This window comes from Croceibacterium atlanticum, from assembly GCF_001008165.2.
GTDB lineage: Bacteria > Pseudomonadota > Alphaproteobacteria > Sphingomonadales > Sphingomonadaceae > Croceibacterium_C > Croceibacterium_C atlanticum.
In genome coordinates this window covers 1,701,305-1,930,711 of the sequence record NZ_CP011452.2, presented here as the reverse complement: position 1 = coordinate 1,930,711, position 229,407 = coordinate 1,701,305, and the positions used below count along the sequence as shown (strand labels likewise).

The following is a 229,407-nucleotide window of genomic DNA, read 5'->3' as shown; positions in this document are numbered from 1 at the left end:
CCACCGCCAGCGTCGATTCCAGCGGGTTGCCGATCAGATTGTTGAAATAATATTCGGTCATTCGCTGGGCATGGGTGAAGCCGAGCGGATGGAGGAATATCAGAACCCCCAGTTCTTCCGCCGCAGCCCAGAATGGGCGGAATTGGTCCGAATGCAGATCCACGCCATTGACGTTGGAATTGATCTCTATCCCCCTGAGGTCGAGATCCTTCACGCAGCGCCGCATTTCCTCGATTGCCAGCTGCGGATCCTGCAGGGGCACCGTGCCCATGCCCACCAGGCGGTCGGGATGGGTGGCCACGGCTTCTGCCATGCCGTCATTCACGGCGCGGGCCGCCGCGCGGCCCGTATCCGCATCGGTGAAATAGAAATATTGCCCGGGACTGGGAGAGATAGCCTGCACGTCGATACCCAGCCGGTCCATATCCGCCAGACGCGTATCGATCGTGTTGAGTGTCCGGCCGATCGCGGCGAACTGGGCGCGGTTGACTTCGGATGTCCGTTCGCTGGTGAAGTCGTTGATGCCCGGCGGCGGGCCGGGGAACTTCTGCTGGACGATGGCATCCGCGGCGGGGATGCCCAGATGGCAATGTATGTCGACAACAAGATGCTTGCCGCGCGCGCTGACGGGGATCGGCTTCTGATCGCCGCAGGTAAACAGGTTCTCGCTCATCAAGGGTTCCTCGCCCGGCTTATGGTTCCGCTGCATTCGCCAAATCCGATCGGAACGAAGCCATCGGCCAACGCCCTTCCCCGGATTGCCAGCGTATCACCGTCTTCAAGCATGACGCGCTGCGTGCCGTCAGGCAGGATCAGGGGCTTCTTGCCCAGTTCCGTGATTTCGACCAGGCAGGCGCGCGCTTCATCCGCCGCGCCGGAAACCGTGCCGGTGGCGATCAGATCGGCATTTTCCAGCGGTGCGCCGCCACATGCCTGGTGGGCCACCATCTGTGCCAGCGTCCAGAACAGTTCGGCCACGTTGGTTCGCACGATCCGGTGCGGGCCCGATCCGGTATCCAGTTCGGCGGTGAGTTCGATATTCAGTCCACCGGATCGCCGGTCCTCGGGATCGTCGAGATATTCGAGCAGGGCCGGTTCCTCTTCCGTCCGGCCGCGCCCCGGCACGCGGAACGGCGCCAGCGCCTCCATCGTCACGATCCATGGCGAAATGGTCGTCAGGAAGCTCTTGCCCAGATGCGGGCCCAGTATCATCTCGTAAAACTGGATGCCGCGTGCGGACCAGTCGTTGACCAGGCAGCAGCCGAACAGCAATTCTTCCGCTTTCTGCATGGACACGGTTTCGCCCAGCGGATTTCCCGGGCCGCGCAACCAGGCGCCGAATTCCACTTCGAAATCCAGCATCGGCTCGGCCATGAATTCCGGCCCGGTTCCGCCGCGCGGGGCCACCTGGCCACGCGGCCGGATGACGGGTGTTCCGCTGACGGCGACAGAGCTTGCCCGGCCATTATATGCGACTGGCAAAGTCATCCAGGCTGGCTGAGGCTCCCGCCCGCCATTCCGCGCCATTCGCAGAATATGATCGGCGCTGGTGCAGAAATCGGTGAACGCTGCAGGCCTGGCCGGCATGTGCATCGTGGCGGATGCAGCGGGGACAAGCGCTTCTTCCGCTTTCGCCCGGTCTGCCGATCCGGCTGCATAAAGATCCGACAGGGCGCGGCGCAGGGATGATAGCTGGTCCGGCTTGATCAGGAAGAGATCTTCCAGGCCATCCTTGCTGGCCGCCATTGCAGCATCGGCCGCAGCGCCGGACAGGGCCCCTGATCGCAACAGGGCAGCAAGGTCGATTATGGAATCGCCAAGGGCAACGCCGCCGCGCGCGCCCCGACCATCGTCGAACACGCCGAAAGGCAGGTTCTGGATGGGGAAATCAGCCCCTTCCTCATTGGCGCTGGCCACGAAGCTGCGCCGCTGCGGATCATGCGTTGCGTTCAGTTCAATGGGCATGGCCGCATCCTTCGTGGGCGGGTTCTTTCCGATAGCGGTTCATTTCGGCAAAGATCACCGGAGGTGGCGCCGCCTCCAGATCCGGATCCCATTCCTTGTAGAGCGAATAGACATTGGCGACGATCCGTTCGGGATCGGTCCAGTGCGCATATTCCTTCATCGGGATGTCCCGCGCCGCCTCCCGCCAGGGCATCCCGGCTTCGAACCGGCCGCGCGCTTCCTGCATCAGATGTTCGAAATAATGGCGCATGTTGCGCACGGCATCGACTTCGCAGATCGGGCCGTGGCCGGGGACGACGGTTTCGGGTTTCAGATCCTCGATATAGCGGCACGCCGCGATCCAGCGGCTCATCGGGCCGGCCCACAGGACCGGATGGCCTTCGTTGAACAGAAGATCGCCAGTAAAGACCACGCTGTCGCCGGGAACCCAGGCAATCGTATCCGATGCGGTGTGGGCAGGGCCAAGATCGACCAGTTCCACCGTCTTGTCGCCGACTTGCAGCGTAAGCCGATCCGAAAAGGTGCGGCTGGGCAGGGTCAGTTCATCCACCCCGCTGAAGTCGAACTTGCGCCCCATCGTTTCGAACAGGAATTCGCCAGCTTCGCCCATTTTTTCGTAATTGGCGGAAAGGTTTGCCAGCCCCTTCGGATCGAAGCCGCTCATCTCCTCGGCCGTCTTGGCCGTGGCGATGATTTCCGCATCCTCCACCACGCCATTGCCGAAGAAATGATCCGGATTGGCGTGGGTGTTGACCACCTTGTCGATCTTCGCGCCCCCGTCGACCCTTGCGAAATCTTCCAGCATGGTGCGGGTCAAGGGCACGCTCATCAAGGTGTCGACCAGCAGCGTCTCCCCGCGCGATGAAACCAGGCCGGCATTTGACCAGCCCCAGGTTCCATCCGGCTGTACGTAGCCGTACAGGCCATTTCCCAAATCATGCACGCCTTGCGTGAAAGGCCAGTTTGCCATCTTTGAATCTCTCCCTCGGCAGCCGATCCTATCGGCTTTATTCATCGCTGCAAGAATATATCGGTCTCGATCCAATTGGTGATCGGCGCGCGGCGTGCTAAGGGCGTGACCATGGTGGAAAACAAGCGCGCGGCGAAGCGGGGGAAGGGGCGCCCCAACGCCGACAAGAACGGGGTTGGACGCGACGCCCTGATCAAGGCGGCCATCGAACTTCTTCAGGAATTACCCCCTTCCCAGGTTACAGCCAGCGCAATTGCGCGGCGCGCCGGTGGGGATCCTGCGCTTGTCCGCTATTATTTCGGCAATCGCGAAAGGCTGCTGCTGGAAGTGGCGCAGCAGATCGGCCGCGGGAATGCGCTGGAATCCCCGACCGAAGGCGAACCGGAAGACCTGCTGGCCGAATTCATCCATGCGACATTCCGCTTCACCCGGTCCGCGCACAACATGCAGCGCCTGATGATCGAGGAACTGGATTGCACCCAATCGCCCGAATTGCGCGAAAGCGTGCGCGACTGGAACCGCGGACCGGTGGATTTCTACCAACAGGTGAAACGCCTCGATACCGAAGACCGCCTGACGGATTACGATCCCCTGTTCCTGCATCTTGCCGTGGTGGGCATCAGCGATTTCTTCGTTACCGGCCGGCCGCTGATCGAACTCCTCCTGCCGGAAGGTGCGGATATGGAACAATTGGCGAAGGATTATGAAGCCTTCGTCAAACGCTTGCTGCTGGATGGCTTAAGAACGCGCTGAGCGAAGGTCAGCCATCCGCGGCACAGGGGTTGCGCTGCGTTCCGAGGCCGGTGATCGTCCCTTCCATTACGTCGCCCGGCTTCAGGAATACGCCGAAGGCAGAGCCATTGCCGTAAGGCGATCCGGTGCAGATCAGATCGCCGGGTTCCAGGATGACGCGGTGCGAAAGATATTCGATCTGCCGCTCTATCGATGCCATCATGTCGGCCGTGCTCTCGTTCTGGTAAACCTTGCCGTTGACGGACAGGGTGATGGTCAGCGCAGAGGGATCGGGCACCTGGTCGCGCGGCACGATCATCGGGCCGAATGGCAGGAATGTGGGAAAGCATTTGCCCGACAGCCAGTCCGCGCCGATGGCCGAACCGTCACGACGGAAAATATGTTCGCGCGCGGTAACATCGTTGACCACGGCATAACCGGCCACGTAATCCATTGCTTCGGCAGCGGAAACGCGATGGGCGCGGCGCCCGATGACGACGCCCAGTTCCAGTTCCCAGTCGGGTTTTTCGACATTGGGCGGCAACAGCACGGTATCGCGCGGGCCGATGGCGCAGGAAGGCAGCTTGATGAAGCAGAAGGGCAGGGCCTTGGCCCGCTGTTCCATCATCGCTTCGACCTTTGCCTGCCGTTCGGCCGCATCCATGGCTTCATGTTCTTCCGTCCGCATCGACGGATCGCCCATGATCAGGCCCACTACGTGCTTCTTGTAGTTGGCGCCCGTGCAGAACACCTGTCCCGGGCGGTAGGGCAGTTCAACCCGGGCAGATTCGAAGTCCGCCGCTGCTTCCCATGCCGGGGCGTCATTAGCCCAGCCTTCCAGGCGAGGCTGCACATTGTCCCAATCGGCAAGCAGGGCCGCGACGCCCCGCGTTTCATTCCAGTGGGACAGCGGGACATAGCGGCCATCCCGGACGAGCGCCGCCGCCCCGTCCACATTCGCAATTCCGAAGGACATCAATAAGGCTCCTTCAGCTTTTCCATGGTGTCACCCAGCATCCGGTTGGCATCCAGCTGATTTCCTCCGAGCATCTCTATCTCTCCGATCCGCACCGAATTTTCCACGATCATCCGTGCGCGTTCAAAACGCCGGTCGGCAAAGGCAGTCAGCGCGGCGTCCAGATCATCTGTCCGTGCCAGTTCTTCTGCAAGAACGAGCCCGTCCTCCACAGCCGCGCCCGCCCCGGACGCCAGATGCGGCGTCGTGGCATGAGCGGCATCACCGATCACCACCACACGTCCGCGATGCCATGGCCGGGGTAGCAACTGCCATTCGAGAGGGCGGTAATTGACCATCGAATCCGGGCCCAGATTTTCGCGGATGGCCGCGATATCGCCGCCGAAGGGGGCAAGCAGTCTGGCGACATGCGGCAGCATGTCTTCCTCTTCATACCACGGATTATCGGGCACATGTTCGAGGATAAAGGCGTAGAGCTTTTCCTCGGAAATCGGGTTCAGGCCCAGCTTCACCGGGCCGCCGACATAAATCTCCGGCCGATCCACGCTTGCCGGACGGTCAGCCACGATCCTCCAGCAACCTTGTCCGGTGAATTTGGGCGGGGAAGCCTCCGGAAACAGGGTCGCGCGTGTCCTGGAATGGATTCCGTCTGCCGCCACGACCAGATCCACCATCCGCTCGCTTTCATCGGAGAGCGAGACTTTTACCCCTTCTTCCGTTTCTGCAAAGCCTGTCGGCTCAACCCCCAGCGTGACGGCAATTCCGGCCTTGCGCGTGTGCCCTTGCATGATCGCGTGCAGCGCCGGCCGCATGATTCCGCCGCTGCGATCGATCGGCGCGAGGTCTTCGGCTGGCGCCGGGCTTTCCATGACGATGGAACCATCGGGGCTGCGCAGCCTGATGCCGCCCCCGACAAAGCCCTGTTCCCGCACTTCCGGCAATATGCCCAGCGCATCGAAGGCGCGAAGCGAAAGGCCGGTCACGCTGATGCCCGCGCCATAGGCGCGCCAGTGCGGATCGATATCGATCAGTTCCACGTCGATATTGTTGCGCGCCATCGCCAGCGCAGCGCTCATTCCGCCAACGCCGCCGCCGACTATCAATGCTTTCGCGATCATTCAGATATTCCCAATCTCAGGCAGGGACCTGCCAAAGCCCCTTGTCCGGTGCCATTTCGGCATGGGGCACATTGCCGGTAATGATGCGTCCGGTCCCCCATTGGTCGATAGTGGTCGGCCCGGGTTCATAGCGGGTGACCTGCCATGTATCCTCGTCCACTTCTTCCAGGTCGGACGTATATTCGACCACGTTTCCATTCGGCGTGACGAAATAGCTGAACGTGTTGTTGCCCGCCGTATGCCGCCCGGGGCCCCAGCTGAGCTTGATCGAGTTTTCATGCATCCGCGCCAGGCCGCGCATCAGTTCATCGACCGAACTCACATCGAATGCGATGTGGTTGAGTGCGGGCGGCCCCGGCAGGATCGCCAGCCGGTGATGCGCCGGATTGCAGCGCAGGAAGACCATGAAATCGCCGATCCAGTCCGACAGCCGGAAGCCCAGGGCCCGCTGATAGAATTCGGCAAGGGCCGCATGATCGGGTGAATGGAACACCACATGGCTGATGCCTTCGGGGATCGCCTCGCCCTTGGCCAATTTCCGGAATTCGCGTTGCCGGGCATCGCACAGAACTTCGATTGCGTGGCCGTCCGGATCGAAGAAGCGGAACGCCCAGCCCCCGGCCGGCCCGGAGGCCGGGCCGGGTTCCGCGATGATCTTCGCCCCGGCATCCTTCACCTGCTGGAAGATCGCTTCCAGATCTTCGCGAGAGGCGGCCGAGAAGCCGACCAGATCGGTCTTTCTCTCGGCATCCTCGCGCAGGACGATCACATAGGGATGGGGGCGCCCTTCGGCCGCGAAATAAACCCGTCCATCCTGCTCGCCCACTTCCACGAGCCCCCATGTCTCGCCGAAGAATTTGCGCTCGGCGGCGAGATCGGGAACCGCCAGGGCCACGAACTGCAAGTCAGAAACGCAGGTCATCTAAAGTGTTGCTCCTTGGAAATCGCGGACGCGATGCTCAGAAATTGCTGCCAATGCGCACGCCATATGTGCGTGGCTGTTCGGCATTGGAAACGATCAATCCAGCCGGATTTGTCGTGCCTCCGAGAAGGCGCTGATTATCCTCGATATTGTTGACGTAAAGCGTCACGAATTTGCTTTCGTCCGCATCCGTCAACGTGATCGAGGCATAGCTGACGAAATTGCCCCGGGACTTGAGATAGGGCAGATAATCAGCCGTCGAATAGGATGAGCTTCTGTAACGCGTGCCGCCCTGGAGCACTGCCTTGTGCGTACCGAGCGGGATTTCCTGCCGGGCGTTCAGATTGAGCGACCATTTCGGCGAATTGAATGAACGGTTGCCCGAACAGTCAATCGCGAAAACATTGATCGTGCCGCCCGGCGTGGTCTGCGTGGTCGGGCTGTAGGAACAGGCGGTGTTAGGCGGCAGGCCCTGGTTCGGCGCATAATAGACGAAGCTGTCATAGCGGGCATCGAGATACTGGACATTGGCCGACAGCTGGGTGGTTTCGGTGGGCATCACTTCCAGGTCGATATCCACGCCCTTGATCGTGCTGTTCCCGATATTGCGGGTAAGGAACACTGTCGAAGGCGGATTGCCGAGGTCATATCCGAACTGGCTGAACTGCTGGTTGCGGTATTTCCAGAGAAAGGCTTCGACATTGAGCTGAACGCGATTTTCGAAGAGGCGGTTTTTCGACCCCAGCGTGTAGGCGCGGATCGTCTCCGGTTCATAGGTTTCCACGCCGCGGGCGAAGGAGAAACCGCCGGCATGATACCCCGTCTCGAAACTGGCATAGACCATGTTCCGGGGCGTGAATTCATACTGGGCCGCCAGGCGATAGGTGAATTTGTCGTTCTTCAGGGCGGAATCGATCACGATTGGTGAACGAAGCACGAAAGGCGCGGTCTGCGATCCGCCAGCCTGTGGCGGCAGCACGAAAAGCGGCACCGGCGTTACGGGGATACCCCTGGAGGTATAGAAATCCTGGAAAGCCTCTTCCGTGTCGAGCAGCGGGGCAAATGGCAGGTCCGGGCAGAAATCCTGCGGCGGCGCCGGATTGCCGCAGAACAGGATATACACATTGGAAGTGCCGTCGAAGCTCTTCTTGTCCGATGTGTAGCGGCCCGCCGCAGTCAGGCTGAGCTGGCCCGTGACATGGAATGTGACCATGGAGAACCCGGCCCAGCTTTCCGTGCCGGTCGAAAATTCCTGATAAGGCACCAGCGATTGCTGATTATAGTGCGCATTCGCACTGATATCCTCGTCGAAATACATGCCGCCGATCTGATAATCGATGCTGTCCCCCAGCATCCCGGCCCAGCGAATTTCGAGGCTGGTCTGGCTGTCTTCTTCCTTCGTATATCCGCGCCGGAAAGCCCCGGCGAAAGCATATTCAAGGGACGCCTCGCGATAGGCGGGCTGGACGGTCAGCGTGCCCAGATCGGTCGAGTAAGTCAGCTCGCCCGTGATCCCCCAGTAATCATTGTCATTGAAGGGCGAACTGTCGACCACGGCCCCGGTCCGGCCAAGCTGGCCGATGAAACGCTGGGAAAGCAGCGCATTCGATGCCGGGTCGATCAAACCCTGTGTGCGAGGGAACCCGGTGGGGGTGAAATTATACCCGGCAAATCCTGTCGGCCCGAAGGTCGGATCGACTGCCCCCAGATAGAACCCGCTGGCACTGGCGCCGCCCTGATGGGCATAATCCGCCCCGATCCGCAGCGTAAGGTCAGGGTTGGGTTCGGCATAGATCTGGAACCGGCCGGCATGTTCGCGCTGGTTGCCCGTCCCGTCAGTCAGGAACGCGTCGCGGCGCGCCACGGAACCTGACGCGCGCATGGCCACCTTTTCGCCGATCGGCAGGTTCACCGCGGCTTCACCCGTCAGCCAGTCATAATTGCCGTAACCGAACATGAAGCGGCCGCTCACTTCGCCCAGCTTCGGGCGGGTCGGAATGACATTGATCGCACCGGCGGTGGCGTTGCGGCCATAGAGAGTGCCCTGCGGCCCTTTCAGAACTTCCACGCGTTCGAGGTCATAGAACACCCCCGAGGTGGAAGACGGGCGCCCGATATATACGCCATCATAATTGAACGAGATCGCCGGGTCGGAATAGGCGTTGACCGTGGTGTTGCCCACGCCCCGGACGAAGAACACCGTGGTGCCGCCTGCGCCCCCGGTGGCGGCCAGGGCGGGGGTGATGCGCGAAAGGTCTTCTGCGCGAAGGACATTCTGCTGCGCCAGCTCTTCAGGCTGAATCACATCGATGGGCAACGGTGCGCGCTGGCTCAGCTGTTCCACCCTTTGGGCGGTAACGATAATGTCGCCGAGGCCCTTTTGTTGCGGGGGCTGCCCCTCCTCCGCCGTGTCCGGTGCGTTTTCTTCTTCCTGAGCCTGCGCCAGCGAAGGACTTGCAAGCGCCACCAGCGCCAGCGCTGTCCACGATGCGTGCCCCAGCAAACCATTCACCATGATCCATCTCCCCAACGTCTGTTTATTTATTCACTGCACTATGAATATGGATATTCCTTTGTGCAAGAATAACGTGAAGAGGTGCCTCCGTCGGGTGATCGATAGTGCCGGTTCAGGGCCTGCTGTGCGTGTCAGCAAGGCGTGCGGAACCAAGTGCGGGATGATGGCCGCGATCGGGGCGGGACTATCCGGCCGCTTCGGCGGGGGCGAATTCGTTGATCGTCGCGCGGCGCATGTCCCGCTTGTAATCCGTCGTTTCCAGCCGCGTGGCGGCATGGAGGACGCAGCGGTTTTCCCAGATCACGAGATCCCCGGTGGTCCATTTGTGGCGGTAGATATATTTGTCCTGGGTCGCGTGATGATAAAGGTCGGCCAGCAGTTGCCGCGCCCGTTCTTCCGGCCATCCCTTCACACCCACGCAATGGCCGCCGAGGAAAAGCGATTTGCGGCCATTATCCATTTCGCGGACAAGCGGATGCAGCACTGCGGGTTGCGGCATGGCGAGGCAGTCCTTTTCCTGAAAGACGAACCCGGCCCTGCGGCGTGCCTCCCAGAAATCATGGATACCCATCAGCCCGTCGAGCTGTTGCTTCAATCGCGGTTCCAGATCGTCATAGGCGGCGCGCAAATCCACGAACAGCGTATCGCCCCCGATCTCCGGCGGCGGACACTCCACCCCCCGCAGGATCGACCACTTGCTTGGCTGGGCGTTGAAGGAACTGTCGGCGTGGAACAGTTCCGCCCCTGTTGCGATGTTCCGTTCGGGCGGGAGGGGTTTGATATTCCTGTCGGCGTCCAGATTTCCGGCATAAAACAGTTCCGGCGCGATCCACGAATTGCGGCCTTCGGGGTAGCCCGGCGGAAGTTCAAGCGGCCCGAACATCCGCGCAAAGGCCAGGTGTTCCTGATCGGAAATCGGCCCGTGCCTGATCACGCACACCGCATATTCCGCCATCGCCTGTTCGATGAAATCGCGCAGTTCATCCGTTGGCCCGGCATGAAGGTCGACGCCGGTAATTGCCGCTGCGAAGCGGCTGTGAAGTCTGGTTGCCTGCAATGCCAAGGTTTTCTCCCGCCCAATTGCGCGGCGCTATGTTCCGGTATCAGTCCGGCCTTATGTCGCATCCGCCTGGGCGCCGACCATAGCCCGCATTAATTCCTTATGCTATGAATTATCGGAGGCGGCCCCGGATCAGGAGGCGTCGCAACGGAGGGGGAGGGCGCAGAATGAAGGAGCTGGAAGGTGTGGCCGCCTTCATCACCGGGGGTGGCGGCGGCATCGGTTTGGGGATCGCGCAGTGTCTGGCGAGGCGCGGCGTGCGCCTTGCCATCGCGGATGTGAGCGCGGGTAAACTCGTTTCCGCCCGCGCATTGGCGGAGGAAGAGGGATGGGCCGCAAATGCGATCTTCCTCCCGCTCGACATTTCCGACCGGGGCGCCTTTGCGGCGGCCCTGGCCAGGGCGGAGGAAAGCTGCGGGCCGCTGCGCATCCTGATCAACAATGCCGGAGTAGCGGTGAACGGTCCGGTCGCGGAAGCCGGATTTCCCGATTGGGACTGGGCGCTTGCCGTCAATCTGGGCGGTGTGGTGAACGGGATTGTCTGCGGGCTTCCCCTGCTGCGACGGCACGGGCTTGGCGGGCATATCGTCAACACCGCATCACTCGGGGCGCTGATGCCGCCGCGGCCAACTCGCGGTATCTATGCGACCACCAAATCCGCAATCATCGCGCTTTCCGAACATTTGCGGCTGGACCTGGAAGGATCGGGGATCGGCGTTTCGGTCCTGCTGCCCGGCCCCACGCGCACCAATATAGAGGATAGCTGGCAATTGCGCCCCGCCGAACTGCGCGAAGGCAGCCGGTTCGATGGCCTCGCCAAGGCCGGAACAACGCAGCCACCGGCCGATCTTCCCTGGCGAGATCCGACCGAAATCGGCGAGATGACGTTGGCCGGCATATTGGAAAACCGGCCCTATATCGTGACCCATCCCGAATATGCCGGCGCCGTCAAAGCCCGCAATCGCACGATCGAAGATGCCATTGCCGATTGGGGGGATGCCGGAAATGGATGAGGTGGAAATATATCACAGCGAACCGGCTTCGAATTCACTGAAAGTCCTCATAGCCGCGATGGAAAAGGGGCTGCCCTTTCGCAGCATCTATGTCGATCTCACCGCGTTCGAACAACACGCGCCGGCATTTCTGGAAGTCAATCCGTCGGGGCAGGTTCCGGTGCTTGTTCACCGTGGGAAGGTGATTACCGAATCGACGGTCATCAACGAATATATCGACGACGCCTTTCCCGGCCCGCCGTTAAAGCCGGAAGATCTGTTCTTGCAGGCGCAGATGCGCATCTGGACCAAATATGTCGACGAGGTGTTTCGCCCGGCCCTGAGCTTCCTGGCCTGGGACCGGGTCATTCCCCGGCTTGCAGCCTCTTTGTCGGCGGAGGAATTCAGGGAACGGCTCGCGCGTATCCCGCTGGGGGACAAGCGGGACAAATGGGAAAGGGCGGCGTCGGGCAGCTTTTCCGAGCAGGAGAAGCAGGGGTGGAGGCGGCAGGTCGCCGAAACGGTCAGGCGGGTAGAAACCGCGCTTGAAACGGAAGGCTGGCTTGTCGGGGATCGATTTACACTGGCCGATGCCGCAGTCTTCGCGATGGCCCACGCGATGCCCGGCACCTACCCCGAACTTGTGAGTGAGGAGGCTGCGCCGCGGATGATGCGCTGGCTGGATCGCGTGGCCTCCCGCGCTGGCGTGGGCAGGGCCATGGCCATGCCGGACAGGGCGAACTGGGGGCGACGGTGATAGAACCGCTCGCCGGGCCAAGCCGCGCCGGATCGATGGCCGCCCTTTGATATGGCGCCGGGGCTCAAGCCGGCAGGTATATGATCGCCGTCAGCCCGGATCCGGCCCGGCGCAGTTCCAGCCTCGCACCCAGATTTTCGCAAATGTCGCGGGCCATGGCGAGGCCGAGGCCGGAACCGGGCATGGCCGGGTCGAACCTTGTGCCAACCTCGAAAGCGCGGGCGATCTGGTCTTCGTTCATGCCCGGGCCGTTATCCTCGATCCTTATCGTCAGCTGGCCCTGATCGCTCATCCCGATGGCCATGGTCACCTGCGATTTTGCCCATTTGCCCGCATTGTCGAGGAGGATCGAAAGGAGTTCGGACAGGTTCACCGGATCGGCGGGGATTGTGACGGGGTCGGCCGGGGCATCCAGCTCGAAGGCCTTGTCCGGATGCAGGCGGCGCATGGCGTTGAGAATCGGCACGGCCAGTTCGGGCAGCATGGCACGGCTGCCGGGGACACGGGCGCCCGCGGCGGAGCGTGCGCGGGCCAGCTGGTAATCGATCTGCTGCTGCATCGCCTCTGCCTGGTCGAGCAGTACCCGGCCCGAACTTGCGCAGCTTTCCCGCTGAACGAGCCGTTCCGCCTCGTCAGTCACGATTGCGAGCGGGGTGCGCAACGAATGCGCGAGATTGCCCGCCTGAACACGCGCCCGGGCCACTATCTCGCCATTTTGCCGGATATATTCGTTGAGGTCGGTGACGAGCGGGGCGATTTCGGACGGGTATCGCCCTTCCAGCTTCTGGACGCGGGCCGAACGCAATTGCGTTATCGCTTCGCGAAGCCGGGCAAGGGGGCGTAGCCCGAAACTGATGATGGCGAGGCCCGTTGCAAACAACAGCGCGGCCAGCGCGAGCAGCCACACAGATAATTCATTGGTGAAGGAGGCGATGTCGTCGTCAAGCTCGCTCTGGTCCGTGGCGATGACGATATGAATTTCCTCACCGTCGGGCCCTCTTTCCATCAGGCCATAGGTAATTGCCGGGCCGGTCGGCCCCCGTTCCACCTTATGCGCGATGTCCGGCGAATGGGCGACGCTCATATCCAGCCGTCCGCGCGTCATGCTTTCGGAAAGCAGGGGCGCCCGTCCGGGGACGCCCACTTGCCAGTAGAAGCCTGACAAGGGCACTTCATATCGCGGGTCCGACAGGGGGCGCATCAGCCGCGGGCGGCCATTCCCGTCCAGTTCGGTGAGGCGGGCGAGTTCGCGGACATGAACTTCCAGCTCTTCATGATACATCTGTTCGATGTGTCGTTCGAACACGCGGGTGGCGGTGAACCATATGCCCGCCACGCCCAGTGCCACCCACAGCATCACGGCAAGCAGGAAGCGCAGCCTGAGGCTACCGGTCGAGATCTGCGCCAGCTTCATTTGTCGAAACGATAGCCCATGCCGCGAACAGTCCTGATCCGATCGCGCCCGATCTTGCGCCGCAGGCGGCCGACCAGCACTTCGACCGTGTTCAGTTCCCGCTCCGCCTCCAGATCGTAGAGGTCTTCCAGTATGTCGCCTTGCGACAGGATCTGCCCGGCCCGGCGCATGAACAGGTGCAGCAGGCTGAATTCGCGGCGGCTCAGGGCAAGCGGGGCACCATTATCCTCCACCGTGCGGCCCACGGGGTCCAGGCGCAGGCTACCGGCTTCGAGCGTACTGGTGCGATTATTCGCATGGCGCCGTGAAATCGCGTTGAGGCGGGCCTGGAGTTCTTCGAAGCGTACGGGCTTTACCATGAAATCATCGGCCCCGGCATTGAGACCTTCGACCTTGTCCTGCCATGTTCCGCGCGCTGTCAGGATCAGGATCGGGCATGGCAGACCGGCAGCCCGCCACTGTTTCAGCAGGACGATCCCGTCATCATCCGGCAGGCCCAGGTCGAGAATGATCGCGGCCATCTTTTCGAGATCGGGCCAGTTGCGCGCTTCCTCGGCGCTGGTCGCCAGATCGACGGCATAGTCGGCGCCGCGCAGCCGGTCGCCCAGCCTGCGTCCCAGTTCCGGGTCATCCTCCACCAGCAGAACGCGCATTGCCTGTCTCCCAAGCGGCCATGACAGCCTCGTTCGCCTGTCCTCATGACCCGCCAAGCTGACAGCAGGCTGCCAAGCCTGTTGCCAACTGACAAGTTGTTGTCAGCTTCGGCGCGCATTTCTGGTGGCATGAAAATCCCGGCTCACCTCCCGCTTGCTGTGCTTGTCGCAGCTTTCGCACTCACTGCCTGTTCGGGCGACGTGTCCGGTGATGGGGGCGATGAAGGCCCGGCTGCCGGGGAAGCGGCCGCCATGGATATCGAAACGGCAAAGGCCGAGGCGGCAGGCAATATGCCGCTTGGTTCCGTGCCTGGCACCGTCACCTTGCCGCCCGAAGCGCGCGTGGCGGTGACTGCGCCCTTTCCGGGGGCGGCGGTGCAGATTTTCGTGATCGAAGGGGAAAGCGTAAGGCGCGGCCAGCCGCTTGCCGTGGTGCGCGCGGCTGAACCGCTTCGCATTGGCGGCGATCTGGCGCGCGCGAACAGCGAATTGCAGGTCGCCGAAGCGCAGGCCGCACGTGTGGCGACGCTGGCTGATGAAGGGATCGTGGCTTCCGCCCGGGCTGATGAAGCGCGGGCGCGGCTTGAACAGGCACGTGCCACGCTGGCGGAAAATCGCCGTCTCGCCGCTTTGGCGGGGGCCGGGCCGGATGGCACGATGACCCTGCGCGCGCCCATTACCGGGCGGTTGAGCCATGTCGGCGTGGAGACGGGCGGCCCGGTGGACCTGGCTGTCGCCCCCTTCGTTATCGAAGCGGCCAATGCCTATCGCCTTGACCTGTCGCTGCCTGAACGGCTTGCCGGCCGCGTGAAACCGGGAATGCCGGTGGAAGTGCAATTGCCCGGCTCCGGCGATGCGGCGGCAGTGACGGCGCGGGGCAGGATAATCTCCGTCTCGCCCTCAATCGACCCGCAAACCCGTTCGGTCATGGCCAAGGCGACGATCGAATCCGTGCCCGGCCTGGTGGCGGGGCAGAATGTCCTCGCCGCGATCGCTTCCCCCGCAGGGCCTTCGGAAGGCGTTTCCGTGCCGTCGCACGCGGTGACGCGTATCGGGGGGCAGCCTCATGTCTTCGTGCGCGGAAACGGCGGTTTTGAACCCCGCGCGGTGACGCTTGCCGCAGATGCAGGCGACAGGGCGATCATCTCCGAAGGTCTGGCTGCGGGCGAAACCATCGCCACCAGCGGTATTCCGGAACTCAAGGCAGCGGCGGAGTAGGGCGATGCTGCGAACCCTGATCGAAAAGGCGCTTTCGCTGCGCCTCGCTGTCCTCGGCCTCGCCGCCCTGCTTGCCGGTATCGGTGGATGGTCTTTCGCCAACCTGCCCATCGATGCCTTCCCGGATATCAGCACGACGCAGGTGAAGATCATCCTCAAGGCACCGGGCATGACGCCCGAAGAGGTGGAAAGCCGTGTCATCACGCCCATCGAAATGGAAATGCTCGGCATTCCGGACCAGAGCGTGCTGCGTTCGGTGGCCAAATACGCGATTGCCGACATCACCATCGATTTCGAGGACGGTACGGACATCTACTGGGCGCGCCAGCAGGTGTCGGAACGGCTGGCCTCGATAATGGCTGACCTGCCGGAAAGCGTGGAAGGCGGCATGGCGCCGATCTCCACCCCGCTTTCCGACATGTATATGTTCACCCTGGAAGGGCCGCAGAGCCTTTCTGAAAAGCGCCGCGTGCTCGACTGGATAATCCGGCCGGCCCTGCGCACCGTGCCGGGGGTCGCCGATGTCAACGCCCTGGGCGGTTATGTGGAAACATTCGAGGTCGCGCCGGATAATGCCGCGCTGGCCGCTGCGGGGCTTTCCACCGCCGATCTGGCCGATGCCATCGCCGCCGATAACCGCAATGACGGGGCAGGCAGGCTGATCACCGGGGAAGAGGCGCTGATCGTCCGTTCGACCGGGGCGATCCGCACGCTGGAAGACCTTGCCAGCACTGTCGTGCAAACGCCGGCAGGTGCGGCGATCCGCCTGGGCGATATCGCACAGGTACGCATGGGCAGCCTGACGCGATATGGCGCCGTTACCCGCAATGGCACCGGGGAGGCGGTGCAGGGGCTGGTGATCGCACTTCGCGGGGCCGATGCGGCCAAGGTCGTTTCTGGCGTGAAGGAACGCCTTGCAGAGATCGAGGATACGCTGCCCGAAGGCATGACGGTGGATGTCTTCTATGATCGGTCCAGGCTGATTGAACGCGCGGTGGGCACGGTGGAGAGCGCCCTGCTGGAAGCGACCGTGCTGGTGGTGATCCTCCTCCTGCTTTTCCTCGGCGATTTTCGTGCATCGGTGATCGTGGCGCTGGCGCTGCCGATGGCGGCATTGCTGACTTTCATCTTCATGCGCGCGATCGGGCTGACGGCCAATCTGATGAGCCTTGGCGGGCTTGCCATTGCGGTTGGCATATTGGTGGATGGTGCGGTCGTCGTCGTAGAAAACGTGGTTGAACGCCTTTCTGACGAGAAGCACGCGCATAGCAGCAAGTTGCACAATGTCTTCATTGCTGCCTGCGAAGTGGCGAAGCCCGTCGCCTCCGGCCTTGCCATCATTGCCATCGTGTTCCTGCCGCTGCTCACGCTGGAAGGGCTGGAGGGCAAGCTGTTCTCGCCCGTTGCGCTGACCATCGTACTGGCGCTCGCTTCGGCACTGCTGATTTCGCTGACGCTGATCCCGGTGCTTGCCTATTTCCTGCTGAAGGTGAAGGCGGGCGATCATGAACCGTGGCTGATGCGCAAGATCACGCCGCGTTATTCCGCCCTGCTCGCCGGTGCTTTCCAGCGCAAGAAACTGGTCCTCGCGCTGGCGGGGGCGGGACTGGTTCTGACTGGGGTGGCCTACACGATCACCGGCAAGACCTTCCTGCCTGTCATGGATGAAGGCTCGGTTGTCATGCAGCTGGCAAAGCTGCCTTCGGTGTCGCTCGAACATTCGCTTGAGCGCGACCTGGCGATTGAACGGGCGATCATGGAGGAAATCCCTGAGGTAGAGGCGATCATCGCCCGTGTCGGATCGGACGAGATCGGGCTTGACCCGATGGGCCTCAATGAAAGTGACGCCTTCCTCCAGTTGAAGCCGCGCGAGGAATGGCGCGTGCCCGACAAGGAATGGCTGGTGGACGAATTGCGGACCGTCCTGAGGCGCTTTCCCGGCATAGAGCCGAGCTTCACCCAGCCGATAGACATGCGCACATCGGAAATGCTCACCGGCGCGCGCGGGGATCTCGCCATCAAGCTGTTCGGCCCGGATCTCGATGAACTCTCGCGGTTGGCGGGGGACATCCAGACCCGTCTCGAAACCCTTGAAGGGACGAGCGAGGCGATGACCGTGGCCAACGATCAGGTCGATTATCTCGAACTCGATATTGATCGCGTTGCCGCCGGAAGGCTGGGAATGCCCGTCACCGCGTTGCAGGACATGATGCGCGCGCAGGTGGAAGGCATGGATGCGGGCGTGGTTGCACAGGGCAACAGGCGCATTCCGATCATGCTGCGCGCAGCCGATATGCGCGATGCCAGTCCGCAGGCCTTTGCGGACCAGCTCTATCGCGCGCCTTCCGGCCAGCTTGTCCGGGCCAGCGACGTGGCCACGGTCGCCCGTGTGGAAGGGCCGGTGAAGCTGGAGCACGAAAATGGCTCGCGCTATGCGCTGGTGCAGGCCTTCGTCACGGGGCGCGATCTGGTGGGCTATGTCGAAGAAGCGCGGGCCGATATCGCCGCCAATGTCGAACTGCCGCCGGGATACCGGCTGGTCTGGGGCGGACAGTTCGAAAACCAGCAGCGTGCCAGTGCACGGCTCATGATCGTGCTGCCGATTTCGGTGCTGATGATATTCGCGATCCTTTATTTCACGCTCAATTCGGTTCGCGCCTCGGTACTGATCCTGCTCAACATCCCCTTCGCCATGGTCGGCGGAATGATCGCACTGGCGGCTTCGGGCGAATATCTTTCGGTGCCCGCTTCTGTCGGCTTCATCGCATTGCTGGGTATTGCCGTGCTCAACGGCCTGGTGATGGTCACCTATTTCCGCCAGCTCCGCGCCGAAGGCATGTCGCTGGCCGACGCGGTGCGGCAGGGGGCGGAGCGAAGGCTGCGGCCTGTGCTGATGACGGCATCCATCGCCGCCTTCGGGCTGGTGCCATTGCTGTTTGCCAGCGGGCCGGGCTCGGAAATCCAGAAACCGCTTGCGATCGTGGTGATCGGGGGGCTCGTTTCGGCGACATTGCTCACGCTGGTGCTGCTGCCCATTCTCTATGAACGCTTCGGTGAAAACCGCGAAGAGCGGGAGGCGGGTGATCTCGCACATCCCGCAGGGGAGGCCTGATCCATGCGCCGCTTCGCTTTTATCCTTCCGCTTGTGGCACTTGCTGCGCCGCTTTCCGCCGAACCGGGCCTGCCCGATCCGGCCTCGGTCGCATCTGCGTTGCAGGACCATCCATCAGTCGCCGCCGCGCGAGAGCGGACTGCGGCCGCGAAGGCCAGCGCCGAAGCCCGCCGCGTCGGCCCGCATGAAGTCACTGCTTCGGGCAGCTACAGCCGCCGGACAATCGACCGCGAAGGCGAATTCGATGAATTCGACGCGCAGCTGACCCGTGCGTTCCGCCTGCCCGGCAAGGCCCGGCTCGACCGGGAAATCGGCGTTTATCAGGTCGACGCTGCGGAAAACATGGCCGAGGACGTTCGCCATCGGACGGCGCTGAGACTGGCCGAATATTGGTGGGACTGGATGGGCGCGGCGGCCGAAGCGCGCGTGAACCAGCGCGCCCTTGCGAATTACGAAACCGCGCTCTCCGCCGTCAACCGCCGGGTCGAACTGGGCGATGCGGCGCAGTTGGAGGCGGATCAGGCGCAGGCCGCGCTGGAATCCGCCCGGATCATGGTGGAGGAAGCCACGGGCCGCACCCGCCTGGCCCGGGCGCGGCTGGAAGCGCAGTTCCCCACCCTTGCCCTGCCCGCAGAAGCGCCCGAAGTGCCGCCACCTTCGATAGCGGAAGGGGCGCTGCTCGACCTGCGCGAAGAAGTGATACGCAACAGCCACGAAGTCGCAGCCGCCGAGGCGGAGGCCCGCCGCGCCGCGGCCTATTCGCAAAGGGTGGAGGCGGATCGCATTGCGGACCCGTCATTCGGCATTCGCATGTTTTCCGAACGTGGCGGGGCCGAACGCGGTGCGGGCGTGGTTTTCTCCATGCCGCTGGGCGGCCGCCATCGTGCGGCACTGGCGGGGGAGGCGGGTTCGCAAGCTGCGGCCGCGCTGGCCGATGAAAGGCTCGCCCGTTTTGAAGTGGCGGAAACCGCCGATGCCGATATTGCCGAGGCGCGCTTCCGCCTTTCGGCATGGCAAAGCGCGCGCGCCAGCCTCGAAGCGCAGATGGCCATGCTGACAAAGCTGCGCCGCGGCCAGCAACTGGGTGAGATCGACCTGGCCGACATGCTGCTGGGGGAACGAATGGTCCACGATGCCTTCCGCACCGAGGCCGAATTGCGCACCGCGGCCCAGCGGGCGATCACCAGGCTGCGGATAGATGCGCATGAATTGTGGCTGACGGAATAGCCGCCCCTCGCGGCTAGGCGGGGGCGGCAGAAGCTCCGCGCCTGCCGGCTTCCACGCGCAATTCCCTGATGCGCCAGCCGATCAGCAGCAGGATAAACAGCGCCGCGGGCCAGAGAATATCGCGCAGGGATATGCTGGGCATTGCGGGCGGTTCCGGCGTTTCGATCCGTGTGGAGCGGTCTTCCTCGCTCATCACCTGCCCCCGCAATTCGGGTTCGTCGGCAGGCGCATTTTCCGCGGGCGCGGCGGCAGACGGGGGCGCCTGTTGCGGGGCAGGGCCATCCTGCCTGGCCGACGAGGAAGAATCCTCCGCCTGCGCTGCCGTCACGTCCGGCACAGTCTGCGGCAATCGTGCGACAAGGTTCCGGTTGGCTTCCCGTTGCGCTTCGGCCCTGGCATCATTGCTGCGGGCAAATGCTTCGAGTTCGGCCGCTGCATCTTCGATAGAGCGGCCCATTGCATTTTCGAATGCCGTGCGGGCCTGCTCTATTTCCGGGAGGGGGACGCCGGTGCGCTGCGCCTCTTCCATCACGAATTCGAGCAATCTGCCATTGCCGCAGGAAACATCGGTGCAATTCACGCCGTGCTTGTTCACATTCGCCAGATATTCGCTGACCAGTCGCGCACGGGTCGCTTCATCGGCATCCCAGTAATCCTTGCGGATCGTTTCGATCATGCGCGCCGTCATGTCCTGGAAGGCATAGGGCGAATGTTCATCGAAATATTCGCCCATGCCCAGATCCTGGGAATCCTCGACATAGGTTTCGTAGGTTTCCTGCCACATGGAATCGTCGACAATCTCGGTCGTGGTGGCTTCCCAGCCCCACAGATATTCGACAAATTCGCGCATGGCGCTGGCACCGGCATAGCCTTCCGCCTGCATCCCCTTGATCCAGGTCGGATTGACATAGCGGGAACGGAATTCCCGTTTCACGAACTTGTCCAACCCGATCATGGCCGGTTTGCCCGGATCGCGTGTGTCGGTGATGACGAGTTCGGGATCTTCGCCGTCAAGGCTGCGGACGGCATTGGACAGGCCGCCCATATACATGAACATGTCATCATTATCGAGCGTGCCGTAAAGCATGGTCGAGTTGGAATGGACGATCTGTTCCGTGCCTGACAGGTTCAGCGCGAAAACATCCGGCATGGGCTGGCCCCAATAACCATTGCCGTAAGCGTGGCCCATCTTGCGAATATATTCATTGGCGAAGCCGGCATCTGAATCCCAGGATCCGCTGCTCGCCACGATGTCCGACGTGTTGAGATTGAATGTGCCGGGCGGCTCGTCGAAAATCCGCACGCCCGCCATGCGCTCCGCATCTTCGGGATCGACGCCATTATCGATCAGCGCCTGCCTGATCTCGAAATAATGCTGGCGCACCTGGTTATCGGGTTCGTCCAGCACGCGCACTTCCTGCACGGCCTTGTCCAGCAACCGCGTCAACCCGCCGAACAGGCCCGAGGCTGTGGATGCGATCACGATATCGACGCGCGGCCGGCCAAGTTCCTCGTGCGGGATTACCTCGACATCCACGACCTGCCCGCGCTCGTTCCAGACGGGCCGCGTGCCGAGCATGTAGAAGATCTGCGATTCCAGCACGCCTTCATGGCGCATGGTTTCATCGCCCCAGATGACGAAGGAAATCTTTTCGGGATAGCGGCCATGTTGCGCCACGTGATCGTCCAGCATCTGCTGGGCCAGCTTGCTGCCCATCTCCCACGCAGCGGGCTTGGGTATCTTGTCCGGATCGATGCCGTAGAAATTCGCGCCCGTGGGGTAGGAGTCCGGATTGCGGATCGGCTCTCCGCCTTTTCCCGCCGGAACGAAACGGCCGCCGAGCGCCAGCATCAGCCCGTCCAGTTCGCGCGGGCCGGATCGGACGATACGCGCCTCCATCTCCTCGCCAAAAACTTCGTTGGCTTCAGGCAGGCCGGAACGGTCGATGCTGAGTATCGCCGCGACCGTGCTGTCGATCGCTTCCTGTTCGGGGACGCTGCCGAAGGAGTGAAGGCCGTAGGGAATGATCTGGCTGCGCAGGTCGATCAGGTAAGTCTCGACGCTATGCAGCTGTTCGTCGGTCCAGTCGGCTTCCGGATCGAGGCCGAGATCCTTGGCAACGCCAAGTTCCACCGCGGCATCGCGTGCCTGCCGGCCATAGATGGCGGCCAGTTCCGGGTTCTTGCTCTCGTTCTGAATATGATCGTTGAGCAGTTCGCTCAGCCGCGCGAGCTGTTCGGTCAGTCCGCCGCGCACGAATGGCGGCACCATGTGATCGACCAGCGTCGCCATGCCGCGCCGCCGCGCGACCAGCCCTTCACCCACCACATCGACATTGTAGATATAGGCATCGGGGAGATCGGCGATCATCGCATCCGGGGCATCGTCTGGCCCCAAGCCTGCATCGCGGCCGTCCAGCCATTCCAGCGTGCCATGCGTGCCGACATGCACCACGGCATGGGCATCGAAAGCGTTGCGCACCCAGCCATAGGCGGCGACATATTGGTGGCTCGGCGCAAGGTTCTGCGCATGATACAACTTTTCGAGATCTTCGCCCCAGGCGCGTGAAGGCTGGGGCATCAGCCGAATATTTCCATATTCCAGCGCCGGGATGATCAGATTGACCTGATCGTCCGTGCGCTGTGTCATCAGCGTGCCTTCGGCCGGGTCGCCCCAGTCGGCCAGCACTTTTTCGCGCAGATCGGGATGGAGATCGTCAAGCCATTGGCGATAATCCTCCACGGCAAGGCGCTGCACGCCGCCCAGTTCGATCAGTTCCGCCAGTTCGCCCGGCGCGTCGCTGCCCACATTGCGGGCGCGGGTGGTGATGTCGGCAAGGATTTCATCGGCGCTGGGTGGTTCGCCGCCAATGTCGAAACCTTCATCATGCAGGCGGCGCAGGATGTTTTCCAGCGTCTCCGCCACGTTGAGATAGCTTGCCGAGATACCCGCGCGGCCCGGCGGATAATTGTAGTACATGATGGCAATGCGCTTTTCCGCATTGGGCGTGCGCGCAAGGTCGGCATAGTTCAGGCCGCGCTTTACCGCCATTTCGACCCGTTCGCCGATGGGGCGCGTGACGACGGAATTGAGCCCCGTAAGCGGATCCCTGACCTTCTCCTTCGTCCCCACAACCGTCGGCGCCACGGTCCCCGCCAGCTCTGGAGAAGCGAGGTTGAAAGTGCCCTCGAACGCGGAAAGGCCCGTGGGGGAACCTAGCCAATCCGCCTCGCTCCGCCCGTAAAGGCTGATGAGGTTGATGACCGGAATGCCCACTTCCTCGAGGATGAGGGCAGCTTGCGCATCGTTGAACTGGAACGACAGGCCGAGTGCGACATCGGCGCGCACGCCGTCCGCCGTGCCGAGAAGTTCGCGGAAAGCCACGGCCGCCGGATAACCGAAGACGGGTATCGCTTCCGCGCCGCGCCGTTCGATTTCGGCGATCACCGCATCGACCACCCCCATGTCGCCCGAATAGTAATTCGCCTTGAAAAAACCGACCGCGACGCGGGGGGCGCCGGGGCGGCGTTTGCCGCGCTGTTCCTGCCATTGGCGGAAGCTGTCCCAATCCGCGAATACGCGCCCGGCTTCCCCGTCCGGATAGTAATAGCCGAAATCGAGCGAGAGTTGCGGTTCGGGCAGATCGAGCCCCGCAACGCCCGCGCGGCCGAGGGCGAGCTTGAGCAATCCGAGCTGGTTCTGCGGCCCGCCATGTTCCCAATAGGCACGCGCCATCGGATCCCATGTCACGCCGAGACCGGAATAATATTCCTCCCCCTGAAGGCCAACGCCGACCCCCAGCACCGTCCCCCGCGATGCGATCTCGCCCATCAGGTCCAGGGAATGCATATCGTTGAAGCGATCGAGCATCTGCTGGTTCATCGTGTCGAAGACCAGCACATCGCTCCGCCGCAATTCTTCCGGCGGAGTCTCGTCAAAACTGGATTCCGTCAGGATTTGCAGATCGACCCGGTCCGCCAGTTCCGGGTGTTCTTCCACCAGTGCCCGAAACGCCGCCAGCGTGCCCGGCATATTGCCGTCGGAGAACAGATAGCCGATCCGGACCCGCTCCGCGTCCGCATCGCCCTGCGCAAGCGCGGGCAGCGGCAGGAGCAGGAAGAGCAGGAGGAGAGATCTAAGGAGCTGCGTCATTTCCATCCGTGCCGGGCATGTCCGCGGGCGAACCATCCCCGCTATCGGGAACGTAGATGATCTGGCCATTCGCGAGCCGATAGGCCGAACCCAGCCGTTCACCGTCGCCAGTGCCTTCTTCCCCGGTCACGCGATAGGCGGTGATTGTCTCCCCTTCCTTGACGATGATCTCCTGCATGCCGTTTTCATCGGTCTTGACCATGGTCACGGAGCCTTCGCCGCTCATCAGGTCACCCATATTATAGACCGAGAACAGCGTGATCATCAGGCCGACGATGAACACGATGGACGCATCGAACAGGTTGGCGACGCCGGCCAGCGGATCTTCCTCGGGCGGTTCGTCCGGCGCGGCGAGCTTGATGAACCGGCCCATCAGCGCTTCTCCATTTCAGCCGCGACGACTTCCGCAAGATAACGCTGTTCGCGGATCGAGGCGCTGACCCAGCTTTGCCGCAGCGCGACAAGGCCATAGGCGACGGTGCCGGTGGCCAGGCCGATGATCGTACTGGTGAAGGCAACCACCATCTGCCCCGCCATGGCGTTGAGATTGCCCGCGGCCATCGCCGCGAGCGAAGTGCCCATGGGGATCAGCGTCCCGATCAGGCCGAGGCTGGGGCCGATCTTCACCAGCGCGCGCGGGCCGTCGAGCCAGTGGCGCAGCTTCTCTTCATATTCCGCTACCACGTTTTCCAGGCCGCCATGGTGCAGCGCCTGGCTGCTATCCAGTTCCTGAATGGAAGCCAGCATCCTGCCCAGTGTTCCGGGAAGCTCCGCCCGGCGTTCGGCGGATGTATCGAGGACCGTGCCATCCTGCAGCCATCGCTTCAGGTCGAAATTCGCGCGTTCCCTCCGGCGGCGCACCGCCTCGACGAGATAGCTTCCCGAATAGAAGATCGTCATCGCCACGCAGATCCACAGGATGATGAAGACCGGCAGGCGCAATACCTGGCCGAGGGCGAACAGGCCTTGTTCGAGTATGTCGCCGAAATTCATTGTTTCGTTCTCAATCCTTTGACCAGGCCGGCGAGCAGGGCCAGCGCGGTTATTCCCACGGCCCATGCCGGCGGCGAGGGGGCGTTGATTTCTATCGCCTCGCGGTTCAGCATCGCGGCCGATTGCCACCCGAACAGCATGTCTGCCAACAGGCCGACCAGCGGCGTGGCGAGCGCCACGACAACCAGCAGAAGTTCCCGCGGGGATCCGTCAGGGTCCGGTTCACGGCTGCGCAAGAGCAGTGCCAGGGCGAGGGCCAGGACGGTTAATGCAGCGGCGATATAGGGCGAAATGCCCGCTGCCGCTGCCAGCGATGCGGCCAGCGCGGCGGTTGCGCCTGCCCGGAACGGTCCGGCTGCCGCGGAACGGCCGGCAATCAACCGCCAGGCTGCCGTAATGCCGACCAGCACCGCGACCCAGTTGGGCTGAGGGGACAGCCAGAGCGCCAGCGGCAATATGATTGCAAATGCCGCCCCGGCGCGGATCAGCCCCGCCATCCCGATCGCGGAATCGCGCCCATGCACCGCAGCACCGAGCATTGCGAGCAACCAGATGATCGAGACGGAAAGGGAGAGCATTATGGGCCAGTCTGAAGGGAGGAAGAGCGATGGCAGGAGCTAGAAGCGCAGCCTGACGCCGCCGTAGAAGAGCTGCGGAAGCGTGCCGTAATCGCTGACCGTTTCGTACCGCTCGTCAAAGGCGTTTTCGACGCGCGCATACACTTCCAGCTTTTCGTTCACAGGATATGAAAGCCGGAAATCGACCAGCGTGTAGCTTTCGACCACTTGCGTATTGCCGGCGTCGTTGAAGCTGTCGCCCACGATCCGCATCGTGGCCCCGGCGGTCAGGCCGAAGGGCAGCGTATAGCTGGCAGTCGCGTTGAAGGTATTTTCAGGACGGCGGGCAAGGCGATTGCCTTTGTTGAAATCACCCGGCGAGCTGTTGACCGCATCCAGCCAGGTGTAATTGGCCGATGCCTGGAAGGCGCCCAGATAAATGCTCGTGCCCAGTTCGACACCTTCGGTGTCGGCCCGGTCGACATTCTCGTAATATCCGAAGCGGCCATCGGAACAGAGCGGGTTGTCGGGAGTGGCCGAACAATAGGCGAAATTGATCAGATCATCCGAATCCCGCTGGAAATACACGGCGGAAAGCGACACGGCGTGAAACAGCCATTGTTCGATCCCGACATCCCAGCTTTCCGCCTGTTCCGGGGCGAGCCCCGGATTCCCGTATTCGCTGTAGAGCTGGTAAAGGCTTGGTGCCTTGAAACCTTCGCCCCAGCTTGCGCGGACCACGGTGACACCGTCATTCGGTGTGTAGGCCAGCGATGCGCTGCCCACCGTGCTGCCGCCGAACGCGCTGTGATCTTCCTGGCGAAGGCCGCCGGTCAGGGTCAGCCCGTCCACCGGTTCGAACTGAAGCTGGCCGTAAATGCCCAGCGTATCGTCCCTCGCGGTGAGGGGGACCGGGCTGGGAGTGGCGAGCGATGGAGATGCCGTGCGCATCTCGTTTTCGGCATAATCGACACCGAATACTGCCATCCAGCTGTCAGACACGTCGATCGTGCCCTGATATTCCAGGCGGTCGGTCGAACCTGTCGCGTCGAAAGTCACAGGCTGGGCGGCGCGCGCATCGGAACCATCGAAATTCGTCCGCGAAATGTCGGTGCGTGTATAGGCCACGCGATTTTCGAGCATTTCGAAGACCTGGAAGTTCAATCCGGCATAGCCGGTCCAGGTTTCCGTCTCGCCGCGATTCAGACCATCGGCGTTGAAGCTGTCGAATTCCGCTTCGCCATCGCTGTAATAGCTCCGCAAATCCACGCTGACATTGTCGCTGAACTCATAGGACAGGCGGCCATTGACCGAGACATTCTCGTAGCCGTCGCGCTCTGTGCCCGGCGAATAGGCTGAAACGCCGTCGGTCGTGGTATAGCCGGCGCCGACGCGCCAGGTCAGGCCGCCATTCTTGCCGCCGGCACCGCCGCGCAGCAGGTAGGAGCCTTGTTCGCCCGCTTCGGCCTGCACACTGCCTTCGAACGGCTCGTCCGGCGTCTTTGAAATGATGTTGATGACGCCGCCAATTGCCTGGCTGCCGTAAAGCGTGGATTGCGCGCCGCGCAGAACCTCGATCCGGCCAATATCGCCGGTCATCACGTCGGTCAGCGATGCACCGCCATCGGTGGTCGAAGGGTCGTGGATGCGTACGCCGTCATACAGGATCACGGTCTGTCCGGTTTCGGCGCCCCGGATATAAACCGATGTAGTCGCGCCCCGGCCGCCATTGCGGCTGAACTGAACGCCCGGCGTTTGTGCCAGAATTTCGGTAACGCCGATCTGCTGGCTCTGTTCGATCGCGCTTTCGGTAAGGACCGTAACGCTCTGGCCTACCTGGTCGAGGCGAACCGGCGTGCGATTGGCTGTGACAACGATGAATTCATCGTGTGCGACCTCATCAGCTTTGGATGTTTCGCCAGACTGGGCATGGGCCAGCCCCGGCATCAGCATTGAAAACGCGCAGAGCGGCGCGATGAGGATTGCCTTGTGCAATGTCACTTCCCGAATTTCCTCGCCCCCTTGCCGAGCCTGAAGCCGTCAAACATTGGGCGATGGCTTGCTCGGTCCATTGCAGGCACACCTGCGCGTCGCGCCTCGGGAATGTCAGTAATTTACGGCAACAACCGCGTAACAGGCCACGTTACAAGGGGTGTTTCCGGGCGATTGCGTTACTCGCCACCTGTTTCCGCCAGCTGCCCACCGCCCAGCGCGATATAGAGCGTGACGGAATTCTGCCGATAGGCCCGCTCCGTCGCCAGCAGGGTCTGGCGGGCGCTGAACAGGTTCCGTTCGGCGTCCAGCACTTCCAGGTAATCGGCCACCCCTTCGCGATAGCGGGCACGGGCAATGCGGGCGATTTCTTCCTGGGCGGTCACGGCATGGGTCAGGGTTTCGACCTGATCGATCAGCCAGCGCCGCCCGGCCAGCGCGTCCGACACTTCGCGGAAGGCGGTCTGCACGGCGAGATCGTAATTGGCGACTTCTTCCACTTCCATCGCCTTCGCCAGATCCAGTTGTCCTTCGCGGGCGCCCCAGTCGAATATCGGCAGGCTGATCGACGGGCCGAAGGACCAGCTCAGGCTGTTGCCGTCGAACAGATTGTCCAGCGCGTTGGAGGAATAGCCGGCGCTGCCGGTGAGCGAGATATTGGGGAAGAAGGCGGCGCGGGCGGCGCCGATATTGGCGCGGGCGGCGCGCAGTCTTTCTTCCGCAGCGATAATATCCGGCCGAGCCAGCAGCAGGTCGGACGGCAGACCTGCGTCGAGACGGATCTGGTTTTCCTGCGCCAGGAGCGGCAGGCCCGGCGGCAAGTCCGCCGGTGTCGTTCCGCCGACCAGCACGGCCAGCTGGTTGCGCAGCCGCGCGTGATCCAGTTCTTGCGAGGCGAGTTCCTGCTGCGCCTGACGCAACAGGGTTTCCGCCTGGCGATAGGGCAGGGCGGAGGTAACGCCATTGTCCAGCCGCAGGCCGGCAATGCGCAGCCCTTCTTCGCGACTTTCCGCCGTGGCCCTGGCCAGTTCGATCTGTTCCTGCGTTTCGACCATTTCGAAATAGGTGGTCGATACATCCCCGATCAGGGAAAGGTAGAAGCTGCGCTGCGCGGCGATCGTGGCCAGATACTGGGCCCGTGACGCTTCGCTGAGATTCCTGACCCGGCCCCAGAAATCCAGTTCGAAGCCGGTGATGCCGACGCCGATATCGAACCGATTGAAAGTGATCGACCCGGCCCCCTGGCCACCGCCCTGGCCGCCAAACGCCCCGACATTGAGTGGCTGCCGCGTGCGGCTGGCGCTGGCATCGGCTACCACTTCAGGCCGGCGGCGGCTGTCATCGATACGATATTGCGCACGCGCCTGTTCGATCCGCGCCGTTGCCGCCACCAGATCGCGATTATTCGCCAGCGCGGTTCCGATCAGCGTCTTGAGCCGCGGGTCGACGAAAAAGTCCCGCCAGGCGAGTTCGCTGGCAATGGCGGAACCGTCCGGCCGGAAATTGCCATCATAGGCCGCTTCGCTGGCAAGGGCCGGGCGTGCATGGTCGGGCGCCCTGTTGACGCATCCGCCCAGGGCGATTGCGGCGGCGAGGGCCGGGAAGGAAAGCATTGGGCGGATCATCGCGTCGGCTCCCCTGCTTGCGTGGATGTTTCCGCTTCGTCCCTGTCCATATGCCCTGCGGCGGCTGGACTCGTGCGGCTGAGATAGCGGCGCACCAGCAAGTAAAGCACGGGGATCACGAAGATGCCCACGGCGGTCGCGGCGATCATGCCGCCCATCACGCCCGTGCCCACGGCGATGCGGCTGGCAGCGCCCGCGCCGCTTGCCAGCACCAGCGGCACCATGCCCATGGTGAAGGCGAGCGAGGTCATGATGATCGGACGCAGGCGCAGGCGGGCTGCGGCCTTTACGGCGTCCAGTATGGATTCGCCGCGTTCCTCCTCCTCGATCGCGAATTCCACGATCAGGATGGCGTTCTTGGCCGCCAGCCCGATGATCGTGATCAGGCCGACATTGAAATATACGTCCGCCGACAGGTCCCTGAGGAATGAGAATATGACCGATCCCATCACGCCCGCAGGCACGATCAGCAATACCGCCAACGGGACGGCCCAGCTTTCATACAGAGCGGCCAGAAGCAGGAACACCACCACCAGCGACAGGCCGAGCAGAAGGCCGACCTGTCCGGCGGACTGCTTTTCTTCAAAGGCGAGGCCGGTCCATTCATAGCCGATGCCCTGCGGCAATTGTTCGGCCAGCGCTTCCATTTCGGCAATCGCATCGCCGGAAGACCTGCCGGGCGCGGCTTCGCCGGAAAGCGTGACCGCGGGATAGCCGTTATAGCGGGCAAGATTGGGGGCACCCGCCGTCCATTCGGCAGTCGCGAAGCTGGAGAAAGGCACCAGATCGCCGCTTTCATTGGGAACGCGCAGGGACAGCACGTCCTCCGGGGTCATGCGGAAGTCTGCATCTGCCTGCACCAGCACGCGCAGAATGCGGCCCTGGCGGGTGAAGTCGTTGACATAGGCGGAGCCGAAATTGATCGACAGGGCGGCGTTCACGTCTGAAATCGGCAATCCCAGCGCCCGTGCCTGCACCCGGTCGATCTCCACCCGCAATTGCGGGGTGGGCGGCTGTTCTTCCGGCCGGATATTGGCGATGACATCGCTTTGCGCGACGAGGCCCAGCAGCTGATCGCGCGCCTGGAGCAGGGCTTCGCGGCCGAGACCCTGCCGGTCCTCCAGTTTCAAGGAAAAGCCGCTGGCATTGCCGAGGGCTGAGATCGGCGGGCGCTGAATGGCGAAGGCGATCGCCTCGTCAATCTGCTGGAATGCACCCATGGCGCGGGCCGAGAGGGCAGAGGCGGAATTTTCCGGATCGGGCCGTTCGGACCACGGTTTCAGCGGGACGAAGATGATCGCATTGTTTTGACCGCGGCCATAGAAGCTGAAGCCCTTGATGGCGACGACATGGGCGACTTCTTCCTGCGCGCCGAGGAATTCGTGAATGTCTTCCAGTGCGGCCTCGGTCCGTTCGGCGGTCGAACCCGGCGGGGCCTGGACCATGACCAGAAGTTCGCCCTGATCCTCTGTCGGCAGGAAACCGCCGGGCAGGCGAAAGAACAGGAACAATGTCAGGACGCAGAGCAGTGCGAACACGGCCAGCACACGGAATGGCCGCGCCAGGGCCTTGTCTGTCGTGCGCCCGTAACGGCGGGTCGTGCGGTCGAACCAGCGGTTGAAGATGCCGAAAAAGCTCGCGATCAGGGCGCGCGCCTTGTTCAGCAGGCCTTCCCGTTCCCGCCAATGTGTGTTGGCATCGGCTTCCCGTTCTTCCCGGCTCTGGTGCTTGAGGAAGGTGGCGCACAGGGCCGGGGTCAAGGTCAGCGCCAGCAGGGCGGAGAAGAAGATCGAAATTGCGAGCGTGACGGAAAACTGGCGATAAATGCCGCCCGTGGAGCCCGGGAAAAACGCCATCGGGATGAATACGGCCACCAGCACCAGCGTAATGCCGATGATTGCGCCGGTGATCTGGTCCATCGCCTTGCGCGTCGCTTCGAGCGGGGAGAGGCCTTCCTCGCTCATGATCCGTTCCACGTTTTCGATCACCACGATGGCGTCGTCCACCAGGATACCGATGGCCAGCACCATGCCGAACAGGCTGAGCACGTTGATCGAAAAGCCGAAGACCCACAGGCCAAGGCAAGCCCCCGCCAGCGCGATGGGCACCACCAGCGCCGGGATCACCGTGGCGCGCCAGTTCTGCAGGAAGATGAACATGACGAGGAAGACGAGCACCATCGCCTCGACCAGTGTCTTTATGACTTCCTCGACCGACAATTCGATGAACGGCGTGGTGTCGTAGGGTATCTGCCATTCCACATCGGCAGGCAGGCCAGGGCCGATTTCCTGCATCCGTTCGCGCACGCCCTCGGCGGCGGCAAGGGCGTTGGCGCCGGTGGCCAGCTGCACGCCCATGCCCGCCATGGGCGTGTTGTTCAAAGTGGCCCCGAACGTGTAGTTTTCAGCGCCCAGTTCCACGCGCGCCACGTCCGACAGGCGCACTGTTGCACCCCCGGTTTCGGCCCGCAGAATGATCTCCTCGAACTCCCGCACGGTGGAGAACCGATCCTGCGTGATGATCGTGGCGTTGATCTGCTGATCGTCGATATAGGGCTGCGCGCCCAGCGAACCGCCGGCGGTCTGGCTGTTCTGTTCACGCACGGAGGCCAGCACCTGGCTGGGCGAGATGTTGAAGGATGCCAGCCGTTCCGGATCCAGCCAGATGCGCATCGCATAGGGCGAACCGAATAGCTGGACATCGCCCACGCCGGGCACGCGGCGCAATTCGTCCACCACTTGCAGCGAAGCGATATTGCCCAGATCGACGGTGGACAGGCTGCCGCTTTTCGATGTGAGGGCGACCAGCATCAGGAAACTGGAATTGGCCTGGCGGACCGTGATGCCCTGCTGGCGCACTTCTTCCGGCAGCCGCGCCTCGACCGTGCCCAGGCGGTTCTGCACCTCGGTCTGGGCGATGTCGATATCGGTGCCGGATTCGAAGGTGACGGTAATCTCGCCCAGCCCGTTCGACTGGCTGGAGGACGCCATATAGAGCAGGCCGTCAACGCCATTGAGCTGTTGCTCGATAATCTGGGTGACGTTCTGTTCGACCGTGGCCGCATCGGCGCCGGGATAGGTGGTGGATAGCGTGAGCGATGGCGGCGCGATGTCGGGATATTGTTCGATCGGAAGCGAACGGAGCGACATGAAGCCGGCCAGCAAGAGGCCAAGCGCGATGACCCATGCGAAAATGGGCCGGTCGATGAAGAAGCGGGGCACGGCTTACTCCCCGGCCTTCGCGGGCGGAGTTCCGGTTGCTTCCGTGGCAGATGGCTGGGCGGCCCCATGGCCACTGGCGGACTTGACCGGCATTCCCGGCTGCAGTTTCTGGAGATTATTGGTTATCAGCACGTCGCCGGGGCGCAGCCCGTCCTCGATCAGCCAGTTCCCGCCAGTCATGGCGCCCAGCGCCACTTGGCGCACTTCGGCAGTGCCATCCCTTGAAATCACATAGACCGACCCGCCATTTTCCCCGACCGTCACCGCTTCCTGCGGGATGGAAATGCCCTTGGCGATGCGGCCCGCAAGGATACGCGCGCGGACGAATTCGCCAGGCAGCAGCAGGCTTTCGGGATTGGGAAATTCGGCGCGCAGCTGCACTGTCCCCGTGGTCGGATCGACCGACTGGTCAAGAAAGTCGAGCACGCCCGGAATCGGATATTCGGTGCCATCGGCAAATTTCAGCCAGACCTCGACCGGTTCGCCTTCGGTAACCTGGATTTCGCCCGTATCCAGCCCGCGGCGAATACGCAGCATTTCCGATGCCGACTGGGAGAAGGAGACATAGACCGGGCTCATCTGTTCGATCCGGGTCATCAGCGTGCCTTCAGGCTGGCTGACCAGCGCGCCTTCGGTCACCTGCGCCCGCGATACCCGGCCGGAAATCGGTGCGCGGACCGTGGTATAGCCAAGCTGCAAGGAGGCGGAGCGGAGCTCGGCCTCGATCTGGGCTACATTGGCCCGCGCCTCCCGCGATGCGGCGATGGCGGCATCATATTCCTGCCGGCTGATTGCATTCTCTTCCACCAGCGGGCGATAGCGTTCGACCACTGCATCCGCATTGGCGGCAGTTGCCCTGGCCCGTTCAAGGCTGGCTTCCGTCTGGGCGTAGCTGGCGCGCAATTCGGACGGGTCGATCAGGAACAGCGGCTGGCCTTCGGAGACATTCGTGCCTTCCTGGTAAAGGCGGCGCTGGACAATGCCGGTCACCCGGGCACGCACTTCCGCTTCGCGAACCGGTTCCACGCGGCCGGGCAGTTCGATCGCGTTTGGAACCTCTTCATACTGGATGACCACGGTTTCGACTTCCAGCGGCCGGGGCGCATCGGCCTGCGGTTCCTCCCCGCAGGAGGCGAGCAGGACGCCGATGGCAGCTACGACCGGGAAAAGGCGCATGGAGAGGACCTTGTTGATTGTGCGTGTGCGGCGGCGTAATAGGTATTACACCAATATAGCACAAGCGCCTGACGGGTAACAAATTGCATCGATGGAAGATTTTTGCGGTGACAGGCTGGATAAACGGCGGCGTGCCTTCCTGGGCGCGGCGCGCCGGCTGTTCATCGAAAAGGGCTTCGACGATACCAGCCTTGCCGATGTCGTAGCGGAAGCCGGTGGATCGCTGGCAACGCTTTACAAGCTTTTCGGCAACAAGGCGGGCCTGCTTTTCGCGGTGGTGGAGGATCGGACCCTGTCCGCCGATGCGCTGATCGCGGAAATCGGGGATGCCTGTCCTTCCCCCCGAACCGCGCTGCTGAAAATCGGCGAAGCAATCCGCGAACGCTATTTCGATGATGAAGGCGTGGCGATCAGCCGTGTCGTGATCGCCTATAGCCTCAAGGACCGGCAATTCGCGGCTGATTTCCACCGCAAGACGGTGTTGCAGTCGCAAGTGGCGCTGATCGACCTGTTCGAAAAATGGATTGCGACGGGTGTGGTCGTGGCTGGCCAGCCGAGAATGCTGGCGCAAATGTTCCTGGGCATGTTCATCCAGGAATTATACGTGAATGCAATCAGTCATGGCAGCGTGGGCGCGGCGGAATTTCCTGATCTGGAATTCCGGGTCGATTTTTTCTGCCGGGGTGCCGGGCTGACCGACTGATTCATGCAGTCATATGAATTTGCGCAGGGCCATGCGGCGGTTCGATAAAAAATGGGCGCTGGCGGGCAAAGCTTGGTTTGGGAATCCCGGCGAATGGCCCTAGGTTCCGCGTATGAAGCCGGTTCGAGCCCTCAGCGCAATTATCATCCTTGGTCTGGCCGCTTGCAGCCAGGATTCGCAGCGGCCTGGATCCGATCCGGTGAATGTGGTTGCCGACGGGCCGCGCATGCTGGCCGAACAATTGCAGGTGGAAGCCGTCGGGTCGGCCCGGGCCACCACTTCCGCCCAGCTCTATCCGGAAACGGCCGGGCGTGTCGTTGCCGTCCGCTTTTCCGCCGGGGATTATGTCCGCAAGGGGCAGCCGCTCGTCATTCTCGACAGCAGGCAGGAACGTCTTGCAGTGGAACTGGCCGAAGTGCGCGTGGAAGAAGCATCGCAATTGCTTGGCCGTTACCGCCGGATCGAGGATACGGGCGCCATATCCGAAAGCCAGATCGAAGCGGGCGAAACCGCGCTGGCTTCTGCGCGGGTGGAATTGCAGCAGGCACGGGAATCGCTGGCTGACCGCACGATCCGCGCGCCTTTTTCCGGCCATATCGGGCTGACGGAAGTCGATGTCGGGGACCGGATCGGCCAGGATACGGTCATCGCCCAGCTCGATCAGCGGGGGACGCTGTTCGTGGATTTTCCGGCGCCGGAGGCGGCCTTTTCCCGCCTGTCTCCCGGCACCACTGTCACCGTATCTCCTTTTTCAGAGCCTGAGCGGACGATTGATGCACGGGTGATCGCGGTGGACAGCACCATAGCATCCGATCAGCGGACCTATATCGTGCGCACCGCCGTCGATAATGCGGACGATCGGCTGCGCCCCGGCATGAGTTTCCGCGTGCGATATTCCGGGGCCGGCACGATGCGGCCCGCCGTGCCGGAAGAAGCGATCGTGTGGGGCGGTGAAGGATCCTATCTCTGGACCGTGCGCGATGGTGCGGCGGCACGGATGCCGGTGACGATCACGTCCCGGCGGGACGGATTGGCATTGGTGGATGCGCCGCTTGGCGCGAATGACCTGGTCATCGTGGAAGGCGTGCAGAAAGTGCGCGAAGGTCAGGAAGTGGCACTGGTCGAACCGCGGGTCCAGCCAGCGCAGGAAGTGCGCGTCCGATCGGATGAAACCGGATGAGCAAGGACGCCAACGATCTGCCTATGCTGGCCGTCAAGCGGCCGCTGCTGATCACCGTTCTGAACCTGTTGATCGTGCTTGCGGGTATCGCCGCCTTCTTTGGCGTCGAAGTCCGCGAATTGCCGGATGTTGACCGGCCGATCGTGACGGTCAGCGCCAGTTTCCCCGGCGCTGCGCCGGAAACCATGGATGCCGAAGTCACCAGCGTGCTGGAAGATGCCGTTGCCCGGGTCAGCGGAATCCGCGAAATCCGTTCTTCCAGTGAAGAGAATAATTCCCGCATCCGCGTGGAATTCAATGCCGGGACCGATCTCGATTCCGTAGCCGCCGATGTGCGCGAAGCAGTGGCCCGCGTGACCCGCGAACTGCCTGATCGTGTGGAACAGGTCCGGGTGGTCAAGGCGGATGAGGATGCAGAATCCATTCTCACCATTGCCGTCTCCAGCCGTACGCATGACATCGCCACGCTGACGCGTATTGTCGAGAATGACATCATCCCGGAATTGCTGACCGCGGACGGCGTCGCCAGCATCAATGAATTCGGATCGCGCCCGCAGCAATTGCGCGTCGCCGTGCAGCCGCAAAGGCTGAACCGGTTCGGGCTGACGATTTCCGATGTCGCCGATGCCCTGCGCGGTGCCCCTTTCGACGTGCCGGTCGGCAGTTTCCGCAGCGATGCGCAGGAACTGATCGTTCGCGCCGAAGCCAATGCCAGCGATCCGGCCCTGATAAAGGACGTGGTGATTTCCGGCACCACGAAGGTGGGCGATGTCGCCGAAGCCTATTTTGCACCCGCCGATGCGACAAGCTATGTCCGCCTGAACGGGGAGCCGGTGATCGGCCTGGGCGTGATCCGGCAGGCCAATTCCAACACGATCCAGATTTCCGATGCCGTGAACGAAGCGGTGCTGGAACTGGATGAACGTTTCCCGGACATCGCGATCCGGGTGATTTCGGACAATGCGGAATTCATCCGTACATCCGTGCGCGAAGTGCTGATCACGCTGGCTTTCACCGTCGGCGTGGTGATGCTGACCATGCTGGTTTTCTTCCGCGCACTGGGCCCCACCATCATCCCCAGCACCACGATCCCGGTGGCGCTGGTGGGCGTGATTGCTGGCATCTGGCTGATGGGTTTTTCCATCAATCTGCTGACCCTGCTGGCGCTGGTCCTGGCCACGGGCCTGATCGTGGACGATGCCATCGTGGTGCTGGAAAATGCCCAGCGCTTGCAGAACAAGGGCTATGGCAAGCGGGCGGCGGCGGTGGTGGGCACGCGGCAGGTCTTCTTCGCCGTGGTGGCGACCACGGCGGTGCTGGTTTCAGTCTTCGTGCCGATTTCCTTCCTGCCGTCGCAGGCCGGGCGATTGTTCCGCGAATTCGGCTTCGTGCTGGCGCTGGCCGTGATCCTGTCCTCCTTTGTCGCGCTTTCGCTGGTCCCGGCGCTGGCGGCACGGATCAATTTGCGCAGCGACGGGGATGATCGTGACGGCCGCCTGCACGATGCCGGGCGCAATATCGCGCGATATGGCGGGTTTGTGCGCGGCCAATATACGCGCGCCCTCCGTTTCTGCCTCGGCCGGCCACGGCTGATCCTTGGCGTTTCCGTGGCCGTGGCCCTTCTTGCCGCGCTGCTATACCCGATGCTGGAAAGCGAATTGGTGCCGGATGAGGACCGCGGCACAGTCCAGGTCCGCGCACAGGGGCCGGACGGCGTCGGCATCGATTTCATGGACCGCGAACTGGACGAGATAGAAGCGGTTCTCCAGCCGCTTGTCGACGAAGGCGTCATCACCTCCATGATGTCGATCGTCGGCAGTTACGATCCCAATCGCATTACGGTGAATGCCGAACTCGCCCCGTGGGAACAGCGCGATCGCAGCCAGACGGAAATCGTCGAAGAACTGCGCCAGCCCTTGCAGCAGATCCCCGGTTCGCGCGTCGGGGCCAGCGGGCGCGGCACGCTCAGCTTCGGCGGCAGTGGCAATGATACGATCGAAGTGGCGTTGACCGGTTCGGAATATGGCGAAATCTATCTTTCCGCGCAGGCGCTGGCCGAAGCGATCGATCTCGATAGCGGGATATTGTCCAATCCGGACATCTCCTATCAGCCGACCCAGCCGCAATTATCGGTGCAGATAGACCGGCGCAGCGCCGCCGATCTGGGTGTCGATCTGGACGATCTTTCGCTGACCCTGCGCGCAATGGTCGGCGGGGATGAAGTGGTGGATCTGAATGTGGGCGATCAGTCGATTCCAATCTTCCTGACATCGGAAACCGTATCGATCACCAATCCGGAGGATCTGCGCAATCTCTATGTCCGCGCCACGGGCGGCCGGCTGATCCCGCTTTCCAGCGTAACCAATATTGTCGAACAGGGCATCGCCGCCGAACTCGACCGGACGGAACAGCGCCGTGCGATAGAGGTGGAAGCGGATATCGCACCGGGCACATCGCTGGCCGAAGCCGTGGCGGAGATGGAGCGGCTGGCGGATGGTGCCGTTGCCGAAGATATCGACATGCTGCTGCAGGGCGAAGCGCAATCGCTGGAAGAAACGGAAAGCGACCTGCTGCTGACCTATCTCTTCGCGCTGGTGATCGTCTTCCTGGTCCTGGTTGCCCAGTTTGAACGGCTGACCAGCGCGCTTGTTGTCATGCTCACCGTGCCCTTTGCCCTGGCGGCGGCGGTCTTCGCGCTGTTCCTTTCGGGCACCTCGCTCAACATCTACTCGCAGATCGGCCTTGTCATGCTGATCGGCCTGATGGCCAAGAACGGGATTCTGATCGTGGAATTCGCCGATCAGCTGCGCCAGCAAGGGCGGGATGTCCGGCAGGCGGTGGAAGAGGCGGCAACCATCCGCCTGCGGCCGATCGCAATGACGCTGGTTTCCACCGTGGTTGGCGCGTTGCCGCTGATCCTGGCGAGCGGTGCGGGCGCCGAAGCGCGGCAGGCCATTGGCTGGGTGATCTTCGGCGGGCTGGGTATCGCCGCCATCTTCACCCTGTTCCTGACGCCGGTCATCTATCTGGGCATCGCCCGTTTCGGCCGTCCGCGCAGCCAGGACCTCGCCCGCGTGAAGGAAGAGATCGACAATGCCGACGAGGAGGCGGCTTTATCCGCGACATGAGATTTGCCGCGTCCGTTCTTGCCGGGTGCAGCCTGTCGCTCGCCGCATGTGCCACATCGCCCACCGTCCCACCGGCGCCGGGGGCAGGGGATATCGAATTGCCGGCCGATTTCAGCGCCGGCTACCGCCCGCCGCCGGGGACGGATGAGGATTGGTGGAAGGGCTTCCGCGACGATCGACTGGATGAACTGATCGAACTGGCCCTGACGGAAAATCTCGGCATCGCCGCCACGCGGGAACGGCTGGAGGCATCGCGTGCCGCCTTGCGCGCCGAACGTAGTGATCTTCTGCCGTCTCTGGACGGTGGCGCCAGCGCGGGAATTGATGCCGATGCGGATGGCACGGCGGACCGGCTTTCAATCGGCGTGTCGGGCTTTTTCGATCCGGACCTGTCCGGCCGCCTTTCGGCAGAAATCGAAGCGGCGGCCGCCTCTGCTGCGGCCGCGAAATATCTCGTGGCGGATCGCCGCCGTATCGTCGCCGCCGAAGTCGCGCGCCAATATATCGAACTGCGCCGCACCGGGGAGCGGCTGAAGCTGCTGGACCAGTCCACCGAATTGCAGGAACGGACCTTGCGAACGGTGACCCTGCGTTTCGAGGCCGGTCTGGCCGCCAATCTGGACGTGCGCCGCGCGGCGGCCGACCTTGCCCGCACACGCGCCCAGCGCGGGCTGCTGGAATTGCAGCGATCGCAGGCGGCTCATGCGCTGGATGTATTGATCGGCCGGGTCCCGGGCGGCACTCCTGCGGTTCCCGATACTGCGGATGGGGTCCCCGGTTTTGCGGGCGGGCCACCGCGCGGCACGCCGGCGGATATGCTGCGCCGCCGCCCCGATCTTCTGGTGGCGGAAATGGGCCTGGTGGAAGCAGCGGCGATCGTGGGGATCGAACGGTCGGACCTGCTGCCTTCACTGTCCATTTCGGGGCAGGCCCTGCTCGGAGACGGTTCTTTCTCCGGCATCGTGTCGGATTTTCTTGCCAGCCTCGCAGCTTCGCTCGATCTGCCCTTGTTCGATGGCGGCCGCCGCCGGGCGGAAGTGACCGCCGCCGAAGCAGAACTGGCGGCCCGCTTCGCCGAATATCGCCAGCAGGTGCTGCAGGTGATGGGTGAAGCGGAAAATGCGCTGGTGGGCATCGCCGCCTTCGAAGCGCGCAGCCGCGAACTGGCCATTGCGGTGGGGGAAAGCGAACGGGCCTTCGAACAATCCAATGCGCTCTACCGCGAAGGGCTGGCTAATCTGTTCGACGTGCTCGATTCCCAGCGCCAGCTGATCTCCAGCCGGGAAAGCCAGATCGATAGCGAGGCCGCGCTCGCCACCTCGATCGTCGGGCTCTATTCGGCGATTGGCGGGCCGCCTGGTATCGAAAGTGCCGGGGCCGCCTAGGCGGCGCGGGTCATCGCGAAAATGCCCGTGGCGTTCGCGCTGTCGAACGCCAGGTCCAGCCCGCCCGATCCGGGCAGCGGATCGCGGCTGATGAATTCGAAGAAGGATCCCGGCACTGTCCGCCTGATTTCCCCGTCATCGGTGCGAAAGATGCGTTCCACGCTGTCGGCGCGAAAGGCGGTCTGCCGCACCCGGCCGCTGGCGGAGACTTCCACGCTGTCCTTGATCGGCTTGCCCGCCACCCGCAGCGCATCGGCCAGGGCGACCACATCGGCCACACGGTCGGTTGCATGGTTGAAGGAATTGCCTTCAGTCGCGATCCAGGCGGCTTCGGCCGATTGGGCCAGCAGCGCTTCGTAATCGTCGATATGCGCCGGTTCGTGCTGCACGGCAAAGGCGGATGCAATCGCCGGCAGGGCTTCGCTTGCCTGTGCGAAGGATACGGCCTTCCCCTGCGCATAGGCATCAAGCACGGCCTTTGCTTCGGCCCCAAGCGGATCGCGGGAAGTGCCGAAGACACGCTGCGCTGCGGCGCCGAAATCCTCGTCAAACTGGTCGACATGCAATTCGCTGACGAAATATTGCGGAATATCTTCCGGAAAATCGCAATGCCGCCAGGCGTGGCCGGTCATCTTCAGCCGCTTCAACGGATATTGCCGGGCAATTTCATAACCGAGCGGGCCGAGAATGCGGGCGAAGGCATCCTGCCCGGCGGGCAATGCGCCAGTCGGCCCTTCGGCAAAGCGGATCGTGCGCAAGGCGCCGTGATCGAGGATGATGCGCCGTCCCGCTGCCAGCTGTTCGCCAACATAATCCGCGCCGCTGGGCACATTGTCCATCGAGACGCCGAACAGGACCGTACCCAGCGCCATGGCGAAACTGGCGCGGGAAACCGTGCCTCCTTCATCCCGGATCAGGGAGGGGCTGATTTCCAGCGAATTCAGTGTCTTTGTGCCAGACTCCTCGCCAAGATGCGCGATGACGAGCCGTCCGATTGTGCTGCTGTGCAGGTCCTGCATTGTCTCTCTCTCCATCGGCTGCCTGAATAGCGTATCGCGCCCGGTGACCCAAATGCGCGTTTCCCGGCTCCGCTGCGCATCCATATTGGTAGAGCGCGGCATCATTTCGAGTGCCGCCGATCAGAGATCCGTTTCGAGCGTTTCAAGGGCGGATCGGCGGCGCATTGCCGCCGGGCCCATCACATCTCGATGACTATGCGCACCTTGTCGCTCGTCGTCCCGGCAAGGGCGGCGATCTTCTTCTTGCTCGATGCGATCAGTTCGGACAGCGAAGTGGCGGGCACAGGCTCTCCGCCCAGTTCGATTGCACGGCCTTCAGCGCTGTCCGGCTTGGGAGCTGGCCCCGCATCGCCACCCAGCAGCAATTCGCGTTCGGATATATCGAGCGCCGCGGCCAGCGACCTGATATTGCGGCGCCGCGGCTGGCGCTTGCCGATCTCCCAGGCCCATATGCTCGGTTCGCTGACTTCGGACCTCTTGGCCAGTTCGGCGCGGCTGAGCTTGCGTTCCTTGCGCAGGCGCGTCAGGCGATCGTGGAATGCCTCCACCGGGCCGGGCGCCGGATCGGATGGCGCGCTCTCCTCGGTCCCCTGTCCCGCCGTGCTGCGCAATTGCACAGCGCTCAGCACAGCTGGCGAAATCGCTTCCTGAAACTTGCAGCCATAAAAATTCCCGCTGGCCCAGACGATGATCGCAGTCGTACTGCCGCCTTCGGGCAGATCGACCTGGATTTCATCGCCATTCTTGAGCGACACCCCGGTTTCCAGCAGGAGGCCGGTCATGGAAATATTGTGAATCACGGCACGATCGATACCGCCGCCATTGCTGCTGCCGCTTACCTCCAGCTGCAGGCGGCGGCGCGGTGCCGCGCGATCACCGGCTTGCTCGAGCGCTCCAATCAGACCCTTTGTCACGATCGCTCCCTTTCAGGTCCGGCAGTATCAGAATCTCGGTAAACAAAATCGAAAGCAATCAGGCAAAGTCCGGGAAAATACCGTCAGTTACGGACCCTGTTCGCTGTCGATTTCAATGTTTCGCCAGATGGGCAATTATCAATGTTTCTGATCCGCCCGTTTCTGAAATGCGCCGCAACCTTAAAGGAAGCGTGGCGGGCTTGAACAGAAGCGGAGCAACTATAGTTGCAAGTCTGTAAAGGGGGAAAGGTCAGGAACTGCGTTTTTCACCGAAAAGGACAACATGCAGAGTCCTGAAGAGGATTTGCGTGTCCAGTTTCCAGTTCCTGTTTTCGACATACCATACATCGCAGGCGCATTTTTCGTCATTGGAAAGCAATGTGTTGCCATTGACCTGCGCCCATCCCGTCATGCCGGGACGCACGCTGGCACGGATTGCGCCGTCATGCCCCATGGCGGAAACTGTTTCCGGCAATAGGGGCCGCGGGCCCACCAGCGCCATGTCTCCCTTCATGACGTTGATAAAGCCGGGCAATTCGTCGAGCCGCGTCTTCCTGAGGAAGGCCCCGAAGGCCGAAGTACGCGCCTCGTCGGGAAGCAATTCGCCTTTCGCATCGCGATTATTGCGCATGGTGCGAAATTTAATGAGTTTGAAATTCTGCTGTAACCGGCCCGACCTCTCCTGAATGAAGAAGACTGGCCTGCCGAGCGTGAGGAGGACCGCCACTGCCGTGATTGTCATCACGGGCAGCAGGACCACGAAGCCGACAAGTGCAATCAGCCGTTGAAGCAGCATGGCTAAGCCCTGATCTCCAAATTACCTGGATGGATGAGCCGGAAGGCTCAGGCCATCTGGTGTTCGTTCATGGCGCCGACGCCATCCATATCCCCATGGACGACAGGGGAATAATCCTGGCTGCTGGTGCGGAAAGTGCTGTCGAAGCCGTTATTCAGGGCGTAGATCGCCGCCTGCGTACGGTTCTGGACGCCAAGCTTGCGCAAGATGCCCTTCACATGGACCTTCACCGTTGCCTCGCTGAGATCCAGCCGGCGGGCGATCAGCTTGTTGGGCAGGCCGATGACCAGGCAGCTGAGAATTTCGGTTTCCCGATCGGACAGCGGCGTATCCAGTGAACTTTCCTTCGACACCATGACCGAACTTGCGCTGGAAATGCTCGGCAGTTTTTCGGCCAGGGCGCCGGGCAGAACCTTTTCGCCCAGGGCGACCAGCCGCAGCGATCCCAGCAGGCTTTCACAGCCGACACTCTTGAGGATGAAGCCATGCGCGCCAAGCCGGAAAGCCTGGGTCATATATTCCAGGTTCAGCTGTTCCGTAAGGAAAACGAAACGCGCATTTTCGTTTTCATTGCGAATTGCGAAAACTTCATCGTCTTCATACTTTTGGGCACTCTGGTCCACCAGGACGATCAGCGTGTCATCCGAACCTTCCGGGGCGGGATGCATGAGTTCTGCCGGATTGTCAGCAGATTCAACAACTTCAAACGACTCCCGGGAGAGAATATGGCGCAAACCTTCACGCACGAGAGCGTTCCTGCCTAGCAGTGCAACATGGACCTTGGACATAATTTCCTCCGAATTAAATGATCCTATCGCAACCCGCGTAGGCCTTGGTTGTTATCGTTTTCCAAGGCATCATAATTATATGAAATTGCCAAAGAACTTTATCTTGTCTGGCGATTCGATGATTAAATCATAAGCGCATCGGGATAAGCGTCGAGTCCCGTGTCACCCGAACCGGGTAGGTGTTTCGTACCGGGTCAATTTTCAAAATAGGCGATTTTCGACAAATTCATGAAAATCAAAGAAAGTTTTGAATATCCCTAATCCAAGCATCTGAAAACTGGAACTTTCGTACGAGGTCCAAGGGTGTGGAAAATTTGGATTGTCATCGCATTTCGCGCCCATTTCGCACCCATTCCGCACTCCTTTTGGGAAACATGCCCCGGTCCGGACGAGTCGGCCGTCTGCCGGTTGAGGCGGGCCGGGTCTGATTTCTCACTTCGGGCCGGCCGCGGCTTCGCCCTTTGAGAGGCGTGACTACGACTATCGAAGGGGGCGGCCGGATCCGATGGTCAGGGCATGACCATTATTTCAGCGCGCTCTCCTTATGACCAATTCCTCCAATCGCCGGGATCGATCAGGCTACCCGCCAGCTGCCGATCACTCGGTACATTCGAATCAATGGAGTGTTTCCTATGAAGATCGCCATGGTGGGCTCTGGATATGTCGGCCTGGTGTCAGGCGCTTGCCTGGCCGGTTTCGGCCATGAAGTAGTCTGCATCGACAAGGACAGCGCCAAGATTGAAAAGCTCGAAAATGGCATCATGCCGATTTACGAGCCCGGCCTTGCCGATCTGGTTGCCGAAAATGTGGCAGCGGGCCGCCTCAGCTTTTCCCGCGATCTGCCCAGTGCCATACAAGGTGCCAGCGCGATCTTCATTGCCGTTGGCACACCTTCGCGCCGCGGTGATGGCCATGCAGATCTTTCATTCGTCTATGCGGTTGCCGAAGAAGTGGGCCGCAATCTGAAAGAACCGGCAGTGATCGTCGACAAGTCGACCGTTCCTGTCGGCACGGGCGATGAAGTGGCCCGGATCCTTTCGCTTTCCGGCGCCCCCGAAGGCACATCGGTCGTGTCGAACCCCGAATTCCTGCGCGAAGGCGCGGCCATTGGCGATTTCAAGCAGCCCGATCGCATCGTGATCGGGGCGGAGGACGATTTTGGCCGCGAAGTGATGGCCGAAGTCTATCGCCCGCTCACCCGCAATCAGACCGCCATTCTGTTCACCAGCCGCCGTTCGGCTGAAGTGATCAAATATGCCGGCAATGCCTTTCTCGCGACGAAGATCACATTCATTAATGAAATGGCTGATCTGTGCGAAAAGGTCGGCGGCAATGTGCAGGATGTCGCGCGCGGGATCGGTCTCGATAATCGTATCGGGCCGAAATTCCTTCATGCAGGCCCTGGCTATGGCGGTTCCTGCTTCCCCAAGGATACGCTGGCCCTGCTCAAGACTGCCGAGGATTATGAAAGCCCGCTGCGCATTGTAGAAGCGGTGGTGAAAGTGAACGAGACGCGCAAACGCGCGATGGGACGCAAGATCATAGAAGCGCTGGGCGGACAGGCGCGCGGCAAGCGCGTGGCCATGCTCGGCCTCACCTTCAAGCCCAATACCGATGACATGCGGGATTCCCCGGCCATCGCGATTGCGCAGACCCTTGCCGATGCAGGCGCAGAAATTGTGGCCTACGATCCGGAAGGCATGGAAGAAGCGCGCGCGCTGCTCCCCGAAGTGACCATGGCAGGCGGTGCCTATGAAGCGATCGAAGGCGCCGATGCGATTGCGCTGGTGACGGAATGGGATGCCTTCCGGGCGCTGGATCTGGACCGTGTGAAGCAGCTCGCCACGGCGCCGATCTTTGTGGACATGCGCAATGTCTATAATCCGGACCAGATGAAGGCGGCCGGTTTCACCTATATCAGCGTGGGCCGGGATAGCGTCTGCCAGGATGCCGCTTCGCCCCGGCCGGAACCTGCGATCGCCTGATCGCCCGGCATGAATTGCAGATCGAAAGGGCCGGGAGGCGAGCCGGAACAGGTTCGCTTCCCGGCCCTTCTGCTATCGCAAGCGAGTGGCTGCCTGCTGCTCGGGCCGGTCGGTATGAGTTGCGATCAGCCCAGTTGCTGGTGATTGCGCAGGGGGTCGCCGCTTTCCAGTTCCCATTCGGTCACGCGCAGAATGCCGTCGGGCGTGCGGACGGAGAATTCCGTGTCCGAAATGGCCACGATCTGTCCGGGCGTGCTTGCCTGATGGGCGAAGTCCCGCAGGGGTTCTGCCTGCCAGATAACGATCCGGTCCTCGCCCCGCATGGTGAACGCGCCGGGATATGGGCGGCCCACGGCCCGAACCAGGCAGTCAATCTCATCAACCGGCTGGCGCCAGTCGATGAGGCCATCCTTCTGCGTGCGTCGCGCAGCATATGTCGCGTAACGATCATCCTGCGCCGCGCCTTCGGTTTCGCCACGGGCGATCCGGGAAAGCGTGTCGCTGATCATCGGTGCCAGCGCGTCCATGTGCTTGTCGTAAAGCGACTGCGCCGTTTCATCATTGGCCACATGGAAGAAGCGCTGGCCCATGACCGGGCCGCTGTCAGTCCCTTCATCGATCCAGAACAATGTCCCGGCGGAAATCGGTTCGCGCAGCAGGATCGTCCACGGAATTGCCGCCCTGCCGCGCAGGCGCGGAAGCGGCGCCGGGTGATAGCCGAGCACGCGCCCCGGGCAGATGGACAGGAATTCCCCGTCACAGATCTGGGACCAGCCGACCACCAGGATAAGGTCCGGCTTCGTCACCCGGATCTCATCCAGCGTCGCCGGATCGTTGATGCGCGGCGCGTGAATGATCTGCGCGCCGATCTCCCGACAGAGGGGGGAAAGATCGACATAATCGGAATGGCGTGCGGATCGTTCGGGCGGCAGGGTCACTACTGCCCTGACCGTCCAGCCTTCGCTGCGATATGCGGCCTCAACGGCGATGCGGGTGCTTTCGACAGCACCGACCACGACGATATCAGGCATTGGCGCTGACCTTCAGCCCTTCCGCAGCCGGGGTGATGGTTTGCGTTGCGGCGGAGGTTTCCGCAGGTGCACTGGCTTTCAGGCACATCACGTCGATCAGCGCCTCGTTCACGCGGCGCACGTCATATTTGCGTTCCGCCAGATCGCGCGCGGCCACGGACATGGCCTCCAGCCTTGCGGGATCGGCGAGCATTTCAAGCACGGCATCGGCCAGCGCCTGAGGATCGCGCGGGGGGACCAGCAGGCCATTCTGCCTGTGATTGATGGCATCGCGGCAACCCGGCAGGTCCGTCGTCACGACAGGGCGGCCGCTGGACAAGGCTTCGAGAATCGTGCGGGGCAGGCCTTCCCGGTAATAGGATGGCAGGGAGAAGATCGTCGCCTCCTCCAGATAAGGGCGCACGTCGCGCGTTTCGGGGAGCAATTCGATTACCCCTTCCGAGCACCACTGCGCCAGCTCATCCTTGGAAATTCCGGTCGGATTATCCTCTTCCAGCCGGCCCAGAATCTGGAATCGCGCGGCGGGAATACGCTGTTTCACGATCTTGGCCGCTTCGACAAATTCCTTCACGCCCTTGTCGCGCATGAGCCGCGCGATCATCAGCACGACTGGCGGATCCTGCCTGATCGGCCGGGCCAGGAAGCGGCGTGTATCCACGCCCGATCCGGGCACCTGGACGACGCGCTGTTCACCGCTGACGATGCCGTGACGCAGCATCTCGCTCCGATCGTCGGAATTGAAGACGAACACGGTCCGCGCCTTGCGGATCGCCTCGCGATACATCCGGCTGACCAGTTTGCGCAGCCCGGTGCGGGCGTCCGATGCTTCGCTGAAGATGAAGCCGAGGCCGCTCATGATGACGTAATAGCGCGCTTTTCCGGCCAAACGCGTTGCCAGGCCGCCGTAAATGATGGGCTTTTGCGTGTAGGAGATGACGACATCGGGCTTGTGCCGGCGCATCATCCGGACATAGGCCCATAGCGTCTGCAGATCCTTGAACGGGCTGAGCGAAGCGCGCGCCATCGGGATCTGTTCGAATTTCACGTCCATCGCGGCGAGCTTCGCCTCGATATCGTCATCACGGTCAGGCGCGGTCGCGATCACATCGTGGCCTTCGGCCACAAGCGCGGCGAGCAGCGCGCCGCGGAAATTGACGAGCGAATAGGCGAGGCTGGAATGGACGAGGATTTTCACGAAAGCCCCCTGGAGTGGCTGCGCATTACGGGCGGAAAAACCCGGCGCGAATTACACGACCCTAGCCGGGGCGGGCCGTCCGATCACGCGGCCAAAGGGCGAATATGCTTAGGTATAGGTATGGCCCACCCCGAAATGGGAATTGGGGCAATATTTGCCAAAGGGGGCACCCAAACCCGCCCGGAGGGCATGGATCACGATTCGGTATAAGAGCTGTTTGGGTAATATTTTCCTGCTGATCGGAAGCCTAGGATTTGATCAGGCCCGCAATGGGCCCGGCGGGCGCTGTCGATACGGATAGCGCCGTCAATCCGGTTTTCAGTCGAGGGCCTCATGCAGGATATGCTTCGCACCGCGAAACTTTCGGAAGGCAGGCAGTTCGCCGCCGCCAATGAACAGGACGGTGCCGAAATGGCAACGGACAGTGCCGTGTCGGAAGCACCGGCCGCCGAACGCGCGCCGAAGCGCACGCTGCTGATGAAACTGTCCTATTGGGCGCATCATCTGCTCGCCCGTTTCGGCGATCGGCGCATCGGGCGCCTGGCGATTGTCACCGGGCTGGATCTGTTTGCAGTGGCCGTGACCCTGCAGATGATGATGTCGCTCGGCAATATCGTGCTGGTCGGCACCACATTCGACCGGCTGCTGTTCGTCATCCAGTTCAGCGTGATCGTGACGGTGATCTTCTGGCTGACGGGTCTTTACCACCAGAGCTGGCGTTTCATCCGTTTCAGCGATTGTATCCATATGGGCAAGGCCGTGGTCGTCGGACTGGTCGTGGCCTGGCTGGCTTCGGTGGCCACGATGCCGCTGCGCTGGGATGGCGGGGTCGCCGAAATGGTCACCATGCCGATCCAGCATATCTCTCTGCTGGTCGTGGTAATGGGCAGTATGCGCATTGCGCGCCGCCAATTGCGGGAAATGCGCCGCAGCCAGTCGGCCGCGTCCGTTGGCGGGGTCGGCACCCAGCCGAAACAGCGTGCGATCATCGTCGCTTCGCCGGACTGGGCAACCTCTGTCATCGATCTGATCCGCGGCGATCCTGAATCCGATCTCGAAATCGTCGGTATCCTCCTGTCGGAAGACAGCGACATTGTCGGCCGGCTGGCGGGCGTGCCTGTGCTCGGCGGAGAAGGGATGCTGGCCAGCGCGGTTGCCGTGCTGGAAGAACGGGGCAAGGCGCCGGACCGCCTGATCCTGTGCGATAATGGCATGTCCTCTCCCGGCAGCCGTTCCAAGATATTGGAACGGGCCAAGAAGCTCGATCTCGAAATCAGCCGCGTTTCCGTGTCCTGGGGCCAGCTCCTGCGGTCTGGCACCAATGGCAAGATCGAAACGCTGACGACGAAAGAGCTGCTCGGCCGTCCCGAATTTTCCATGGCCGGTCAGGTCGTGAATGACTGCGTGCGCGGCAAGCGCGTGCTGGTGACCGGCGCGGGCGGCACGATTGGCGGCGAACTGGTGCGCCAGCTGGCGCAATTCGGCCCGGCAGAGATCACCCTGCTCGATCACGCGGAACACGATCTTTACAAGATCGACCTGGAAATGCGGCAGACGCATCCTGCTTTGCCGGTGCGGCAGGCGATCTGTTCGATCCGTGACAAGAACGAACTGCGCGCCGTGTTTGAAAAGGCCAAGCCGGAATTCGTTTTCCATTCCGCCGCTCTCAAACATGTGCCGATCGTGGAGGAAAATCCCTGCGCCGGCGTGCACACCAATGTCATCGGCACGCGCAATGTCGCCGATCTGGTCTGCGAATTCGACGTGAAGGCGATGGTCCAGGTTTCCACCGACAAGGCGGTGAACCCGGTTGGCGTGATGGGCGCGAGCAAGCGTGTCGGCGAAATCTACTGCCAGGCTCTCGACCTGTGCGGCGTGGATGATCCCGATGCGCCGCGCTTCATCACCGTTCGTTTCGGCAATGTGCTGGGTTCCAGCGGTTCCATCGTGCCCCTGTTCAAGCAGCAGCTTGAAAAGGGTGGCCCGCTGACCGTGACCCACCCGGACATCACCCGATACTTCATGACGGTGCGCGAAGCGGTTCAGCTGATCCTGCAGAGCAGTGCGCAGGCGCTGAAGAAGAATACGGCGCGCGGCAATATCTATGTGCTCGACATGGGAGAGCCGGTGCGGATCTACGATCTGGCTGCGCAGATGATCCGTCTTGCCGGCTATGAACCCGATGTCGATGTCAATATCGACATTGTCGGCCTGCGCCCGGGCGAGAAACTGTATGAAGAATTGTTCGACACTTGCGAGGAGCAGGCGGAGTCGCAGATCCCCGGCATTTTCGAAGCCCGGTCCCGTGCCATTCCCCTTCCGCTGATGAGCCAGGCGATCGCCCGGCTGGAACGGCTGATACAGGATGGTGACGATGCGGAAATCCGCCGGGTGCTGCACAATCTGGTGCGCATCCCCAGTGGCACTGCCGACGAAAAACTGCCCTTCGGCGATTTCGGAGAGCTGATGGCCGACTATGCCCGCGGGAATTTTGCCGTGGTTTCATCCAAGGCGCCCAACGCCTCTTCGATCGGTTAAGGGAGCGAGGATACGTGAACCTGTCATCCACCACCATTGCGAATGCGCCGGCTGAACAGATGAGCCTTTCTTCCCGCTGGCCGTTCCATGATCGGGACGAGATCGAAGCGGTCATGGACGTGCTGGCCAGCGGGCGGACCAATTCGCTGGTCCATGGCGACCAGACCAAGGCTTTCGAGGAAGAATTCGCCCGTTTCGTCGGCGCGGACCATGCGATAGCCGTAGCGAATGGAACGCTGGCGCTGGAACTGGCGCTGAAGGCCCTGGGGATCGGCCCCGGTGACGAAGTGATCGTGCCGGCGCGCAGTTTCTTCGCCACGGCGGCCTGCGTGGTTGCCGCCGGGGCGGAACCGGTCTTCGCCGATGTCGATCCGGTAAGCCAGAATATCTGCCCGCAATCGGTGGAACGCATGATTTCGGCCAAGACCAGGGCCGTGATCTGCGTGCATCTGGCCGGCTGGCCGTGCGACATGGATGCGCTGCTGGACCTGTGCAATCGGCACGGCCTGTTCCTGGTGGAAGATTGCGCCCAGGCGCATGGTGCATCCATCGGCGGCCGTCTTGCAGGAAGCATCGGCCATGCGGCGGCCTTTTCGTTCTGCACCGACAAGATCATGTCGACAGGCGGCGAAGGCGGGATGTTCGTCACCTCCGACCGGGATATTTTCCTGAAGGCATGGGCCTACAAGGATCACGGGAAGAGCTATCAGAAGGTCAATTCAGGCGGAGGCGGCAGCGCGTTCCGTTACATCCATGACAGTTTCGGCAGCAATTTCCGGATGACGGAGATGCAGTCTGCCATCGGCCGTGCGCAATTGGCCAAACTGCCGGACTGGCTTGCCCGGCGCCGCGCCAATGCCGAATTGCTGAACGGGATATTGGCCGGCCACCCGCTGGTTGCCGTGCCGCAGCCGCCGGCCGATACGGTCCATGCCTGGTACAAATACAATATCACGATCGATCTTGACGGCTTGCAGGACAAGAGCAGCGTCAACGAGATCGTGGACGAGCTGCGCTCTCACGGAATTACATGCGGTACGGGCACCTGCCCGGATATGAGCCGCGAAGACGCTTTCACCGACCGCGAAGTCAGAACTGATCAAGGCTTGCCAAATGCCCACAAGGTGGGAAAAGCAAATCTAATGCTCGCAATCGACCACATGTTCGATCAAAAGCAGATTCAGGAAATCGGGGCGCTAGTAAGAACTGCCATCACTTGATGGGCGATATTGACCAGAGGGATGGGTCATTGATTGCCGAATTACAACTTATTGATCTTGCGCCTGGGGTGCTGTTCAACCTTTTCCGCGATGGAGCGGCTGTTGCGCTGATTGATTTCGGTGCGACGACGCGCAAGCTTTGGCAGCGTCTGGTGCAAAAGCCGGACGAGGTTCTGCCGTGGGAACTGCCTATCTCCGATATCGCGGCCAACCACCATGGGTCGGCGGATATCACCCAGGCGTTGGGCGATGTCATTTATTTCCAGCCGGGACTGCATGGCTATATCGGCCGGAAGATCGAGATCGAACGAAGCGTGGATGGCGATCTGAAGCCGATCCCTGCCTCCTTCCGGCAGAACGGGCAGACGGTTCCCCTGCAAAGGGAACTGATCGGCGAATGCTGCGATGTCGTGGATACGATCATGGCCGCGCTTGCCCCGCAGGACAGGCCCGCCCGGCAATATCGGGTTGCGATGCAACGCCTGAAATACCAGGCCTCCGCCGGGGAGTTCGAGATGCTTTCGCGGATGACCAGCGATTCACTGGCGCGCTGGGGGCGGCTGGGGTTCCAGATCGACCGGAATCGCGGTGCCCTGCATCACCGTCTGTCGGGCCGATGGGCTTCGGACATTCTAGGCGTGATGATGACGATGCCGGGCGGGAGAAACTTCGCGCGGTGGATCAGCGAGGATGTCGTCAAGGGTGTGCCGGGCGATACCCCTGATGCGCGCACGATCGTGGAACGCCCGCATACGGATGGCCGCTATTTTTCGGCCCTGTGCGGGGACAGGCAAAGCGTCCGGACGGAGTTTCTGTATGAAGGGAAATGGCAGAACCTGCCGGTCACTACGGACAAGCTGGCAATCATGCCCGGTGATCTGGCGAAGCGCGATTTCGGTCTGAAGCCGGTTCTGCACCGCGTGATCTATCCAAATGACCTGCCGGCAAACGACATTGACGATCGCTGCGGTAATGTGACGCTTTTGTTCGGCGCGACCTGACAGCACCGGATCTCTGACGCGAAGCCCGCGATCTCCAGGGGGTCGCGGGCATTTTTTGTGTCAGCCGCTTGGCAGTGCCGGAAAACCTGACCAGCAGTCCTGAAGCGTGGCGCACGGCCTTGCCTGCCCGATGGCAGAAAGCCGATCCTTAATCGGGCCGCTGGCCGATGGCCTCTTCCAGCAGGGGGGCCATCAATCTCGCGCCCAGTGGGCTGACATGATTGCTATCGGTATAGAGCGGCTGCCCGTCACGGGCGACCGTGCAATTTTCATCCGGGCAGAGGACTTCCGCCGGATAGACGCGCTCGATCAGAGGATCGTTGCCGAAGGAATCCAGGATCTCGAATACAGGTTGTTGCCGTTTGCGATAGGACAGCATGGGCAGACCGAATTCGAAACTGCTGATGCCGCGATCTTCCATCCGGGCCAGCGCGAATGGCACGTCATAGCCGATTTCCGGGCCGGGATAGACGAGGATGACCTGCTTGCCTGCGGCGGTCAGGCGTTTCACCAGCCCGCCAATACCACGCGCCAGCGCCTCCTGCGCTTCAGGCGTGAACTGATCGTAATCGGTCCCATCGGCGGAAAGGAGCCGCGGCAGACCGGAATTGGTTTCCGCCGGGCCGGCACGAAGCGCGCGACCCTGGAAATAGAGCGACCAGCGCCCAACCAGCACAACGGACCGGATATTGTCGTTATCGAGCACGAATTGCAGGTGCTTCCGGTTGAGCGCAATACATTCCCGGCTGGTGCCCATTTCATACAGCGCCGGACAGCCGGAGCTTGCGGCATATTGCGTGGAATGCCCTTTCCCGGTCAGCGCGTCCGCCGCGGCCCACAATGCGCCCGCATGGGAATCGCCCCACAGCATCACGTCCACTTCGCCCGGCGATCCGATGATGCAATTCTCGCCATGATCCGCTGCCCAGGAACAGACCTTGTAGGGATTCACCGTGTCCTTCACTTCGGACAGGGCGACGACATCGGCGCGGAAGCGCTGGGGCAGCCCGTTTCCGAAGAACAGCACGGAGCCCGCCGTGATGCCGCAGGCAATCGCGACAATGCCGGCCGTCAGGGTGGAGAAACGCGATTTCAGCAACTGCTTTTCGCGGAATGGGCGCTCGACGAAATACCAGGACAGGGTCGCGCAGATCAGTGCCAGCGGGATCAGGCCGAAGATGAACGCGGCCGGATTCGGCTCGTCAAAAGTCTGATACCGAAGGAAGGCGAAGAGCGGCCAGTGCCAGAGATAGAAGGAATAGGATATCTTGCCGAAGAAGGTCATCAGCGGACTTGCCAGCAATTGCCCCACCGGAGTGTTCTCGTCGCACTGGCCGGCATGGATGATCAGTGCTGCACCGATACAGGGCACCAGTGCGGCCAGGCCGGGAAATACCATCTCGTCGGAGAAGGCCACCACGGCATAGATGATCATGGCGAAGCCCAGCGCAGCGGCCCAGGCGGCCAGGCGCCGGCTGCGGATCCGGGGCACCAGGCCGGCGGCCAGCAGGCTGCCGATCAGCAATTCCCAGCAGCGGAAGGGCAGCAGGTAGAAAACGTCGTCAGGCTCGTACTGGATGTACCAGACGCTGGTTACCAGAGAGATCACGGCGATTGCACTGCCCGCCATCAGCAGCCAGCTGCGCCGGCGGCCAGCCAGCGCCATCAGCAGCAGGGGCCAGAGCAGGTAATATTGTTCTTCCAGTGCCAGCGACCATGTGTGCAGCAAGGGCTTCAGCTTGGCATCGCCGTCGAAGTAATCGACTTCGCTCAACAGGGCGATATTGGAGACGGACCCGCTTGCCGCAGCCAGGTTCAGGCCAAGCGTTTCAAGATCGCGCGGGAACATGAATATGGCGCCCAGCACCCCGCAAATTGCGAGCATGGTGAACAGCGCAGGAAAGATGCGCCGAACGCGCCGGGCATAGAAATCCAGCAGGGAAAAGCGTTCTTCCCTCAGTTCCCTCAACAGGATGCCGGTGATCAGATAACCGGAAATGACGAAGAAGATATCGACGCCGACAAAGCCGCCCGAAACGATGCCCAGTTCCGAATGGAACAGGACCACGGGCCACACCGCCAGAGCGCGTAGCCCGTCAATATCTGCCCGGTAACCGATGCCTGCCGCCTTCGGATTGGTCACGGCATCGGGGCTTCTCTTCCCCTGTCCGGCCAAAACGCTTCTGAGCATCCTTGCGGATGAGCTGAATGCCATGTTCGAATTCTTCTTGTCGGAATTAATGGCGGCGCGCCTTCCGGCGCGGTCAGGCGGCGGAAAATTCAGTCAGAGGCAGAGTCCCTTGATGGCGTCTGTTCCGCCTTGGCGGACATATCGGTCTTGCGTTTGTAACGCGCGAAGAACGGATCGAGATTTTCGTCGATGTAATTGTCGATATATTCGATCGTCTCTTTCGAGAAATAATCGACAAAGCCGCCTGCCTTGCCCCGACGAACCTTGAAGCTGTCGGGATTATCGGGATCGGCGGGCCGCAGCCGTTCGTGCTTGAACCCGTCCTTCAGTTCGGTCTTGCGCATATTGTCGAAGGATCCGAACTGCACCGCATCCTGCAACAGCTTGTCACCCGGTTCCGGAATGCCGAGGAACCCGGCCGTGCTGCGCAGCACGCCTGCGGCATCGGCATGCATGTCCTCATAGGTGATCCAGTGGAAACCCCTGGGGCCGGTGCGGTTGCGTGCCCAGGCATTGTAGAAGGCGACAACCGCATCGATGCTGCCGCGTTCATGGCGCAGATAATGCTCCATGTCGCAATCGATCACCTTCATGCGGTTCTTCGCATCGAAATAATAGGATACGACCACATCGCGCGGATCGCGGGTCAGCAGCACGATCTTTTTGCCGGAATAACGGGATTTGTCCGTTTCCACCTCCGAACCGAATTTCAGGTTCGGATAATCGTCATGGGTGAAACCGATATTCGGGATTTTGGAGGAGATCTTCCAGAAATGCTGGATCTCCATCGGGTTGTCCGTTTCCACCCCATATTGCCGCAGGATCATGTGACCCATCATCGTGCGCAGCCAGGTGCGGCCCGATTTCGGATAGGACAGGACATAGGCATCGCGCGCCCAGTCGCTCGCCGCGCGGCGAAGCGAACCCATCCAGCCCTTGGTCTTGACCGATTTGGGCAGGATCTTCTCGCCAGTGGAAAACGACAAGTCGCGCAGCATGGTCCGCATGGTCATATCGAAGTCCCCATTCCGGTTTCGACTGTATGGCGATTTTTCCTATGCGCGGCATTCTACCCGAAGCGGGCTGGCGCGTTTGTTATCTTTGTGGTTACCCCCCTGAATAACCGCACTAATCATGCAGCCTTGTTCTTCCGGTAAATTCGCTGGTGGAAGAACCATTGGTATGGTCCCACTTCCAGCACGCGATGCACCACATGGGTGATGGCAATCGTGACCGGGGTGGTGACGGCAAAGAAGAACGCCATCGAAACCAGCCAGTTTTCAGTGAACAGGTCCATCCGGTCGAACAGGGTGCGGAAGGCGTAATAGGTATAGGGATGGACCAGGTAGAGCGAGTAGCTGATCGTGCCGAGATAAACGAGAACGCGGCTTTGCGCGGCCATTGTGGTCAGGCTGCCGGATTGTACCGCGAAGTTGAAATACAACGTGGTGCAGACGATCAGCGCCCAGGACCGCGGATCGGCCATGTCGGCCTGGGAAAAGTCGTAATGGCGGCTGCTTGCCAGAAGGATGCAGGCCAGGCCGAAAGCGACTTCGAAGAAACGCGATGCCCTATCCGAAAGGCGTAGATCTTCTTCATAGATCAAACGGACGATAACCCCGCCAGCGAAGAAGGCCGCGATAGGGTAACGGAACAGGAAAGCGGCAGAGAGGACGGCGACGGCAATCGTGCCGATTCTGCTCTTGCGCGTATAGGCGACGTAGTAACCGACCGCCGCCAGCGTATAGAACATCACTTCATAAGTGAGGCTCCAGGCGTTGGGCGTCAGCTGTTCGGTCCCGGTGAACAGGTTGAGAAAGGTCAGTCCGGCAAGAACCGCCGTGGGATTATTCGTCCCGGGATATTCATTGGTCAACGCATTGAGGATGATGAACAATGCGGAAAACGCGAAGAACAGCGGATAGAGGCGCAGGAACCGGCGCAGGGCGAACTGCCCCAGCGTGTAGCGCCTGATGCTCGGCAGGATTACGAAGCCACTGATCGCGAAGAATAATTGCACGCCCCAGCTGCCAAGGCACCAGGGGGCGTGGACAAGATGCACATAAGCGGCGTTGTCGTCATAAATATGTTCGGCCGTTCCGCCCAGCAGGTGCGCCCAGAAAACGGCCAGCGAAGCAAGCCCGCGGAGCCCGTGCGTTGCCGCGTTGAATTCCCGCTTTACCGTGGATTGCGGCTTCTCGATCCGGATCGGCTGGGTGATGGTGCTGGCCATGCTGACTGCTCAGCCGCCCGAGAACTGGCCGAGTATATCGGCCAGCGTCAGCACGGTCTTGTCGGCAATGTCGCGCGTGACCGGCACGTTGTTGTGAATGAGGCAGTCGGCCCCGACCTTCGATCCGTTGATCAAGGTCGCGCACATGCCGATGGTCGATCCGGCGCCGACGCGGCAATGGCCGGCGACCACTGCATTTGGCGCGAGATGAACATGATCGGCGATGACGCTGTCATGCGCGATCACGACATTCTGGTTGATGATGCAATTATCGCCAATGGTCACGGCCGGGCCCACGCTCGCACCGGGCAGGCAATAGCTGGCGGCCCCCAGCGTGCTGCCGAGGCCGAGCCGGGCTGTCGGCGCGACCAGGGGCGGCAGATCGAATCCCAGCTCCACCAGCTTGTCGAACACTTTCTTGCGCGCCGCATTCGAAGTCGCCCCGCCGACGCCGACAAAGGCATAGCGAACGCCGCGATCGCGTAATTCCTGCAGCACATCGTCCGTGCCGAGTGCGATCAGCCCGTTCAGGACCTCGGTGCCTGCCGGCACCTTGGCATCGACGCAGCCGATCAGGTTGAAACCGCTGCCCTGCGCCGCGTCCATGATGGCCCGCGCATGGCCGGATGCACCGAAAATCACCGCATCGGCCGCGCCATAGCTTTCCTTCAGCACCGGTGCCGCGCCGGTTGCTGCCTGCGCGGATCCCCCGGCGGGCGCTTCTGCGGCATGGCGTTCCACATCGGCCACGCGGACCTTGCCGTCCTTGCCTGCGACGTCGTCCACATTCACGCCGAGTTCGCGGGCCCGTTCGCGGGCCTTGGCCGAGACATGGCGTTCGGCCGTGCCTTCGCTGCCGCCGTCAGCCTCTTCCTCGTCCGCCCATTTCAGGTCGAGATCGTCGGGCTGCGTATCCGTTTTCAGTTCGACTTCGCAGATCGCGCCGCCTACCGGGATCATGTCGTCCACGCTGACCAGTATCCGGCCGATCGTGCCTCCCACCGGGGCGATCACGTCATTGGCCGCCTTGGTCGTCTCCACCGTGAACAGCAGGGTTCCATCCTCGAAGGATTCACCTTCCGCCAGCGGCAGGACGGCAATGCGCGCCTCGTCTTCATTGGCGTTGAGCCGAGGCATGGTCAGTATGGCGCGTCGCGTGGTCATGCTTGGTTTGGTCCTGTCGTCTTGCCGAATTCAGGCGAACAGCCGCAACGCGGCGGCGGCGATGGAATCGGGGCCGGGAAGCAGAGAGACTTCCCACGGCTTTGTGCTGGGGATCGGGTGATCGGGGCCGGTCAGCGAAGCGAATGCCAGCCTGTCCGTGCCCGCCAGGGCATGAGCGATTTCGGAAGTGAACCCCCAGCCGCCGGCGCCTTCTTCCACCACCAGCACGCGGCGGCAATTGCCCACCTGCTTGCGGATATCCGCATGGTCGAGCGGGGAAAGACGGGTCACGTCCACCACGTTCACCGCCAGTTCCTCTTCCTCGTCCAGCCGGTCGGCGGCCTGGACGGAAGGTTCCGTGCTGCCGCCATAAGTGACGATGACCAGATCGGGATCGTCATGCGGGGCGAGTTCGCGATTATCGACCTGGCGTGAATAGAGAATCTTGTTCTCGATCATCAGATGCGGCGTGCCGGACGCGAAGGCTTCGGCATAAATCCCGGCAATGTCGGAATATTGGCTGATCGCCCGGACGGTCAGGCCCGGAACGCCGCAGAAATGCTTTTCCAGGCTCTGGCTGTGCGTCGCGCCATAGCCGCGCTTGCCGCCCATCGGCGCGCGCACGACCACGGGCACGCTGATCTGGTCGTTATAGACCCAGGGCAGCTTGGACATGTGATTGACCAGCTGGTCCGTGCACAATGTGATGAAATCGCCGAACATGATTTCCAGGCAGACGGGTTTCTTCTTCAGCGCCATGCCGGTGGCGACACCGGAAATCGCCGCTTCGGAAATCGGCGTGCTCAGCACCCGGTCCGGAAATTTGCTGGAAAGGCCCTTCGTCGCCTTGAACGCACCGCCATAGGGATCGAGGATGTCCTCCCCCATCACATAGGTGCGATCCGAGCCGGCAAGGAAATCATGCAGGCTGGCGTTGATCTGTTCGATTACGCGCATGCTTCGGGATCCGCCATCGCAGTTTCAAAACACTGGTCGAGATAGGCCCGCACGATCTCGTCGAGAGCGTCCGTCTCGCCGCTGACCCGGTTGCGGGCAATGTCGAGGCAGTCACGCTTGCGCAGTTCGCGCAGCTCCTCCTCGGGCCGTGTGTCGTCACCCTTGCTATGGGCGTGGAGGCGCACGGTTTCGATATGCAGCCAGAAGGGCTTGCCTTCCGTGCGGACATAATCGGCGGCCTCGATTGCGGCCTCGCGCAGTTCCTCGATATCGGTCGAATTGATCGTGCGTGACCTGATGCCGAAGGGGGCGCCGCGCTGGCCGATCTCGCCCGCCACGCCGGCCGTGCGGCGCGTGGTCTGGGCAATGCCGTTGTCTTCGACCACGAACAAGACCGGGCAGTTCCAAAGAGCGGCCAGGTTCATGCCTTCATAGACATAGCCCTGGCCCATCGTGCCATCGCCCAGAAAGACGGTGGTGATGGCGCCGATTTCCTTGTCGGCATGGGCCGTGCCTACAGCCAGCGGGACCAGGCCGCCCTGGATGCCGCTGGAAAAGAAGTTGCGCCAGGCAAGGTGCTGGCTGCCCCCGCGCCCGGCGCAGACGCCGGTTTCACGGCCAAGGATTTCGGCGAACAGGCGATAGGCATCGCCGCAATAGGCCAGGAAATGACCATGGCAGCGATGGTTGGACCAGACAGTGTCGATTTCCCGGTCAAGCGCGCCCATGATCGCGACGGCATTCGCTTCCTGCCCGATGCAGGTATGCGTGGTGCCGGCCATCAGGCCCTGGCTGAACATGTCCAGCAGCCGCTGTTCGAACTGCCGGATGAAGGACATCGTCATGTAATCCGATGTCGCCTGGTCATTCGAAGCCGACGAAAGAAGATCGTTGAAGTGTTTCATGAGGTCTGGCCCGCTCCATTGGCCTGCACTTCGCCCTGCTGGGCGAATTTCAGGACGATCTGGGTCCGGTTGGACGCGCCGAGAATGCGCATGATGAAATGGACATGCGTCTTCACCGTGCTCTCGCTGATCGAGAGGCGCTTGGCGATTTCCTTGTTCGACTGGCCCAGCAGCAGGGATTCAAGCACCTGCCGCTGCCGCGGCGTGATCTTTGCCAGCAGGGGATGCCCTTCCAGAACGCCCAGATTCAGCGAACCGCTGGTCTTGGACAGCATGAAGGGACGCGGCGAACGCGCATCTTCGCGGAGCGGATAAAGGCCATATCCGTAATGAATCAGGCAGAAGGATGCCCGCAGCAGTTCCGGTTCCATATCGGCAGGCAGGACGGAATGGATCTGCCCGGTCGCCCGGCCCAGAAATTCTTCCGGTTCATCCACGATCGCGACTATTTTCGATTTCGGGCAGAGCTGGCGTATGCGGCCCAGATCATCCTCGAACTCAGCCGCTTCGCGTTCGCCGCTATCGAAGAAGATGACGATCAGGTCGTGCTTGCCATCCGCCGAAATCTCCTGCGCGCGGTTCAGCTGCGCGATGTCGGAAAAGCCGTGCGAAGACAGGCTCGCTACAACGCAGGTCCGGCGGAATTCCGACTGGTCAAGAAGCAGGATGTTCGGCAGAGCCAGGGTCTCTCCAGTCGGTTGCTGGAAGACGAGCGCCTCGTTCACGTTTTTCATCCGCGGGCCCAGATCTTCTTGAAGCCGTTGGCAAAGCCGGCGAGCTGGTTGCGGATCTCGGCCGCAAATCCACCGGAATGGGCGAATTCGGACGTGCTCTGCATGTAATACTGGACTTCGTCCTGATAGCCGCGGCGGGCGTGATCGGCATAGTCGACGCCGTCAAACACCGCCCCGTCGACGCGATTGGCCAGCTTGTCCAAAGTGGCTTCGATCTGCGGCACTGTCGTCTGGCCCCAGCGCATCACCAGCAGGATATTGTCGGCAAAACGCGCCAGGCTGCGTACGTCATGCACGGCAAGAGCGGACGGACCATTGATGACCACGAGATCGAAATCCTCGTTCAGGCGGCCGAACAGGTTGCGCATATTGTCGGGCGTGAAGACCGCGGCGGGGTTCTTGACCGGCTCGCGCATGCTCACCACCACCGGGCTGTAGGTCGTCAGTTCGCGGCTGTCCGTCGGTTTTTGCGGGGCGGGCAGGCGGATGCGTTCTCCCGGCTCGGTCAGCAGGTCGACCAGGTCCGGGCGGCCCAGCTCGCGCTGGATATCCTGGATGATGCTCGGCTGGCGCAGGTCGAAATCCACCACGATGGCGCGCTGGCCGGCTGCTGCGGCGGCAGCGCACAGGCTGATCGCCACGGTGGCCTTGCCATCGCTCGGCAGGGGGGAGGTGACGAAGACGGTCTGCGTCTTGTTCGGCTTCGCCAGGTCGAGGATGTGGGTGTGGAGCCCACGGGCCACTTCGGCGAAGACCGAATGCGGCTCGTTCACCACCGGGTTGTTCTCCAGCGTCATGTCGGTCGTCTCGGAACGGTCGAGCGCCGGGAACATGCCGAAGGTCTTGAGCCCGAACATGCGGAAGATCTGCGACGGGCTGCGGAGCTTGTCGTCCAGCAGTTCACGGGCGAAGACGATCAGCAGCGAAATGACCAGGGCGGCCAGCAGCGCACCGGCAATCGTGCGGGCCGGCTTCGGATAGAAGGGCTCGCTCTGCGGGACGGCGCCGGAAATCAGCGTGGAGTTCACGCCGATGATGCCAAGGGCGGAGCGGACCTCCTCTTCGCTGTTGACGGTCGACATATAGGCGCTGCGGGCAACTTCGGCTTCACGCTCCAGCTGGGCGAGCTGAGCCTTGTTGGCATTGTTGGAATAGGCCTTGGCCGTCATCTCGTTCAGCATTCCGCGCAATTCATTGGCACGGGCAGCTGCGGCATCGCGTTCGCTTTCGGCCAGGGTGCGCTGCTGGGCAGCCTCGGCGGCGGCCTGCTGGCGCGCGGCGGCCTGAACGGCAGCTTCTTCGCGGCGAATCGATTGGTCGAGTTCGGAAATCTGGTTCGACAGGCTGACCATCTGCGGATGGCCTGCGCCGAAAGTGGAGGACAGGCGGGTCCGTTCCGTTTCCAGTTCTGCCCGGCGCCGGCGCTGCTGCTGCAGAAGCGGCGAGTCGGCATTGGCCGTGCTCGTCATGCCTGCCGCGCGCGAAACGCCGGAAGAGCGTGCAGAAGATGCCGATTTCAGCGCCTGCGCCGAAGCCGCTTCCACCGCGACGCGGTTGATCTGGGCCAGATCTTCCGATCCGCCGGCACCTTCCAGCATACCGCTTTCGGCGCGGAATTCGGCGACCTTCTTTTCCGCCGCCGCCAGCTTGGCGGCCAGGCGGGTGGATTCCTGTTCAAGGTCGGTCAGCATCCGGCGGCGCATCCGCTGACGACGCGAAACGCGCATTTCCTGTGCGGATAGCGGGTATTGGTTGGCGATATCGGCCGCCAGATCGGGATAGGGGGAGGTGACTTCGATATCGAGAAGGTCGGATTGCGGCGCATTCACGACCGAGATCATCCGGGTCAGCTTGGTCACGGCGGCGGCGTGTTCCTGTTCGGATAGTTCGCCGTCGCGTACGAAGTTCGACCCCATGAATTGCCGGTTGTTGATCAGGTCCAGATCCTCGACCACTTTCGCTGCGACCGCGCGCGAACGATAGATCTTCGCTTCGTTCTGCACGCGGATGGCGTTGCGCGCCTCGGCTTCGGCCTGGTTGGTGCCTTCTTCGTCGGTCAGTTCGACCTGGACGGTGGCCACGCTCTTGTACATCGGCGTGGCCAGAAGCTGGGAAATGGCGGCCAGAACGACCGCCACGGCCACGATCGAGACGATCAGCCAGCGATTGCGGCGCAGCGCGCGCAGCACATTGCGCACTTCATGCGTGCCGCCGCCTCCGCCACGACCGGAAACCTCATCTGGTCCGCTTTCGGTTGCGTCATAGTCGAACTTCGAAAAATCGGCGTCCGCCAAGGCAATATTCGTCTGGGCCATCTCAAAAATCCGCAAGCGGAAACGGGTTCAGTCCCGTTCCTTGATGGGGACATTGCCTGCGTGCCGGATTCGTTACAAAGGCGCATGGGAGGGGCCGGGCAGTGCATTGTAACTAACCCTATTTTGACAGGGCTATCCGGCCGATAGTTGGAGGTGCCCGGACAGGGCGCGGCAGACCGGCGGCATCCTGCCACCAGTCCGCGATTTCTGCCATTTTTCGAGAGTTTTCAGGCTTTCGCCAGCCGCTCATACAATTGGAGATGGGCGCCCGCGCAATAATCGAGCCGGTATTTGCGCCCTTCTTCCAGCGCTGCGGCCGACATTTTGGCATAGTCCTGAGGGGAAGACAGCATACGGCAGATCGCATCGGCGAAAATGGCCGCGTCGCCGGGTTTTGCCAGGATGCCGTTTTCGCCATCGCGCACCAGTTCGCGCGTACCGGCCACATTGGTGGCAACGACGGGAAGCGCGGATTGCAGTGCCTCCAGCATGGCAATGGGCATGCCTTCATAATGGGATGCGTTCACGAATATGTCCGCTTCGCGCATGAGTTCGGCCACATTGTTGCAGTCGCCCAGCAGTGTCACCACCTGTCCGGCGCCCAGCGAATCGATCTTTTCCTGCAAAGCGGCGCGTATCGCGCCATTGCCGGCCACGCGCAGGCGGAAGGGGCGATCCGGGCATTTTGCGCGGGCCATGGCCGCAGCCTCGATCATCATCGGATAGTTTTTCTGATCGGTCAGCGCCCCGACGGCGAGCAGTTCCGCAGGGCTGCCCATCGTCTTGCGCGGGCCATCCGCCAGGAAGCCGGGGCCCGTGGCATTGACGATCTTCACGATTTCCGTGCCGGTCTTGCTGGCCAGCAGGTCGCAGCATTCATCGCTGATCCCGACATAGGCGCTGACTGTCTTGCCAAGCAGGCGAAACAGCATGGGCGGAAAGCTCAGCCGGCTGTTGTGATGTGTCGCCACCACCGGCACCGACACGCCGGCCAGCGCCAGCAACAGGATTGCCCGGATCGTATGAGCATGGATGACATCCGGCTTTTCCCGGCGAAGCAGGCGACGCATCGCGATGGCTCCGCCAATCAGGTTCCGCCGGTCGCCAGTGGAAAGAATGCCTGTTCGCCCGCCTGCCGCCTCGATCCTGGCGCGCTGTTCCGTTTCCGTCCTGGTGTCATTACCGACAATCGAAGCGGGGCAGAGCGCCACCACCAGGGAATCGTGCCCAGCGGCGGAAAACGCTCCGCTCAAGTTCGACACCAGCACTTCGGCCCCGCCCGAGGTGAATGTCGTGATCAGGGAAACTATCTTCATCGATTGGCTGGATACCACCGGGAAAGGTAAAATTCCTGCAACATGATGGGGAAGGGCCCGCCCTCGTGGGCTAGGGCGCGATCAATTTGGTGGTACGTCCGATGTGTCCTTCTGTTGCGGTCCGTTCGCTGACAGTCTGGCCCGGTGGAATTTGAAGGATTGATTGGCCTGTCATGATCGAAGCGTCCGATATTGCGGTCACCTCGCATCAGGCAGGGGAAGATCGCCATTTCCCGCCATTTTCCGGAAAGCTTGCCGGTCGGCATATCTGTATCGTGCTTGCCTCGCTTGGGGCAGGGGGTGCGGAACGCGTCGTCGCATGGCTGGCGCGGCAGCTTGTCTCTGCCGGTTCGAGCGTCACCATCATATCGTTCGATCGGCCGGAGGATCCCGTCTATCACGATTTCGGGCATGGCGTGCGGCTGCGCAGGCTGGGGATCGATGCGAAAGGCCGGGGCGGAGGTTTGCTGCCGCCTGCGGCACGCCGCATAATTGCGCTGCGCCGGACCCTGCGGGAGATCGCGCCCGATATTGCCGTGGGTTTTCTTACCAAGATCAATACCTTGCTGCTTGCCGCCAGCGCGGGCATGGATGTGCCGGTAATCGTCGCCGAACGGAACAATCCGCAGCTTCAGCCCGCGCATCCGATGTGGAAGCACGCGCTGCGCCTGCTCTATCGCCGTGCCGACCGCATCATTTGCCAGACCCGGGCAAGCATGGTCTGCGTCCCGCAGGTTTGCCACGCCAATGTCAGGGTGATCCCAAATCCAGTATCGGCCCCGGCCATGTGCCGATCCGCACCGGATGGCGCGGGCGGGCGGGTTATCGCCAGCGTCGGCCGGCTGGAACGGCAGAAGGGTTTCGACCTGCTGATCCGCGCCTTTGCGGAAATGGCCGGGAAGGCGCCCGGATGGGATCTGGACATCTGGGGCGAAGGTCCGGAGCGGGAAAATCTTGCCGCCCTTGCCGCTTCGCTGGGCGTGGCGGACCGCGTCAACCTGCGCGGCCTCAGCGATCGTCCGGGCGGATGGATCGAACAGGCCGATCTGTTCGTCCTCGCTTCCCGTTATGAAGGGTTCCCCAATGTGCTGGGCGAAGCGATGGCGGCCGGATTGCCGGTGATTTCCGCCAATTGCGATTTCGGCCCGGCGGAGCTGGTGCGGGATGGGGAAACGGGGCTGCTGGTCCCGCCCGAAGATGTGGATGCGCTGGCCGCTGCCCTGTTGAAGATGACCGGTGACGATGCCTTTCGCGACCGGCTGGCCAATGCCGCACCGGAAGTAGCGCAGACCTTCTCCAATGATCGGGTGGCCAATGCCTGGTCCGAAGTGTTGGGCTCTGTCCTGAAGGATTGAGCGCGGCGGCTGTTCAGCCCCGGCGCCCCATCATGCTGTCATAGGCCTGGCTGACCTGGCGGCAGTGCAGGTCGATCCCGAACCGCGTCAACGCATCTGTCCGGGCCTTTTCTGCCAAAGCGCGCATGTCGCTCTCGGCCAGGGCGAGTGTCGCTTCCGCCAGGGCGGTCGGGTTCTCCGGCTCCACCAGCTTGCCGATATCGCCATCGCGCAGCGCTTCCACATTGCCGCCGGAACGGGTGGCGACAATTGGTGTGCCGACCAGCATCGCTTCCACCAGCGTCCGGCCGAAAGGTTCGTCCACGGCGGGGATCATCAGCACATCGCTGGCTGCAATCCAGTAGGTTCCATTGGTCCGCCAACCCATCAGGCGGAGCGTATCGCCCAATCCGCTCTCCGCGATGCGGGCCTGCATCGCCTCGTCCATTTCGGGCACTTCCGCAGCGCCGAACATCAGGCCCATGACGGGGCGATCCGGGGCCAGTTCGCGCATCCGCCGGATTGCATCGATGAACAGCAGCGGGCGTTTGCGATCGACGAAGACGCCGGAATAGGCCACCAGCAGGGTTTCGGGCGGCACGCCCAGTTCCTTGATCAGGGCGGCGCGCGCTTCGGCGCGGTTTACCCGGATATCGGTATCGAACGGGCTATGCACCACCTGCGCCTTGTTCGCGGCGGAAAACAGGCCCGGCCTGGGCAGGGCGAATTCCGAAACGGTCAGCACCCTGTCCGCCAGCAGCGGCGCGGCATAGCGCAGTCCGCGAGCATCGGGATTGCCGCGATGATGCCACAGAAGCTTGGCCCCGGCCGCCTTGGCAGCCAGCGCCCAGGCCACATGGGTGCGCCCGTCATTGCTGTGAACGATGTCGATCCGGTTTTCGCGCAGGAACCGGATCTGCGGGCCCAATTGGGCAATCGCCGCCTTGATCGCGTTCAGGCCGATCCGCTGGTTGAAGGGCAGTTCCGGCCAGTCGAACGGACACACCACCTCGATCCCATGTTCGCGAAACAGCCGCGCAATCTTTCCATCGGGATATTGCACCACGACCAGCGGCTGAAAACGTTCGCGGTCAAGTTCGCACAGCAGGCCAAGGGCCGACAGATGGCTGCCGCCGATCGCATCCCCGGTGAAGGGGAAGCAGATCCGCAAGGGCTTGCCACCCGCGGCTGTTTCCTCCGGCCCGATGCGCGAGGAAGCGTGCTGCGCCATCACGTTCATTCGGCCGCTTCCCGCATTGCTTCATGCTGTTCCCGGTGTGCGCGATAGGCCTTTTCCTTCGCGATCCGTTCACCGATGTCATAACGCAGAGGGCTGATGACCAGCGTCGCCGAAGTCATCGACCGAACGAACAGATAGCTCAGCCATTCGATGCCGAACGGTGTCCAGCGGCGGTATTTCCGCGCCGGCTTGCGCCCCATCATCTGGCGCAGCTTGGTCGGCAGCAGGTTCTTGGTGAAATGATAGGAAGTCGCCATGCTGAGATTGCCGGCCATGCGGGCAATCTCTCCAAAGGAACGATAGGTCGTCCAGCATTCGATGAATTTGGCGGTTTCTTCCGCATGTCTGGCCACCGTGTCATGGCCCAGCAATTTCCGGTCCACCCGGTATCGGCCGATACCCAGGCGGCTGAGCAGTGCGATCCACGCCACGCGGTAATTGTAATCCTTGATCCAGTGGGAAAAGGGCACGAGGCAGTGCGCTTCCTGCATGCACTGGGACAGCGGAAAAACATGGACCGACTGGCCGCCGGGGGCGAGTGTTTCCCGCAGATTCACCAGGAAATGCTGCAAATCCTCCACATGTTCGATCACCTGGTTGGACACGGCAAGATCGAAACTGCCTGCTTCATAGCCCCATGGATCGCCGTCCGAAATCAGCCGCACGCGATTGGACCAGTCGATGCCGGGATGGTTTTCGGTCAGCAGTTCAAGCGTTCCGGACAGCTGGCTGCTATCCTTGAAGCCATGTTCCCCGATGTCGAAACCGCAGATTTCCACCTGCAGTTCAGGCATGTGGCGGGTGAACAGCGATTGCAGGGAATTGATCAGCCTGCCGTCACCACAACCGATATCCAGGATGCGAAGCGGCCGATCCGACCGCGGAACGCGGCCCTCCGCGATCAGTGTCTGCAGGATGGTGAAGATGTGCTGGTGGGTAACCGGCACCTTCAGCGGGGGACGGGTCAGCCCGCTATTACCCGCTGCCATCGCGGAGGTCTGGAAGTTCATATGGTTATCGCCTCCGCCCTGGGTATGGCAGTGGTCTGGAAATAATCGTGATACCATTCGGCGAAGCGGCCCAGCCCTTCGGCCAGCATGACCTTGGGCTTGTATCCGGTAAGCTGGTTAAGCGCCGAAATATCGGCATAGGTCGCCGTCACGTCGCCCGGCTGCATTGGCCGCATGATCTTTTCCGCCTTGCGCCCGATGGCGTTTTCCAGCGTCGCCACCATGTCCATCAGGCCGACGGGGTGATTGTCGCCAATATTGAGGATGCGCGGATCCGTGCCTGCCGGCGGGTTGTCCAGCGTGCCCACGATCCCGTCCACGATATCATCAATATAGGTGAAATCGCGGGCCATCTTGCCTTCGCCGTAAATCTCGATCGGCTGACCGGCCAGGATCTTGTTGGTGAAGCTGAAATAGGCCATGTCCGGCCGGCCCCACGGCCCGTAGACGGTGAAGAAACGCAGGCCCGATTGCGGGATCTTGTAGAGCCGCGAATAGGCCGCGCTCATCAGTTCGCAGCTCTTCTTGCTTGCCGCATAGAGAGATACGGGCTGGTCGCAGGGATCGGTTTCGCGGAAGGCGCCGCCATTGGCCGGCCGATCGCCATAAACCGAACTGGAAGAGGCATAGACCAGATGTTCGAAATCCGGCTGGTGCCGCGCAGCTTCCAGGATTGCCAGATGGCCGCGCATGTTCGACCGTTCATAGGCGAAGGGATTGTCGATCGAATAGCGCACGCCAGCCTGTGCCGCGAGATGCACGATCCGCACCGCGCCGCTCTTGCGGACAAGTTTGGCCACGGCGTCGACATTGGCAATGTCCATCCGCTCCATCGAAAAGCCATCGCGTGCGGCCAAAGTCGCGGCGCGCGCTTCCTTCAGTGACGGATCGTAATAATCGTTGAAATTATCGACGCCGATCACCCGATCTCCGCGGTCGAGCAGACGATGGGCCGTTGCATGGCCGATGAAACCGGCCGCGCCGGTGACGATCGTTGGAAGCTTGTCGGTCATCATGTCAGCTCTTCGGCTTGCCGCCCTTTGAAACATGCCCGTTAATGGCAGAGCGGAATGGATAATTCGTTTCCGCGTAAATAGCAGAAATCATGTGATTCGATGCGCCCATGCTGGCCATGTCCCGCCCTGAGACGAGGCGGTCGCTCAGAAAGGCCAGAAAAGCGTCGAGATTGGAAATGCCGTCACTATCGGCATCTTCCCAGCTGTCTTTCGCGCCCACCCTGGCGCCATGGGTGTTTTCCCAGTCATCGGCCATGCCGTCCATGTCCGTATCGACATAGGGTGTCCCGGCCGCGGCAGGCGGAATGACGCCGGGCGTCTTCTTGATATGGCCCGTCTGCTTGCGAACATTGCGCACCACGCGTTCATCGAAGGCGTCGCGCGGCCATGCGCCGGCGCTGTCCAGCACGGCTTCATATGCCGCATCGGCCGATACGGGCTGCAATGTCAAAGGACAGGGCGGCGTATCGGCCAATATCTCGTCCACTTTGGCGGACTGGCGGACAAACTGCCCGTCAAAGCGATTACCCTCCGCAAAGATGGTGGCCAGGCCGTTCGATCCGATCACTTCGCGGTCGATGCCGACCGTGTGATCGGAAGTATTGGGACCGGCGCGGAACACATTGCCGACGATGGAAACCGGGGTTCCGCCATAACTTTCCCAAACCTCCGCGAATTGGGACTGCGCATTGTAGAACACGTTGTTCACGATCTCGACGCAGGAGGCCGGCGGGAAGTTCATGTCCGGATTGCGATCACCATTATGGGCGCAGAGATTGCCGATGAAACTCAGCCGCTGCGGGCCGACCGGGTCGCTGGCCAGCAGGGCGCATTTATCGTGCTTGGGGATGCCTTCGGCAAAGATGGAATCGCTGATGGTGATATTGTCATTATCGGCGAAGCCATTGATGATTTCATCCCGCGCCCAACTGGCGCTGACATGGTCGATAATCACCTTGCGGCTGTTTTCGATCGTGATTGAATCTTCCCCTCCCCGGTTATTTGGCGTGCCCACGCGATCATTCCGGATGCGGATATGCCGCACGACGATATCGTGCGTTTCCTTGATCAGCAGCGGGGTAAAGCCGAACTCCCCCCCGCTATGTGCCAGGGTTATGCCGCCGCCGGGGGCGGTCTGTCCGGCTATCGTCAGATAGGGATTGCGGATGACCGGAGGGCGCCCGTTGAAGCGGATCGTGCCTGACACGCGAAAGATACATACGCGCGGCATTTTCGCTTCCACGCATTCGCGCAGGGTGCCGAATCCGGAATCCTCCAGGCTGTCGACAAAGAAGATCTCTCCTTCGCGGCCGCCCTTTGCCATGGCGCCATAACCCCGCGCCCCAGGGAAGGCGGGCTGGCCCTGCAGATGGAGCGGTTGCACCATCGCATATTGTTCAGCCTGCGTTTCCCCGCTGCAACCTGCCAGCACGGCAGCGGTCGTCAGGACGTGGAACACCAGGAGCCTGGTGCGTTTCGCAATCCGCAAGGGGCGCCGCGACATCTCGCCGTTTCCTCAGAGTTTTACCCGTAGTTCGAGACCCGTCCGCAGACGATTGAACTCTTCGGTGATCAGATCACTGTCGCGCGTGGAGTATCTGGCGGACAGGGCCAGCGAAAGGTTCGGCGTCAGACGGTATTCGATCTCGCCGCGAACACCCTTGGTGGTTTCTTTCACCGAAGTGCCGACATATTTCGTCTGCCTGTAATTCACGGAAGCCTGCAACCGCAGATTGCGCCGCGCCTCCGCCTGCACGCCGAACACGAAATTCGTATCCGTGCGCGACTGGGCACCATTGCGAACAGTGGCAACGTCTCCGCGGAAAGCCTCCATGAACAATGCGATGCGCCTTGTGGGCAGGTAGGAGACATTGGCCTGGACCGAAACGCCGGAATTCTTCGGCAGGGTCGGGTCTTTCGGGTCCAGTTCGAACAGGCCGACCGTCGCCTCGCCGCGCAGAATGCCGCCTTCGTCGAAACGCAGGCCGGCGCGCGCGCCATAGGTCGTGGCATCGCGATTGATGCCGTTCGTATCCTCGTCCAGGCGGAAGGTTCGTTGATTGGCAAAGCCGACCACGACCGCGCGAACTGCCCCGCTCACCGTATATCCGGCCGTGACCTGTCCGGAATAGATCGTCAGGTCGCGTTCGTTATCCAGGGCGGAAAGGTAGTCTATCTTGCGAATGCTGCCTTCCGCGCCCAGCAATATCCGCGGGCCCTGATGGGTCCATCCGGCCTGTGCGCCCAGCACGTCGAACCTGCGTGGTCCGCTGCCGATGAAATTGCGCGCTTCGGGATCGCCGCGATCTTCGATCGCGCGTTGCCAGCTCACATCGGCGCGGATCACGTCCGGGCTGTCCATGCCGGTGACCAGATAGGCCCCGGCGAGCGCGGATAATGCGTCTTCGGTTGAATATTCGGCATAGGTGCGAGCCTGCGCCTGTGCGCGCAAAGTCACCTGGGTCGGCCCGTTGCGGGTGCGCGCTTCCACGCGGGGGGCGGTGATCAGCACCAGATCGCTGTTGCTGCCGCTGTTCTCCGCATAGATATTGCTGTCATATTCGGCGCGCGCTTCTGCCGAAGTATAGACGGTGAAGGGGCCCATTTCGGCGCCCAGCTGTTCATCATAGCCGGTCGGCAGATCGATGATCGGTGCCGTGGTCCCCAATTGCTGTGCCTGTGCCGCGAAGGGCAGGACCAGCGCGGTGCCCAGCAGGGCAGCTTTCGCAGATTTTAAAACCACCGTTCAACCACCTGAATCTGATCTCCGGGACGGACGGTGGCATCGGCTTCGGCCCTGCCGGTGACGGCGCGGCCTTCGACCTTGCGTGTGATCACCACGTCTTTCTGATTGGCGCGGACCGTATAGCCGCCGGCAATGGTGACGGCGGTCGTCACGGTCATGCCCGGACGATAGGCATATTCGCCCGGATTGTTCACTTCGCCGAGAATATAGAACGGCCGCAAGGTGACCGACTGCACATCCACGAAGGGTTCCTTCAGGATCTGGCGGTCCAGCAGTGCCTGGCGGATATCGCCTTCCAGCTGTTCAGTCGTCTTGCCGCGGGCCGGCACCTTGTCGATCAGCGGCAAGGACAGCATGCCGCTTTCATCGACAATGAAGGAAGTGCCTTCGAAGCCTTCCAGCCCATAGACCTGCACGCGCAGTTCATCGCCGGAATCGAGAGTGTATCCCGTTTCCTGCGCCGGTGGCAGATAATCGACCTGGCCGGTTGAGGTGCAGCCGGTGGCCATGGCCCCCAACGCGACGGTGCCCAGCACCTGCATGATCCCTCGAGGCAGTCTCATGACCGAAACTCCTTCAAATTCATCGAAGCCCAACTTTAATTCGTGGCTGCGAACCTAACTGAAAAAAATGACGCGGGCACAGCAATTAGGAATTCCTGCCAGCGCAGACGGCGTAACTAAAGAGTGTATTAAGACCTTCGGATAAGCCCATCCGGGCGCGCATAAAGCAGCATCAGCGCCAGCATGGGCGGGACTATGTTCAGGCGCGAGAACATGTGTGGAAGAGCCTGGGTGTAGATGATGAAGACTGTGGCGACGGCGAAGACAGCCCCCGCTTCGAGCCGGTTGGTCCCCATCTTGCGCAACGGCATGATGAACATCAGCGCCACCAGCATCACGAAGCCGCAAAAGGACAGCAGGCCGCCATCCACCAGCATCAGCATCGGCAAATTATGCACCGGCTGCTTGATGTCGTTGGTCTTCCGGAAGCCTTCCACGCCCAGCCCGACTATCAGCGTATCATTGGCTGTGTCCCACGCCTGGCCGATCAGTTCCACCCGGCCTTCGTAAGTGCCGGCATTCTGCAGGCTGCCTTCTGTCAGCGCTCCACCGACACGTTCCTGGAAGATGGACGGGAGCGGGGCGCCGCTGGCGACAAAGATGACAGCGCCCACCGCCACCAGGGCGGATACGCCGACCAGCTTGCGAATGCCGACGAATAGCAGGCAGATGGTCATGCCGATCGTAAAGGCTGCGAAGCCGGTGAAGGATGCGCTGAGCAACAGGCCCCACAGCAGGATCCCGATTGCGATTATAAAGGCCCAGAGCGGGATCATGCGCTTGGCCAGGGCATAGAGCGTCAGCGGCCCGGTAAAGGCGATCAGTTCACCATTCCAGTTCGGTTCCGTCGCAAAGCTCGACATGCGGCCATTGCCGGCAAGGAATTCCTTGGGAAAGATCTGCGATGCTTCCGCATGGGTCATGGTCAGCGCCACGGAAATGCCGATGATTTCCATGATCACCATGCCGAGGATGAAGGTGCAGACCAGCCGCCGCGCCAGCGAAACCGGCTGCCCCATCAGCATGACCGGGAAGAACAGGAAGCCGAACAGATATTGCAGCGCAATCACCACCCATCGGATCATGTCCCCGTTGATGACTGTGCCGATCATCAGCCCGGTCAGCATCATGGCCAGGGCAGCCAGCCAGAACGGGGTCATGGACCCGAATGGCCGCGCTGTGATCTGCCCCTGCGCCAGGCAGACGCCGAATGCCATGGCGAAGAACACATCCGAGAATGTGAGGTTGACCCCGCCAAGCCGGAATGCCTGATAACCGACCAGAAAGGCGCCGATTGTCATCAGGGCGGCCGCCAGCGGGTGCGGGGCGCCCGTGTCCGCCGGTTTCCCGCCGGAGGGCGCGGATCGACGCACGCGCCCGCCGCCCGGCGCCGCATAGGCCAGGCTGGCAGGTCGGACTGTCGCGCTATTTGTGTTCATCGAGCCCCCGCGGCTGTTGTCGAGGTGGTCTTTGGGCATGATGCCTTTTTCAATGCCTCCCCGACGATACCGCACTGCAAGATGCGCCATTGCGCGACTCAATAAAACTGACAGTTCGGATATACGCCGAAATTGCTGATACACTTCCGGATAGACATGGCCTGGCCCGAAAGAGGGCAAAAAGGGCTATAGACCCTAAGGGTTCTTCATAATGACCCGGCCGAGGGCGTAGTTGCGGTGCGAATGGGCTGGACCGGCATGGTCCGCCAGAATTGCACCAGGCCTTCCCGGCGGGAGAATAATTGGATGAGCGACCTTTCCCTGGCAAGACGTGTGGCAGTGGTCGCCCCCCATCCCGATGACGAGGTTCTCGGTTGCGGCGGCACCATGGCACGGCTGGCCGCACAGGGCGCGGAAGTACATGTCGTTATCGTGACGCGCGGGCAGGAACCTGCCTTTTCAAGGGAATATATGGATCAGGTCATGGCCGAGGCGGATCGCGCCCATGCCCTGCTCGGCGTGGCGCGGACCCACAGGCTGGATCTTCCGGCCGCCGCGCTCGACACGCTCCCCGCGTCGGAGGTGAATGCCCGTATCGGTGCCTGCCTGTCCGAAATTGCGCCCGACACGCTGTTTGTTCCCTTTATCGGCGATATCCACCTCGATCACCAGATCGTATTCACTTCTTCCATGGTCTGGGCGCGGCCGCGCAGTGCCGCCGCACCGGCCCGTGTCCTTGCTTACGAAACGCTGTCCGAAACCAATTGGTATGCCGCCGGCACGACCCCGGCTTTCATGCCCGATACCTATGTCGATATCGGCGATTATCTCGAAACCAAGCTGGACAGCTTCGCGATGTTCGAATCGCAGATGAAGGCTGCACCCGATGAACGCTCGCTCGAAACCATACGGGCATTGGCGGTGATGCGCGGTTCGACCGTCTATTGCCCCGCAGCGGAAGCCTTCATGGCCATACGCCAGATCTGGCGGGGTAACTGATCGCCATGGAAAGGATCCAGCGATTGTTAAGAGCTGGAAAAGGCTCTGCAACAATGGGTCATTTCCGCAATATCGGCCATTTGCTGTCCGGGAATGCCATCAGCAATGTTATGGCACTGGTCAGCCTGGCCATCGTCGGCCGGGCGCTGGAGACAGAACTGTTCGGCATATTCGTGCTGGTCATAACCTATGTCCGGCTGGTCGAACGTTTTGTCCGCTTCGAATCGTGGCAGCCGCTGATCCGCTTTGCCAGCAATCTGGAGGGTGGTGATCGTGCCAAGCTTCCGCGGCTCTATCTCTACGGCATACTTCTCGATCTGGCAGCGGCATTCACGGCGGCGTTTGGCGCCGTGGCTGCGGCTGCGGCTCTTGGGTCGCTGTTTGGACTCGATGCAGAATATCTGCACCTGGTGGCGATCTATTCCGTCTGCGTGCTGTTCAACCTGTCGGGCTGGACCACGGCGGCCTTGCGCATGGCCGGGCGATTCAAGCAGATCGCCTACAGCCAGCCGATCGGGCAGGTCGTTCGCATACCTCTTGCGCTGTTCTGCTGGTATTACTGGCCCACCGTCACCGGCTTCATGATTGCCTGGGCAATTGCCCAGCTGACGACTTCGACCATTATCATGGCGCTTGGCTGGAAAGCCTTGCGGGAAGAGGGGATATCCAGCCCGCTCAAGGAAACGCCGCGTAACCTGCCGCGCGATTTTCCGGGCTTTATCGGCTTTGCGTGGTCGACCAATCTTTCCATGACCCTGCGCACGATGACTCAGGAAGCGGACGTGTTGCTGGTCGGCGCTCTCGCCGGGCCCAGTTCAGCAGGCTTCTACCACGTCGCGAAACGGCTGGCGAAGGTCGCCCAGCAAGTTGGTGCGCACACCCAGGCAGTGCTCTATCCCCAGATGGCGCGCTTCTGGAGCGAGGGGAAATACAAGAAGCTGCGGCGGCTCACGCATAATGTGCAGTTGATACTTAGCGGGCTTGGCGTTCTGGCGATCATCGCGGCGGCTCTGGTCGGGCAGGATCTGGTGGAACTGGCCATGGGGCAGGATTACGGGCAGGTCGGGCCGCTGCTCGTGGCGCAGCTATTCGCCGTGACCTTGATCATGCACGCGGCTCCCTCGCGTTCTATCCTCCTGTCCATGGGGCGGCCGGGCGTGGTGCTGCGAAGCTCCCTTGTCGCAACGATCCTCTTCTTCATTTGCGCACTTCTGCTCATCCCCCGCTACGGGGCAATGGGGGCCAACCTTTCGCATATTGCCTTCGCAGCGACGACCGCATTGTGGATGGATATCGCGTGGCTGCGCCTGATCCGGCAACGCATTGGCGGCGTGACGCAAGCAGGAGACTGACCGCCATTACTCCTAGAAATAACATTTAAATCCGTGGTTTACCTTTGTCTGGCTTATATGGCTTGGGTCGATGCGGGCCGTGATTGCAGGCCGGTGGTTGCAGGGGTGATCCGCGAAAGGGATTTGAGTGAGCTACGCCGCCGAAATGAAGAACGATGATTTCGTCATGCCGCCGGAAGGCGGGCGGAAACCGGAAAGCCCGCCAGCCGGGCAAACCGGCGTGGCCCGGCGGAAGGTCTTCGGGGTCGGCCTGAACAAGACAGGCACGACCAGTCTTGCGGCTTGCATGGAAAAGCTCGGCTATCGCCACATGGGCTACCGGCTTGATCTTCTAAAGGCCTATCGTTCGGGCCAGATGGACGAGGTCTGGGCGGTAATCGACGCGCATGACAGTTTCGACGATTGGCCTTATCCGCTGATGTATCGGGAACTGGCGGAGCGTTATCCCGATGCGCAGTTCCTGCTGACCATCCGGCGCAGCCCGGAAATATGGTTCGACAGTCTGGCCAGGCATTCGCGCCAGTCCCGCCCATTCAGGAATGCGCGCAAACTGGCCTATGGCTGGCGCTATCCTGAAAATGCGCGCGAACAGCATTTGGAATTCTACCGCCGGCACAATGCGGAAGTGCAGGAATATCTGGGCAACCGTGTAAAGGTGCTGTGCTGGGAAACCGGCGATGGATGGCCTGAATTGTGCGATTTCATCGGTGCGGCCGTGCCTGAAGAGGCATTCCCCCACGCCAATCGCAGTCGCCCGCCTTCACGCGCGAAACGTTTGGCAAATCTGTGCATGCGCAAGGCGGAGGCGTTCGGATTGCTCTGACCCGCGGCCGGGCTCGGCTGTATTCGCCGAATGATTTCATAATGCGTGATGGCTGAACGCTTCGTTCATTCATTCGCATTAGCAGCAAAATCGAGATGCGTTGCTTGATGACTTCCCGTCCGATCGCGCTGGCTGCCACCAGCGTTCTGGCTTTTGCCGCCACGGCCGCGCAGGCCGCCAATCCCAGTGAAGATCCCCTTGCCAATGAAGGGGTGATCGTCGTCACCGCGCAATTGCGGGAACAGGATCCGGCCGATGTGCCCATGGCGCTGAGCGTGCTGGATGGTGAGCAGATGGAGCGGTTCGGCCTGCTGGAATTTGCCGAGCTTTCCCGCTTCGTGCCGGGTTTTGCAGTCCAGAACCAGTCGCCCAACAATCCCGGCTTCGTGATGCGCGGCATCACGTCGGACAGCGGTGCGGCCACGACCGAACCGCGCGTATCAGTCTATCAGGACGGCGTTTCCATCTCCAAATCGCGCGGTTCCTATGTCGAACTGTTCGATCTCGAACGGATAGAGATCGCCAAGGGGCCGCAATCCACGCTGTATGGGCGGGGCGCGCTGATCGGCGCGGTCAATCTCATCCAGAACAAGGCGCATGTCGGACGGCATGAACTGTCGGGCAAGCTGTCCTATGGCAATTACGATGCCACCCTGTTCGAAGGCATGGTCAACGCCCCGATCGGGGATGTGGCGGCCGTTCGGCTTGCCGGGCGGATCCGCGAACGCGGCGGTTATGTTGAAAACCTGCTTGGCGGGGCGGATTTCAATTCCGCCGATACCGCGGCGCTGCGCGGTTCCTTCCGTGCCGGGACAGACCGCCTGACATTCGACCTGATCGGAAACTACCAGAGGGATGAACCGGCGGGCACGGGTTTCAAATCCACCACCTATAACCCGACTGACCCGGAAACCGGCGCGCTGCTGGGGGATGCAGGCCGGAATAGCGGAGCCGCGCTTGCCGCGTCGGACGGGTTCCCCGATGGTGAAAGGCTGGGGCTGGATCGCAAGGTCCGGGGCGTTACAGCTATCGCAGATTACGAACTGAACGATCGTTTCTCGCTCAAGAGCATCACCGCCTATCGCCGGTTCGATTCCCGCGAAGTCTTCGATGGGGACGGCATTTCACTGCCCGGCCTCACCGCGTCGGAAAACGCATATGGCAAGCAGTTCAGCCAGGATTTGCGTATCAGTTTCGATGACGGTCCGGTTTCGGCTTTTCTGGGCGTGAGCTATTTCCGGGAGAAGGGCGCGCGGGAAGCGACCGTCCAGTTTGACGAACGGATAATGCTGGCGCAGCTGGCCGGGGCGCTGAATGGCGGCGGCGCAATACCCGGCCGCCCGGCAAGCGACCCGGCGCCGCTGCCCCTGTTCGACGATATGGGCTTTACCCAAATGCTGTTGCAGGGTGTTGCGGATGTGCGGGGGGTGCCGCTGCACCCGCTGGTGGCACAGGGCATCTCGGCCAATCTCAAACCGGGGCATGTGGAAAATTCGGCCGACGGATCGCGGACGGACGCATTCGACCTGTTCGGGGACATCAGTGTGGAACTGTCCGACCGGTTCGAGATTGGCGGCGGGCTGCGCTACAGCCATGATGACAAGCGCAGCAGCTACACCGCCTCCGTAGTGAATGGCCGTTCCATCCTCGGCGGCTTCATCGGCGCGCTGGGGCTGACGGAACCGGACCGCACTGCCTTGCTGCAAGGCCTCGCCATGAATGGTGCGGCAGGCATTCCTCCGTCGGCGGGCTATCCCGTGCCGCTATTCGGTCTGGCCACCCAGCCTACTGCCGGGAACGGTGCCACTGAGACGGCCCATTATGACGGCGGCGGATTTTCATGGCGGCTGACGGCCCGCTACATGCCGGGCGCCGATACCAGCCTTTATGCCACTTATGCCCGTGGTCGGCGCCCGGAAATCCTGTCGCCGGCGGGGCCGGGCGTGCCGTTCGGGGCGACGGATTTCGACGTGCTGCCGTCCGAAACGGTCGATAGTCTGGAACTGGGCGCAAAGACCGCGCTGGCAGACCGCACATTGTTCGTGGATGGTGCGGCGTTCTTCTACCAGTATGACAATTTCCAAACGACGGTGCAGCAGGGCACGCAATTCGTCACCACTAATGCGGGCAAGGCGGAAAGCTATGGCTTCGAAGGCCAGCTGCGTTACGTGCCCGGCAGCGCACTGAGCTTGTTCGGCACTTATGCTTATAATCACAGCCGTTTTCAGGCCGGGGCGCGGGATGGCAACAGGTTCCGCCTTTCGCCGGATCACAGCCTTTCGTTCGGCGCCATTGTTTCCCTGCCCGCCGGGCCGGGGCGGATCGAGTTTTCCCCCACGCTGACCTGGCAGTCCAGGGTCTTCTTCGATGACGATAATGACCGCGCGGACCTGCAACAGCCGCCGGCAACGCTGGTGGCGGACAATATCGTGGACGAATTCCAGGACGGCTATGCGCTGGTGAATGCGCGGCTTGGCTATTCGCTGGACGATAGCTGGCGTCTCGAATTCCATGTCGAGAACCTGTTTGACGAGAAATACATTATCGATGCCGGCAATACGGGAGACAGCCTTGGCCTGCCGACCTTCATCGCCGGTGCCCCGCGCTATTACGGGGTTTCCGCCAGCTTCCGTTTCGGCGGGTAAGGCGATAGCGCGCCGATGAAGAAGGCGCCGCGCCGATGAACGGACGGAGATTATCGAAGCTATATCTTTCGGGCGTTGCGGCAATTCGGTGCTAGCTCGTCTGCCAGTGCCATTCTCGCGACCAGTGTCCTTTTTCCTTTAAGGAATCTGGCCTAAGCACGCCCGGTGCTGCAGTGCAGAATCAATCCTTAAGGGGGTCAAATGCGTGTAACAATGATCGGCTCTGGATATGTCGGCCTGGTATCGGGGGCATGTTTCGCCGATTTTGGACATGACGTGATCTGCGTCGACAAGGATGCCGGCAAGATCGAGGCGCTGAAGAACGGGAAGATCCCGATCTACGAACCGGGCCTGGAACAGCTGGTCGCCAATAATGTCGAAGCGGGCCGCCTCAGCTTCACCACCGAACTGGCCCCTGCGGTTGCCGATGCGGATGCGGTATTCATTGCCGTGGGCACGCCTTCGCGCCGCGGCGATGGGCATGCGGACCTTTCCTATGTCTATGGCGCTGCGGAAGAAATCGCGCGCGCCATACAGGGCTTTACCGTCGTGGTGGACAAATCCACCGTGCCGGTCGGCACGGGTGACGAGGTGGAACGGATCATCCGCCAGACCAACCCCGATGCGGCTTTCGCCGTGGTTTCCAATCCCGAATTCCTGCGCGAAGGCGCGGCTATCGAAGATTTCAAGCGCCCGGACCGGATCGTGATCGGTGCGGAGGATGAACGCGCGAGACAGGTGATGCGGCAGATTTACCGCCCGCTTTACCTCAACAAGTCGCCGATCGTGGAAATGAGCCGCCGTTCGGCGGAACTGACCAAATATGCCGGCAACGCCTTCCTGGCGACGAAGATCACTTTCATCAACGAGATGGCCGATCTTTGTGAAAAGGTTGGCGGGGATGTGCAGGACGTGGCGCGCGGCATCGGCCTGGATAACCGGATCGGCCCGAAATTCCTCCATGCCGGGCCGGGCTATGGCGGCAGCTGCTTCCCCAAGGATACGCTGGCCCTGCTCAAGACCTCGCAGGATTATGACGCGCCGCAGCGCATCGTCGAAGCGGTTGTTTCCGTGAATGACAATCGCAAGCGGGCGATGGGCCGCAAGATCGTGGCCGCGCTTGGCGGCGATGCACGGGACAAGACAGTTGCAATACTGGGCCTGACCTTCAAGCCGAACACGGACGACATGCGCGATTCCCCGTCCATCTCGATCATCCGCACATTGCAGGATGCCGGGGCGACGGTGCGTGCCTATGATCCGGAAGGCGTGGAACAGGCCAGGCTGGTGCTCGACAATGTCGAATATTGCAGCACGCCCTATGAAGCCATGGAAGGTGCCGATTGTGCCGCCATCGTGACCGAATGGGACGAATTGCGGGCGCTGGACCTGAAGCGGATGGCCCGCATTCTCAAGCAGCCCGTGCTGGTGGACCTGCGCAATGTCTATGACCGCGCCGATGTCGAAATGTATGGCCTGAGCTATAGCGGCATTGGCCGCTGACCGGATTGCGGCGGGGCGGGCGGTTGCCTGCCCGCCCCGCCGGGAAGGTTGAAGGAGAGGGACCGGGGGGCTTCGCGGCCTCCCGGTCTTTGCATATGAGCCGGTCAGTCGAGGACGGAGGTTTCGTCCGTCCCGTCAGACTGGAATTCGTGCCAGATGCCGTTGAGGATGCCGAAACCGACGGCGAGGCCAACGCCCAGCACCCATGAAAAATACCACATGGCTTGCTCCTCAGTAGAAGTCGGGATTGTTGCGGGTTTCATCTTCGCCGACCCGGCCGAACATGACCCTGTATGCCCAGGCAGTGTAAAGCAGGATGATCGGCAGAAAGATGGCCGTGACCACCAGCATCACGAACAGGGTTCCCGGGCTGGACGATGCGTTCCACACGGTCAGGCTGGATGCCGGATCGATCGAACTGGGCAGGATGAACGGGAACATTGACAGGCCGACAGTCGAAATGATGCCGATATTGGCAATGGATGAACCGGCCAGGACCAGCTGATCCTTCCGCCCGCGAATGCCCAGCAGCGCGACCAGCGGGCCCAGCAGGCCAAGCACGGGGGCGATGATCATCCAGGGATATCTGCCGTAATTGTCCAGCCAGCCGCCCGGGGCCGCTTCCGTCCCGGTCAGCATGGGATTGGACGGGCCGGATGGATCTACCAGGCCTGTCTGGCGATAGCCGATATCGCCGAATGCGACATAAAGCCCGCCAGCCACGAACAGCAGAATGGAAAGCAATGCGGCGATCTGGCCCCATTTGCGGGCGCGATCCAGCACCTTGCCCGGTTCCAGCTTGATCGACAGCCAGCCCGCGCCGTGCAGCACGATCATGGTGACGGAAAGCAGCCCGGTCAGCAGGCTGAACGGCGTGAACAGATCCAGCAGCCCGCCTTCGAAGAAGGTGCGCAGATCGCTGTCGAACCGGAAGGGGGCGCCCAGCAGGACATTGCCCACCGCCACGCCAAAGACCAGCGCGGGCACGAAGCCGCCCACGAACAGCGCCCAGTCCCAGCGGTTGCGCCATGCCGGATCGGGTTTCTTGGAACGATATTTGAACCCGACAGGTCGCAATATCAGCGCTGCCAGAACCAGGAACATGGCAAGATAGAAGCCGGAAAAGCTGACGGCATAGACAAAAGGCCAGGCGGCGAAGATCGCGCCGCCGCCCAGGATGAACCAGACCTGGTTGCCTTCCCAGGTCGCGCCGATCGTGTTGATCACCTGCCTGCGTTCCAGATCGTTCTGCCCGATAAAGGGCAGCAGGGCGGCCGTGCCGAGGTCGAACCCGTCGGTCAGGGCGAAACCGATCAGCAGGATGCCCAGCAGCAGCCACCAGATGACGCGCAGGGTTTCATAGTCGAGAGGTACCGGGGGCATGGTCTCGTCTCCTCGCTTTATTCGGCCGGAACGGCAGTGGGAACGGCACCGCCTTCAGAGGCTGCGGATCGTTCACCCCGCCAGGGTTCGTAACGTTCGGGGCCCTTGCGTATCGCGGCCAGCATCAGCCGGACCTCGATCACGGCCAGCGTGCCATAGATCAGGGTGAAACCGGCAATGGTCGTCCAGATCTGCGAAACGCTGAGGCTGGATGCACCCAGGAAGGTGGGCAGCACGCCTTCAACGGCCCATGGCTGGCGCCCGACCTCTGCCACGACCCAGCCGATTTCCGCGGCCAGCCAGGGCAGGGGGATGATCAGCACCGCCGTGCGCAGGAACCATTTCCGGTCGAAACACTGCTTCGTCGCGCACCAGAAGGCCACAGCGAAGAAGGCGATGAAGAAGAAGCCCAGCCCGGCCATGATGCGGAACAGCCAGAACAGCACCGGCACATTGGGCACGGTGGACCATGCCGCGCGCATGATGGTTTCATCATCTGCGCTCAGCGGATCATCCGTGAAGCGCTTCAGCAGCAAGGCGTAACCCAGATCGTCCTTCGATCTTTCATAGGCTTCGCGTGCGGCCAGATCGTTGCGATCCTGCTTCAGCGTCTCCACCGCGGCATAGGCCTTCAGCCCGTTGCGGATGCGTTCGTCTGCATTGAGCACCAGCTCGTTGATGCCGGTGACTTCGCCCGTCAGGCTGCGGGTGGAAATGAGGCCCAGGACATAGGGAACCTTGATTTCATAACGGGTTTCGCGGCCGGTATTGGACGGCAGGCCGAACAGGGAAAGGCCGGCGGGGGCCTCTTCGGTTTCCCACATGCCTTCGATCGCGGCGAGTTTCATCTTCTGGTTTTCAGTCAGGGCATAGCCGCTTTCATCCCCCAGAACGACGACAGAGAGGGAGGAGGCAAGGCCGAATGCGGCGGCCACGGTCAGGCTGCGCTTGGCAAATTCGACATGCCGGCCCTTCAGCAGATACCAGGCGGAAACGCCCACCACGAAGACGCTGGCCGTGACATAGCCGGCGCTGACCGTGTGCACGAACTTGGCCTGCGCAACCGGGTTGAACAGCACTTCGAAGAAGCTGGTAACTTCCATCCGCATGGTTTCGGGATTGAAGCGCGAACCGGCCGGGTTCTGCATCCAGCCATTGGCGATGAGGATCCACAGGGCGGAAAGGTTGGAACCCAGCGCGACCATGAAAGTGGCGAACAGGTGCCCGCGCTTGGACAGGCGATCCCATCCGAAGAACATGATCCCGACAAAGGTCGCTTCCAGGAAGAAGGCCATCAGCCCTTCAATGGCGAGCGGGGCGCCGAAAATATCGCCCACGTAATGGGAATAATAGGACCAGTTGGTCCCGAATTCGAACTCCATGGTGAGCCCGGTGGCAACGCCCAATACGAAGTTGATGCCGAACAGCTTGGACCAGAAGCGCGTTATGTCGCGCCAGATCGGGCGGTTGGTCATCACATAGACACTCTCCATGATCACCAGGATGAAGGAGAGGCCCAGAGTGAGCGGGACGAAGAGAAAGTGATACAATGCGGTCAGCGCGAACTGCAATCGCGACAACTCGACCACTGCCATGTCTACCATGAGGACCTCTTTGGGGTTGTCACCCGGCGGTTCCGAAGGATAGCGCCGAATATATGGAGTTCCTGATGAAGAGCGCTACGCTCCGCCTTTATATGAGTCAAGCATAACAGTTACATGGTTTCAGAAATTTGAATCCCAAGACCTCCGGATTGTTCTGGCTGCTGGATATTGCAGGCGCCGCAATGTTCGCCTGGGGTATTGCGTCAGCCATTGGCGGCCATCTGGAAAGTGTTGAATTTCCTTATATTTCACTCGTGCTGATAGTGGCCGGTGCGGCGGTGCGCGCGCTTGCCGTATATCTGGTCCACGGCCATGCGATCAGGGCGGCGCAGCGTCACATCCACGAAGTGAGAGGGCGTGTCTGGCGCCACCTGCTGGCTGGCCAGCTGCCCCGGCCGGTGCTTTCAGGGGAAAGCGCGACTCTGGCGATCGATCATGTTCAGGCGATAGAAGACCATGATTCCCGGTTCGCCCCGTCGCGACTGGCGGCCGCATTGGGTCCGGTCATGGTTGTGGGGATCGTGGCATTTGCCAGCTGGGTGGCGGCGCTGATCATGATCGGCACGCTGCTGCCCTTTATCTTCGGCATGATCCTGGCGGGCACGGCGGCGCGCCGCGCATCGGACCGGCAGCTGGCGGCTCTTGCTTCGCTGTCAGGCCTCTTCGTGGACCGGGTGCGGAACTTGCCGCTGATCCGCCATTTCGGGGCGGAGGAACGGATCGTGCGGCAGGTGAAACTTGCCACACGCGACGTTGCCGAACGGACGATCCGCGTTTTGCGCGTGGCCTTCATTTCCGGCGCCGTGCTGGAGTTTTTCTCGGCCCTCGCCGTGGCTCTGGTCGCGGTCTATTGCGGTTTTTCCCTGCTTGGCCTGTTGCCCTTCGATCCGCCCGAGCAATTGACCCTGGTGCCGGCCTTTTTCGCGCTTGCCATGGCGCCGGAATTCTATCTGCCCATGCGGCGGCTGGCGGCGGCCTATCACGAAAAGCAATTGGGCGAAGCGGCGGAAAGCGCCCTGGCAGAGGCATTGCCGGAGAAGGAGGCGGGCGAGGCATCGCCGCGTGACGGTGCGCCTGAGCGGGGAGGGTTCGACGGATTGTGGCTGCGCGGGTTGGTGCTGGAATGGCCGGGCGGAAAAGTCGGGCCGCTGGACATGGAATTGTCCGCAAATGATTTCGGCGTTCTGCTGGGGCCGACGGGCAGCGGCAAGACTACTACACTGGCGGCAATCGCGGGGCAGATCGATCCCGCTGCGGGCCGGGTCACGACAATATCGGGCGATGCGCCCGATCCGGCGCAGGTCGCCTGGGCAGCGCAGCGGCCCTTGCTGCTGCCCGGAACGCTGGCGGAAAATATCGCACTGGCCGCGCCCGGCGCATCTGAAGCAGAGATTCGCGCAGTGGCGGAACGGGTGGGGCTGGGCCCGGTGCTGGATCGGCGCGGCGGGCTGGCCCTGCCGGTCGATCATGCGGGGGCCGGCCTGTCGGGCGGGGAAAGGCGGCGCATCGGCCTTGCCCGTGCGATTTTGTCCGGGCGGCCCCTGCTGCTGTGCGATGAACCGACGGCCGATCTCGATCCGGAAAGCGCACAGGCCATAATCGCGCTTCTCACCGATCTGGCGCGGGAACGCTGCGTGCTGGCCGCAACGCATGATCCGCTGGTCGCCGATGCGGCGCGTGTGGAGCTGGCACTGTGAAGCCACTGCTCGATCTGGCGGGGATGACGCGCGAAACGCGGCGGCTGGTGTTGCTGGGGGGGATTTCCGCTTCGGTGGCCGCCTTGTCTTCCATCCTGCTGCTGGCGGTTTCCGGCTGGTTTCTGACAGGTGCCGCCATTGCGGGCGTGGCCGGTCCTGCCGCGGTGCTGGGTTTCAACTATCTGATCCCCAGCGCTTCCATCCGCCTGCTGGCCATTCTGCGCACCGTCTCACGCTATGGCGAACGGATCTGGTCGCACCAGGGTGCATTGCTGGGCATGGCGGAATTGCGCGGCCGGCTCTTCGCCCGGCTGTCGGCGCAGGATAGCCGCAATGCGCCAGACATGTCTGGCGGCGATGCAAGTGCGCGCCTGATCGGCGACATCCAGGCGCTGGAGGATCTGGTGGTCCGGCGGCCCGCACGGCAGGCAAGTGTTGTCGCCGCCATTGCGGGGCTGGTGCTCACGGCAATGGCCGGATGGTTGCCCGCGGTGCTTCTGGCGCTGATGCTCGCCGCGCTGCCTTTCCTGCTGCGCGAAATGGCGCGCCGCCTGACGGACCGGCCCGCGCATGATGCGGCAGAGGCGCTGGGCGAATTGCGCATTCGCTATGTCGATTTCGCGGGCGCCCGATCCGAAATCGCCGCCTATGGGCTGGCTGACCGGGTGACGGCGGAACTCTTCCCGATCGCTGCCCGGCTGGATGCAGCCCACGCCCGCCTGTTCCGCGCCGAAGCGGCGATGGCCGGTTTCCTGCTTGGCTATGGCGCGCTGGCAGTGGCGGCCGTGCTTGTCACCTCCACGGCGGAGGCGCCAATCCTTGCCTTGGCGCTGCTGGCAGCATCGGCTGCGATAGAGGCGATGGGATCCTTCGCCCGCAGCGTGTTCCGCGGCGCGACAGTGCGGGAAGGGCTGCGGCGGATCGCCGCCTTGCAGGAACTGGCCGATGCGCCGGTTCAGGGCGCGGCAAGGAAAGAAGCGGCCACGCTCAAATTCGGCGACATGGTTCTGGAACCGGGCGCGCGGCTGGCGATCACCGGCATTTCCGGTTCGGGCAAGACCATGGTGTTGGAAGCGCTGGCGGGTATGCGCGCCCTGCAAGTGCCGGTGGAACTCGACGGCCAATTGCTTGCCCTGTGCAGCGCCGACGCGTTGTGTATGCAATTTGCCCTTTCCCCGCAGGATGCCCCGATGCTGGCGGGAACCATTGCCGACAATCTCCGCCTTGCGCGCCCCGGGGTGGATGATGATGCAATGTGGCGCGCGCTGGAAGTGGCGCAATTGGCGGATCGGATTTCCCGAGCGCCGGAAAAGCTGGAAACCCGGCTGGGGGAAGCCGGCGGCATATTGTCGGGTGGAGAGCGCAAGCGCCTTTCGCTCGCCCGCGCGATACTGGCCGGCCGCCCATGGCTGCTGCTGGACGAGCCGACCGAGGGGCTCGACCCGGAAACGGAACAGGCGCTGATTGCCGCGCTGGGGCGCTGGCTGGACGAAACCGGGACCGGGCTGATCCTTGTATCGCATCGCCGGCATCCGCTCTCGCTGACGAGGCGGGCCCTTGAGATCGGAAAACTGGTCCGGCTGTAGAGCGCGCTGTCAGGGCGCGCCGTCCATCCCCGTCACGGCGCGCAAGGTATAGGCGGCGACAAGCACCTGCCCGGCGGCGTCGATCTGCGCCACGCGCGCGGCAATAGCTTCCCGCTCCGCATCGAGCAGGGCCAGCTGCGGCTTGGCCCCCACTTCCACTTCCAGCCGGGTACCGCGCAGCGCCTCTTGCGTGGCCGCCACCCGCTTGTCCGCCGCGATGCGCATCAGCGTTGCCGCACGCAGGGCCTCGAAACTCTGGATTGCCGCTGTCCGGACCTCAAGCTCCGCCGCCCGGATATCGGCCAGCGCAGCCCGTTCATTGGCTTCGGCGCCAGTCACCTTGGCGCCGGTGCGGCCGCCACTGAAGAAGGTCCAGCGGCCGCGCACGCCGACACTGGCGCTATCTGCGGTATAGCCGGGGAAGAACTGGTCCCGCACGCTCGCCGCTTCGGCATAAAGTCCGACGTCGGGCAGATATTCGGCCCTGGCCGCTGAAACCCCGGCATGGGCAATATCGGCTGCGCGCCGGGCCTGTTCCACCTGCGGATTGTCCAGCACCGCAAGTTCCACCGACGCGTCGAGATCGGCCGGTGTTTCGGGCGGCGGCGGCAGATCGCCGCTGGGGTCGATCCTTTCGCCTGCCAGCGCTTCCAGCCGGCCCATCCCGGCGGCCAGATTGCCTTGCGCCCGGGCAAGCCCGGCTTCCGCTTCCGCCAGTCGTGCCTCGGCCTGGGCCACGTCGGTCGCGGTCGCGCCGCCAGCGTTGAAGGACAGTTTCGCCTGCCGCAGAACTTCGGCCAGCGATGCCTGCAATGCGGAATAGCTTTTGACTTCTTCCTTGGCGGACAGGGCATTGGTGAAGCTGCGCACCACCTGCAGGCGGAGATCGAGCATGGTCGAATATGTCGCCAGCTCGGCAATTTCCGCGCCGCCTTTCGCCTGCCGCACGGCGGAACCGATCTTGCCGCCGGTGAAGATCGGCAATTCCACTGTCGCCTGCGCCGACCGGGGCGTGACATCGTCGGCGCTGAGGCCGAAATAGCCCTTGGGATTCAGCCTGCCGGTGCCGATCTGCCCTTCCACGCTGGCCTGGGGCATCCGTTCTGCGCGGGCCTGCTTCACGGCGGCGTCGGCCGCATCTTCGCGCGCGCGGGCGGCGGCAAGGGTGGGCGAATTGGCCATGCTCGCCGCGATGGTTTCATCCAGCGATTGCGCCGCCGCATTCAGCGGCAGCGCAAATGTGGCGGTGGCTGTAAGCAGGATCAGCTTGCGACGCATGGCCGGGCTCAGCGGAATGCCGTGCCCTGCCGCACGCCCAGCGCGCGGAAGACCATCGCCGCCGGGCAAAAGCCGGTGAAGCTGGCCTGCAGCATGTTCAAACCGGCAAAGATGGTGAGAGCGATCCACCAGGGGTGGACGGTAATGGAGAGGATCGCGCTGGCCAGCACAACGATGCCGGCAAAGGCCATAACGGCACGGTCGAGATTCATCGCATCATCTCCTCAGTCGAAACGCAGTTTCTTCACGCCCAGCACATGCAGGGCAAGCTTTTCGTAGAAGGGTTCGCTTTCGCCCCGGCGCACCTTGCGCAGGAAGTATTTTTCGAATCCGATCTTGGCGAGATGGACCCACTTGCCTTCGCTTGCCCAGTTGGTGTTGCGCGGCGGGATCTGCGGTATGGCGACAAAGGCCACGCCGCCATCGCCGAAATCGGCCAGGCAGATCGCGTTCCACGACGCTTCATGCGTCGGTTCCGCGCCGTTCAGGATCTCTTTCAGGTTCTCCGCGATGGCGGTTACCATGCTTTCGATCATGAAGCCGGTCTTGGGCACGCCGACAGGCAGCGGGGTGGGGCCCACGGGCGGAATGGCTATGCAAACGCCGAGGCCGAAGACATTCGGATATTTCGGATTGCGCTGATGCTTATCGGTAATCACGAAGCCGCGCGGATTGACCAGGCCTTCTATGCCCATCAGCGCCTTCACGCCGCGGAATGCGGGCAGCATCATGGCCCAGCCGAAATCCAGATCATGCGTGGTCTTGGTCGATCCGTCCTCATTGACTTCCTCGACATGGCAGACGCCGTCTTCCACGCTCGTCACCTTGGCATTGGTGATCCACTTGATGTGCCGGTCGCGCATTTCGCTTTCCAGCAGGCTCTTGGTGTCGCCAACGCCGTCCAGCCCCAGATGGCCGATATAGGGTTCGGGCGTGATGAAGGTCATCGGCACCTTGTCGCGGATTTTCCGTCGCTTCAGTTCGGTGTCGAGGATCATGGCGGTTTCATATGCCGGGCCATAGCAGGAGGCGCCCTGCACGGCGCCGACCACGATCGGGCGGGGGTTCTTGCACAGTTCCTCGAACGCGTCATGCGCCGCCTTGGCATGAGGCGTTTCGCACACGGACTGGGTGAAGCCTTCGGGGCCGAAACCTTCGATTTCGTCGAAAGCGAGTTCCGGCCCGGTGGCGATGATCAGGTAATCATATTCGATTATTGAATCATCATTGAGTTCGATGCGGTTGTTTTCCGGATCGACCTTGCGCGCACCGGCGCCGGTAAAGGCGATGCCGTGCTTTTCCATGACCGGCGGCAGATGGACGCGGATCGCCTCCGGTTCGCGCCAGCCCACGGCTACCCAGGGATTGGACGGGACGAACCAGTAATCTTCGCCCTTGTTGACCACGGTGACGCGCGCCTTGCCGCGCAATGCCTGGCGTATCTCGTAGGCTGCGATTGTGCCACCCAGGCCGGCGCCCAGCACGACGACATGCGACTCGCTCATAGCATCCATCTCCTCGATTACGTATTGACCAATATAACATATACACGCTATAGACAAGTGATAAATCGAAGTGAGGTCAGGATGTTCGGATTCGGCAAGCGGGCAAAACGCCGGGATGTCACCCCGGAAGAGCTTCAATCCATGATCCAGCGCGGTCAGGCCTGCGTGGTGGATGTGCGTGAACCGGCCGAGTTCGCCGATGGCCATGTGCCCGGCGCGATCAATTTGCCGCTTTCGCGCTTCGACGCCGCGCGGCTTCCCGATACGGATCCCTGCAATGTCGTGCTGATCTGCGCCGGCGGCATCCGGTCGGCCCAGGCGCTCCGTCAATGTGCGGATACCGGCGTGGATGCGCATCTTGCAGGTGGTATGCGGGCATGGATGAAGGCCGGCATGCCGGTGGAAGGCTGATGGAGGGGAAGCGCATGCGCATTTCGACGAGGATCGCCGTGGCCATGCTGGCCCTTGCCCCGCTTTCGGCCTGCGGCGAATCCGCGCCCGAACAGGCAGAGGCGGAGGCGCCTACGGGCCCGGTGCTGGTTCTGAAGGAAACGGACGCGGCCCGCTGGACATCGGTCAGCGCGGAAGTTTCGACCGTTGACCAGGCGCAGGCCATTGCCCGGATACCCGGAATTCTCACCACGCTCTCCGTCGGAGAAGGCGATTATGTGAAGAAGGGGCAGGTGATCGGCCGCATCGTCGATAGCCAGCTCGGCTATCAGGGCAGCGCCTATGGCGCGCAGGCCGCAGCCGCCCAGGCGCAGGCCGTCGCCGCCCAGGCGGAATTGGACCGCGCTAAATATCTCCATGACAATGGCGTCTATTCCAAGGCGCGGCTGGAACAGGCGAGGGCCGCTGCCGAAGCGGCGCAGGCGCAGGTCCGTGCGGCCAAGGCGCAGCAGCAGGCAGTCGGCGCCGTTGCCGGGCAGGGTGCCGTCGTGGCCCCTGCGACGGGCCGCGTCCTGGCAGCGGATATTCCAGCCGGATCGGCTGTCGCGCCGGGCATGCCGATTGCCACCATAACATCCGGCCCGGTCGTGCTGCGGCTCGACCTGCCGGAATCCCTCGCGGAAGAGGTGAATGTCGGTTCTTCGGTGATCGCTGAAGGGATTGCCGGGCAGGATGGCTCGCTGCGTGGAACGATTACGCGGGTCTATCCCTCGGTCACCGCCGGGCAGGTGCGCGCCGATGCGCGGATCGCCGGGCTGGACAGCAAGCTTATCGGCAGGCGCGTTGCCGCGCGGGTGGAAAGCGGGGCACACAAGGCGCTGCTTGTTCCTGAAAATTACGTCACCACGCGATTTGGCGTGGATTACGTGTCCTTGCGCAGCGAGGACGGCCAGATCGCCACCGTGCCCGTCCAGACAGCCCCTTCGGGCGAGGAAGGCATGGTGGAAATCCTGTCCGGCGTGTCGGCGGGTGATACGATCGTCGCCACGGGATCCGGAGCCGAAGAATGAGCCTGGGCATATCGGGCAATCTGACGCGGGCGTCGATCAATTCGCCCCTGACGCCGCTCGCCCTGCTGGCGGCGATCCTTGTCGGCCTGCTGGCGACGATGACGATCCCGCGCGAGGAAGAACCGCAGATCAGCGTGCCGATGGTCGATATCCAGGTCGCCGCGCCCGGCCTTTCGGCCAGCGATGCGGTGGAACTGGTGGCCAAGCCGCTGGAGACGATCGTCAAGAGCATTGACGGGGTGGAGCATGTCTACACCCAGGCAGAAGATAATGGCGTGATGGTCACGGCGCGCTTCCTGGTCGGTTCCGACGCGGAAGACGCCGCAATTCGCGTGGACGAAAAGATCGCCGCGAATATCGACCGCATCCCGGTTGGCATTCCGCCGCCCATGGTGACGGTGCGCGGGATCAATGACGTGCCGATCGTGGTGCTGACGCTCAGCCCCAGGCCGGATGCGCACGGCAACTGGACCGATCAGTCGCTCTATCAGCTTGCTTCCCGTTTGCGGACGGAGATTGCCAAGGTCGACAATGTCGGCCTGACCTTCCTGGTCGGCGGTCAGGAACAGGCGATCCGTGTCGTGCCCGATCCGGCGAAGCTGGCAGCCCGGCAGGTGCCGCTTTCCAGCGTGATCGAGGCGACCAGCCAGGCCAATCGCGCCTTCCCGGTGGGAACAGTGCGCGAAGAGGGCGTGGCTGCCACGGTCATTGCCGGGGAATCCCTGCGCACGGCGGATGAGGTCGGCAGCCTGAAGGTCCGCTCCGTCAATGGGGGGCAGGTGCTGCTTCGTGATGTTGCCCGCGTGAGCGAGGAGCCCATGCAGGACCAGGCCCGTGCCTGGCGCTGGGCGAAACATGGCGCCGAAGGCGAAGAGGGCGGCACATGGGCGATGACACCCGCCGTCAGCCTGGCCGTTGCCAAGCGGGCCGGCGCCAATGCGGTCAATGTCTCGGATTCGATCGTGGAACGGGTCGAGGCGCTGCAGGGATCGCTGATCCCCGACACGGTCGAAGTCAGCGTCACCCGGAATTACGGCGAGACTGCGAACGAAAAAGCCAACGAGCTGCTGTTCCACCTCGCACTGGCGACCATTTCGATCGTCATATTGATCGGTTTCGCGATTGGCTGGCGGGAAGCGGGCGTGACGGCCATCGTCATCCCGACCACGATCCTGCTGACCATGTTCGCATCGAACATCATGGGCTTCACCATCAACCGCGTCAGCCTGTTCGCGCTGATCTTTTCAATCGGCATATTGGTGGACGATGCGATCGTCATGATAGAGAATATCGCCCGCCACTGGGCGATGAATGATGGCCGCAGCCGCCAGCAGGCCGCGATCGAGGCGGTGGCCGAAGTCGGCAACCCCACCATCGTCGCCACGCTGACCGTGGTGGCGGCGCTGCTGCCCATGCTGTTCGTGTCCGGCCTGATGGGCCCCTATATGGCGCCAATCCCGATCAACGCTTCCGCGGCGATGGTCTTTTCCTTCTTCGTGGCGGTAATCATCGCGCCCTGGCTGATGATCCGCTTCGCCCGCAAGACGCTGGCGCATGGCCATGGCGAGGATGAACATGGCGGGAAGCTGGGCGCGCTCTATGGGCGGGTCGCCTCCCGCGTCATCGCCACGCGCAAGGGAGCATGGCGTTTCCTGATCGGCGTTGGCATCGCCACGCTGATTGCCTGCTCCATGTTCTACTTCAAGGCGGTGACGGTGAAGCTGCTGCCCTTCGACAATAAGAGCGAAGTGCAGCTGGTGGTCGACATGCCCGAAGGCACCAGCCTGGAAGCGACTTCTGGCGTGCTGGAACGCGCGGCCGCCGTGGTTCGCTCCGTCCCCGAAGTGGAGGCGATGGAAGCCTATGCCGGCACATCCGCGCCGTTCAATTTCAACGGGCTGGTGCGGCATTATTTCCTGCGCGCCAAGCCGTGGATGGGCGATTTGATGGTGACACTGGCGGAAAAGGGGGAACGGTCCCGCTCCAGCCACGAAATCGCGGTGGATCTGCGGGAGAAACTGGCCGCGTTGCAATTGCCGGAAGGCAGTTCGATCAAGGTCGTGGAAACCCCGCCGGGCCCGCCCGTGCTGGCGACGCTGCTGGCCGAGATCTACGGCCCGGATGAGGCGACGCGCCGCGCAACCGCCGAACAGGTGGAGGCGATCTTCGAGGAAGTGCCCTTCATCGTCGATGTCGATAACAGCTTTGGCGAACCGTCGCCGCAATTGCGCCTGCTGCCCGATCGCGACCGGATCGACCATTACAACCTGTCCGAAAGGCAGGTCTTCGATTCCATCGGCGCCCTGCTGGGCGATACGGTGGTCGGCTATGCACCGCAGGACCAGGGCCGCGATCCGTTGCCGATCCAGCTTTCGCTCGACCAGTCGCAGCGCAGCTGGAGCCAGGCCCTGGGCGCAACGCCCGTGGCCGTGGCGCAGGGACCGGCCGGGCCGCAACTGATCCGGCTGGATCAGGTCGTCGATGCCAGCATGGGCGAAGGCGAACAGGCCATTTTCCGCCGCGATGGGCGCGGTGCGGCGATGGTGCAGGCCGAACTCGCCGGACGTTACGAAGCGCCGATCTACGGCATGTTGGCCGTGAACGAGGCGATCGACAATTTCGACTGGGCGGCGGCCGGGCTGCAAAAACCGGAAATCGCCCTGAATGGCCAGCCGCAGGACGAACAGCACACTACCCTGCTCTGGGATGGCGAATGGGAAATCACCTGGGTGACATTCCGCGACATGGGCGCTGCCTTCATGGTGGCCCTGCTGGCCATCTATGTGCTGGTTGTCGGGCAATTCCAGAATTTCAAATTGCCGCTGGTGATCCTGACCCCGATCCCGCTGACCCTGGTGGGCATCGTGCTGGGGCACATGCTGTTCGGCGCGCCCTTCACCGCCACCAGCATGATCGGTTTCATCGCCCTGGCGGGTATTATCGTGCGCAATTCCATCCTGCTGGTGGATTTCATCCGCCATGCGCGCACGCCTGAAAAATCGCTGCGCGACATCCTGCTGGAAGCCGGCATGATCCGTTTCAAGCCGATCGTGCTGACGGCGGCGGCGGCGATGATCGGCGCGGCGGTGATCCTGACCGATCCGATTTTCCAGGGCCTGGCCATTTCGCTGTTGTTCGGCCTTGCCAGCTCGACCTTGCTGACCGTGCTGGTCATCCCGGCTATCTATGTCGTCCTGCGCGATGACGAACGGCCGATGACGCTGGCCGGCGCAGGGAGGAGCGGAGATGAGTGACCAGACAATCGTCTGCCCGCATTGCCACGCGCTCAACCGCGTGCCGCAGGCGCGGCTGGGCCAGGGGCCCAATTGCGGGCGCTGCAAACAGGCGCTGTTCACGGGCAAGCCGGTGGCAGCCACTGGCGCGCTGCTGCAGAAACTCATCGGCAAGGGCACGCTGCCGGTGCTAGTAGATTTCTGGGCGCCGTGGTGCGGGCCGTGCCGGATGATGGCGCCTGCTTTCGAAGCGGCTGCCCGCGCGCTGGAACCGCATTTCGTGCTGGCCAAGCTGGATACGGAGGCGGAACAGGCCGCGGGGGCGCAATATCAGATCCGTTCCATCCCCACGCTCGCCCTGTTCCGCCAAGGGCGGGAACTGGCGCGCCAATCGGGTGCCATGCCGGAACGGGCGATCGTGGAATGGGCCCGCCGCGCTGCGGCGGGCTGAACGCTTCTATCGCCTGATCTTCGCGAAGACCGCGGCCCCGCCGCCACTATGTATCCGGGCAGTGCTGGCATCGGTGCGGCGTGCGGCTGTGCCGGCCAGGGCATCCAGCAGATCGCTGGCGGCGGTCAGCCTGTCCCGCGCCACCTGATAGAAGATCTGCTTGCCTTCGCGCCGTGTGGTGACCAGCCCGGCCTTGCGAAGCACGCTCAGCTGCTGGGACAGGCCCGGCTGCACGATGCCGGTCGCTTCCTCGATCTCGCCCACCGAAAGCTCGGTATCCTTGATTGCGCAGAGGATTTGCAGCCGCACGGAATGCGCCAGCGCACGCAGCATGTCGGCGCTGCCTTCAAAATCGCGCTGCATTGTTTCGGCGTTCATTCTCCGCCCTCATCCTTCACTGTCTTGAAGAACCAGTCGCTCGCCCCTTCCGGGCGGAGGACATCGGCCACGGTTTCACGCGGAGCGCGCAGCAGGTCACTGCCGGGCTGCCAGTCGGCTGGTGCCAGCACATCACCGTCGCTGACGCGCTGCAGCGCCTTCAACAGGCGGATCATCTCGGGGATCGAACGGCCGACATTGGCGGGATAGCAAGTCGTCGCCTGCAATTTGCCGTCGGGGTCAATGAAGCAGGTCGCGCGGATGCTGGATGCATCATGCGCTTCCGGCCCGATCATGCCGAATGCCCGGGCGATTTCCATTGTCGGATCTTCCACGATCGGAAAACCCACTTCGATCCCGGTCATGTCATAGATCATGCGGATCCAGGCCAGGTGCGAATAAAGGCTGTCGATCGAAACGCCGATCAGCGTGCAATCCCGCTCGGCAAACTTGTCCGCCGCCCGTGCCAGGGCCACGAACTCGCTGGTGCAGACAGGCGTGAAATCCGCCGGGTGCGAAAACAGGATCACCCATTTCCCGGCATAGTCGCCAAGATCCAGCGGGCCTTGCGTGCTCCGCGCCGTGAAATGCGGAACCTGATCGCCGATGCGCAGTGAATTGTCTTCCACGTGCCGTTCCATTCAATCTCCAAAACGCACCCTCTCGCATGGAGGCGGCCATTGACGCAATACGTTTACATGATTATTTACTCTCGTAAAGTGTCTATGAGTCTGGAGGTGAAGATGGCTGCTGCGGAAACGGGCGACAAGGCCCTGGCGAAAGCCGTCGCCACTGTGGAAGCGACCCTGCTCGGCAAGGTGCCCGCGCCCGTGGTGAAAAGCTTTTTTGACGAGGCGACATTTACCGCCACCCATGTGATCCACGATCCCGTGACGGACAAGGCGGCCATCGTGGATTCGGTGCTGGATTTTGACCCGGCTGCAGGGCGGATTTCCTATGAATCCGCCGATGAAGTCATCGCCTATGTCGAAGCGAAGGGGCTCAAGGTCGAATGGCTGCTGGAAACCCATGCCCATGCCGATCACCTTTCAGCCGCGCCTTATCTGCAGGACCGTGTCGGCGGCAGGATTGCCATTGGCCGGGAAATCACCCGCGTGCAGGACGTGTTCGGCAAATTGTTCAATGAAGGCACCGAATTCCAGCGTGACGGGTCCCAGTTCGATCGGCTTTTTGACGACGGGGACAGTTTCACAATTGGTGAAATAGAGGCTGTAGTTCTGCATGTTCCGGGCCACACACCTGCGGATCTTGCCTATGTGATCGGGGATGCGGTCTTCACCGGGGACACGATCTTCATGCCCGATTTCGGCACTGCCCGCGCCGATTTCCCCGGGGGCGATGCGCAGCAGCTTTACCATTCCATCCGCCGGTTGCTGTCCCTGCCGGGCAAGGCGCGCCTGTTCCTGTGCCATGATTACAAGGCGCCCGATCGCGATGAATATGTCTGGCAGACGACTGTCGCCGATGAACGGGCGAAGAACATCCATGTGCATGACGGTGTGAGCGAGGAAGAGTTCGTGTCCATGCGGACGGAGCGCGACGCGACATTGGGAATGCCGCGGCTGATCCTGCCTTCCGTGCAGGTCAATATGCGCGCGGGCCGGATGCCGCCGCCTGAGGACAATGGCACCCATTATCTGAAGATACCGCTCGACGCGATCTGATCGGTCGGGCTTTTGAGGAGCAAGATATGACCCCCAAGACCTTGTGCGACCAGATGGCCGTCTCCCCGCAATTGACGCCAGAAGGCGTCCTCGACGCGGCCCGACAGGGCTATCGTTCGATCATCAATAACCGCCCGGACGGCGAAGAGCCCGGTCAGCCGACATCGCATGAAATCGGTGCTGCGGCGCGTGCGGCGGGCATGGAATATGTCCATATCCCGATCGTGCCCGGCCAGTTGAGCGATGAGCAGATAGCCGCATTCGAAAAGGCGCTGAACACTTTGCCCAAGCCGGTCCTAGGTTATTGCAAGTCCGGGATGCGGGCCAGCACGCTATGGGCGCTGTGCCGCTGTGGTGAACTGGGTGCCGAAAAGGCGCTGCAGAGCGCAGCCGAAGCCGGATACGATCTTTCGCCGCTGCGCCCCAGGCTCGAAGCGCGGGCCGGGTAAGCGCCGGGCGCAATCTTCGTGCTCGAACCGCTGCAATATCTGCTGGGGGCATTCTCCGGCATGCTGGTCGGCTTTTCGCTGGGCCTGGTCGGCGGTGGCGGTTCGATCCTGGCGGTGCCGCTGATGGTCTATCTGGTCCGCGTGCCGGAACCGCATATCGCAATCGGCACATCTGCCCTGGCGGTGGCGGCCAATGCGGCAAGCGGCCTGTTCCAACATGCGCGGCAGTATAATGTCGTGTGGAAATGCGGCGGCATGTATGCGCTGGCCGGGATATTCGGGGCCCTTCTCGGCTCCACCGCGGGCAAGGCGGTTGATGGGCAGAAGCTGCTGTTTCTCTTTGCCCTGCTGATGATTGGCGTCGGCTTGCTGATGCTTCGCAACCGGAAAAATCCGGGCGATCCGGGTGCGCGGTGTCACAGGGAAAATGCCCCCAAGGTTCTCGGGTTCGGGCTTGGAACAGGCGCCGTTTCGGGATTTTTCGGCATTGGCGGGGGCTTCCTCATCGTGCCGGGCCTCGTCGCTTCTACCGGAATGCCGGTCTATCGCGCCGTGGGAACCAGCCTGGTGGCGGTCACCGCCTTCGGCCTCGCCACGGCGGCGAATTATGCCTGGTCCGGACTGGTCGACTGGCTTCTGGCCCTGGCCTTCATGGCCGGCGGCATTGGCGGGGGATTTTTCGGCAGCGCCATGGCGAAGCGCCTGTCCGGCACGGGCGGCGGCCTCAGCACGATATTCGCCCTGCTGATCTTTGCCGTCGCCGCCTACACACTCTGGCAAAGCGGGAGCGAATTTTGGTCGCAATAGAAAACAAGGAAGAACGCTGCCGGCAGATCGAAAAACTGATCGCTGGCGGAATGGGCGTGTGCGAAAGCTGCCGCGAGGTCGGAATTTCCGAAAAGACCTTCTATCGCTGGCGCAAGGCGCGGCGGGATGCCGCATCCGTGCGGTGAAAACCGGCGCATCACCATCCATCCGGTAAACTTCTCTCTCCGTCCCGCCCATACGCTTTCCTGTGCTGCATCCGCGAAGAAAGCCGGATAGTATCGCCATAGACCGAGCCCCGTTGCGGGGCATGCAGATTGGCGGCGCGCCCAGCGGGATGCGCCCCGGAAAAGGAGGCGTATGGCGCGCGGAATCAGGCTGGCGGGTGGATTGGCATTGGCAGGGGCCGGGCTGACCGCGGGATTATTCGCGGCCCAGGCCAGCCAGGATAGCGCGCAGGCAGCCACCCGGTCGGCGCCCGCTCCGCAACCCGGCCCGCTGCTGGTGGGAGCGGCCCCTTTTCATGACGATTTTTCCAGTTTCGACCGCAAGCGCTGGAGCATTTCCGATGGCTGGCGCGTGGGCAAATGGATGGCCAATGACTGGCGTCGGTCCCAATCCCGCTTCGATAACAGCCTGACGCTGACGATGGAGCCGAATCAGACAGATCTCGCCTCCTACTCTTCGGGCGAGGTGCAAAGCCGCGCAACCTATGGCCATGGCTATTACGAAGCCCGGATGAAGGCGGGCGGGGGATCGGGCAATGTCACCGGCTTTTTTACCTATACCGGCCCGCATTACGGGGATGAATGGGACGAGATCGACGTGGAGATCATCGGCCGTGCCCCGCGCGAGGTGATGTTCACCTATTTTCGCGACGGGAAGAAGGAATCCTACATCCACAAGCTGGATTACGATGCGACACAGGAAAGCCATGTCTATGGCTTCGACTGGCAGCCCGAATATATTCGCTGGTATGTCGATGGGGAACTGATCCACGAAGCCGATGGCTCGAAACTGCAATTGCCGATCCAGAAACAGAAAATCATGGTCTCCCTCTGGGGATCGGAAACGCAGACCGAATGGCTTGGCCCGCTGGATGACAGCGCCCTGCCCTCACGCGCCGTGTTCGATTGCATTGCCTATTCACGCGATTTTGCCAGCCGGCAGCCCTGCGAATAAGGCGACCCCGCGAATATAGCACTGGATACCGCCGGATGTTTTACGCATGGTGCGTGAATGCCGGCCGCCCGACGCCACATCCTGCTCTGGCTATGCTGCGCACTGTTCCTGCTGCCGGCAATCCTCATGCTTTCGGCGCAAAGCTGGCAAAGCGAAGCCGGGTCGCTGGCGCCGCTCGTCCTGTGTCTCGGCGGGTGGACGCTCTGGCAGGTCTGTAGAAACAACCGGGACGAAGCGCGGCCCGGCTCCCTTTCGATCTGGGCGGCCTGCATGGTGGCCATCGCCCTGGCCTATCTGTTCGCCAGCACGATAGAAATGGCCGCGCTGGCGGCCCTTGCGGCCTGGGCCGGCGGGACGATCACCTTCTATCTGTTTCTCGGGCCTGTCATGTTGCGGCGCTGCGCCTTTCCGCTGCTGTTCCTCGCCTTGGCAATTCCCGCGCCCTATGCCGTATCGGCCAGCGTGAATGGCTGGCTGCGCGGTTGGCTGTCCGTCTGGTCGGTCGACATGGCGCGGGCGCTTGGCCTCGATGCCGTGCTCGATCAGGGCAAGATCTATGTCGAACAATATGTGCTGGTGGTGGAAAATGCCTGCGCGGGGATGAGCTCCACGATCAGCCTGGTGGCAATTGGCCTGCTCTTCGCGTTCTGGATCCATGGTGGCGGCTGGATGCGAACCGCGGCGATGGCGGCGCTGGCTGTTCCGATCGCGATCCTTGCCAATGTGCTGCGCGTGGTGGTCCTGATTCTGCTCGTATCGGAACAGGGATCGCGCATCCTCGCCACCGGAATTCATCCATTGTCGGGCGTGCTCAGCTTCACGCTGGCGCTCGCCTTGCTGCTGCTGGCTTTCTGGATCGTGGACTTGCCGCGCAAGATCGGGGGGAGGGGAGTATCCCGAACCGCAGGGAACTGATCGCGGGCGGCGTGCTCGCCGGGATCGGTGCGGCCTGCCTGGCGCTGCGCCCTTCCGGGGTGCTGGCGCCGGATGCCCCGCCGCATGTCGCGCTGGAACTGCCCGCCGCCTTTGGCGCGTGGCGGGCCATTCCGCTGGACGAGGTTATCTTGTGGCCGGACGATACGCTTAGCCCGGCAATCTATCGCCAGATCGTCGCCCGGCGCTATTTACGAGAGGACGGGCTGGCGATCACGGCGGTGATCGCATTGGGCAGCGCGCAGAACTATCTGATGCAATTGCACCGGCCGGAAAGCTGCTATCCGGCGTCGGGCTTCTCGATCGAAAGCAATGAACCGGCCCCCGTGGCCCTGCCTGGGCTGGATCTGCCTGCACGTTCCATGCGCGCAAAACGCGGCGATCGGGAAGATGAGATCCTCTACTGGACGCGGATTGGCGATGCTTTCCCGCAGGATCTGTGGGGGCAGCGGTTGGCCATGGCCCGTAATGCCGTGTTCCGCAGCCCGCAAAATGGCGTGGTCGCGCGTTTTTCCATCACCAATCCGGCAGGCGGACAGGCGGCGGCGCAGCTGGAATCCTTCATCGTCGCCTTGTTCGGGGCGTTAGGAAGTTCGGGCCGGACAGTCCTGTTCGGAGACAGTGTCAGTTCCGGCTGATTGGCTTCAGAATTACGATGATATAGGCGCCGGTCGCTGCAAGCAGCGCGTAGGCCGCCCAGTCATAGCCTTCATTCCCCAGATAATTGCCCGCGGCACAGCCAAGGGCGGGGGGTAGATAGGCGATCACGCGGTCCTGCCGGGATGGCGGGGCGATCGAACGTTGCAGATAGAGAATGGCGAGGCCGCAGAAAATGAGAACGGATAACCAGTCGAACACAGTGCTCATGGTCAAACCATGATCGCGCATTGCTGTTCAGGCAATGGGAAAGCCGTCTGCACCGCCTTGATCGGTGCTATCGCCCTTGCGGCTTGCAGTGCGCCGGAACCGGAAGGGCAGGTGATCGCCCGGATCGGTGATGATGACATTACCATTCCCGAACTTGAACATGAAGCGCAGGGGCACGGCGTTCCTCTGGCCCAGGCCAGCCAGGCCGTGCGTTCGGAACTGCTGGACCGGCTGATCGCGCGCAGGATCCTGGCCGGGGAAGCGGTGAAGCGCGGGCTCGATCAGGACAAGGATCTCCATTTCGAACTGCGCAAATTGCGCGAACAATTGCTGGTCGAAGCGCTGCAGGACCGGATTGGCCGCGATTTTGCCGCGCCGTCCCGGGCACGATTGCGCGATTACATGGCCAGCCATCCCTGGCGCTTTGCGGAACAGTTCCAGCTGACCTTGCAACCGGCGGAAGGGGGAAGCGGTATTCCAGCGCGCCTTCTCGATACGCGGGAACTGGCGGAGGCGCCCGATCCGCAGCTTCGCAATGCCCGGCCCGGCATGGTGCTCGATCTGGGCGGGGCGCCGTGGCGCATCGTCAGGCGCGAAAGCGAAAATGAAACCGCGACTGAGATGGAGCGGCGCGCTGCAATGCTGATGAAAGAGGAATTTGTGCAACAGGAACTGCAGAACCTGCTCGATCAGGGGCGCGATCCGGAAAGAATCAAATATGGGGCTGGATATGGCCCTGCGAGCCGTTAAGCATCATTGTTAATGATGGGGCGTTTTCAAGAATGGGTCGGGAAGATCCGTGGCGGGCGGGGCGACAATGTCGTGATCGCGCCTTTCGTCTGGGCCGGTGCGGTCTGGGCTACCTTTGTTGCAGGCGTGCTGATCTGGCAGGCTGTTGAATATCAGGGGGTATTTGCCTGGATTGCGGAATTGCAGTTCCGCCATTTCGACCGTCTGTTCCCGGTCGCAACGGTGGTGTCGATCACTGCCCTTCTTTCCCTGCCTTTCATTGTCATCGTGGCGTATCGCTTGCGCCGTCGCCGCCAGTTGCTGGGACGGCCGAAACAGGATGAAAGGCTGCGGCGGGAGCGGAAGATCCGACTCCTGCTTGCCGTTCCGGCGGGCATTTCCGCTGTTCTGGCCGTGGTGCTTTTCTTCCTCGCATTGTCGATCGGGGGATTTTCCGAAAAGGCAGTAACCACGATTTCGCTGAGTTCCGAAGAAGAACCGCCCAATGGCATGGCCATCACGCGCGGCTGGCTGATGATGAACCGCAAGGGATTCTACACGGAAAAGGGCCTGTTCGGGGAACGGGAACTCATGGTGGTTCCCCTGGTGCAGGATGCGGAAACCAACCGTGTCCGCTATTTCGTGGAGATCAGCCCGTTCGAGGATCAGCAGGCGCAGTTCCGCACCGTGGAAGGATTGCTGCGGAAAAAGGCGCTGCCCGGCGGGCTGGGCACGCTTTACGAGAATTCCGGTTACGTAATCGAAAGACCTACGCACATATTGTATCGGTCGAGGGCTTCGGCACGTTGGCCCCTGCTCAGCGCGGCCGGGAACCTGGCATTCTTCGCTTTTCTGCTCGGGCTCGGCCTGGCGCTGCATCATTGGCATGTGCGCAGCATGAAACGCCAGCCCGTGAAAAAGCCGGTGCGGCGCCCGGAAGGGTTCTTTAACCAGTAGAATTAACCAGCGCTGCTAACCACTTAGCCTAACCAAACTTCCAAAGCGGGTGGAAACCACCTGGTCCCCATGATCGGGACCATGGCGGATCTCAGCAGCATCATGACGATCGGGGTGACGCTCAGCGGCGGATTGGCGTTGCTGAGTGCGGATTTTACGCCGCCCCCGGCGCAGATCCCCCAGCCAGAAGTGGCGCTTGCCTCTGTACAGGACAATCACGCCCGCCCCATCATTGCCCAGGCGGGTGAGGATGGGCGGAAATATCTGCCGGCCCGGATTAACGGCCGGCCTGTCCGGTTCCTGATCGATACGGCTGCCAGCCAGACGATGCTCAGTGCCGCTGATGCAGCCACGCTCGGCATCGTCACCAGCGGGAACGTATCCTTGCGGACCGTGGGTGGCACGGTCCAGGCGGCGCAAGCGAAAGCGGACAGCGTCATGATCGACGGTGTCGCATTGGAAGATGTGGAGATATGGATCGTGCCGGAGAATGGTCCGTCCCTGCTGGGAATGGACGTGCTGGACCGGCTCGAAGGGCGCTATCTGCGCCTGTAGAAGTGCCGTAGTCTCTCAGTCAGGCTGAATGCGCATAGGCGGTTTTCTGTGCCGCCTGACGCCGCAGCGCAATCCCCAGCGCCCCGATCCCCAGGATCATCAGCAGCCAGCTTGCCGGTTCGGGAACGGAGGGGACCACGCCATTATCCCCGCCGTCTGTTCCGCCATCGCCGTCACCCGGAGTTATCACGAAGCCGCCGACCGGGCTGGATATGGACGAATTGAACCCGGGAAAGCCGCCGCGGCCACCATTTCCGCCGCCAGCATTACCGGCGTCCGGGGTGTTCAGGCCACCGGGCACCAGCGCCGTTCCGGCATCGGCAAGCGTTACTGGGCCTGCGCCGCCGCCACCGCCCGTTCCATCCGGGGAGCCGGTGCCGGTCAGAGGGCCGGCTTGGCCTCCGCGGGCAGGAATGAGGCGTCGCGCACCGCGTTCGTCCACCGGGCCGCCACGTCCGGCGCCCCAGATCACGGGATAGCTGTAAACCCCGGCCTGATCGATTTCATCGGCGAATGCGAAAACCTGCCCATCGGCGAACAACATGCCGCGATGATCGACATCGAAGAAGGATGTCAGCAGGGTCAGCGCCCCAAGGCCGCCCAGCAAATAGGCGGAGAAGTTCTTCCCCGCGCCGCCCAGTTTGATGAATAAGGCTGTAACCTGGTTCATTGCACCCGCCCAATGGCTGCTTCGCGAATATTGGAGAAGCGGCCGAACATTTCCGGCACTCCTTCAACGTCAAACTGTCAATGTGTCAATACGAACCGCGGGCGGTGAGCACACATGGCACAGTTAGGAACATAATGCGCAGATTGTCTGAAACCCTGCATTTGCGCGCATAGACGACATCGAAGGCGACACGGCGCCGGTAATGCACGTCGTTCCGGCCGCTGATCTGCCACAGGCCGGTGATACCGGGGCGCACTGCGCAATAATAAATCAGATATTTGCCATAACGGCAGGCTTCCGCCTCCACGATGGGCCGCGGGCCGACCAGGCTCATTTCACCCAGCAGCACATTGAACAATTGCGGCAATTCATCGAGGCTGCTGCGGCGCAGGAAACGGCCAATGCCCACGATGCGCGGATCCACGCGCAATTTATGGTCCCGTTCCCATTCCGCGCGGGCGGCGGGATCGTTTTTCAGCAGGCTGGCCAGCCGTGCCTCTGCATCGGTCGCCATGGTCCGGAATTTGAGGCATTTGAACATGCGGCCATCACGGCCGATGCGCGATTGCCGGAACAGGATGGGCCCCGGATCGGCGACAAAAACGGCGATCGCTATCAGCAGCATGAGCGGGGCGAACAACAGGATGAGGGCAAGAGCCCCCACTATGTCGATCATGCGCCCTTCGATGGGATCGGCTGCGACATAGTCACGCCGACCGCGCGCCGAAGAGCGATCGCTGCAATCCATTGGCAGAGCCCGGTATTGCAAGAACGATCCCCCTATTTGCTGCGATGCACAATGGCAGTGGTGTATCAATCTTTCCTAGAGGATAGAAGACGGTTTTGAAGGCCAAACTCGGCCTTGTCCTGTATCGGCGCAGTTCATCGACAGGATGGTGCCGCTCATCGGCTAAATTTGGCCTGGCTGCCGTCGGGACGTGGAAAATTCGCGGTGAAATGTAAGCGGAAAAAACGAAAAAACGGCCACGGGCATTGTCTAATACCCGTGGCCGCCCTGTAATTGGATTCGAACCGAGCCGAAATTGCGGTCAGAAATCGTAACCGATACCGAACAGGATACGATTCTGGGTCAGTTCATATGAACCGGAACGATTGAAATGTTCCGCCCGCAGGCGCAGAGACCAGTGACGAGAGACATAGTATCGGGCCGAGCCGGAAATATTATACTCGTCATCGCTATCGGCCACGCCATCATATTCGAGCACGGAATAGCTGGCCTGCGCACGCAGGATCAGATTGCGGAGCAATTCGTGCTGGACGGAAAAATTCACATCCGTCCTCAGCAAGCCGCTGAAAAGGGGGTTTTCCGTGTCGTCGATCGAACGCCTTGCGCCGAACTGTATATTGGTCAGCTGGGTAGGGGCCCAGAAAAGATCGGCGGAAAAGGAAAAACCGTCAGTCGAGGCGAAGATCGCGGAATCGTAAGTCTGCTTGAGATAGCCGGCGCTCAGGTCCAGTTGCAGGATATCCGTCAGCTGGCGGGTATAGCCGGCGCGCACGGAATAACCGTCCGACGAACGATCTTCCAGCAGATTTGGCGGCAGGTTGGCATTGCCGTTGCCGGGATTCATGTAATCGCGCTGGTTATAGCTGCCTTCGATATAGAAGCCTTGCGCGAGGCTGGCCCCGTAAGTCAGCCGGCCACGGGCGGTGTAGGTTTCAAAATCCCGGAAATCAGCGTCATAGGTCACATTGTCGAAGACATAGGAGCCGCCATAATCCGTCCGGCGATACTGCCCTTCCACCGTGGCGATGATCGGGCCGAATTCCTGTTCGATCCCCGCATTGCCGCGCATGGTCGTGCGGTCGAGAGGCTGGGCGATGGTCCGGAAATCGTTTCTGTCCCCCGAACCGCCGGTATTGTGGATGATCGCGGCACCAATGAAGGGCCGCGTCCTTGTGCCCAGGCCGAAACGCCCGTCAAATACGGCCTCACCGCGAAACCGTTCGTCCACATTGCTGCGTGTATAGGTTTCCACCCCGCCAAGCAGGCGCAAGCGTAGCGAGCGGTCACTGCGTGTATCCCGCAGATCCACGCTGGGCACCACCGAAATGATGATGTCGTCCGTCTTGTTCGTTTCGGTCCCGAACAGATTGTCGACATATTCGCTTTCCACTTCGATGCCGGGATAGGCTTCGATACTGCCGATGCGGATCGGTTCGGCCGCATATTCGGGCCGGGGGCGATCATCGATCCGCGGCGATACGTCGCGCGACTGCGCGGCCGCGGGTGACGCTGTGCTTATCGCTATCCCTAACAGCGCCGCCTGCAAGGCAAGTGAATTGGCGGTTCGGCCGGGCCGCCGCGCAAATTTCTCAGTCTGCAATTTATCCCCCTTTGCACTCTATTTTAAGATGGTGCGCGACCCGGAAAGATCCTTCGGCAGCCTTGATGGCTGCGGGATTTAGTCCACGTAATAACCCCGGAACTTCTTCGTATAGGCGTAAACGTCACCGTCGCCGGTGCTCGCATATTTCTTGATATTGACCTGCGTCAGCGCCAGGCCGGTGATCTTGGCGTTGGCGTCCACAAGCATGTCCGACACGGCCTCCACTGCGCGCATGGATGTTTTCTTCCATTGGGTGACGAGCAGGACGCGGTCTGCCTCGGTCGCCAGGATGCGGCCTTCCGCAACGCCCAGGATCGGCGCTGTGTCGATGATGATGACATCGTAATGTTCGCGCAATTCATCGAACATGCGGCGGACATTGCCTTCGGTCAGCGGATTGCGGTGCCCTTCCTGGCCGGACTTGCTGCCCAGCAGGTGCAGCCCTGTTCGCGTATCGACATGCAGGCAATCATTCAGCGAGGCGGTGCCATCCAGATAATCGTAGATGTCAGTTTCGGATTCATATTCGAGCGCCCAGCTGGCGCCGCGCCGCCGCAGATCGGCGTCCACCAGCACGACCCGGATCCCGTCCGCCGCGGTGGTGCGTGACAGGCAGAGCGAAGTCGTGGTCTTGCCTTCGCCCGGCAGGGCGGAAGTGATCGCGATCACACGCGGCCGTGTCCCGGCCGAAAGAGTCAGGAAGGTGCGGATGGACCGGAACGCTTCCGCAAAGAGCGAATGCGGGTGGTTGCAGACATAATCATGCGGCGCTTCGAGCGGGGCGCGGCCCTTGATCGTGGATTTGAGCGAGGGGATCGCCCCGGCATAGCGCAGGCGCAGGCGCCGTTCGACATCACGCTTCGTCTGAACGCCACGGCGCAGATATTCGGCCAGCAGGATGGCGGAAAAGCCTGATACCAGCGCCAGGAACAGCCCGATCAGCACTGTCAGCGGATAATTGGGGCTGGCGGGCAACTGCGGGACAACCGCCTTGGCGGAAATCACCGCGTCGGGCAGGGCACTATCGCGCAGAGCCCCGGATTCCTGGGATCGTTGCAGGAATGACTGATAAATGGCCTGCGCGGCTTCCGCCTTCTGCTCCAGCTCGCTCAGCCCCGCCTGCGCCTGCCCGTTGCGCTGCAAGGCAGAAAGCGCCGCACCGCGGCTCCCTTCCAACGAGGCGACACGTGACTGGGCAGTCTGCACTTCGGCCTGCAGATTGGACAGAACGCGGTTGATCTCTTCCTGGATACGATCGCGTATATCGGCCAGTTCCTGCTCGGCCTGGCGGCGTTCCGGGTGAAGCGGGCCATAGCGTTCACGCAGGACGGCGAGTTCCGCGCTGACCCGCGCTTCCTGCTGGCGCAGGCTGCCGACCGTGCTCGATCCCAGGGCGGCGCCAACGTCGGCCCCGCCGCTTCCGCGCGACAGCTGGGATCTCGCCGCATTGTAGCGCCCGCGTTTTTCCGCGAGTTCCGCCCGCGCCGAGGCAAGCTGCGTGTTGAGATTGGATACTTCCATCTCGGCATTGGTCGAGCCATTGGCGCTGACCAGCCCCCGCGCGGCCCGATAATTATCGAGTGCGGCCTGGGCCGCAATGGCATTGGATTCGAGCTCTTCCAGGCGGGCATTGATGAATTCGCCCGACGATTCGCTGCGGGCAGTCTTCGCTTCGACCTGGCTCTGCAGATAGGCTTCGGCGATGAGATTGGCGGTGGTGGCGGCAAAGGCGGGGTCGGAGGATTCCGCGATTATGTCCACCACGCGGGTCTGTCCGGAGCGTGCCACGAAGGTTGCCCGGCTCATCGTGGCGGCCAGGCTTTCGATTTCTGCCGGCGTGAAACGGTCACCATCGGGCGAGGCGAAGCGATCAGCATAAAGCGCGGCTGCGCGTTCTGCGACCAGGCGCGAGGAAATCAGCCGGATCTCGGTATCCACCTCGTCCGCATTCACGATCCCGCTGGGGTCACCGGGTTCCGATGTCCGGACCGGATCCGACGATGGCTGGATCAGCAGGCTCGCCTGCGCGAGATATTGCGGCGTCTGGATGACCAGGAACAGGGCGGTAAGGCCCAGAACCACGCTGACCACGAGGAAGAATAGCAGGATATTGCGGCGAAAGACCTGCCACAGCAGCCCCGGATCGGGCAGAAGCGACAACGCATTGCTCTGCTGCGCCGCTTCGGCTTCACGGCTCTCCGCGGCGATTTCGCTGGTCTCGGTATTCGGCATCTAGCGAATTTTCCTCGGGTCTCTGGCTGGTTGCCCTGGATTTGAAGATGAAAAGCGGCGGCTCTGCGTTATGATTGCGAATGCGGCTACGGCAAGAAACGAAGGTCGACTTGTCACAGGCAGATACAGAGGGTCACGTGGTTACCACCTGATCTTTACCATAATCAGAATCGTTTCCGCGCATATAGACAGCTTGCCGCACTGCAAAGACGTAGACCACACCTCCTGCAACATCATGTGCGAAAAACGGACGATCATAGCGGCAGGCCGGTTGCCGATTAGGGCGATCGGACAGAAAATTGCCGAAAAAGGGGGGGCTGCGCGAACTGATTTGCCAGTTTGCAGGCTGGGGCCGCCCTATCGAACCGGGAATGGAGATTGGCGCGCCGCGTCGTGCAGGGATTCTTCCCAGAGCCTGATCTGATTTTCGTTCACCATGGCGGGGCGCATACTGTGGGCGCGCGCGCTTTCCGAAAGCTGCGCGTATTTTTCCGGCGAAAGCCAGAGTTCCCTGACGGCGCTGGCCCAATCATCAGCAGGCTGCCCGGCGTCGAGTATGATGCCACCGGGGCCGATTGCTTCGGGCAGGCCACCGCGGGAAGAGCCGATCACGGGGATGCCGCTGATCTGGGCTTCGGTCGCGACACGGCCATAGCCTTCTTCCCAGATACTCGGCACGAGCATGATGCGTGTCTGGCGGTAGATTTCGCGCATGTCGGAAACAGCCGGGGAATAGGTTACATTGCCCAGCTCTTCAAAACGGCGCGCCAGTGCCTGCCTGTGCGCCGGTTCGAGGGGCCAGCTATCGACGAACAGAAACGGTATTTCCGGACAGGCAGCCGCAACGGCGGCGGCGATTTCCAGCCCCTTGCGCGGGTCCGGATTGATGAAGGTGACGAAACTGCCGTCCGGTTCGACCCGGTATCTTTCCGGATCGACGAGCGGGTGGATCACGCGGGATTCGATATTGAACCGTGCGCGATAAGTGTCTGCCGTGAATTGCGAATTGGCCACGCCGGGAAGGGCCGACAGGCTTCCGAAATCTTCGTCCTCGTCCCTGAATTCCACGTCCTGAAGGGCGAGCAGAACCGGTACGCCGGCCTGGCGCAGCGCCTTTGCCATTCTGGTTGGCTTATGCGCCAGGACCAGCGCGACATCCGGCTTCGTCCGGTTCACCACTTCGGGCACGGCTTCCCAGGGGAACCATGCGCGCCAGGCCCTGTATCCCAGGGTCTTGTCGGAGACGGCTTTCTTTCCCGTCAGCCGGAACAGAACCCTGCTGCGCAGGCCGATCCAGCCGCCGCCCGCACATGCGGCCAGCAATTGCACGTCGTTTCCCCGGCCGGTCAGGCCGCGAATGATGCCGTCCGAGGTCCGCTGCGATCCGCCCATCATCTGCGGCAATGCCGGGCCGCCCGTCGCGACGAGTATCTTCATTGCCGCGCCAATGCCCCGCGCAACAGGGGCGGCTGCTTCGGCACTATCGACGATCGGCGGACTTGCGTGATCTTCAATCCGTTCACGCTCCCTGACGGATCCGTTCCAGGTCAAGCGGCGACAGCAGGAACCGCTGCTGCGTGTCCGGACCGGAAGGTCTGCTGGTATAGTCCGCCATGATGTCGACCGCGGCGCTTGGCCTGGTGGCAGCGGCAATTACCCCGCGCAGCAGGCCGTATTGGTTCTTTTCATCCAGAACGGCGCGATGGATCCATTTGCGGCGCGTGCTGTTGCGGTGTTTGCGCAGCGCGCTGGCTTGGCTTGGCGTAAGGCAGAGGCTGCCCAGCATGTGGTTCTGCGCGTCGAGCGAGGCCTTCAGTTCGCCGGTCCCATGGCGGGCGCTCAGTGAATTGTCCCGCAGCAGCGCGGCATAGCCGCATTGGCCGATGACCTTGAACCTGCCGCCTTTGGCCAGCGCCTGCGCGTAAAGCAGGAAATCTTCGCCGAGCCGGCAATTCTCGTCATATCGCAGATCATGCCGGTCGAGGAATTCCCGCCGGAGGACGGTTTTCAGAAAGCCCAGCTCCCCGCGCCAGCGGCCTTTCTGCGAGATATTGCCCAGCACGAATGTTTCGAATGACACGTCGCATGGGTGGCTGTGCGCGGCGGGATTGGCCTGGGCAACCGCCACCACGCCATCATCCGCGCCGTTCGCGACGAACAATATATTGTCTGCGCACAGATCCCAGTCCGGTTCGCGCAGCATGGCCTCGAACCGGCCGGGCAGGAAATAATCATCTGCATCGAGCACGGCGATATAGGGCGCCGTGCTTTCTTCCAGCGCGCGGTTACGCGCGGCCGACGGTCCCCGATTCCGGTCCTGCTGCAGGATCTTGAGCCGGGCATCCCCGCCGCCTGCATCCTGTGCGGCGCGCAATGTATCGTCACTCGACGCATCATCGACGACGACCACTTCCGTTACATGCGGAGAGGCGAGGGCGCTGGCGAGCGCGCGGCCTATCGTATCTGCGGCATTATAGGCCGCAATGATCACCGTGATGCTGGGGCCGGAGGGCATCAGTTTCAGACGAGTTTCCAATTGGTCAGCAAAGGGTGAAGGTATGAAGAGCGAGAATCAGTTCTAGTGGTCACGAAAAGGGCTTCATCCCCGGTGATGTTTACCCATTGGCCAACCTTGTGGCGGGCCGAAATCTCTGTCAACGCCCGCAGCGGGGGGCTTCCGTGAAAATCGGCTATATCGTCCATAATCTCAATGATCCTGCGGTGGAGCGGCGCTGCGTCATGCTCGAACGTGGCGGGGCGCATGTGCAGCTGGCGGGGTTCGCGCGGGACGATGTTCTGGCTCCCGCAGTGGCGAGGCGCCGCCCCATGTTGCTGGGCCGGTCGGCCGATGCGGCGATGGTGAACAGGGCGCTGGCAACCTTGCGCCAGGTTTTGTTGCCGTCCGATCTCAAGCGCTGGTTTGCCGATTGCGATGTCATCATGGCGCGCAATCTGGAACAACTGGCCATCGCCCGCGCCATGGTCGGCCAGCGGCCGCTTGTCTACGAATGCCTGGATATACACCGCCTGCTTGTCGGAACCGGGCTGGCGGCGAGAGCGGTGCAATCCGTGGAGGGGCGATTGCTGCCCCGTGCGGACTTGCTGATCACGTCTTCGCCAGCATTTCTGAGCAGGCATTTCGATCATCGCCCCCTGCGCGCGCCTTCCCTGCTGGTGGAAAACAAGCTGCTGGTGGAAGAAGGGAAAGCGCCGCCGCGCCGGCCCGCCGTCCCGGCCGTGCCGCTGACCATTGGCTGGTTCGGAATGCTCCGCTGCCGCACGACATTCGCCTTTCTGAAACAGCTGGCTATCGAAGGCGAGGGGCGCATCCAGGTGCTTGTCAGCGGCAAGCCCTCTCCTGCAGAATTCCCCGATTTTGAAAAGTCGGTGGGCGAAGTGCCGAATATGCGCTTCACCGGGCCCTATACATACGCCGACCTGCCGGAACTTTACGGACAATGCCATTTCGCCTGGACGATCGACTGGTTCGAAGAGGGGCTGAACAGCGCCATGCTCCTCCCCAATCGCCTCTATGAAGCGCTCGCTTTCGGCGCGATCCCCATTGCGCTGGCCGATATCGAAGTCGGGCGCTGGCTTACCCGGCATGATGCGGGTTTTCTGGTGTCGCAGCCGGAAGAAGCCCGCAGGGAATTGCTGGCGATGACGCCGGAAAGAATCGCCAGCTTGCAGGAACGGGCATTGGCCGTCGCGCCAGAAGATGTGCTGGCCGATGATCGGGATTGCAGGGCGCTTGTCGCCGCGATTGGCATGGCGGGCGGCAGGGCATGAGCATTCTGGCCGTAATCCCCTGCCTGAACGAGATAAACCATATCGGTGTTCTTCTGGACCAGTTTCTCGCCGATCCGGATATCGGTTTGCTGGTTGTGGCCGATGGCGGCAGTTCCGACGGTACACGGGAAATCGTGCAGCAGCGGGCGCAGGTGGAGGGTCGGTTGATCCTGCTGGACAATCCCGCACGCATACAGAGCGCGGGGATCAATCTGGCGGTCGCCCGGTATGGTCAGGGTTATGACTGGCTGCTGCGGATCGACGCGCATTGCCTATATCCCGGTGGCTATGCAGCCATGCTGGTCGCGGCGGCAGAAGAACACGGGGCGAGCGCCATTGCGGTGCCGATGGTCACCAGCGCGGCCAGCGGCTTTCAACTGGCGGCCGCAACGGCGCAGAACAGCGTCCTGGGCACCGGGGGATCGGCGCATCGCCATCTGGGCGGCGGGCGCTTTGTCGAACATGGCCATCACGCGTTGATCCGCATGGACATGTTTCGGGAATTGCTCGGCTATTGCGAAAACATGCCCTGTAACGAGGATGCGGAATTCGATTATCGCCAGACATCGGCCGGGGGGCGGATCTGGCTGGAGCCGAAAGCGGCCATCACCTATTTCCCGCGCAAGAGCCCCGGCGCACTCTGGCGCCAATATTACAGATATGGCCGCGGCCGGGCCCAGACTATCCAGCGCCACCGGATGAAGCCGCGTCTGCGGCAGATGGTGCCGCTGGCCGCGCCGCTGATCGTGGCGCTGCTGCCGCTGGGATTCGCGCACTGGATCTTCTCCATCCCGGCTTTTGCCTGGCTTGTTCTCTGCCTTGCCGGTGGGGCGCTGATCGGAATGCGAAACGGTGGCGGTTGGGCGATGCTGTCCGGCATCGCGGCCGCGATCATGCATTTGTCCTGGGGGTGCGGTTTCCTGGCGCAATGGTTCGGCGGATCGCACAGGATCGCCCCGAAGCTGGGCCTTTCCCGCTAGCCTGCCTGTGCCAGTTGCGGCGTCAGCGGCGCGAGCGATCGCTTGCACACCGCCGGAACGCCTGCATGGAGCGTGTTCGGCGCCAGCTTTCCGCGGACGATCGAACCGGCCGCCACAACGCAGCCGTCACCCACTTCGCAACCGGGCAGCAGCGTGGCCGCCGCGCCGATCCACGCATTCGACCCGACCGTGATCGATTCATAGACCACTGGCCCGGCACGCGGCGTATCCGGCATGACGGGATGAGTTGCCGTCAGGAAGCTGACGCGCGGCCCGACAAGCGTGTTCTCCCCGATTTCGATCCCGCCGCGCGCATCCAGAAGGCATTGCCGGTTGATATAGCTGCGCGCGCCGATGCTGATCCGTCCGGCCACGACGGATATTCCGGCTTCGACAAAGGCGCCGGGGTCGATGGTGGCGCCAGCGGCGCGGAGCAGGCGTAAACGCATGCTCGTGGTCATGATGTCCAGAGACTGGATTCCAAGAAGGAATCGCAACCAGTACGATCTGTTGTTTGGCACGCGCCCGCCCCTGACAGTGCGCCTGCAAAGCGCCTGTTCTTATTTTTTCGCGAACCCGCTGTGCTGATTGCCGCCAATTTCGCCAAAGGCAACAAAAATCGCGGAAGACCGCCATTTTTTGGGCCTTCAACCGGTCAGGAAAGGCGTGCCTTCAGTGCATCATCCCGCACCGCAATCATGTTGCCCATGCGGAAATGTTCGTCAGACCAGTCATATGGCTTGAATTCGACATGGTCGGGATAAAGCCGGCCTATGCTGTATCCTGCAGCTTCCAGCTTTTGCTGCACATCATGCAGCAGGCGGGATGATGGAATCCAGGTCATCCCGTATTCGAACTGGATCATCAGCGGCGCGTCGGGTCCGGCCAGCAATTCACTCGCCCCGTCCAGCACGGCGGCCTCGTGCCCTTCCACGTCGATCTTCAGAAAAGTGGGTGGCTGCATCCCGCCTTTCACCAGTTCGTCCACCGTCGAGACCGGGCAGATCACACGTTCCAGCTCGTCATGCTGGAAATACTCGCTCATCATCGGGGCGACGGAACTGGTTGTGTCCGCCTTGCGGTTCCACACCACTTCCACTTCCCCCGGTTCGTTCGACAGGCCCATCTCCTTCAGTTCGAACCAGTCGCCCCTGATCCTGGCCCGCAGCTGCGCGGCTACGGCGGGCACTATCTCGAAGCTCACTATCCTGGCCTGGGGCAGTATGCCGTGCGCTTCGATCGCATATTCGCCGTGATGCGCGCCGACATCCCAGATCACGGCATCCGCCGGAGCATGTTCGGCAAATGCTTTCAGCGCGAACGCTTCGCCATTGTCGTCAAATTCGTAATAGCCAGTGTTGTGATAGGCATTCAGGAACCGCATCGCCAGCCGCGAGGCATTGCGCAGAATGAAATTGCGACGGTTATTGGCGATGAAGGATTTGAGGAATTTTTCCATATTGCTCCTGCCCTTCCGCCCGTGTCAGGCCGATCTGGATTTCGATCCGGGTGGCCTGGCCGCCCCCATGGCGAGAATGGCGTAAACCATCAGTGCAGTTACGCTCATCCCCCGAAGCCGAAGCTTTCGAAGGGAATTTTGAAGGCGAAATAAACGAGCATGGCACTGGCGAAGACATATTCCGTCTTCGCGGTGAGCATGGTGCGGGTGATGAGGATGAGGGAATAGATACCCGCCACCAGCGCGTAAATGGCAAGGCCAACATAGCCCAGGGCAACGAGTATTTCGCGCTGTGTATTGTGGAAGTTGAACCCGGCGCGCCCGTTGATGCCCATCAGCCGCCAGAGATATTCGGCATCGAGATTGTGGTGCACCCAGAATGCGGAATAGCCCATGCCGAACCATGGGCGCTCCGCGATAAGACTGTCTGCCTTGCGCCACAGATCGGCCCTGCCGGTCAGGCCGGCATCCTTGCCGCTGCTTTCCAGCACCGCATCGAACAAAGGGGGCAGCCAGACATCCTGGAATATGGCGGCAAGTGCCATGGCGAGGATGGCGAGGAAGAACACGGCGACGCGCGCCTGCACGGGCAATCGGCGGGAAATGTTCCACAGGACCAGGCAGAAACTGGCGATGACCGCCGCAATCAGTGCCCCCGTCGCCTTGCTGGCCCAGAGCAGATAAAGCGAGAGCGGTATTGCGGCGAGACCGCAGAGCAACCAGGCAAAGGCGCGCCGCGGCAGCGACCATTGCGATATGGCGATACTGGACAGAAGGGCCATGCCCGCCACTTCGCCCATTGCGTTTTTCGAACCGAGCAGTCCGGCGAAGGCAATACCGCCCTGTCCGGCGCCGCCCCAGCCGACCCAGCGGCCACCGAGCAGGCACATGATTGAAAACAGGAACAAGGCGGCAAATGTGCCCTTCAGCAGCGATGCTGGCTTGATACCGGCGCCCATCATCACCGCCGCGATGGTCGAAATCAGGAACAGCGTTCCATAACGGAGAGTAGCCTCCGGCTGCAGCGACCACATGACCGATGCCAGCGCCACCAGCGGGAGAAGGATCAGCGCCCAGGATGCCTTGAGCACGGCGGGCAATGCCTGCCACCGGACCACGCAGAACAATCCGACGCAGCCAGCAACGGTAAGCACCGAAAGCGGCCCGATCATCAGATTGAGCAGCAGGCCCATCAGCAGCACGAAAGGAAACGCCATTTCGAACAGATCGATGGCGGCATCCTTCGTGAAGGCGTCCAGCGGAAGCTTGCGGCCGGCCCCGGCTTCGCGTGCCAAGGCGGCATTGCCTTTCCCATGGGGCTGCGAAACGAAAGGTTCGGAGGTCACGAAGCTGAGCTGTCTCGCCTGTGGCTGGATGCAGGAACTGCTGATACGTGGAGCAGCTCGGGCATTCAATGCTGCAATATGGCAATATGACGCACAATGGGTGCGTTCTGCGGGTTTTTGCGCTGCGATGGAGCCTTTATGCCGAAATGGCCGGATTCGCGGCGAAGCCGAAGATAGTTTCAGGAGAGTGTGAGTGAAGAAGGCCCCCCTTGTCCTGATGTTCTATGACGGGTTTGAACGGAAGGCGCGGGAAAAGGCATTGCCGCGGCTGTTTCACCGGGGGCGCTGCCTGGTCAGGGCCATAGTCAGGCGCGCGCGGGGCAAGCAGGTGAATACCGGCTTCTATGAAGCCTTCCTGGCCCTGGTAGAGGGGCTGCGCCGTCTTGGCTGCGATGTGCGGATCAATGATTTCGCCGAAGCGCGCCGCCGCCCGTCCTATCCGATCGGCATTGCCGGTTATCCCGAAGTGATCGACCAGGTGGACCTGCCCAATCCGACGATCTTCGGGCCGGGCGATCCCGGCTATCCCGATATGGCTGCGGAATTTGCCCGCCGGCCCAATGCGAAACATATCATCCAGCCATCGGACTGGTTCGTGAAATATTACGAACCCTTTTGCGGAGACAAGATGATCCGCTGCCCTGTGGGGATCGATCTGGACAGTATCCCGGATGCGCAGGGCGAGGCGAAATCGGTCGACATGCTGATCTATGACAAGATCCGCTGGTATCGCGACCGGGTGGTTCCCGCCGTGCTGGACCGGTTGATCGCCGCGCTGGAAGAACGCGGCATGTCTTATACCGTGCTGCGTTATGGCGCGCATACGCGGGAAAATTATTTCGCCAGCCTCAAGCGTTCCCGTTCCATGGCCTTCATATGCGAGCATGAGACGCAGGGCCTCGCCTGCGAAGAGGCGCTGGCGATGAATGTGCCGGTTTTCGCCTGGGACGAGGGCAAGCTGGTGGACCCGTTGCAACTGCGCTTTGCGCAGGATGATCTGGAAGTCAGTTCCGTTCCCTATTTTGATGGGCGATGCGGCTTGCAGTTCAAGGTGGACGCGATGGAGGAGCAGCTGGACCGTTTCCGGGAGCTGCTCCCCACATATCGCCCGCGCGAATATATTGCCGAAACGCTGCAACCATCCGCGACCGCCAGGGTTTTTCTGGATGCCTATTGCGGCATGATGGAAGACGATCCGCGTTAGGCGGCCAGTGCTGCGGTAACGGCCGCAGCCTGGCGCCCGGCCATGATGGCATAGCTGGTGCTGTTCGGATGGGTTCCGTCGGGCAGTGTCAGTGCCGCATCATCTGCCGCATAATCGACAAGGAAGATGTCCGCCTCGTCACAATAGGCACGGGCCAGATTGTTGAAATCGGTCTTGTAGCCATTCTGCGTGCTGTCGAAGCCGCTCCGCTTGATGATCGTGGGAACCAGAACCTTGAAACCGGCAGCAACAGCTTCGTCGATGAACGGTTTCACATAATTGTTCCAGCAATCCACGCCGGTAGCACCACTGCTGATATCGTTGGTGGGTTCCGGGACAACCATGATGCAGGTCGGGCGATCAGCATCAAATTGGTTCATGTAAACCGACCGAGAATTATAGGCCGTTGCAGCAGTCTGGCCGAATACGGCGCAGTTCACGATGTGGATCGGAGCCGTCAACAGCTCTTCCGTGAACCAGAGATTGTTCTGTCCATAGGATGCGCCAGTGCCCTGCACGATGGAATTGCCCGGCGATATGAGCAGGGGGAGGGATGTATCTTCGAGCGGTATGATGCCGAAGGCAGGGATCAGCGCAGCACGTATCCCGGCCAGTTCTTCATCATCCAACGCTGCATCGTAAACAGCATGGAAGAACGTGTCCCCCCACCAATTGTAACTGGCACCACCCCTGCCGATCAGACCGCCCACAAATGTGCCGGAATTGTTGAGGCCATGGGTGCTGACCAACCCATCCCGATACATCGCCATTTCCGACGAACCAGAGGAAACGGCAATCACTTCAGGCTGAGAGCGGGAAAGCTTCCCCGTGTCCTTGAAAGTGGAACTGGTCAGCAGCCGCAGCCCCTGCGGAATGGTTGACAGAAAGCTCAGCGATCCAGCCGTGTTCCATGCTGCGCCCAGCATCCACTGTGCCTGGTTCTGCCCCCCGGCTGAGCCAATGCTCATACGGTTCTGGACGGCAATGGCAGTGACATCGCGGCCATTGCCACTCAGCCCGGATGGCAGGGACAACCATTGGCTGCCATTGTGCGTAATCGGTTGGATACCGCCGCGTGCCTTGGCAGACACCAGCATGGGCTGCCGCCCCGCTATGTCCTGGACGGCATGATTGCCATTGCCTGACTGGTCATAAAGCGTGGTGACGGAAATATCCGAAGCGCCTGCCCAATCCTGCAATGCTGCCCAGTCCGGCTGCGCGGAACCGGTGGTAGCAAACAGGTCCATCTCCGCATCGTCGCTGACACGCCGAACGCGCATCAGCGGGCCTGAATATCCGCCGGAAATGGCACGCACGGCGAATATGCCGAGTGGCTGGGCAGAGAGCGCGGGCAGATATGGATCGGCGGGCGCCGGGGCGGGTGCGCCGCCGCGGGGGCGGTGGCACCCGGCCATGCCAAGGTTGAAGCCGATCATATCAGGGCAACAATATCGGAAGCGGTGGTGCCAGTGGCGCGGACGGCCTGCGCCCGGACCGGCAGGATCGACCCGCCGGAAAGATTACGGAACAGCACATCGGCGCCGTCATCCACGCAGCGCAGGCAGATATCGCCACCCGTGCCGATGAACAGCGCCTTCGCCACCACTGGCATGTCCTGCCCGTCATCCGGTGTGACAGGTGCCGCGCTGCGCGCGGGATCGGATACGGAATCCCGCAAATACTGGAATTCGTCCATGATGATTTTCCTTTCCTGCAATCGAGTCGGCTGCGGGCTAACCGCGCAGGGTGATTGTAGGAAAGGGAAATAACCGGATTGGTTATCTTGGCTGGGTGACGTTACGTCGTGAGGGCGTAAAGATCCCGGTCCTGCACGCAGATGCAGGATAGCTTGCCGGTGCGGTATGCGCCGGTATCGCAGGCGATGCGGTTCGGATAGACTTCCACATCATCCACCATGGAATGGCCGTGAACCACCATCGCGCCGTGCCAGTCAGCCGAATGGGTGAATTCCTCACGGATGGAATAGAGGTCCAGGGGATCCTGTTGTTTCAGCGGCACGCCGGGGCGCACACCCGCATGGACGAAAAGGTAATCTCCGCTGCTGGCCTGGGTGGCGGCGGTTTCCAGCAGGCCGACAATATGTTCCGGCACGGCCCGGGCCAGGCGGTCGGCAAAGTCGAAACTGTCTTCGCCACTGGAGGGCGGGGACACGCCATAGCTGTACAGGGTGGCATCGCCGCCATTGGCCAGCCAGGCGCGCTGGGCCGCCGGGTTCCCGCGAATCGATTCGAGCATCATGTCCTCGTGATTGCCGAGGATGAGTTCCGAACCGGATTCAGCCACCAGATCATGCACCAGCTGAAGGCACGCACCGCTCGACGGACCGCGATCGATCAGATCGCCGAGGAAGATAATTCGCATATGGTCGAAATCGCGCGGCCCCCGCTCGCAATCCTCCACGATCATTTCGATCAGGCGGCGGAGGAGAGCGTGGCAGCCATGCACATCGCCGATCGCGTAAACGCGTTCGCCCGCGGCTGTTTGCGCAGTCTTGACGCGGTTTCTGGACAGGCCGAGCATTCTGTCATTATGGTCCGAAGAGATGCCGATGTCAGCGCTGAATCATAGTAAATCGGCACTTGGCCATGAAAATGGCCGGCCACAGGTCAGTTTCGCCATCGCCTGTTACAACGCGAAGCCTTATCTCCAGGCGGCTGTCCAGTCCGCCCTGGACCAGCGTGATATCAGCTGTGAAGTGCTGATCGTGGATGATGGAAGCAGCGATGGCAGCCTGGCGGAAGCGGAGGAAATGGCCCGCCGTGATCCCCGCATTCGCGTGTTCCGGACGCCCCGCAATTCCGGGCCGGCCGGTGCCCGCAATATCGCGCTGGAACAGATGCGTGGCGATTGGTTCGCCATACACGACAGCGACGACCTGATCGATCCGGAACGCGCGCGCACCATGATTGATGCCGCCAATGCGGCCGGTGCGGACATGGTGGCGGATAATCTCCGCGTCTTTGGCACCTCCATCGAAACCCACCTGATGTATGAGGCGACACCGGACGGGGAACCGCATTGGCTCGACCTGGCGGCCTATCTGCGCAATTCCGCCCTGTTCGGGAAATCGCCCAGTCCCGGCTTCCTGAAACCGATGATCCGGGCGGAAACGCTGAACCGCCTCGCCATCCGTTATAATGAAGAATTGCGCATCGGAGAGGATGACGAATTCGCGCTGCGCCTGCTCAATGCCGGGGCACGCTATCTGCTCTTGCCGCAGGCCATGTATCATTATCGCAAGCATGAGGCGTCGATCTCCCATCGCCTCTCGCTCGATCATGTCATGCGGATGATGGATGCCGAACGCCGGATCCGGGATATTGTCGGCAATGAGGTGGCGCAAACGACCGCCTATCGCCGCCGCTGGATCGCGCTCCAACGTGCGGTCGCCTTCACCCGGTCCATCGAACAGCTCAAGCAGCGCCGCCCGATTGGCGCGCTCGGCACCTTGATCCGCAATCCAGGGGCGATCCCGCTTTACACCATGCCGTTAAAGGCTGTGATCGGGCGGGCTTTCCGCCCGACCAGCCGTGTTGCAAGCCGGTTGTGCGATTAACCAATCTTTTCTATCGCTTTGCGGTCAAGGAACGAGAGGGGGGCAAGGAGTGACAATGAGGGGAATTGCAGCATTGCCCGGCCGGATCATGGCACTGGCACTCGCCTGCCTGCTGGCCGCCTGTACGAGCAATAGCGCACCGCCGGGGGACGTATCCTATGCCGCGCCGGAATATCGGCTGGCCGCGGGTGACGAATTGCGCATTACCGTCTTTGGCGAGGAAGCCCTGTCGAAGGAATATGCCATTTCTTCCACCGGGGTCCTGTCCTTCCCGCTGATCGGTGAAGTGGCGGCTTCGGGCCAGACTGTTACCGAACTTACGAGGGCGCTGACCGATCAGCTCGGCAATGGCTATATCAACGACCCGCGCATCAATATCGAAGTGCTGAATTATCGGCCCTATTACATTCTGGGTGAAGTGTCCCGGCCGGGCCAGTTCCCCTATGCCAACGGGCTGACCGTGGTGCAGGCGGTGGCGCTGGCGGGCGGTTACACCTATCGTGCCGACAAGGGGAAAATCTTCATCACCCGCGACGGTGCGAGCCAGGAAGAAGCCTACGAACTGGATGAGGGGCGCAAGGTCTATGTTTCCCCCGGCGACACGATCCGCGTGGGCGAACGCTATTTCTAGATCGCATGATTGCCCGCATTTTCGGCGGGAATGGCGACATGCCGAATAGGGCAACCGATGCAGGCGCCACCATCTGCGTCTGCACCTATCGCCGTCCTTCTCTGTTCCAGACGCTGAAATCTTTTGAGCGGCTGGAACGGGTGGACGGGCTGTCGCCCTGCGTGGTGGTGATCGACAATGATTTGACCGATGCGTTGCGAGTGCGGGTGGAAGAATTCGCCCGCGGTTTCTCCCTGCCGCTACGATATGTTCATGCCCCGGCGCAGAACATATCCATTGCGCGCAATGCCGCGCTGGATGCCGTGGAAACGCGCTGGGCCGCGCTGATCGACGATGATGAGATCGCGGCGCCCGACTGGCTGAGCCAGCTCTGGCATGCGCGTAAAGGGGCAGAGGCGGTTATCGGGCAGAGCGCGGCGCAATATGGGCCGGACCTGCCGGGCTGGGCCGCCCGCTGTGATTTCCATTCCAACCGGATCGAAGGATCCGTGGCCAACGCATATACATCGAATGCGTTGCTCGATATCGATTTCGTGCGTCGCCACGGCCTTAATTTTCGCGTCGAATTGGGCAGGACAGGGGGGGAGGACACGGTCTTCTTCCGCCAGTTCGCACAAGCCGGTGGCCGCATCGCCTATTGCCCGTCAGCAATCGTGACGGAGGAAGTGCCCGCAGCCCGCGCGACCATGCGATGGGTCCGGCGGCGGAATTACCGGGGCGGCCAGACCCACGGCCTCCTCTGCCGCGAATTCGATCCTCGCGCCTATCGCACGCTGTTGTTTACGGCCGGCGCAAAAGCGGGCTTTTCAGCGTTGATGGCGCTGGTCACGATCCCGGGAACCGATGCGTCCCGGCGATGGTTCGCACGGGCCGCGCTTCATGCCGGGGCCATGCATTATCGCATCCGGCCCCAAATTCTGGAGGAATATGGCTGAGGGAGATCAGCCGGTGCCGCCTGGCCGCATTTGCGGGCCATCGCTGCGCATCATGCGTTCCAGCGCTCCGCCTTTTTCCTGCAAAAGATCGGCATAGGGTCCGGCCTGAACCACCCGGCCGCCTTCCATCGCGATCACGTCATCCGCGATCCGCATGATGGATGGCTGATGCGCCACCAGCAGCACCGTCAGTTCCCCCCGCAGATCGGAGATTGCGCTGGCGACCTTCTGTTGGTTTTCCCAGTCGAGCGCGCTGGTCGCTTCATCCAGGATCAGCATTTGCGGCTGGCGCATCAATGCACGGGCCAGGGCGATACGCTGTCTCTCCCCGCCGGAGAAACGCGTGCCGCGATCGCCGACCGGGGTGGCGAGCCCGTCCGGCAAGGCACGGATCAGATCCCCGATCTGTGCCCGGTCGAGCGCGCGCCACATCTCCTCCTCATCGGCATCGCTTTTGCCGACCTTCAGATTTTCCGCGAGCGATGCGTTGAAGAGAAAGGCGTCCTGCGGGACGATGCCGATCGTACCGCGCCAGGCCCGCCGATTTCCCTGGGCAATCGGCACGCCGTCAACCCGCAGCATCCCGCCGCCGGGAGAGGTCAGGCCCGAAATCACATCCGCCAGCGTGCTTTTCCCGCTGCCCGAAGGGCCGAACAGCGCCGTGATCCTTCCGGCCCGAATGGTGGCGCTGACATGATCCAGTGCGGCGGATTGCGTTCCCTGGAAGCGCATGGAGATATCGGCCACTTCCAGCGCATGTTCCAGCCGCGGGGCGGGTTCGGCACTGCCCGTGCTTTCTTCCCGCTGGCTGGCGAAGAAATCCACCGTGGCGCGATAGGATTGATAAGCTGGCGCGTTGGACAGGAATAGCTGCCCCATCTCCTGCAACGTGTTGAACCGGGGTGCGATACGAATGAAGATCACCAGCAGGACCGCTATCTGCCCGATATCCAGCGCAAAGACGCTGATCGCCAGCCAGACGAAGATCGCGGCGGCCACCGCGCTGCCGATCTGGAAGAACAGCGTCCCATATCCGGCGATGGAGGCGTATCGCAGGACATTCTGCCTGATACCGCGCAGGTGATCGCCAAAGGATGCGACATGGCGATCTTCCGCCACGAATGATTTGGCCAGGCGGATGCCGGATATGAATTCCAGCACCGTATGGTTCTGTTCCTGATGCAGCCTGGTCAGTTCGCGACCATATTCCGTGGCCCGGCGGCGGATCGGGAACAGCAGGGCGAATAATGCGGCCCCGGTGACAGCGGCGAATAGTGCCATCTGCCAGGATACTGCCGTTGCTATGACCATGTAGATCGCCAGCATGATCAGCGCCTGCGCCAGCGTCATCAGGCAATTGGCGGCCGTCACCACGCGCGGGATGCCGGTATTCAGTTCCTGATTGATATCCGTGAGGCGGCGTGCCGCGATTGCATCCCAGCGTGCGGCGGAAATCGCTTCGAACAGGGAAAGCTTCATCCGGTCCGCCGCGTGCTGCATCAGGCGCAGGGCATAGAGCGTCCGGTATCGGCTGAGCACGGCCTGCAGGCTGATCAGCAAGACGAAGGCCAGCAGCAGCGGAGGCAGGCCGGGATCGGTTCGCGCGATCCAGTCTCCAAGCAGCGGAATCTCGCGTACGCGCTCGGCGCTTTCCGGGCTCGCCGTTGCGGCCAGCGGGATCAGCAGCAATAATGACAGGCCTTCGGTCAGGCTGGTCAGCAGCGACAGGATGATCGACCAGCTGACCTTGCCGCCGGTAATCCGCCACAGCAGCCGCACAAGATCCCGGGCCAGCGCTCCGTTCACGGTGCCTCGGCGCCAAACGCTTCGCCCAGCAGGCGAACGGTTTCGTCCAGGCGCTTCAGATCGGCGGGCACGGTCAGCTGGCCGACGCGCGACGAATTGGCCAGCGCCACGCAATGGGTGAAATGCCGCCCCCTTTGCTGCATTTCGACCGGCGCATTGGCAAAACGCGTATTGTAGCTGAACCGCATCAGCGCGGCGAAACCATCCTGCGGTTCAAGCCATTCGAGTTCGGGCTGTTCGCCGCCTCGCTGGAGGACGAACAGGGCGTCGCAGCGCGAAGGCGCCTGTTCGAGACTGTCGAGCCGGTGCTGCCGCTTGGGAAAACCGGCCATCACCAGCGGCAGCGCTTCGGCGCCGGGGACAGCAACCATTTCGGCGGCCTCATCGCTCAGTTTGAGCTGGGCGAAGGCCGGCTGGATCAGCGGCGCGGCCAGATCGCCCATGTCGAAGGCAAGCAGATCGTCGGTCAGTATTCGCGCGCCATCGCGCAGGAAGGCGGCGGCGGTTGTCGATTTGCCGGCCATCTTGTCGCCCATGAAGGCAAAGCTCCTGCCCCGCCAGCGCACGGCGCTGGCATGGAGCACCATCATCGCACGGCAATGGAGGAACCATGCCATGACCGGCCCCAGCAGCGGGAAGGCGAGATATTCTTCCTGCGCACCGATGGCTGGCTGGATTTCAATCAGGTCCGGGCCGCGAAAGCGGAATCCCGCGACTGCGGGCCAGATCATCACCGTGCCGCTGTCATTTTCATAATCGAAGACCGGGCTGGCATCGGGTGCAGGCATCGCGCGGCCAATATCCGTGCGCACGATCCGCAGGTCCGGGGCGCCGGATGCGTCTTCCGCCGCCGTCAGTTCGTCCAGGCGGACATCGCTTTCGATCAGCAAGCCGAAGGCGCGATAACGTGTCATTGCCGAATGATTTCCTTCAGCGGCAACAGCCTGGGCCTTTCCAGCCGCTGTCCCGCGATGTCGATCCACATTGCGAGGATACTAGCCCGCCACAGGAAGTATGCATCGTCCATTTCGATGTTTGTGTCGTTTCGGGAAAGGCGATTCCGCAATTCCTTAAGCCGTCCCGCATGGACGAAGGGGCCGAGCCGGGCCGGATCGGCAAGATCGAGTATCTTCTCCCGCTGGTCCAGCAGGCCCGCGCGGAACGCCTGGGCGAAATCGAACTTGCTCCGCCGCGCCAGGATGCCCGGCGGCAAGCGCCCATCCATCGCCCGGCGCATGATCCAGCGCGAGAGGCCGTGGCGCAATTTCCACTCCGACGGCAGCGAGAGGGAGCATTCCACCAGCTCGCGATCATAGAAAGGCATTCGCGTCACCACGCCGGAGGCGTGGCTGCAGGCGGCGATCGTTTCCAGCGACAGGGCCTGGATCGGATGATCCAGCGCTTCTTCCTGCAACATGCGGTCATCATGATCGCTGCGCGTGGATGCCAGCGTCACATGGTAGCGATCGCTGCCCGCCAGATCGGCCAGATCGTCCGACAGGCTTTGCCGGGTTTCGGCCTGCGCGGCGCCCCTTTGCAGCCTTCTTTCCACGCGGCGGAAGAAGGGCTTGTGCGTCAGATATTTGCGAAACAGGCGGATGCGCGACTGGCCGAACAGGCCGGCCGATCCATCCAGATTGCGCCACAAGGTTGCCCAGTCTCCGCGCCGGGCCAGTTCATTCAGGCGGCCGATGCCATAGGAAACGACTTCGTCCCCGCCATGGCCGGACAGCACCGTATCGCAGCCCAGTTCGCGGCTGAGCGGGAGCAATTGCGAAGAGACGGAATGGCCATATGAAACATAAGGGCCATCAAGGACGCGCAGCCAATCTTTCATATCGGCTAGCGGATCGTGCCGGTCGGCGGCAATTTCCCGCCGCATGAGGCCGAAACGATGATCGAGTTCCGCCAGATAGGGGGCGTCGTTCCAGTTCGCGGTTTCGCGATAGGTCAGGGTCAGCGTGGGGATGGCGGACAGGCTGACATGATTTGCCGCCAGTGACCCGGCAATTGAGGAGGAATCCAGCCCGCCGCTGAGCGGCAGGCACGGCTTTGCACCGCAATGCGCGCGCTCGACCGAAATATCGAACAGGGCGCGAAAATGTTCGGCTGCGTCGCTGCCGGATTGCTGACGCGGAGCCTGCGCAAAGGACCAGTAGCGGCGGCAAAGATCCTCCTGCGGCCCGGCAATCAGGTAATGGGCTGGGGGCAGGCGCCGAATGCCAAGATGGATCGTGCCGGTCTTGTCCATGGCCTGGCCCTGCACGAAATCGGCGAGATTGAGGTGGTCCCGGGGCAGGTCTTTTCCGAGAATTGCCCGCGCAAGCCGCGAACTGCCGGCAACAACCAGTCCATTCCGGTCGAGATGGTAATAGAGCGGGCACAGGCCGAAAACATCGCGCGCGAGATAGGCCCGGTTCCCTGCGAAATCGGCAATGGCAAAGGCAAAGGGCCCACGCAGCCGGTCCGCCATCCCTTCGCCCCAACGCGCCCATGCGGCCAGCAGCACTGTTTCATCGTCGCTTTTTGGCGGCAGGCCGAGCGCGCTGGCCAGTTCCGCGCGATTATCCAGCCGCAGGCCCGGCGCGATGAAGGGTATGGCTGCGCCCTGTCCGGCCCCGCTGCGCGGCCCCGCTTCCCATTCCCAGGTGAAACCATCGCGCCTTTCCGTGTGGAGGATCATAGATCGACCAGCGGCGTGAAGCGGGAGATTTCCTCCGTCTCCCCGCCGATCAGGACGCGGCCTTCGTGAATTACCCAGGCATGGGCATCCAGCGGGCGTTTACCGCCTTCCGCCATGCCCACGCGTATCACGCAGCTCTCCCCGATCCGGGAAAGCAGATAGCGGACCGCCAGGGCCTGGGTCAGGCAGCTCGCCCGCGGCACCAGCCGCGCGGTGTGGCGGACCGCCCAGACGATCACGATGACGGGAATATCGGGCAGGCGGCGCGGCGGCGCCTTTTCGATCAGGCGCAGCGCTGTGCGATAGGAGGATGTGGCAAGAACCACCCGGATCACGATCAGGGCGATCAGCGAGAGCGAAAGAACTGAGAAGTGCCGGCGGATCAGCCGGGCTTTCCAGCGCGCCTTATGCAGCACTTTCTTCAATGAGCCCGGCCTCTTTCATGGAGCCGATCAGCGATTCGATATCGGCCCGGCACTCGGCTTCGTCGACATCATATGTCTCGACCATGGCGGCGAGCATTTCGTCCCGGGTCTTGTGTTCCCCGATCCACTGCCAGATGAGAGCCGCCGTTTCATTCAGCTTGATATATTTGCTGGTTCGCAGGTCGAGCAGTGCCTTGCCGCCCTGAAGGTCACAGGCGACCACGTCCTCTCGCAGGCTCAGGCCTTCGGCCATTTGCTGTTCGCTCACTTTCGCCCCTCGCTCATCAAGACAGATGCATAATGAATAGGGGAAAGCCTAAAATAGAATGAGCGGCCACTTTCGTAGCCGCTCATCAAAACCGTAATGCGGCTGTTCTTAGGAGAACACGCCTACTTCGCTGGGCGTACCGATCGGATACTGCGAGTCGAGCGAGCCGCTCTGGGAACCGCCCTGGGTCAGGGTTTCGAACGAACCCAGCTGTTCCATGGTCGGGCGTTCATAGCGAATCTTGGTCATTGGAAATCTCCAAATGTCACTTCGAGTGTTGCGACCTGCGTCACCTTCGGCTGCACGCAGCCTATCTTTGTAAATTGCATTTTCTCACGTGGTAAATGGCTTGGCAACCATTTTTCTGTCGCATCGCACAATACCATCCCGATTCCTGCCCTGTCTTTACGGTTTCCGCATGTGGTGGCATGCCGCTGTCCCGATTTGGGGCGGCCGCGCGGGGAAATGTGCACCAAATTAAGCCCCTGTGAGTGTAGGAAACCGGCGGAATCGCCTGAATCCGAATCGGGCGATAATGGAAACGGGAAGACGGTAATCGTCGCATGAAGGCCAGGCGCTCCGACAATCTGCACGCAGCGCATGCGCTGCGTCTGGCGCTGGCAGGATGGTTCCAGCCGCCGGACGGGCTTGCCACCGGCCCCGCGCGGGACTGGCCGCAAATTCTGGAACTGGCCCGAGCCACGAAAACAATCGGCCTGCTGTTGCGGGGCCTGTCAAAGTCCGGGAACGAACCCCCGGCTGAAATCGCCACCAAGCTGGCTGCGATCAATGAGGAGTTGGTGAAGCGCAACTTCGCCAATTTCCTCGAAACCGAAAAGCTGCGCGCCACGCTCGCGGCGGCGGACGTGCCCATGCTCGTCCTCAAGGGGCCATTGCGCGCTTACGAGATATATGGCGATTGGGGCCTGCGCGGTTCGAGCGATATCGATGTTCTCGTGCCCCGCGCGCTCTATCGGAAAGCGGCAGAGGCATTGCAGGATGCAGGCTATCTGCCGCTGGTCAGCCCGGATAGCAGGTGGTGGCATGATTATCTGAAGGAATCGCCGTTCAGGCCGCCCGCCGGCATGACGTTCCTGGTCGATCTGCATCACGGCGTCCAGCAACCGGGCGGACCTTCGCCCGATGGGCTGGAAAGCTTCTTCGCCGAAAGCCGTGAACTGGTCGTCGGAGGCCGGGCGGTGCGGGTCCCGGCACCCGGCCATGCCTTGCTGATCGCCGCGGTCGGTTTCGGGAAAGCCGTTTTCGCTTCGGAGCCATGGGCTGTCTATGCGCATGAAATCGCGCAGGTCATGACCCGCGCCTCCGCTGGGCAGGCAGGGGAATTCCGCAGGATTGCCAGCCAGTCTGGCATGTTGCGCCTGTTCGACATGGCGGTTGCCAGCGCCTGCGCCCTGTTTTCCCTGCCGGATTGCCCGGTTCCCGAAGATGCGCGGATCTACCGGGAGGAGGATGATTTGCTTTTATCCGCCATGGGGCTGGGCGGGCGCGGAAAGTTCCACCGTTTGCGGCATATGTGGCGCTGGACTGACGGGGGCGGGCCGGACAGGAGCCTGAGTTTCGCCACCAGCACTGGCCGCCTCGCGATGAGCGAAATCGTCCGCCGGCAGGAGGGGCTGTAGGGTTTTTCGATCGCCCGGATGACGTGGTGCCGGCAGTAAACTATGTTCCGGGCCAAATACCCATCGCCGAGCCGGAGAAAGCCCCATGGCCGAATATGAGACCATCACCGCCGAACGGCGCGGTGCCGTCACCCTTGTTACGCTGAACCGGCCGAAGGCGTTGAACGCGCTCAGCAGCAAGGTGCTGGAAGATCTGATCGCCGCATTTGCTGCTTTCGAAGCCGACGATACGCAGCGTTGTGCCGTGGTTACCGGATCGGGCGAGAAGGCTTTTGCAGCCGGGGCCGATATCAAGGAAATGGCCGAAAAGCCGATGGCGGATTTCTATGCGGAGGACATGTTCTCGCGCTGGACCAGCCATTTCGTGAAGGCGACGCGCAAACCATGGATCGCGGCGGTCAACGGTTTTGCGCTGGGGGGCGGCTGCGAACTGGCGATGATGGCGGATTTCGTCCTGGCCGCGGACAATGCGAAATTCGGCCAGCCGGAAATCACTCTTGGCGTGGTGCCCGGCATGGGGGGAACCCAGCGCCTGACGCGGGCCGTGGGCAAGGCGAAGGCGATGGAACTGATCCTGACCGGCAGGATGATGGATGCCGAAGAGGCAGAGCGGGCCGGGCTGGTGGCGCGAGTGGTGCCGGCAGCAGACCTGCTCGATGAAGCGCTGAAAGTCGCGGCGAAGATCGCCGCAATGCCACCGCTGGCCACGCTCGCCGCGAAGGAACTGGTCAACGCCGCTTTCGAGACGACGCTGGATCAGGGCATCCTGCTGGAACGGCGTGAATTCCACTTTCTGGCAGGGACGGAAGACAAGGCGGAAGGCATGTCTGCCTTCATCGAAAAGCGCGCGCCGGAATGGAAAGGGCGCTGATTATCCCAGCGGCCGGGCGATCAGGCAGCTGCCTTCGGGCGTGAAGCCTACCTCTGCGATGGAACTTGCGAAGGCGCATTCACCCGGAGCAGCCATTTCCCCATCCACAATCATGTGGCCAGCCAGCGGGATCGCCAGCAATGGCCCGGAACAGGTTTCTGCCCAATCCTGCGGAGGCGCGCCCACGATCCGGTCGAGCCGGAAATGCGGGCCTGTGACGAGGCTGGCATTTCCGCCTTCGGGCAGCCGCCGATGCAGGGCGGGATCATATGCCTCCCCGCTCGCCACGGCGATTGCCCGGTCGAGATGCAATTCGCGCGGACGGCCGTAATCATAGAGGCGATAGGTAATGTCGGAATTCTGCTGGATTTCGATAATGCTCACCCCGCCGCCGATGGCATGGACGGTGTTGGCCGGGATGTAGAAGAAATCGCCTCTTCGGACTTCGTGCCAGGCGAGCATGTCTTCGATGGAGCCATCCAGCGCGGCCTTGCGCATCGCGGCCGGGTCCACGCTGGCGGAAAATCCGATGCCCAGCATGGCGCCGGGTTCCGCATCCACGACCAGCCAGCATTCTTCCTTGCCCTGCCGGCCGATGCCTTCCGCCAGCGTCTGTTCGTCTGAGGGGTGGACCTGGACCGACAGTTTGTCGCTGGTGAAGATATATTTGACCAGCAATTGCGGTATTTGTGCCGGCGGTTCGAACCAGATTTCGCCAATGCGCTTGTCTTGCGGTGTCTCGAACGGGGCGGGCAGACGGTCCCGGCCCCACGGCTTCTCGACAGTTCTGGTGGGCAGCAGCATGGAACACTTCCGGTCAGCGTTTCAGATCAGGCAAAGTCGATCTTCATGTTGTCAATTTATCAAGGCCGACCGATCGAGGCGGAGATAGTATGCTAGTGTCGCGGGCCCAAGCCGCAAGATTGCGCATATAGAGGTTAACACCGGCTTCTCATGGCTTGCCCATCATGCATCAGGACCGGGAGCGCCGTTCTTCAAAACCTGTCGCAGCTTCGCCTCCCGCCACATGTTGCAGGGCTTCCTGCTGCGTCTGGGCCAGGCCAGACATGGAATAATATGCAAGGTGAAAGGCGATTGTCGTTTCCGGGCTGGAATGCGCATTAATGCCCCTGAAGCAGTGGCTGCTGCCAATATCCGCGGGAATCCTGCCGCTGTCATTCACGCCGAAGAACCAGGCCCAGGCCGCCTGCGCATGATCCAGCCAGCGAATATTTCCGGTGGCGGAATAGGCCGCACGCGCCGCATCGATCGCCGCTTGCGCGTCCAGGGGCTGCTGATCGAAGGGCAAGCGATCACGCGATCCGTTGATCGCATCCGTTGCGACGGGCTGAAAATGGCCATTGGCGGAAATCTGCTGCGTTGCTGCCCATTCCAGCGTTTCGATACCCGCTTCGATATCGCTTCTGCATTCCAGGACCAGCCCGGCTTCGATCAGGGCCTGCGACAGACGCGGATTGTCATATCCCAGCACAGCTTCGAACCATGCCCAGTCGGGGCGGCGCGATCCGCCCAGCAGGCGATGCAGGAAGTCCGCCCCGTCTTGCAGAACGGTACGGGAAAGGGCGTGGTCCGGCCCTGCCCGCAGGCGCGCCGCAGCGCCGAGCATGACGAAGGCGGAAGCGCGCGGGGAATGGAAGCCCGTGCAGCAAGGCAGGACCTTTTCGTACCAATCCAGCGCCCAGCGGCGCAGTTCCGGGCAGGGCGCGCATTCGATGGTATGGCCCAGCGCCCATAATGCGCGGCCGCTGGAATCCTCGGCTTCTTCATCGTCCCGCCAATTCCGGTCACAACCCAGGAAGGGGATGAAGGCGCCTTTTTCCTCGCTCCAGCATTGCTGAAGGAAGGCCGCGAAGGTGATGGCCCATTGTGCCCGATCCGGTGCATTCAGCCCGGTGGCGACGTTCATCAGCATCAGTGCGCGGGCATTGTCATCAAGCCAATAGGCTGCCGCGCGATGCGGCCCCACGCCATCGACACGGCGCAACATGCCAATTCCGTCGCACATGTCGAAAACACGCGACAGGTCCGGCGCAGCGGCCAGCATGGGATGCCGGACTGACTGCGTAATGGAGATAGCCGCCTGGATCGCGCCGCCCGGATGGCTTGCGCCCCTGCGCGCGATTGCACCCAGGGCGCTCATCGGTTTTCCCTGAGATATCCGGCCCTAAGATATCCGGAACAGCGCCGGTCGAAAGCGCGTCTTGCCGGACCCGGTACGGCACATCCCATAGCAGTGCCCCAATCCCCGCGCGCGGGGATATTTCCATGTCTGAAATCCGTCAAAATGACCCGATCATCGTTCTTCATGTGCTCTCCGATACCGGGGAGTATGTTGTTTCCCGTCATTGGATCCGAAAAATGCGATAAATTGTTGCGAAAGATGGGCTGGGTGCAGGGCGACTATGCTGAAATCCCCCAATTTGCTGCATCGCGGCAAATGCTGCTCGACCTATGGATGGCAGGGGTTAAGATCCCGGTCGTGACAGAAACGGTTTCGTACTTACCCTTGCTCGCCGCGCTGCTCGCGGCGGGGGCCGCGGCAGGTTTTGCGGGCGGCCTGTTCGGGATTGGGGGCGGCTTCGTCGTCGTTCCGGCGCTGATCCTGATACTCCCGCTGCTCGGCACCGGGGCAGAACAGATGACTCATGTCGCGGTGGGGACTTCTCTCGCGACCATCATATTCACTTCGATACGCGCCGTGCGCAGCCATGCCGCCCGCTCTTCGGTGGATTTCGGCGTGCTGAAAGGCTGGGCGCCGTGGGTCGCCATCGGCACGATTTTTGGCGCCTTCGTGGCCGATCTGGTTTCGGGGACGACGCTGGCAACGATCTTCGGCGTCGGCGTGCTGCTGTTTGCCCTGCATTTTCTCACGCCTTCCATGCGTGATCGGGTGGTGGCGCAAAACATGCCTGGCGGGGCGGCGCGGATCGGGCTTGCCGGCGGGCTGGGCCTGCTGTCGGCCCTTCTGGGAATCGGTGGCGGCACGATTGCAACGATGGTGATGACATTGTGCGGCACGCCGATCCACCGGGCCATCGGCACTGCATCGGGCATGGGCGCGATCATCGCGATCCCCGGCGCGATCGGCTTTGCCATTATCGGGCTGGGGGAGCCGGGGCTGCCCTGGGGGTCGATCGGTTATGTGAACATTCCCGCGGCGGCGGCCGTGATCGTCACCTCGGTGCTGTTCGCACCATTGGGGGTGGCGACGGCGCACAAGCTCAGCCCGGCGCTGCTGCGGACGGTTTTCGGGATCTATCTGGTCGTGGTCGGGGTGACGATGATCGCCAATCGCTAAGGGCAAAGGAGGGCATACGCCATGGACTTCAATCGCAGGCATTTCCTGGCCGGAACGGCCGCAGCGGCAGGGGTGGCTTCGGTCGCGGCAACGCAGGCCCGGGCGGCCAGTGGCGGCACGGGCACGTATTTCGGCCCGACGGATGGCGTCGCCCTCTTGTCCCGGAACGAAAACCCCTATGGCCCCGCGCCTTCCGCAGTGCAGGCGATCACCGATGCGGCGACCAAAGGGTGCTATTATGCCGATCGGGGCCTTGCCCATCTGACGGACATGATCGCGGAACGCCACGGCGTCAGCCCCCGCCAGGTCGTGCTGGGCAGCGGGTCGACCGAAATCCTTTCTGCCATCGCACTTGCCTGGGGGGAGGACGGCACGATCCTGTGTCCGGGCCTGTTCTGGGATACGACGGTCCAGTATGGTGAACGCCAGGGCGCCAGGGCGGTTCGCGTTCCGCTGAAAGCCGATATGGATATCGATCTGGACGGTATGCTGGCCCGGCTGGATGACAGCGTTTCGCTGGTCCAGGTCTGCAATCCCAACAACCCGACCGGCATGGTGATCGACAATGCGGCCCTGCGCCGCTTCGCCTCGCAAGTCATGCCCAGGGCCACGCTGCTGGTGGATGAAGCCTATAACGAACTGACCAATGTCCCCGAATCCGAAACGCTGATCGATCTGGTGAAGGCCGGGCATGACGTGATCATCTGCCGCACTTTTTCCAAGATCTACGGCATGGCCGGAATGCGCGTTGGCTATGCAATCACGAGCGAGGCGAATGCGGAAAAGATCCGCGGCTATCTGATGAGCTTTGGCGGCAATGTCGGCGGGCTGGCCGGCGCGATCGGTTCCTATAACGACATGGCTTTCCTCGAAAAATCCAAGGCGATGGTGATGGAAGGCCGCGAAATGATCCTCGATGCCGTGAAACGGGCCGGGCTCACGGCGCTGCCTTCGCAGACCAATTTCGTTTATGTGGTGGTGCCCGATGCGGATGCCGTGCAGAAAGCGATGGCAGACCGGAAGATTTCGATCCGCGGCGCCTATGGCCAGTGGACACAATATTCGCGGGTCAGCACGGGCAGGCTGGAGGATGTTGAACGCTATGCCGCAGCCTTGCCGGAAGTCATTGGGGCGCTGAAGGGCTGATATGCCGGGGCGCTCCTCTCTCAAGGAGTGGACGATGCGATCAATCACCCTGACAATCGCAGCCGGCGCGCTGATGGCGAGCCCGGCCGCGGCCGATACGCTGGTCGATATCAGCAGCGAACGGTTCAATCATGAAGTGCCGATTCCGACATTCAAGGCGGATGCGGCATGGCCGAAACTGCCGGAGGACATGATCCTGGGGCAGGCGCCCGGCCTGTCAGTGGCGAATGACGATACGATCTGGGTTCTCACCCGTCCCAACTCGCTCGGTTTCACCGATATCGGACTGGATGCGGAACCGCCGATCGCGGTTGCATGCTGTTCCGCCCCGCCACATGTCCTGCAATTCGACCAGGAGGGCAATCTGCTGCGCGGCTGGGGCGGGCCGGATCTGGCGCCGGGCAGTTCGACCTATGAGGGCGAAGGGCGCGACCGGGTGGAAACGGGTGACGAACAATGGCCGGCCAATGTCCACGGCCTGTTCGTGGACGATGCCGGAACCGTCTGGCTGGGCGGCAATGGCGATGGCGATCATGTCGTACTGAATTTCACCGCAGATGGCGAATTCATCCGCCAGTTCGGGCGGCGCGGCTCCACCGATGGGAACATGTCCCGGCAATATCTCGGCAACCCCGCCGATATCAGCCATGACGGCAACAGCGTGCTGGTGGCTGATGGCTATATCAACAAGCGCATCATCGAGATCGGCAGCGACGATCTGGCCTTTGAACATCTCTGGGGCGCCTATGGCGAAGATCCCGATGCCTCCACGCGGGAAGGCGCCTTCGATCAGAGCCAGGCGACCAGCACTGGCGATGGCGGGCCGGATCCTTCCAGCCGCAGCTTCGGCGATATCGTGCATTGCGTGGTCCGCGGGCCGGAGGACACGATCTATGTTTGCGACCGGCGAAACAACCGGCTGCAATTATTCCGCGAAACGGCCGATGGGGTGGAATTCCTGCAGGATATCGTGATCGCGCCGGAAACGGGCGGCACCCGCACGGCGAGCGACGTGGCCTTCAGCCCGGACAACAAATATGTCTATGTCGCCGATATGATGAACGGCCGGGTGTGGATCCTGCTGCGTGAAAATCACGAAATACTCGGATCCTTCGGCAAGAATGGCCGCTATCCGGGGCAGTTCATCTGGCTGCACAGCGTCGATGTGGACAGCCACGGCAATGTCTATACGACCGAGGTGAACACCGGGCGGCGCGTGCAGCGTTTCGTCTTCACCGGGATGGAGGAATAGGGCTGCCAGAACCGCATCGGGCCTGACGCCGGGGGCTTGCATGGTGCAATTCCCCGGTTCGATGCCTTGCTGGGGCAGCGCCACTTTCATCGGCGCTCAGTCGCGCAGGAAGATCTCTTCTATGGTCAGGCCGAAGACATCGGCGATGCGGAAGGCCAGGGGCAGGGAAGGATCATATTTGCCTGTCTCGATGGCATTCACGCTCTGGCGCGATACTTCGAGCCGGTCGGCAAGCGCCTGCTGGCTCCATCCCCGCTCGGCACGCAGGACGCGAAGGCGGTTCTTCACCAGCACCACCCTGCGCTGCCCACGGTCAGCTTGTTGAATCCGGCCCCCAGGCCGAGACCGAAGAACCACAATATGGCCACGTAATAGAGCGCTACATCCGGCACGAGGCCGAATTCCTGGAGAAAGCCCCAGATGCTGGCGACGGACAGGGCGAATGCGGTTGCGAACAGCGACTGGCGGACCAGCAGCATTCGCAGGAATTCATCCTTCTGTTCGATGATGAACATGCCGACCGCATAAAAGGCGCCGACCAGCGAAAGGCCCGGTAGCAGCGCCAGAAGCCAGAGCAGCGGGCCGGACACCAGCTCGTTATTGACCAGATATGCGCCGCCGATCAGCGTCACCATATAGGCCGCCATCGAGATGGACAGGCGCCGCATATATCGGCGCGATTCCGGGGTGGAGGGCATGGCCATGATTCAGGCGTCCTTCCGCAGCAGCGTGCAGCACTTGTTCCCCGAGATGGACAGGACGGCGAATATGGGGATCAGTATGATCAGCGTGCGCGTCATATCTTCCGACAAGGCGCCTGCATCGCCCGCCCAGCTGACGGTGAGCATGGCCACCGCCCATCCGATTGCCTTGAGAATTTTCTCCATCAGTCAAGCTCCCTTGCTATGATGTAAAGGAGACTAGACATGTCGAAGCATTTGGTCAAGTGTCATTGACATAATGACGCGTGCCCTTGACGAAGGTCCTGTGAAATCCGCCCACTTTCCCGAAAGTAGAAACAAGAAGCCCGCCCGTGCGGGGACACGGGCGGGCGGGAGGCAAGCGGCGCCCTCGCGCCGCCGGAGTAGCCGGTCAGAATGTCTTCTTCAGCCCCACGCGGATCTGGCGCGGTTCCACGATGCGGCTGTTGCGCCCCTCGATCCCTTCTGGCGGTTCGCCGGGAAGCCGGGTGGCGTAAAAATAATCGATATCGTCGCCTTCGGAATCGAGCGCGTTGAGCAATTCCGCATAGATCTGAAAGCCGTAGAGATCCTGCGGTGTCCAGGCAGCGCGGAGATTGACCAGCGTGGTGGACGAACCTCGCACCGAATTATCCTCGATCAGGGCGTGGGGGCCAAGATAGCGGACCCGCATCGCGGCGTTGAATTCGGGGAAGATCGCCGAAACGCCCAGTTCGCCCGCACTTTCCAGCGCTCCCGGGATATAATCCTCGCCATCGGGCAGACCGGAATAGCGGGCGGTGGAGCCGGTCCACACGCCGTCGAAGGCCAGCCAGTCATTCGGTTTCCAGAATGCGGTCAGCTCATAGCCATGGCGCTTGCCCGGATCGCTCGGTTCCACGGCGCCGGAATCTCCGACATAGATCAGTTCGCTCTCGATCGAGCTCCACCAATAGACGCCCGTCAGGATCAGCCCGCCGCGTTCGATACGGGCGCCGACTTCCTCGAAATCGCCTTCGACCAGGCCGGGGGCGGGATCGTCTGGATTGGTGACGCCGCGCGCATCGTTGGAATGGAAGCCTTCGCCATAATTGGCATAGAGCGCGATGCCCGGCACGACTTCGTAATTCACCCCGATCTTGGGGGCGAAACTATCGTCCTTGACCGTTCCGCTCCAACTGCTTGGCCCGGCGAGAGCTTCGCTTTCGAAACGATACCAGTCATTGCGCACACCGCCGATCACCATCAGCCGGTCGACCGGTTCCCAGATCGCTTCGGCATAGAGGCCTAGCGAACTCTCATCGACCTTAAACGCCCCGACAGTGGAGAGAAATTCGCCTTCCTTCGTGTGGTCGAGGCCCACCGGATCGATATTGTCGACCCGCGCCTCCGCCCCGGTGCGGATTGAAATGCGATCGCTCAGCGCGAAACTGCGCTCCACCCGTCCGCCATAGGACCATTGCTCCTCATACTGGCGCAACTGGTCGCCATTGACCGGGTCTTCCAGGAAGAAGGTGAAATTGCTCAGCAGGCTCCAGTCGTAATGCTGCAGCCAGCCAGTGATCTTCCAGTCATCCGACAGGTAATTGGCCGTGAAAACCTGCCGTTTCGTGCTGCCGCGCAATGTCGGGTCCAGCGTCCCATATCGGTCTTCCACCAGGGTTCCCACGGCGCGTTCGGGTATCTGTTCGGTCGGGGCCCAGCTGGCGTCATAGATGTTGAGCGACAGCTTGAGATCGCCATCGCCCAGCCGTGTCGAATATTTGGCGAAACCGGAATAGCCTTCGAAATCTTCCGGCAATTGCCAGGGCCCGTCATTGAACTTGGCCTGGCCGACCAGCAGCAGGTCGCCGCCGCCAATTTTGGCGGAGCCGCCGCCGACATAACGGCGATATCCATAGGATCCGACCTCCGCCAGAACGAAGGGATCGAGCCGGTCCTGCGTGGTTATGAAGCTGGAGCCGACGAAGCTGAAATCGCCGGTATCCGCCCGATAGGGGCCTTTGCGATAATCCACGCGGCGCACGGTTTCGGGGATCAGCCCGTTAACGTCCAGATAGCCCTGGCCGTGGCCATGGGTCCGGAAATTCATCGGCATGTCGTCGATATAGGCCGCGAAATCAGTCCCGTGATCGAGGTTGAAACCGCGCAGGAAATACTGGTTGGCCTTGCCCCCGCCGGAATGCTGGGTGGCGATCAGGCCGGGCGTCGCTTCCAGCAATTCACCGGGGCGGAGCAGGGGGCGCACTTCCAGATCGGCGCCTGCCACGCCGCCTTCGCTGGCGGCAATGGCTTCGCCGATCCGCTTCTCACCGCGGCCATAGACATAGATGAATGTGTCTTCGGCCAATCCATCCGCTGTGGATTCGCTCTGCCCATCCCGGGCCGCTTCGGCTGTTTCACTGGCGGGGTTGGCCATCGCCGCTCCATGGCTCGCCAACAGTGCCATTGCGCCAACCGTACCGCACAAACGCTTGTTCAAAATCCCGTCCCGTCTCAATTTTCAAACTGACACATTCAGGTCTGCAGAGGCCCCATGGCTATTGAAAGTTAATTACGGTAATCGCCCGTTACACGGACGTTACATCGGAGTTTGCGGGATGCCGTTGGGGATCGGATGGGGAAAGCAGGCAGCGCGAGGCGCGGGGGCGGACGCTTTCGCCGCCGAGGTTGAGCGCTTGCGCCTTGCCGCCGTTCCGGGCGAGAGCGGCCGCCTGCGGGAATTGTTCGATTTCCTGGCCGATCGGGGCCCTGATGCCGAATCTGCATCGCAGGCGGAAATGGCGGAGCGGGTTTTCGGCCAGGCCGATACCGAAGGGGATGATGCAACGGTCCGCGTCTATATCCACCGCCTGCGCAAACGGCTGGACGATTTCTACACCGGGGAGGGCGGTGATAGGGGAAAACCGCGGCTGGTATTGCCCGCAGGAACCTACGCCCTGCGTCTGCAGGACAGCATTGCCGCCGGGGCCTGCGATGAAGATACGCCGGAGACCGTCCCGGTGCGCCGTGGCAGACGATATCTGCCGATGGCTCTCGGCCTTGCCGTCCTGTTGCTGGCGGGCGGTTTCATGCTGGGCCGTTTCGCCTCCGCAGGATCGAGCGCACCGCCGGCCAACGAGCTGTGGCAGCCCTTCCTGAAATCGCAGCGGCCGACCCTGATCGTGCTGGGCGATTATTACATTTATGGCGAGATTGACCCCGTCAGGCCGGAAGAGGGCCGCCTGATCCGGGACTTCCGGGTTAATTCGCCGACGGACCTTGTCCGGATGCAGGATGCGGACCCCGAGCATTTCGGCAATGCGGAAGATGTCGGGCTGAATTACCTGCCTTTTTCATCGGCTTACGGGATGCAGAACGTAATCCCGATCCTGACCCGGGGAAACCGGCAGATCAGCATATTGCCGGCTTCGGAACTGCAGCCGGACATGCTGAATTATTTCGATGTGATCTATATCGGCCTGTTCAGCGGGATGCATCTGCTGGAGGATGTGAATTTCATGAATTCCAACTTTCAGCTCGGCGAAAGCTATGACGAGCTGATCCACGTCGAATCCGGCAAGAACTATGTCAGCGAGGAGGCGCGCCGCCTCGCCTCACCCGTCTATTATCGCGATTATGGCTATGTCGCGCGCTTTCGTGCGCCAAGCGGGGCATTGGTGGCAATCATCGCCGGTGCACGCGATACCGGCTTGCGCGGCATCGCCCCCCTCGCGGCCGCTCCGGCACTGGCGCCGGAACTGGAAGAGCCTGCGGCAAAGGGCGCCGATTTCGAAGCCGTCTACCAGATCACGGGCCAGCAGGGCGCGGATCTTTCCGAAAGGCTGGTAAGCGTGCAGCAGCGCCCCTGAAACCGTACCGGAGCCGGCCCGAAACAGGGGCGCGTTATATAGCGTGCGCGTTATCTTGCGATTCACCTTCGCCCCCCTACATTAAGCAGGGAAAGGTAGGACTTTTGGATGAGCGATAATCGCGAGCCGGAAAACGGCGGCAATCCCTGGATGAAGAGCCTGATGGTGTGGGGTGGTATTTTCATCGCCCTGCTGCTTGTCGTGTCGATGTTCAGCAGCCCGCGCGAAGCGGCCGGCACGCAGCTGCGCTATTCGGACTTCCGGGAAAAAATTGCCGAAGGCAGCGTGCAGGAAGTGCAGATCGGGCAGGAACGGATAACCGGCCAGCTCAAGAACGGATCCGCCTTCTCCACCATTCCCGTCGCCAATGACACCGATCTGACGCGCCTTCTGGAAGAGAATGGCGTGCAATATTCGGGTGAGGCGCCGGAACAGCAGAGCGTGTTGCTGTTCATCCTGATCCAGTCCCTGCCGTTCCTGCTGATCCTGGGCGTGGCTTTCTTCGCCCTGCGGCAAGTGCAGAAGGGCGGCGGATCCGGCGCGATGGGCTTCGGCAAGTCCAAGGCCAAGCTGCTGACCGAAAAGCAGGGCCGTGTCACTTTCGACGATGTCGCGGGCATCGACGAAGCGCGCGAGGAATTGCAGGAGATCGTGGAGTTCCTGAAGGATCCGCAGCGTTTCTCCAAGCTCGGCGGTCAGATTCCCAAGGGTGCGCTGCTGGTCGGTTCGCCCGGTACGGGCAAGACCTTGCTCGCCCGCGCCATTGCGGGTGAAGCGCGTGTTCCCTTCTTCACCATTTCCGGTTCGGACTTCGTGGAAATGTTCGTCGGCGTCGGCGCCAGCCGTGTGCGCGACATGTTCGAACAGGCCAAGAAGAACGCGCCCTGCATCGTCTTCATCGACGAAATCGACGCGGTGGGCCGCCATCGCGGCCACGGCCTCGGCAATTCCAATGACGAGCGCGAACAGACGCTGAACCAGCTTCTGGTCGAAATGGATGGTTTCGAGGCGAATGAAGGCATCATCATCATCGCTGCGACCAACCGCCCCGACGTGCTCGACCCGGCATTGCTGCGTCCGGGCCGTTTCGACCGGCAGGTGGTCGTGCCCGTGCCCGATATTGACGGGCGTGAGAAGATCCTGGCCGTGCACATGAAGAAGGTGCCGCTGGCGCCTGACGTGAACCCGCGTGTCATTGCGCGCGGCACGCCGGGCTTTTCCGGCGCGGACCTTGCCAATCTGGTGAACGAGGCCGCCCTTCTGGCTGCCCGCCGCAACAAGCGGCTGGTCGCCATGCAGGAGTTCGAGGACGCCAAGGACAAGGTCATGATGGGCTCTGAACGCAAGAGCATGGTCATGACCGATGACGAGAAGAAGATGACCGCCTATCACGAGGCGGGTCATGCGATCGTGGCCGTGCATGAACCGGCTTCCGATCCGATCCACAAGGCCACCATCATCCCGCGCGGCCGTGCGCTGGGCATGGTGATGCGCCTGCCGGAACGCGACAATTATTCGTACCACCGCGACAAGATGCATGCGAACCTTGCGGTCAGCATGGGTGGCCGCGTGGCGGAAGAGATCATCTTCGGGCACGACAAGGTGTCGAGCGGTGCATCTTCCGACATTCAATATGCCACCGATCTGGCGCGCAACATGGTCACCAAATGGGGCATGTCCGACAAGCTCGGCCCGCTGCAATACGAACAGTCGCAGGAAGGCTATCTTGGCATGGGCGGGTCCCAGCGGACCATGGCGAGCGATGAAACCAACAAGATGATCGACGCTGAAATCCGCGATTTGGTGGAAAGCTCCCACCGCAAGGCGACCCAGATCCTGACCGAGAACAAGGAAGAACTGCACCTGCTGGCGCAGGCCATGCTGGAATATGAAACGCTGACCGGCGAAGAGATCAAGAAGCTGCTGGAAGACGGCAAGATTGACCGCCCGAACGAACCGCGCGGCCCGGTTGCAGTGCAGCCGGTTCATGGATCGGCCATCCCCAAGGCGGGCAAGCGCTTTGGCGGGCAGGGCGGGGCGGCACCGCAAGGCGCCTGACCCGCGGTTCAGCCAATCCGGCTAAAGAAAGAAAAGGCCGCCTGGTTCAGCCCGGGCGGCCTTCTTCGTTTCTGCTGCCTTTCTTGGCGGTTTGGGGCGGGAGCTTACCCCATCGCCCCCAACAGCAGCAGCAGGTTCACGAACAGGCTGATGATCACGAAAATGAAGAAGACGAGCACGATCGTGCGCCACACTGCGGAAAAGCGGGACAAGCCATAGGCGCCCTTCAACTGGCGATAGATATGCCAGATCGGAATGGAACTGCCCGCCAGCGCCACCCACATGCTGCCAAGGCCGAGCGTGGCCAGAATCGTCAGCGTGACATAGAACAATGTCATGAAGCTGAGCGAATAGGTCACGAAGACGGCGTGATCATAGGCGCCAAAACCGCGTTTCCATGCGAAGATCAGCCACAGGAACGGGATGGATAGCGGGATCAGAAGCCAGGAGAACTTGTAGCTGTTGGCCTGCAATTTGTAGAGCATCAGCGCCGGATTCTTCTCCCACTTTTCTATCCCGTGATCGAGAAAGGGGGAGCCTGTGCGGATCGAGCGCAGCCTGATCCCGTCGCCGTCCTCTCCGCCGACCAGATAGCGTTCGCCAACATTCGAAACCTGATCGAGCCCGTCGAGCTGGCTCTGAAGCGCCGCGCGTTCGGGCGCGTCTGCGGGCAGGCTTTCCAGCTCCTCCTTCAAACTTTCGCGGGTTGCGGCAATTTCCTGTTTCCCATTTTCCAGCTCCGCGCCCTCCAGGGCGATTTCCGCCGTGGCCCCTTCCAGTTCCGTTGGCGTGCCGATCCCGGCGATCTGAAATATCGCGAACATCAGGAACACGGAGAAAAGGAACAGCGCCATCGGCGAAACGAAGCGCGCCCGTTCCCCCTGGATATAGCGGCGCGTCAATTGCCCCGGCTTCGTGACGAGAAGCGGCAATGTGTGCCAGGTCTTGCCTTCGAAATGCAGCGCGCCGTGCAGCAGGTCGTGCAGGAAGGCGCCCATTGATCGATGGATATGCGCGCTCTGCCCGCAATGATGGCAGTAATGGCCCACCCGCTGGGTGCCGCAATTCAGGCAGGTGCCTGAATAATCGCCTTCATCCGCAGCTTCCCCAGCCCTGGGTTCCACCGCGCGAGCGAACAGGCCCCCTTCGAACATTGTGCCGATTGAATCGAATATGCTCATCCTGCCCCCGATCGCCGGGCACCTTATCGTGCAGTGCAGCGAAGCTGCAAGCGCGCACTGCCTATTGACCGTTGGCGTTGAGCTTGCGCTCTATTGCTGTCCATAATTGGGCGAAGTTGCGCGCGGCGGGCGATTGCGGGGAGAACGCGCCCACGGGTTGCCGGCGGACTGCGCATTGTTCCACCACGCTGGCCTGCGGAATGGCCGGCCAGCCGGGGTTCTCCTCCCGCGCGAGCCGGTGGAGCGTCCGCCTGCGGTCGAGCATGGAGATGACCGGCAGGATCGGCGGATGCGTTTTGGCATGGCGGGTGATCTCCTTCACCACCACTTCGAAAGCGCGGCTGGACAGGGGCGAGGGCGGCAGCGGCACGATGATGCAATCCGCCGCACGCACCACCTGGGCGCTGATTTCATTCAGCACTGGCGGGCAGTCCAGTATGATCCTGCCGTAACGCCCGGAAAGGCTTTCTGTCAGTTTCATCAGGCGCTTGCGCTTGCCAATCCGCGACAGCAGCGAATCCAGATCCCGCAGGCTGTCATCGGCGGGGAGCAGGTCCAACCGGGGGAACCCCGTCTTGCGGACGAGCTTTCCAGGCTCTGCATCCCGAGAAAACACGCTTTGCGCGCTGGCCTTCTTCCCGGGGTCCACACCCAGCAGAAAGCCCGCGCCGCCAGAGGCATCGAGATCCCAGAGCAACGTCTTGCGGCAGGATATGATGGCAGAGCACCAGGCGAGATTGGTGGAGATCGTGGTTTTGCCCACGCCGCCCTTCACGCTGTACACTGCGATGACCGCCATGGAACGCCCGCACCTCCGATGCTGAAACTGCCGCAAGCGGTGCTGCACTTCCACGGTGAATTCCAGCGCGTCCCCCGCTGGGCCATTCGGCGGATATGGTTCGATCCGGGCGGGAAGGGCCGCCCGACGCGCAAACGAAAAGGGCCGCACCTTGCGGTGCAGCCCCTTGCAAAGCCGTGTTACGGCAAGATGTCAGCCGTCGTAATCGCCGCCGATCGAAGTGGATCGGGCCGGTGCAGCGGCGGAAAGCCGCATCGCTTCGGCCGACTGGCTCAGCGAGCCGACTTCATCCGCTTCATCTTCTTCATCGGGCAGGACGCGCTGCAGCGACTGGACGACGCTTTCATGCAGGTTCTTCGGCTTCACCGTCTGTTCCGCGATTTCGCGCAGGGCGACGACGGGGTTCTTGTCCCGGTCACGGTCGACGGTCAGTTCGGCACCGCCGGAAATCTCGCGCGCACGCTGCGCGGCCAGCAGGACGAGATCGAAACGGTTGGGAACCTTGTCGATGCAATCTTCGACGGTAACGCGCGCCATTGGGCACTCCGTAGTAAGCGGGTTGTCCGGAAAGGCAGGCACATAGGCGCAGGCGCCCGTCACGTCAAGGTTTCGCCCGGAAACAGACGTGATAGGGAAACGGAATGACCGAACCGGCCGAATTGCGCGATGATGCTTTGCCGCCAATGGCCGATTATCGCGATCCCGCCCCGTTCTTCCATCATTCGCACGGCGTGGATCTGGGTTTCTATCCGGCCGGGCACGACCGGTTGCACATATTGCTGCAATTGATCGGCGAAGCGCGGCAATCGCTGAAACTGGCCTTCTATATCTTCGCCATGGACGAGGCAGGGCGGAAACTGCGCGATGCACTGGCACAGGCGGCAGAGCGCGGGGTGTCGGTGACACTGATTCTCGATGACTTCGGATCGGATGCGCATGACGGTTTCTTCGCCCCGCTGATCCAGGCCGGGGGGCGGGTGCAGCGTTTCGGCCGCCGCTGGAACGCGCGTTACCTGATCCGCAACCACCAGAAGCTGGTCATTGTCGATGGGGAGCGGGCGATGATCGGCGGGTTCAACATCACCAACGCCTATTTCGATCCGCCGCAGGTCAATGGCTGGAACGATCTGGGCGTAACCATTCGGGGCGGGGCGGTGGTGCACGAACTGGCTGATTGGTTCGCCCTGTTGCAGCAATGGACTGCGGGGAAAAAGATCAGCGTGCGCCGCGTGCGCCGGCAGGCCCGCGGCTGGGGCGACGGATGCGGGCCCGTGCGCTGGCTGGTCGGCGGGCCGTCCGAACGGTTGAGCCCCTGGGCACGCTGCGTGATCGACGAGATCGGGAAAGCCAGGCGGCTGGACATGATGATGGCTTACTTCTCGCCGCGTCGGGGGCTTGTCCGCCGCATTGGCGCGGTGGCCCGGCGCGGCGCGGCGCGGTTGCTGCTGGCTGCAAAGTCCGACAATCAGGCAACCATCGGCGCATCGCGCGCGCTTTATACGAAGCTGATGCGCGACGGGGTTTCGATCCACGAATTCGAACCGTGCAAATTGCACACCAAGCTGATCGTGATCGACGATGCCGTTTATCTGGGGTCCGCCAATTTCGACATGCGCAGCCTCTATCTCAATCTGGAACTGATGCTGCGGGTGGAGGATGCGCAGCTGGCGGAGAAAATGCGCCAGTTCATCGCCGATCACTTGCCCTATTCCACCCGGATCACGCCGCAGCTGCATTCCCGCCGAAAGACTCTCGCCAACCGGATCCGCTGGACGCTGAGCTGGTTCCTGGTGACAGTGGTTGATTACACGGTAACGCGGCGGCTCAATCTCGGGTTGAAGGCGCCGGCCAGCCCGCCTGCGGATCAGGGCGGGGCGTGAATGAGAGACGGAGAGCTTCCATGCGAAGAGGATTGACCCTGCTGGTGCCCGCGATGGCGCTGGCCGCCTGTTCGGGCGAGCCGGCAGAACCGGCGCCGGAGGCAGTGCCTGAAACCGCCGCAGCCGCCAATGTGCCAAGCTTTGGCGTAGCCGGCGTGCTGACTGAAGAGGATATTGCGGGCGCCGAACTGGGCGGCGAACTCGGTTGCAGTTTCACCGAAGCCGGGGCGGATGGCCCGGCGCTGGTTGCCATGGGCTGGGTCGGCGCAAATCGCAGTTCGCAGGGTGTGCTCAAGCTGGATGGCGAGACGGTGGGCGTGCGCTCACGCGAGGCGAGTGGCTTCGGCGGCATGATCGAAGGCGCCGAATTCCTCGGCGGCGACCTGGTGGTGAATGTGATGCAGATTTCCGAAGAGGACACCGATCCGGGCGAAGCCAGCACTTACCCCGCCGAACTGGAAATCATGCGCGCCAGCAATGGCGAGATGTCGGTAGCCGCTGGCGAATGGACCTGCGGGCCTTAAAGTGGCGCGCGCCGGGGGAGAACGCCCTCAATCGTAATCGCCGCCATAATCCCCTTCGGCGAGGTCGGAGAAGCGGGTGATGCGGGCTTCGAAGCGCAGGCGGACGCGGCCGGTTGAGCCGTGGCGCTGCTTGGCCACGATCAGTTCGGCCAGGCCGAAAACGCGCTCCATCTCCTGCCGCCAGGCATCATAGGCTTCCTGCGCCTTCACATCGGCATCGCCGGCGGGCAGTTTCGGTTCGCGCAGGCCGACATAATAATCTTCGCGATAGACGAACCAGACCATGTCGGCGTCCTGTTCGATAGAGCCGGATTCGCGAAGGTCGGACAGCATCGGTTTCTTGTCGTCGCGCTGTTCCACCGCGCGGGATAGCTGGGACAGGGCGATCACCGGAACGCCCAGTTCCTTGGCCAGTGTCTTCAGGCCGCGGCTGATTTCGGAAATCTCGTTCACGCGGTTGTCCGTCGCGCGGCCGCTGCCCTGGAGCAATTGCAGGTAGTCGACCACGATCAGCCCGATATCGTGCCGCCGTTTCAGCCGCCGCGCGCGGTTGCGCAAGGCACCGATGGTCAGCGCCGGCGTATCGTCGATGAACAGGGGCAGTTCCGCCAGCCGCTGGCTGGCATAGGAAAGCTTCTGGAAATCGTCCCGGCTGATCTTGCCCATGCGCAGAGCTTCGCTGGAAATTTCCGCCTGTTCGGCCAGGATACGCGTGGCCAGCTGATCGCTCGACATTTCGAGGCTGAAGAAGGCCACCGGCGCGCCGATCGATTTCTCGATCCCGTCCTGCTGATCGCGCAGATAGCGGTCAGCACAATTGAAGGCGATATTGGTGGCGAGCGAGGTCTTGCCCATGCCCGGACGCCCGGCGAGGATGATAAGGTCGGAATCGTGCAGGCCGCCGACCTTCTCGTTCACGGAAGTAAGCCCGGTGGTCTTGCCTGAAACATGGCCGCCCGAATTGATCGCCATTTCGATCAGTTCCAGCGCCTTGCCCGTGGCGCCGCGGAAACTGTCCGCCTCGTTCACGCTGGAGGCGCCTTCGGCCACGCGGTACAGCGCGGCCTCGGCATTTTCGATCCGCTTGAGCGGTTCGACCTCGTCCGAAGTATCCAGCGCGCCTTCCACCAGTTCCCGCCCGACGGAAACCAGTTCACGCAGCAGGGCAAGGTCATAGATCTGCTGGGCCAGTTCACGCGGGGCCAGCAGGCCCTGCCCATCGGCCGTCAATTGCGCCAGATAGGCGGTGCCGCCCATCTCCGCCATCGCTTCATCCCCTTCGAAATAGGGTTTCAGCGTGACCGGAGTGACGACCATCTGCTTGTCGAGCTGGACCGTGATCCGTTCGAATATGCGGGCATGGATCGGGGCGAAGAAATGATCGGGCCGCAACGGAACGGCCAGTTCTTCCAGCAGGCGATTGTCGATCAGGACCGCACCCAGAAAGGCGGCTTCCGCTTCCAGATTGGTGGGCAGGGCGCGGCCTGCGCCGCCTTCTTCGCTGGCATTGGCGGGGGCGGAACGGGTCAGCAGGTCTTGTTCAGGCATCGCTCTTTGATGCGCCCACTCGAGTCCCGCCGCAAGTGCCACACGGCCTGGCGGGGCTGTGGATAGCGGGGATGATCTCTTTCGCGTTTGCGAAAGCCCCGCCGCTCTGCGAAAGCAAGACAGGCAAATGACGGAGAATCTTCACCCTGACCGCATTGCGCGAATCGAGCTCGACGAGGCGACGATCCTGCGCCGGAGCGAAACGGTGGAGAGTGAGCGGCGCGCGGCGCTGCGCGATCTGGAATCGGATAACAGTTTCAGGCCGCTGCGTGCCGCTGAAAATGGCCATAAGGGCCCGTGGGCGCTTCATCTTGCCGTGATCGACGGGCGGCTTGCCATTACCGTGCATGACGGACAGGGCAAGGAAGCGGGCACGATCGGGCTGGGCCTTGCCCGTTTCCGCCGGGTGGTGCGGGAATATTTCGCGATCTGCGATTCCTACTACAAGGCGCTGCGCAAGGCTTCCGCGCGGGAAATCGAAACGCTCGACATGGCGCGGCGCGGCATCCACGATCGGGCGACGCGGCAATTGCTGGAAGCGCTGGAAGGCAAGGTCGAAACAGATTTCGATACGGCAAGGCGCCTTTTCACGCTGATCTGCGTGCTGCATATCAAGGCCTGAGGGACAAGCGGGACAGCAATGGGCAGAAAGAGGGCATTTCCCTGGCGCTGGCGTATAGCCGGCTTGCTGCTGCTGGCGGCTATCGCGGCCGGTGGCTGGATATGGTGGCAGGCCCAGCACTGGGCGCCGGAACGGGCGGCATTTCCGATCCAGGGCGCGCTGATCGGTGCGATCGACGGACAGGCCGATTTCCGAGCCTTGCGGGCGATCGGTGCCGATTTCGTCTATCTTGAAGGCAGCCAGGGCGCGTCAGGGCGCGATCCCGCATTCGCCGCCAATCTGGAACGGACGCGGGCCGCGCATCTGAAATTCGGCGTCGTCCACGCCTATGATCCATGCATTCCGGCGGAGCGGCAGGCGGCCAATTTCGTGACCATAGTGCCGCGCGACGCGGAATTGCTGCCGCCCGCCATCGATCTGAAAAAACTGGCCGATAAATGCGACGATCCGATGCGCGAAACCGCAGTGGAAAGCGAATTGACGACCTTCCTCAACCAGGTGGAAGGCCATGTGGGCAAACCGGCCGTGCTGAAACTTTCGCGCGAATTCGAAGAACGATACGGTATCGCCGCGCGGATAGAGCGCGGCCTGTGGCTGGAGGAAGACTGGATGCAACCCGATTATGCCGGGCGGCCATGGACATTGTGGACCGCCAATTCATCCCTGCGGACGGCGGCCAGCCCCGATGCCCTGCGCTGGGTGGTGGTGCAGCCATGAGCGATGACGGCGCCCATTTCCGCGATGAACTGATCGCCGCCGCACGCCATGCGGCCGAAACGGCTTATGCCCCCTATTCCGATTTTCATGTCGGCGCGGCTCTGTTGTTCGAAGACGGGGAGATCGTTTCCGGCGGAAATGTCGAGAATGCCAGCTATGGCCTTTCGCTCTGCGCGGAGACGGTGGCGGTATCGAAGGCAATGGCCGATGGCAGGCGGGGCGGGCTGGTGGCCGTGGCAGTCACCGGGCCGGCGAGTGATCCGATCACCCCGTGCGGCCGTTGCCGGCAAGTGCTGAACGAGATCGCGGCCCTTGGCGATACGGATCCATTGGTCCTGTGTGTCGGACAGGACAGGGTGCGCGAAGTGCAGCTGTCCCGGCTTCTGCCCGATGCGTTCGGGCCGGAAAGCCTGATCCAGGCAGAGTGAGCGCCCTTATCTAACTGATAATAAACAGAAGTTTTAAATTGATCGGATTGGGCGATCTCAGTCACAAAATTGATTTGTTTTCTCGTTCAAAGCGGGAGCGCTAGGTGGAGGTCCTCCCCTGTTGCCTCTGATTTTGAAGGAGAGGATGAAGTGAGGAAATTATCCGTATCTGGCCTGGCCCTGCTGGCCGCCACGATGTCGCCCGCCCTGCTTGCCACCCCGGCCCATGCGCAGGAAACGGCGATGTCCAACAAGGACTGGTGGCCTAACCACCTGGATCTGGGTTCGTTGCGACAGAATGAAGCCCAGTCCAATCCCTATGGCGATGATTTCGATTACGCCGCCGAATTTGCGACGCTCGACCTTGATGCGGTCAAGCAGGATATCCGCAAGGTTCTGACGACTTCGCAGCCCTGGTGGCCGGCCGATTATGGCCATTACGGCCCCTTCTTCATCCGCATGGCCTGGCACAGCGCAGGCACTTATCGCGTCGGTGATGGCCGCGGCGGTTCCAGCGGCGGTGAACAGCGGTTCGAACCGCTCAATTCCTGGCCCGACAATGTCAGCCTGGACAAGGCGCGCCGCCTGGTGTGGCCGATCAAGCAGAAATATGGCCGCAAGCTGTCCTGGGGTGACCTGATGGTGCTTGCCGGCAATGTCGCGCTTGAGGATATGGGCTTCGAAACGCTCGGTTTCGCGGGCGGCCGCGCGGATTCCTGGCAGCCGGATCTTGTTTTCTGGGGCCCGGAAAAGGAATGGCTCGGTGACGAACGGCGTGACGGCAAGGGCGGGCTGAAAGGGCCTCTCGCCGCAACGCAGATGGGCCTCATCTACGTCAATCCCGAAGGGCCGAACGGCAATCCGGATCCGCTGGCAGCTGCGGAGGATATCCGCATCGCCTTCGGTAACATGGCCATGACGGACGAGGAAACCGCGGCGCTGATCGCCGGCGGCCACACTTTTGGCAAGGCGCATGGCGCGCACAAGCCCAATGATTGCGTCGGTGCCGATCCGTCCGCAGCCGGTCTGGAACAGCAGGGCCTTGGCTGGGAAAACAAATGCGGGAAGGGCAATGCCGAGGATACGGTCACCAGCGGCCTGGAAGGCGCATGGTCGGCCAATCCGATCGCCTGGACCACGCAATATCTCGATAATCTGTATGGCTTTGACTGGGTGCTGACCAAGAGCCCCGCAGGTGCCCACCAGTGGATTCCCAGCGATGAAAGCGCGGCCGCGCTCGTGCCGGATGCGCATATCGAAGGGAAACGGCACGCACCGATCATGTTCACCACCGATATTGCGATGAAGGAAGATCCGGGCTTCCGCGAGATCACGCAGCGTTTCCACAAGGATCCGCAGCTCTACGCCCAGGCCTTCGCCCGTGCGTGGTTCAAATTGACCCATCGCGACATGGGGCCGAGCGCGCGCTATCTCGGTAGCGACGTGCCGACTGAAAGCTTCACCTGGCAGGATCCGTTGCCCGAAGCCGACTATGCCGTGATCGATGCGCAGGATACGGAGCAGCTGAAGGCAAGCATTCTTGCCACCGGGCTGAGCGGGCGTGAACTGGTCAAGGCTGCCTGGGCATCGGCTTCCAGCTTCCGTGGCACGGATATGCGTGGCGGCGCCAATGGTGCGCGTGTCCGGCTGGACCCGGCCAAGGACTGGGCCGCCAATGATCCGGCGGAACTGGCCAAGGTGCTGACAGCGCTTGAAGGCGTGCAGAAGGATTTCAATCGCACCGCCACGGGCGGCAAGCAGGTTTCCCTGGCCGATCTGATCGTGCTGGGTGGCAATGCCGCGATTGAACAGGCTGCACAGCAGGCCGGATATGACGTGGCAGTGCCCTTCACCCCCGGACGCGTCGATGCCACGCAGGAACAGACCGATGTGGCATCTTACGAGTACCTGAAGCCGATGGCAGACGGTTTCCGCAATTATTACAGCGCGGAAAGCGAAGTCTCCCCCACGGAGGCGCTGGTCGACAAGGCAGCGATGCTGAACCTGACGGTGCCCGAAATGACGGTGCTGGTCGGCGGTATGCGGGCGCTCGATGCCAATAGCGGGCATTCGGCCAATGGCGTGTTTACCAGCCGTCCGGGAAGCCTGACCAACGACTTCTTCGTCAATTTGCTCGACATGTCGACGCGCTGGGCGAAGTCGGAAACGGCCAGTGGCCTTTACGAAGGCTATGACCGCGCCAGTGGCGAGCTGAAATGGACGGCCACCCCGGTCGACCTGATCTTCGGCTCCAATTCCGAACTTCGCGCAGTCGCCGAAGTCTATGCCTCAGAGGACGCCGACGAAATGTTCGTGAACGATTTCGTCTCGGCGTGGTCCAAGGTCATGAACAACGATCGGTTCTGATAACCGGACGTTGACAGTGCGAGACGGCGGCGGGCCCATGCCGCCGCCGTCGAGCCATTTCTCGGAAAGCAATCATGAAGAAGCTTGCCATCATCGCGATCGGCCTGGTGCTGACTGCGGCACCCGCCCTGCCGGGCGCCGCTTCTCCATCCGGCGCGGCCCAGCAGCCACCGGCTTTCGCAGCCTGTGCCGCCTGCCACGCGACGGAAGCCGGTAAATCCAGCTATGGGCCGAACCTGTCCGGGGTTGCCGGGCGCCAGGCAGGAAGCCTGCCCGGCTATGATTACTCCGATGCGCTGAAGGCATCCGGCCTTACATGGGATGAACACAGCCTCGATAAATGGCTTACTTCCCCGAAAGCGGCCGTACCCGGCACGAAGATGCCTTTCCCCGGCATCGCCGATCCGGCGAAGCGCAAACAGGTTGTCGATTATCTTCTGACCCTGAAATGATTTTCTAGCGCGGAAGAACCTCGTCAAAAGCCTCGCTCAATCGTGACAGGCTAGCGGGTACGTCCTTCAGCTTGTCGAGCCCGAACAGCCCGATGCGGAAGCTCTTATAGTCCGGCCCTTCATCCACCATCAGCGGGACACCACCCGCGATCTGCACCCCGTGTTCGGCAAATTTGCTGCCGTTCTGGATCGCCGGATCCGAAGTGTAGCACACCACCACGCCCGGCGCGGCAAAGCCATCTGCCGCGACTGATTTCACGCCCCGCTGGGCGAGCATGGCGCGCACCGCATCGCCTTGTTCCCATTGCGCCTTGCGCAGTGTCTCGAAGCCGATTTCCTTCGTTTCCATCATCGCATCGTGGAAGACGCGCAGCGCATCGGTCGGCATGGTGGCGTGATAGGCATGGCCGCCATTCAGATAGGCTTCCATGATCGTGTTCCACTTGCCCAGATCGATGGCGAAGCTGGTCGAAGTGGTATTGCGGCACGCCTCCAGCGCCGTTTCATTCATCATTACCAGCCCGGCGCAGGGCGGGGCGGACCAGCCCTTTTGCGGGGCGGAGAGCAGCACGTCCACGCCGGTTCGTTTCATGTCCACCCAGGCGCAGCCGGAGGCGATGCAATCCAGCACGAACAATGCGCCCACTTCATGCGCGGCATCGGCCACGGCTCTGATATAATCGTCGGGCAGGATCATGCCCGATGCGGTTTCGACATGAGGGGCAAAGACCGCTGCCGGCTTTTCGGCGCGGATCGAACGGACCACTTCCTCTATCGGCGCCGGCGCGAAGGGGGCCTGCGGGCCTTCACCCTGCCGCCGTGCCTTCAGCACTATTTCATCCGATGGGATCGATCCCATCTCGAAAATCTGGCTCCAGCGATAGGAGAAGAAACCGTTGCGGATGACCAGCGCTTTCCTGCCGGTCACGAACTGGCGCGCCACGGCTTCCATCGCGTAGGTTCCGCCGCCCGGCACGATCACGGCCCGGTCCGCGGCATAAACCTCGCACAAGGTCGCGTGTATATCCCGCATCACCTGCTGGAAGGCCTTGCTCATATGGTTGAGCGACCGATCCGTGAAAACGACCGAATATTCGAGCATTCCATCGGGATCGATGTCGTTGCGTAAAGCGTGCATCAAATTCTCCTCTCTCCGTCAGGGCCCGTTTCATCGAATGCGGCAACAGTCAAATTGCATCGCCAACAGGGGGCGAATTGCGGGCAGGAGCTGGATTGTCGTTTCTTCCCCGGCAGGGTATTCTTCGCCAGCAGCGGTCAGAGCCGCGCTTCTTGGGGAGGGATGTTATGCACGCTTTGCGTTTTGCGGCCATGCTGGCTGCCACCACGGCCATGGCCGCACCTGCCATGGCGGCGGAATCGCCACTTGTCGGCACGTGGGATACAATCGCCGATACACAGATGGGCAAGTTCGAAGCGACCATGACCATCGCGAATGGCGGCGATGCTTATACGGTGGATATCAAGGATGCGCCGATGGCCGCTCCGGGCGGTGGCGGTCCGGAATCGCAGATGCCGCCCATGGAAAGCGAAATCAGCGATGTGAAGGTGGATGGATCGGCGCTGAGTTTCAAACGCACCATGTCCACCCCGCAAGGCCCGATGGAATTGACCTATTCGCTGACGGTGGATGGCGATTCGCTTTCGGGCGAGGCCAATTCTGCCTTCGGCGCCGTACCGATCAGCGGCACCCGCCGATAACGGCCCGCCGTTTCAGGCCCCGTTGAAGAAACGCTCCACTATGTCCTTTGCCGGGCGGGTGGGGCGTTTCGTCCTCGCGTCGAGGCAGCACCAGCTGGATTTGACTTCTACCAGCACGTCCTCCCCCCGGCGGATCAGGGTCTGGTAGAAAGCGCGCGCACCCTGGACTTTCTGCAGGACCACCTGCGCCACGACATTGTCCCCCATGAAGGTCGGGCGCCGATAGGTGATCTCGTGCTTCAGCGCGACCCACAGATGGCGGGCCACCGCATCGTCCGGTGCAATCTTGCGCCAGTGATCGATCACCGCATTCTGCACCCAGGTCAGATAGCTGGCATTGTTCACATGGCCCATGAAATCGATATCCGCCTCGGCGATTTCGATCGGGTAGATATAGGGTGGGGCGCTGTTACTCACAGTATTGTAAATAACACAATGTCGCGCCCCGGAGAAGGGAATTCGCTCAGCCGTCCAGCCACTCCACCAGCGATGCAAGACAGTCCCGCGCCAATAGTTTGCAGCGTTCGGGGCTCCACCCCTGATCGGGATCGGGCAGCTTGTCGAAATCCTTGAACGGCATTTCCAGTGTCATCGAACAGGCGCCGAAACGTTCCGCCACCTGATTCGTGCTCATGGACAGATTGGCTTTGCCCGCAGGCGTTGCCGGATAGCCCTGTTCCGTCTGGAAGTCCGGGCTGCGGCGATCGAGGATCGCGGTGAAGCGATCATATTCGGCCTGCAAATCCGCGGTCCATCCGGGAATCCCCTGGAACCCGGCGAGGAAATTGGCGGCGATCGCCTCGTCCCCATGCACGTCCATCGCAAAACGCACGCCGGATTTGTCCATCGCATTGCGGATGGCCAGCACTTCGGGCGAATTCTCGGCCGTGGGCGTGGCCCATTCGCGGTTCAGATTCACGCCCTTGGCATTGGTGCGCAGATGCCCGCGGAAGGAACCGTCCGGATTGCAGTTGGGCACAATGTGGAAACGGCACTTGCTTCGCAGCACGCGGGCCACGGGATCGGCTGGATCGCACAGCACTTCCAGCGCGCCTTCCATCCACCATTCGGCCATGCTCTCCCCCGGATGCTGGCGGGCATAGAGCCAGACCGGCATATCGCCTTCACCCAGTTCGAGGCAGTCGATCGGCCGCCCGTCCAGGCTATGGCCGAGGCAGCGATAGTCCACGCCCTCGCTGGCGGCGGCTTCGGCGATCAGATCGTGATGCCGTTCCTGCGAATAGGGTGCGAAATAGGCAAACCAGCACAGATCTCCCGCCGGGGCGTGGCGGATGGTCAGCGTGCCGTTATCCTCTTCCTCGTCGAAGCTGGTTTCTGCGCGGCCCCACCAGTCACGATCTTCCGATATGCAGGCGCGATAGCCGGGCCAACCCGCTGGATAAGCGGAATTGTTGAGATCGGTGATCTTCAGTTCCAGTTCCCGCCCGGCAGCACCCGCCACGCGGAAATGGAACCACTGGTAGAAATCGGAGAGATGGTCTTTCGCGATTCGCAGCTTTGCGCTGGCGCCGGAAATGGAAACAACTTCGATATTGCCGCTGTCGAATGCGGCGTCGATGAGAATGTCTGTCATTTGACTTCGATAGTCTCTCCGGACTCGCCGGGGAAGCCCGAGAATAGAGCGCTGGCCAGCCGCTGAGCTGCGGCGTTCTGGCTGGCATAGTCGCTGTTCTGCGATGCGCGGAATTGCGCCCGGCCTTCCCACAGGGCCTGCCCCGTGGCGTTATCGCGGATGATGACGGCGATATTGCTGTCGATCATCTCCTTCGGCGGGCCGGACAGGTCGATCCCCACGCCTACCCCTACGCCGGAACCATAGCTGCCTGTGGATCCGCCCACGCCGACATTCACGGGGGAACGGATTTCGCCCGGGCGGTTGATGAAGCGGCCGAAGCGGAGTTCCGCCACCTGCGAAGCGCCTTCATCGCGGACCACGCGATAGCCGAGGGCCGCAAGCTCTTCCGCCACGGCATTGGCATAGGTGGAAAATTCCAGTGTCCCGTCCGGCCCGCCCGGGGCCGCGCGCACGGCGATCGTCCCGGTGCCGAGCTGCGCCGCGCGGCTGCCGGTAAAGCGCGTTACTTCTACGGGTGAGACATAGGTGCTGGTGCAGCCGGCAAGCATGCCGGCGAAGATGGCAGCAGGGACGAGGGAGGCGAAAGTTCGTTTCAGCATGATTCTCGCAACGGTTGGGCGGCAATCGGGTTGCAGGGGGGATAATCTTTCGAACACGGCATGCGCATTAATTTTTTAGCCGCACATCAATGTTAAGGGCCGGCCATGAGCAGCAAACCACCTGTACTCGTGACCGGCGGCGCCGGCTATATCGGCAGCCATGCCGTACTTGCCCTGAAGGATGGCGGCTGGCCCGTCGCGGTGATCGATAATCTGACCACCGGGTTCAAATTCGCAATTCCCGACGGCGTGCCCTTCTATCACGGCGATGTAGAGGATGCTGATCTGCTGGCGCGCATCTTTGCCGAACAGGGCACGCGGGCGATCATGCATTTCGCCGGATCGATCATCGTGCCGGAATCGGTGGAGAATCCGCTCAAATATTATCACAACAACACGGCGAAGAGCCGGACCTTGATCGAAGCGGCGGTGAAGGCGGGTGTGCCGCATTTCATCTTCTCCAGCACGGCGGCGACTTATGGCATTCCCGAAACCTCCCCGGTGACGGAAGACCTGCCGAAACAGCCGATCAATCCCTATGGCTGGTCCAAGCTGATGACCGAACAGATGCTGGGCGACACGGCGCGCGCGCATCCGATGAATTTCTGCGCCCTGCGCTATTTCAACGTGGCCGGGGCCGATCCGCAGGCGCGCAGTGGCCAGTCCACGGCCGGGGCGACGCATCTGATCAAGGTCGCGGTTGAAGCCGCGCTGGGCAAGCGCGAGAATGTGAGCGTGTTCGGCACGGATTACGATACGCCGGACGGTACCGGCGTGCGCGACTATATCCATGTCAGCGATCTGGCGGTCGCCCATGTTCTGGCGCTGGAAGCCCTGATCGAACAGCCCGCCCGTTCCCTGACCATGAATTGCGGCTATGGGCGCGGCTTCTCCGTGCTGGAAGTGCTTGATGCGGTGGACCGGGTCACCAATATGAAGATCGAGCGGGTACTGTCCCCCCGCCGCGCGGGCGATCCGGATTCGCTGATATCCGATCCTTCGCGGCTGAAGGCGACCTTGCCCTGGAAACCTGCCCATGCCGATCTGGAAGAAATCGTGGCCCATGCACTGGCATGGGAACGCAAGCTGGCCGAAATTCGCGCGGAAGCTTGACTCTTTCGGGTAGGGTCCGTAACGGCCCGGCGTGAATTTCAGGCACGGGGATGCGTCTCCGGTGCCACATATTTTGGAAACAGAACAATGAAGATCCGCAACAGCCTGAAGTCGCTGAAGAACCGCCATCGCGATTGCCGCGTGATCCGTCGCCGCGGTCGCACCTATGTGATCAACAAGACCCACCGCCGTTTCAAGGCGCGTCAGGGCTGATCATGCTCGTGCCGCGATTCGTTCGCGGCCGCAAATTTTAAGAAGCCCCCGCAAGTTCGGGGGCTTTTTGCGTGTCTGAAGGAGGGCATGTGTCGCAACCGGCCGAAGCGGTGGTGTTCGATATTGGTCGGGTCCTGATCGAATGGGATCTGCGCCACCTGTTTGAAAAGCTGATTCCCGACAGGGAAGAGCTGGACTGGTTTCTCGACAATGTGGTGACCGAGGAATGGCATTTTCAGCATGATGCCGGGCGGCCGCTCGCGGAAATGGTGCCTGAACGCCAGGCGCAATTCCCCCGATATGCGCCGCTGATCGAAGCCTATGCCACGCGTTTCCTTGAAACCATCGCCGGTCTCGTCCCCGGAACGCATCTGCTGGTGGACAGGCTGGCCGATCGCGGCGTGCCGGTTTTTGCCCTGACCAATTTCGGCGCCGATTTCTGGCAGATGTTCCGCCCGACCCAGCCAGTGCTGGACCGCTTTGGCGATATCGTGGTTTCCGGCGTGGAGAAATGCGCCAAGCCCGAACAGGCGATTTACGAGATTGCCGAACAGCGTTTCGGCCTTTTGCCCCAGCAGATATTCTTCGCGGATGACAATGCCGCCAATATCGCAGCGGCCCGCGCGCGCGGCTGGCACGCGCACCACTTCACCAATGCTGAAAATCTGGCTGAAGATCTGGTTCGGCGCGGATTGCTGCCTCGCTGACAACAACCCCCGCGCGAATGGCGCGGGGGCAAGGTGGCGCCCCGGGATGGAGTTCCGGGGCACGTGGCGTTACTACCACTATTTAAACCCATGTCAGTAGTGGCGCAACGCCGATTTCGCCATCAGGCGGGCGTTGGGGTTTGGCGTTCATTGCGCTAGATATGGCAAATGGCGAAAGCGGAAGAAGGTCTTTATGTCCCCAGCTATTGCGGGCTTCCGCAAGCGCTGGAGGTGATGGGTGAACGCTGGTCTTTCATGATCCTGCGCGCGGCCTTCAATGGTCTCGTCCATTTCGAGGAGTTTTCGGCCCAGCTGGGCATTGCGCGAAACATCCTGTCCAACAGGCTGGGCAAGCTGGTGGATCATGGCGTGCTGGAACGCATTCCCAGCAAGGAGGACAGGCGCAAGGTGGAATACCGGCTGACCGAAAAGGGTGCCGACCTGTTGCCCGCCGTCATCGCCCTGCGGCAATGGGGTGAGAAATATACGATGAGCGTCCCTTCCAACCCGGTGCTGGTGGACGCGAAAGACCATCTGCCCATCGCCCCGATCGAAATCCGCGCCCAGGACGGCCGCAAGCTGGGCTGGCGCGACCTCGCTTGGGAATATCGCGAGGAAGAGGGCGAGAAGCGGGTAGTGGAGGAGCCGGAGGCAGGGTGAAGGCCTGGTCGATAAGGCGATCAGCGCGGCTGGCCGTGCGGTAGTGACAGGGGGCGATCGCTACGCCCGAGGCGGCTGGCGGCGATAGCTGAGCGCTTCGGCCAGATGCACCCGCCCGACATTTTCCGCCCCGGCCAGATCGGCAATCGTCCGAGCCACGCGTAGCATCCGTGTATAGCCGCGTGCGGATAGCCGCATCGCTTCCGCCGCCTGCAGCAGCAAGGCCCGCCCGGCCTCGTCCGGCGTGGCGAATCGTTCCAGCCTTTCGCCCTCCAGCTCGGCATTGGAGCGGACGCCGCGGGTGGCCTGCAATTGCCGCGCCGCGGCCACGCGCTGCGCCACTTCGGCGGAACCTTCCGCCGGGGGCGGCAGGGCCAGATCGGCTGCGCTGACCGGGTCCACTTCCACATGCAGATCGATCCGGTCGAGCAGCGGGCCTGAAACCTTGCCCTGATAATCTGCGGCGCAGCGCGGGGCACGGCTGCAGGCCAGCGCCGGATCGCCCAGATGGCCGCAGCGGCAAGGATTCATCGCCGCGACAAGCTGGACACGGGCGGGATAGGAGACATGGGCATTGGCCCGCGCCACATCGACCTTGCCGGTTTCCAGCGGCTGACGCAGCGAATCGAGCACGGCGCGCTGGAATTCGGGCAATTCATCCAGGAACAGCACGCCCAGATGCGCCATGCTGACTTCGCCCGGGCGGACACGCAGGCCGCCGCCGGTCAGCGCGGCCATGGAGGCGGAATGATGCGGCGCGCGATAGGGGCGGCTGCGGCTGATTCGCCCGCCTTCCAGAGTGCCGGCGACCGATGCGACCATGGACACTTCCAGCGCTTCGGACGGGGAAAGTTCCGGCAATATGCCGGGCAGGCAGCTGGCCAGCAGGCTTTTGCCCGCGCCGGGCGGCCCGATCATCAGCAGGTTGGATATGCCTACACTCGATCACGTATTAGCTGTGGAAGAGTGGCGGAATGGCAGGAAATGGGCCGGAAGCGGAATGACGGCTTCTCGATCGAACGAACTGAAAGCAGACTGACCGCTAGCGGCCCAAAATTGCCGTTGCGGGGCCCCTTGTTGAATGACTGGATTTGGGCCGTCTGCTGAATGGCAGGTCTATCGAGCCGGACTAGGGAAATCAGACATTCGGGCGATCCAACTGCTCCAAGGGGGCCGCCGCCATAGCCGCTGAAAGGGCGAAAGCTAGATACATCACCCAAGGACAGATAGAACGTGCGTTTTGCAGTGATGCAGAAGGATTGATGCTCGGTTTCTATGGTAGCAAGTAACGATCATCATGAACCTCAGAAATTTTATGGTTGTCGCTGGCGCGCTCCTCGCCGTCACTTCCTGTCAGGGGGAGCAAAGTTTCGAGGAAGACAAGGTGCTCGGTCCTGCGGGAACGGACGTTACACAAAGGCCTGTCACTGAGCCATCCCACAGCGATGTCGTTATGGACGGTTGCTGTTTCTTCGATCCCGGGCCGCACACTGTCGAGGAACTATACGGCGATCATCAGGCCTGGAGAGTTTCAGGCGAGAATTTCGAACTGATCTTCAGTTATGGGGCTTCAATCGAACCTGCGCCAAATCTGCGCGAGGCTACTAGTTCCCTTGTCGATGGAGTTGAGGTGCGATCGCGCCCTCTGGAGGCAGACATCGGGGAGATTCCCCTTCTCACTGCCGTGTTGGAGGCTTCGAAAATGAACGGAATGGAAGTGGTGGATCCGCGACTGACTGTCTTTGGCCAGTGTAAGACCGATCAGGGCTGTTCAGACGCTTCCGATGTCCTTACCAGTTTGCGCTTCTAAGCTTCCTCATCCTGAGTGCCCGGAATTTATCTTCCGGGAGCTTGATCAAGGACTTGCGGCAAGAGTAAGGCACCGCACCTATGCTCCTTCGACGCCAGCGGTTGCCATTCGTTTGCGCTGAATAGGCGAAATCTTTCGGGAACGTGCTTTCTTGGCTCAACGGCGGCAATGAAGGCGCGCAGCTGACGGATCATAAATGGGCGTCTGCGGACTAGGAATACGACCGGCGCCTGTAAGATATGGGAGCCAGATAGCTCTCGACCCGTTCACTGTGGGATGACTGCCCTTCTTCGCACCGCCTTGCTCGCCTGCTCAAGCTGCGCGACACTCGCGGCTTGTGACCCGTCAGACGAAAGGGGGAGCAAAGCCGCGATCTCGGACGAGGAGGAGAGCGCGTTTGTCACATCTCTGCGTGAAATCGAAGGTTTCTGGCTCATCGTGCGGTTCGAGGATTTCGAGCCATCATGGCGGAATGGCACACCTTGGCGGAGCGCCTATCTCCAAATCGACGATGGCTGGATAACCTACAGCATCGGTTGCAATCGGTCGGGCAATTCAGCCTCTCTCGGATCGGACGGAATCCTGCGCGACACTGATGACGGCTCGCGAATGCAGACGATGCAAGGATGCGGGCCTGACCGCGAAGCACGTGACAGGCGCTTCTTCGCTTTTTTTGCGAGCAATCCGGAAGTACGCAGAGCCGGCACGGGGCGCGTCTTGCTGAAGAGCGACGCAGGCGAGTTGGTACTCATCCGGCCGGAACTCTGGCGCCAGACTCACAAACCGGATCTCTCGGAGATCGAAGGGCGTTGGGTGCCGCAGATGTCGACCAACTATGATGGTTGGGAGTCTTGGGGGTTCGGCATCGGCGAGAACCCCGGCGTCGTTACCATCGAGCGCAGCCGCGTGCGCTGGTCGCAATGTTCCGACCTGCCGATCGCGATACGCTGGACCGCCGATGCGCGGCTCGCGGCGAGAGATGCGATCGATGCCAACGATTGCCCCGCCGTCGCTCGTGCCACGAAGAATGGGCCCGGCGCGATAATGAGGACGCTAACAGCCAGTCCTGCGGTGATACGCACCGGAGTGGACTGGATCGCACTAGTTGATGGGGCGGGCGAGAAGGGCCGCCGGCTCGACCTCCAGGCGGAGGAAAGCGTTCTCAACCCGCCTCCTCCCCCGCCTATGCCAGAAGGGCACTTTCCGCCTCCGCCGCCACCTCCCCCGCGCAGCTAGAGCAGAGCTGCGCTGGCGTTGGATGGGCCCCCAATGAGATGCGAGCTTAGCCTCCAACCCCTTTCAGCCATCCAACCCTTTCCGGAATCGCGTCCGCTTTTGGAAGCCGTTCAGGCAGGCTCAAATGTCTGGGATGAGGGCGCAAAGCGGACTTTGCACAGCGGTCCCCAACGCGAGATATACTCCTTATCGGGGTGTGCCTTCAACCCGCGGCATGGCCGGTCAGAATTCCCCGAGTAATCGACAGGTATAATGCAGCGAGGCCGAAGCATCGGTGCCGCTTTCCGATCGCTCGAGCAGACTGCGAACTGGGTCTGGCATCATCAGGTCGGCGAACGGAAACGTGCTGAGCCCGCATTGGATATCGGCACCCTTCGCCAGTACCGAACCCCAGTCACGCGCAAGCTGACCACGGAAGTAGCTTTCGCGGCGGGCCAAGCCCGCCGCGAAATGAGAGTGTGTCCCTGGCCTTGAACCAGCTCACTAACTGTTGCTAGGAACACTTTATGCTTTGGCGGCGGCTGGGGAGTTTCTGCCGCGGAGCCATCGGGTTCCACCGAACCAGTACGCGCGGCGTCAGTTTGAAGGGGTTCGCTCTGTCGCGCAGCCAACATCTGCCTCGCCAGATCGACGGTAGCCTGCATCTGCTGGACGTTAGCTCCTCGTGCAGCCAGACGGGTTGCAGCTACATGAGACGCTTCACTTGTGCTTGAAGTCCTCATGCTGCGCTACTCCACGCAGTCTTGTGCTCACGCCATGCATCGAGCGCACTAGCGTAACCCTTATCGGAGCAAAGGCGCGCATCGACCTCGGTTAGGCCATTGAGCGTGAGCCCTCGCGGAAGCACGACAACGTGCACATGGCTCCCATTGCCGTGTAGCCCCGCGCAGCTCGGCACATGGCCGATCAAGATTACAGGGAACCGATTAGCGAAGTGCGACCGCGCAAATGCGCGAACCCTTTCATAAGCGTGGTGCCATGCCTCGTTCGAGTCGAGGTAGATCTTGGTCTGGATCATGGCGTGCTTCTCGAAGGTCGGCAGCGCTTCATCGAACCGTCGGGTCAGGAAAGCGAGGTCGACGTAATCAGCAGGCGCTGTTGGAGGCAGCAGGACTTCCACTTTCGTGGCTTGGCCAAACTTCGGATCATCGCCCAAGCGCACCTTGCGATCGATCCAACTGGAGATGCCTTCGCGGTCTCTCGTCTCCTGGTACCAGTACCGCGTGAATGCGAAGTCCGGATGCTCTTCGCGCACGTCATGCAGGAACGAGTTGAGCTTCCCCGGAGCAGGTGACTTCTTGGCTGCGCTGCGTTTCTTTGCTGGTGAAGTAGCCATGCTCAGTATCCCCCTTCGAAGGAGGGTTTCTCGGCCGCTCGCATTATGCCGGCGTAACGCTGGTAGCCTGTCTCGAACGGGGGCAGTTCGCACGGTTCGAGCCCATCGGAACTCAGGCGAAAATAGGGGCCTGAGCCAGCGCACGGGATAAGCCACAGACTGCTGAGGCCGAGCCGCCAAGCGACATAATGGTTCAGCCATTCGCTAGCCTCATTCAACAACACATCGAACGAGGCGCCGTGCAAGGCATCGAAGCGAAGCAGGATGAGATCCATACCCGTGATCTGCGCCATGAGCTCGCATTCAGGATAAAGCAGCGGACGATCGCACGAGGTTGCGGCGAGCGCCAAGTTCGCTGCCAGAGAGGTAACTACCCCCTGATTGAGCTGCTCGTCGAGAGGCTCGCCTCCTCGCACCGACACGCCGCAGGCTTCGACGAGTGCTCCTAGGCGACTGCGCGTTCTGTGCGCTCTTTGCGGGAGCAGTGGTTCGCCCATCACCGGGCGTTTGAGTGTGACCAGATTCATATTCTATCTTCCTTGGAAAGAAGCCGTTCTGGCCGAGGGCGGCTTCCCCCTATTTTCATCATCTCCTCGGCCTCACAGCCGATCACTTCCTCCATTGGTTAGGTCGACGCGCCGGCTCTCGGCGCGCGAGAATGAATTACTCTTTTCTTTCGCGGAACGGACTACTGGCGCTTCTTTCGCGGAACGGACTACTGGCGCTGACTTAAGGCACCGCTTGCTGGCGCTGAACCTCGCGTATGCGCAGTTCTGTCGGGCGGTGAAACGACAGATCACCGAAGAGGCTAGCCTCACAGCGCGGGGTCGCATTTCACACTGGATGATCTGCCGTTCCTCTATAAGGTAAGCACGGTGATCACGCTTCACCACCTAGGTGTTCTGCACAGTGTCCCGATGTCGAACACCACGGCGACAGCCCTGCGAGCGCTTACGAATTCTTGTGCCCGCGTCTAATTAGGAAGCCCGCTCGACGCCGCGGTATAAGCAGGAAGTTCGAACTGCGCAGAAGCCTCTAGTTGAACCACCAAGCCAGCCCTACGCCCACTGCAGCGAGGTGAAGGCTCAGGAGCACAAAGAACTCCAGCGTAGTTCCGAGGCCTGCGCGGCTACGCTTGGCCACCGGGACACCACGGCTCGCGTCGGCCGGACCAGGTTCGAGCGAGACCCTCTGCGACTAATTGAGCACCAATAGAACGGCCTGAACGATGTAGGGTAGCGAGCGTGCGACCGTAGCGATCCTGGCCGGTACGGGCGATCTCGAAGGCGCCGGCATTCAAGAGCTGAATGAGCCTGTTCCTGGCCCGCAGGGCCAGCGCCCTCTCGTATTCGCACGCGCCGTTTAGCTCTGGCGTATCGATGTCGGCGATCCGGATTTTCTCACCTTCAAGCCAAACTGTATCGCCATCGTGGACGCAGTGATCACGTGGGCCAGGGGCACAAACAGCGAGCGCGGCAGCAATCGAAAACATTTGTCCACTCTAGCTTGAAAGACAGAATTTTCCTACTTGGAACAAATATGGAACATGGTGCCCATTGAGTCGGAGATTTCCATGATCGTTCTAAGCCCGCCAATGCTCGCCGCTATAGCTTGCATCATCACTGCCTGTGCTGCCCTGGTCTGGTCAGTGCGGCGAAAGCCATGAGTTCGAAGCGTCTCGATACGATCGCCGATTACTCGCGCCACGGCTACGTGCTGCGGGTGGACTGTCGCCGTTGCCGCAGGATTGCTTTGCTCAATCCACTCAGCATCGTGTTGCTTTGTCAAATGCGCGGTTGGTCAAAGCAGATGTCTGCGCTTGAAGGCCGCCTGCGTTGCTCTCGGTGTGGAAGCCGCGATACGAGGCTTGGACCGGCGTTTGGCAACGCCAGAGGCTCTCCATAATAGGCGGCTTTGCGCCCTAAATTCGGTCATTTTACGGGCAGAATGCTGATCCCGGAAGCGGGCATTCCGGGAAGACATCTTCACACGATGAACGAGAGCGAATTGCCGAAATTGTGAAGCAGAACCGGCAGGAGCAGGCTTCCGGTGCGCAAACGCAGCCAGACCGCGATAAAGGCTGGGATTGCCGTCAGCGCCATCGTGATGGGATCGAAGGCAAAGCTGTCGTCCGAGAAGCCTCAGGCATGTGCCAATCCGAACAGGAAGCACGACAGGACCGCGCCCCATCCCCAATCGACCCGAGGAACCGTCTCCTTCCGGTGAAAGCCTGATCCAGCGCGAACAGCAGGATGCCACGATAGAAGAGCTCCTCCTCCAAACCCGGCATGGTGAGCTGAAACGCGATATCTTCGCCGCTAGCCGGGTTTCCAGGGAAGATGAGAGCTATGACGTAGTGTCGCCGAAGCCGTTCGGTCTTCATGCGACCGCCATGCCTACCGCTGCTTAGTCAACTGAGGTAGATCGACGCCAAAGACAGATACGCTGATCTTAGATGCGGTTTGGCTTCGAGCGCTTCCTGCGATCAAGTGCAAGCTAGGTCGCGACAACTTGCAGGTGATGGATAGCGAGGCCAGGCGAGCCTTCGAATGGTCCTAGATGGCGGTGCGGGAGCATGCTTTCATCATGGTCAACTATTTGAATATTGGCTGAGACCGCTACTTGTCATCGGGCCGCCCGCTTTCTGGGTCGCTGAGCGGCGGCTGCCGGGCATCGCTTGTGGTTGATCCCGTCAACAACCGCGCCCCGCGTCCGTAAGTAAACCATGCCCAAGCCCAGTTGACATAGACGACCAGGCGGCTGCGAAAGTCCACAAGCAGCATCAAATGTATAAGTGACCAGACCAGCCAGGCGAGAAATCCCGTGAGCCGGAGCCTGCCGAATTGCGCCGCCGCACGCGAGCGCCCGATCACCGCCATGGTACCATAGTCGCGGTAGCGGAAGGCGCCGGGCTCGCGCCGACCGGCGATACGGGCCGCGAGCAGCTTCCCGACATATGTGCCCTGCTGCTTGGCAACTGGTGCAAGAGCCGGCAAGCGCTCGTCGCCGCCTGCTTCGAAACTTGCGACGTCCCCGATCGCAAAGATGTTTGGATGACCCGGCACCGAACAATCGGACCGGACCGTTACAGCCCCGTTGCGGACCCCATCGATTCCAAGCCATTCAGCAGCCGGACGGGCCTCAGTGCCGGCACACCACAGCACGGCTCCGGTATCTATCCGCTCGCTACCGAGCACCACGCCGGTGGGATCGATTGCCTCGACGGCCGTGCCAATCCGCACCTCCACCCCCATCGAGGTTAGAGCTTCGGTCGCATAGGTCGAAAGCGCGGGATCGAAACCCGACAGCAAACGGCCGCCCGCCTCGCATAGGACCACACGCGTGTCGCGCGGATCGATGCGAGAGAAATCGCGCGCCAAAGTCGCGCGTGCGAGTTCGGAGATGGTCCCAGCCAGTTCCACGCCAGTTGGGCCGCCCCCAACAATAGCAAAGGTCAGGAGGCGTCGTATCTCTGCGTCGTCGGTCGACTGCTCGGCCCGCTCGAACGCTTCCAGCAACCGCGCGCGGATGGCAAGCGCATCCTCAATCGTCTTGAGAACCAGCGTGTGTTCGCGCCAGTTGTCCTGTCCAAAAAAGCTCGAGGCCGATCCCGTGGCGAGTACGAGATAATCGTATGGCAATCGATGCCCATCGCGCAGCAGCACCGAGCGCGCCCTGATATCGACGCCTGTAACCTCCGCCATCAACACACTTAGGTTTGACCCGCCGCGCATCAGCACACGGGTGGCCGTAGCGATATCGGACGGGGAAAGCGCCGCAGTCGCGACCTGGTATAGCAGCGGTTGAAACAGGTGATGATTGGTTTGGTCGATCAGCGTCACTTCCGCGGCATTGCCGCGAAGAGCGCGCGCCGCAGCCATGCCGCCGAAACCGGCGCCGACGATGACGACCCGGGGGCGGTTCGTCGATTCGGGATGAGACAGGTTCAGCGAAAGCGTTTGGCCTTGCAATTGGGTCTTCCTATTGCGACGAGCGATGATATGTAAACTTATTCGTTTCATTTTGGGCGCATGTCAAAGTCTGATTCGCGCCGAACCATTTTCAGATTCAAATTCTTCATGCTGCGCATATTCGTTTCGCTAATTTTCGCATGCCTTGTTGCAGGTTGCGACGATGCTCCCATTCCGGAGGAGGCCGATCGGCGTCCGGTCAAACTCTACACCGTGGCGGCAGGCGGTCAGGCGAGGACTTACGAGTTTCCCGCGATCATCGAGGCAAGCACATCTTCGGATCTAACCTTCGATGTGCCGGGCAAGATCGTCCGGCTGACGGTGGACCAGGGCGATTTCGTCAGGGCCGGCACGGTGATCGCGCAGCTCGACCAGACCATCGCGCGCAACCAGCTCGTCCAGGCACGCGAACAGTACGAGGCGGCACAGGATGCATTCCGCCGCGCCGACGCGCTGGTCGGCGAAGGCGCGATTCCGCGGGCAGTGCACGTTCAGCGCGAAACGCAGCGCGACACTGCGCGAGCCGAACTTGACAATGCGCGCGAGCAGTTGGAGAAGACCGTCTTGCGGGCGCCCTTTTCGGGCCGCGTGGCCAGGCGACTGACCGAGCCGTTCGAATATGTTTCGCCGCAGCAGCCGGTCGTGACCTTACAGACCGCCGGTTCCGCCAAGGTGGTGGTCCAGGTTCCCTCGTCCATCGTTGCCAATGCCGAGCAGCGGGCCCCGATCAACGCGGCGATCGCGCTCGACAGTCTTCCCGACAGGCGGTTCGCGGCCCGGTTCGGCTCGTTCGCCACCGACGCCACGCGTCAGTCGCTCACCTACGAGGCGACGTTCCTGTTCGATCCGCCTTCCGGCGCGCTGATCCTGCCGGGCATGACGGGAACACTGCATGTCGAGCTCGATACCGATAATGCCGAGATGCCGGCTGTGCCACTGGAAGCGATCGTTGGGCGTGACGAAAAGACATTCGTCTGGCGCGTGGACCGCAGGACCGGAGCCATCGCGCTGCGCCGCGTCACCGTAGGCAAGGGAGCAGGCGGAATGCTGCCTGTAACTGCCGGCATCGGCCGCGGAGACCTGATAGTGGCTGCTGGCGTGGCCAATCTCGAAGAGGGGATGAAAGTCCGCCCCTACGAGCGGGACTGAGCCATGTCGTTTAATCCCGCCGTCTTCTCGATCAGGAATCGCCTGCTCATCCTGCTCGTCATCATCGGGACGATCGTTGCCGGGATGGCGGCCTATGGGTCGCTGCCGCGCTTCGAGGATCCCGAGTTCACCATCCGCCGCGCTGTCGTGGTAACACCCTATCCTGGCGGATCGCCGATGGAGGTCGCCACCGAGGTCACCCAGCGTCTCGAGCGGGAGATCGGGCAGATGCAGGAGGTGAAGGAGATTGTTTCGACCTCCGAGGCGGGCCAGTCGCGCATCGAGGTGGAGATCAAGTACGAGTTCGGGCGCAACAAGGAACAGCTCCAGATCGTCTGGACCAAGCTGCGCAACCGCGTGGCCGATGCCGCCCGGCTGCTTCCGCCCGGGGCAGGTCCCTCGATCGTCAACGACGATTTCGGCGACGTCTTCGGCATCTTCTACATGCTAACCGCCGATGGTTATTCGCCGGCCGAGCTGTACGACTATGCCGAAAAGCTGCGCACCGACCTGAGCGGTGTGGAGGGTGTGGGCAAGGTGGTGCTGTCGGGCGAGCAACGCGAGGCCCTCTATGTCGAGATCATGCGCGAGCGGGTCGCGGCGCTGGGGCTGTCGGTGCAGAGCGTCTATCAGGATCTAGCACAGCAGAATTCCGTCGTCGCAGCGGGCAGCGTGCGCGTCGGCGACCAGCGTCTGGAGATCGTTCCCACCGGCGAAATCGATTCGGTCGAGGAATTGCGCGATCTGCCGGTGATGACCGGCCAGGAAGGCGCGGTCGTGAGACTGGGCGATCTGGCCCGCGTGACGCGCGGCTATGTCGATCCGCCGATGCAGATCCTGCGCTACAATGGCAGGCCGGCGGTGGGCATGGGCATCTCGAATGCGACCGGCACAAATGTGGTCGAGGTCGGCGAGGCGATCGAAGCCAAGCTGCGCGCGAGCGAGAGCGACCGCCCGATCGGCATCGAGATCCACGAATTCTACCACCAGGGCAAGGTGGTGTCGGACGCGATCGGCGATTTCGTGATCAATGTCGCGACGGCGCTCGTCATCGTGGTGGTCACGCTGCTGATCTTCATGGGCTGGCGCTCGGCCGTGGTCATCGGCGCCGTGCTCATGCTCACCGTCGCGGCGACGCTGGCTGGGATGAATGCCGGCGGGATACCGATGCACCGCATCTCGCTGGGCGCGCTGATCATCGCGCTGGGAATGATGGTGGACAACGCCATCGTCGTGGTCGAGGGGATGCTCGTCGGCCTCAAGCAGGGCAAAAACAGGCTGGAGGCGGCGCGCGCGATCGTGGGCCAGATGCTGTGGCCGCTACTAGGAGGCACGCTGGTCGGCATCATCGCCTTCGCCCCGATCGGCCTCGCCCCCGGGCAGGTCGCCGAATACACCAATCACCTGTTCTGGGTGGTGATGATCTCGCTCTTGTTCTCGTGGTTCTTCGCGGTCACCGTAGCGCCTTTTCTCGCCAACTGGCTGTTCGAGAAGGAGGAGGATGCTGCCGCTTCCGGCACTGATCGGGAGACAGGATTCGATGCAGGCCACGACGGTCTCGAGGACGAGGCCGCCCCGCAGCGCGAAGCCGGCCGGATCGGCACCGCCTATCGCGAATGGCTCGCGCGCGCGCTGCGCCATCGCTGGCGTACCATGGGCCTGACCGGGGGGTTGTTCGCCGTCTCCCTTGTGGGCTTCGCGTTCGTGGAACAGGGTTTCTTTCCCGCCTCCACCACGCCGCATTTGATGGTCGATTACTGGCTGCCTGCGGGCACCGATATCGAGCGGACCAATGCCGACCTGGAGGAGATTGAGGAGGATCTGGCGACGATGGACGGCGTTACTGACGTTCAGACCGTGGTCGGCATGGGTACCTTGCGTTACAAGCTGGTCTATCAGCCCGAGGCGCCGACATCCTCCTTCGGCCAGATGATCCTGCGGGTTGAGGACGCCTCGACGCTCGAGCGGCTGCAGGCAGATGTGCATGCCTATTTGCAAAAGAACGCCCCCGAAGCGCGCGCCAAGGTCTGGCTGTTCGAACTGGGGCCGGGTGGCGGCTCGAAGATCGAGGCGCAGTTTTCGGGGCCCGATCCGGCGGTTCTGCAGAGCCTGGCGCAGCAGGCCAAGGATGTCTTCGCCGAGGACGAAGCGGCCATCCTCGTGAAGGATGACTGGCGCGAGCAGGTGCCGGTCATCCACCCGCTCTATTCCGAAACGCGCGCGCGTCGCCTTGGCGTCAGCCGCGAGGACGTGGCCGAGGCCTTGCAGGGCACGTTCGCGGGCCGTCCGATAGGCGTCTTCCGCGAGGGCGACGACCTGATCCCGATCATCGCCCGCTCGCCCGAAAGCGAAACGCGCGACGCGCAGAACATGGAAGCAATCCAGGTGTTCAGCGCCAGCGGCGCCTCGCTTCCGCTGCAGGAAGTGATCGACGGTTTCGAGACCCGCTGGCGTCATTCGCAGATTCAGCGGATCGATCAGCGCTGGGCAATCAACGCCCAGGCCGATCCCGCGCCGGGCGAAACCGCCAACCGTCTGCTCGATCGCGTGCGCGGAGACGTCGAGGCGATCGAACTGCCTTCCAGCTACCATTTCGAATGGGACGGCCAGGAAGGAACGAGCACCGAGGCGATCGATTCGCTGATTGGCGTGGTCCCGCTCGGTGTCATCGGCATGGTGCTGGTGGTAATCGTGCTGTTCAACGCAGTGCGCCAGCCGGTGATCATTTTCATGATCGTGCCGCTGGCGATCATCGGCGTAACCATCGGCCTGCTCATCACCGGCATAGCGATGGAGTTCATCGCCATTCTCGGTGTGCTCTCGCTCTCGGGCCTGCTGATCAAGAACGCGATCGTGCTGGTCGATCAGATGGATATCGAGATCGGCGAGGGCAAACCGCGTTTCGATGCCATCATTGAGGCAGCCTATGATCGCGCCCGCCCGGTCATCCTGAGTTCGCTGACGACGGTACTCGGCGTCATCCCACTGCTGTTCGACGCCTTCTTCAAGGCGATGGCCGTGGTCCTGGCCTTCGGGCTGGCCTTCGGGACGGTACTGACCCTGTTCGTGGTGCCGGTCCTCTATGCAATCTTCTTCAAGATCGGCCCTGACGAGACCGCAGCCGAGCCACAGGGGGCAAGTTGAACCATGCGCATCGTCCCTCTCACCGCCATGTTGCTCGGCCTGATGCTGGTGTCAGGCTGCTCGCATCCCGACAGGGTCGGCGATGGTCCGGTCGCACCCGCCCGCGCGGCCCTGCCGCCTTTGCCGGAACGCTGGCGGGCAGTCGCCGATGCCGCAGGGCCGGTCGCGGACGGATGGGTCGCCGCCTTCGGCGACCCGCGCCTCGCCGCGCTCGTGGCCGAAGCGCAGGAGAAGAACAGTGATCTTCAGGCCGCCGCGGCGCAGGTCCAGCGCGCCGCAGCACTTGCCCGTCAGGCGCGTTCCGGGCTGCGTCCGGCCGTTCAGGCGGTCGGCCTGGGTTCGCGCAGCCATATCGAGATCGATGATATCGAAATCGGCGGGCAGGCCGGACTGCCGGTGCCGTCCAGCATCGAATATGACAGCACCAGCTTTCTGGGACTGGCGCAGGCGAGTTGGGAAATCGACCTGTGGGGCAGGATCAGCGATGGCTGGTATGCCGCGCTCGAGAACGAGGCGGCTGCCCGCGCCGACTATTTCGCGGCCCGGCAATCGATTGCCGCGGGCGTGGCGCGCGCCTATCTGGTCTCGATCGAGGCTTCGCGGCAGGTGGGGCTGGCCGAGGAAGCGGTTGATACGCTCGAACATCTGCATCGCCTGGTGGGTCTGCAGGTCCGCGAGGGCGTCGCGATGGATGGCGATCTGGCACTGATCCGCGCCAATCTCGAACAGGCGCGCGAGGCTCTCGCACGGGCACAGGGCGCGCGGCGCGAGGCGATCCGTGCTCTCGAACTACTGGTCGGGCGCTATCCCGCGGCCGAGTTCGCCTCGGGAATTGACTTGCCGCCCATGCCAACGCCGCCGCCTGCCGGGCTGCCTTCGACGCTGCTCGAGCGGCGGCCCGATCTGGTCGCGGCCGAGCGGCGCGTCGCCGCCGCACTGCATGCCGAGGACCAGGCCAGCAAGGCGCGCCTGCCGCGCCTGTCGCTCACGGGGCTGGCGGGCGCGGTGTCGGACGCCCTTGAAAATATCTTCGATCCTACCGCGACCCTGTTCAGCATTGGCGGCAATGTCGCGGCGCCGATCTACCAGGGCGGCGCGCTGGCTGCCGGCGAAAACATTGCCGATGCCGAACTGCGCGCGGCGATCGCGCAATATGCCGGCGCCGCGCTGGCCGCTTTCGAGGAAGTGGAAACCGCGCTCGACAGCGGCGTGGTGCTTCGCCGCCGCCGGGACGCGGCCGTCATCCGCGTGCGCGAGATAGAGGAAGCGCTCAGGATCGAGGATCTGCGGTACAGGGTCGGCGAAAGCAGCCTGCTTGACGTGTTGCAGATCCGGCAGCAGGCGATCACTGCGCGCAGCGATCTGGCGACGATCGAGCGCATGGAACGCGAGCAGTTCGTCACGCTCAATCTGGCGCTCGGCGGAAGCTGGAACGCGCCGGAGGCTGATCCCCCAGAGATTTCCGAGAAGGATGGCGATGCGAACCCGTAAAGAACTCCGCCTGACCATGATGCCGGGACAGGCCATCGACCTGGTGCGAACGCTCGTCCTGGGAGTGCTCGGCCCCGCATTGCTGCTTGGCGGTTGTGCCAGCTTCGACCGGCAACCGTTCGAGGCCGCGCAGATCGAAGCCGCGCACGCGCCGGATTCGCCGAAAATCCGCCATTGGGCCAATTCCCCCGACCTGTTGACACAGATCTCGATCGCCCCGCCACCGCCGGGCGAGCCACTGCGCGTGCTCGCGCTGTCGGGCGGTGGGGATGACGGGGCCTATGGTGCGGGTTTTCTCAACGGATGGTCGCAAACCGGCAAGCGACCTGAATTTGCCGTGGTCACTGGAGTCAGCACCGGGGCTCTCATCGCCCCCTTCGCGCTGCTCGGGCCGGACTACGACGACGAGCTGAAACGCGCCTATACCGAGATCACGCCCGACGACATTTACAAGGACCGCTTCGCGTTGGCGATCCCGTTCTCGACCAGCGTCGCGACGACCGAGCCGCTCGAGGCTCTAATCGCCCGCTTCGCCACTGATGCGGTGATCGATGCCATCGGCGAAGAGCACCGCAAGGGCCGGCGCCTGTTCGTCGGCACCGTCAGCCTCGACCGCCCCGGCAATGCGATCTGGGACATGGGAGCGATCGCGGCCGGTGATGCGCCCGGTCGCTATGCCCTTTTCCGGCGCATCCTGCTCGCCAGCAGCTCCGTCCCGGTGCAGTTCCCCCCGGTGCTGATCGAGATGGAAGCGCAGGGAGAGCGAATCAGCGAACTCCATGTCGATGGCGGCACCATTGCGACCCTGATGGCCGCTCCGCCGGTCGCGAACGACCAGATCCTGCGGGACAGCCAGTCCCCAACGGAGCTGTATCTGCTGGTCAACGGCAAGATGGCAGGCGAGTTCGAGCTGATCGAAGCAGGTCTCTCCAGCATCGCCAAGCGGACGCTTGAGGTGATGCTCTTCTCCAGCCTCCAGGACCGTGTGGCCTCGGCCTATGTCTGGGCGAGATCGACCGGCGCCGGATATCACTTGACCTTTATCGAGCAGGACTTCGACGCGGACGAGCACGATCTTTTCGAGCAGGATTATATGCGCACGCTGTTCGACTATGGCGTGGAGCGCGGTCGGGCACAGGCATGGCAGGATAGTCCGCCATCGTCGGATCCGGACACTGTCGCATCAGCCGTGCCCGAAACGACGAGTTCCGAGGATTAGCGCCCGTCATGGCACCGGGACGAACATACCGCATGAGCTTCGCCTTTTCCGATATCCCCCATCAATCCGGACGGCCGGCCGTCGTTAACGGCGCCAATAGCGGCACCGGCTACGAGATCGCCCCGCACCTGGCGATGAAAGGCGTGCGCGTGCTGCTGGCGTGTCGCGATGCCGAGCACGGCACTTTGCGTGTCTTACAGGCCGTGACCGATCCGCAAGCGGAAGGCGGCGACCATCCCGGTCCTTGCGGTCTCATGGGGATGCGTGGCCAGACTTCGGGTCGCGCGGTCGTGACAGACCCGACTCGCGACCGGGAGATGACGAGAAAGCTGTGCAACAGGTCGGTTGCACTAACCGGAACAGAACCGGACATTGGTCCTGCTGTTCCGTCGCAGACAACGCCTCCCGACAGCGCACCGTAACGCGGATGCGCGACCGGCACCCTCCGTTCATGATACAGCGCGCAGCTTCTCATGCGTTCGGAAATACGGCACTTTCCGCAATCGGCTTGAGTGTCGCTAAGCACGCGGTGGGCCATCCCGGCCTGACGGGCGTTGCACTTGTCGAGGACGGCATAGACGCGTTTGCCATCCGCTCTCGACTCATCGCCGCGGCCGAAAGATCGATCGACCTGCAATATTACATCTGGCGCGACGATCTGACCGGTAATCTCCTGCTGGAAGACTTGCGCAGAGCGGCAGCGCGGGGTGTACGGGTCCGTCTGCTGGTTGACGATAACGGCATTCCCGGCCTCGACCGCAAATTGCGCTGGCTGGCCAGCGACCGCAATTTCGAGATCCGCATTTTCAATCCGTTTCGAAACCGACACTTCAAGCCGCTCGATTTCCTGCTGGATTTCCACCGCGTCAATCGCAGGATGCATTCGAAAAGCTTTACAGTCGACAATCAGATAACCTGTGTCGGCGGGCGTAATGTCGGAGACGAGTACTTCGCCAACCGAGAGCAGGGGATTTTTGCCGATGTGGATGCGCTTTGCGTAGGCGCGGTGGTGCAAGAAGTCTCCGAATGTTTCGATGCGTTCTGGAATTTTCCCGCTGCAATCGAAATCGACTGCATCGTGAAGGAAGATCCGAAGCAGTACGCGGCAAGCGGGGCAACTGATTTCACGCGGTCAGTTTCCGGCCCCTCCGCGACCGATTATCTAAGCCGTGCCGCCGGATCTGTTTTGCTTGAGCGTGCGCGGGCCGGACGGATTGAATTCGAATGGGTGCCCGTCGAGCTGGTCAGCGATCGGCCCGCCAAGGTTCTCGGACAATCGCGTCAAGGCGATCTCATGGCTAGCGTCCTCAGGGGTCTCATCGGTCAACCGGAAAGGGAATTGCTCGTCGTTTCGGGCTATTTCGTGCCGACCTCATCAGGTGCCAGGGCCTTTGCGCAAATGGCACGCAACGGGGTCGATGTGCGCGTCCTGACCAATTCCTTTGCTTCGACCGATGTCGCTATGGTTCATGCCGGATATGCAAAGCATCGGCATTTTCTCGTGAAGTCGGGGGTGCGTCTGTATGAGATGCCTGCCCCTGGAGACCGGCCCAAGACCACCCGCAAATCTCTGCGTCGACCTTCGCCGCGCAACACAAACGAGAATGCCACCCTGCATGCCAAGATGTTCGCTGTAGACGGCCGTCGGGTCTTTGTCGGTTCTTTCAATTTCGATCCGCGCTCTTTCGCTCTCAATACTGAGCTCGGGATCGTCATCCAGAGTGAGAATCTGGCGGCACAGATGCACCACGCCTTCGATACCATGATCGCGTCCGGCTCCTACAAAATCGTCGTGGATGACAAAGGCCGACTGAACTGGATGGACATGCGCGACGATGTCCGTCAATGTGAACTGGCGGAGCCTGGAACCACATGGTGGTCGCGAGTGCTCACTCGCCTTCTCAGCAAAACGCCGATCGATTGGCTGCTGTGAATACCATCTGGGCGCGGCGACCTACGCGCCGACGTCATTCTCCTGGGTCACCAAATGGACCGTCCGCGTCGGGTAGGCGATAGCGAGACCGGCTGCCTTGAACCTCTCGAAAATGGCCAGCAGCAGTTCCTGCCGGATCAGTCGGCTTTCCGCGTAATCGGCAACCATGATGTAGGACCAGATCTCGATATCCAGCGAGCTCTCGCCGAAATGAGCAAATCGAGCACGGAGGCCATCCTTTTCAATCAGGTGGTGATCGCGCAGGATCTGCTCGATAATCTCCACGGCCCGGCGCAGCTGGCCTGCGGAGATACCGTATTCGACGCCGATCGTGGGATTGAACAGAAAGCGGTCGCGCTTGGCGAAGTTTTCGATCTCGCGGGAGGAAAAATCACCGTTCGGGATGGTGACGAGCGTGCGTTCATTCGTGCGAATCCTCGTCGAGCGCATACCGATATCCTCTACGGTGCCGACAATATCTCCCGCGCGGCAGAAGTCTCCGACCTGAACAGGGCGGTCTGCGATGACGTTCAGGCTGCCGATCAAATTCTCCACGGCCTTCTGTGCGCCTAACGCCAAGGCGATGCCGCCAATGCCCAATGCGGCAATGCCCGTGGTCACATCGACCCCCAGCGTGTCGAGGACCGCTACCGTCGCCAATAGGAAGAGCACTATCTTTGCCGTACGCCGCAACAGGACGACGACCGACACTGCCTGCCGCCGCTGGCGGCGTTCCATCCGGGCACTAGCAACGCGTGCGATGGCATCGACCAGGCGCAGCGCAAACCAAGCAAGCGCTACCCAGCCAACGATACCGATATAGCGCAGCAAGGTCTGGCGCGCGACGATGGACGCCTCGATGCTGCCCGTCCACAGGTGGAAGGTCACCACTGCGAGAAACAGGCTGAGCGGCGGCAAGGCGGCCTGCGTGAAGCGGTAGATCGCGCTTTTCTCGCGGTCGGCCACAAAACGCCGCATGATGGCCAGAAGTCCGGCCGATATAAGCCAGTAGAGAAAGAAACTGCCGGCTGCGCTCCCGAGCAAGAGAGCCCAGTCCTGCAGCGGGGCTCCGGCCACCTCGGCGCTTTCACCGTCTTCCGGTTCAGCCGGATTTGTCGCCGCCACAGACACTGCTTCGAGAGCTTCAACGGTCTCCTGCGAAATCCCCCAGACCTCGCTGCCGACAGGGCTGTCGGTCCGGGTGAGAAGGATCGGCAGACCTTCCTCGCCGCCGAGCCTGCCTACCTCTTCGGTGTCGGCCGGCAGTTCATCGTCGAGACGCCCACTCGCTTCGTTCGACAAGGCACCGAAAGGCAGGAGCGTCCCCTGTTGGTCGAGCGCGGCTTGCAGCTTGGTGGCCCAGATCGCTCCTTGATCGACAAGTTGAGCCTCATCCTCTTCCGCAGACAGGTGGAAATAGTGAGCAGCCCTCGTGTAGTCCTTCGCCGCCAGGGCGCTGATCAGGCCGGTCACCGTTCCACGCGGCGTCTCGCGACCGAAAGGGTCGGTAGCCACTTCAACGGCCTGCTCGGCCATCGGCTCCGCCACAGGAGCGATTTGAGCGGAAGCCGGTGTTAAGGCGGCGCAGGCGACCAGCAATAAAAGGGCAGAAAGACGGAGAACCGATATCGGTCCGATCGGGATATTATCTGGAAGGCGCTGGCCATCGCAGTTCCGCAATGGCTTCAACCCTACGAACCTACGAAAGACAGAGATTGCATTCCAACCGCTAAAGCTCGGCTCACTGATCGATCGGAGAGATTGCCTTGGGGGAAAGGCCATTTTTGCTGGCGCCGGCGATGAAAGAAAGTAAACTCACCGGTACCATGCCGTTTTCCGTTGCGGCAGGCAAGCGTTCATGTGGGCATCATTAGTCCGCGTTGCCCGCTGCGGAGCTTTGCCTGGCCATACCACAAAGGCCTCGTCCTACTGGGCAGCAGATCAGATGGCCGAACCAATGCAATAGTGAGAGAATAGATGTCACTTCCCCGCAGAACCTCAAGCGGCGGTCGTCCTTCAAAAGAGGAGGCCGAGAAACTAGGCGAGCACATATTGCAGGAAGCGCTGCAGGAATTTATCGCTAAGGGCCTCGATGCGTCCCGGATGGACGCGATCGCCGCTTCGGCCCACGTATCGAAGCGAACACTTTACGCACGCTACAAATCCAAGGATGAACTGCTATGTGCGACGATGGACTATGGTATTGCGAAGCACATCCGTCCGGTGAGCACTCTTCCTGCCAATGGCCCCATTCGCGAGCGCCTCGAAGCCGTTGCGCATAAATTTCTAGAAGCCTCGCTCACCGCAGAAGGCCGCGGCATACAGACCTTGCTGACATGGCTTGCCAATTACCGCCCCGATTTGCAGAACAAGATCAGGGCCAAAGCCGTGGCTGACGTTACCGGCGTTATGAACCAAATTCTAAAGGACGGCTACGCAAACGGAGAAATTGCGTTCTCAGACTTCCCGGCGATCGCTAAGATAGTCTTCGACTTATTATTCTCCTTGCCGAATTATGAAATACTGAGGGGCATGGGTCCCGAATATCATGGCAGCGAATCCGTCAGCCTGGACAAGGAACTTGATTTCGTGATGGCTGCACTTCGCACTGGCGTCGTCTTTTCGACGAATGGGCGGTAAGCTGGCGCATATCTTATAAATCAGCAACTTCGTTGCATTGGTTTGAACCTAAAGATATTTCAGTATCCTTCGGATTCATCGTGATCGGAGTGTCCAGAAGATGGCCCCGGCTCAATGTGCTCTGGAATCTCGTCGAGCAATGTTCTGCCAGAGGCGTACCGCCGCCCGAGCGTCTCGATAAACCCTTAGTAACGCTTCGCATCACGATCTCCTACAGATCAATGCCGTCGTCGGGGTTGCGAGGCCTGTCGCGCCAGCCCTTGCATCCGTCGCCGCAAGGCCGATGCGCGCGCAGCTTCATCCGGGTCATCCTCGAAAATCGCGAACTCGCCGGTCGGTAACGAGTCCGGCGTTTCTCGTGCGATATCGAGATGATCGGGCAGTTCGGGTTCGCGGCGGAGCCCATGAGTTTTCTCCATGACGGGCCGGTCGGGAGCCTCTCTCCTGACCTCAAAACTTTCACGAAGCGCAGCGTCGCCCTCTTACTATAAAGAGAGCGACGCCGCGGTCTGGGCGACGGTGGAGGTCAACCTTACGGCTCTGACTGGTGATCTATTGGCGCTGCATTCAGATGAGGACCGCATCGGCCTCGACCTTTCGCCGGCAAGCCATGTGCTGGGTGATCCCACCGCGCTCGGACGGATTTTTGATAACCTCGTCGATAATGCCCTGCGCCACGCCTCGACCGTCACGGTAAGGAATGTTTCGGATGGCGGTAAGACCTGCTGGTCGTTTGAGGACGATGGCCCGGGAGTTGCGCCCGACCAACAACTGACGTTAGGCACGGCCTATGCCCGTTTCGATCCGTCACGCGATCGACAGACGGGCGGAGCCGGCCTTGGCTTAGCGATCGTCTGCGGACTTGCCGAAGCCATAGGCGGCTCCGTCTCGTTCCGGTCCAAGCCGGGCCGAGGACTGCATGTGCAAGTCGTGCTGTTGTCGGCGGGTAGAAGCTCAGAATGAGCGAGACTCCACTGCAGACTGATAATAATCGGAGGAGTAAATCAAATTGATAAAATTGAGGATCATCAACGATGAGTATCGTCGCTCAACTCGCGATCGGAACGGTGACCGTTGCACTTACCATCATCATGCAAGCGTGTTTTGCCGCAATAGCCTTCTCAGTCGATGATCGCTTCACGCCGCCTCGCACGCGAACAACACGCTTTGGAGCGACCTTGCTTCTTGCCGCTTCTACGATATGGATGCTGCTCGCTATCACGCTGGCGGCTTGGATTTGGGCGGGCCTGTTTATTGTATTGGGTGCCTTCGAAGCGCTGGAACCGGCGCTCTATTTCGCAACGGTTTCCCTGACGACGCTAGGCTTCGGCGACGTTATCCTCTCGCAGGATGTGCGGCTGCTGTCTGCGATCGTGGCTGCCAACGGCCTCGTCATGTTCGGTTTGAGCACTGCGTTTCTTCTCGAATTCGTGGGTCAGGTGCGCGAGGAGAAAGGCAGTTCGACGCGATCCCACATTTCGACGGCAGAATGACTTCGTACAGAACCGGCTCACTTTGGCTAGGCTTCGTGGACAAAGCTTGACCTGAGACTGAGCGCTTGATTCAAGGCTACCTTTTGGAGGCAGCGTTGGGCGAGCGGATCGGTGTAGCGGATGAGGAGTGGGCGCTGATCGGGCCGCTGCTGCCTGCTGAGCGCGGCCGTGGCTGCCGCCCTGCACAGGATAATCGCCGCTATTTCGAGGGCATGATGTGGATTGCCCAGACCGGTGCGCAATGGCGGCATTTGCCGGACGAGTATGGCAAGTGGAACAGCGTCTTCAGGCGGTATCGACGATGGGTCACGACCGGCGTGTTCGATGCCATGCTCGAGACGCTGGCCGAACTGGCAGGGCGCGATATCGCTGCCGACATGATCGATAGCACCGTGGTCCGGGCACATCATTGTGCAGTCGGCATAAAAAGGGGACTCAGCAAACCGAGGCTCTCGGCCGATCGCGCGGAGGCTTCACCACCAAGCTGCACGCCAGATGCGACGCGAGGGGCCTCCCGCTCGGCTTCGTGCTGACGCCCGGCCAGACGCATGATGTGCAGGGCTTTGGGCCCCTGTTCCGAATGATCGGCGAGCGGGTCGAGGCATTCCTGGCCGATCGCGGCTACGATGCCGACGCCATCCGCGAGCAAATCGCGGCCGCTGGCGTTGAAGCGGTGATCCCGGCCAAGAGCAATCGCCGCAATCCGGTCCCGCATGACCCGACTAAATACCGCTGGCGCAACCTGGTCGAGCGCCTGTTCAACAAACTGAAGAACTGGCGCAGGGTCGCCACCCGCTACGACAAAACCAAGGAATCCTATCTCGGCTTCGTCGCTCTCGCTTCAATCAAGCTCTGGATACCCTTTGTCCACGAAGCCTAGCATAAACGATTGTGCCTGCCCACTCTACCCGCATCGCCTTGTCCAAGTAGAAAACGCCGATCCGCCCGGGTTTCGACAAATAGTCTGGGGCTTGGCGCTTGCGTAGACTGGATGGTCAAAAGTGGAATGGCGGGTTGCGACTCTAATGTCGGTCCTAACCACCAACTCGGCGGTTCGCCAGAAGCAGATGTTCGCATGGCATGCGCTCAGGTCGGCTTCGCCCTCTCATCCCAGTCATCCGAGCATTGAGGGCTACGTTCCGAAAGCGGACGTCGGTTCGAGGGCGTCGGAGCGATGCCCATATCGGACAATAGGATTAGTCGGCTTAACGGAGATGGATTGGGCTTAAGGACATCTCGAACGGTGGCAACAAATCGACCTGGGTTCGGTCTTTATCCGCCTTTGACTTGTGCAGGGTCGAGCGCCTGCACCGGGGTTGCGAGAAAGCGGAATGGCTCGGCGGTTCCTTGCTTCGCGGCCGCGACAGCGTTGATGAGCAGCGCCGCCGAAGCGGCAAACCCTTCGATTGAATTTGCCTTGCCAAGCCAGACCCGCGAGGCCTTGGGCGACACGCCCACGGTAACTTCCAGCGCGGCATTGCGCGAACGCGCGGCCGACCGGTAGAAGCTCTGGTCATCAAAGGGGTCGAGCGAATAGTCCAGATCCTGTCCGGCAAGGATCTTGGCATCGGCCTTCGTGGCACTTCTCGGGTGAACGCCCGACAGCCACAGGGTCCGCGCCTGGCCATTCTCCAGAAATGCGGCGGCCATGGTTGAACGGGATATCGGCAAGAGCCAGGTCGGTGGAACGGCTCGACGTCTCTGACCTTGCCGATTCATCGGAAAGCCTCGCGGTTTGGCTGAAGTGCGATCTCACCTTTGATGCTGCCGAGATTGTCGCGAACGTCGACTACGCCAACCTCGTCTTCCAGCAGCGCCTGCACGTCCTGCGACAGCTCTTGCAGCTTCAACATGTCAGGGCCGGTCAGGACGATTTCGATCGGATCGCCCGATGTTGGCTGTCCGGTCTCGGGTGCCACCAGTAGAGTGGCACCGGCGACATTGCGGTCGAGATAGGTCTGTAAAGTCGGGTCGGCAGTCCTCATTTACGCGGGCGGGCGAGAGGAAACGAACTGCATCGCAAGGTCGCTCGACTATCGCCAAGCGTCCCAGTGGACGCCCCACGAAGATCGGACAGGCAATCCTCGCAGACGTGCGACACCTGCTGAGAGGCTTCACCTCTTCGAGCCGGTTTGCTCCGCAAGCAGTTCGACAAGCCTGCGCACGCTGTCCCGCAGTTCGTCAATCCCTTCGGATTTGCGCCCCCTCGCGAGGGTTTCGGGAACATACACTGCCTGGTTGCGCAGTATTTTTCCACTCTCGGTCAGTTCGATAACCACTCGGCGCTCGTCTTCCGGATCGCGTGTTCGTCGAACCAGGCCGGCGGCCTCCATACGCTTCAGCAGAGGGGTGAGAGTTCCGCTATCGAGGTAAAGCCGCGCGCCGAGGGAGCCCACCGTCTGGGGTTCTTTCTCCCATAATACCAGCATGACCAGATATTGCGGATAGGTGAGACCCAGCTCCCGAAGAACAGGGCCATAGAGGCGGCTGAGGAGGTTGGTGGCAGCATAAAGGGGAAAGCAAACCTGTCGATCGAGCAACAAGGGATCGCGCGGGTCCTGTGCTGCTGCCACCCCGTCATTCATTGGGCGAACACATTAATTTTCACATCGACGTTTCCGCTGACTGCGTTGGAATAGGGGCAAGCAGCGTGGGCGTTCTTCACGATCTCGTCAGCCTTTGCCTGATTGACCCCGGCAATTTCGACATCCAGTGTGACAGCGAGATTAAACCCGTCATTACCATTCGGCAAGAGGCCGACCTGGCAGGAGACTTCAATGTCGTCGTCACCCACCTTGTCGGTCTGTGCCCGCGTTACATGGATCACGGCATTTTCGAAGCAAGCCGCATAACCAGCAGCGAAGAGTTGCTCGGGATTAGTCGCGTCGCCCTTGCCACCGAGTTCCTTCGGTAGAGCGAGGTCGAGCTCGAGAATGCCATCTTCGCTTTTGACCTTTCCGGCGCGGCCACCATAGGCGTTAACGCGAGTGTTGTAGAGATTTTTCATGTTAGCTCCTTACGGTTAGACAGCAGGATAAATAGTATCCTATTATATTGTGCGCAATATATAATTTGCAAGGCGCGTCATGCTGGCAGACACGCCTTTGCGTCAAATTTCTGACCGCGTCACCTGCCCAAAGCCCTCAGAATAGTCTTCTCGACCGGCGAGTAGCTATTGTCGGAACGCTCGAGACTGATCGGCTCACGCGGTAGCAGTGGCGGCTGCGCAATGAAGCGCGGCTGCTTACCGTAATCCTTATATGCAGAATGCACGAGGAAAGGGTGGCACAGATACACCTTGCCGGCCGGACCCGTTGCCAGTTGCTCCAGGCGATGGGCCGATCCGGCGAATCCGTCCGAGGCCAACTCTCGAAGGGTCAGACCGGCTTCCTTGGCCGGTGCGAGTTGTCGCGCTGTATCGATATGCGAGCCGACCCGAATGCGCGTAGAGGAATCGTGAATACCCACATCCGAGAACTGGGGGGCGCCAAACGCTTCGCATCGGGCCTCGGCCTCGTTCGCCACGCGGTGGTGGCGATCAATGGAGAGCAGGGCGTCTTGCTCGCACTCGCCCCGGCCAACGATCCTTCGCGCTGCGATCCTTCCGGCTGGAACGTCTCGGGGATGCGCGCCACGCGATCTGGGCGTTACGATTTTACCGGGGGCGAACTTGCAGACGATGCCGTGCTCGGCGAACTGGGGGATTATTCCCGCGAGCCGCATTTCGAGGGCGGGATCTGGCGCTATTGCGCTGCACATTGTGGCGGTGCCGAGGCGCTGTTCGCGCATTTCCGCGAAGCCTTGCAGGAGCGCGGCAGGATCGAGGATCCTCACCAGTTCGACCGTATCGCGACTGGCGCTATCGCGCTCGAAACCATGCGGCTGTGGCTGTGGCGAGCAGCAAAAGCGGTAGAGGCGCGCGATGCGAAGCCCGGCACCGCCACCCTCTCGCTACTGGCGCGGCAGGTGACCGAGGACAATTGCCGCACAGTGCTGGCGCTGGTCGAGCGCGGGCTGGGGATGGCAGCGCACGAGGAGGGCACCACGATCGAGCGGATCCGCCGTGATCTGGGGCTGTTCCTGTGCCAGGCGCAGCCTGATGCCAAGCGCCAGCGTGCCGCGCAGGCTCTGGCCGGGTGCGGGTTACGGGCAGAAGATCTGTGAGCGTTCCTGTAATCGCGCAAGGCAGCGTGCTTCGCGCTGCGGAAGGCGGGGCCGCAATCGAACTGGACGAGCTGTCGCCGCCCGGCGGGCTGCTGCTGGTGATGCCGCATCCCGACGACGAGACGCTGGGTTGCGGTCAGGCTCTGGCCGCAGCGGCAGATGCGGGGCGAACGATCGGGGTGGTGCTGGTGACCAATGGCGAAAGTTCGCACCCCTTCTATGATCGCGCCAAACTGGTCGCAATGCGCCGAGCTGAGCTGGAGGAAGCGCTATCGAGCCTCGCCCCGCGACGTCCGGTCGCAATTCGGGCGCTTGGACTGCCCGACGGGCAAAGTCGCCATGGCAATCTCTCAGACGCGGGCCAGGAGGCGCTTCTTGCCTTTGCAGATATCATCGATCCGCAGGCGATCTGGACCACCTCGTACATCGATCCGCATTGCGATCACATCACCGCCCATGCGATCGCGCGCGATCTGGCGGAGCATTACCGGACAACGTTGTGGAGCGCGCCGATCTGGGGCCGCTTTGGCGAGCGACGGCTGCCCGGAACCGAGCTTCGCCTGTTTGAAGCGCCTCCGCTGGCGGAGCGCAAGCGGCTTGCGCTTTCGGCCTATCGCTCGCAATTCACGGACGTCATTGATGACCCGGAGGCCTTTTTGATGCCTGCCCCGCTGCTGGAGCATTTCGCCACGCATCCGGAGATTTTCCACCGTGACTGAGGCACCCAGCGAGCGGCGGGCACGCTTCGACCAGTTGTTTGCCGAAAATCCCGACCCCTGGGACATCGACACCAGCGACTATGAACGCGGTAAGCGGAAGGCTGTGCTCGCCGCACTGGGCAAACGGCGCTTTGCACGGATGCTGGAAGTGGGCTGCGCGGGAGGGGCGCTGACCGAACGCCTGGCGGAACTTGCCAGTTCGATAGTGGCGCTGGATGTCTCGACAAAGGCGATCGAGCTGGCGGCCAGGAGGCTACATCGGTTCAACAGTGTCGAATTCATTGCTGCCGAAGTGCCCGACTATTGGCCGAAGGGGCAGTTCGACGCGGTGATCCTGTCCGAAGTTCTCTATTTTCTCAGCGCCGGGGAAATTCTCCAGGTCTCGCAGCTTGCCCATGAAAGCGTGACCGGGAACGGGCTGTGTCTGCTGGTCAACTGGATCGGCCAAAACGATTTACCGGTCGATGGTGACACAGCGGTCAAACTGTTTCTCGACGCCGCGCCCTGGCAAGTGGCCAAAGCGCGGCGCGAGGAGTTCTACCGGCTCGATCTGCTCGAGCGGACGCCCGGCGACTAGTTCGCCGCAGGCATGTCCATACCCGGCTTGAGCACCACCTTGGTCCAGCTGTCTTGCTCGGTGCGGAAACATTCGTAGCCGCGGGCTGCATCCTCGAGCGGGAGGCGATGCGAGATCAGGAAGGTGGTGTCGAGCGTGCCGTCTTCGATCTTCTCGAGCAAATCCTTGGTGTAGCGCTGAACATGGGTCTGGCCGCTGCGGATCTGGAGACCTTTCTCCATCAGCGCACCCAGTGGGAATTTGTCGGTCATCCCGCCATAGACGCCGGGTATGGAAACGCGGCCACCGGGCCGGACCGCAAGGATCGCCTGCTTTAGCGCACTGGCGCGATCGGCACCCATGCCGACCTTCTGCTTCACGACATCAACCATATTGTCGATCGCGAAACCGTGGCTTTCCATCCCGACGGCATCGATCACCGCGTCGACACCAATCCCGCCTGACATTTCCATCAGCGCTTCGCGGACGTTCGTCTTGCGGAAATCGATGACCTCGGCGCCAAGCTGTTTGGCCAGCGCGAGGCGGTTGGGATAATGATCGATGGCGATCACCTTGCTTGCGCCCATCACGATCGCGGACTGGATTGCGAACAGGCCGACCGGGCCACAGCCCCAGACCGCGACGGTATCGTCGGGCTGGATCTCGGCATTTTCTGCTGCCATCCAGCCGGTGGGCAGGATGTCGGATAGAAACAGCACCTTGTCATCATCAAGATGGTCGGGGATCACGATCGGGCCGACATCGGAATAGGGGACGCGGACATATTCCGCCTGACCGCCCGAATAGCCGCCGGTCATATGTGAGTATCCGAACAGTGCCGCCATGGAATGGCCGTAGAGCTTGGCTGACATATCCTGCTTTTCTGCCGGATTGGAATTTTCGCAGGCCGAGAACTGCTGGATCTGGCAATGGAAGCAGCCGCCGCAGCTGATGGTGAAGGGCACCACGACGCGCTGGCCCTTCTTGAGCGTGCTGTCGCTGCCGGTTTCGACCACGCGGCCCATGAATTCATGGCCCAGCACGTCGCCGGGAAGGACGCCGGGGATAACCCCGTCGTATAGGTGGAGGTCGCTGCCGCAGATCGCGGTGGAGGTAACCTCGATGATCGCATCCCGCGAATTGATGATTTCGGGATCGTCGACGGTGTCGACCCGGACGTCGTGCGTCCCGTGCCAGGTAAGGGCTCTCATGTTTCCTTCTCCTGCTGCTTGGCAGCGCGGGTATTTTCCTTGCGGTGGGCGGAGGTAGCGATCTCGCCGGTTTCCATCAGCCCCTTGAAGCGCTTGAGATCGTGGCGCGCCTGCACTTCCGGCTCGCGCTGGAACAGCTTGGCAATGGCACGGCCGAGGTTTCCGGCGGGCGGATCGTAGGACATCACCAGCGAAACGCGGGTTCCGCGATCGCCCGGTGCGTCAGCGAATTCAACGCTGCCGCGCGTCTCGATGTCCGAGCCTTCGACCGAGCGCCAGGCGATGCGTTTGCCTTCGACATCCTCGCAGACCTCAGTCTTGATCTCGACCGTCTGTCCGGCGGGAGCCTTGATCAGCCAAACGCGGTGGTCGCCCTCTTTCCGGATCGTCTCGACATTCTCCATGAACCTTGGAAGATTGCCGAAATCGCGCCAGAAGGCATAGAGTTCGGCGCGCGGCTTGCGGATTGTAACCGTGCGCCCGAGCACCGCATTGTCGCTATCGGGGCTTTTGCGGGTGTAGAAGGGGGCATCGTCATCGCCCCCCTTGCGCCGCTGCGACAGGAAGGCGCCGAAGGCCAGCCCCCCGATCGCAAGGCCGAGGCCGGCAACGGTGCCAGCCAGGCCGAGTTGCTTGTCATTGGTCATGGTCTGTCCTCAATCCTTCTTTACCTCTTCGCGATCCCAGAAGCGCAGCTTTGCGCAGCGACTGATGAAATCCTTGGCGGCATCGGGCTTGGCCAGTTCGACGAAGCCGTCGTCCATCCGCTTTGCCACACCGGCGCCTTCGAGCAGCGCCATCGTCTCGGGGACGTAAGCAATGAACTTGGCGTGGGCGAAGGCGTCGTTGACGAAGTCGATGCTGGGCTTGTCCTTGCCGAAATTCTCGGCGGCCTTCTCACCCATCACTAGCGCCACGGCGTCGTAAACCACCGAGGGGCCGCCATCAATCTTCTGGTCGGCTTCCATCATCTCGCCGTCGGAGAGTTTCGCACCTGCCACATGCGGGGCGATGATCTCGACCATTGCACCCGCGCCCTTGGCCGCGTCCTTCAACGCTTTCACCACTGCGGCATCACCGCCTTCGGCGATATAAATGCCCAGCTTGCGGCCCTTGAAACTGTCCGGTCCGTTCTTGAGGATGGACAGCGCCGGGCTTTCGGGCAGATCGTCGATCGGCTTGCGCGCGGCGGTGATCTTTTCAGGCATTTCGGTCAGACCGATGCCGTCGGCAACCACCTTGGCAAGGCCATCGTCGATGTGGCGCAGATGGCTTACCATCCGCTTGCGAATGTCCATCCGCTCGACCTTGGAAAGCTCGAACACCAGCGCATTGCCCATATGGGTCTGCTCGATCGCGGTCTGCGAGATGTAGAACTGGCGCGCCTGGCTGTAGTGATCGGCAAAGGTCTCGCTGCGCACCCGAACCTTGGGCCCGGTAACCGGCGCTTCGTAGCTGGTGAAGCCATGCTCGGCACTGGCGCGGGGGCCACGCGGTTCGCGGTTGTCGTCCATATCGCCCGACCAGCTGTTAGGTTCGTAATTCGCCCGCCCCTTGGGGTTGGTCATAGCCATGTGGCCATCCTGCTGGAAATTGTGGACCGGACACTTGGGCGCGTTGATGGGGATATGCGTGAAGTTCGGGCCACCCAGCCGCTTCAGCTGCGTGTCGAGATAGGAGAAATTGCGGCCCTGGAGCAGCGGATCCTCACTGAAGTCCATCCCGGGCACGATGTTCTGTGTGCAGAAGGCGACCTGCTCGGTTTCCGCAAAGAAATTGTCGACATTGGCATCGAGCGTGAGCGTGCCGATGATTTCAACCGGAACCTGTTCCTCGGGAATGATCTTGGTCGCGTCGAGCACGTCGAATTCGAAACTCTCGGCGAATTCCTCATCGAACACCTGAATGCCCAGATCCCACTGCGGGAAGTCGCCCGCCTCGATCGAATCCCACATATCGCGGCGATGGAAATCTGGGTCCATACCGTTGATCTTCAGCGCCTCGTTCCAGATTACTGATTGCAGACCCTGCTTGGGCTTCCAGTGGAACTTGACGAATTTCGCCTCGCCCTTCGCATTGATCAGGCGGAAGGTATGTACCCCAAAACCTTCCATGAAACGGAAGCTGCGCGGAATGGTGCGATCGGACATGATCCACATTACCATGTGCATGCTTTCCGGGCTCAGGCTGATGAAATCCCAGAAGTTGTCATGTGCGGTCTGTGCCTGGGGGAAACCGCGATCCGGCGCGGGCTTGGCGGCGTGGATCAGGTCCGGGAACTTGATCGCATCCTGGATGAAGAACACCGGGATGTTGTTGCCGACCAGATCCCAATTGCCTTCCTTCGTATAGAACTTCGTCGCGAAGCCGCGGACGTCGCGCGCCAGATCGGGTGAGCCCTTGTTCCCGGCCACGGTAGAGAAACGCGTGAAAGTAGGGGTCTTCTCACCGACATTATTGAAGATCGCGGCGTGTGAATATTCGGGAATTGCCTTCTTCAGCTCGAAAGTGCCGTGAATGCCATAGCCGCGAGCGTGGACGACGCGCTCGGGAATGCGTTCATGATCGAAGTGAAAGATCTTCTCGCGGGCGACGTGGTCTTCCAGGAGTTGCGGACCGCGCGGACCGGCGCTGAGCCAGTTCTGGTTATCGGCAACCGGCGCGCCCTGCGCGGTGGTCAGGATATCATCTTTACCCTTGGGTTCTTGATGGGGGGCACCGCCCTTGGTCAGGTTAAGTTCGTCCGACATGCGCATTCTCCGATCTGGTTGGAATTCGTAAAGCCAACGAAGAACGCGGGATTCGGTTGCGAATATGAAGAATAATTAAGGATCTAAACCATTGTTAATGGATCGTGATGTGCTCCCCTGAAATGTGACCGGTATTTGGTAGAGTCCAACGCAAGGGAGTCGGGCGACAATGAAGCGAAGCAGGTTCAGCGAAGAGCAGATCACCGCGGTATTGAAGGAGCAGGAGGCTGGGATGCCGACGGCGGAAGTGTGTCGCCGTCACGGGATCAGCTCGGCCACGTTCTACAAGTGGAAGTCGATGTTCGGCGGGCTTGAAGTTGGCGTTCATTGAAAAGGGCGGACCCGGCTGGATCGCTGCTGCACCACTGGTCGCCATTCTCTTCACCCTGCTGGTCGCCTTCGGCTATTTCACGAGTGGTACGGAGGTTGCGGCAATGCTGTTCGCCTCCGCGACGCTGGTGGGGGCGGGCCATGCCGCATCTCGATCACCAACAACCATTACGCCAGTTCCATCCGATCGACCGGTGGCGGGTGCGCCAGCTTCATATCCAAATTCGCCGCCGTTGCGGCACCGATCTACGGGGCGCAGTTCCTCACCGGCTTCGACGGCGCGCTGGATGGGTATCTGTTCACCGCCGGATGCCTTCTGGGCGTTGCGCTGTGCATTATGGCGCTCTGGTAGCTCGCACGCGGCCTGCAGCCTTGAAGAACGCCGCTAAGCATGGGTGGCTTAAGAGATTGTCCGCTTTCGGGTCGAATAGAAGTCGAGTTGAATGTCCGAAATGAGGACGCGAAACGGACATCACGAATGCTGAGCTTGAAGATGCTTGGGCTGCTTGAAGCGAGCATCCTATAACCGGTTGTCAGTTCTTGCCGGTAGAGGTGCTATTATGTCCAACTCACCAACATCGATGCAGTCGGGCCGTGTCCAGAAGATCGTGTTTGCAAATGATCAGATGGATCGGGGCGCAGTTTGGACAAATGCCCAACGACACGAGCATGCCTTCCGCAAGGTCTTGCATCGGATGGGCTTCGAACAGTCCTTCCCTATGGAATTGGCAGGCGGTCACGGGTTTGCCAATATCGCCGTAAGTGTGCTCGACTCCCAGCAGGCTTCTGGATCAGGACCTCGGCTCCTTATTCCGATAGATCCCCAGTCCCATCCGGACGAGCGCATGATTGAGGCATCGATTGTCCGATCCATCGGACTGATGCTCGCGGACGCGGAGATTTACGATCAGATCTGGGTCGATACCTACAGCGATCTCCAGTCACGGTTTGCGAGAAGACCGGAGGCTTCCTTAGAACGGGTCGATTTCGCGGCAGGGCCTCATGACGGCCTTATGCTTCATGCCGAGTTTCTTCGCCTCGATCACGATTTCTCGAGAACCCGATCGAGGCGGAGCGCTTCCGATATCGAAGAGCTGATCGAGGCGATTGATTTCGACCTTCGCGAACATGATCGCATCGTCGCGGCCCTGACAGTCGACGAGCTGGGATCTTATCGACGGAAGATTACAGGTCTTTCCGCCCACGTTCTCGAGCTCGCTGACATCAGCCCGGACGACCTGCCGTCGCTTTTCAATGAAAATGGTGATCAACCCTTCACATCGATCGATGGCTCTCTCCCGTTTTCCGCAGGGCGGTTCTATTGGTCGAGAGGAACGCTCGAGTGCTCGCTCGAAATGCGCAACGGCCGGAGCTGGATCGATGGCAGAAGGGTCGTACTTTCGCACCCTTCCAACCTACCTGTGACAACCCTTTCGTCCTGTGTCGGACGGCCACTACATACTCTACTTCAGATTGAAGGGTTGAAATTCGAAGCGACCATAAAAGAAGTACACGCGGCAAGGGATTGCATTGTAGTTGAAATCGAGATGCCCAACGATGAATTCCTGGAAAAACTCGGTTGAAACGCAAAGAACAGATCTGATTGCGCATCTTGCAATACCCGGTCGCGCAAATTTGAACAGGTTGGATATACCTACACTCGCTCAGACATTAGCTGTGGAAGAGCGGTGAAATGGCAGGAATGGGGCCGATTGCGGACTGACAGCTTGTGGGTCGGGACTGCACGCCTGCAGACATTCATTTCTCAGCACGCTGTCCTGATCGGCCGATCGCTATATTTCTGAATTTTGCACGTCGACGTGCGACAGGTAGTCGGATTTCGATCACCCAAACGCGGAAAAGTTATCCCGTAGTCCTTGGTGTATTCGAAATGGAAGCAGTGGGCCTGAGCTTACTTACTTTGGCCCTCCAGAAACTCCAGCTTGCAAACGAGCCGAGGAGGACCAACGCCACTCCAGCAAAAGTCATGATCAGGCGCCAGACTAGCCCTCCAACCTTGGCGGCATGAATCGGATAGAATTTCTCGACAATCGCGGAACGCGCATCGGATTGGGCGGGATCCTTTGTTCCGACGGCGATTGCTCCAGCCGGAGCGAGCCAAACATAGCTGCGTCCGTTCGGCGTCCATTCGAATTGCTGACGAAAGCGTATCGCTACCGGCTTGCCGGGTTCATCCGGCATCATCAGACGCCTCGGCTCTGATTGGGGAAAGGCGGATTGGGCAGCCACCATCAATGCTTGCCAATCTGTCGTTTCGTCGACCTGCAGCAGGTCTCCGGGAAGATCCGGCTCATCGTCCACTGAAGCGAAAGGCGACAGGATGACATCCGACGCAGCGGGGAACACCATCAGCGTTCCCGTAGCAGCGACAAGGATAAGCAGAGGAGAGGCAACTACTCCCAGATCGCGATGGTGTCGTACTATGGCGCTGGCGGTGTATCGTGGCGGCCAGAGGCGGAACTTGAACGTCTTACGGGTTCGCCACCACAGGATGACCCCGGTAACTGTAAAGGCCAGCAGCAGGACACCAAGCACCCCGGTAAGCGTTTTTCCACTTTCGCCGATGAGCAGGTAATGATGGAGATCGAACAGCCAGAGTTCAGGCCTCTCCCACATGCTTGACCAGCGATCCACCACATTGCCATCCTGCGTGATATAAGCGCCGCTTCCATCGCGATAGATCGCCTGATGAAGCCCGATTTCTTCACCTGCAAAGGTTATCCGTGATAGGTCTGGGCCTGTCTGCAGCGCGACCGCGACCGCCTGACCCATAGCCTGCGGATCACTGACAACCGGCTCGTCCGCCCCTGCCAGCATGATCCAGCTATCCTCCCACAACAGAACCGTGCCGGACAAGCCGATAACGGCCAGCAGGAGGCCGACAATGCCGCCCGCCCAACGATGCAGGAGCGACAGGAGCTTCATCAGAATTCGCCGCGCCAGCTCAGCGTGAATGTGCGTCCGCGGCCCGAATAGAACCGGCTGCTGTCGGTCACCCGCACCGTGTCGCTGTCGTAGGTGATGTAGAATTCGTCGGTCAGGTTCTGCGCCGCAAACGCAAATTCTCCGAAATCGGTGCGATAGGCGATAAAGGCGTCGAGCAGGGCATAGCCCTCGAAATCAGTATCCACCGCCGGATCGTTGAACTCGCGCGCGAGGTAGAAGCGGGCCTGGGCGCGGGCGCTGAAGCGCCCTGATTTGTAATCCGCCGCAAGGTTGACGCGATCGGGCGAGATGTTGGCCCCGTCCAGATCCTCGTCGACCTCGCCGTCCTCGTCGCCATCTGTGCGGCCTTCGATGGTCGCATAGCCGCCGCTCAGCGAAAGGCCGGGAACGGGTGTCTTCCACGCCAGGCTGGCTTCGAAGCCCTCGATCTGGATCGGCTGGCGCAGGACCTCGTAGACGTCGTTGCGCAGGACCAGCAGCGATCCCAAATCGCTGGACGACCAGAAATATCCGGCCGACGCGGTCAGATTGCCGCGATCCCATTCCAGGCCCAGTTCGCGGTTGTTCGACACCACCGGTTCGAGCGAGAGGAACTCGTCCACATCGACTCCTTCCTGGGTGATGCCGCGCAGGATGCGGCCCACATCGGCGATGGTAAAGCCTTCTGCGTAACTGCCGTAGGCGCGCAGCCCGTCGATGGGCTCCACGATGATGCCGCCATTCCACAGCACATCCTGAAACGAAGGGGAGCCGCCAGCGACGTCCACCGATCCGTAGCTTGCCAGCGTGGTGAAATCGCCGACGTCGAGCTGGATGTTCTCGTACCGCAGGCCACCCGCCAGCCGCACCAGTCCGTCGGCAAGGGCCAGATTGCCCTGCAGGAACGGGGCAAGGCTGCGGAAGTCGCTGCGTGGAACCCAGATGCGATCAGTCTGAACCAGTGACTGTTCGGTACGATCGAACAACGCATCAAACCCGGCGGTCAGGACCAGGTCCTCGAAACCGGGCAAGGCCCGCTCGTAACTGACCTTGCCGCCCAGCTTGCGCGATTTGTTGGCCGACTGGTCGAAGATGTTGCCGGTCGGGTCGATTGCGGGATCCTGGAATGTCCCGAAAATGCCTCCGCCGAAGACGTCGCTGGTGCGGCTGTAGAATCCCTGCAGCACGAAGGTTCCGCCGCCAAGGTCGGTGTCGGTGAGCGATGCAGAAATCAGTTCCGCGGTGTTGGACGGCGGATCGCCCGGCGTATCGCCGCGCACGCTGGTCGCGGGGATACCGGCATCCCGGTGGCCGGTGACGGCGATGTAATGGGCGTTGCCTTCCAGCTCGAAGCGGTTGGCCACGATTTCGAACCGGGCGCCGCTCGCCAGTTCGTAACCGAGGCGACCGAACACCGACCAGCTGTCGCTGTCCTGGATTTCGCCCTGCGTGCCGTCCACGCCGATCCGGTTGCCCGCGCCGTCGGAAAATGCCCCGCGCCTTTCCAGCGTGCCGCCGAAATTGGCATCGAGGTTCCCGGACCGATAACCCACCAGTGCGCCGAACTTCGCGCCGATGCCTTCCCCGTCGAAACCGTCGGGCAAGGTGGCCTGTAGCAGCGTGCGGACGGATACGCCGTCCTCGCGCGGCGCGCCGACCAGCACTTGGTTGACCACGCCGCCGGTCGCGCCGATGCCCTGCAGCGCGTTCGATCCGTAAATCACCTCGACCCGGTCGATGAAGAACGGGTCGATGGTGTAGCCGTCGCGCGAACCGTCGCGCACCGGGGTCGACTGGGGAATCCCGTTGATCGCATAGAGCGGCGATCGGCCGCGCAGGCTTTCGCCCGAACCCGAAAGCTTTTCCCTTGTGGGAGAGAAGGATGGCAAAAGGGCGGATACCGCATCGACCGTCGATCCCGATACCAGTACCTGCCGCTCCAGCGCTTCGCTGTCTATGACATCGATGGTGAGAGGAAGTGCGCTGGCCGGAAGCTGGCTGCGGGTCGCGGTTACGACGATCTCGCTTCCCCCTGCGTCGTCAACAGTTGTGCTGTCCGTTGGCCGGACTTCCTGCGCGAAAGCAGGCGAAAGCGGGGCCAGCGCAAGCACGCCGACGAGGTAGCGGTACATTCGAAACTCCCTGAAGATTCGCCGCCGCCTAGCGTTTCTGCAATTGGGTCGCAATAGCAGTATGCCCGCTCTGCGGAATTTTCTGCCCTCAAACTTAGGTTGCGGACTGCGGCCTCGGCATAAGTTACTGATGTGAAGGCTGCGGTGGCTAGATACTCCTAACCCGAGATCAGCGTTTGCAGAGGTGAGGCCAACAGAGGAGCGCGCTGTCCGCCTCTGGAAATCCAACTATCGGTTGCCAATGAGCGCGCAGCCCAGCGGCCGCCGCCTACTTGCCGCGGTCTCAAAGTTTTGAGGCCAATTGCGGAAGTTCGAGTTAGATGCGAACGAAAGGCATGACTGCATTCGCATACATCGGAGCAGCGCTCGCAGAAATCGCAGGTTGCTTCGCATTTTGGGCATGGTTGCGCTTGGACAAATCCGTCTGGTGGCTTGTTCCGGGCATGATGGCTTTGGCTCTCTTTGCTTATTTGTTGACGCTCGTAGAAGCAGTACATGCCGGTCGCACATACGCAGCCTACGGTGGCGTTTACATTGTTTCGGCTATCGCGTGGCTATGGCTGATCGAAGGCGCAAAGCCCGATAGATGGGACCTGATTGGCGCAATCGTTTGTCTTGGCGGTGCAGCTATCATCCTGTTCGGTCCGCGCCCGGCCTAAGTATTCCAGCATCAGCTCCCCCCTTCGCTGGCCGATGATCGCACATGACCCCCCGCCTGAAAGCGGCCGACCAGCTTGGCCGATCGGCCGCAGATGTGATCAGATTTCGGTCCTCTCCGCCAGAAGCAGAGCATCCTCGACGTCGACGCCAAGATAGCGCACTGTGTTCTCGATCTTGGTATGACCAAGCAAGATTTGGATCGCCCGAATGTTGCCTGTGGCACGGTAGATCATTGCCGCCTTCGTCCGGCGCAACGAATGTGTGCCATATTCGGCCTTGCGCAGCCCGATCGCCGTCACCCACTCGTCGACCAAGCGTGCATACTGTCGCGTACTCATATGGCCAGTGTGATCCACTCGGCTCGGGAACAGATAGTCGCCTATAGAGCCTCCCCGGCGTTCCAGCCACGTTAGCAATGTCGCCCGCACGTCGGTGGTAAGTTCGAATTGCACTGGTCGGTTGGTCTTCTGCTGAATGACGGTCGCTCGATTGCGTATCTCAGCACCCGCAACCACGTCGCCGATCTTGATCTTGACGAGGTCACAACCGCGCAGCTTGCTGTCGATGGCAAGGTCGAAGAGAGCCTTGTCTCGCAACCGTCCGTCGCGATCGAGATGAAAGCGGATCGCCCAGATCTGCTTCTGCGTTAGGGGACGTTTCGTTCCAACATTCTTGCCCGCATTCCAAGCAGGACGATGCCGCATAGCTCCATCAAAGCATGAGTATCCCATTGTATTTCTCCTCGGCCAACATTGGCCGAACGGAGAACGCACGGAATGATTTCATGTGTGGGGCCGAGTTCCGCCTGTCCGGTTTCAAGTACAGAAATCGGGAAAGCTGACGTTAGGGTGAGCCCATGCCTTCGTCAGCAGGCGCTGACAAACCGGCCGTTCAACGCCCCCAACGATCCCTCGAAAGCCCGCATTTATCTGACCAGGTAGCGGCAGATTCGCGCGCTCTTCGATATCGTTCACGCCTGGACGCGTGGACAGTCACTGGTCAGTTGCGGCACCGGTGGCGAAGTCTTTCCTGAGTAGAATTCCCCGACCACCGCAACCGAAATCGCTGGCGTGCGTTAATCCCGGAATGGCCCGCGTCGAGTACTTCGTGGAATCGGCGCTGCATGAAGGAGGCGGCATGCCGGCTGTCCCATATTGTGGCCCCGCGCCCCTGCCCGGGGCAGCAGCGGGCGCATGGAATTTCGACCCGCCTCTGCTGGCTGCACTGGCGCTGGCCGCATGGCTGCTGAGCCATCAGCCGCGCGCCAGCTGGGCCGGCCTGGGCTTGCTGGCCCTAGCCTATGTTTCCCCGATATGCGCGCTGAGTTCCGGCCTGTTTTCCGTTCGGGCCGCGCACCATTTGCTCGTGGTCTACGCCGCCGCGCCGCTCCTGGCGGGGCAGTTCGTCCGCCTGCCGGCCGACCTGTCAAAGGTCCCGCTCTCCGCCGCGCTCGTACTGCATGTGGCGGTCATGTGGGCCTGGCACGTGCCGCTTGCCTATAGCTGGGCGCTGTCGAGCGACCTGGCATACTGGCTGGGGCAGGTTGCGTTGCTCGGTTCGGCCATGTTGTTCTGGTACCGGCTGGCCGATACCGCAACCTCCTTGCCGGCAGCGCTGCTGGCAATCATTGCCATGACGATGCAGATGGGGCTGCTCGGCGCGCTGCTGACTTTTGCGCCCGGCGCGCTCTATGCCCCGCATTATCTCACCACCGGGCTTTATGGCCTGACGCCGCTGGCCGACCAGCAGCTGGCCGGCCTACTGATGTGGACCGCGAGCCTGCCGCTGACCGTCCTGGCCGGTTACTCCGCCGTTTCGAGGTTGCTGCATGGACTCCGCGCGGAGCCTGTATCCTGAGATGCTGTGGCTGAAGTTCCTCCATATCGCCGGAGTGGCCGTCTGGGTGGCGGGCTTGCTGTATCTCGCGGCGCTGCTCCAGAACCACCAGCGCGTGCGCGACCGGCAGGACTTTGCACGAGTCCGGATGGGCAGCCGCTTCGCCTATATGGGGCTGGTCTCCCCGGCCGCTTTCGTCGCGGTCGGCGCAGGCGGAGCGTTGCTGTTCCTGGCCGATGCCCTCCATCCGTGGATGTTCGCGAAGCTCGCGGCAGTCGGCGTGCTGGTGGTTGCGCATATGCAGTACGGCCATGTGCTCGCGCATCTCGCCGATGAGGAAGTGGAAGGGCCAACCTTGCGCATCCGGCTCGTCGCCCTGGCCATCGGCGCGTCTTCGCTAGCAATCCTGGCGCTGGTGCTGGCCAAGCCTGCGATCGATCCCGGCTTGCCGACATGGCTTACCGAGCCGGGTCAGCTGCAACCCCTGGAAGAGCGGCACGCTCCTCCTCCGCCTCCTCCTCGGCATGCTCCGCCTGTCTATCCTCATTCATCATGACGCCCATCTGATGCTCGAACACCAGCTTGCCCCCCTGCCAGCCCGCCAGGCCGACGAAGAGCAGCCCTCCCACGGAGAGGAACAGGCCCCAGGGCAGCACGGCCTCGGCCGGCCCGTAGAGGCGCAGGCCCCAATTGGCACCGATCACCGCCAGCAGCATCATCGCAGCGGTGGCATGGGTCCAGCTTTCGGGACGGCGGCGAATCCCCCGTCCCGCGAGAAGTTCGGCGGTGCCGGCGATTCCTGCGAGCACGCCGAAGGCGAAGCCCCATCCACTGGCCCACAAGGCAAGCCGCGGGAAGAATGGGTCGGCGGTCAACCACCAGAACAGGTCCGCCGCCAGCGTGGCCACGACCAGCGCAATCGGGAAAGTCACCATCATCGCGTGGATCGGGTGCCCGGCCAGCGCGATGCGCGAGCCGACGCTCTGGTCTTTGGCTTCGTCAAGTCTGGCCATGCGGGAGTAACGCGCGGCGGCGCGAAGGGTTGCGCGGCCATCTTCGCCAGCCTCGCATCGGCCGGTTGCTCCGGCGAACTTTCGGCGCTCGACCCGGCCGGGCCCGCTGCCGCCCGGGTGGCGGAATTGTGGTGGATCATGCTGGGCGGGGCCGTGGCCATCCTGGGCTTGGTGCTGGCGGTCGCGCTTTATGCCCTGCGCGAGCGGCATGGCCTGCGCGATATTTCCGCACGCCGGGTGCTGGTCGGCTGGGGCTTGGTGTTTCCCCTGGTCACACTCGCCCTGCTGATGGGTTTCGCATTCCTGCGAGGCGAACAATTGTTCGCCCGCAGCAGCGATGAGGCGGTGATTGCCGTGCGGGCAGAGCAGTGGCGCTGGGTCGCGATCTATCCGGGCGGCGGCCAGACGATCAACACAATCCACGTGCCCGCCGGTCGAGATTTCACGCTGGAACTGACGAGCGGCGACGTGATCCACAGCTTCTGGGTGCCGCGCCTGGGCGGCAAGATGGATGCTGTTCCGGGCAAGACCAATCGCATGGTCCTCCACGCCGACAAACCGGGCCGCTATCGCGGCGTCTGCGCGGAATATTGCGGCATCGGTCATGCGCCGATGCAGATGGTGGTGATTGCGCACCCTGCGGAAGCCTACGCCGCGGCATTGGCGGAGCAGGCGGGCAGCTTCGAGCCGCCGCCCCAGGTGCTCAACCCGCGGCCCGCCCCTGCCGCAACGATCATCGAACAATGGCGGGATTACCTCCTCGACTTGACGGGAATCGAATGAACGACACGGCACACAAACGCGCCCTCGCGCTGCATCACGAGATGGAGCCGCTCTACGGCCAGCCGAAGACCTGGTTCGGCTTCCTTGGGGCAACCAACCACACCGTCATCGGCATCCGCTTCATGGTGACCGCTATCGCATTCTTTTTCATCGGCGGTGTGCTGGCGATGCTGATCCGGGCGCAGCTTGCCGGGCCAGATACCCAGTTCCTGGATGCGGCGAATTACGCCCAGGTCTTCACCATGCACGGCACGGTGATGATGTTCCTCTTCGCGATCCCGCTGATCGAAGGCTTTGCGCTCTACATGCTGCCTAAGGTGCTGGGCGCACGCGACCTCGCCTTCCCGCGGCTGAGCGCGTTCGGATACTGGTGCTATCTTGCCGGCGGCCTGATCCTGCTGGCAGCGCTGGTGCTCGGTATCGCGCCCGACAGCGGCTGGTTCATGTACACGCCGCTCTCGTCCAAGCCGTTTTCGTCGGGGATCAATTCGGACATCTGGCTGGTCGGCATCACGGTGGTGGAGGTGTCTGCCGTGTGTGCGGCCATCGAATTCATGGCCACTGTCCTGAAAGTGCGGGCAGGAGGCATGGCGCTTTCTAAGATGCCGCTCCTCGCCTGGTATTTGTGGATCACGGCGGCGATGATGCTGGTCGGGTTCCCGCCGCTCATCCTCGGTTCGATTTTGCTTGAGGCCGAACGCGCATTCGGCCTGCCGTTCTTCGATTCGGCACGGGGCGGCGATCCGCTGCTTTGGCAGCACCTGTTCTGGCTGTTCGGGCATCCGGAGGTCTACATCATCTTCCTTCCGGCTGCGGGGGTAATCTCGACGATCCTCCCTGTGTTCGCAGGGCGGCCCATCGTCGGATATCGCTGGATCGTGGCAGCGCTGATCGCGCAGGCGTTTCTCAGCTTCGGGCTGTGGGTGCATCACATGTTCACCACAGGCATCCCGCATCTGAGCCTGGCATTCTTTTCCGCGGCCAGTCTGCTGGTGGTGGTGCCCACGGCGATCCAGATCTTCGCCTGGCTGACCACGCTCCTCAAAGGCCGGCCGAAAATGACCCTGCCGATGCTCTGGATTTATGGCTTCTTCTTCGTCTTCGTGAGCGGCGGCCTCACCGGAGTGATGGTGGCCGTGGTCCCATTCGACTGGCAGGTGCACGACACCCATTTCGTGGTGGCGCACCTTCACTATGTGCTGGTGGGCGGGTTCGTGTTTCCAGTGATGGCGGGCATCTATTACTGGGGGCCGCAGCTGAGTGGCAGGCGGACCGACCAGGGGCTGGGCCGCCTTGCCTTCTGGCTGGTGTTCATCGGCTTCAACCTCACCTTCCTGGTCATGCACTGGACCGGTCTGCTGGGCATGCCGCGCCGGGTATTCACTTACGAGACCGGGCTGGGCTGGGATTGGCCGAACCTGGTATCGTCTTTCGGCGGCTTCGTGATGGCGATTGGTTTCGCCATGACGCTGGTGGACATACTGGTGCAGTGGCGCTTTGCCCCGCATACTCCGCACAATCCCTGGAAGGCGGATACGCTGGAATGGGCCATGCCCACGCCTGCGCCGACATACAATTTCGCCAGCCTGCCGAAAGTGGGCAGTCGCCATCCGCTGCATGACGACCCGGACCTCTCGGCGCGCCTTGCGGGCGGAACGGGCTATCTGCCCGGCGCACTGGGCGGGCGGCGAGCGACAATGGCGGTGGACAGCGTCACGGGCGCGCCGGAGCATGTGATCATTCTGCCCGGACCCACGCTCATTCCGTTCTGGACCGCGCTTGCACTGGTCGGCGCGGCGATCTGTTTCCTGGCAGGGTTCTATTGGGGGGCGGGGCTGCTGGGCCTGGCGGTGATTGGATGCGGGTGCTGGTGGCTCTGGCGATCAGGCGACACCGCCGATCCGGACTCGGTCGATTGTAGAGAGGGCACCCGGCTGCCGCCGCATCACGCCCACCCGCAGGCCCCCGGCTGGTGGGGGATGGTCTTCACGCTGGTGTTCGACGCGACGCTCTTCATCTCGCTGCTGTTCGGCTACCTGTTCCTGTGGGTCATTGCGCCCGGCTGGCCGCCGCCTGCCTTCATCGATGCTGCGCCCGGGCTTGCGATAGCGACGCTGGCCGCGCTGGCGATGGCGGGGCTCGCCCCGCTGGCCGCACATCGCTCCAATCTGCGCGGCGACGCGGCGCGAAGCGCGCGCTGGCTCGTTGTATCGGCCTCGGCGAATGCACTCGCCTGCATAGCCTTTGCCGCCACGCTGGCTTTCCTGACTCCGCCTGCCGCAAGTCATGCCTATGCCGCGTGCATATGGGCGCTGGCGCTCTACGCTATCCTGCACAACGGCCTGGCGGCGATCGGCTCGGCATTCGTGCTGGCCCGCGGCCGGGCCGGGTTTGTGAGCGCGCGGCGCAGCCTCGATCCGCGCAACCTGGCGGCATTCTCGGGCTATTCCGCGCTGGTCGGGGCGGTGACGGTCGCCGCGATCCATCTCGGCCCGGTGCTGGGAACGGGATGAGGAGGCAAACGCCTTTCTCCGGGCCGCTGGCACTGATTGCCGGCTTCTCGCTATGGGCGCTGGCCTTCGTCGTACTCTATGCCGCGCATGGCTATTCCTGCGCCGTGGGCTTCAATGGCGCGCGCTGGGTGCTGACCGGAGTGTGGCTGATCTTGCTGGCGGCGGGCGGCGGGCTCGTCTTCGCCTTCCTCCGCAAGCCGGCGCAGGGTTCGAGCGACACGGCGTTCCTGCGCAGGCTTGGGCTGGCGCTTGCCGTCGCCGCGCTGGGCGCAATGCTGTGGACCGGGATGCCGGTCGCGCTGCTGCAGACCTGTTAGCGGTCGGGCCGGAGGTCAGCGCGGCAGAGCATAGGCGATCACCTCGTCGCCGATGGGCGTTTCCATGAAGTGATGCCCGCCTGTCATGATCACCACATATTGCCGCCCGTTGGCTTCGTAAGTGATGGGGGTGGACTGCCCACCCGCGGGCAGCACATCGTCCCACAGCGTTTCGCCGGTTTCGATATCGATGGCACGGATCCGGTCATCGGTTGTCGCCGCGATGAAGATCAGCCCGCCCGCTGTGACGACCGCGCCGCCATTGTTGGGCGTGCCGATACGCAGAGGGAGCATAGAGGGAATGTTGAAAGGGCCGTTCTTGCGTGCGGACCCGAATGGCCGGTCCCACACCGTCTGGCCGCTGCGCAGATCGATTGCGCGGATGCCGCCATAAGGCGGCTGTTTGCACAACAAGTTGGTGAAAGGCATCCGCCAGCCGGCGTTGACGTCGACCGCATAGGGCGCGCCCATTTGCGGGTCGCCGGCACCTTCCGGCCCGCCCTCGCCAAGGTCGCCGCCGCGCGGATCGCCGCGCGGAACCCACCCGAGCCGGTCAGCCTCTTCGCGGGGAACGAGACGGTTGTAATTGGGCATGTCATTGTAATTGGCGACAATTAGGCCGCGCAGCGGATCGATCGCGATGCCGCCCCAATCCGACCCGCCATTGTAGCCGGGATACTGGATCCAGCGCCGGTCGGCGGTGGGCGGGGTGTAGATGCCGTCATAGGCGGCCCGGCGGAACTGGATCCGGCAGACCATCTGGTCGATCGGCGACATCCCCCACATGTCGCGTTCCGTCAGGTCACGCTTGGCGAGCGTGTGCCAGGTGGAGAATGGCTGGGTGCGGGTGCGCTCTTCCGGCTCCACTCCGCCCTGGGGAACGAGGCGCTCCTCCACGCCTGTGAGGGGCTGACCGGTGCGCCGGTCGAGCACGTACATGTCTCCCTGCTTGCTGGCCAGGACCAGCGCGGGCACTCCGCCCGGAAGATTGATCAATGTCGGCTGCGAACCGAGGTCATAATCCCACACGTCCTTGTGGACGGTCTGGAAATGCCAGGCCGGGCGGCCGGTCTCGGCATCGAGCGCCACAAGTGCCGTTGCATATTCGTTCTCGGCATCGGAACGGCTGGCGCTGAGATAGTCGACTGCCGAATTGCCCATCGGCAGGTAGACATGGCCCAGTTCCTCGTCGGCCGAGGCAATGGTCCACATATTGGGCGTGCCGCGCGTGTAGCTGTCGCCCGGCTCCGGGGCGCCGGTGAGGTCGGGCCGCGCCAGGTCCCACGCCCAGGCAAGTTCGCCGGTGACGGCATCGAAAGCCTGGATCACGCCCGAAGGCGCATCGCGCTTCTGCCCGTCGAGCACCTGGTGGCCGGTCACCACATTTCCCCGCACGACAACCGGCGGCGAGGTAATCGAGACCATGCCCGGGACCACCTCGCCCATGCCGGTGGTGATGTCGACCGAGCCGTTCTGGCCGAAATCGGCGCAGGGAAGGCCGGAATTCGCATCGACGGCGACGATGCGCCCGTCGAGCGTACCCTGGATCACCCGCGCTGCGCAGGCCTGGTCCTGCGCGGCATCGGGCACTTCGTAATAGGCAACGCCGCGGCAGGCGGCGGTATAGGGGATATATTCATCCGGCACCTGCGGGTCGTAGCGCCAGAGTTCGCGCCCCGAGGCCGGGTCCAGCGCGATCATGATGTTCATCGCCGAACACAGATACAGCCGGTCGCCCACCTTGAGCGGTGTGGTTTCGGCGCCATAACTGTTGTCGCTCTTGTCCTCGGGCAGGTCGCGCGTGTGCGCGACCCACACCCGCTCGAGCCGCCCCACATTATCGGGCGTGATCTGGCGAAGGAGCGAATAGCGCTGTGCGCCGTAAGTCCCGCCATAGGCGATCCAGTCGCCGTCCGGCGCCGCGAAGGATAGGTCCGCATCCGCCATCAGCGTTTGCGGCAGGGTGCCCCGCTCCCACGGATCGTGCTGCTGGGCAATGATGTAGCCGCCGATGACGAAAACCAGGAACGAAGCCAGCGCCGCCCCACCCGCATGCTTCCATCCATAGCGCGCCTCGCGCATCAGCGGGGTGATCAGCACCACCAGCAGGAACAGAACTGCCGGACCGAACAGACGCGGCAGCAGCGCCCAGGCATCGCCGCCTACTTCCCAGAATGCCCAGGCGATCGTGCCGATGAACAATGCGACATAGAACAGCACTCCGGCCATGGACCGCCGTGCAATGAGCACGCCGCTGGCAAGCAGCGCGAGACCGGCAATGACGTAGTAGAGGGACCCGCCAAGCAGTGCGAGCCACGCGCCGCCTACGATAAGTACCAGCCCGATGAGGCCAAGAAGCCCACCCAGAGCCAGAGCCAAGAAACGGGTCCAATCGCGGGCGCTCCTAGTTGTGTGATTGCCATCCATGGTCGGCATCCTCTCCTCGCGCAAATCGGCATGGGACCGGGGCGGCGGCGGGCTGTGCCGGCCGCGCAGGGAGCCGATGATGGGACTTTCCTCCCCAACGGCGGGCGGGCGCTATGGTTTCGAGATTACGATAACGACAATTTGCGAGTGGCGATCCGGCGCCCTACGTGGACGGAAGGGCGACTGGATGAGTCAACGTCCGCTAATGGCCACCCCGAAGCCGCAAAGAATGACCAAAACGAGGACACATTGTTGTCATCGTCGGCCCCACGAACGAATGGCGGCTTTCGGGATCTTGTCGCGATTGGTCGAATGTCCGGCATGAGGGCGCGAAGCTGCCGTTGCGCGTAATGCAATCGACGGCGACGCGGTCAAGAACAGATTGTGCCCTCCGGCGGCGGCGATTTCCAGCGCGCGCCTGGCGGTTTCCTGCCCTTTCACCTGTTTGAGATCGGGGCCGGGGGCTGCCGGTTCGACCGCGCCCGGTTCGGGATCGGGCAGGCGCTGCGTGCCCTTAAGATGGTTGAGCAGGCTGACCAGGTCCGGCGCGGCGCAGACGGGCACGCCGCTGGCCCAGCGCGCTTCCGCCCCCTGGCCGGCCGGGCAGATCAGGCCCTTTTCTGTTTCGCTGGCATGAATCGCGGCCAGCAATACTCCGGGGGAACCGACGACCCTGCCATCCAGCGCCAGTTCGCCCACTGCCACCCAGTCGGCCAGCTGTTCGGCATCGGTCACACCCATGGCGGCCAGCAAGGCCAGCGCGATGGGCAGATCGTAATGCGAACCTTCCTTCGGCAGGTCGGCCGGGGAAAGATTGATGGTGATCCGCTTGGGCGGCAGGGAAAGGCCCATGGATGCGAGCGCCGATTGCACCCGTTCGCGGCTTTCGCCCACTGCCTTGTCCGGCAGCCCCACTATCGCGAAACGCGGCATGCCCGGCGCCACCTGGCACTGAACTTCCACGCGCCGCGCCTCCAGCCCGAGATAGGCCACGGTAGAAACCAGTGCGACCACTTATTGCCCCCTTATCCGGCGGCGACGATAGCGCGCGAAAACCCCATGTCGAGCGCTTCGCGCCGCTTCGGATGCGAATATGGTGAATTTGCGGGCAACCGTGAAATTTCACTCCTGAGCAGCATCCCTCGATGCAGGCATTCGGGATGGAACGCCGTCTGCGCCTTGTTGCAATTGCTTGCGCCTGTTTCGCCTTGCCGGGCGCGGCGCATGCGATGGTCGAAAAGGGGCAGGCTCCCGCTCCCCCGCCGGTTGCAGTGGAAGTTCCGGCACAGCCAGTAGTGGCGCCGGCCGGGCAGGCGCTGGCCAGCCGATACTACATTCCCGATCTTGCCGCCGCCGCCGATGCGGCCATTGCCGAATATGGTCCGTTCCGTGTGCTGGACGAGCGTACTGCCGCACTTGTCGACGTGACGGATCGCGGCACGCCCGCCAGCTTCGCGGCGATGCTGCGGGATTTCCCATCCATCGAAGTGCTGGAATTTCACGATTGCCCGGGCACTTATGACGATATCGCCAATCTGCGCCTGGGCCGGATGATCCGCGCCGCCGGCCTGCGGACATTCGTGGCGGAGGGTGGCTCCGTCCGTTCGGGCGCGGTGGAACTGTTCCTGGCGGGTGAAAGCCGCGTGGTGGCGGACGGGGCAGAGTTCGCCGTCCATGCCTGGATCGACGTGGAAGGGCTGGAACCCGATGACTTCGCCGCCGATTCGCCGCAGAACCGGAAATACCTCTCCTACTACCGCGAAATGGGCATGAGCGCGGAAGAAGCCGCGTCATTCTATACCATGACCAATTCCGCCAGCTTCGAAAATGCGCTATGGCTGACGGGGAGCGAGATGCGTCAGTGGGTGGAGGCCGAGAAACCGGCCGCGCCGAAGCTCGCCTATCTTGACTTCGCGTCTGGCCTCAACTAACCGCGCATCCATATCAGGCCGTCCCAACGGGCGGCCCTTTTCGTTTGAATTCGAGGATTGAAAGATGAAGCGCACTTTTCAGCCGAGCAATCTCGTGCGCAAGCGCCGCCACGGTTTCTTCGCCCGCAAGGCTACCCCCGGTGGCCGCAAGGTGCTTCGCGCCCGCCGCGCCCGTGGACGCAAGAAACTCAGCGCCTGACACGAACGAAGCACCGGAATCCATCGCGGTCCTTCAACGCCGCGCGGATTTCCTTGCTGCCAACCGGGGTTTGCGTGTTGCACGCCCCGGCTTCGTGCTATTGGCCCGTCCCAATGGGGGGCGGGGCAAGCGTTACGGAATTACCGTCACCAAGAAGATCGGCAATGCGGTTGTTCGCAACCGCATGAAGCGCCGGTTCCGCGAATTGCTGCGTGCGGCCCTCCCGGATGAAGGGCTGCCCGATCACGATCACGTGCTGATCGGCCGCGAAGGCGGGATCGAACGCGATTTCGCGAAAATGCGCGGCGAACTCTCATTCGCCCTGTCGCGCGCGGCAGACGGCAAGGGCGATCCGTCCCGCCGCCGCCGGAGCGGCCGCAAATGAAACGGATTTTCATACTCATCGCGCGTGGATGGCAGCTCGGCCCTTCGCGCATTCTTCCGCCGTCCTGCCGCTATCAGCCGACCTGCAGCCAGTACGCGATAGAGGCGCTGGAAAAACATGGCGCGATCAAGGGTGGATGGATCGCGATCAAGCGTCTATTGCGCTGCCACCCTTGGGGTGGTCATGGCTATGACCCGGTGCCCTGACGCATCGGTACGGCAAGCAGTATCTTAGGACCCGCATCTTGGAAAATCGCAATCTCGTCCTCGCCGTAGTGCTGAGCCTCGTGCTGTTTCTCGGCTACGAAGTGGCGATGAGCCAGTTCTATCCGCAGTCGGATCAGGCTCCGACGGAAGAACTGGCGCAGAACGGCACCGACACGCCGGCGCAGCGCGCGGCGGCCACGCATATCCGCGATGGCGGGCTGACCGATCCCGCCGAACAGGCGGAGGAAGTACGCGATCTCGAAACCGCGCTGGCCACCGCCGAGCGCGTGCGGATCGATGCGCCGGAAGTTGCCGGCTCCATCAACCCCGTCGGTGCGCGGATCGACGATATCGTTCTCAAGACCCACCGCCAGACGGTCGACAAGGATAGCGGCCCTGTCCGCCTGTTCTCCCCCAGTGGCACGCCCGCGCAGCAATTCGCGCAATTCGGCTGGATTGGCGAAGGCGTGAAGCTGCCAGGCGCCAATACGGTGTGGCAGGCCGAAGGTGGCCCGCTGGCCCCCGGCAACCCCGTCACGCTCACCTGGGACAATGGCGAAGGCCAGGTCTTCACCATCCGCTTCTCGATCGATGAATTCTACATGCTGACGGCGGATCAGTCCGTCATCAACAATGCGGAAGGTTCTGTCGCGCTGCGGCCCTATGCCTTCATCAATCGCACCAGCCGCACGGCCAGTAGCGATATGTGGAACCTGCATTCCGGCCCGATCGGCAATTTCGGCGGCGAGGTGAATTTCAGCTGGGATTATGACGATGTGGCCGAAGCGGGATCGGTTCGCAACGCCACCCCCACCGGCTGGGTAGGCTTTACCGATATTTACTGGCTGTCCGCGCTGATCCCGCAGGCGGGCACCGAAACGCAGACCGAATTCCGTACTGCCGGGGGCGAGCATTATCGGGCCGATCTGCTCTATGATGCAGTCACTGTCGGATCCGGCGAAACCGCCAGCCGTTCGACCCAGCTGTTTGCCGGTGCGAAGGAAAGCGCCGTGCTCGACCATTACGAGGATGCCGGGGTCGAGAATTTCGGCCTGGCGATCGACTGGGGCTGGTTCCGCTGGTTCATGAAGCCGATCTTCTGGCTGCTGCGCGAACTCTATGCGCTGACAGGCAATTTCGGCGTGGCGATCATCCTGCTGACCGTGGTGATCCGGGCCTTGATGTTCCCCATCGCCCAGAAGCAGTTCGCGTCCATGGCGCAGATGCGCGCGGTGCAGCCGAAAATGAAGGCGCTGCAGGAACGGCACAAGGACGACAAGGCGACGCTGCAGCAGGAAATGGGCAAGCTCTACCGGGAAGAAGGCGTCAATCCGCTGGCCGGGTGTCTGCCGATCTTCCTGCAGATCCCGATCTTCTTCGCCCTGTACAAGACCTTGCTGGTGGCGATCGAAATGCGCCACAAGCCCTTCGCCCTGTGGATCCGCGACCTTTCCGCGCCCGATCCGGCACATATACTCAACCTGTTCGGGCTGCTGGATTTCAACCCGCCCGGCTTCCTGGCAATCGGTGTGCTGGCGGTGCTGCTCGGCTTCACCATGTGGCTCCAGTTCAAGCTGAACCCCGCCGCGATGGACCCGGCCCAGCAGCAGATCTTCATGATCATGCCGTGGGTGCTGATGTTCGTGATGGCGCCTTTCGCCGCCGGCCTGCTGCTGTACTGGATCACCTCCAACATCCTGACGGTGGCACAACAGAAATATCTCTATTCGCGCCATCCCCAGTTGAAGGCGCAGATGGAGAAGGACCGTGCCGACAAGGCCCGCGCGGCCGAACGTGAGAAGGCGAAGGAGTGAGCGAGCAGGACGAACTGATCGAGGAAGCGCGGCGACTGTTCGCGGGCAGGGTTGAATTCCTGCTCTCGGCACCGGAGCTGAAATTCCTGCCGGATGCGGATTTTCCCGAAGTGGCCTTTGCCGGCCGGTCCAATGTCGGCAAGAGCTCGCTGATCAACGCCCTGACCGGGCGCAAATCAATCGCGCGCACATCGGTTACACCGGGCCGCACGCAGGAACTGAACTTCTTCGAGATCGGAACGCCCACCGTGTTCCGGCTGGTCGACATGCCCGGCTATGGCTTTGCCAAGGCGCCGGTGAAAGTGGTCGAACGCTGGAAGCAATTGGTGCGCACATTCCTGCGCGGCCGGGCCGTGCTGAAGCGCACGCTTGTTCTGATTGACAGCCGCCATGGCATCAAACCTCCGGACGAGGAGATGATGAAGATGCTGGACGAAGCGGCCGTCGGTTATCGCCTGGTGCTGACCAAGGCGGACAAGGTGAAGGCGAGCGAACTGGCCGATGTGCTGGCGAAGGTGGAGGCGCAGGCGCGCAAGCACCCGGCAGCCTATCCGGTGATCCACGTGACCAGCAGCGAAAAGGGAATGGGCATTCCCGAATTGCGCGCTGCCGTGCTGCAGGACATCCTCGCCTGAACGGCAGGCTGGTGCGGCTCTATGCCGCGAGGACCAGCCCTGCCGTGCAGCCGATCACCAGCAGCGATTGCAGCACCCGGCGCCCCGGCAATTTGCCGGCCAGCGCGATATTGATCACCAGTATCGCCAGCGCGCTCAGCCAGAAGATCGCTTCCAGCGCGGCGGCATTACCGATCAGCAGGCGCGCGGCGAAGGCGATGGCGAGCGCCAGCGGCGTGCCCCACACAATCGCATCCCAGGCGGCCAGCAGGCGCGGTTCCGACAGGCCCCGTCGCCGCCTCTTGCCCAGCCAGATATAGGTGCCGGTGGCGCAGATCGCGGTCAGCGCAAGGCCGAAGATCACATAGGCGATCTTGACCGGCAGGCCGCCGAAATTGCCGAAATGCAGATTATAGATGGATGCCGCCGTCTGCTGGCCCAGTTCGCCATCGGCCAGCCCTGCCGTGCCTGCGAAATTCCCCGCCGCGTCGAAATCGTAATATTCGCCGAAGATCAGCCGGCGCGGATGTTCGCCGACCATCTGGATATGCTGCCCCTGCGTGCCGGGATCGTGCAATATGGCATAGGTCAGCACGACATCGGGATAATTGGCCTGCATGTAACCGAGCGCGCGGGCGACATCGGGCGCCGGTGCAGGCGTTGCATCGCTCGCGCCTTCTTCCCCGAAGATCGGCGCATAGACGGCTTCCAGATCGCCATCGTAATATAGCGTGCCAAGGCCATAGGCCGCGATTGATGCCAGCCCGATCACCGCCCCGGTCAGCGCAATGGCGAGCGAGAAGGGCAGGGTCCACACGCTCATGCGATTATGCCAGTCCGCCAGGGCGATCCCGCCGCCATTGCGGGCGCGCAGGCGAAATGCATCGCGGAAGATGCGCGGATGGGCGATCACTCCTGAAATTGCCAGGCTGACGATCATCACGCCCAATGCGCCAACGATGGTGATGCCGATAAGGCTGGGCAGGTTGAGCCGGTAGTGCAGGGCCAGCAGGAAATCCGACCAGGCTACTTCCTCCGGATTGGCGATGCTGCCGTCCTGCGTCAGATGTACTGCCTGCGTATCGGTGGAAATCGTGGCGCGCGGCAGGTCTTCCACCGGCAAATGGACATAGAGATGCGTGGTCGGTTCGCGGTCAGCCTCGCTCGCCATTACCGCTTCGACGCCGCGCTGCACCGCTTCCGGCGCGATCCGTTCCATCTCCGGCGCATCGGGCTGTTCGATCCACTGCCATTCTTCGTAGAAGACCACGACCGTGCCGGTCAGGCAGATCAGATAGAGCAGGGCGCCGGCAACCAGGCCGATGGCCGCATGGGCGGACAGCGCCTTCTTCACCGTGGATGTGTCGGGCGCCATGTTCATGCCGAAGCTCCGATGAATAGAAGGGGCAGGATCGGGATGCAGCTTGCCAGCACCAGGATCAGCCGGTTGCGCGGGCGTTCCAGCATCAACAGCCAGACGGCAAGGATGGACCAGATTATCGGCACGGCGAACAGGCCGGTCACATTGCTGTTCGCTTCATTCATGCCCGCCAGATAGGCGAAGCCGCGAATGGCAATGCCCAGGCCAACGGAAATGGCGAGAAGGACGATGGCCACCAGCACGAAAGTCAGCAACCGTGCGCCGATATGCAGGCTTTCCCCCGCTTCTGGCAGCATGCGGACCCGCCGATCGGATGGCTTCGCCTTGCCGGGCGGGGCGGTGATGGCGGAATGGGCGAGGATGAGCGCCGCCGTCCCCATCGCGAAGAGGGAGACGATGGAGACGCCCCACGCCCCTTCCGCCAAGGCCCCGCCAATCGCGCCCACCAGCAATAGCAGCCAGCCCGCACTGTTGCGGGTGGTGGAGCGTTTTCGCCCTGCCCAGGACATGCGCAGCACGCCGACACCGGCGATGCCGGCTGCCGAAGCGACCCAGAGCAGGGGATCCGCCATCAGAAGCGGTAGCTCAGCGTGCCGAACACATTGCGTTCGGCGCCCATGAAGCAATCGCCCCGCGCAAGGCAGGCCGCGTAATAATCCTTGCCCAGCAGATTGGTGGCGTTGATTTGCAGGCTCCAGCTTTCATCCCAGGTCACTTCTGCCATGGCATCCACCAGGGTGAAGCTCGGCGTGACCAGCCCGTTGGGGAAGGCCGGGCCATAGGAACGGTTCTTGCCGACATAGCGGACGCCCCCGCCAAGGCGAAGGAAAGTGTCGCCGCCAAGATCGAAGCCCTTCATGGCCCATGCCGAGGCATTGTATTTCGGCACATTGTCGATCTGCTGGCCCGTTCCTTCGATTTCGGCCTTGTTATAGCTGAAATTGGCAAGGAGCTGGATTTCGCCGGGCAGGACAGTGCTGCCTTCCACTTCAAAACCGCGGGAGAATGATTCGCCGGCCTGTATCCGGTCATCCGGATCAGGCGTGCTGTTGTCCGGGATCGGGCGGCCATTTTCCTTGATGTCGTACCAGGTCAGCGTCAGCAGCGTGGCTTCGTTGGGATGGATTTTTACACCCGCTTCGAACTGGCGGCCCGATTTTGGCGTGAAGGGCGATCCGTCGCTGGTCGCGCCCGAAATCGGCTCGAAGCTTTCGGTGTAGCTGAAGAAGGGCGAAACGCCGTTCACGATTTCAGCGATGATGCCGGCGCGATAAGTGGTTGCGCTGGAAACGAAGGCCTGCGTCCCGAAACTGTCCGAACTGACATCATCATGGCGGATGCCAAGGACGAGGGATACGCGGTCGAAGAAGCGGATCTGATCCTGCAGGTAAAGGCCGAGCTGTTCCTGTTCCGTGTCTTCGCTTGGTCCGGAAGGCTGGGGCGGGCCGCCGCCGAAATCGGACAGAGAGCCGTAATCGATGTCGTAGATATCGATCGTTTCATAGGCATAGCCGGCTTCTTTACGCACGCGGTTCCAGCTGTAATCGACCCCGGCGAGCAAGACATGCTCCACATTTGCGCCGGTATTGAAATCGAACTGCACATTGTTGTCGGTGGTGAACACTTCCATCCGCGCCGGGCCGCCGGAAGCAATCAGGGTGATCAACCGCTGGTCCGCGTCCAGATAGGGATTTGTCGGGTTGGAATAGCTGTTCGGATAATGGGTGAAATAGGTCACGTCGCTATCGATATAGCGCGCCTTCAGGTTCAGCCGGACATTGTCTGTCACGCGCTGTTCCAGCAGGGCCGTGCCCTGCAAAAGGCGGCCATCATAACGATCCCAGCCCGGCTTGCCGACGAACAGATCATTGGGCAGCGTGCCGTTCGGATTGTCCAGGATAGTGCCGACCAGCGGCAGGAATTGCGAGGTCGAGCCGCCATCGTCTTCCTGATACAGGCCGAGCAGGGTCAGCCTGGTGTCCATGCTCGGCGCCCAGGTGATGGATGGGGCGATCATCACCCGGTCATCGGGAACGTAATCGGTCTGCGTGCCGGAATCGCGAACACGGGCGACGACGCGGCCGGCAATCGTATCGCCGATCGGGCCGGTAATGTCGGCCAGCGCTTCCTTGCGATCATGCGAGCCATAGCGAATCGCCACTTCGCCGCCGGGCGTGAATTCGGGCAGCTTGGACGCCAGGTTGACGATCCCGCCCAGAGATCCGGCACCGAACAGCACCGATGCCGGGCCGCGCACGACCTCCACCTGAGAGAAGTTGTACGGGTCCGCGCGAATGCTGGCGTAATAGCCGAAAATGTCGCGCATCCCGTCGCGGAACTGCAGCGGGGTGACGCCGCGCACGAAGCCGCCATCCACACGGCTGTCAGGCCCGTAGGAATTGGCGGTCACACCGGCAACATAGTTCAGCGTATCGCTGACGGAGATCGCGCCCTGCGCCTGGAAGATTTCGTCGGTCACGACAGTCACCGGCTGCGGCACTTCGATTGCCGGGGTGTCGGTCTGCGTAGCGGAGGCGCTGCGCAGAACTTCGCCCTGCACGATGATCTGGCGATCGTCCGGCGCTTCTTCCGCGAATGCGGGTGTGGTGCCGAGGCAGGTGCAGGCGAGCAGGAGCGGCCGGGACAGTTTCATCAGATTCCTCATGGATATTTTGGGCGGATCGGGACGCCGGTTGGCTGTCATCTAATGAGAGTCAGTTTCATTAGCAAGCCGTGTGATTCCGGAAGATGCCATCCTCTCATTGTGTCCAGCCTCGACACGTCCCCGGCGAACGCCTAGGGCACGCCGGAAAGACCGAGAGAGGACCGGCGTGAAGCTGATTATCGGCAACAAGAACTATTCCAGCTGGTCGCTGCGCGGCTGGCTGGCGGCCAAGCAATCCGGGCTGCATTTCGACGAGCTGACCGTCCATATCGACGGGGATGACTGGCAGGCCACGAAACGGACCGATGGCGTGTTCCAACCCTCCGCCGGCAAGGTGCCCGTCCTGTGGGACGGTGAAGTGGTCGTCTGGGACAGCCTGGCCATCCTCGATTATCTGGCCGACAAGGTGGGGCGCGATCGCTTCTGGCCGAAGGACGAAGCGGCGCGCGGCATGGCCCGTTCCATGGTCGCGGAAATGCACAGTTCCTATCTCGACCTGCGCCGCCAGTGCCCGATGAATATCCGCAAACGGGTGAACGGTCTGGAACTGACCGATGCGACACGCGCGGATATCGTGCGTATTCTAGGCCTGTGGGCGGAGGCGCGGGCCCGTTTCGGCAAGGGCGGCCCGTTCCTGTTCGGCACGTTCTGCGCGGCCGATATCTTCTATGCGCCGGTGGTCAGCCGGTTCCTGACCTATGGCATCGGCGTGCCGGGTTTCGCGCAGGCATATATGCAGGCCATCTGGGAACATGACTGGATGCAGGCATGGATTGGCGCGGCCGAGGAAGAACGCTGGGTGATCGAACAGTTCGAAGTGGTCGAAAACGCTTGAGCGCCGCCGTCGAGTTCACCGAGAGACTGATCGCTTGCGAAAGCGTGACGCCCGCGCGCGGCGCGGTGTTCGATTGCATGCAGGACATGCTGGAACCGCTGGGCTTCGAGATTCATCGCTTCATCGCGGGGGAAGTGCCGGATGGGCCGGTGGAAAATCTCCTTGCCATCAGGCGCGGGCCGAAGGGTACCCGGCATTTCGCCTTTGCCGGTCATGTGGACGTGGTGCCGCCCGGGCAGGGCTGGTCTGGCGAAGCCTTCACGCCGGAGATTCGCGGCGAGCTGCTGTATGGCCGGGGCGCGGTGGACATGAAGGGCGCGATCGCCGCCATGGTGGCTGCCGTGGCGGATATCCCGGCGGATGCTGGCACGCTCAGCTTCATCATCACCGGTGACGAGGAAGGCCCGGCCATTTACGGCACGCGCGCCTTGATCGACCTGATCCGCCAGCGCGGCGACGTGCCCGATCTGTGCCTGGTTGGGGAACCGACATCGGTGAACCGGCTGGGCGACATGATGAAGATCGGCCGCCGCGGTTCGGTCAATATCTTCCTGGAAACCACGGGTGTTCAGGGCCATGTCGCCTATCCGCATCTGGCCGATAATCCGGCCCCGCGTCTGGTGGCGATGCTGGCGGAACTGGATGCGCTGAAACTGGATGAAGGGACCGACTGGTTCCAGCCCTCCAATCTCGAAATCACCGAGATGGAGATCGGCAATCCGGCGCATAATGTCATTCCCGGCAAGGCGAAGGCGCGCATATCCATCCGCTTCAACGATCTTCATAGCGGCGCCGAATTGGGCGAAAGGGTGATGGAGATCGCCCGCAAGCATGGCGGCACTGCCAATCCGGTGATCTCCGGCGAACCCTTCCTGACCCCGCCCGGAGAATTTTCCGAAATGATCGCCCGGGCGGTGGAGGCGGAAACCGGCATCGTGCCGGAAGCATCCACCAGCGGCGGCACGTCCGATGCGCGGTTCCTGAAGGATTTGTGCCCGGTCATCGAATTCGGCCTGGTCAATGCGACCATGCATAAATGCGATGAAGCCGTGGCGCTGCCCGATCTGGAGGCGCTGACGCGGATTTATCGCCGCGTGGTGCAGGCCGCACTTTCCAGCTGAGCTTGCACAAGGCAGCGAGGGCGGGCAGGTTGCCCCGGATTACGGGTCCAGGGGGTCAATGAATGCTTCGCAAGTGGTTTGCCATTCCGCTGTGGCAGCGGGTAATCGGGGCCCTGATCCTTGGCATCCTCATCGGCTGGCTGTGGGGGCCGGAAGCTGAAAGCATCAAGATCGTGGGCGATGTATTCATCGGCTTCATCAAGATGCTGGTGGTCCCGCTGATCTTTTTCAGCCTGGTGGCGGGCGTTGCCTCCATCGGCGATCTGCGAAAGCTGGGCAATGTGGGCTGGCGGGCCATGCTGCTATTCGTCGTCAGCGGGCAGATCGCGGTCTGGCTGGGGCTTCTGCTCGGCACGGTCATCCAGCCCGGCGTGGGCGTCGATACCAGCATGATCGAAATGGGTGTTACGCCAGAGCCCGATAATACCACCTGGCGCGAAATGATCATGGGCATGATCCCGCAAAGCCCGGTCCAGACCATGGCGGATGTGAATGTCCTGCCGCTGATCATCTTCTCCCTGCTGCTCGGCATCGGAATATTGATGGCGAAGGAAGAAGGCGGGCCTGTGCTCAGGATCTTCGATTCCGGCGCCATCGTGATGCAGAAGGTCACGATGATCGTGATGGAGCTGACCCCCTTCGGCGTCTTTGCGCTGATGGCATGGGTGGCGGGCACGCTGGGCTTCGATGCGCTGGCCGCGCTCGGCAAGCTGGTGGCGCTCAATTATGCGGGCTGCCTGCTGATCATCTTCGTCATGTATTCGCTGATGATAAAGCTGCTGGCGAAACTGCCGGTGCGGGATTTCTTCCGCGGCATCGTTGATGCGATGGCGGTCAGCTATTCCACCGCCAGTTCCAACGCCACTCTGCCGGTGACATTGCGCTGTGCGGAACGGAACCTTGGCGTGTCCAATTCGGTCGCCAGTTTCGTGATCTCGCTCGGCGCGACGATCAATATGAACGGCACCGCCATGTATCTTGGCCTTGCCACATTGTTCGGGGCGCAGATCTTCGGCGTGGATCTGAGCTGGAGCGATTATTTCCTGATCTCGATCCTCGGCACGCTGGGGGCGGTCGGCGCGGCCGGTATTCCCGGGGCGGGGCTGATCATGATGGCGCTGGTATTCGGCGCGGTCGGCGTGCCGCTGGAAACGATCGCCTTCGTGGCAGGCGTGGACCGGATCATGGACATGATGCGCACCACCACCAATGTCAGCGGCGATGCCGCAGTGGCAACCACGGTGGCAGTGATGACGGGCGAGATCGACCGCGAGGAAATGATCAGCGCGGACGACGTATAAGGCAGCCCGCGCCGATCAGATTCATTCGGTTTCGGCCAGCTCTACCGGAACGAACTGGCCCAGGCCGCAGCCAGCGCCCTGTTGCCCATTGGTGTCTAGCACGTAGATGATGTCGGTGCTGCAAAGCTGCCCGGTCGAAGTCTTGTAGGAAAACCGCTTTTCGAAACCGAGGCTGGGGCAACTGCGGGGCAGCGTGTTGCGATAGAGCTTCCCGCCCGACATTTCGAAATCGATGGTCTGGTTGTCATGCACATTGGTGTTGCGGATGCGGTTTGTCTGGATGCAGTTCACCGGCTCTCCCACCACCTTGACTGCGGGCGCGGTCACTCCCCGCTCCTCGTCCATCTGCGCGCTGCAGGCGGCAAGTGGGATGGCGCTGGCGGCGATCAGCAATCGGGGTAATACACGAACGGTCATGGCTCCTCTCCTTCCACAAGGGTCAAGCGGATGACGGAGCCGACACCCGCTTACCTTTGGCAACGGGCTGTTCCATGACCTTGTTCCGATAGGAACAGAGATGTTCGACCGGGCAGCGCCAGCATTCGGGCCTGCGCGCCTTGCAGATATAGCGGCCATGCAGGATCAGCCAGTGATGGGCGTGGAGCCGGAAAGGTTGCGGGACGCGCTTTTCCAGCTTGGCTTCCACCTGTTCCGGCGTCTTGCCCTTGGCCAGGCCGGTGCGGTTGCCCACGCGCAGAATATGCGTGTCCACCGCGAAGGTTTCCTGCCGGAACCAGCAATTGAGCACGACATTGGCCGTCTTGCGGCCAACACCGGGCAGCTTCACCAGCTCTTCCCGGCTGTCGGGCACTTCGCCCCCGAAATCGTCCACCAGCATTTGCGACAGGGCGATGACGTTCTTTGCCTTGGAATTGAACAGGCCGATCGTCTTTATGTGTTCCTTCAGCCCTTCTTCGCCCAGTTCGAGCATTTGCCGGGGCGTGGTGACTTCTGAAAAAAGCCGGCGGGTGGCCTTGTTCACGCCCACATCGGTGGCCTGGGCCGACAGGGCGACCGCCACGACAAGCTGGTAGGCATTGCCATATTCCAGCTCTGTCTCGGGTTCGGGATTGTCTTCCGCCAATATGCGGAAGAATTCAAAGATCTGGTCTTTCGTCAAAGGCCCAATACCTGCGGCATGGTGTAACGGCCGGCCGGCTGGCCGATCAGCCATGCGGCGCCCTTGATCGCGCCATGGGCAAAGATCATCCGGTCTTCCGCGCTGTGCGACAGGGTGATGCGTTCCTGCTCCCCCGCCAGGATTACCGAATGTTCGCCGGCGACCGTGCCGCCGCGCAGCGATGCGAAGCCGATCGCGCCTTCCGCCCTTGCGCCGGTGTGGCCATCCCGCCCGCGTTCGCTATGTTCGGCAAGATCCACATTGCGGCCTTTCGCCGCGGCTTCGCCCAACAGCAAGGCCGTGCCGGACGGTGCATCGACCTTCATCCGGTGGTGCATTTCCAGGATTTCTATATCCCAGTCCGGGCCGAGCCTGCTCGCCGCCTCCTGCACCAGATGGGCGAGCAGCGTCACGCCGAGCGAGGTATTCCCGGTCTGCAATACGGGTATGGCCTGCGCGGCCTGGTCAATCGCCGCGTGGTGCGCGTCGGCCAGGCCGGTCGTTCCGATCAGGATCGGGATGCCCGCGCCCACCGCCGCATGGAGATTGGCATCCAGGGCCGCCGGGGCGGAGAAATCCACCAGCGCATTGCTGGCATCGGCCAGGGCCGCCACGTCGCTGCCCTTGTCCGCCCCGCCGGATAGCGTGTAGCCCGCCGCTTCTATCGCGCGGGCCAGGGCCTGTCCCATGCGTCCTTCGCTGCCGATGATTCCGATACTTGTCATTGCGCCTTCCCCTTGCCGCGTGCTTCATGCGGGCAATGGCCAATATCCGCAACATCGTGATCCTTACAGGTGCCGGAATCAGTGCCGAAAGCGGGCTTCGCACGTTCCGCGCAGAGGACGGATTGTGGGAAGATCACCGGGTGGAGGACGTGGCGACGCCCGAAGCCTTCATCCGCGATCCCGATCTGGTGCAGCGATTCTATGACGCGCGCCGCGCCGGTGTTCAGGAAGCGCAGCCCAATCCCGCGCATGAGGCGCTGGCCCGGCTGGACAGCCAGTGGGATGATGAATTGCTGATCGTTACGCAGAATATCGACGATCTGCATGAACGCGCCGGGGCGGGCCGCGTGCTGCATATGCATGGGGAGGCACTGTCTGCCTGGTGCACGGCCTGCAATGCGCGCCATCGCTGGCTGGCAACGCTGGCAGACGGGCCGGCCTGCCCGTCCTGCGGCACGGCGGCGATGCGGCCGGATATCGTGTGGTTCGGTGAAATGCCCTATCGCATGGAGGAGATATTCGCCGCTCTGGCGCGGGCGGATCTGTTCGTATCCATCGGCACGTCAGGCGCGGTATATCCCGCTGCCGGTTTCGTGCAGCAGGCCGGTGCCCATGGCGCGCGGACGATGGAACTCAATCTGGATCGCAGCCAGGGCTCGCACTGGTTCGATGATACCCGCCTCGGCCCGGCGAGTGTGCTGGTGCCGCAATGGGTGGATGATCTGCTAGGCGGTTGAACCGCAGGCCTTGCAGGCTGGATCCTTCACCAGGCTCATCGTTCTCATGGATGGGGCAAGCCCGTCCATCAGATGCAATTTGCCCCATTGCGGATCGCCCAGCCCGCCAGTGCGGGACACCAGGATACGGATGGCTTGCAGGACAGCGAATGTCGCCGTCCACCCGGCCATGGCGCCCAATATCCCGTCTTCAGCGCAGGTATCGCAATCATCGGCATCGAAAGCATCGCCGACATAGCAGCGATAGCAGGGTTGATCCGGCAGGTGGCCGGCAAATGCACCGACCTGCCCCTGGAACCGCCCGACAGCGGCGCTGAGCAGGGGCGTGCCCGCCGCCACACAGCCATCCGATATGGCCAGCCTGGTGGCGAAATTGTCGGTCCCGTCCAGCACGAGGTCCACGCCTTCCATCAACCGGGCCGCGTTTCCGGTGGTGATCCGTTCGCGAATGCCGGTGACGGTCAGTTGATCGTCAAAGTTGCGGAGCCAGGCCATGGCCGCATCGACCTTGCCCTTGCCCACATCGTTTTCGGCATAGATCGTCTGCCGTTGCAGATTGGACAGCTCCACCTCGCCATCGTCGAACAGCACCAGCGTGCCGATCCCGGCCGAAGCCAGATATTGCAGGGCAGGGCTGCCAATTCCGCCAAGGCCGATCAGGGCCACAGAGGATTGGGCCAGCGCCGCCTGACCGGCGCCGCCTATTTCTGGCAGAACGATATGGCGGGCGAAGCGGTCCAGCCTCTCCGGCGGAAGCGTCACGGCAGTTTCTGGCTGTCCGCAACCGGCAGGGGGCGTTCCTGTTCGAACTCGCCAAGGCCAAGCCACCATTGATAGGCAATCACTGCGCCCTTGGCAGGCTGTAACATGCCGAGCATCAGCACACTCGCCAGCGGGATCAGGATCGCCGCGGTCGCCAGCGTGGAAAGGCCGAAATCCAGCACCAGCATGATCATCAGCGGGGCAAGCAGATGGCCGGTGACGAAAATGGAAATATAGGGCGGGAAATCATCCGCCGTGTGCAGCGACCAGTCCTGACCGCAGGCGCGGCAGTGATCCACCGGCTTCAGCCATTTGCGAAACAGTTCCGCGCCATTGCAACGGGGGCAACGTCCCCGCACACCGCGCATCGCGGTTTCGGTCAATCTATGCGGCAGTGCCGCGGGCTGGGATAGGGGAGTCGTGCCGTGCATCGGTACTATGTAGAGTGCCTGGCCGCATACGGCAATGAGCGGAGATGCCGCCGGGGCATCTCCGCTGCAATATCGGTCAGCTTTCCAGTTGCCGCAGCAGGCTGCGCACATCGCCATCCATATCGGCATCGCGCTTGCGCAGATCTTCTATCAGGCGGACGGCGTGGATCACGGTGGAGTGATCGCGCCCGCCGAACTTGCGGCCGATTTCCGGATAGGAACGCGGCGTCAGCACCTTGGCCAGATACATGGCCACCTGGCGCGGGCGGACCACGGCGCGGGCGCGGCGTTTGCTCGACATTTCGGAACGGTCGATGCGGTAGAACTGGCAAACCGTCCGCTGGATCTCGTCAATCGTGATACGGCGGCGATTGGCCGACAGGATATCCGTCAGCTGTTCTTCGGCCAGCTGCAGCGATACTTCCTGCCCGGTCAGCTGCGCATAGGCGATCAGCTTGTTCAGGCCGCCCACCAGTTCGCGCACATTGCGGTTGATGGTGCGGGCGAGGAATTCGATCACGTCGCCCGGCACGTCCAGCGGGGCGAACTTGGTCAGCTTCGATTCCAGGATGGATCGGCGCAGTTCGATATCGGCCGGCTGGATATCGGCCACCAGGCCCATGGACAGGCGGCTGAGCAGGCGCGGTTCCACCCCGTCCAGCGCCTGCGGCGCGCGGTCGGCGGCGAAGACCAGCCGCTTGCCTTCGGCCAGCAGCGCATCGATCGTGTAAAGCAGTTCTTCCTGGGCGCTCGCCTTGCCGATGATGAACTGGATATCGTCCACCAGCAGCAGGTCGAAACCGCGCAGCCGTGCCTTGAACTCGATCATCTCGTTCGATTTCAGGGCTTGGACGAACTCCACCATGAAGCGTTCGGCGCTGCAGTAGAAAATGCGCGCCCGCGGGTGGTTCTGCAGATAGGCATGGCCGATCGCGTGCAGCAGGTGGGTCTTGCCCTGGCCGGTGGCGGCCTTGAGATAGAGCGGGCTGAATTGCGGCTTCTCCGCCTTCGCCATCCGTTCCGCCGCATTATAGGCCAGCACATTTGTGGTGCCGGTCACGAATGCGGCAAAGGTGAGCGAAGGGTCCAGCCCGACAGAGGATGTGAAGCCAGCGTCGCCGATGGATTCCATGCCCAGCGTGCCGTCATTGGCAGCGCGATGGCCGAATCCGTCATCGCCCCGCAGATCCAGATCGGCCAGCTTGCGGCGGCCGGGATGGACTGCGATCTTCACCTGCCTCACTTCGCTGCGGGCGATTTTCCAGGCCAGCGAAAGCCGGTCATGGAATCGGTCCTGCACCCAGTTGGCGGAAAATTCGGTCGGCAGGAACAGTTCCAGCGTGCCGGTTTCCTTGCAGAAGCTGCCCAGCTGAATCGGACGTATCCACTGCGTGAATAATTGGTGCCCCAGATCCTTGCGCAGGCCCAGACTGATGTCGGACCAATCCGCGGCAAGATCCGCGGCTTCCTGTTCTTCCATTGTGCCCTCAACCACTTTGCCGCTGGCCGGTAGCGATCGACCAGTTTGCGGTCCCCTGCGTATCATCGAGCCGAGTCCTTTGTTCCGACGAGCGTCAATCACTGCTGCTTCGATGCCCAGGCGGCAGGCATGACTCCCCCGCTCCTGCGAACCATGTTGGTCCACAGGTTATCCCGAACAACGTCTTCGATTTGGCGGCTGGGAGCGTTTCGTCCCGGCCGGATGGTTGTTATGAACACATGGTCGGCAGGGGCAAGAGCGGGCCTGTAAAAAATCTGAAAAATACCGCCTTGACTCATCGCAGTGCCGCGGGCTTCCATTTAAGCCACTGATTTAACGCGATATTTGGTCTTTGCTCCAACGAATCGCGGGTTTTCCAACAGTTTACCGAGAGCTGCCGCGAGGCCTTTCGCAGACGCAAAAAAGGCCGGCGAAAAATCCGCCGGCCTCGTTCCGATTTCGTTCCTGGGTATTAACCCTAAAGGGTAATCAGAGGGCTGCGACTCGCTTGCTGAGTCGGCTCATCTTGCGTGCCACGGTGTTCTTGTGAATCACGCCGCGCGCCACGCCGCGTGCCAGTTCCGGCTGCGCGTCCTTCAGCGCTGCCTGGGCAGCGGACTTGTCGCCACCGGCGATCGCGGTCTCGACTTTCTTCACGAAGCTGCGGATGCGGCTCATGCGGGCGGTGTTGATTTCCGCGCGGCGATTATTGCGGCGGATGCGCTTGCGGGCTTGCGGCGTATTGGCCATGTCTGTCCTTGTCTCGGGCCACCGATGCGGCCGGATTGTCCTTAAACTCGTAACCTGCGGAAACGGCGACGAAGCGCCGGAAAGCGCGCGCCTTAGCGCCGAGGGGGCGAATCGTCAACTGATAGTAGCCGACGGGCACCGTGTGCGGCAGCGGCTTATGCCTGATGGCATTATTTCTGGCAATTCGGGCAATACCATGTGCTGCGCCCGCCCTGGAGGATGCGGCGGATGATCCCGCCATCGCAGCGCATGCAGGGCTGGCCTTCCCGGCCATAGACCTGGAAGCGCGTGGCGAAATAGCCCAGTTCCCCATCCGGGCGGGCATAGTCGCGCAGGCTGGACCCGCCATCTTCTATCGATTGTTCCAGCACGGCCCGGATTGCGGGCACCAGCCGTTCCAGCGCGGGGCGGCTGACCCTGCCGCCCGGCTTGCGCGGGGATATGCCGGCCATGAACAGCGCTTCGCACACATATATATTGCCCAGGCCTGCCACGATGCGCTGATCCAGCAGCAGCAGCTTGATGGCTTGTTTGCGTCCCTGCAAGGCGGCATGGAGATGCGCTTGCGTCAGTCCGGGGCCGAGCGGTTCCGGCCCCATGACGGAAAAGGCCGGCCAGCTTTCCAGCGCCGCCGTATCCACCAGATCCACGAAGCCGAAGCGGCGCGGATCATTGAGCGCGAACAGATGGCCATCCGTTTCGATCAGCAGGTGATCATGCTTTTCGATTCTTTCCGGATCGATTCGCCAGCGCCCGCTCATGCCCAGATGGAAGATCATGGTGCGGCCGCTTTCGGTGTGGATCAGCCCGTATTTCGCGCGGCGGCCCAGGCCGGAGATTCGCGCCCCGGTCATCGCCTGGACGAGATCGGGCGGGAAGGGGAACCTCATGTCCGGCCGGTTGAGCACCAGCCGCTCGATCCGCGCATTGTCGAGAAAGCGGGCGAGGCCGCGCACAGTGGTTTCGACTTCGGGTAGTTCGGGCATGGAAGCCGGGCTCTAGCCCCGAGGGGCCATTCTGTCATCGCCAAGTGCGCAAGTCCGCTTTAGGGAGCAGCGCAAATGCAAACGGATCGCCAACATCTGAAAGCCATCGCCCTGCTCGGCCTCGTCATGCTGCTATGGGCCGGCAATTCCATCGTCGCCCGCGCGGTACGTTTCGATGTTCCGCCGCTGACGCTTGCCTTCGTCCGGTGGAGCGGGGCCTGCCTGTTCCTGCTGCCTTTCGCCTGGCGCCCGCTGAAGCGGGACTGGCCGGCCATAAGGGAACACTGGAAGATCGTTCTCCTGCTCGGCCTGCTGGGCGTGGGCGCGTTCAACGCGTTTCTCTATTCCGGGCTGCAATATACCACGGCCACGAATGCCCTGTTGCTGCATTCCGGCATTCCCGTGCTGGTGGTGATCCTCGACCGGCTGATTTTCGGCACGCGGGCCAATCCGATCCAGGCGGCTGGCCTCGTCGCGTCGGTTATCGGTATGCTGGTGATCGTGTTCGACGGGCAATTGGCCGCCGCCCTGCGCCTGCAATTCGGCATTGGCGATGCGCTGGTGCTGGGCGGGGTCACCGTCTGGTCCTTCTACACGATCTTCCTGCGCCTGCGCCCGGTCACGGCGCCGATCAGCTTCATCGCGGTGACCTTTGCCGTCGGGGTGATCGCCATGGCGCCTTTCGCGGCCTGGGAATGGAGCGCGGGCCGGACCATTCACTGGAGCCCGGGCGTGGGGGCGGCCTTCCTCTATGTCGCGGTCCTGCCTTCGATCGTATCCTATTTCATATATAATTACGCGGCGCAGACCGTGGGGCCTGCCCATGCCGGGCAGGCGATCACCATGATGCCGCTGTTCGGCGCGCTGCTGTCGGTCCTGCTGCTGGGCGAGGTGCTGCATCTGTATCACTTTGTCGGCATGGGGTTCATCCTGGCGGGCGTGGTGCTGGGCCTGCTGGCCTTGCGGGGGAAAGAGGCGGCTGGCGCCGGGCAGGCACCCAAGCTAGAGGATGCGGCATGAGCGAACAGGTTTCCTTCGGTTACGAAGACGTCGCCCCGGATGAAAAGACCCGCCGCGTGGGTGCGGTCTTCTCCAATGTGGCGGCCAAATACGACATCATGAACGATGCGATGTCGGGCGGTATGCACCGTTTGTGGAAGGATCGCTTCGTGCGGCGGGTGAAGCCGCAGCCGGGCGAACAGATCCTGGACATGGCCGGCGGAACGGGGGACATCGCCTTCCGCATGGAAGCGTGCGGCGCCAATGTGACCGTGTCCGACATCAATCAGGAAATGCTGGATGTCGGCATCGAACGGGCGATGGAACGCGGGCTGGATAGCCTCGTCTGGTCGCGCCAGAACGCGGAAGAACTGACTTTCTCCAGCCGGATCTTCGATGCCTATACGATTGCGTTCGGCATCCGCAATGTCACCCATATCGACAAGGCCCTGCGCGAGGCGCACCGCGTGCTGAAATTCGGCGGCCGGTTCTTCTGCCTGGAATTCTCGACCATGGAATGGCCGGGGATGAAGGATGTCTATGATCTCTATTCCCACCGGCTGGTGCCGCAGATCGGCAAGCTGGTTGCCGGGGACGAGGATTCGTATCGTTACCTGATCGAAAGCATCCGCCGGTTCCCGCCGATGCCGGAATTCGAAAACATGATCCGCGATGCGGGTTTCGTCCGGACCAGGGTGGAACCGATCATGGGCGGACTGGTGGCGATCCATTCGGGCTGGAAGATCTGACGGAGTGACCAAGCCTGCCACCCATATCTGGCGCCTGCTCAAATGGGGCCGGACGCTGGCCCGCCATGGCGCCCTGCGCGGGATCGAACGCGATCCCAACACGCCGCAACCTGTAAGGCGGCTCACCCGCCTGGCCCGTTTCGGTGCCTTCCAGCCGCGCGAGCCGGATTATGCCGCGGCCTTTCGCGATATCGGCCCGGCGGCGATAAAGCTGGGCCAGACGCTGGCAACAAGGCCGGATCTCGTGGGGGAGGATGCGGCGCGTAACCTGCTGAGCCTGCAGGACAGCCTGCCGCCGGTGGATTATGCCGAGATAGAGTCGCAGATCGAGCGCAGCTTTGAACGGCCGGCCAGCGATCTTTACAGCCATATCGATCCCGATCCGGTGGGCGCGGCTTCCATCGCGCAGGTGCACAAGGGTGTGACCAGCGACGGGCGGACCGTGGCGATCAAGGTGTTGCGCCCCGGCATCCGCGAGAAATTCGCGAAGGATATCGCCACTTATGAATGGGCCGCCGCCCATCTGGAGGCATTGGGCGGGGAGGCATCGCGCCTGCGCCCGCGGCTGACCATCGCCAATTTCAAGCGCTGGACCAATCGGGAGCTGGACTTGCGGCGGGAAGCCGCCTCCGCTTCCGAACTGGCGGCGGCGATGAAGGGCTTTCACGGCTATCGCATCCCGGAAATCGACTGGGACCGGACCAATGGCCGGGTGATGACGATCGAATGGATCGATGGCATCAAGATCAGCGAAACGCAGAAATTGCGCGATGCGGGGCATGATTTGCCCGCACTGGCGCGGCGGCTGGTGCTGGCCTTCCTGACCCAGGCGATCAGCGGCGGTTTCTTCCATGCCGATATGCATCAGGGGAACCTGTTTGTCCGGCAGGATGGCGAGATCGTGGCAATCGATTTCGGGATCATGGGCCGGATCGACCGGCGGGCCCGGCAATGGCTGGCGGAAATCCTCTATGGCCTGACCACCGGCGATTATCGCCGCGTGGCGGAAATCCATTTCGAAGCGCAATATGTGCCGAGCTATCATTCGGTGGATGAATTCGCGACTGCGCTGCGCGCCGTGGGTGAACCGATGCGCGGCAAGCCGGTGAGCGAATTATCCGTCGGCCAGATGCTGGACGGGCTGTTTGCCATCACCCGCGATTTCGACATGCAGACCCAGCCGCATCTGCTGCTGCTGCAGAAGACCATGGTGATGGTGGAAGGCATTGCCACCCAGCTCGATCCCGAAATCAATATGTGGGACGTGGCCGCACCTTTCGTGCGCAGCTGGATCCGTGACGAGCTGGGGCCGGAAGCGGCGCTGGCCGATCGTATTCGCGAAGATACGCAGACCCTGCTGCGCCTGCCTTCTCTCCTGCGCCGGCTGGAAGAGAAATTCCCGCCCAAGGGCGGTGCCCCGGAACCGCCGCCACTGCCGAAGATCGAACTGATCTGGGAACGCCGCCAGCGCGAATCGCGCGGCTGGCTCGGCTATGCTGGTGCCGCGGTGGCGGGCGGGGCGCTGGTCTGGGCCGGGAGTCTTGCCGGCCTGTTCGGCTGATCGGGTTTTCCCGGGTCTTCCGGGCGATGCTTGATGGCCGCCCCGGTCCGGTGCAGAAAGGCCCGATGGGGGCAATTCCGGATCCGGTGGGCTGGTGGGTATCGCTTGGACGTCCCTTGCGGGCCTTGCCCCGCGCTGCCGCGCTTTTCGTGTTGATCGGGACTGCACTGCTGCTGGTTTACGGCGCCAGCAGTGTCGGCAGCCTGTATCAGGAACTGGCGGAACAGCGTGGGCAGAAATCGGCCGAGCAGGATTTCTTCGGCGATGTCGATCTCTATGAAACGATCAATCGGCGCATGGCCGGAGGGGAAGGCTATTATGAGGCCGCTCTCGCCGAACATCGCGCGCATGATTATCCGGCGCGGCCTTTTGTCACCGTGCGCCTGCCGACGCTGGCATGGACCAACCAGCTATGGGGCGCCTCCGGCTGGCGCATCCTTGCGCCGGCCCTGCTGGGCGCAATCATCTTCAGCTTCATCGGTGCGCTGTCTGGCCTGACTCTGGCGGTGGAGCGGGCGGGCGCGGCCTTGCTGCTTGCGGCGGCGGGTATGGGCGTCTTCTACGATCGCGCCGGCTTCATGCACGAACTGGTTGCCGGATTGCTGCTCTCGCTCTCGCTGGGCCTGTATCGCCCACATCGCTGGTGGCCCAGCCTGCTGGCAGCGGGTGCGGCACTGGCCGTGCGGGAACTGGCGCTGCCATTCATACTGCTCTGGGCCGCATTTGCCGCTTCGCAGCGGCGCTGGGCAGAGCTGGCCGCGCTGGCTGGCCTGTTCCTGCTCTTTGCCGCCGGCATGGCGCTTCACGCATGGAACGTGGCGGAAATGCGCCTGCCCGGCGATGCGGCGACGCCGGGCTGGGCGGGTATGCTGGGCTTGCCCTATCTGCTGACGAGTATTGGCCAGCTCACGCTCTTGCTGGCCCTGCCGCCCGCTCTTGCCGGGCCTCTGGCGCTATTGCCGATTCTCGGCTGGATTGCCCTGGGTGGCCGATTGGGCTTTTTTGCCAGCCTGTGGTTCATCGGCTTTGGCATGGCCGTGGCGTTGTTCGCGCGGCCGAACAATTTTTACTGGGTCCTGTTGCTGCTGCCCGCCTATATGGCCGGACTGGCCCTTGTCCCGCGTGCCGTGGCGGATCTGGTGGCCGCAATTACGCATCCGGGTA

207 protein-coding genes and 4 pseudogenes (2 of these 211 only partly in view) are annotated in these 229,407 nt (G+C 62.1%); 98 read left to right on the top strand and 113 right to left on the bottom strand.

Annotation, left to right across the window (positions count from 1 at the left end; genetic code table 11):
* The 3 genes in view from WYH_RS09120 to WYH_RS09110 are tightly spaced (each overlapping or abutting the next) and all read right to left on the bottom strand, a layout consistent with a single transcriptional unit that may run on beyond the window.
* A protein-coding gene (locus tag WYH_RS09120; RefSeq protein ID WP_046903578.1) for an amidohydrolase family protein crosses the window boundary here: on the bottom strand, positions 1–673 show its 5' portion. 383 nt of this gene lie to the left of the window's left edge; 673 of the gene's 1,056 nt are visible here — the first part of the coding sequence; the start codon lies at positions 671–673; its stop codon lies off the left edge, out of view.
* A complete protein-coding gene (locus WYH_RS09115) occupies positions 673–1,965 on the bottom strand; it encodes a fumarylacetoacetate hydrolase family protein (protein ID WP_046903577.1) in 1,293 nt (430 codons plus the stop codon). The genes WYH_RS09120 and WYH_RS09115 overlap by 1 nt, the downstream gene beginning before the upstream one ends.
* Complete coding sequence (locus WYH_RS09110; protein WP_046903576.1) at positions 1,955–2,935, bottom strand: MBL fold metallo-hydrolase; 981 nt, start codon at positions 2,933–2,935, stop codon at positions 1,955–1,957. The genes WYH_RS09115 and WYH_RS09110 overlap by 11 nt, the downstream gene beginning before the upstream one ends.
* Before the next feature lie 111 nt (positions 2,936–3,046).
* Between WYH_RS09110 and WYH_RS09105 the strand changes: the two genes are divergently transcribed.
* Entirely contained in the window at positions 3,047–3,688 is a 642-nt protein-coding gene (locus tag WYH_RS09105; RefSeq protein ID WP_046903575.1) for a TetR/AcrR family transcriptional regulator, read from the top strand.
* 7 nt (positions 3,689–3,695) lie between these two features.
* Here the strand turns inward: WYH_RS09105 and WYH_RS09100 are convergent, their stop codons facing one another.
* The 5 genes from WYH_RS09100 to WYH_RS09080 form a co-directional block, all read right to left on the bottom strand.
* Positions 3,696–4,643 (bottom strand): fumarylacetoacetate hydrolase family protein, encoded by a 948-nt coding sequence (locus WYH_RS09100; RefSeq protein ID WP_046903574.1) that lies wholly within the window; start codon positions 4,641–4,643, stop codon positions 3,696–3,698.
* Complete coding sequence (locus WYH_RS09095) at positions 4,643–5,761, bottom strand: FAD-dependent oxidoreductase (RefSeq protein WP_046903573.1); 1,119 nt, start codon at positions 5,759–5,761, stop codon at positions 4,643–4,645. Before WYH_RS09095 ends, WYH_RS09100 begins: the two co-directional genes overlap by 1 nt.
* A 16-nt stretch (positions 5,762–5,777) precedes the next feature.
* Positions 5,778–6,683, bottom strand: a complete 906-nt coding sequence (locus WYH_RS09090; RefSeq protein ID WP_046903572.1) for a VOC family protein — start codon at positions 6,681–6,683, stop codon at positions 5,778–5,780.
* Positions 6,684–6,720: 37 nt separating this feature from the next.
* The gene (locus tag WYH_RS09085; protein ID WP_046903571.1) at positions 6,721–9,198 is read right to left on the bottom strand and encodes a TonB-dependent receptor; all 2,478 of its coding nucleotides are present in this window, start codon (positions 9,196–9,198) and stop codon (positions 6,721–6,723) included.
* A gap of 184 nt (positions 9,199–9,382) precedes the next feature.
* Positions 9,383–10,261, bottom strand: a complete 879-nt coding sequence (locus tag WYH_RS09080) for a TauD/TfdA dioxygenase family protein (protein WP_053833505.1) — start codon at positions 10,259–10,261, stop codon at positions 9,383–9,385.
* A gap of 164 nt (positions 10,262–10,425) precedes the next feature.
* Between WYH_RS09080 and WYH_RS09075 the strand changes: the two genes are divergently transcribed.
* Positions 10,426–11,271: an SDR family NAD(P)-dependent oxidoreductase gene (locus WYH_RS09075; protein ID WP_046903569.1), complete on the top strand. Its 846-nt coding sequence runs from the start codon at positions 10,426–10,428 to the stop codon at positions 11,269–11,271.
* Positions 11,264–12,007 carry a glutathione S-transferase family protein gene (locus WYH_RS09070; protein WP_046905014.1) on the top strand — a complete coding sequence of 248 codons (744 nt, stop codon included), beginning with the start codon at positions 11,264–11,266 and terminating at the stop codon, positions 12,005–12,007. Before WYH_RS09075 ends, WYH_RS09070 begins: the two co-directional genes overlap by 8 nt.
* Positions 12,008–12,071: 64 nt before the next feature.
* On the opposite strand, the gene WYH_RS09065 is transcribed toward WYH_RS09070, so the two are convergent.
* A complete protein-coding gene (locus tag WYH_RS09065; RefSeq protein WP_053833503.1) occupies positions 12,072–13,421 on the bottom strand; it encodes a sensor histidine kinase in 1,350 nt (449 codons plus the stop codon).
* Positions 13,418–14,074, bottom strand: coding sequence for a response regulator (locus tag WYH_RS09060; RefSeq protein WP_046903568.1), 657 nt, complete (start codon positions 14,072–14,074; stop codon positions 13,418–13,420). The genes WYH_RS09065 and WYH_RS09060 overlap by 4 nt, the downstream gene beginning before the upstream one ends.
* Positions 14,075–14,203: 129 nt before the next feature.
* On the opposite strand from WYH_RS09060, the gene WYH_RS09055 reads away from it, so the two are divergent.
* The 3 genes from WYH_RS09055 to WYH_RS09045 are packed head-to-tail and all read left to right on the top strand — an operon-like array spanning position 14,204 to position 19,631.
* Complete coding sequence (locus WYH_RS09055; protein ID WP_046903567.1) at positions 14,204–15,292, top strand: efflux RND transporter periplasmic adaptor subunit; 1,089 nt, start codon at positions 14,204–14,206, stop codon at positions 15,290–15,292.
* 4 nt (positions 15,293–15,296) lie between these two features.
* Complete coding sequence (locus WYH_RS09050; protein ID WP_046903566.1) at positions 15,297–18,404, top strand: efflux RND transporter permease subunit; 3,108 nt, start codon at positions 15,297–15,299, stop codon at positions 18,402–18,404.
* A gap of 3 nt (positions 18,405–18,407) precedes the next feature.
* Positions 18,408–19,631 carry a TolC family protein gene (locus WYH_RS09045; RefSeq protein ID WP_046903565.1) on the top strand — a complete coding sequence of 408 codons (1,224 nt, stop codon included), beginning with the start codon at positions 18,408–18,410 and terminating at the stop codon, positions 19,629–19,631.
* A 13-nt stretch (positions 19,632–19,644) separates the two neighbouring features.
* Here WYH_RS09045 and WYH_RS09040 read toward each other — a convergent pair whose 3' ends face one another.
* The 8 genes from WYH_RS09040 to WYH_RS09005 all read right to left on the bottom strand — a co-directional run bounded on the left by WYH_RS09040 (position 19,645) and on the right by WYH_RS09005 (position 33,348).
* On the bottom strand, positions 19,645–23,784 hold the full coding sequence (locus WYH_RS09040) for a cobaltochelatase subunit CobN (protein ID WP_169780749.1): 4,140 nt from the start codon (positions 23,782–23,784) through the stop codon (positions 19,645–19,647).
* Positions 23,768–24,157 carry a DUF2149 domain-containing protein gene (locus WYH_RS09035; RefSeq protein WP_046903564.1) on the bottom strand — a complete coding sequence of 130 codons (390 nt, stop codon included), beginning with the start codon at positions 24,155–24,157 and terminating at the stop codon, positions 23,768–23,770. The genes WYH_RS09040 and WYH_RS09035 overlap by 17 nt, the downstream gene beginning before the upstream one ends.
* Positions 24,157–24,777, bottom strand: a complete 621-nt coding sequence (locus tag WYH_RS09030; RefSeq protein ID WP_053833501.1) for a MotA/TolQ/ExbB proton channel family protein — start codon at positions 24,775–24,777, stop codon at positions 24,157–24,159. The genes WYH_RS09035 and WYH_RS09030 overlap by 1 nt, the downstream gene beginning before the upstream one ends.
* Positions 24,774–25,355, bottom strand: coding sequence for a hypothetical protein (locus WYH_RS09025; RefSeq protein ID WP_053833500.1), 582 nt, complete (start codon positions 25,353–25,355; stop codon positions 24,774–24,776). Before WYH_RS09025 ends, WYH_RS09030 begins: the two co-directional genes overlap by 4 nt.
* A gap of 39 nt (positions 25,356–25,394) precedes the next feature.
* A complete protein-coding gene (locus tag WYH_RS09020; RefSeq protein ID WP_053833499.1) occupies positions 25,395–27,335 on the bottom strand; it encodes a TonB-dependent receptor plug domain-containing protein in 1,941 nt (646 codons plus the stop codon).
* Between the two features lie 170 nt (positions 27,336–27,505).
* A complete protein-coding gene (locus tag WYH_RS09015) occupies positions 27,506–28,951 on the bottom strand; it encodes an efflux transporter outer membrane subunit (RefSeq protein WP_082347923.1) in 1,446 nt (481 codons plus the stop codon).
* Entirely contained in the window at positions 28,948–32,172 is a 3,225-nt protein-coding gene (locus WYH_RS09010) for a multidrug efflux RND transporter permease subunit (RefSeq protein ID WP_046903561.1), read from the bottom strand. The genes WYH_RS09015 and WYH_RS09010 overlap by 4 nt, the downstream gene beginning before the upstream one ends.
* Positions 32,173–32,175: 3 nt before the next feature.
* Positions 32,176–33,348: an efflux RND transporter periplasmic adaptor subunit gene (locus WYH_RS09005; RefSeq protein ID WP_046903560.1), complete on the bottom strand. Its 1,173-nt coding sequence runs from the start codon at positions 33,346–33,348 to the stop codon at positions 32,176–32,178.
* Between the two features lie 91 nt (positions 33,349–33,439).
* Between WYH_RS09005 and WYH_RS09000 the strand changes: the two genes are divergently transcribed.
* From WYH_RS09000 to WYH_RS08985, 4 genes are all read left to right on the top strand, one after another.
* Positions 33,440–34,051 (top strand): TetR/AcrR family transcriptional regulator, encoded by a 612-nt coding sequence (locus WYH_RS09000; RefSeq protein WP_082347922.1) that lies wholly within the window; start codon positions 33,440–33,442, stop codon positions 34,049–34,051.
* A gap of 199 nt (positions 34,052–34,250) precedes the next feature.
* The gene (locus WYH_RS08995; RefSeq protein ID WP_244877900.1) at positions 34,251–35,231 is read left to right on the top strand and encodes an efflux RND transporter periplasmic adaptor subunit; all 981 of its coding nucleotides are present in this window, start codon (positions 34,251–34,253) and stop codon (positions 35,229–35,231) included.
* On the top strand, positions 35,228–38,359 hold the full coding sequence (locus WYH_RS08990) for an efflux RND transporter permease subunit (protein ID WP_046903558.1): 3,132 nt from the start codon (positions 35,228–35,230) through the stop codon (positions 38,357–38,359). Before WYH_RS08995 ends, WYH_RS08990 begins: the two co-directional genes overlap by 4 nt.
* Complete coding sequence (locus WYH_RS08985; RefSeq protein WP_046903557.1) at positions 38,356–39,744, top strand: TolC family protein; 1,389 nt, start codon at positions 38,356–38,358, stop codon at positions 39,742–39,744. The genes WYH_RS08990 and WYH_RS08985 overlap by 4 nt, the downstream gene beginning before the upstream one ends.
* Here the strand turns inward: WYH_RS08985 and WYH_RS08980 are convergent.
* The 4 genes from WYH_RS08980 to WYH_RS08965 form a co-directional block, all read right to left on the bottom strand.
* The gene (locus WYH_RS08980) at positions 39,741–40,763 is read right to left on the bottom strand and encodes a DUF1338 domain-containing protein (RefSeq protein ID WP_046905008.1); all 1,023 of its coding nucleotides are present in this window, start codon (positions 40,761–40,763) and stop codon (positions 39,741–39,743) included. The genes WYH_RS08985 and WYH_RS08980 overlap by 4 nt on opposite strands.
* 179 nt (positions 40,764–40,942) lie before the next feature.
* Positions 40,943–41,677 carry a helix-turn-helix domain-containing protein gene (locus WYH_RS08975; RefSeq protein WP_046903556.1) on the bottom strand — a complete coding sequence of 245 codons (735 nt, stop codon included), beginning with the start codon at positions 41,675–41,677 and terminating at the stop codon, positions 40,943–40,945.
* A 250-nt stretch (positions 41,678–41,927) separates the two neighbouring features.
* On the bottom strand, positions 41,928–42,473 hold the full coding sequence (locus WYH_RS08970) for a sugar transferase (RefSeq protein WP_046903555.1): 546 nt from the start codon (positions 42,471–42,473) through the stop codon (positions 41,928–41,930).
* 47 nt (positions 42,474–42,520) lie between these two features.
* Positions 42,521–43,261: a LuxR C-terminal-related transcriptional regulator gene (locus tag WYH_RS08965; protein WP_053833498.1), complete on the bottom strand. Its 741-nt coding sequence runs from the start codon at positions 43,259–43,261 to the stop codon at positions 42,521–42,523.
* 632 nt (positions 43,262–43,893) lie between these two features.
* On the opposite strand from WYH_RS08965, the gene WYH_RS08960 reads away from it, so the two are divergent.
* Positions 43,894–45,246 (top strand): UDP-glucose dehydrogenase family protein, encoded by a 1,353-nt coding sequence (locus tag WYH_RS08960; protein ID WP_046903554.1) that lies wholly within the window; start codon positions 43,894–43,896, stop codon positions 45,244–45,246.
* 125 nt (positions 45,247–45,371) lie between these two features.
* On the opposite strand, the gene WYH_RS08955 is transcribed toward WYH_RS08960, so the two are convergent.
* Positions 45,372–46,277: a methionyl-tRNA formyltransferase gene (locus WYH_RS08955; protein WP_046903553.1), complete on the bottom strand. Its 906-nt coding sequence runs from the start codon at positions 46,275–46,277 to the stop codon at positions 45,372–45,374.
* The gene (locus WYH_RS08950) at positions 46,270–47,472 is read right to left on the bottom strand and encodes a glycosyltransferase family 4 protein (protein ID WP_046903552.1); all 1,203 of its coding nucleotides are present in this window, start codon (positions 47,470–47,472) and stop codon (positions 46,270–46,272) included. Before WYH_RS08950 ends, WYH_RS08955 begins: the two co-directional genes overlap by 8 nt.
* Positions 47,473–47,805: 333 nt before the next feature.
* Between WYH_RS08950 and WYH_RS08940 the strand changes: the two genes are divergently transcribed.
* From WYH_RS08940 to WYH_RS08930, 3 genes are read left to right on the top strand one after another with little or no spacing between them, the layout of a single operon-like run.
* The gene (locus WYH_RS08940) at positions 47,806–50,010 is read left to right on the top strand and encodes a polysaccharide biosynthesis protein (protein ID WP_053833496.1); all 2,205 of its coding nucleotides are present in this window, start codon (positions 47,806–47,808) and stop codon (positions 50,008–50,010) included.
* Between the two features lie 14 nt (positions 50,011–50,024).
* A complete protein-coding gene (locus WYH_RS08935) occupies positions 50,025–51,230 on the top strand; it encodes a DegT/DnrJ/EryC1/StrS family aminotransferase (RefSeq protein WP_046903551.1) in 1,206 nt (401 codons plus the stop codon).
* 29 nt (positions 51,231–51,259) lie between these two features.
* Positions 51,260–52,231, top strand: a complete 972-nt coding sequence (locus WYH_RS08930; RefSeq protein ID WP_169780747.1) for a hypothetical protein — start codon at positions 51,260–51,262, stop codon at positions 52,229–52,231.
* Positions 52,232–52,379: 148 nt separating this feature from the next.
* On the opposite strand, the gene WYH_RS08925 is transcribed toward WYH_RS08930, so the two are convergent.
* The 9 genes from WYH_RS08925 to WYH_RS08885 all read right to left on the bottom strand — a co-directional run bounded on the left by WYH_RS08925 (position 52,380) and on the right by WYH_RS08885 (position 64,046).
* Positions 52,380–54,374, bottom strand: a complete 1,995-nt coding sequence (locus WYH_RS08925) for an acyltransferase family protein (protein ID WP_046905005.1) — start codon at positions 54,372–54,374, stop codon at positions 52,380–52,382.
* 137 nt (positions 54,375–54,511) lie between these two features.
* Complete coding sequence (locus WYH_RS08920; RefSeq protein ID WP_053833494.1) at positions 54,512–55,435, bottom strand: sulfotransferase domain-containing protein; 924 nt, start codon at positions 55,433–55,435, stop codon at positions 54,512–54,514.
* 119 nt (positions 55,436–55,554) lie between these two features.
* Positions 55,555–56,655 carry an acyltransferase family protein gene (locus tag WYH_RS08915; RefSeq protein ID WP_046903549.1) on the bottom strand — a complete coding sequence of 367 codons (1,101 nt, stop codon included), beginning with the start codon at positions 56,653–56,655 and terminating at the stop codon, positions 55,555–55,557.
* Between the two features lie 9 nt (positions 56,656–56,664).
* Positions 56,665–57,819 carry a PglD-related sugar-binding protein gene (locus WYH_RS08910; protein ID WP_046903548.1) on the bottom strand — a complete coding sequence of 385 codons (1,155 nt, stop codon included), beginning with the start codon at positions 57,817–57,819 and terminating at the stop codon, positions 56,665–56,667.
* A gap of 30 nt (positions 57,820–57,849) precedes the next feature.
* On the bottom strand, positions 57,850–58,776 hold the full coding sequence (locus tag WYH_RS08905) for an alpha-ketoacid dehydrogenase subunit beta (RefSeq protein WP_053833493.1): 927 nt from the start codon (positions 58,774–58,776) through the stop codon (positions 57,850–57,852).
* The gene (locus WYH_RS08900; protein ID WP_053833492.1) at positions 58,767–59,681 is read right to left on the bottom strand and encodes a thiamine pyrophosphate-dependent dehydrogenase E1 component subunit alpha; all 915 of its coding nucleotides are present in this window, start codon (positions 59,679–59,681) and stop codon (positions 58,767–58,769) included. Before WYH_RS08900 ends, WYH_RS08905 begins: the two co-directional genes overlap by 10 nt.
* Complete coding sequence (locus WYH_RS17135; protein WP_053833491.1) at positions 59,678–60,415, bottom strand: response regulator transcription factor; 738 nt, start codon at positions 60,413–60,415, stop codon at positions 59,678–59,680. Before WYH_RS17135 ends, WYH_RS08900 begins: the two co-directional genes overlap by 4 nt.
* Positions 60,412–62,730, bottom strand: a complete 2,319-nt coding sequence (locus WYH_RS08890; protein WP_053833490.1) for a GumC family protein — start codon at positions 62,728–62,730, stop codon at positions 60,412–60,414. The genes WYH_RS17135 and WYH_RS08890 overlap by 4 nt, the downstream gene beginning before the upstream one ends.
* A 227-nt stretch (positions 62,731–62,957) precedes the next feature.
* A complete protein-coding gene (locus WYH_RS08885) occupies positions 62,958–64,046 on the bottom strand; it encodes a glycosyltransferase (protein ID WP_046903547.1) in 1,089 nt (362 codons plus the stop codon).
* 173 nt (positions 64,047–64,219) lie between these two features.
* On the opposite strand from WYH_RS08885, the gene WYH_RS08880 reads away from it, so the two are divergent.
* A complete protein-coding gene (locus WYH_RS08880; RefSeq protein ID WP_046903546.1) occupies positions 64,220–65,401 on the top strand; it encodes a glycosyltransferase family 4 protein in 1,182 nt (393 codons plus the stop codon).
* Between the two features lie 13 nt (positions 65,402–65,414).
* Here WYH_RS08880 and WYH_RS08875 read toward each other — a convergent pair whose 3' ends face one another.
* The 7 genes from WYH_RS08875 to WYH_RS08845 form a co-directional block, all read right to left on the bottom strand.
* Entirely contained in the window at positions 65,415–66,620 is a 1,206-nt protein-coding gene (locus tag WYH_RS08875) for a glycosyltransferase family 4 protein (protein ID WP_235979037.1), read from the bottom strand.
* On the bottom strand, positions 66,617–67,630 hold the full coding sequence (locus WYH_RS08870) for a class I SAM-dependent methyltransferase (protein WP_053833489.1): 1,014 nt from the start codon (positions 67,628–67,630) through the stop codon (positions 66,617–66,619). Before WYH_RS08870 ends, WYH_RS08875 begins: the two co-directional genes overlap by 4 nt.
* On the bottom strand, positions 67,627–68,643 hold the full coding sequence (locus tag WYH_RS08865) for an NAD-dependent epimerase/dehydratase family protein (protein WP_046904998.1): 1,017 nt from the start codon (positions 68,641–68,643) through the stop codon (positions 67,627–67,629). The genes WYH_RS08870 and WYH_RS08865 overlap by 4 nt, the downstream gene beginning before the upstream one ends.
* A gap of 4 nt (positions 68,644–68,647) precedes the next feature.
* The gene (locus WYH_RS08860; protein ID WP_235979036.1) at positions 68,648–70,150 is read right to left on the bottom strand and encodes a pectate lyase family protein; all 1,503 of its coding nucleotides are present in this window, start codon (positions 70,148–70,150) and stop codon (positions 68,648–68,650) included.
* A 12-nt stretch (positions 70,151–70,162) separates the two neighbouring features.
* A complete protein-coding gene (locus WYH_RS08855) occupies positions 70,163–71,389 on the bottom strand; it encodes an outer membrane beta-barrel protein (RefSeq protein ID WP_046903544.1) in 1,227 nt (408 codons plus the stop codon).
* Positions 71,380–71,955, bottom strand: coding sequence for a polysaccharide biosynthesis/export family protein (locus WYH_RS08850; RefSeq protein WP_046904996.1), 576 nt, complete (start codon positions 71,953–71,955; stop codon positions 71,380–71,382). The genes WYH_RS08855 and WYH_RS08850 overlap by 10 nt, the downstream gene beginning before the upstream one ends.
* A 128-nt stretch (positions 71,956–72,083) precedes the next feature.
* Positions 72,084–73,394, bottom strand: coding sequence for an O-antigen ligase family protein (locus tag WYH_RS08845; protein ID WP_156320108.1), 1,311 nt, complete (start codon positions 73,392–73,394; stop codon positions 72,084–72,086).
* A 306-nt stretch (positions 73,395–73,700) separates the two neighbouring features.
* On the opposite strand from WYH_RS08845, the gene WYH_RS08840 reads away from it, so the two are divergent.
* The 5 genes from WYH_RS08840 (at position 73,701) to WYH_RS08820 (ending at position 80,716) form a co-directional block, all read left to right on the top strand.
* Positions 73,701–74,393 (top strand): PIG-L deacetylase family protein, encoded by a 693-nt coding sequence (locus WYH_RS08840; protein ID WP_046903543.1) that lies wholly within the window; start codon positions 73,701–73,703, stop codon positions 74,391–74,393.
* A 53-nt stretch (positions 74,394–74,446) separates the two neighbouring features.
* Positions 74,447–75,745, top strand: a complete 1,299-nt coding sequence (locus WYH_RS08835) for a lipopolysaccharide biosynthesis protein (RefSeq protein ID WP_053833486.1) — start codon at positions 74,447–74,449, stop codon at positions 75,743–75,745.
* A 127-nt stretch (positions 75,746–75,872) separates the two neighbouring features.
* Positions 75,873–76,568, top strand: a complete 696-nt coding sequence (locus WYH_RS08830) for a sulfotransferase family protein (protein WP_046903541.1) — start codon at positions 75,873–75,875, stop codon at positions 76,566–76,568.
* Between the two features lie 107 nt (positions 76,569–76,675).
* Entirely contained in the window at positions 76,676–79,213 is a 2,538-nt protein-coding gene (locus tag WYH_RS08825; protein ID WP_046903540.1) for a TonB-dependent receptor, read from the top strand.
* A 201-nt stretch (positions 79,214–79,414) separates the two neighbouring features.
* A complete protein-coding gene (locus WYH_RS08820) occupies positions 79,415–80,716 on the top strand; it encodes a UDP-glucose dehydrogenase family protein (RefSeq protein WP_046903539.1) in 1,302 nt (433 codons plus the stop codon).
* A 104-nt stretch (positions 80,717–80,820) separates the two neighbouring features.
* Here the strand turns inward: WYH_RS08820 and cydX are convergent, their stop codons facing one another.
* Genes cydX through WYH_RS08810 form a run of 3 tightly spaced genes read right to left on the bottom strand, consistent with a single transcriptional unit; the run spans position 80,821 to position 83,703 of the window.
* The gene (gene cydX / locus WYH_RS16535) at positions 80,821–80,937 is read right to left on the bottom strand and encodes a cytochrome bd-I oxidase subunit CydX (protein ID WP_046903538.1); all 117 of its coding nucleotides are present in this window, start codon (positions 80,935–80,937) and stop codon (positions 80,821–80,823) included.
* A gap of 10 nt (positions 80,938–80,947) precedes the next feature.
* Positions 80,948–82,099 (bottom strand): cytochrome d ubiquinol oxidase subunit II, encoded by a 1,152-nt coding sequence (gene cydB, locus WYH_RS08815; protein WP_046903537.1) that lies wholly within the window; start codon positions 82,097–82,099, stop codon positions 80,948–80,950.
* 17 nt (positions 82,100–82,116) lie between these two features.
* Positions 82,117–83,703, bottom strand: coding sequence for a cytochrome ubiquinol oxidase subunit I (locus WYH_RS08810; protein WP_046903536.1), 1,587 nt, complete (start codon positions 83,701–83,703; stop codon positions 82,117–82,119).
* 128 nt (positions 83,704–83,831) lie between these two features.
* Between WYH_RS08810 and WYH_RS08805 the strand changes: the two genes are divergently transcribed.
* The gene (locus tag WYH_RS08805) at positions 83,832–85,400 is read left to right on the top strand and encodes an ABC transporter ATP-binding protein/permease (protein WP_235979035.1); all 1,569 of its coding nucleotides are present in this window, start codon (positions 83,832–83,834) and stop codon (positions 85,398–85,400) included.
* Complete coding sequence (locus WYH_RS08800; protein WP_244877899.1) at positions 85,397–86,986, top strand: amino acid ABC transporter ATP-binding/permease protein; 1,590 nt, start codon at positions 85,397–85,399, stop codon at positions 86,984–86,986. Before WYH_RS08805 ends, WYH_RS08800 begins: the two co-directional genes overlap by 4 nt.
* Before the next feature lie 9 nt (positions 86,987–86,995).
* Here the strand turns inward: WYH_RS08800 and WYH_RS08795 are convergent, their stop codons facing one another.
* Genes WYH_RS08795 through WYH_RS08785 form a run of 3 tightly spaced genes read right to left on the bottom strand, consistent with a single transcriptional unit; the run spans position 86,996 to position 89,769 of the window.
* Positions 86,996–88,264, bottom strand: coding sequence for a TolC family protein (locus tag WYH_RS08795; protein WP_046903535.1), 1,269 nt, complete (start codon positions 88,262–88,264; stop codon positions 86,996–86,998).
* Between the two features lie 8 nt (positions 88,265–88,272).
* Entirely contained in the window at positions 88,273–88,476 is a 204-nt protein-coding gene (locus tag WYH_RS08790; RefSeq protein WP_046903534.1) for a YgaP family membrane protein, read from the bottom strand.
* Between the two features lie 12 nt (positions 88,477–88,488).
* Positions 88,489–89,769: an NAD(P)/FAD-dependent oxidoreductase gene (locus WYH_RS08785; protein ID WP_046903533.1), complete on the bottom strand. Its 1,281-nt coding sequence runs from the start codon at positions 89,767–89,769 to the stop codon at positions 88,489–88,491.
* A gap of 81 nt (positions 89,770–89,850) precedes the next feature.
* Here WYH_RS08785 and WYH_RS08780 point away from each other — a divergent pair, with 81 nt between their 5' ends.
* Genes WYH_RS08780 through trxC form a run of 4 tightly spaced genes read left to right on the top strand, consistent with a single transcriptional unit; the run spans position 89,851 to position 94,913 of the window.
* Positions 89,851–90,180, top strand: coding sequence for a rhodanese-like domain-containing protein (locus WYH_RS08780; protein WP_046903532.1), 330 nt, complete (start codon positions 89,851–89,853; stop codon positions 90,178–90,180).
* A gap of 14 nt (positions 90,181–90,194) precedes the next feature.
* Complete coding sequence (locus WYH_RS08775) at positions 90,195–91,229, top strand: efflux RND transporter periplasmic adaptor subunit (protein ID WP_046904992.1); 1,035 nt, start codon at positions 90,195–90,197, stop codon at positions 91,227–91,229.
* Complete coding sequence (locus WYH_RS08770; protein ID WP_046903531.1) at positions 91,226–94,483, top strand: efflux RND transporter permease subunit; 3,258 nt, start codon at positions 91,226–91,228, stop codon at positions 94,481–94,483. The genes WYH_RS08775 and WYH_RS08770 overlap by 4 nt, the downstream gene beginning before the upstream one ends.
* Complete coding sequence (gene trxC, locus WYH_RS08765; RefSeq protein ID WP_046903530.1) at positions 94,476–94,913, top strand: thioredoxin TrxC; 438 nt, start codon at positions 94,476–94,478, stop codon at positions 94,911–94,913. Before WYH_RS08770 ends, trxC begins: the two co-directional genes overlap by 8 nt.
* A 6-nt stretch (positions 94,914–94,919) precedes the next feature.
* On the opposite strand, the gene WYH_RS08760 is transcribed toward trxC, so the two are convergent.
* Entirely contained in the window at positions 94,920–95,291 is a 372-nt protein-coding gene (locus WYH_RS08760) for an ArsR/SmtB family transcription factor (protein WP_046903529.1), read from the bottom strand.
* Entirely contained in the window at positions 95,288–95,932 is a 645-nt protein-coding gene (locus WYH_RS08755) for a peroxiredoxin (RefSeq protein WP_046903528.1), read from the bottom strand. The genes WYH_RS08760 and WYH_RS08755 overlap by 4 nt, the downstream gene beginning before the upstream one ends.
* A 102-nt stretch (positions 95,933–96,034) precedes the next feature.
* Between WYH_RS08755 and WYH_RS08750 the strand changes: the two genes are divergently transcribed.
* The 7 genes from WYH_RS08750 (at position 96,035) to WYH_RS08725 (ending at position 100,943) form a co-directional block, all read left to right on the top strand.
* Positions 96,035–96,976 (top strand): MBL fold metallo-hydrolase, encoded by a 942-nt coding sequence (locus tag WYH_RS08750; RefSeq protein WP_046904991.1) that lies wholly within the window; start codon positions 96,035–96,037, stop codon positions 96,974–96,976.
* Positions 96,977–97,002: 26 nt separating this feature from the next.
* A complete protein-coding gene (locus tag WYH_RS08745) occupies positions 97,003–97,425 on the top strand; it encodes a protein tyrosine phosphatase family protein (RefSeq protein ID WP_046903527.1) in 423 nt (140 codons plus the stop codon).
* A gap of 60 nt (positions 97,426–97,485) precedes the next feature.
* Positions 97,486–98,232 (top strand): sulfite exporter TauE/SafE family protein, encoded by a 747-nt coding sequence (locus WYH_RS08740; protein ID WP_046904990.1) that lies wholly within the window; start codon positions 97,486–97,488, stop codon positions 98,230–98,232.
* Entirely contained in the window at positions 98,220–98,378 is a 159-nt protein-coding gene (locus tag WYH_RS16830) for a helix-turn-helix domain-containing protein (RefSeq protein ID WP_156320107.1), read from the top strand. Before WYH_RS08740 ends, WYH_RS16830 begins: the two co-directional genes overlap by 13 nt.
* Positions 98,379–98,550: 172 nt before the next feature.
* A complete protein-coding gene (locus tag WYH_RS08735; RefSeq protein WP_053833485.1) occupies positions 98,551–99,372 on the top strand; it encodes a family 16 glycosylhydrolase in 822 nt (273 codons plus the stop codon).
* A gap of 57 nt (positions 99,373–99,429) precedes the next feature.
* Positions 99,430–100,287, top strand: a complete 858-nt coding sequence (locus WYH_RS08730; RefSeq protein WP_053833484.1) for an exosortase/archaeosortase family protein — start codon at positions 99,430–99,432, stop codon at positions 100,285–100,287.
* An 11-nt stretch (positions 100,288–100,298) separates the two neighbouring features.
* The gene (locus WYH_RS08725) at positions 100,299–100,943 is read left to right on the top strand and encodes an exosortase C-terminal domain/associated protein EpsI (RefSeq protein ID WP_053833483.1); all 645 of its coding nucleotides are present in this window, start codon (positions 100,299–100,301) and stop codon (positions 100,941–100,943) included.
* On the opposite strand, the gene WYH_RS08720 is transcribed toward WYH_RS08725, so the two are convergent.
* Positions 100,930–101,172 (bottom strand): XrtV sorting system accessory protein, encoded by a 243-nt coding sequence (locus WYH_RS08720; RefSeq protein ID WP_046904987.1) that lies wholly within the window; start codon positions 101,170–101,172, stop codon positions 100,930–100,932. The genes WYH_RS08725 and WYH_RS08720 overlap by 14 nt on opposite strands.
* A gap of 9 nt (positions 101,173–101,181) precedes the next feature.
* Here WYH_RS08720 and WYH_RS08715 point away from each other — a divergent pair, with 9 nt between their 5' ends.
* The 3 genes from WYH_RS08715 (at position 101,182) to WYH_RS08705 (ending at position 103,413) form a co-directional block, all read left to right on the top strand.
* On the top strand, positions 101,182–101,922 hold the full coding sequence (locus WYH_RS08715) for a hypothetical protein (RefSeq protein WP_053833482.1): 741 nt from the start codon (positions 101,182–101,184) through the stop codon (positions 101,920–101,922).
* A 15-nt stretch (positions 101,923–101,937) separates the two neighbouring features.
* The gene (locus tag WYH_RS08710) at positions 101,938–102,858 is read left to right on the top strand and encodes a hypothetical protein (RefSeq protein ID WP_156320106.1); all 921 of its coding nucleotides are present in this window, start codon (positions 101,938–101,940) and stop codon (positions 102,856–102,858) included.
* A gap of 69 nt (positions 102,859–102,927) precedes the next feature.
* Positions 102,928–103,413: a retropepsin-like aspartic protease family protein gene (locus WYH_RS08705; RefSeq protein WP_053833481.1), complete on the top strand. Its 486-nt coding sequence runs from the start codon at positions 102,928–102,930 to the stop codon at positions 103,411–103,413.
* A gap of 19 nt (positions 103,414–103,432) precedes the next feature.
* Here the strand turns inward: WYH_RS08705 and WYH_RS08700 are convergent, their stop codons facing one another.
* From WYH_RS08700 to WYH_RS08675, 6 genes are all read right to left on the bottom strand, one after another.
* On the bottom strand, positions 103,433–104,083 hold the full coding sequence (locus tag WYH_RS08700) for a PEPxxWA-CTERM sorting domain-containing protein (RefSeq protein ID WP_046903524.1): 651 nt from the start codon (positions 104,081–104,083) through the stop codon (positions 103,433–103,435).
* Positions 104,084–104,168: 85 nt separating this feature from the next.
* Complete coding sequence (locus tag WYH_RS08695) at positions 104,169–104,852, bottom strand: sugar transferase (protein ID WP_244877898.1); 684 nt, start codon at positions 104,850–104,852, stop codon at positions 104,169–104,171.
* A 280-nt stretch (positions 104,853–105,132) separates the two neighbouring features.
* Positions 105,133–106,431 carry an outer membrane beta-barrel protein gene (locus WYH_RS08690; protein ID WP_053833480.1) on the bottom strand — a complete coding sequence of 433 codons (1,299 nt, stop codon included), beginning with the start codon at positions 106,429–106,431 and terminating at the stop codon, positions 105,133–105,135.
* A 78-nt stretch (positions 106,432–106,509) separates the two neighbouring features.
* Positions 106,510–108,666, bottom strand: a complete 2,157-nt coding sequence (locus WYH_RS08685; RefSeq protein WP_053833479.1) for a GumC family protein — start codon at positions 108,664–108,666, stop codon at positions 106,510–106,512.
* A gap of 357 nt (positions 108,667–109,023) precedes the next feature.
* Positions 109,024–110,217: a glycosyltransferase gene (locus WYH_RS08680; protein WP_169780745.1), complete on the bottom strand. Its 1,194-nt coding sequence runs from the start codon at positions 110,215–110,217 to the stop codon at positions 109,024–109,026.
* Positions 110,186–111,181, bottom strand: a complete 996-nt coding sequence (locus WYH_RS08675) for a glycosyltransferase family 2 protein (RefSeq protein WP_046903521.1) — start codon at positions 111,179–111,181, stop codon at positions 110,186–110,188. Before WYH_RS08675 ends, WYH_RS08680 begins: the two co-directional genes overlap by 32 nt.
* A 164-nt stretch (positions 111,182–111,345) precedes the next feature.
* On the opposite strand from WYH_RS08675, the gene WYH_RS08670 reads away from it, so the two are divergent.
* Together WYH_RS08670 and WYH_RS08665 are read left to right on the top strand one after the other, a co-directional pair.
* Entirely contained in the window at positions 111,346–112,455 is a 1,110-nt protein-coding gene (locus WYH_RS08670) for a glycosyltransferase family protein (RefSeq protein WP_046903520.1), read from the top strand.
* Positions 112,452–113,435, top strand: coding sequence for a glycosyltransferase family 2 protein (locus tag WYH_RS08665; RefSeq protein WP_046903519.1), 984 nt, complete (start codon positions 112,452–112,454; stop codon positions 113,433–113,435). The genes WYH_RS08670 and WYH_RS08665 overlap by 4 nt, the downstream gene beginning before the upstream one ends.
* Here WYH_RS08665 and WYH_RS08660 read toward each other — a convergent pair.
* The 3 genes from WYH_RS08660 to WYH_RS08650 all read right to left on the bottom strand — a co-directional run bounded on the left by WYH_RS08660 (position 113,432) and on the right by WYH_RS08650 (position 116,240).
* Positions 113,432–113,884, bottom strand: coding sequence for an acyltransferase (locus WYH_RS08660; RefSeq protein WP_169780743.1), 453 nt, complete (start codon positions 113,882–113,884; stop codon positions 113,432–113,434). The two genes, WYH_RS08665 and WYH_RS08660, sit on opposite strands and share 4 nt — an antisense overlap.
* 206 nt (positions 113,885–114,090) lie before the next feature.
* A complete protein-coding gene (locus tag WYH_RS08655; protein WP_046903517.1) occupies positions 114,091–114,894 on the bottom strand; it encodes an FkbM family methyltransferase in 804 nt (267 codons plus the stop codon).
* A 104-nt stretch (positions 114,895–114,998) separates the two neighbouring features.
* Positions 114,999–116,240: an O-antigen ligase family protein gene (locus tag WYH_RS08650; protein WP_053833477.1), complete on the bottom strand. Its 1,242-nt coding sequence runs from the start codon at positions 116,238–116,240 to the stop codon at positions 114,999–115,001.
* A gap of 193 nt (positions 116,241–116,433) precedes the next feature.
* Here WYH_RS08650 and WYH_RS08645 point away from each other — a divergent pair, with 193 nt between their 5' ends.
* The gene (locus tag WYH_RS08645; protein WP_053833476.1) at positions 116,434–117,444 is read left to right on the top strand and encodes a glycosyltransferase; all 1,011 of its coding nucleotides are present in this window, start codon (positions 116,434–116,436) and stop codon (positions 117,442–117,444) included.
* On the opposite strand, the gene WYH_RS08640 is transcribed toward WYH_RS08645, so the two are convergent.
* The 3 genes from WYH_RS08640 to WYH_RS08630 all read right to left on the bottom strand — a co-directional run bounded on the left by WYH_RS08640 (position 117,441) and on the right by WYH_RS08630 (position 119,985).
* Positions 117,441–118,880 (bottom strand): SGNH/GDSL hydrolase family protein, encoded by a 1,440-nt coding sequence (locus WYH_RS08640; protein WP_046903516.1) that lies wholly within the window; start codon positions 118,878–118,880, stop codon positions 117,441–117,443. The genes WYH_RS08645 and WYH_RS08640 overlap by 4 nt on opposite strands.
* Positions 118,877–119,140: a spike base protein, RCAP_Rcc01079 family gene (locus WYH_RS08635; RefSeq protein ID WP_046904982.1), complete on the bottom strand. Its 264-nt coding sequence runs from the start codon at positions 119,138–119,140 to the stop codon at positions 118,877–118,879. The genes WYH_RS08640 and WYH_RS08635 overlap by 4 nt, the downstream gene beginning before the upstream one ends.
* A gap of 101 nt (positions 119,141–119,241) precedes the next feature.
* A complete protein-coding gene (locus WYH_RS08630) occupies positions 119,242–119,985 on the bottom strand; it encodes a metallophosphoesterase (RefSeq protein WP_046903515.1) in 744 nt (247 codons plus the stop codon).
* Between the two features lie 28 nt (positions 119,986–120,013).
* Between WYH_RS08630 and WYH_RS08625 the strand changes: the two genes are divergently transcribed.
* The 3 genes from WYH_RS08625 to WYH_RS08615 are packed head-to-tail and all read left to right on the top strand — an operon-like array spanning position 120,014 to position 122,587.
* On the top strand, positions 120,014–121,021 hold the full coding sequence (locus WYH_RS08625) for a glycosyltransferase family 2 protein (protein ID WP_169780741.1): 1,008 nt from the start codon (positions 120,014–120,016) through the stop codon (positions 121,019–121,021).
* 55 nt (positions 121,022–121,076) lie between these two features.
* Complete coding sequence (locus tag WYH_RS08620) at positions 121,077–121,652, top strand: polysaccharide biosynthesis/export family protein (RefSeq protein WP_046903514.1); 576 nt, start codon at positions 121,077–121,079, stop codon at positions 121,650–121,652.
* A gap of 38 nt (positions 121,653–121,690) precedes the next feature.
* Positions 121,691–122,587, top strand: a complete 897-nt coding sequence (locus WYH_RS08615) for a glycosyltransferase family 2 protein (protein ID WP_046904980.1) — start codon at positions 121,691–121,693, stop codon at positions 122,585–122,587.
* A gap of 6 nt (positions 122,588–122,593) precedes the next feature.
* Here the strand turns inward: WYH_RS08615 and WYH_RS08610 are convergent, their stop codons facing one another.
* From WYH_RS08610 to WYH_RS16825, 6 genes are all read right to left on the bottom strand, one after another.
* Positions 122,594–124,393 carry an ABC transporter ATP-binding protein gene (locus tag WYH_RS08610; protein ID WP_046903513.1) on the bottom strand — a complete coding sequence of 600 codons (1,800 nt, stop codon included), beginning with the start codon at positions 124,391–124,393 and terminating at the stop codon, positions 122,594–122,596.
* Entirely contained in the window at positions 124,390–125,307 is a 918-nt protein-coding gene (locus WYH_RS08605) for a phosphoenolpyruvate carboxykinase (ATP) (protein ID WP_046903512.1), read from the bottom strand. The genes WYH_RS08610 and WYH_RS08605 overlap by 4 nt, the downstream gene beginning before the upstream one ends.
* Entirely contained in the window at positions 125,304–127,076 is a 1,773-nt protein-coding gene (locus WYH_RS08600) for an asparagine synthase-related protein (RefSeq protein WP_046903511.1), read from the bottom strand. Before WYH_RS08600 ends, WYH_RS08605 begins: the two co-directional genes overlap by 4 nt.
* A complete protein-coding gene (locus tag WYH_RS08595) occupies positions 127,073–127,492 on the bottom strand; it encodes a lasso peptide biosynthesis B2 protein (RefSeq protein WP_053833473.1) in 420 nt (139 codons plus the stop codon). The genes WYH_RS08600 and WYH_RS08595 overlap by 4 nt, the downstream gene beginning before the upstream one ends.
* Entirely contained in the window at positions 127,482–127,769 is a 288-nt protein-coding gene (locus WYH_RS08590; RefSeq protein ID WP_156320102.1) for a PqqD family protein, read from the bottom strand. Before WYH_RS08590 ends, WYH_RS08595 begins: the two co-directional genes overlap by 11 nt.
* Before the next feature lie 108 nt (positions 127,770–127,877).
* Complete coding sequence (locus WYH_RS16825; RefSeq protein ID WP_156320101.1) at positions 127,878–128,018, bottom strand: lasso RiPP family leader peptide-containing protein; 141 nt, start codon at positions 128,016–128,018, stop codon at positions 127,878–127,880.
* A 314-nt stretch (positions 128,019–128,332) separates the two neighbouring features.
* Here WYH_RS16825 and WYH_RS08585 point away from each other — a divergent pair, with 314 nt between their 5' ends.
* Both WYH_RS08585 and WYH_RS08580 read left to right on the top strand, forming a co-directional pair.
* On the top strand, positions 128,333–129,409 hold the full coding sequence (locus tag WYH_RS08585; protein ID WP_053833472.1) for a nucleotidyltransferase family protein: 1,077 nt from the start codon (positions 128,333–128,335) through the stop codon (positions 129,407–129,409).
* Positions 129,410–129,494: 85 nt separating this feature from the next.
* Positions 129,495–130,280: an enoyl-CoA hydratase-related protein gene (locus WYH_RS08580; protein ID WP_046903509.1), complete on the top strand. Its 786-nt coding sequence runs from the start codon at positions 129,495–129,497 to the stop codon at positions 130,278–130,280.
* Here WYH_RS08580 and WYH_RS08575 read toward each other — a convergent pair whose 3' ends face one another.
* Together WYH_RS08575 and WYH_RS08570 are read right to left on the bottom strand one after the other, a co-directional pair.
* Complete coding sequence (locus tag WYH_RS08575; protein ID WP_046903508.1) at positions 130,281–131,084, bottom strand: class I mannose-6-phosphate isomerase; 804 nt, start codon at positions 131,082–131,084, stop codon at positions 130,281–130,283.
* Positions 131,085–131,253: 169 nt separating this feature from the next.
* A complete protein-coding gene (locus WYH_RS08570; protein ID WP_053833471.1) occupies positions 131,254–132,441 on the bottom strand; it encodes a hypothetical protein in 1,188 nt (395 codons plus the stop codon).
* Positions 132,442–132,756: 315 nt separating this feature from the next.
* Here WYH_RS08570 and WYH_RS08565 point away from each other — a divergent pair, with 315 nt between their 5' ends.
* Genes WYH_RS08565 through WYH_RS08555 form a run of 3 tightly spaced genes read left to right on the top strand, consistent with a single transcriptional unit; the run spans position 132,757 to position 135,997 of the window.
* The gene (locus tag WYH_RS08565; protein WP_046904976.1) at positions 132,757–133,599 is read left to right on the top strand and encodes a sulfite exporter TauE/SafE family protein; all 843 of its coding nucleotides are present in this window, start codon (positions 132,757–132,759) and stop codon (positions 133,597–133,599) included.
* Positions 133,600–133,620: 21 nt separating this feature from the next.
* Positions 133,621–134,745, top strand: coding sequence for a pyridoxal phosphate-dependent aminotransferase (locus tag WYH_RS08560; protein ID WP_046903507.1), 1,125 nt, complete (start codon positions 133,621–133,623; stop codon positions 134,743–134,745).
* A gap of 34 nt (positions 134,746–134,779) precedes the next feature.
* Complete coding sequence (locus WYH_RS08555) at positions 134,780–135,997, top strand: NHL repeat-containing protein (RefSeq protein WP_046903506.1); 1,218 nt, start codon at positions 134,780–134,782, stop codon at positions 135,995–135,997.
* A gap of 96 nt (positions 135,998–136,093) precedes the next feature.
* Here the strand turns inward: WYH_RS08555 and WYH_RS08550 are convergent, their stop codons facing one another.
* The 4 genes from WYH_RS08550 to WYH_RS08535 form a co-directional block, all read right to left on the bottom strand.
* Positions 136,094–136,285 (bottom strand): helix-turn-helix transcriptional regulator, encoded by a 192-nt coding sequence (locus tag WYH_RS08550; protein ID WP_046904975.1) that lies wholly within the window; start codon positions 136,283–136,285, stop codon positions 136,094–136,096.
* Positions 136,282–136,701: a hypothetical protein gene (locus tag WYH_RS08545; RefSeq protein ID WP_046903505.1), complete on the bottom strand. Its 420-nt coding sequence runs from the start codon at positions 136,699–136,701 to the stop codon at positions 136,282–136,284. Before WYH_RS08545 ends, WYH_RS08550 begins: the two co-directional genes overlap by 4 nt.
* 3 nt (positions 136,702–136,704) lie before the next feature.
* Positions 136,705–136,884 (bottom strand): hypothetical protein, encoded by a 180-nt coding sequence (locus WYH_RS08540; protein WP_046903504.1) that lies wholly within the window; start codon positions 136,882–136,884, stop codon positions 136,705–136,707.
* 205 nt (positions 136,885–137,089) lie between these two features.
* On the bottom strand, positions 137,090–139,096 hold the full coding sequence (locus WYH_RS08535; protein ID WP_053833470.1) for a TonB-dependent receptor: 2,007 nt from the start codon (positions 139,094–139,096) through the stop codon (positions 137,090–137,092).
* Between the two features lie 181 nt (positions 139,097–139,277).
* Between WYH_RS08535 and WYH_RS08530 the strand changes: the two genes are divergently transcribed.
* The gene (locus WYH_RS08530) at positions 139,278–140,528 is read left to right on the top strand and encodes a helix-turn-helix domain-containing protein (protein WP_053833469.1); all 1,251 of its coding nucleotides are present in this window, start codon (positions 139,278–139,280) and stop codon (positions 140,526–140,528) included.
* 108 nt (positions 140,529–140,636) lie between these two features.
* Entirely contained in the window at positions 140,637–142,586 is a 1,950-nt protein-coding gene (gene ftsH / locus WYH_RS08525; protein WP_046903501.1) for an ATP-dependent zinc metalloprotease FtsH, read from the top strand.
* Positions 142,587–142,690: 104 nt separating this feature from the next.
* Here ftsH and WYH_RS08520 read toward each other — a convergent pair whose 3' ends face one another.
* From WYH_RS08520 to rpoZ, 3 genes are all read right to left on the bottom strand, one after another.
* Positions 142,691–143,767 (bottom strand): DUF3667 domain-containing protein, encoded by a 1,077-nt coding sequence (locus tag WYH_RS08520; protein ID WP_046903500.1) that lies wholly within the window; start codon positions 143,765–143,767, stop codon positions 142,691–142,693.
* Positions 143,768–143,828: 61 nt separating this feature from the next.
* Positions 143,829–144,566 (bottom strand): ParA family protein, encoded by a 738-nt coding sequence (locus WYH_RS08515; RefSeq protein ID WP_046904974.1) that lies wholly within the window; start codon positions 144,564–144,566, stop codon positions 143,829–143,831.
* Between the two features lie 192 nt (positions 144,567–144,758).
* Positions 144,759–145,103, bottom strand: coding sequence for a DNA-directed RNA polymerase subunit omega (rpoZ, locus tag WYH_RS08510; RefSeq protein ID WP_046903499.1), 345 nt, complete (start codon positions 145,101–145,103; stop codon positions 144,759–144,761).
* Positions 145,104–145,207: 104 nt separating this feature from the next.
* On the opposite strand from rpoZ, the gene WYH_RS08505 reads away from it, so the two are divergent.
* Together WYH_RS08505 and WYH_RS08500 are read left to right on the top strand one after the other, a co-directional pair.
* Positions 145,208–146,446 (top strand): phospholipase D-like domain-containing protein, encoded by a 1,239-nt coding sequence (locus WYH_RS08505; protein WP_235979033.1) that lies wholly within the window; start codon positions 145,208–145,210, stop codon positions 146,444–146,446.
* Between the two features lie 20 nt (positions 146,447–146,466).
* Positions 146,467–146,970: a hypothetical protein gene (locus WYH_RS08500; protein WP_156320099.1), complete on the top strand. Its 504-nt coding sequence runs from the start codon at positions 146,467–146,469 to the stop codon at positions 146,968–146,970.
* A 27-nt stretch (positions 146,971–146,997) separates the two neighbouring features.
* Here the strand turns inward: WYH_RS08500 and WYH_RS08495 are convergent, their stop codons facing one another.
* Positions 146,998–148,518 (bottom strand): replicative DNA helicase, encoded by a 1,521-nt coding sequence (locus WYH_RS08495; RefSeq protein ID WP_082347916.1) that lies wholly within the window; start codon positions 148,516–148,518, stop codon positions 146,998–147,000.
* A 127-nt stretch (positions 148,519–148,645) separates the two neighbouring features.
* Here WYH_RS08495 and WYH_RS08490 point away from each other — a divergent pair, with 127 nt between their 5' ends.
* The 5 genes from WYH_RS08490 (at position 148,646) to WYH_RS08470 (ending at position 153,104) form a co-directional block, all read left to right on the top strand.
* Positions 148,646–149,140, top strand: a complete 495-nt coding sequence (locus WYH_RS08490; RefSeq protein WP_046903497.1) for a UPF0262 family protein — start codon at positions 148,646–148,648, stop codon at positions 149,138–149,140.
* A gap of 18 nt (positions 149,141–149,158) precedes the next feature.
* A complete protein-coding gene (locus WYH_RS08485; RefSeq protein WP_046903496.1) occupies positions 149,159–149,857 on the top strand; it encodes a glycoside hydrolase family 25 protein in 699 nt (232 codons plus the stop codon).
* A complete protein-coding gene (locus WYH_RS08480) occupies positions 149,854–150,285 on the top strand; it encodes a cytidine deaminase (RefSeq protein WP_046903495.1) in 432 nt (143 codons plus the stop codon). Before WYH_RS08485 ends, WYH_RS08480 begins: the two co-directional genes overlap by 4 nt.
* A gap of 195 nt (positions 150,286–150,480) precedes the next feature.
* Positions 150,481–152,652, top strand: a complete 2,172-nt coding sequence (gene katG / locus WYH_RS08475) for a catalase/peroxidase HPI (RefSeq protein ID WP_156320185.1) — start codon at positions 150,481–150,483, stop codon at positions 152,650–152,652.
* A gap of 74 nt (positions 152,653–152,726) precedes the next feature.
* Positions 152,727–153,104: a c-type cytochrome gene (locus tag WYH_RS08470; RefSeq protein ID WP_046903493.1), complete on the top strand. Its 378-nt coding sequence runs from the start codon at positions 152,727–152,729 to the stop codon at positions 153,102–153,104.
* 4 nt (positions 153,105–153,108) lie between these two features.
* Here WYH_RS08470 and WYH_RS08465 read toward each other — a convergent pair whose 3' ends face one another.
* Positions 153,109–154,242, bottom strand: a complete 1,134-nt coding sequence (locus WYH_RS08465; RefSeq protein WP_046903492.1) for an aminotransferase class V-fold PLP-dependent enzyme — start codon at positions 154,240–154,242, stop codon at positions 153,109–153,111.
* Between the two features lie 167 nt (positions 154,243–154,409).
* Between WYH_RS08465 and WYH_RS08460 the strand changes: the two genes are divergently transcribed.
* Complete coding sequence (locus WYH_RS08460) at positions 154,410–154,823, top strand: hypothetical protein (protein WP_053833468.1); 414 nt, start codon at positions 154,410–154,412, stop codon at positions 154,821–154,823.
* A 12-nt stretch (positions 154,824–154,835) separates the two neighbouring features.
* Here WYH_RS08460 and WYH_RS08455 read toward each other — a convergent pair whose 3' ends face one another.
* The 3 genes from WYH_RS08455 to WYH_RS08445 are packed head-to-tail and all read right to left on the bottom strand — an operon-like array spanning position 154,836 to position 157,019.
* Positions 154,836–155,240, bottom strand: coding sequence for an acyl-CoA thioesterase (locus WYH_RS08455; protein WP_280513169.1), 405 nt, complete (start codon positions 155,238–155,240; stop codon positions 154,836–154,838).
* A 46-nt stretch (positions 155,241–155,286) separates the two neighbouring features.
* Entirely contained in the window at positions 155,287–156,417 is a 1,131-nt protein-coding gene (locus tag WYH_RS08450; protein ID WP_046903490.1) for a M14 family metallopeptidase, read from the bottom strand.
* On the bottom strand, positions 156,414–157,019 hold the full coding sequence (locus WYH_RS08445; RefSeq protein WP_046903489.1) for a DUF4136 domain-containing protein: 606 nt from the start codon (positions 157,017–157,019) through the stop codon (positions 156,414–156,416). Before WYH_RS08445 ends, WYH_RS08450 begins: the two co-directional genes overlap by 4 nt.
* 105 nt (positions 157,020–157,124) lie before the next feature.
* On the opposite strand from WYH_RS08445, the gene galE reads away from it, so the two are divergent.
* The 4 genes from galE (at position 157,125) to WYH_RS08425 (ending at position 159,712) form a co-directional block, all read left to right on the top strand.
* Entirely contained in the window at positions 157,125–158,132 is a 1,008-nt protein-coding gene (gene galE, locus WYH_RS08440; RefSeq protein WP_046903488.1) for a UDP-glucose 4-epimerase GalE, read from the top strand.
* Positions 158,133–158,219: 87 nt separating this feature from the next.
* Positions 158,220–158,345 (top strand): type B 50S ribosomal protein L36, encoded by a 126-nt coding sequence (gene ykgO / locus WYH_RS08435; protein ID WP_046903487.1) that lies wholly within the window; start codon positions 158,220–158,222, stop codon positions 158,343–158,345.
* Between the two features lie 89 nt (positions 158,346–158,434).
* Positions 158,435–159,052, top strand: coding sequence for an HAD-IA family hydrolase (locus WYH_RS08430; protein ID WP_046903486.1), 618 nt, complete (start codon positions 158,435–158,437; stop codon positions 159,050–159,052).
* A gap of 168 nt (positions 159,053–159,220) precedes the next feature.
* Positions 159,221–159,712 carry a winged helix-turn-helix transcriptional regulator gene (locus WYH_RS08425; RefSeq protein ID WP_046903485.1) on the top strand — a complete coding sequence of 164 codons (492 nt, stop codon included), beginning with the start codon at positions 159,221–159,223 and terminating at the stop codon, positions 159,710–159,712.
* 60 nt (positions 159,713–159,772) lie between these two features.
* Here WYH_RS08425 and WYH_RS08420 read toward each other — a convergent pair.
* Positions 159,773–160,648, bottom strand: a pseudogene (locus WYH_RS08420) (YifB family Mg chelatase-like AAA ATPase); the annotation flags it as partial.
* A gap of 361 nt (positions 160,649–161,009) precedes the next feature.
* Here WYH_RS08420 and WYH_RS08415 point away from each other — a divergent pair.
* A complete protein-coding gene (locus WYH_RS08415) occupies positions 161,010–161,522 on the top strand; it encodes a hypothetical protein (protein WP_046903484.1) in 513 nt (170 codons plus the stop codon).
* A 276-nt stretch (positions 161,523–161,798) separates the two neighbouring features.
* Positions 161,799–162,758: an META domain-containing protein gene (locus WYH_RS08410; protein WP_046903483.1), complete on the top strand. Its 960-nt coding sequence runs from the start codon at positions 161,799–161,801 to the stop codon at positions 162,756–162,758.
* A 222-nt stretch (positions 162,759–162,980) separates the two neighbouring features.
* Here WYH_RS08410 and WYH_RS16820 read toward each other — a convergent pair whose 3' ends face one another.
* The 6 genes from WYH_RS16820 to WYH_RS08380 form a co-directional block, all read right to left on the bottom strand.
* Positions 162,981–163,196, bottom strand: a complete 216-nt coding sequence (locus WYH_RS16820; RefSeq protein WP_046903482.1) for a hypothetical protein — start codon at positions 163,194–163,196, stop codon at positions 162,981–162,983.
* Positions 163,197–163,476: 280 nt separating this feature from the next.
* On the bottom strand, positions 163,477–164,094 hold the full coding sequence (locus tag WYH_RS08405) for a hypothetical protein (protein WP_046903481.1): 618 nt from the start codon (positions 164,092–164,094) through the stop codon (positions 163,477–163,479).
* A 2-nt stretch (positions 164,095–164,096) separates the two neighbouring features.
* Positions 164,097–164,621 (bottom strand): hypothetical protein, encoded by a 525-nt coding sequence (locus tag WYH_RS08400; protein WP_046903480.1) that lies wholly within the window; start codon positions 164,619–164,621, stop codon positions 164,097–164,099.
* A gap of 602 nt (positions 164,622–165,223) precedes the next feature.
* Positions 165,224–165,586: a thermonuclease family protein gene (locus tag WYH_RS08395; protein WP_046903479.1), complete on the bottom strand. Its 363-nt coding sequence runs from the start codon at positions 165,584–165,586 to the stop codon at positions 165,224–165,226.
* A 493-nt stretch (positions 165,587–166,079) separates the two neighbouring features.
* Complete coding sequence (locus WYH_RS17340; RefSeq protein WP_328700710.1) at positions 166,080–166,196, bottom strand: hypothetical protein; 117 nt, start codon at positions 166,194–166,196, stop codon at positions 166,080–166,082.
* A 516-nt stretch (positions 166,197–166,712) separates the two neighbouring features.
* On the bottom strand, positions 166,713–168,116 hold the full coding sequence (locus WYH_RS08380; RefSeq protein ID WP_082347915.1) for an NAD(P)/FAD-dependent oxidoreductase: 1,404 nt from the start codon (positions 168,114–168,116) through the stop codon (positions 166,713–166,715).
* A gap of 57 nt (positions 168,117–168,173) precedes the next feature.
* Between WYH_RS08380 and WYH_RS08375 the strand changes: the two genes are divergently transcribed.
* Genes WYH_RS08375 through WYH_RS08350 form a run of 6 tightly spaced genes read left to right on the top strand, consistent with a single transcriptional unit; the run spans position 168,174 to position 177,001 of the window.
* Positions 168,174–169,214, top strand: coding sequence for an efflux RND transporter periplasmic adaptor subunit (locus WYH_RS08375; protein WP_157726776.1), 1,041 nt, complete (start codon positions 168,174–168,176; stop codon positions 169,212–169,214).
* Between the two features lie 3 nt (positions 169,215–169,217).
* Positions 169,218–172,358: an efflux RND transporter permease subunit gene (locus WYH_RS08370; RefSeq protein WP_046903476.1), complete on the top strand. Its 3,141-nt coding sequence runs from the start codon at positions 169,218–169,220 to the stop codon at positions 172,356–172,358.
* 3 nt (positions 172,359–172,361) lie between these two features.
* Positions 172,362–173,849 (top strand): efflux transporter outer membrane subunit, encoded by a 1,488-nt coding sequence (locus WYH_RS08365; protein WP_053833465.1) that lies wholly within the window; start codon positions 172,362–172,364, stop codon positions 173,847–173,849.
* Complete coding sequence (locus tag WYH_RS08360; RefSeq protein WP_157726777.1) at positions 173,836–175,068, top strand: patatin-like phospholipase family protein; 1,233 nt, start codon at positions 173,836–173,838, stop codon at positions 175,066–175,068. The genes WYH_RS08365 and WYH_RS08360 overlap by 14 nt, the downstream gene beginning before the upstream one ends.
* Positions 175,069–175,100: 32 nt before the next feature.
* A complete protein-coding gene (locus WYH_RS17045) occupies positions 175,101–175,490 on the top strand; it encodes a hypothetical protein (protein ID WP_046903475.1) in 390 nt (129 codons plus the stop codon).
* Positions 175,491–175,519: 29 nt separating this feature from the next.
* Positions 175,520–177,001: a phospholipase D-like domain-containing protein gene (locus tag WYH_RS08350; RefSeq protein WP_046903474.1), complete on the top strand. Its 1,482-nt coding sequence runs from the start codon at positions 175,520–175,522 to the stop codon at positions 176,999–177,001.
* Positions 177,002–177,022: 21 nt separating this feature from the next.
* Here the strand turns inward: WYH_RS08350 and WYH_RS08345 are convergent, their stop codons facing one another.
* Entirely contained in the window at positions 177,023–178,537 is a 1,515-nt protein-coding gene (locus tag WYH_RS08345) for a mechanosensitive ion channel family protein (protein ID WP_053833674.1), read from the bottom strand.
* A 441-nt stretch (positions 178,538–178,978) separates the two neighbouring features.
* Here WYH_RS08345 and WYH_RS08340 point away from each other — a divergent pair, with 441 nt between their 5' ends.
* From WYH_RS08340 to WYH_RS17380, 4 genes and pseudogenes are all read left to right on the top strand, one after another.
* Positions 178,979–179,641, top strand: coding sequence for a TetR/AcrR family transcriptional regulator (locus tag WYH_RS08340; RefSeq protein WP_053833462.1), 663 nt, complete (start codon positions 178,979–178,981; stop codon positions 179,639–179,641).
* 417 nt (positions 179,642–180,058) lie between these two features.
* On the top strand, positions 180,059–180,604 hold the full coding sequence (locus WYH_RS16525) for a sensor histidine kinase (RefSeq protein WP_082347913.1): 546 nt from the start codon (positions 180,059–180,061) through the stop codon (positions 180,602–180,604).
* 71 nt (positions 180,605–180,675) lie between these two features.
* Entirely contained in the window at positions 180,676–181,134 is a 459-nt protein-coding gene (locus WYH_RS08330) for an ion channel (protein WP_087910621.1), read from the top strand.
* Between the two features lie 65 nt (positions 181,135–181,199).
* Positions 181,200–182,014: pseudogene (locus tag WYH_RS17380) on the top strand (IS5 family transposase).
* A 392-nt stretch (positions 182,015–182,406) separates the two neighbouring features.
* Here the strand turns inward: WYH_RS17380 and WYH_RS08315 are convergent.
* The 4 genes from WYH_RS08315 to WYH_RS08300 all read right to left on the bottom strand — a co-directional run bounded on the left by WYH_RS08315 (position 182,407) and on the right by WYH_RS08300 (position 184,141).
* The gene (locus tag WYH_RS08315; protein ID WP_046903471.1) at positions 182,407–182,784 is read right to left on the bottom strand and encodes a hypothetical protein; all 378 of its coding nucleotides are present in this window, start codon (positions 182,782–182,784) and stop codon (positions 182,407–182,409) included.
* 65 nt (positions 182,785–182,849) lie between these two features.
* Positions 182,850–183,119, bottom strand: a complete 270-nt coding sequence (locus tag WYH_RS08310) for a hypothetical protein (RefSeq protein ID WP_046903470.1) — start codon at positions 183,117–183,119, stop codon at positions 182,850–182,852.
* A gap of 129 nt (positions 183,120–183,248) precedes the next feature.
* The gene (locus WYH_RS08305) at positions 183,249–183,719 is read right to left on the bottom strand and encodes a MarR family winged helix-turn-helix transcriptional regulator (protein WP_046903469.1); all 471 of its coding nucleotides are present in this window, start codon (positions 183,717–183,719) and stop codon (positions 183,249–183,251) included.
* The gene (locus WYH_RS08300; protein ID WP_046903468.1) at positions 183,716–184,141 is read right to left on the bottom strand and encodes an organic hydroperoxide resistance protein; all 426 of its coding nucleotides are present in this window, start codon (positions 184,139–184,141) and stop codon (positions 183,716–183,718) included. Before WYH_RS08300 ends, WYH_RS08305 begins: the two co-directional genes overlap by 4 nt.
* Before the next feature lie 449 nt (positions 184,142–184,590).
* Here WYH_RS08300 and WYH_RS08290 point away from each other — a divergent pair, with 449 nt between their 5' ends.
* The 3 genes from WYH_RS08290 to WYH_RS08280 are packed head-to-tail and all read left to right on the top strand — an operon-like array spanning position 184,591 to position 186,594.
* A complete protein-coding gene (locus WYH_RS08290; protein ID WP_179945404.1) occupies positions 184,591–185,298 on the top strand; it encodes an acyl-CoA dehydrogenase family protein in 708 nt (235 codons plus the stop codon).
* Complete coding sequence (locus WYH_RS08285; protein WP_156320098.1) at positions 185,295–186,017, top strand: PIG-L deacetylase family protein; 723 nt, start codon at positions 185,295–185,297, stop codon at positions 186,015–186,017. The genes WYH_RS08290 and WYH_RS08285 overlap by 4 nt, the downstream gene beginning before the upstream one ends.
* Positions 186,010–186,594: an SAM-dependent methyltransferase gene (locus WYH_RS08280; protein WP_046903466.1), complete on the top strand. Its 585-nt coding sequence runs from the start codon at positions 186,010–186,012 to the stop codon at positions 186,592–186,594. Before WYH_RS08285 ends, WYH_RS08280 begins: the two co-directional genes overlap by 8 nt.
* On the opposite strand, the gene WYH_RS08275 is transcribed toward WYH_RS08280, so the two are convergent.
* The 3 genes from WYH_RS08275 to WYH_RS08265 are packed head-to-tail and all read right to left on the bottom strand — an operon-like array spanning position 186,591 to position 190,534.
* A complete protein-coding gene (locus WYH_RS08275; protein ID WP_046903465.1) occupies positions 186,591–187,784 on the bottom strand; it encodes a zinc-dependent alcohol dehydrogenase in 1,194 nt (397 codons plus the stop codon). The two genes, WYH_RS08280 and WYH_RS08275, sit on opposite strands and share 4 nt — an antisense overlap.
* The gene (locus tag WYH_RS08270; protein WP_046903464.1) at positions 187,781–188,431 is read right to left on the bottom strand and encodes an SRPBCC family protein; all 651 of its coding nucleotides are present in this window, start codon (positions 188,429–188,431) and stop codon (positions 187,781–187,783) included. The genes WYH_RS08275 and WYH_RS08270 overlap by 4 nt, the downstream gene beginning before the upstream one ends.
* Before the next feature lie 9 nt (positions 188,432–188,440).
* A complete protein-coding gene (locus WYH_RS08265) occupies positions 188,441–190,534 on the bottom strand; it encodes a catalase (protein WP_094064009.1) in 2,094 nt (697 codons plus the stop codon).
* Positions 190,535–190,703: 169 nt separating this feature from the next.
* Here WYH_RS08265 and WYH_RS08260 point away from each other — a divergent pair.
* Both WYH_RS08260 and WYH_RS08255 read left to right on the top strand, forming a co-directional pair.
* Positions 190,704–190,853: pseudogene (locus WYH_RS08260) on the top strand (transposase); the annotation flags it as partial.
* A 571-nt stretch (positions 190,854–191,424) separates the two neighbouring features.
* Positions 191,425–192,447, top strand: coding sequence for a hypothetical protein (locus WYH_RS08255; protein WP_156320097.1), 1,023 nt, complete (start codon positions 191,425–191,427; stop codon positions 192,445–192,447).
* Between the two features lie 280 nt (positions 192,448–192,727).
* Here the strand turns inward: WYH_RS08255 and WYH_RS08250 are convergent, their stop codons facing one another.
* Positions 192,728–193,810 (bottom strand): PepSY-associated TM helix domain-containing protein, encoded by a 1,083-nt coding sequence (locus WYH_RS08250; RefSeq protein WP_046903461.1) that lies wholly within the window; start codon positions 193,808–193,810, stop codon positions 192,728–192,730.
* Positions 193,810–195,942: a TonB-dependent receptor gene (locus WYH_RS08245; RefSeq protein WP_046903460.1), complete on the bottom strand. Its 2,133-nt coding sequence runs from the start codon at positions 195,940–195,942 to the stop codon at positions 193,810–193,812. The genes WYH_RS08250 and WYH_RS08245 overlap by 1 nt, the downstream gene beginning before the upstream one ends.
* 335 nt (positions 195,943–196,277) lie before the next feature.
* Between WYH_RS08245 and WYH_RS08240 the strand changes: the two genes are divergently transcribed.
* A complete protein-coding gene (locus tag WYH_RS08240) occupies positions 196,278–196,601 on the top strand; it encodes a YnfA family protein (RefSeq protein ID WP_046903459.1) in 324 nt (107 codons plus the stop codon).
* Positions 196,602–196,700: 99 nt separating this feature from the next.
* On the opposite strand, the gene WYH_RS08235 is transcribed toward WYH_RS08240, so the two are convergent.
* On the bottom strand, positions 196,701–197,333 hold the full coding sequence (locus tag WYH_RS08235; protein ID WP_046903458.1) for a tyrosine-type recombinase/integrase: 633 nt from the start codon (positions 197,331–197,333) through the stop codon (positions 196,701–196,703).
* Positions 197,334–197,739: 406 nt separating this feature from the next.
* On the opposite strand from WYH_RS08235, the gene WYH_RS08230 reads away from it, so the two are divergent.
* Together WYH_RS08230 and WYH_RS08225 are read left to right on the top strand one after the other, a co-directional pair.
* Entirely contained in the window at positions 197,740–198,459 is a 720-nt protein-coding gene (locus WYH_RS08230; RefSeq protein ID WP_046904961.1) for a cytochrome c oxidase assembly protein, read from the top strand.
* On the top strand, positions 198,431–198,994 hold the full coding sequence (locus tag WYH_RS08225; RefSeq protein ID WP_082347911.1) for a CopD family protein: 564 nt from the start codon (positions 198,431–198,433) through the stop codon (positions 198,992–198,994). The genes WYH_RS08230 and WYH_RS08225 overlap by 29 nt, the downstream gene beginning before the upstream one ends.
* Here WYH_RS08225 and WYH_RS16515 read toward each other — a convergent pair.
* The gene (locus WYH_RS16515; RefSeq protein ID WP_067674899.1) at positions 198,897–199,376 is read right to left on the bottom strand and encodes a DUF2231 domain-containing protein; all 480 of its coding nucleotides are present in this window, start codon (positions 199,374–199,376) and stop codon (positions 198,897–198,899) included. The genes WYH_RS08225 and WYH_RS16515 overlap by 98 nt on opposite strands.
* A 3-nt stretch (positions 199,377–199,379) precedes the next feature.
* Here WYH_RS16515 and coxB point away from each other — a divergent pair, with 3 nt between their 5' ends.
* From coxB to WYH_RS08210, 3 genes are read left to right on the top strand one after another with little or no spacing between them, the layout of a single operon-like run.
* Positions 199,380–200,234 (top strand): cytochrome c oxidase subunit II, encoded by an 855-nt coding sequence (gene coxB / locus WYH_RS08220; RefSeq protein WP_067674902.1) that lies wholly within the window; start codon positions 199,380–199,382, stop codon positions 200,232–200,234.
* Complete coding sequence (gene ctaD, locus WYH_RS08215; protein ID WP_046903457.1) at positions 200,231–202,747, top strand: cytochrome c oxidase subunit I; 2,517 nt, start codon at positions 200,231–200,233, stop codon at positions 202,745–202,747. The genes coxB and ctaD overlap by 4 nt, the downstream gene beginning before the upstream one ends.
* Entirely contained in the window at positions 202,744–203,064 is a 321-nt protein-coding gene (locus WYH_RS08210) for a hypothetical protein (RefSeq protein WP_046903456.1), read from the top strand. The genes ctaD and WYH_RS08210 overlap by 4 nt, the downstream gene beginning before the upstream one ends.
* Before the next feature lie 15 nt (positions 203,065–203,079).
* Here the strand turns inward: WYH_RS08210 and WYH_RS08205 are convergent, their stop codons facing one another.
* Both WYH_RS08205 and WYH_RS08200 read right to left on the bottom strand, forming a co-directional pair.
* The gene (locus WYH_RS08205; RefSeq protein WP_046904958.1) at positions 203,080–205,491 is read right to left on the bottom strand and encodes a membrane-bound PQQ-dependent dehydrogenase, glucose/quinate/shikimate family; all 2,412 of its coding nucleotides are present in this window, start codon (positions 205,489–205,491) and stop codon (positions 203,080–203,082) included.
* Between the two features lie 324 nt (positions 205,492–205,815).
* Positions 205,816–206,505 (bottom strand): annotated as a pseudogene (locus WYH_RS08200) (magnesium chelatase domain-containing protein); the annotation flags it as partial.
* A 131-nt stretch (positions 206,506–206,636) separates the two neighbouring features.
* Between WYH_RS08200 and WYH_RS08195 the strand changes: the two are divergent.
* The 6 genes from WYH_RS08195 (at position 206,637) to yihA (ending at position 210,661) form a co-directional block, all read left to right on the top strand.
* Positions 206,637–207,422 carry a hypothetical protein gene (locus WYH_RS08195; protein WP_053833457.1) on the top strand — a complete coding sequence of 262 codons (786 nt, stop codon included), beginning with the start codon at positions 206,637–206,639 and terminating at the stop codon, positions 207,420–207,422.
* Positions 207,423–207,486: 64 nt separating this feature from the next.
* A complete protein-coding gene (rpmH, locus tag WYH_RS16510) occupies positions 207,487–207,621 on the top strand; it encodes a 50S ribosomal protein L34 (protein ID WP_082347909.1) in 135 nt (44 codons plus the stop codon).
* A gap of 22 nt (positions 207,622–207,643) precedes the next feature.
* Positions 207,644–208,006, top strand: coding sequence for a ribonuclease P protein component (rnpA, locus tag WYH_RS08190; protein ID WP_046904955.1), 363 nt, complete (start codon positions 207,644–207,646; stop codon positions 208,004–208,006).
* Complete coding sequence (yidD, locus tag WYH_RS08185) at positions 208,003–208,212, top strand: membrane protein insertion efficiency factor YidD (RefSeq protein ID WP_046903455.1); 210 nt, start codon at positions 208,003–208,005, stop codon at positions 208,210–208,212. The genes rnpA and yidD overlap by 4 nt, the downstream gene beginning before the upstream one ends.
* Positions 208,213–208,250: 38 nt before the next feature.
* Positions 208,251–210,026, top strand: coding sequence for a membrane protein insertase YidC (gene yidC / locus WYH_RS08180; protein WP_046903454.1), 1,776 nt, complete (start codon positions 208,251–208,253; stop codon positions 210,024–210,026).
* Entirely contained in the window at positions 210,023–210,661 is a 639-nt protein-coding gene (gene yihA / locus WYH_RS08175) for a ribosome biogenesis GTP-binding protein YihA/YsxC (RefSeq protein WP_046903453.1), read from the top strand. The genes yidC and yihA overlap by 4 nt, the downstream gene beginning before the upstream one ends.
* Positions 210,662–210,680: 19 nt before the next feature.
* Here the strand turns inward: yihA and WYH_RS08170 are convergent, their stop codons facing one another.
* The 3 genes from WYH_RS08170 to WYH_RS08160 are packed head-to-tail and all read right to left on the bottom strand — an operon-like array spanning position 210,681 to position 214,674.
* The gene (locus WYH_RS08170) at positions 210,681–212,021 is read right to left on the bottom strand and encodes a PepSY-associated TM helix domain-containing protein (RefSeq protein ID WP_046903452.1); all 1,341 of its coding nucleotides are present in this window, start codon (positions 212,019–212,021) and stop codon (positions 210,681–210,683) included.
* Entirely contained in the window at positions 212,018–212,593 is a 576-nt protein-coding gene (locus tag WYH_RS08165) for a hypothetical protein (protein ID WP_046903451.1), read from the bottom strand. Before WYH_RS08165 ends, WYH_RS08170 begins: the two co-directional genes overlap by 4 nt.
* Complete coding sequence (locus WYH_RS08160; protein ID WP_046904954.1) at positions 212,593–214,674, bottom strand: TonB-dependent siderophore receptor; 2,082 nt, start codon at positions 214,672–214,674, stop codon at positions 212,593–212,595. The genes WYH_RS08165 and WYH_RS08160 overlap by 1 nt, the downstream gene beginning before the upstream one ends.
* 178 nt (positions 214,675–214,852) lie before the next feature.
* Here WYH_RS08160 and WYH_RS08155 point away from each other — a divergent pair, with 178 nt between their 5' ends.
* The 3 genes from WYH_RS08155 (at position 214,853) to WYH_RS08145 (ending at position 217,943) form a co-directional block, all read left to right on the top strand.
* Positions 214,853–215,521, top strand: coding sequence for a glutathione S-transferase family protein (locus tag WYH_RS08155; protein WP_046903450.1), 669 nt, complete (start codon positions 214,853–214,855; stop codon positions 215,519–215,521).
* Positions 215,518–216,642: a succinyl-diaminopimelate desuccinylase gene (gene dapE / locus WYH_RS08150; RefSeq protein WP_046903449.1), complete on the top strand. Its 1,125-nt coding sequence runs from the start codon at positions 215,518–215,520 to the stop codon at positions 216,640–216,642. The genes WYH_RS08155 and dapE overlap by 4 nt, the downstream gene beginning before the upstream one ends.
* Positions 216,643–216,704: 62 nt before the next feature.
* Positions 216,705–217,943, top strand: a complete 1,239-nt coding sequence (locus WYH_RS08145) for a dicarboxylate/amino acid:cation symporter (RefSeq protein WP_046903448.1) — start codon at positions 216,705–216,707, stop codon at positions 217,941–217,943.
* A 21-nt stretch (positions 217,944–217,964) separates the two neighbouring features.
* Here WYH_RS08145 and WYH_RS08140 read toward each other — a convergent pair whose 3' ends face one another.
* From WYH_RS08140 to dapB, 3 genes are read right to left on the bottom strand one after another with little or no spacing between them, the layout of a single operon-like run.
* The gene (locus WYH_RS08140) at positions 217,965–218,360 is read right to left on the bottom strand and encodes a hypothetical protein (protein WP_053833456.1); all 396 of its coding nucleotides are present in this window, start codon (positions 218,358–218,360) and stop codon (positions 217,965–217,967) included.
* Positions 218,361–218,382: 22 nt separating this feature from the next.
* Positions 218,383–219,063: an endonuclease III gene (gene nth / locus WYH_RS08135; protein WP_046903447.1), complete on the bottom strand. Its 681-nt coding sequence runs from the start codon at positions 219,061–219,063 to the stop codon at positions 218,383–218,385.
* A complete protein-coding gene (dapB, locus tag WYH_RS08130) occupies positions 219,060–219,788 on the bottom strand; it encodes a 4-hydroxy-tetrahydrodipicolinate reductase (protein WP_046903446.1) in 729 nt (242 codons plus the stop codon). The genes nth and dapB overlap by 4 nt, the downstream gene beginning before the upstream one ends.
* 35 nt (positions 219,789–219,823) lie before the next feature.
* Between dapB and WYH_RS08125 the strand changes: the two genes are divergently transcribed.
* On the top strand, positions 219,824–220,525 hold the full coding sequence (locus WYH_RS08125; protein ID WP_046903445.1) for an NAD-dependent deacylase: 702 nt from the start codon (positions 219,824–219,826) through the stop codon (positions 220,523–220,525).
* Here WYH_RS08125 and WYH_RS08120 read toward each other — a convergent pair.
* The 5 genes from WYH_RS08120 to mutM form a co-directional block, all read right to left on the bottom strand.
* Positions 220,514–221,287: a HesA/MoeB/ThiF family protein gene (locus WYH_RS08120; RefSeq protein WP_046903444.1), complete on the bottom strand. Its 774-nt coding sequence runs from the start codon at positions 221,285–221,287 to the stop codon at positions 220,514–220,516. The two genes, WYH_RS08125 and WYH_RS08120, sit on opposite strands and share 12 nt — an antisense overlap.
* Positions 221,284–221,670, bottom strand: a complete 387-nt coding sequence (locus WYH_RS08115) for a DUF983 domain-containing protein (protein ID WP_342341743.1) — start codon at positions 221,668–221,670, stop codon at positions 221,284–221,286. The genes WYH_RS08120 and WYH_RS08115 overlap by 4 nt, the downstream gene beginning before the upstream one ends.
* Before the next feature lie 124 nt (positions 221,671–221,794).
* Positions 221,795–223,198, bottom strand: a complete 1,404-nt coding sequence (gene dnaA / locus WYH_RS08110) for a chromosomal replication initiator protein DnaA (protein ID WP_046903442.1) — start codon at positions 223,196–223,198, stop codon at positions 221,795–221,797.
* Positions 223,199–223,687: 489 nt separating this feature from the next.
* Positions 223,688–223,948, bottom strand: coding sequence for a 30S ribosomal protein S20 (gene rpsT, locus WYH_RS08100; RefSeq protein WP_046903440.1), 261 nt, complete (start codon positions 223,946–223,948; stop codon positions 223,688–223,690).
* Positions 223,949–224,118: 170 nt separating this feature from the next.
* The gene (mutM, locus tag WYH_RS08095; protein ID WP_046903439.1) at positions 224,119–224,934 is read right to left on the bottom strand and encodes a bifunctional DNA-formamidopyrimidine glycosylase/DNA-(apurinic or apyrimidinic site) lyase; all 816 of its coding nucleotides are present in this window, start codon (positions 224,932–224,934) and stop codon (positions 224,119–224,121) included.
* A 75-nt stretch (positions 224,935–225,009) separates the two neighbouring features.
* Here mutM and WYH_RS08090 point away from each other — a divergent pair, with 75 nt between their 5' ends.
* The 4 genes from WYH_RS08090 to WYH_RS08075 form a co-directional block, all read left to right on the top strand.
* Positions 225,010–225,954, top strand: a complete 945-nt coding sequence (locus WYH_RS08090) for a DMT family transporter (RefSeq protein ID WP_046903438.1) — start codon at positions 225,010–225,012, stop codon at positions 225,952–225,954.
* Complete coding sequence (locus WYH_RS08085; protein ID WP_046903437.1) at positions 225,951–226,682, top strand: class I SAM-dependent methyltransferase; 732 nt, start codon at positions 225,951–225,953, stop codon at positions 226,680–226,682. Before WYH_RS08090 ends, WYH_RS08085 begins: the two co-directional genes overlap by 4 nt.
* A gap of 4 nt (positions 226,683–226,686) precedes the next feature.
* The gene (ubiB, locus tag WYH_RS08080; RefSeq protein ID WP_046903436.1) at positions 226,687–228,243 is read left to right on the top strand and encodes a 2-polyprenylphenol 6-hydroxylase; all 1,557 of its coding nucleotides are present in this window, start codon (positions 226,687–226,689) and stop codon (positions 228,241–228,243) included.
* 65 nt (positions 228,244–228,308) lie between these two features.
* Positions 228,309–229,407: the 5' portion of a hypothetical protein gene (locus WYH_RS08075; RefSeq protein WP_053833455.1), read on the top strand. Its footprint extends 14 nt past the window's final position; 1,099 of the gene's 1,113 nt are visible here — the first part of the coding sequence; the start codon lies at positions 228,309–228,311; the stop codon falls past the right edge of the window.

Bases quoted from the DNA above. Each gene is read 5' to 3' on its own strand.
- WYH_RS08710 (WP_156320106.1), top strand. From the start codon at position 101,938: ATGGGGCGTTTTCAAGAATGGGTCGGGAAGATCCGTGGCGGGCGGGGC.
- WYH_RS08340 (WP_053833462.1), top strand. From the start codon at position 178,979: ATGTCACTTCCCCGCAGAACCTCAAGCGGCGGTCGTCCTTCAAAAGAG.
- WYH_RS08740 (WP_046904990.1), top strand. From the start codon at position 97,486: ATGCTGGTCGGCTTTTCGCTGGGCCTGGTCGGCGGTGGCGGTTCGATC.
- WYH_RS08235 (WP_046903458.1), bottom strand. From the start codon at position 197,333: ATGGGATACTCATGCTTTGATGGAGCTATGCGGCATCGTCCTGCTTGG.
- WYH_RS08875 (WP_235979037.1), bottom strand. From the start codon at position 66,620: ATGAACGTGATGGCGCAGCACGCTTCCTCGCGCATCGGGCCGGAGGAA.
- WYH_RS08505 (WP_235979033.1), top strand. From the start codon at position 145,208: ATGACCGAACCGGCCGAATTGCGCGATGATGCTTTGCCGCCAATGGCC.
- WYH_RS09110 (WP_046903576.1), bottom strand. From the start codon at position 2,935: ATGGCAAACTGGCCTTTCACGCAAGGCGTGCATGATTTGGGAAATGGC.
- WYH_RS08465 (WP_046903492.1), bottom strand. From the start codon at position 154,242: ATGCACGCTTTACGCAACGACATCGATCCCGATGGAATGCTCGAATAT.
- dnaA (WP_046903442.1), bottom strand. From the start codon at position 223,198: ATGGAAGAACAGGAAGCCGCGGATCTTGCCGCGGATTGGTCCGACATC.
- WYH_RS08955 (WP_046903553.1), bottom strand. From the start codon at position 46,277: ATGCCTGATATCGTCGTGGTCGGTGCTGTCGAAAGCACCCGCATCGCC.
- WYH_RS08270 (WP_046903464.1), bottom strand. From the start codon at position 188,431: ATGACCAATGACAAGCAACTCGGCCTGGCTGGCACCGTTGCCGGCCTC.
- WYH_RS08565 (WP_046904976.1), top strand. From the start codon at position 132,757: ATGGCAGGGGTTAAGATCCCGGTCGTGACAGAAACGGTTTCGTACTTA.
- WYH_RS09030 (WP_053833501.1), bottom strand. From the start codon at position 24,777: ATGAATTTCGGCGACATACTCGAACAAGGCCTGTTCGCCCTCGGCCAG.
- WYH_RS08515 (WP_046904974.1), bottom strand. From the start codon at position 144,566: ATGGCGGTCATCGCAGTGTACAGCGTGAAGGGCGGCGTGGGCAAAACC.
- WYH_RS08580 (WP_046903509.1), top strand. From the start codon at position 129,495: ATGGCCGAATATGAGACCATCACCGCCGAACGGCGCGGTGCCGTCACC.
- WYH_RS16825 (WP_156320101.1), bottom strand. From the start codon at position 128,018: ATGACCAAGATTCGCTATGAACGCCCGACCATGGAACAGCTGGGTTCG.
- WYH_RS08250 (WP_046903461.1), bottom strand. From the start codon at position 193,810: ATGAAGCTCCTGTCGCTCCTGCATCGTTGGGCGGGCGGCATTGTCGGC.
- galE (WP_046903488.1), top strand. From the start codon at position 157,125: ATGAGCAGCAAACCACCTGTACTCGTGACCGGCGGCGCCGGCTATATC.
- WYH_RS08400 (WP_046903480.1), bottom strand. From the start codon at position 164,621: ATGAATCTGGTCACACTCAAACGCCCGGTGATGGGCGAACCACTGCTC.
- WYH_RS08555 (WP_046903506.1), top strand. From the start codon at position 134,780: ATGCGATCAATCACCCTGACAATCGCAGCCGGCGCGCTGATGGCGAGC.
- WYH_RS08890 (WP_053833490.1), bottom strand. From the start codon at position 62,730: ATGGCCCAGACGAATATTGCCTTGGCGGACGCCGATTTTTCGAAGTTC.
- WYH_RS08910 (WP_046903548.1), bottom strand. From the start codon at position 57,819: ATGACCACGCGACGCGCCATACTGACCATGCCTCGGCTCAACGCCAAT.
- WYH_RS08795 (WP_046903535.1), bottom strand. From the start codon at position 88,264: ATGCGTCGCAAGCTGATCCTGCTTACAGCCACCGCCACATTTGCGCTG.
- WYH_RS08715 (WP_053833482.1), top strand. From the start codon at position 101,182: ATGATCGCGCATTGCTGTTCAGGCAATGGGAAAGCCGTCTGCACCGCC.
- WYH_RS08545 (WP_046903505.1), bottom strand. From the start codon at position 136,701: ATGGCCATGCCCTCCACCCCGGAATCGCGCCGATATATGCGGCGCCTG.
- rpmH (WP_082347909.1), top strand. From the start codon at position 207,487: ATGAAGCGCACTTTTCAGCCGAGCAATCTCGTGCGCAAGCGCCGCCAC.
- WYH_RS17045 (WP_046903475.1), top strand. From the start codon at position 175,101: ATGAGCTTCGCCTTTTCCGATATCCCCCATCAATCCGGACGGCCGGCC.
- WYH_RS08770 (WP_046903531.1), top strand. From the start codon at position 91,226: ATGAGCCTGGGCATATCGGGCAATCTGACGCGGGCGTCGATCAATTCG.
- WYH_RS08810 (WP_046903536.1), bottom strand. From the start codon at position 83,703: ATGGTAGACATGGCAGTGGTCGAGTTGTCGCGATTGCAGTTCGCGCTG.
- WYH_RS08760 (WP_046903529.1), bottom strand. From the start codon at position 95,291: ATGAACGCCGAAACAATGCAGCGCGATTTTGAAGGCAGCGCCGACATG.
- WYH_RS08745 (WP_046903527.1), top strand. From the start codon at position 97,003: ATGACCCCCAAGACCTTGTGCGACCAGATGGCCGTCTCCCCGCAATTG.
- WYH_RS08660 (WP_169780743.1), bottom strand. From the start codon at position 113,884: ATGCGTTTACGCCTGCTCCGCGCCGCTGGCGCCACCATCGACCCCGGC.
- WYH_RS08315 (WP_046903471.1), bottom strand. From the start codon at position 182,784: ATGGCCGCCGCATTTCTGGAGAATGGCCAGGCGCGGACCCTGTGGCTG.
- WYH_RS08540 (WP_046903504.1), bottom strand. From the start codon at position 136,884: ATGGAGAAAATTCTCAAGGCAATCGGATGGGCGGTGGCCATGCTCACC.
- WYH_RS09035 (WP_046903564.1), bottom strand. From the start codon at position 24,157: ATGGGCCGGTTCATCAAGCTCGCCGCGCCGGACGAACCGCCCGAGGAA.
- WYH_RS08530 (WP_053833469.1), top strand. From the start codon at position 139,278: ATGCCGTTGGGGATCGGATGGGGAAAGCAGGCAGCGCGAGGCGCGGGG.
- WYH_RS08630 (WP_046903515.1), bottom strand. From the start codon at position 119,985: ATGCTCGGCCTGTCCAGAAACCGCGTCAAGACTGCGCAAACAGCCGCG.
- WYH_RS08490 (WP_046903497.1), top strand. From the start codon at position 148,646: ATGACGGAGAATCTTCACCCTGACCGCATTGCGCGAATCGAGCTCGAC.
- dapB (WP_046903446.1), bottom strand. From the start codon at position 219,788: ATGACAAGTATCGGAATCATCGGCAGCGAAGGACGCATGGGACAGGCC.
- WYH_RS08870 (WP_053833489.1), bottom strand. From the start codon at position 67,630: ATGAACTTCCAGACCTCCGCGATGGCAGCGGGTAATAGCGGGCTGACC.
- WYH_RS08425 (WP_046903485.1), top strand. From the start codon at position 159,221: ATGGCGAAAGCGGAAGAAGGTCTTTATGTCCCCAGCTATTGCGGGCTT.
- WYH_RS08835 (WP_053833486.1), top strand. From the start codon at position 74,447: ATGGGTCATTTCCGCAATATCGGCCATTTGCTGTCCGGGAATGCCATC.
- WYH_RS08460 (WP_053833468.1), top strand. From the start codon at position 154,410: ATGCACGCTTTGCGTTTTGCGGCCATGCTGGCTGCCACCACGGCCATG.
- WYH_RS08210 (WP_046903456.1), top strand. From the start codon at position 202,744: ATGAGGAGGCAAACGCCTTTCTCCGGGCCGCTGGCACTGATTGCCGGC.
- yidD (WP_046903455.1), top strand. From the start codon at position 208,003: ATGAAACGGATTTTCATACTCATCGCGCGTGGATGGCAGCTCGGCCCT.
- WYH_RS08940 (WP_053833496.1), top strand. From the start codon at position 47,806: ATGCAGGATATGCTTCGCACCGCGAAACTTTCGGAAGGCAGGCAGTTC.
- WYH_RS09115 (WP_046903577.1), bottom strand. From the start codon at position 1,965: ATGCCCATTGAACTGAACGCAACGCATGATCCGCAGCGGCGCAGCTTC.
- WYH_RS08730 (WP_053833484.1), top strand. From the start codon at position 99,430: ATGCCGGCCGCCCGACGCCACATCCTGCTCTGGCTATGCTGCGCACTG.
- WYH_RS08905 (WP_053833493.1), bottom strand. From the start codon at position 58,776: ATGCGCGTAATCGAACAGATCAACGCCAGCCTGCATGATTTCCTTGCC.
- WYH_RS08495 (WP_082347916.1), bottom strand. From the start codon at position 148,518: ATGCCTGAACAAGACCTGCTGACCCGTTCCGCCCCCGCCAATGCCAGC.
- ctaD (WP_046903457.1), top strand. From the start codon at position 200,231: ATGAACGACACGGCACACAAACGCGCCCTCGCGCTGCATCACGAGATG.
- WYH_RS08685 (WP_053833479.1), bottom strand. From the start codon at position 108,666: ATGCCGAATACCGAGACCAGCGAAATCGCCGCGGAGAGCCGTGAAGCC.
- WYH_RS08245 (WP_046903460.1), bottom strand. From the start codon at position 195,942: ATGTACCGCTACCTCGTCGGCGTGCTTGCGCTGGCCCCGCTTTCGCCT.
- WYH_RS08360 (WP_157726777.1), top strand. From the start codon at position 173,836: ATGCGAACCCGTAAAGAACTCCGCCTGACCATGATGCCGGGACAGGCC.
- WYH_RS08375 (WP_157726776.1), top strand. From the start codon at position 168,174: ATGCTGCGCATATTCGTTTCGCTAATTTTCGCATGCCTTGTTGCAGGT.
- WYH_RS08845 (WP_156320108.1), bottom strand. From the start codon at position 73,394: ATGAACACAAATAGCGCGACAGTCCGACCTGCCAGCCTGGCCTATGCG.
- WYH_RS08395 (WP_046903479.1), bottom strand. From the start codon at position 165,586: ATGTTTTCGATTGCTGCCGCGCTCGCTGTTTGTGCCCCTGGCCCACGT.
- WYH_RS08970 (WP_046903555.1), bottom strand. From the start codon at position 42,473: ATGCTGCTTCAACGGCTGATTGCACTTGTCGGCTTCGTGGTCCTGCTG.
- WYH_RS08255 (WP_156320097.1), top strand. From the start codon at position 191,425: ATGTCCAACTCACCAACATCGATGCAGTCGGGCCGTGTCCAGAAGATC.
- WYH_RS08560 (WP_046903507.1), top strand. From the start codon at position 133,621: ATGGACTTCAATCGCAGGCATTTCCTGGCCGGAACGGCCGCAGCGGCA.
- WYH_RS08085 (WP_046903437.1), top strand. From the start codon at position 225,951: ATGAGCGAACAGGTTTCCTTCGGTTACGAAGACGTCGCCCCGGATGAA.
- WYH_RS08275 (WP_046903465.1), bottom strand. From the start codon at position 187,784: ATGAGAGCCCTTACCTGGCACGGGACGCACGACGTCCGGGTCGACACC.
- WYH_RS08640 (WP_046903516.1), bottom strand. From the start codon at position 118,880: ATGATCGGCTTCAACCTTGGCATGGCCGGGTGCCACCGCCCCCGCGGC.
- WYH_RS09045 (WP_046903565.1), top strand. From the start codon at position 18,408: ATGCGCCGCTTCGCTTTTATCCTTCCGCTTGTGGCACTTGCTGCGCCG.
- WYH_RS09090 (WP_046903572.1), bottom strand. From the start codon at position 6,683: ATGACCTGCGTTTCTGACTTGCAGTTCGTGGCCCTGGCGGTTCCCGAT.
- WYH_RS16515 (WP_067674899.1), bottom strand. From the start codon at position 199,376: ATGATGGTGACTTTCCCGATTGCGCTGGTCGTGGCCACGCTGGCGGCG.
- WYH_RS08195 (WP_053833457.1), top strand. From the start codon at position 206,637: ATGCAGGCATTCGGGATGGAACGCCGTCTGCGCCTTGTTGCAATTGCT.
- WYH_RS08500 (WP_156320099.1), top strand. From the start codon at position 146,467: ATGCGAAGAGGATTGACCCTGCTGGTGCCCGCGATGGCGCTGGCCGCC.
- WYH_RS08625 (WP_169780741.1), top strand. From the start codon at position 120,014: ATGTCAGCGCTGAATCATAGTAAATCGGCACTTGGCCATGAAAATGGC.
- WYH_RS08345 (WP_053833674.1), bottom strand. From the start codon at position 178,537: ATGGCCGAGCAGGCCGTTGAAGTGGCTACCGACCCTTTCGGTCGCGAG.
- WYH_RS08090 (WP_046903438.1), top strand. From the start codon at position 225,010: ATGCAAACGGATCGCCAACATCTGAAAGCCATCGCCCTGCTCGGCCTC.
- WYH_RS08980 (WP_046905008.1), bottom strand. From the start codon at position 40,763: ATGCAGGACCTGCACAGCAGCACAATCGGACGGCTCGTCATCGCGCAT.
- WYH_RS08990 (WP_046903558.1), top strand. From the start codon at position 35,228: ATGAGCAAGGACGCCAACGATCTGCCTATGCTGGCCGTCAAGCGGCCG.
- WYH_RS08330 (WP_087910621.1), top strand. From the start codon at position 180,676: ATGAGTATCGTCGCTCAACTCGCGATCGGAACGGTGACCGTTGCACTT.
- WYH_RS09105 (WP_046903575.1), top strand. From the start codon at position 3,047: ATGGTGGAAAACAAGCGCGCGGCGAAGCGGGGGAAGGGGCGCCCCAAC.
- WYH_RS08900 (WP_053833492.1), bottom strand. From the start codon at position 59,681: ATGAAACACTTCAACGATCTTCTTTCGTCGGCTTCGAATGACCAGGCG.
- WYH_RS08735 (WP_053833485.1), top strand. From the start codon at position 98,551: ATGGCGCGCGGAATCAGGCTGGCGGGTGGATTGGCATTGGCAGGGGCC.
- WYH_RS08755 (WP_046903528.1), bottom strand. From the start codon at position 95,932: ATGGAACGGCACGTGGAAGACAATTCACTGCGCATCGGCGATCAGGTT.
- WYH_RS09085 (WP_046903571.1), bottom strand. From the start codon at position 9,198: ATGGTGAATGGTTTGCTGGGGCACGCATCGTGGACAGCGCTGGCGCTG.
- WYH_RS16525 (WP_082347913.1), top strand. From the start codon at position 180,059: ATGACGGGCCGGTCGGGAGCCTCTCTCCTGACCTCAAAACTTTCACGA.
- WYH_RS08535 (WP_053833470.1), bottom strand. From the start codon at position 139,096: ATGGCCAACCCCGCCAGTGAAACAGCCGAAGCGGCCCGGGATGGGCAG.
- WYH_RS08365 (WP_053833465.1), top strand. From the start codon at position 172,362: ATGCGCATCGTCCCTCTCACCGCCATGTTGCTCGGCCTGATGCTGGTG.
- WYH_RS09075 (WP_046903569.1), top strand. From the start codon at position 10,426: ATGAAGGAGCTGGAAGGTGTGGCCGCCTTCATCACCGGGGGTGGCGGC.
- mutM (WP_046903439.1), bottom strand. From the start codon at position 224,934: ATGCCCGAACTACCCGAAGTCGAAACCACTGTGCGCGGCCTCGCCCGC.
- WYH_RS09025 (WP_053833500.1), bottom strand. From the start codon at position 25,355: ATGCTCTCCCTTTCCGTCTCGATCATCTGGTTGCTCGCAATGCTCGGT.
- WYH_RS08615 (WP_046904980.1), top strand. From the start codon at position 121,691: ATGCCGAATAGGGCAACCGATGCAGGCGCCACCATCTGCGTCTGCACC.
- ykgO (WP_046903487.1), top strand. From the start codon at position 158,220: ATGAAGATCCGCAACAGCCTGAAGTCGCTGAAGAACCGCCATCGCGAT.
- ftsH (WP_046903501.1), top strand. From the start codon at position 140,637: ATGAGCGATAATCGCGAGCCGGAAAACGGCGGCAATCCCTGGATGAAG.
- WYH_RS09040 (WP_169780749.1), bottom strand. From the start codon at position 23,784: ATGACGCAGCTCCTTAGATCTCTCCTCCTGCTCTTCCTGCTCCTGCCG.
- WYH_RS09065 (WP_053833503.1), bottom strand. From the start codon at position 13,421: ATGAAGCTGGCGCAGATCTCGACCGGTAGCCTCAGGCTGCGCTTCCTG.
- WYH_RS08635 (WP_046904982.1), bottom strand. From the start codon at position 119,140: ATGGACGAATTCCAGTATTTGCGGGATTCCGTATCCGATCCCGCGCGC.
- WYH_RS08840 (WP_046903543.1), top strand. From the start codon at position 73,701: ATGAGCGACCTTTCCCTGGCAAGACGTGTGGCAGTGGTCGCCCCCCAT.
- WYH_RS08380 (WP_082347915.1), bottom strand. From the start codon at position 168,116: ATGAAACGAATAAGTTTACATATCATCGCTCGTCGCAATAGGAAGACC.
- rpsT (WP_046903440.1), bottom strand. From the start codon at position 223,948: ATGGCCAATACGCCGCAAGCCCGCAAGCGCATCCGCCGCAATAATCGC.
- WYH_RS08485 (WP_046903496.1), top strand. From the start codon at position 149,159: ATGGGCAGAAAGAGGGCATTTCCCTGGCGCTGGCGTATAGCCGGCTTG.
- WYH_RS08620 (WP_046903514.1), top strand. From the start codon at position 121,077: ATGAGGGGAATTGCAGCATTGCCCGGCCGGATCATGGCACTGGCACTC.
- WYH_RS09015 (WP_082347923.1), bottom strand. From the start codon at position 28,951: ATGATCCGCCCAATGCTTTCCTTCCCGGCCCTCGCCGCCGCAATCGCC.
- WYH_RS08480 (WP_046903495.1), top strand. From the start codon at position 149,854: ATGAGCGATGACGGCGCCCATTTCCGCGATGAACTGATCGCCGCCGCA.
- WYH_RS08865 (WP_046904998.1), bottom strand. From the start codon at position 68,643: ATGACCGACAAGCTTCCAACGATCGTCACCGGCGCGGCCGGTTTCATC.
- rpoZ (WP_046903499.1), bottom strand. From the start codon at position 145,103: ATGGCGCGCGTTACCGTCGAAGATTGCATCGACAAGGTTCCCAACCGT.
- WYH_RS08125 (WP_046903445.1), top strand. From the start codon at position 219,824: ATGGCCAATATCCGCAACATCGTGATCCTTACAGGTGCCGGAATCAGT.
- WYH_RS08965 (WP_053833498.1), bottom strand. From the start codon at position 43,261: ATGTCCAAGGTCCATGTTGCACTGCTAGGCAGGAACGCTCTCGTGCGT.
- WYH_RS08570 (WP_053833471.1), bottom strand. From the start codon at position 132,441: ATGAGCGCCCTGGGTGCAATCGCGCGCAGGGGCGCAAGCCATCCGGGC.
- WYH_RS08415 (WP_046903484.1), top strand. From the start codon at position 161,010: ATGAACCTCAGAAATTTTATGGTTGTCGCTGGCGCGCTCCTCGCCGTC.
- WYH_RS08960 (WP_046903554.1), top strand. From the start codon at position 43,894: ATGAAGATCGCCATGGTGGGCTCTGGATATGTCGGCCTGGTGTCAGGC.
- WYH_RS08300 (WP_046903468.1), bottom strand. From the start codon at position 184,141: ATGAAAAATCTCTACAACACTCGCGTTAACGCCTATGGTGGCCGCGCC.
- WYH_RS08655 (WP_046903517.1), bottom strand. From the start codon at position 114,894: ATGGAAAAATTCCTCAAATCCTTCATCGCCAATAACCGTCGCAATTTC.
- WYH_RS17340 (WP_328700710.1), bottom strand. From the start codon at position 166,196: ATGGCGCTGACGGCAATCCCAGCCTTTATCGCGGTCTGGCTGCGTTTG.
- WYH_RS08780 (WP_046903532.1), top strand. From the start codon at position 89,851: ATGTTCGGATTCGGCAAGCGGGCAAAACGCCGGGATGTCACCCCGGAA.
- WYH_RS08165 (WP_046903451.1), bottom strand. From the start codon at position 212,593: ATGGCGGATCCCCTGCTCTGGGTCGCTTCGGCAGCCGGCATCGCCGGT.
- WYH_RS08405 (WP_046903481.1), bottom strand. From the start codon at position 164,094: ATGGCTACTTCACCAGCAAAGAAACGCAGCGCAGCCAAGAAGTCACCT.
- WYH_RS08575 (WP_046903508.1), bottom strand. From the start codon at position 131,084: ATGCTGCTGCCCACCAGAACTGTCGAGAAGCCGTGGGGCCGGGACCGT.
- WYH_RS09000 (WP_082347922.1), top strand. From the start codon at position 33,440: ATGGAAGATTTTTGCGGTGACAGGCTGGATAAACGGCGGCGTGCCTTC.
- WYH_RS08880 (WP_046903546.1), top strand. From the start codon at position 64,220: ATGATCGAAGCGTCCGATATTGCGGTCACCTCGCATCAGGCAGGGGAA.
- WYH_RS08305 (WP_046903469.1), bottom strand. From the start codon at position 183,719: ATGAATGACGGGGTGGCAGCAGCACAGGACCCGCGCGATCCCTTGTTG.
- WYH_RS08230 (WP_046904961.1), top strand. From the start codon at position 197,740: ATGCCGGCTGTCCCATATTGTGGCCCCGCGCCCCTGCCCGGGGCAGCA.
- WYH_RS08310 (WP_046903470.1), bottom strand. From the start codon at position 183,119: ATGAGGACTGCCGACCCGACTTTACAGACCTATCTCGACCGCAATGTC.
- WYH_RS08145 (WP_046903448.1), top strand. From the start codon at position 216,705: ATGCTTCGCAAGTGGTTTGCCATTCCGCTGTGGCAGCGGGTAATCGGG.
- WYH_RS09070 (WP_046905014.1), top strand. From the start codon at position 11,264: ATGGATGAGGTGGAAATATATCACAGCGAACCGGCTTCGAATTCACTG.
- cydX (WP_046903538.1), bottom strand. From the start codon at position 80,937: ATGTGGTATTTTTCATGGGTGCTGGGCGTTGGCCTCGCCGTCGGTTTC.
- cydB (WP_046903537.1), bottom strand. From the start codon at position 82,099: ATGCCCCCGGTACCTCTCGACTATGAAACCCTGCGCGTCATCTGGTGG.
- WYH_RS08850 (WP_046904996.1), bottom strand. From the start codon at position 71,955: ATGAGACTGCCTCGAGGGATCATGCAGGTGCTGGGCACCGTCGCGTTG.
- WYH_RS08750 (WP_046904991.1), top strand. From the start codon at position 96,035: ATGGCTGCTGCGGAAACGGGCGACAAGGCCCTGGCGAAAGCCGTCGCC.
- WYH_RS08410 (WP_046903483.1), top strand. From the start codon at position 161,799: ATGACTGCCCTTCTTCGCACCGCCTTGCTCGCCTGCTCAAGCTGCGCG.
- WYH_RS08705 (WP_053833481.1), top strand. From the start codon at position 102,928: ATGATCGGGACCATGGCGGATCTCAGCAGCATCATGACGATCGGGGTG.
- WYH_RS09100 (WP_046903574.1), bottom strand. From the start codon at position 4,643: ATGTCCTTCGGAATTGCGAATGTGGACGGGGCGGCGGCGCTCGTCCGG.
- WYH_RS08140 (WP_053833456.1), bottom strand. From the start codon at position 218,360: ATGACCGTTCGTGTATTACCCCGATTGCTGATCGCCGCCAGCGCCATC.
- WYH_RS08205 (WP_046904958.1), bottom strand. From the start codon at position 205,491: ATGGATGGCAATCACACAACTAGGAGCGCCCGCGATTGGACCCGTTTC.
- WYH_RS08585 (WP_053833472.1), top strand. From the start codon at position 128,333: ATGAAGGCCAGGCGCTCCGACAATCTGCACGCAGCGCATGCGCTGCGT.
- trxC (WP_046903530.1), top strand. From the start codon at position 94,476: ATGAGTGACCAGACAATCGTCTGCCCGCATTGCCACGCGCTCAACCGC.
- WYH_RS08915 (WP_046903549.1), bottom strand. From the start codon at position 56,655: ATGGCCAGCACCATCACCCAGCCGATCCGGATCGAGAAGCCGCAATCC.
- WYH_RS08920 (WP_053833494.1), bottom strand. From the start codon at position 55,435: ATGACCATGCGGACCATGCTGCGCGACTTGTCGTTTTCCACTGGCGAG.
- WYH_RS08170 (WP_046903452.1), bottom strand. From the start codon at position 212,021: ATGAACATGGCGCCCGACACATCCACGGTGAAGAAGGCGCTGTCCGCC.
- WYH_RS08860 (WP_235979036.1), bottom strand. From the start codon at position 70,150: ATGTCGCGGCGCCCCTTGCGGATTGCGAAACGCACCAGGCTCCTGGTG.
- WYH_RS08665 (WP_046903519.1), top strand. From the start codon at position 112,452: ATGAGCATTCTGGCCGTAATCCCCTGCCTGAACGAGATAAACCATATC.
- WYH_RS08985 (WP_046903557.1), top strand. From the start codon at position 38,356: ATGAGATTTGCCGCGTCCGTTCTTGCCGGGTGCAGCCTGTCGCTCGCC.
- WYH_RS08450 (WP_046903490.1), bottom strand. From the start codon at position 156,417: ATGACAGACATTCTCATCGACGCCGCATTCGACAGCGGCAATATCGAA.
- WYH_RS08445 (WP_046903489.1), bottom strand. From the start codon at position 157,019: ATGCTGAAACGAACTTTCGCCTCCCTCGTCCCTGCTGCCATCTTCGCC.
- WYH_RS08790 (WP_046903534.1), bottom strand. From the start codon at position 88,476: ATGAATCTCGACCGTGCCGTTATGGCCTTTGCCGGCATCGTTGTGCTG.
- WYH_RS08785 (WP_046903533.1), bottom strand. From the start codon at position 89,769: ATGAGCGAGTCGCATGTCGTCGTGCTGGGCGCCGGCCTGGGTGGCACA.
- WYH_RS08520 (WP_046903500.1), bottom strand. From the start codon at position 143,767: ATGAGCATATTCGATTCAATCGGCACAATGTTCGAAGGGGGCCTGTTC.
- WYH_RS08775 (WP_046904992.1), top strand. From the start codon at position 90,195: ATGCGCATTTCGACGAGGATCGCCGTGGCCATGCTGGCCCTTGCCCCG.
- WYH_RS08885 (WP_046903547.1), bottom strand. From the start codon at position 64,046: ATGAAGATAGTTTCCCTGATCACGACATTCACCTCGGGCGGGGCCGAA.
- WYH_RS08820 (WP_046903539.1), top strand. From the start codon at position 79,415: ATGCGTGTAACAATGATCGGCTCTGGATATGTCGGCCTGGTATCGGGG.
- WYH_RS08720 (WP_046904987.1), bottom strand. From the start codon at position 101,172: ATGAGCACTGTGTTCGACTGGTTATCCGTTCTCATTTTCTGCGGCCTC.
- WYH_RS08160 (WP_046904954.1), bottom strand. From the start codon at position 214,674: ATGAAACTGTCCCGGCCGCTCCTGCTCGCCTGCACCTGCCTCGGCACC.
- WYH_RS09055 (WP_046903567.1), top strand. From the start codon at position 14,204: ATGAAAATCCCGGCTCACCTCCCGCTTGCTGTGCTTGTCGCAGCTTTC.
- WYH_RS09060 (WP_046903568.1), bottom strand. From the start codon at position 14,074: ATGCGCGTTCTGCTGGTGGAGGATGACCCGGAACTGGGACGCAGGCTG.
- WYH_RS08265 (WP_094064009.1), bottom strand. From the start codon at position 190,534: ATGTCGGACGAACTTAACCTGACCAAGGGCGGTGCCCCCCATCAAGAA.
- WYH_RS08825 (WP_046903540.1), top strand. From the start codon at position 76,676: ATGACTTCCCGTCCGATCGCGCTGGCTGCCACCAGCGTTCTGGCTTTT.
- katG (WP_156320185.1), top strand. From the start codon at position 150,481: ATGTCGCCCGCCCTGCTTGCCACCCCGGCCCATGCGCAGGAAACGGCG.
- WYH_RS08700 (WP_046903524.1), bottom strand. From the start codon at position 104,083: ATGAACCAGGTTACAGCCTTATTCATCAAACTGGGCGGCGCGGGGAAG.
- WYH_RS09095 (WP_046903573.1), bottom strand. From the start codon at position 5,761: ATGATCGCGAAAGCATTGATAGTCGGCGGCGGCGTTGGCGGAATGAGC.
- WYH_RS08370 (WP_046903476.1), top strand. From the start codon at position 169,218: ATGTCGTTTAATCCCGCCGTCTTCTCGATCAGGAATCGCCTGCTCATC.
- WYH_RS08675 (WP_046903521.1), bottom strand. From the start codon at position 111,181: ATGCCCTCCGGCCCCAGCATCACGGTGATCATTGCGGCCTATAATGCC.
- WYH_RS09005 (WP_046903560.1), bottom strand. From the start codon at position 33,348: ATGCGCCTTTTCCCGGTCGTAGCTGCCATCGGCGTCCTGCTCGCCTCC.
- WYH_RS08350 (WP_046903474.1), top strand. From the start codon at position 175,520: ATGATACAGCGCGCAGCTTCTCATGCGTTCGGAAATACGGCACTTTCC.
- WYH_RS08470 (WP_046903493.1), top strand. From the start codon at position 152,727: ATGAAGAAGCTTGCCATCATCGCGATCGGCCTGGTGCTGACTGCGGCA.
- WYH_RS17135 (WP_053833491.1), bottom strand. From the start codon at position 60,415: ATGAAAAACGTGAACGAGGCGCTCGTCTTCCAGCAACCGACTGGAGAG.
- WYH_RS08225 (WP_082347911.1), top strand. From the start codon at position 198,431: ATGGACTCCGCGCGGAGCCTGTATCCTGAGATGCTGTGGCTGAAGTTC.
- WYH_RS08600 (WP_046903511.1), bottom strand. From the start codon at position 127,076: ATGATCCTCCACACGGAAAGGCGCGATGGTTTCACCTGGGAATGGGAA.
- WYH_RS09050 (WP_046903566.1), top strand. From the start codon at position 15,297: ATGCTGCGAACCCTGATCGAAAAGGCGCTTTCGCTGCGCCTCGCTGTC.
- WYH_RS08605 (WP_046903512.1), bottom strand. From the start codon at position 125,307: ATGACACGTTATCGCGCCTTCGGCTTGCTGATCGAAAGCGATGTCCGC.
- WYH_RS08240 (WP_046903459.1), top strand. From the start codon at position 196,278: ATGACTGCATTCGCATACATCGGAGCAGCGCTCGCAGAAATCGCAGGT.